This window comes from Microbulbifer maximicatervae (SeqCode) (assembly GCF_052467325.1).
The window spans coordinates 2,366,612-2,597,297 of record NZ_CP174310.1 but is presented as its reverse complement, the minus strand read 5'-3'; the positions used below and the strand labels follow the sequence as shown (position 1 = coordinate 2,597,297).

203 protein-coding genes, 1 other RNA gene and 3 pseudogenes (2 of these 207 cut by a window edge) are annotated in these 230,686 nt (G+C 46.7%); 98 read left to right on the top strand and 109 right to left on the bottom strand.

The genetic code is table 11. The features are described from left to right. The 6 genes from groL to ACJJIE_RS11655 all read left to right on the top strand — a co-directional run. A protein-coding gene (gene groL, locus ACJJIE_RS11680; RefSeq protein ID WP_108732154.1) for a chaperonin GroEL crosses the window boundary here: on the top strand, positions 1-1,593 show its 3' portion. It extends 48 nt beyond the left edge of the window; only the last 1,593 of its 1,641 coding nucleotides appear in the window; the start codon falls outside the window, past its left edge; its stop codon occupies positions 1,591-1,593. 240 nt (positions 1,594-1,833) lie between these two features. Continuing rightward, complete coding sequence (locus tag ACJJIE_RS11675) at positions 1,834-2,250, top strand: PaaI family thioesterase (protein WP_444894723.1); 417 nt, start codon at positions 1,834-1,836, stop codon at positions 2,248-2,250. Then, positions 2,234-2,716, top strand: coding sequence for a hypothetical protein (locus tag ACJJIE_RS11670; protein ID WP_444894722.1), 483 nt, complete (start codon positions 2,234-2,236; stop codon positions 2,714-2,716). Before ACJJIE_RS11675 ends, ACJJIE_RS11670 begins: the two co-directional genes overlap by 17 nt. 51 nt (positions 2,717-2,767) lie before the next feature. Beyond that, positions 2,768-3,151 carry a zinc ribbon domain-containing protein gene (locus ACJJIE_RS11665; RefSeq protein WP_444894721.1) on the top strand — a complete coding sequence of 128 codons (384 nt, stop codon included), beginning with the start codon at positions 2,768-2,770 and terminating at the stop codon, positions 3,149-3,151. Positions 3,152-3,283: 132 nt separating this feature from the next. Then, a complete protein-coding gene (locus tag ACJJIE_RS11660) occupies positions 3,284-4,057 on the top strand; it encodes an SDR family NAD(P)-dependent oxidoreductase (protein WP_444894720.1) in 774 nt (257 codons plus the stop codon). 18 nt (positions 4,058-4,075) lie between these two features. Next, the gene (locus ACJJIE_RS11655) at positions 4,076-5,074 is read left to right on the top strand and encodes an AraC family transcriptional regulator (protein ID WP_444894719.1); all 999 of its coding nucleotides are present in this window, start codon (positions 4,076-4,078) and stop codon (positions 5,072-5,074) included. Between the two features lie 96 nt (positions 5,075-5,170). Here ACJJIE_RS11655 and ACJJIE_RS11650 read toward each other — a convergent pair whose 3' ends face one another. The 4 genes from ACJJIE_RS11650 to ACJJIE_RS11635 all read right to left on the bottom strand — a co-directional run bounded on the left by ACJJIE_RS11650 (position 5,171) and on the right by ACJJIE_RS11635 (position 8,113). Beyond that, entirely contained in the window at positions 5,171-5,476 is a 306-nt protein-coding gene (locus ACJJIE_RS11650; RefSeq protein ID WP_413664728.1) for a hypothetical protein, read from the bottom strand. 149 nt (positions 5,477-5,625) lie between these two features. After that, positions 5,626-7,071, bottom strand: coding sequence for a coniferyl aldehyde dehydrogenase (locus tag ACJJIE_RS11645; RefSeq protein ID WP_444894718.1), 1,446 nt, complete (start codon positions 7,069-7,071; stop codon positions 5,626-5,628). A gap of 237 nt (positions 7,072-7,308) precedes the next feature. Beyond that, on the bottom strand, positions 7,309-7,575 hold the full coding sequence (locus ACJJIE_RS11640; protein ID WP_282931601.1) for a PepSY domain-containing protein: 267 nt from the start codon (positions 7,573-7,575) through the stop codon (positions 7,309-7,311). Between the two features lie 130 nt (positions 7,576-7,705). Next, positions 7,706-8,113, bottom strand: coding sequence for a hypothetical protein (locus tag ACJJIE_RS11635; RefSeq protein WP_444894717.1), 408 nt, complete (start codon positions 8,111-8,113; stop codon positions 7,706-7,708). 149 nt (positions 8,114-8,262) lie between these two features. Between ACJJIE_RS11635 and ACJJIE_RS11630 the strand changes: the two genes are divergently transcribed. After that, the gene (locus ACJJIE_RS11630) at positions 8,263-9,294 is read left to right on the top strand and encodes a Fe(3+) ABC transporter substrate-binding protein (protein ID WP_282931603.1); all 1,032 of its coding nucleotides are present in this window, start codon (positions 8,263-8,265) and stop codon (positions 9,292-9,294) included. 122 nt (positions 9,295-9,416) lie between these two features. After that, positions 9,417-11,102, top strand: a complete 1,686-nt coding sequence (locus ACJJIE_RS11625; RefSeq protein WP_444894716.1) for an ABC transporter permease — start codon at positions 9,417-9,419, stop codon at positions 11,100-11,102. A gap of 6 nt (positions 11,103-11,108) precedes the next feature. Here ACJJIE_RS11625 and ACJJIE_RS11620 read toward each other — a convergent pair whose 3' ends face one another. The 16 genes from ACJJIE_RS11620 to ACJJIE_RS11545 all read right to left on the bottom strand — a co-directional run bounded on the left by ACJJIE_RS11620 (position 11,109) and on the right by ACJJIE_RS11545 (position 26,266). Then, entirely contained in the window at positions 11,109-12,182 is a 1,074-nt protein-coding gene (locus ACJJIE_RS11620; RefSeq protein ID WP_444894715.1) for an ABC transporter ATP-binding protein, read from the bottom strand. A 230-nt stretch (positions 12,183-12,412) separates the two neighbouring features. Then, a complete protein-coding gene (locus tag ACJJIE_RS11615; protein WP_444894714.1) occupies positions 12,413-12,919 on the bottom strand; it encodes a hypothetical protein in 507 nt (168 codons plus the stop codon). A 1,213-nt stretch (positions 12,920-14,132) separates the two neighbouring features. After that, positions 14,133-14,549 (bottom strand): DUF4279 domain-containing protein, encoded by a 417-nt coding sequence (locus ACJJIE_RS11610; RefSeq protein ID WP_282931607.1) that lies wholly within the window; start codon positions 14,547-14,549, stop codon positions 14,133-14,135. Positions 14,550-15,263: 714 nt separating this feature from the next. Further along, positions 15,264-15,644, bottom strand: coding sequence for a VOC family protein (locus ACJJIE_RS11605; RefSeq protein ID WP_444894713.1), 381 nt, complete (start codon positions 15,642-15,644; stop codon positions 15,264-15,266). Between the two features lie 232 nt (positions 15,645-15,876). After that, the gene (locus ACJJIE_RS11600; RefSeq protein WP_282931609.1) at positions 15,877-16,227 is read right to left on the bottom strand and encodes an SMI1/KNR4 family protein; all 351 of its coding nucleotides are present in this window, start codon (positions 16,225-16,227) and stop codon (positions 15,877-15,879) included. A gap of 860 nt (positions 16,228-17,087) precedes the next feature. Then, entirely contained in the window at positions 17,088-17,768 is a 681-nt protein-coding gene (locus tag ACJJIE_RS11595; RefSeq protein WP_444894712.1) for a DUF6629 family protein, read from the bottom strand. Between the two features lie 766 nt (positions 17,769-18,534). Continuing rightward, entirely contained in the window at positions 18,535-19,041 is a 507-nt protein-coding gene (locus tag ACJJIE_RS11590) for a GNAT family N-acetyltransferase (protein ID WP_282931611.1), read from the bottom strand. 447 nt (positions 19,042-19,488) lie between these two features. Next, positions 19,489-20,157, bottom strand: a complete 669-nt coding sequence (locus ACJJIE_RS11585) for a DUF6559 family protein (RefSeq protein ID WP_444894711.1) — start codon at positions 20,155-20,157, stop codon at positions 19,489-19,491. A 214-nt stretch (positions 20,158-20,371) separates the two neighbouring features. Next, positions 20,372-20,650, bottom strand: a complete 279-nt coding sequence (locus tag ACJJIE_RS11580) for a hypothetical protein (RefSeq protein ID WP_444894710.1) — start codon at positions 20,648-20,650, stop codon at positions 20,372-20,374. Between the two features lie 244 nt (positions 20,651-20,894). After that, positions 20,895-21,197, bottom strand: coding sequence for a hypothetical protein (locus ACJJIE_RS11575; RefSeq protein ID WP_282931612.1), 303 nt, complete (start codon positions 21,195-21,197; stop codon positions 20,895-20,897). Between the two features lie 28 nt (positions 21,198-21,225). Continuing rightward, entirely contained in the window at positions 21,226-21,348 is a 123-nt protein-coding gene (locus tag ACJJIE_RS11570) for a hypothetical protein (RefSeq protein WP_444894709.1), read from the bottom strand. A gap of 661 nt (positions 21,349-22,009) precedes the next feature. Next, complete coding sequence (locus ACJJIE_RS11565) at positions 22,010-22,339, bottom strand: hypothetical protein (RefSeq protein ID WP_444894708.1); 330 nt, start codon at positions 22,337-22,339, stop codon at positions 22,010-22,012. Positions 22,340-22,967: 628 nt separating this feature from the next. Beyond that, positions 22,968-23,198: a hypothetical protein gene (locus ACJJIE_RS11560; RefSeq protein WP_444894707.1), complete on the bottom strand. Its 231-nt coding sequence runs from the start codon at positions 23,196-23,198 to the stop codon at positions 22,968-22,970. A 400-nt stretch (positions 23,199-23,598) separates the two neighbouring features. Continuing rightward, positions 23,599-24,348, bottom strand: a complete 750-nt coding sequence (locus ACJJIE_RS11555; protein WP_444894764.1) for a nuclease-related domain-containing protein — start codon at positions 24,346-24,348, stop codon at positions 23,599-23,601. Positions 24,349-25,202: 854 nt separating this feature from the next. Then, complete coding sequence (locus ACJJIE_RS11550) at positions 25,203-25,541, bottom strand: hypothetical protein (protein ID WP_282931620.1); 339 nt, start codon at positions 25,539-25,541, stop codon at positions 25,203-25,205. Positions 25,542-25,930: 389 nt separating this feature from the next. Next, positions 25,931-26,266 (bottom strand): hypothetical protein, encoded by a 336-nt coding sequence (locus ACJJIE_RS11545; RefSeq protein WP_444894706.1) that lies wholly within the window; start codon positions 26,264-26,266, stop codon positions 25,931-25,933. Positions 26,267-26,725: 459 nt separating this feature from the next. Between ACJJIE_RS11545 and ACJJIE_RS11540 the strand changes: the two genes are divergently transcribed. The 3 genes from ACJJIE_RS11540 to ACJJIE_RS11530 all read left to right on the top strand — a co-directional run bounded on the left by ACJJIE_RS11540 (position 26,726) and on the right by ACJJIE_RS11530 (position 29,062). Further along, positions 26,726-26,956 (top strand): hypothetical protein, encoded by a 231-nt coding sequence (locus ACJJIE_RS11540; protein WP_444894705.1) that lies wholly within the window; start codon positions 26,726-26,728, stop codon positions 26,954-26,956. A 602-nt stretch (positions 26,957-27,558) separates the two neighbouring features. Beyond that, entirely contained in the window at positions 27,559-28,497 is a 939-nt protein-coding gene (gene rho, locus ACJJIE_RS11535) for a transcription termination factor Rho (RefSeq protein ID WP_444894704.1), read from the top strand. A gap of 178 nt (positions 28,498-28,675) precedes the next feature. Beyond that, on the top strand, positions 28,676-29,062 hold the full coding sequence (locus ACJJIE_RS11530; RefSeq protein ID WP_444894703.1) for a hypothetical protein: 387 nt from the start codon (positions 28,676-28,678) through the stop codon (positions 29,060-29,062). Positions 29,063-29,233: 171 nt separating this feature from the next. Here the strand turns inward: ACJJIE_RS11530 and ACJJIE_RS11525 are convergent, their stop codons facing one another. The 6 genes from ACJJIE_RS11525 to ACJJIE_RS11500 form a co-directional block, all read right to left on the bottom strand. Next, positions 29,234-30,091, bottom strand: coding sequence for a PA4780 family RIO1-like protein kinase (locus tag ACJJIE_RS11525; RefSeq protein WP_444894702.1), 858 nt, complete (start codon positions 30,089-30,091; stop codon positions 29,234-29,236). Positions 30,092-30,636: 545 nt separating this feature from the next. Further along, positions 30,637-31,206 (bottom strand): hypothetical protein, encoded by a 570-nt coding sequence (locus ACJJIE_RS11520; RefSeq protein WP_444894701.1) that lies wholly within the window; start codon positions 31,204-31,206, stop codon positions 30,637-30,639. 813 nt (positions 31,207-32,019) lie between these two features. After that, entirely contained in the window at positions 32,020-32,634 is a 615-nt protein-coding gene (locus ACJJIE_RS11515) for a hypothetical protein (protein ID WP_282931626.1), read from the bottom strand. Positions 32,635-33,445: 811 nt separating this feature from the next. Continuing rightward, positions 33,446-33,841 (bottom strand): hypothetical protein, encoded by a 396-nt coding sequence (locus ACJJIE_RS11510; RefSeq protein ID WP_444894700.1) that lies wholly within the window; start codon positions 33,839-33,841, stop codon positions 33,446-33,448. A 69-nt stretch (positions 33,842-33,910) separates the two neighbouring features. Continuing rightward, positions 33,911-34,396 carry a hypothetical protein gene (locus ACJJIE_RS11505; RefSeq protein ID WP_444894699.1) on the bottom strand — a complete coding sequence of 162 codons (486 nt, stop codon included), beginning with the start codon at positions 34,394-34,396 and terminating at the stop codon, positions 33,911-33,913. A gap of 558 nt (positions 34,397-34,954) precedes the next feature. Continuing rightward, positions 34,955-35,347 carry a hypothetical protein gene (locus ACJJIE_RS11500; protein WP_444894698.1) on the bottom strand — a complete coding sequence of 131 codons (393 nt, stop codon included), beginning with the start codon at positions 35,345-35,347 and terminating at the stop codon, positions 34,955-34,957. Between the two features lie 372 nt (positions 35,348-35,719). Here ACJJIE_RS11500 and ACJJIE_RS11495 point away from each other — a divergent pair, with 372 nt between their 5' ends. Next, positions 35,720-36,511 carry a transposase gene (locus ACJJIE_RS11495; RefSeq protein WP_444894697.1) on the top strand — a complete coding sequence of 264 codons (792 nt, stop codon included), beginning with the start codon at positions 35,720-35,722 and terminating at the stop codon, positions 36,509-36,511. A 513-nt stretch (positions 36,512-37,024) separates the two neighbouring features. Here the strand turns inward: ACJJIE_RS11495 and ACJJIE_RS11490 are convergent. Continuing rightward, complete coding sequence (locus tag ACJJIE_RS11490; RefSeq protein ID WP_282931631.1) at positions 37,025-37,555, bottom strand: hypothetical protein; 531 nt, start codon at positions 37,553-37,555, stop codon at positions 37,025-37,027. A gap of 598 nt (positions 37,556-38,153) precedes the next feature. Continuing rightward, positions 38,154-38,672: an imm11 family protein gene (locus tag ACJJIE_RS11485; RefSeq protein ID WP_282931632.1), complete on the bottom strand. Its 519-nt coding sequence runs from the start codon at positions 38,670-38,672 to the stop codon at positions 38,154-38,156. A gap of 254 nt (positions 38,673-38,926) precedes the next feature. Here ACJJIE_RS11485 and ACJJIE_RS11480 point away from each other — a divergent pair, with 254 nt between their 5' ends. From ACJJIE_RS11480 to ACJJIE_RS11470, 3 genes are read left to right on the top strand one after another with little or no spacing between them, the layout of a single operon-like run. After that, positions 38,927-39,277 carry a hypothetical protein gene (locus ACJJIE_RS11480; RefSeq protein ID WP_444894696.1) on the top strand — a complete coding sequence of 117 codons (351 nt, stop codon included), beginning with the start codon at positions 38,927-38,929 and terminating at the stop codon, positions 39,275-39,277. 12 nt (positions 39,278-39,289) lie between these two features. Beyond that, a complete protein-coding gene (locus ACJJIE_RS11475; RefSeq protein ID WP_282931634.1) occupies positions 39,290-39,514 on the top strand; it encodes a hypothetical protein in 225 nt (74 codons plus the stop codon). Next, positions 39,505-39,762, top strand: a complete 258-nt coding sequence (locus tag ACJJIE_RS11470; protein ID WP_282931635.1) for a hypothetical protein — start codon at positions 39,505-39,507, stop codon at positions 39,760-39,762. The genes ACJJIE_RS11475 and ACJJIE_RS11470 overlap by 10 nt, the downstream gene beginning before the upstream one ends. 492 nt (positions 39,763-40,254) lie before the next feature. Here ACJJIE_RS11470 and ACJJIE_RS11465 read toward each other — a convergent pair whose 3' ends face one another. Both ACJJIE_RS11465 and ACJJIE_RS11460 read right to left on the bottom strand, forming a co-directional pair. Beyond that, a complete protein-coding gene (locus ACJJIE_RS11465; protein WP_282931636.1) occupies positions 40,255-40,701 on the bottom strand; it encodes a VapA/VapB family virulence-associated protein in 447 nt (148 codons plus the stop codon). Between the two features lie 452 nt (positions 40,702-41,153). After that, complete coding sequence (locus ACJJIE_RS11460; protein WP_507021890.1) at positions 41,154-41,540, bottom strand: IS4/Tn5 family transposase DNA-binding protein; 387 nt, start codon at positions 41,538-41,540, stop codon at positions 41,154-41,156. 707 nt (positions 41,541-42,247) lie between these two features. Between ACJJIE_RS11460 and ACJJIE_RS11455 the strand changes: the two genes are divergently transcribed. Then, complete coding sequence (locus ACJJIE_RS11455; protein WP_444894694.1) at positions 42,248-42,817, top strand: hypothetical protein; 570 nt, start codon at positions 42,248-42,250, stop codon at positions 42,815-42,817. Positions 42,818-43,032: 215 nt separating this feature from the next. On the opposite strand, the gene ACJJIE_RS11450 is transcribed toward ACJJIE_RS11455, so the two are convergent. The 11 genes from ACJJIE_RS11450 to ACJJIE_RS11400 form a co-directional block, all read right to left on the bottom strand. Continuing rightward, on the bottom strand, positions 43,033-43,440 hold the full coding sequence (locus ACJJIE_RS11450; RefSeq protein WP_444894693.1) for a PDC sensor domain-containing protein: 408 nt from the start codon (positions 43,438-43,440) through the stop codon (positions 43,033-43,035). Between the two features lie 1,384 nt (positions 43,441-44,824). After that, positions 44,825-45,001, bottom strand: a complete 177-nt coding sequence (locus ACJJIE_RS11445; RefSeq protein WP_444894692.1) for a hypothetical protein — start codon at positions 44,999-45,001, stop codon at positions 44,825-44,827. Beyond that, positions 45,001-45,417: a Tse2 family ADP-ribosyltransferase toxin gene (locus tag ACJJIE_RS11440; protein ID WP_444894691.1), complete on the bottom strand. Its 417-nt coding sequence runs from the start codon at positions 45,415-45,417 to the stop codon at positions 45,001-45,003. The genes ACJJIE_RS11445 and ACJJIE_RS11440 overlap by 1 nt, the downstream gene beginning before the upstream one ends. Before the next feature lie 776 nt (positions 45,418-46,193). After that, positions 46,194-46,592, bottom strand: a complete 399-nt coding sequence (locus ACJJIE_RS11435; protein WP_444894690.1) for a hypothetical protein — start codon at positions 46,590-46,592, stop codon at positions 46,194-46,196. Between the two features lie 800 nt (positions 46,593-47,392). Further along, complete coding sequence (locus ACJJIE_RS11430; RefSeq protein WP_444894689.1) at positions 47,393-48,511, bottom strand: restriction endonuclease; 1,119 nt, start codon at positions 48,509-48,511, stop codon at positions 47,393-47,395. A gap of 306 nt (positions 48,512-48,817) precedes the next feature. Next, complete coding sequence (locus tag ACJJIE_RS11425) at positions 48,818-49,141, bottom strand: hypothetical protein (protein ID WP_444894688.1); 324 nt, start codon at positions 49,139-49,141, stop codon at positions 48,818-48,820. Positions 49,142-49,223: 82 nt separating this feature from the next. After that, positions 49,224-49,628 (bottom strand): ester cyclase, encoded by a 405-nt coding sequence (locus ACJJIE_RS11420; RefSeq protein WP_444894687.1) that lies wholly within the window; start codon positions 49,626-49,628, stop codon positions 49,224-49,226. 555 nt (positions 49,629-50,183) lie between these two features. After that, positions 50,184-50,657 carry a hypothetical protein gene (locus tag ACJJIE_RS11415; protein WP_444894686.1) on the bottom strand — a complete coding sequence of 158 codons (474 nt, stop codon included), beginning with the start codon at positions 50,655-50,657 and terminating at the stop codon, positions 50,184-50,186. 507 nt (positions 50,658-51,164) lie between these two features. Continuing rightward, positions 51,165-52,303 (bottom strand): IS3 family transposase gene (locus ACJJIE_RS11410; protein WP_444894685.1). Its coding sequence is split into 2 segments (ribosomal slippage): positions 51,165-52,054 and positions 52,054-52,303, totalling 1,140 coding nucleotides; the frame shifts between segments, so codons are not numbered across the junction. A gap of 451 nt (positions 52,304-52,754) precedes the next feature. Next, positions 52,755-53,306 (bottom strand): hypothetical protein, encoded by a 552-nt coding sequence (locus tag ACJJIE_RS11405; RefSeq protein ID WP_444894684.1) that lies wholly within the window; start codon positions 53,304-53,306, stop codon positions 52,755-52,757. Positions 53,307-53,532: 226 nt separating this feature from the next. Continuing rightward, on the bottom strand, positions 53,533-54,279 hold the full coding sequence (locus ACJJIE_RS11400) for a hypothetical protein (protein ID WP_444894683.1): 747 nt from the start codon (positions 54,277-54,279) through the stop codon (positions 53,533-53,535). A gap of 292 nt (positions 54,280-54,571) precedes the next feature. On the opposite strand from ACJJIE_RS11400, the pseudogene ACJJIE_RS11395 reads away from it, so the two are divergent. After that, a pseudogene (locus ACJJIE_RS11395) lies at positions 54,572-55,501 on the top strand (IS110 family RNA-guided transposase). 45 nt (positions 55,502-55,546) lie between these two features. On the opposite strand, the gene ACJJIE_RS11390 reads toward ACJJIE_RS11395, so the two are convergent. From ACJJIE_RS11390 to ACJJIE_RS11380, 3 genes are all read right to left on the bottom strand, one after another. Continuing rightward, the gene (locus ACJJIE_RS11390) at positions 55,547-56,242 is read right to left on the bottom strand and encodes a hypothetical protein (RefSeq protein ID WP_444894682.1); all 696 of its coding nucleotides are present in this window, start codon (positions 56,240-56,242) and stop codon (positions 55,547-55,549) included. Between the two features lie 446 nt (positions 56,243-56,688). Further along, on the bottom strand, positions 56,689-58,086 hold the full coding sequence (locus ACJJIE_RS11385) for a DUF2130 domain-containing protein (RefSeq protein WP_444894681.1): 1,398 nt from the start codon (positions 58,084-58,086) through the stop codon (positions 56,689-56,691). 827 nt (positions 58,087-58,913) lie between these two features. Next, positions 58,914-60,743 carry an ATP-dependent nuclease gene (locus ACJJIE_RS11380; RefSeq protein ID WP_444894680.1) on the bottom strand — a complete coding sequence of 610 codons (1,830 nt, stop codon included), beginning with the start codon at positions 60,741-60,743 and terminating at the stop codon, positions 58,914-58,916. A 964-nt stretch (positions 60,744-61,707) separates the two neighbouring features. On the opposite strand from ACJJIE_RS11380, the gene csrA (ACJJIE_RS11375) reads away from it, so the two are divergent. Continuing rightward, positions 61,708-61,896, top strand: a complete 189-nt coding sequence (csrA, locus tag ACJJIE_RS11375) for a carbon storage regulator CsrA (RefSeq protein ID WP_444894679.1) — start codon at positions 61,708-61,710, stop codon at positions 61,894-61,896. A gap of 122 nt (positions 61,897-62,018) precedes the next feature. Here csrA (ACJJIE_RS11375) and ACJJIE_RS11370 read toward each other — a convergent pair whose 3' ends face one another. The 4 genes from ACJJIE_RS11370 to ACJJIE_RS11355 form a co-directional block, all read right to left on the bottom strand. Next, positions 62,019-62,435 (bottom strand): DUF6746 family protein, encoded by a 417-nt coding sequence (locus ACJJIE_RS11370; RefSeq protein ID WP_444894678.1) that lies wholly within the window; start codon positions 62,433-62,435, stop codon positions 62,019-62,021. 406 nt (positions 62,436-62,841) lie between these two features. After that, entirely contained in the window at positions 62,842-64,113 is a 1,272-nt protein-coding gene (bioA, locus tag ACJJIE_RS11365) for an adenosylmethionine--8-amino-7-oxononanoate transaminase (protein ID WP_444894677.1), read from the bottom strand. 40 nt (positions 64,114-64,153) lie between these two features. Continuing rightward, positions 64,154-66,604, bottom strand: a complete 2,451-nt coding sequence (locus ACJJIE_RS11360; protein WP_444894676.1) for an ABC transporter permease — start codon at positions 66,602-66,604, stop codon at positions 64,154-64,156. Continuing rightward, positions 66,604-67,326 carry an ABC transporter ATP-binding protein gene (locus ACJJIE_RS11355; protein ID WP_444894675.1) on the bottom strand — a complete coding sequence of 241 codons (723 nt, stop codon included), beginning with the start codon at positions 67,324-67,326 and terminating at the stop codon, positions 66,604-66,606. Before ACJJIE_RS11355 ends, ACJJIE_RS11360 begins: the two co-directional genes overlap by 1 nt. 45 nt (positions 67,327-67,371) lie before the next feature. On the opposite strand from ACJJIE_RS11355, the gene ACJJIE_RS11350 reads away from it, so the two are divergent. Beyond that, on the top strand, positions 67,372-68,040 hold the full coding sequence (locus ACJJIE_RS11350; protein WP_444894674.1) for an arylesterase: 669 nt from the start codon (positions 67,372-67,374) through the stop codon (positions 68,038-68,040). 120 nt (positions 68,041-68,160) lie between these two features. Next, positions 68,161-69,078 (top strand): tRNA 2-thiocytidine(32) synthetase TtcA, encoded by a 918-nt coding sequence (ttcA, locus tag ACJJIE_RS11345; protein ID WP_444894673.1) that lies wholly within the window; start codon positions 68,161-68,163, stop codon positions 69,076-69,078. Here the strand turns inward: ttcA and ACJJIE_RS11340 are convergent. Then, entirely contained in the window at positions 68,963-69,490 is a 528-nt protein-coding gene (locus ACJJIE_RS11340) for a hypothetical protein (RefSeq protein ID WP_444894672.1), read from the bottom strand. The two genes, ttcA and ACJJIE_RS11340, sit on opposite strands and share 116 nt — an antisense overlap. A 288-nt stretch (positions 69,491-69,778) precedes the next feature. Between ACJJIE_RS11340 and putP the strand changes: the two genes are divergently transcribed. The 3 genes from putP to ACJJIE_RS11325 all read left to right on the top strand — a co-directional run bounded on the left by putP (position 69,779) and on the right by ACJJIE_RS11325 (position 72,482). Further along, positions 69,779-71,245 (top strand): sodium/proline symporter PutP, encoded by a 1,467-nt coding sequence (gene putP / locus ACJJIE_RS11335; protein ID WP_444894671.1) that lies wholly within the window; start codon positions 69,779-69,781, stop codon positions 71,243-71,245. 152 nt (positions 71,246-71,397) lie between these two features. Beyond that, a complete protein-coding gene (locus tag ACJJIE_RS11330) occupies positions 71,398-71,910 on the top strand; it encodes an O-acetyl-ADP-ribose deacetylase (protein ID WP_444894670.1) in 513 nt (170 codons plus the stop codon). A gap of 107 nt (positions 71,911-72,017) precedes the next feature. Then, the gene (locus ACJJIE_RS11325) at positions 72,018-72,482 is read left to right on the top strand and encodes an Mpo1 family 2-hydroxy fatty acid dioxygenase (RefSeq protein ID WP_444894669.1); all 465 of its coding nucleotides are present in this window, start codon (positions 72,018-72,020) and stop codon (positions 72,480-72,482) included. 50 nt (positions 72,483-72,532) lie between these two features. Here ACJJIE_RS11325 and ACJJIE_RS11320 read toward each other — a convergent pair whose 3' ends face one another. Then, positions 72,533-73,018, bottom strand: a complete 486-nt coding sequence (locus tag ACJJIE_RS11320; protein ID WP_108732211.1) for an Lrp/AsnC ligand binding domain-containing protein — start codon at positions 73,016-73,018, stop codon at positions 72,533-72,535. Positions 73,019-73,213: 195 nt separating this feature from the next. Here ACJJIE_RS11320 and ald point away from each other — a divergent pair, with 195 nt between their 5' ends. Continuing rightward, a complete protein-coding gene (ald, locus tag ACJJIE_RS11315) occupies positions 73,214-74,359 on the top strand; it encodes an alanine dehydrogenase (RefSeq protein WP_444894668.1) in 1,146 nt (381 codons plus the stop codon). 294 nt (positions 74,360-74,653) lie between these two features. Here the strand turns inward: ald and ACJJIE_RS11310 are convergent, their stop codons facing one another. The 3 genes from ACJJIE_RS11310 to ACJJIE_RS11300 form a co-directional block, all read right to left on the bottom strand. Continuing rightward, a complete protein-coding gene (locus ACJJIE_RS11310; protein WP_444894667.1) occupies positions 74,654-76,009 on the bottom strand; it encodes a substrate-binding domain-containing protein in 1,356 nt (451 codons plus the stop codon). 259 nt (positions 76,010-76,268) lie between these two features. Then, positions 76,269-76,985 carry a 16S rRNA (uracil(1498)-N(3))-methyltransferase gene (locus ACJJIE_RS11305; protein WP_444894666.1) on the bottom strand — a complete coding sequence of 239 codons (717 nt, stop codon included), beginning with the start codon at positions 76,983-76,985 and terminating at the stop codon, positions 76,269-76,271. A gap of 54 nt (positions 76,986-77,039) precedes the next feature. Beyond that, positions 77,040-77,900 carry a 6-carboxytetrahydropterin synthase gene (locus ACJJIE_RS11300; RefSeq protein ID WP_444894763.1) on the bottom strand — a complete coding sequence of 287 codons (861 nt, stop codon included), beginning with the start codon at positions 77,898-77,900 and terminating at the stop codon, positions 77,040-77,042. 134 nt (positions 77,901-78,034) lie between these two features. Here ACJJIE_RS11300 and ffs point away from each other — a divergent pair. Together ffs and ACJJIE_RS11290 are read left to right on the top strand one after the other, a co-directional pair. Then, positions 78,035-78,132, top strand: an RNA gene (ffs, locus tag ACJJIE_RS11295) — signal recognition particle sRNA small type. Between the two features lie 248 nt (positions 78,133-78,380). Beyond that, positions 78,381-80,240: a M2 family metallopeptidase gene (locus ACJJIE_RS11290; RefSeq protein WP_444894665.1), complete on the top strand. Its 1,860-nt coding sequence runs from the start codon at positions 78,381-78,383 to the stop codon at positions 80,238-80,240. A 110-nt stretch (positions 80,241-80,350) separates the two neighbouring features. Here the strand turns inward: ACJJIE_RS11290 and ACJJIE_RS11285 are convergent, their stop codons facing one another. The 6 genes from ACJJIE_RS11285 to purM form a co-directional block, all read right to left on the bottom strand. Further along, the gene (locus tag ACJJIE_RS11285) at positions 80,351-81,667 is read right to left on the bottom strand and encodes a YlbE family protein (protein WP_444894664.1); all 1,317 of its coding nucleotides are present in this window, start codon (positions 81,665-81,667) and stop codon (positions 80,351-80,353) included. Positions 81,668-81,669: 2 nt separating this feature from the next. Continuing rightward, positions 81,670-82,443, bottom strand: a complete 774-nt coding sequence (locus tag ACJJIE_RS11280; protein ID WP_282931677.1) for a type IV pili methyl-accepting chemotaxis transducer N-terminal domain-containing protein — start codon at positions 82,441-82,443, stop codon at positions 81,670-81,672. A 504-nt stretch (positions 82,444-82,947) separates the two neighbouring features. Further along, complete coding sequence (locus tag ACJJIE_RS11275) at positions 82,948-84,351, bottom strand: OmpP1/FadL family transporter (protein WP_444894663.1); 1,404 nt, start codon at positions 84,349-84,351, stop codon at positions 82,948-82,950. A gap of 244 nt (positions 84,352-84,595) precedes the next feature. After that, complete coding sequence (locus ACJJIE_RS11270; protein ID WP_444894662.1) at positions 84,596-85,300, bottom strand: DUF3108 domain-containing protein; 705 nt, start codon at positions 85,298-85,300, stop codon at positions 84,596-84,598. A 101-nt stretch (positions 85,301-85,401) separates the two neighbouring features. After that, on the bottom strand, positions 85,402-86,046 hold the full coding sequence (gene purN, locus ACJJIE_RS11265) for a phosphoribosylglycinamide formyltransferase (protein WP_444894661.1): 645 nt from the start codon (positions 86,044-86,046) through the stop codon (positions 85,402-85,404). Next, positions 86,046-87,107, bottom strand: coding sequence for a phosphoribosylformylglycinamidine cyclo-ligase (purM, locus tag ACJJIE_RS11260; RefSeq protein WP_282931681.1), 1,062 nt, complete (start codon positions 87,105-87,107; stop codon positions 86,046-86,048). Before purM ends, purN begins: the two co-directional genes overlap by 1 nt. A gap of 276 nt (positions 87,108-87,383) precedes the next feature. Here purM and ACJJIE_RS11255 point away from each other — a divergent pair, with 276 nt between their 5' ends. The 5 genes from ACJJIE_RS11255 to ACJJIE_RS11235 all read left to right on the top strand — a co-directional run bounded on the left by ACJJIE_RS11255 (position 87,384) and on the right by ACJJIE_RS11235 (position 93,017). Continuing rightward, complete coding sequence (locus tag ACJJIE_RS11255; RefSeq protein ID WP_444894660.1) at positions 87,384-88,481, top strand: DUF2066 domain-containing protein; 1,098 nt, start codon at positions 87,384-87,386, stop codon at positions 88,479-88,481. A gap of 1 nt (position 88,482) precedes the next feature. Continuing rightward, positions 88,483-89,196, top strand: coding sequence for a DnaA regulatory inactivator Hda (gene hda, locus ACJJIE_RS11250; RefSeq protein ID WP_444894659.1), 714 nt, complete (start codon positions 88,483-88,485; stop codon positions 89,194-89,196). Between the two features lie 275 nt (positions 89,197-89,471). Further along, complete coding sequence (locus ACJJIE_RS11245; protein ID WP_444894658.1) at positions 89,472-90,404, top strand: universal stress protein; 933 nt, start codon at positions 89,472-89,474, stop codon at positions 90,402-90,404. A gap of 127 nt (positions 90,405-90,531) precedes the next feature. Then, entirely contained in the window at positions 90,532-92,349 is a 1,818-nt protein-coding gene (locus tag ACJJIE_RS11240; protein ID WP_444894657.1) for a DUF885 domain-containing protein, read from the top strand. Between the two features lie 272 nt (positions 92,350-92,621). Beyond that, the gene (locus ACJJIE_RS11235; protein WP_444894656.1) at positions 92,622-93,017 is read left to right on the top strand and encodes a cupin domain-containing protein; all 396 of its coding nucleotides are present in this window, start codon (positions 92,622-92,624) and stop codon (positions 93,015-93,017) included. 116 nt (positions 93,018-93,133) lie between these two features. Here ACJJIE_RS11235 and ACJJIE_RS11230 read toward each other — a convergent pair whose 3' ends face one another. The 3 genes from ACJJIE_RS11230 to sodB all read right to left on the bottom strand — a co-directional run bounded on the left by ACJJIE_RS11230 (position 93,134) and on the right by sodB (position 98,137). Next, the gene (locus ACJJIE_RS11230) at positions 93,134-95,020 is read right to left on the bottom strand and encodes a DUF885 domain-containing protein (RefSeq protein WP_444894655.1); all 1,887 of its coding nucleotides are present in this window, start codon (positions 95,018-95,020) and stop codon (positions 93,134-93,136) included. Positions 95,021-95,449: 429 nt separating this feature from the next. Further along, positions 95,450-97,321: a DUF885 domain-containing protein gene (locus ACJJIE_RS11225; RefSeq protein ID WP_282931688.1), complete on the bottom strand. Its 1,872-nt coding sequence runs from the start codon at positions 97,319-97,321 to the stop codon at positions 95,450-95,452. Positions 97,322-97,555: 234 nt separating this feature from the next. Further along, positions 97,556-98,137, bottom strand: a complete 582-nt coding sequence (sodB, locus tag ACJJIE_RS11220; RefSeq protein ID WP_108732228.1) for a superoxide dismutase [Fe] — start codon at positions 98,135-98,137, stop codon at positions 97,556-97,558. Between the two features lie 332 nt (positions 98,138-98,469). Between sodB and ACJJIE_RS11215 the strand changes: the two genes are divergently transcribed. After that, entirely contained in the window at positions 98,470-99,228 is a 759-nt protein-coding gene (locus ACJJIE_RS11215) for a hypothetical protein (protein ID WP_444894654.1), read from the top strand. 151 nt (positions 99,229-99,379) lie between these two features. After that, complete coding sequence (locus ACJJIE_RS11210; protein WP_413664798.1) at positions 99,380-100,888, top strand: fumarate hydratase; 1,509 nt, start codon at positions 99,380-99,382, stop codon at positions 100,886-100,888. Positions 100,889-100,930: 42 nt separating this feature from the next. Here ACJJIE_RS11210 and ACJJIE_RS11205 read toward each other — a convergent pair whose 3' ends face one another. Beyond that, complete coding sequence (locus ACJJIE_RS11205) at positions 100,931-102,754, bottom strand: DUF885 domain-containing protein (RefSeq protein ID WP_444894653.1); 1,824 nt, start codon at positions 102,752-102,754, stop codon at positions 100,931-100,933. Positions 102,755-102,962: 208 nt separating this feature from the next. Between ACJJIE_RS11205 and ACJJIE_RS11200 the strand changes: the two genes are divergently transcribed. From ACJJIE_RS11200 to ACJJIE_RS11175, 6 genes are all read left to right on the top strand, one after another. Then, positions 102,963-103,307: a 4a-hydroxytetrahydrobiopterin dehydratase gene (locus ACJJIE_RS11200; protein ID WP_444894652.1), complete on the top strand. Its 345-nt coding sequence runs from the start codon at positions 102,963-102,965 to the stop codon at positions 103,305-103,307. 155 nt (positions 103,308-103,462) lie between these two features. Beyond that, positions 103,463-103,936 (top strand): OsmC family protein, encoded by a 474-nt coding sequence (locus ACJJIE_RS11195; RefSeq protein ID WP_444894651.1) that lies wholly within the window; start codon positions 103,463-103,465, stop codon positions 103,934-103,936. A gap of 75 nt (positions 103,937-104,011) precedes the next feature. Beyond that, positions 104,012-104,407 (top strand): GNAT family N-acetyltransferase, encoded by a 396-nt coding sequence (locus tag ACJJIE_RS11190; protein ID WP_444894650.1) that lies wholly within the window; start codon positions 104,012-104,014, stop codon positions 104,405-104,407. Positions 104,408-104,527: 120 nt separating this feature from the next. Next, on the top strand, positions 104,528-105,268 hold the full coding sequence (locus ACJJIE_RS11185) for an NUDIX domain-containing protein (protein ID WP_444894649.1): 741 nt from the start codon (positions 104,528-104,530) through the stop codon (positions 105,266-105,268). 204 nt (positions 105,269-105,472) lie between these two features. Then, positions 105,473-106,072 carry an alpha/beta hydrolase gene (locus ACJJIE_RS11180; RefSeq protein ID WP_444894648.1) on the top strand — a complete coding sequence of 200 codons (600 nt, stop codon included), beginning with the start codon at positions 105,473-105,475 and terminating at the stop codon, positions 106,070-106,072. A 231-nt stretch (positions 106,073-106,303) separates the two neighbouring features. Then, on the top strand, positions 106,304-106,927 hold the full coding sequence (locus ACJJIE_RS11175) for a tetratricopeptide repeat protein (protein ID WP_444894647.1): 624 nt from the start codon (positions 106,304-106,306) through the stop codon (positions 106,925-106,927). 113 nt (positions 106,928-107,040) lie between these two features. On the opposite strand, the gene ACJJIE_RS11170 is transcribed toward ACJJIE_RS11175, so the two are convergent. Both ACJJIE_RS11170 and ACJJIE_RS11165 read right to left on the bottom strand, forming a co-directional pair. Beyond that, positions 107,041-107,544, bottom strand: coding sequence for a thermonuclease family protein (locus ACJJIE_RS11170; protein ID WP_444894646.1), 504 nt, complete (start codon positions 107,542-107,544; stop codon positions 107,041-107,043). Between the two features lie 299 nt (positions 107,545-107,843). Beyond that, a complete protein-coding gene (locus tag ACJJIE_RS11165) occupies positions 107,844-108,605 on the bottom strand; it encodes a TlyA family RNA methyltransferase (RefSeq protein WP_444894645.1) in 762 nt (253 codons plus the stop codon). A gap of 126 nt (positions 108,606-108,731) precedes the next feature. Here ACJJIE_RS11165 and nhaA point away from each other — a divergent pair, with 126 nt between their 5' ends. The 5 genes from nhaA to ACJJIE_RS11140 all read left to right on the top strand — a co-directional run bounded on the left by nhaA (position 108,732) and on the right by ACJJIE_RS11140 (position 113,390). Then, positions 108,732-110,207, top strand: coding sequence for a Na+/H+ antiporter NhaA (gene nhaA / locus ACJJIE_RS11160; protein ID WP_444894644.1), 1,476 nt, complete (start codon positions 108,732-108,734; stop codon positions 110,205-110,207). 103 nt (positions 110,208-110,310) lie between these two features. After that, positions 110,311-111,687, top strand: coding sequence for a hypothetical protein (locus tag ACJJIE_RS11155; RefSeq protein WP_444894643.1), 1,377 nt, complete (start codon positions 110,311-110,313; stop codon positions 111,685-111,687). Between the two features lie 2 nt (positions 111,688-111,689). Next, positions 111,690-112,070, top strand: coding sequence for an MmcQ/YjbR family DNA-binding protein (locus ACJJIE_RS11150; protein ID WP_444894642.1), 381 nt, complete (start codon positions 111,690-111,692; stop codon positions 112,068-112,070). A 45-nt stretch (positions 112,071-112,115) separates the two neighbouring features. Next, positions 112,116-112,970 carry a thioredoxin gene (gene trxA, locus ACJJIE_RS11145; protein WP_282931700.1) on the top strand — a complete coding sequence of 285 codons (855 nt, stop codon included), beginning with the start codon at positions 112,116-112,118 and terminating at the stop codon, positions 112,968-112,970. Positions 112,971-113,042: 72 nt separating this feature from the next. Further along, positions 113,043-113,390, top strand: a complete 348-nt coding sequence (locus ACJJIE_RS11140) for a YqfO family protein (protein ID WP_413664811.1) — start codon at positions 113,043-113,045, stop codon at positions 113,388-113,390. On the opposite strand, the gene ACJJIE_RS11135 is transcribed toward ACJJIE_RS11140, so the two are convergent. Together ACJJIE_RS11135 and ACJJIE_RS11130 are read right to left on the bottom strand one after the other, a co-directional pair. Then, complete coding sequence (locus ACJJIE_RS11135) at positions 113,387-113,926, bottom strand: DUF4124 domain-containing protein (protein ID WP_282931702.1); 540 nt, start codon at positions 113,924-113,926, stop codon at positions 113,387-113,389. The genes ACJJIE_RS11140 and ACJJIE_RS11135 overlap by 4 nt on opposite strands. 40 nt (positions 113,927-113,966) lie before the next feature. Beyond that, a complete protein-coding gene (locus tag ACJJIE_RS11130) occupies positions 113,967-114,506 on the bottom strand; it encodes an NUDIX hydrolase (protein ID WP_282931703.1) in 540 nt (179 codons plus the stop codon). 69 nt (positions 114,507-114,575) lie between these two features. On the opposite strand from ACJJIE_RS11130, the gene ACJJIE_RS11125 reads away from it, so the two are divergent. From ACJJIE_RS11125 to ACJJIE_RS11115, 3 genes are all read left to right on the top strand, one after another. Further along, the gene (locus ACJJIE_RS11125; RefSeq protein WP_444894641.1) at positions 114,576-115,898 is read left to right on the top strand and encodes an efflux RND transporter periplasmic adaptor subunit; all 1,323 of its coding nucleotides are present in this window, start codon (positions 114,576-114,578) and stop codon (positions 115,896-115,898) included. Between the two features lie 12 nt (positions 115,899-115,910). Then, complete coding sequence (locus ACJJIE_RS11120; RefSeq protein ID WP_444894640.1) at positions 115,911-119,084, top strand: efflux RND transporter permease subunit; 3,174 nt, start codon at positions 115,911-115,913, stop codon at positions 119,082-119,084. 133 nt (positions 119,085-119,217) lie between these two features. Beyond that, entirely contained in the window at positions 119,218-119,829 is a 612-nt protein-coding gene (locus ACJJIE_RS11115) for a CoA pyrophosphatase (RefSeq protein ID WP_444894639.1), read from the top strand. A 20-nt stretch (positions 119,830-119,849) separates the two neighbouring features. On the opposite strand, the gene ACJJIE_RS11110 is transcribed toward ACJJIE_RS11115, so the two are convergent. After that, complete coding sequence (locus tag ACJJIE_RS11110) at positions 119,850-120,365, bottom strand: nuclear transport factor 2 family protein (protein WP_444894638.1); 516 nt, start codon at positions 120,363-120,365, stop codon at positions 119,850-119,852. Between the two features lie 396 nt (positions 120,366-120,761). Between ACJJIE_RS11110 and ACJJIE_RS11105 the strand changes: the two genes are divergently transcribed. After that, on the top strand, positions 120,762-121,055 hold the full coding sequence (locus ACJJIE_RS11105; RefSeq protein ID WP_282931709.1) for a hypothetical protein: 294 nt from the start codon (positions 120,762-120,764) through the stop codon (positions 121,053-121,055). Between the two features lie 383 nt (positions 121,056-121,438). On the opposite strand, the gene ACJJIE_RS11100 is transcribed toward ACJJIE_RS11105, so the two are convergent. Beyond that, positions 121,439-122,323 carry a LysR family transcriptional regulator gene (locus ACJJIE_RS11100; RefSeq protein ID WP_444894637.1) on the bottom strand — a complete coding sequence of 295 codons (885 nt, stop codon included), beginning with the start codon at positions 122,321-122,323 and terminating at the stop codon, positions 121,439-121,441. Positions 122,324-122,434: 111 nt separating this feature from the next. Here ACJJIE_RS11100 and ACJJIE_RS11095 point away from each other — a divergent pair, with 111 nt between their 5' ends. Together ACJJIE_RS11095 and ACJJIE_RS11090 are read left to right on the top strand one after the other, a co-directional pair. Next, positions 122,435-122,812, top strand: coding sequence for a Cif family virulence factor (locus ACJJIE_RS11095; RefSeq protein ID WP_444894636.1), 378 nt, complete (start codon positions 122,435-122,437; stop codon positions 122,810-122,812). An 11-nt stretch (positions 122,813-122,823) separates the two neighbouring features. Further along, a complete protein-coding gene (locus ACJJIE_RS11090; RefSeq protein WP_444894635.1) occupies positions 122,824-123,735 on the top strand; it encodes an alpha/beta hydrolase in 912 nt (303 codons plus the stop codon). Here the strand turns inward: ACJJIE_RS11090 and ACJJIE_RS11085 are convergent. After that, entirely contained in the window at positions 123,712-124,026 is a 315-nt protein-coding gene (locus ACJJIE_RS11085) for a hypothetical protein (protein WP_282931714.1), read from the bottom strand. The two genes, ACJJIE_RS11090 and ACJJIE_RS11085, sit on opposite strands and share 24 nt — an antisense overlap. 100 nt (positions 124,027-124,126) lie before the next feature. After that, on the bottom strand, positions 124,127-124,732 hold the full coding sequence (locus ACJJIE_RS11080) for a response regulator (RefSeq protein WP_444894634.1): 606 nt from the start codon (positions 124,730-124,732) through the stop codon (positions 124,127-124,129). 1,045 nt (positions 124,733-125,777) lie between these two features. Here ACJJIE_RS11080 and ACJJIE_RS11075 point away from each other — a divergent pair. Next, positions 125,778-128,099 (top strand): sensor histidine kinase, encoded by a 2,322-nt coding sequence (locus ACJJIE_RS11075; protein ID WP_444894633.1) that lies wholly within the window; start codon positions 125,778-125,780, stop codon positions 128,097-128,099. A 163-nt stretch (positions 128,100-128,262) separates the two neighbouring features. Here ACJJIE_RS11075 and ACJJIE_RS11070 read toward each other — a convergent pair whose 3' ends face one another. After that, positions 128,263-129,909 (bottom strand): bifunctional AfsR/SARP family transcriptional regulator/alpha/beta hydrolase, encoded by a 1,647-nt coding sequence (locus ACJJIE_RS11070; protein WP_444894632.1) that lies wholly within the window; start codon positions 129,907-129,909, stop codon positions 128,263-128,265. Positions 129,910-131,309: 1,400 nt separating this feature from the next. On the opposite strand from ACJJIE_RS11070, the gene ACJJIE_RS11065 reads away from it, so the two are divergent. Further along, positions 131,310-135,710, top strand: a complete 4,401-nt coding sequence (locus ACJJIE_RS11065; RefSeq protein WP_444894631.1) for a DUF6923 family protein — start codon at positions 131,310-131,312, stop codon at positions 135,708-135,710. Positions 135,711-135,720: 10 nt separating this feature from the next. Further along, positions 135,721-139,929: a LysM peptidoglycan-binding domain-containing protein gene (locus ACJJIE_RS11060; RefSeq protein WP_444894630.1), complete on the top strand. Its 4,209-nt coding sequence runs from the start codon at positions 135,721-135,723 to the stop codon at positions 139,927-139,929. 366 nt (positions 139,930-140,295) lie between these two features. Here ACJJIE_RS11060 and ACJJIE_RS11055 read toward each other — a convergent pair whose 3' ends face one another. Continuing rightward, positions 140,296-140,859: a hypothetical protein gene (locus tag ACJJIE_RS11055; RefSeq protein ID WP_444894629.1), complete on the bottom strand. Its 564-nt coding sequence runs from the start codon at positions 140,857-140,859 to the stop codon at positions 140,296-140,298. 598 nt (positions 140,860-141,457) lie between these two features. Here ACJJIE_RS11055 and ACJJIE_RS11050 point away from each other — a divergent pair. The 10 genes from ACJJIE_RS11050 to ACJJIE_RS11005 all read left to right on the top strand — a co-directional run bounded on the left by ACJJIE_RS11050 (position 141,458) and on the right by ACJJIE_RS11005 (position 153,404). Continuing rightward, the gene (locus ACJJIE_RS11050; RefSeq protein WP_444894628.1) at positions 141,458-141,778 is read left to right on the top strand and encodes a hypothetical protein; all 321 of its coding nucleotides are present in this window, start codon (positions 141,458-141,460) and stop codon (positions 141,776-141,778) included. A 617-nt stretch (positions 141,779-142,395) separates the two neighbouring features. Further along, on the top strand, positions 142,396-143,259 hold the full coding sequence (locus ACJJIE_RS11045) for an FG-GAP repeat protein (protein WP_444894627.1): 864 nt from the start codon (positions 142,396-142,398) through the stop codon (positions 143,257-143,259). 1,059 nt (positions 143,260-144,318) lie between these two features. Continuing rightward, positions 144,319-145,422 carry a glutamine synthetase gene (locus ACJJIE_RS11040; RefSeq protein ID WP_282931724.1) on the top strand — a complete coding sequence of 368 codons (1,104 nt, stop codon included), beginning with the start codon at positions 144,319-144,321 and terminating at the stop codon, positions 145,420-145,422. Beyond that, positions 145,415-146,326 (top strand): alpha/beta hydrolase, encoded by a 912-nt coding sequence (locus ACJJIE_RS11035; RefSeq protein ID WP_282931725.1) that lies wholly within the window; start codon positions 145,415-145,417, stop codon positions 146,324-146,326. Before ACJJIE_RS11040 ends, ACJJIE_RS11035 begins: the two co-directional genes overlap by 8 nt. A gap of 185 nt (positions 146,327-146,511) precedes the next feature. Continuing rightward, a complete protein-coding gene (locus ACJJIE_RS11030; protein ID WP_444894626.1) occupies positions 146,512-148,329 on the top strand; it encodes an ABCB family ABC transporter ATP-binding protein/permease in 1,818 nt (605 codons plus the stop codon). A gap of 66 nt (positions 148,330-148,395) precedes the next feature. Next, positions 148,396-150,117: a DUF8614 domain-containing protein gene (locus ACJJIE_RS11025; RefSeq protein ID WP_444894625.1), complete on the top strand. Its 1,722-nt coding sequence runs from the start codon at positions 148,396-148,398 to the stop codon at positions 150,115-150,117. A gap of 221 nt (positions 150,118-150,338) precedes the next feature. After that, a complete protein-coding gene (locus ACJJIE_RS11020) occupies positions 150,339-151,163 on the top strand; it encodes a right-handed parallel beta-helix repeat-containing protein (RefSeq protein WP_444894624.1) in 825 nt (274 codons plus the stop codon). Between the two features lie 406 nt (positions 151,164-151,569). After that, on the top strand, positions 151,570-152,226 hold the full coding sequence (locus ACJJIE_RS11015) for a glutathione S-transferase family protein (protein ID WP_444894623.1): 657 nt from the start codon (positions 151,570-151,572) through the stop codon (positions 152,224-152,226). Positions 152,227-152,553: 327 nt separating this feature from the next. Then, complete coding sequence (locus tag ACJJIE_RS11010) at positions 152,554-153,045, top strand: hypothetical protein (RefSeq protein WP_444894622.1); 492 nt, start codon at positions 152,554-152,556, stop codon at positions 153,043-153,045. A 14-nt stretch (positions 153,046-153,059) separates the two neighbouring features. Further along, on the top strand, positions 153,060-153,404 hold the full coding sequence (locus ACJJIE_RS11005; RefSeq protein WP_444894762.1) for a YnfA family protein: 345 nt from the start codon (positions 153,060-153,062) through the stop codon (positions 153,402-153,404). Positions 153,405-153,512: 108 nt separating this feature from the next. On the opposite strand, the gene ACJJIE_RS11000 is transcribed toward ACJJIE_RS11005, so the two are convergent. Then, on the bottom strand, positions 153,513-154,553 hold the full coding sequence (locus tag ACJJIE_RS11000) for an alpha/beta hydrolase (RefSeq protein ID WP_444894621.1): 1,041 nt from the start codon (positions 154,551-154,553) through the stop codon (positions 153,513-153,515). Positions 154,554-155,007: 454 nt separating this feature from the next. Here ACJJIE_RS11000 and ACJJIE_RS10995 point away from each other — a divergent pair, with 454 nt between their 5' ends. The 4 genes from ACJJIE_RS10995 (at position 155,008) to ACJJIE_RS10980 (ending at position 158,001) form a co-directional block, all read left to right on the top strand. Then, positions 155,008-155,829 (top strand): right-handed parallel beta-helix repeat-containing protein, encoded by an 822-nt coding sequence (locus ACJJIE_RS10995; protein ID WP_444894620.1) that lies wholly within the window; start codon positions 155,008-155,010, stop codon positions 155,827-155,829. A gap of 223 nt (positions 155,830-156,052) precedes the next feature. Then, the gene (locus ACJJIE_RS10990) at positions 156,053-156,895 is read left to right on the top strand and encodes a right-handed parallel beta-helix repeat-containing protein (protein WP_444894619.1); all 843 of its coding nucleotides are present in this window, start codon (positions 156,053-156,055) and stop codon (positions 156,893-156,895) included. Between the two features lie 293 nt (positions 156,896-157,188). Beyond that, positions 157,189-157,593, top strand: a complete 405-nt coding sequence (locus ACJJIE_RS10985; protein ID WP_444894618.1) for a hypothetical protein — start codon at positions 157,189-157,191, stop codon at positions 157,591-157,593. After that, complete coding sequence (locus tag ACJJIE_RS10980; RefSeq protein ID WP_444894761.1) at positions 157,594-158,001, top strand: NosD domain-containing protein; 408 nt, start codon at positions 157,594-157,596, stop codon at positions 157,999-158,001. It abuts the gene before it with no gap. Between the two features lie 309 nt (positions 158,002-158,310). Here the strand turns inward: ACJJIE_RS10980 and ACJJIE_RS10975 are convergent, their stop codons facing one another. Continuing rightward, the gene (locus ACJJIE_RS10975; protein ID WP_444894617.1) at positions 158,311-159,123 is read right to left on the bottom strand and encodes a NosD domain-containing protein; all 813 of its coding nucleotides are present in this window, start codon (positions 159,121-159,123) and stop codon (positions 158,311-158,313) included. Positions 159,124-159,832: 709 nt separating this feature from the next. Here ACJJIE_RS10975 and ACJJIE_RS10970 point away from each other — a divergent pair. Next, the gene (locus ACJJIE_RS10970; RefSeq protein WP_444894616.1) at positions 159,833-160,717 is read left to right on the top strand and encodes a hypothetical protein; all 885 of its coding nucleotides are present in this window, start codon (positions 159,833-159,835) and stop codon (positions 160,715-160,717) included. 89 nt (positions 160,718-160,806) lie between these two features. Here the strand turns inward: ACJJIE_RS10970 and ACJJIE_RS10965 are convergent, their stop codons facing one another. After that, positions 160,807-162,870: a TonB-dependent receptor gene (locus tag ACJJIE_RS10965; RefSeq protein ID WP_444894615.1), complete on the bottom strand. Its 2,064-nt coding sequence runs from the start codon at positions 162,868-162,870 to the stop codon at positions 160,807-160,809. Between the two features lie 406 nt (positions 162,871-163,276). Here ACJJIE_RS10965 and ACJJIE_RS10960 point away from each other — a divergent pair, with 406 nt between their 5' ends. The 7 genes from ACJJIE_RS10960 (at position 163,277) to ACJJIE_RS10930 (ending at position 171,394) form a co-directional block, all read left to right on the top strand. Further along, positions 163,277-163,681: a hypothetical protein gene (locus ACJJIE_RS10960; RefSeq protein WP_282931735.1), complete on the top strand. Its 405-nt coding sequence runs from the start codon at positions 163,277-163,279 to the stop codon at positions 163,679-163,681. 4 nt (positions 163,682-163,685) lie between these two features. Then, a complete protein-coding gene (locus tag ACJJIE_RS10955; RefSeq protein ID WP_444894614.1) occupies positions 163,686-165,320 on the top strand; it encodes a PepSY-associated TM helix domain-containing protein in 1,635 nt (544 codons plus the stop codon). Positions 165,321-165,803: 483 nt separating this feature from the next. Next, positions 165,804-166,892 (top strand): hypothetical protein, encoded by a 1,089-nt coding sequence (locus ACJJIE_RS10950; RefSeq protein ID WP_444894613.1) that lies wholly within the window; start codon positions 165,804-165,806, stop codon positions 166,890-166,892. A 110-nt stretch (positions 166,893-167,002) separates the two neighbouring features. Continuing rightward, positions 167,003-168,028: a hypothetical protein gene (locus tag ACJJIE_RS10945; RefSeq protein WP_444894612.1), complete on the top strand. Its 1,026-nt coding sequence runs from the start codon at positions 167,003-167,005 to the stop codon at positions 168,026-168,028. Positions 168,029-168,133: 105 nt separating this feature from the next. Continuing rightward, complete coding sequence (locus tag ACJJIE_RS10940; RefSeq protein ID WP_444894611.1) at positions 168,134-169,228, top strand: hypothetical protein; 1,095 nt, start codon at positions 168,134-168,136, stop codon at positions 169,226-169,228. A gap of 33 nt (positions 169,229-169,261) precedes the next feature. Next, on the top strand, positions 169,262-170,287 hold the full coding sequence (locus ACJJIE_RS10935) for a hypothetical protein (RefSeq protein ID WP_444894610.1): 1,026 nt from the start codon (positions 169,262-169,264) through the stop codon (positions 170,285-170,287). A gap of 294 nt (positions 170,288-170,581) precedes the next feature. Continuing rightward, a complete protein-coding gene (locus ACJJIE_RS10930; protein ID WP_444894609.1) occupies positions 170,582-171,394 on the top strand; it encodes a hypothetical protein in 813 nt (270 codons plus the stop codon). Positions 171,395-171,471: 77 nt separating this feature from the next. On the opposite strand, the gene ACJJIE_RS10925 is transcribed toward ACJJIE_RS10930, so the two are convergent. The 6 genes from ACJJIE_RS10925 to ACJJIE_RS10900 all read right to left on the bottom strand — a co-directional run bounded on the left by ACJJIE_RS10925 (position 171,472) and on the right by ACJJIE_RS10900 (position 181,077). After that, on the bottom strand, positions 171,472-172,635 hold the full coding sequence (locus ACJJIE_RS10925) for an MFS transporter (protein ID WP_444894608.1): 1,164 nt from the start codon (positions 172,633-172,635) through the stop codon (positions 171,472-171,474). Positions 172,636-172,825: 190 nt separating this feature from the next. Then, positions 172,826-175,870, bottom strand: coding sequence for a thrombospondin type 3 repeat-containing protein (locus tag ACJJIE_RS10920; RefSeq protein ID WP_444894607.1), 3,045 nt, complete (start codon positions 175,868-175,870; stop codon positions 172,826-172,828). A gap of 536 nt (positions 175,871-176,406) precedes the next feature. Continuing rightward, the gene (locus ACJJIE_RS10915; protein ID WP_444894606.1) at positions 176,407-176,865 is read right to left on the bottom strand and encodes a GNAT family N-acetyltransferase; all 459 of its coding nucleotides are present in this window, start codon (positions 176,863-176,865) and stop codon (positions 176,407-176,409) included. Positions 176,866-177,089: 224 nt separating this feature from the next. After that, positions 177,090-178,151, bottom strand: coding sequence for a HupE/UreJ family protein (locus ACJJIE_RS10910; RefSeq protein WP_444894605.1), 1,062 nt, complete (start codon positions 178,149-178,151; stop codon positions 177,090-177,092). After that, entirely contained in the window at positions 178,141-179,055 is a 915-nt protein-coding gene (locus ACJJIE_RS10905; RefSeq protein ID WP_444894604.1) for a peptidylprolyl isomerase, read from the bottom strand. Before ACJJIE_RS10905 ends, ACJJIE_RS10910 begins: the two co-directional genes overlap by 11 nt. Positions 179,056-179,160: 105 nt before the next feature. Next, complete coding sequence (locus ACJJIE_RS10900; RefSeq protein ID WP_444894603.1) at positions 179,161-181,077, bottom strand: DUF3604 domain-containing protein; 1,917 nt, start codon at positions 181,075-181,077, stop codon at positions 179,161-179,163. 178 nt (positions 181,078-181,255) lie between these two features. On the opposite strand from ACJJIE_RS10900, the gene ACJJIE_RS10895 reads away from it, so the two are divergent. Beyond that, positions 181,256-182,299, top strand: coding sequence for an AraC family transcriptional regulator (locus ACJJIE_RS10895; protein ID WP_444894602.1), 1,044 nt, complete (start codon positions 181,256-181,258; stop codon positions 182,297-182,299). 169 nt (positions 182,300-182,468) lie between these two features. On the opposite strand, the gene ACJJIE_RS10890 is transcribed toward ACJJIE_RS10895, so the two are convergent. Together ACJJIE_RS10890 and ACJJIE_RS10885 are read right to left on the bottom strand one after the other, a co-directional pair. After that, a complete protein-coding gene (locus ACJJIE_RS10890) occupies positions 182,469-182,879 on the bottom strand; it encodes a DUF4288 domain-containing protein (protein WP_444894601.1) in 411 nt (136 codons plus the stop codon). A gap of 48 nt (positions 182,880-182,927) precedes the next feature. Next, positions 182,928-183,233 (bottom strand): hypothetical protein, encoded by a 306-nt coding sequence (locus ACJJIE_RS10885; RefSeq protein ID WP_444894600.1) that lies wholly within the window; start codon positions 183,231-183,233, stop codon positions 182,928-182,930. 1,431 nt (positions 183,234-184,664) lie between these two features. Here ACJJIE_RS10885 and csrA (ACJJIE_RS10880) point away from each other — a divergent pair. Beyond that, complete coding sequence (csrA, locus tag ACJJIE_RS10880) at positions 184,665-184,853, top strand: carbon storage regulator CsrA (RefSeq protein WP_444894599.1); 189 nt, start codon at positions 184,665-184,667, stop codon at positions 184,851-184,853. Positions 184,854-185,154: 301 nt separating this feature from the next. Here csrA (ACJJIE_RS10880) and ACJJIE_RS10875 read toward each other — a convergent pair whose 3' ends face one another. The 12 genes from ACJJIE_RS10875 to ACJJIE_RS10820 all read right to left on the bottom strand — a co-directional run bounded on the left by ACJJIE_RS10875 (position 185,155) and on the right by ACJJIE_RS10820 (position 193,018). Next, entirely contained in the window at positions 185,155-185,793 is a 639-nt protein-coding gene (locus ACJJIE_RS10875; RefSeq protein WP_444894598.1) for a glutathione S-transferase family protein, read from the bottom strand. A gap of 726 nt (positions 185,794-186,519) precedes the next feature. Continuing rightward, the gene (locus ACJJIE_RS10870; RefSeq protein ID WP_444894597.1) at positions 186,520-187,290 is read right to left on the bottom strand and encodes an alpha/beta hydrolase; all 771 of its coding nucleotides are present in this window, start codon (positions 187,288-187,290) and stop codon (positions 186,520-186,522) included. 806 nt (positions 187,291-188,096) lie between these two features. Continuing rightward, positions 188,097-188,402 carry a hypothetical protein gene (locus tag ACJJIE_RS10865; protein ID WP_282931756.1) on the bottom strand — a complete coding sequence of 102 codons (306 nt, stop codon included), beginning with the start codon at positions 188,400-188,402 and terminating at the stop codon, positions 188,097-188,099. Further along, positions 188,399-188,863 (bottom strand): hypothetical protein, encoded by a 465-nt coding sequence (locus ACJJIE_RS10860; protein ID WP_282931757.1) that lies wholly within the window; start codon positions 188,861-188,863, stop codon positions 188,399-188,401. Before ACJJIE_RS10860 ends, ACJJIE_RS10865 begins: the two co-directional genes overlap by 4 nt. 537 nt (positions 188,864-189,400) lie before the next feature. Beyond that, a complete protein-coding gene (locus ACJJIE_RS10855) occupies positions 189,401-189,646 on the bottom strand; it encodes a VF530 family protein (protein ID WP_282931758.1) in 246 nt (81 codons plus the stop codon). A gap of 127 nt (positions 189,647-189,773) precedes the next feature. Continuing rightward, complete coding sequence (locus tag ACJJIE_RS10850; protein ID WP_282931759.1) at positions 189,774-190,100, bottom strand: hypothetical protein; 327 nt, start codon at positions 190,098-190,100, stop codon at positions 189,774-189,776. 110 nt (positions 190,101-190,210) lie between these two features. Beyond that, positions 190,211-190,546, bottom strand: a complete 336-nt coding sequence (locus ACJJIE_RS10845; protein ID WP_282931760.1) for a hypothetical protein — start codon at positions 190,544-190,546, stop codon at positions 190,211-190,213. Between the two features lie 93 nt (positions 190,547-190,639). After that, complete coding sequence (locus tag ACJJIE_RS10840; RefSeq protein ID WP_444894596.1) at positions 190,640-191,020, bottom strand: hypothetical protein; 381 nt, start codon at positions 191,018-191,020, stop codon at positions 190,640-190,642. 88 nt (positions 191,021-191,108) lie between these two features. Next, complete coding sequence (locus tag ACJJIE_RS10835) at positions 191,109-191,540, bottom strand: MAPEG family protein (RefSeq protein ID WP_444894595.1); 432 nt, start codon at positions 191,538-191,540, stop codon at positions 191,109-191,111. Positions 191,541-191,657: 117 nt separating this feature from the next. Then, on the bottom strand, positions 191,658-192,071 hold the full coding sequence (locus tag ACJJIE_RS10830; protein WP_444894594.1) for a hypothetical protein: 414 nt from the start codon (positions 192,069-192,071) through the stop codon (positions 191,658-191,660). 99 nt (positions 192,072-192,170) lie between these two features. Then, positions 192,171-192,542 carry a VOC family protein gene (locus ACJJIE_RS10825; protein ID WP_444894593.1) on the bottom strand — a complete coding sequence of 124 codons (372 nt, stop codon included), beginning with the start codon at positions 192,540-192,542 and terminating at the stop codon, positions 192,171-192,173. A gap of 152 nt (positions 192,543-192,694) precedes the next feature. Then, positions 192,695-193,018: a hypothetical protein gene (locus ACJJIE_RS10820; RefSeq protein ID WP_444894592.1), complete on the bottom strand. Its 324-nt coding sequence runs from the start codon at positions 193,016-193,018 to the stop codon at positions 192,695-192,697. 447 nt (positions 193,019-193,465) lie between these two features. On the opposite strand from ACJJIE_RS10820, the gene ACJJIE_RS10815 reads away from it, so the two are divergent. The 4 genes from ACJJIE_RS10815 (at position 193,466) to ACJJIE_RS10800 (ending at position 200,864) form a co-directional block, all read left to right on the top strand. Beyond that, positions 193,466-193,630 carry a hypothetical protein gene (locus tag ACJJIE_RS10815; RefSeq protein WP_444894591.1) on the top strand — a complete coding sequence of 55 codons (165 nt, stop codon included), beginning with the start codon at positions 193,466-193,468 and terminating at the stop codon, positions 193,628-193,630. 1,174 nt (positions 193,631-194,804) lie between these two features. Then, positions 194,805-195,200, top strand: coding sequence for a hypothetical protein (locus ACJJIE_RS10810; RefSeq protein ID WP_282931766.1), 396 nt, complete (start codon positions 194,805-194,807; stop codon positions 195,198-195,200). A gap of 597 nt (positions 195,201-195,797) precedes the next feature. Then, a complete protein-coding gene (locus tag ACJJIE_RS10805; RefSeq protein ID WP_444894590.1) occupies positions 195,798-200,090 on the top strand; it encodes an RHS repeat domain-containing protein in 4,293 nt (1,430 codons plus the stop codon). Positions 200,091-200,534: 444 nt separating this feature from the next. Next, positions 200,535-200,864, top strand: a complete 330-nt coding sequence (locus ACJJIE_RS10800) for a hypothetical protein (protein WP_444894589.1) — start codon at positions 200,535-200,537, stop codon at positions 200,862-200,864. 728 nt (positions 200,865-201,592) lie between these two features. On the opposite strand, the gene ACJJIE_RS10795 is transcribed toward ACJJIE_RS10800, so the two are convergent. The 4 genes from ACJJIE_RS10795 to ACJJIE_RS10780 form a co-directional block, all read right to left on the bottom strand. Then, entirely contained in the window at positions 201,593-202,057 is a 465-nt protein-coding gene (locus ACJJIE_RS10795) for a hypothetical protein (RefSeq protein ID WP_444894588.1), read from the bottom strand. A gap of 390 nt (positions 202,058-202,447) precedes the next feature. Beyond that, positions 202,448-202,858 (bottom strand): hypothetical protein, encoded by a 411-nt coding sequence (locus ACJJIE_RS10790; protein WP_444894587.1) that lies wholly within the window; start codon positions 202,856-202,858, stop codon positions 202,448-202,450. Positions 202,859-203,251: 393 nt separating this feature from the next. Continuing rightward, on the bottom strand, positions 203,252-203,746 hold the full coding sequence (locus ACJJIE_RS10785) for a hypothetical protein (protein WP_444894586.1): 495 nt from the start codon (positions 203,744-203,746) through the stop codon (positions 203,252-203,254). Between the two features lie 279 nt (positions 203,747-204,025). Next, positions 204,026-204,370, bottom strand: a complete 345-nt coding sequence (locus ACJJIE_RS10780; protein ID WP_444894585.1) for an antibiotic biosynthesis monooxygenase family protein — start codon at positions 204,368-204,370, stop codon at positions 204,026-204,028. Between the two features lie 680 nt (positions 204,371-205,050). Between ACJJIE_RS10780 and ACJJIE_RS10775 the strand changes: the two genes are divergently transcribed. The 4 genes from ACJJIE_RS10775 (at position 205,051) to ACJJIE_RS10760 (ending at position 206,275) form a co-directional block, all read left to right on the top strand. Then, positions 205,051-205,329 (top strand): hypothetical protein, encoded by a 279-nt coding sequence (locus ACJJIE_RS10775; RefSeq protein ID WP_444894584.1) that lies wholly within the window; start codon positions 205,051-205,053, stop codon positions 205,327-205,329. 43 nt (positions 205,330-205,372) lie between these two features. Continuing rightward, entirely contained in the window at positions 205,373-205,618 is a 246-nt protein-coding gene (locus ACJJIE_RS10770) for a hypothetical protein (RefSeq protein WP_444894583.1), read from the top strand. Positions 205,619-205,620: 2 nt separating this feature from the next. Further along, positions 205,621-205,923, top strand: coding sequence for a hypothetical protein (locus ACJJIE_RS10765; RefSeq protein ID WP_444894582.1), 303 nt, complete (start codon positions 205,621-205,623; stop codon positions 205,921-205,923). 172 nt (positions 205,924-206,095) lie between these two features. Beyond that, positions 206,096-206,275 carry a hypothetical protein gene (locus ACJJIE_RS10760; RefSeq protein WP_444894581.1) on the top strand — a complete coding sequence of 60 codons (180 nt, stop codon included), beginning with the start codon at positions 206,096-206,098 and terminating at the stop codon, positions 206,273-206,275. A gap of 79 nt (positions 206,276-206,354) precedes the next feature. On the opposite strand, the gene ACJJIE_RS10755 is transcribed toward ACJJIE_RS10760, so the two are convergent. The 3 genes and pseudogenes from ACJJIE_RS10755 to ACJJIE_RS10745 form a co-directional block, all read right to left on the bottom strand. After that, positions 206,355-206,744 carry a hypothetical protein gene (locus tag ACJJIE_RS10755; RefSeq protein ID WP_444894580.1) on the bottom strand — a complete coding sequence of 130 codons (390 nt, stop codon included), beginning with the start codon at positions 206,742-206,744 and terminating at the stop codon, positions 206,355-206,357. A gap of 6 nt (positions 206,745-206,750) precedes the next feature. Beyond that, entirely contained in the window at positions 206,751-206,888 is a 138-nt protein-coding gene (locus ACJJIE_RS10750; RefSeq protein ID WP_444894579.1) for a hypothetical protein, read from the bottom strand. A gap of 392 nt (positions 206,889-207,280) precedes the next feature. Then, positions 207,281-207,553 (bottom strand): annotated as a pseudogene (locus ACJJIE_RS10745) (transposase); the annotation flags it as partial. A 306-nt stretch (positions 207,554-207,859) separates the two neighbouring features. Between ACJJIE_RS10745 and ACJJIE_RS10740 the strand changes: the two are divergent. Further along, positions 207,860-207,985, top strand: a pseudogene (locus tag ACJJIE_RS10740) (IS110 family transposase); the annotation flags it as partial. 39 nt (positions 207,986-208,024) lie between these two features. Here the strand turns inward: ACJJIE_RS10740 and ACJJIE_RS10735 are convergent. Next, positions 208,025-208,252, bottom strand: coding sequence for a hypothetical protein (locus ACJJIE_RS10735; protein WP_444894578.1), 228 nt, complete (start codon positions 208,250-208,252; stop codon positions 208,025-208,027). A 1,044-nt stretch (positions 208,253-209,296) separates the two neighbouring features. Between ACJJIE_RS10735 and ltrA (ACJJIE_RS10730) the strand changes: the two genes are divergently transcribed. Then, positions 209,297-210,568 (top strand): group II intron reverse transcriptase/maturase, encoded by a 1,272-nt coding sequence (gene ltrA, locus ACJJIE_RS10730; RefSeq protein WP_444894577.1) that lies wholly within the window; start codon positions 209,297-209,299, stop codon positions 210,566-210,568. A gap of 87 nt (positions 210,569-210,655) precedes the next feature. On the opposite strand, the gene ACJJIE_RS10725 is transcribed toward ltrA (ACJJIE_RS10730), so the two are convergent. After that, complete coding sequence (locus tag ACJJIE_RS10725) at positions 210,656-210,925, bottom strand: hypothetical protein (protein WP_444894576.1); 270 nt, start codon at positions 210,923-210,925, stop codon at positions 210,656-210,658. A gap of 673 nt (positions 210,926-211,598) precedes the next feature. Between ACJJIE_RS10725 and ltrA (ACJJIE_RS10720) the strand changes: the two genes are divergently transcribed. Further along, the gene (ltrA, locus tag ACJJIE_RS10720; protein ID WP_444894575.1) at positions 211,599-212,870 is read left to right on the top strand and encodes a group II intron reverse transcriptase/maturase; all 1,272 of its coding nucleotides are present in this window, start codon (positions 211,599-211,601) and stop codon (positions 212,868-212,870) included. A 296-nt stretch (positions 212,871-213,166) separates the two neighbouring features. Continuing rightward, positions 213,167-214,108 carry an IS110 family RNA-guided transposase gene (locus tag ACJJIE_RS10715; RefSeq protein WP_444894574.1) on the top strand — a complete coding sequence of 314 codons (942 nt, stop codon included), beginning with the start codon at positions 213,167-213,169 and terminating at the stop codon, positions 214,106-214,108. A gap of 28 nt (positions 214,109-214,136) precedes the next feature. Here ACJJIE_RS10715 and ACJJIE_RS10710 read toward each other — a convergent pair whose 3' ends face one another. Both ACJJIE_RS10710 and ACJJIE_RS10705 read right to left on the bottom strand, forming a co-directional pair. Then, the gene (locus ACJJIE_RS10710) at positions 214,137-214,472 is read right to left on the bottom strand and encodes a hypothetical protein (RefSeq protein ID WP_444894573.1); all 336 of its coding nucleotides are present in this window, start codon (positions 214,470-214,472) and stop codon (positions 214,137-214,139) included. A 144-nt stretch (positions 214,473-214,616) separates the two neighbouring features. Beyond that, on the bottom strand, positions 214,617-214,835 hold the full coding sequence (locus ACJJIE_RS10705) for a hypothetical protein (protein WP_444894572.1): 219 nt from the start codon (positions 214,833-214,835) through the stop codon (positions 214,617-214,619). Between the two features lie 1,384 nt (positions 214,836-216,219). Between ACJJIE_RS10705 and ACJJIE_RS10700 the strand changes: the two genes are divergently transcribed. The 7 genes from ACJJIE_RS10700 (at position 216,220) to ACJJIE_RS10670 (ending at position 225,488) form a co-directional block, all read left to right on the top strand. Then, on the top strand, positions 216,220-217,686 hold the full coding sequence (locus tag ACJJIE_RS10700) for an AlkA N-terminal domain-containing protein (protein WP_444894571.1): 1,467 nt from the start codon (positions 216,220-216,222) through the stop codon (positions 217,684-217,686). After that, positions 217,683-218,204, top strand: a complete 522-nt coding sequence (locus ACJJIE_RS10695) for a methylated-DNA--[protein]-cysteine S-methyltransferase (RefSeq protein ID WP_444894570.1) — start codon at positions 217,683-217,685, stop codon at positions 218,202-218,204. The genes ACJJIE_RS10700 and ACJJIE_RS10695 overlap by 4 nt, the downstream gene beginning before the upstream one ends. A gap of 98 nt (positions 218,205-218,302) precedes the next feature. Further along, positions 218,303-218,839, top strand: a complete 537-nt coding sequence (locus ACJJIE_RS10690; RefSeq protein WP_252085074.1) for a gamma carbonic anhydrase family protein — start codon at positions 218,303-218,305, stop codon at positions 218,837-218,839. After that, positions 218,832-219,047 carry a DUF1289 domain-containing protein gene (locus tag ACJJIE_RS10685; protein ID WP_108732299.1) on the top strand — a complete coding sequence of 72 codons (216 nt, stop codon included), beginning with the start codon at positions 218,832-218,834 and terminating at the stop codon, positions 219,045-219,047. The genes ACJJIE_RS10690 and ACJJIE_RS10685 overlap by 8 nt, the downstream gene beginning before the upstream one ends. A 58-nt stretch (positions 219,048-219,105) precedes the next feature. Further along, positions 219,106-222,624 (top strand): DNA polymerase III subunit alpha, encoded by a 3,519-nt coding sequence (dnaE, locus tag ACJJIE_RS10680; RefSeq protein ID WP_444894569.1) that lies wholly within the window; start codon positions 219,106-219,108, stop codon positions 222,622-222,624. A 93-nt stretch (positions 222,625-222,717) separates the two neighbouring features. Continuing rightward, entirely contained in the window at positions 222,718-223,674 is a 957-nt protein-coding gene (locus tag ACJJIE_RS10675) for an acetyl-CoA carboxylase carboxyltransferase subunit alpha (RefSeq protein ID WP_444894568.1), read from the top strand. A 551-nt stretch (positions 223,675-224,225) separates the two neighbouring features. After that, positions 224,226-225,488: a sugar MFS transporter gene (locus ACJJIE_RS10670; RefSeq protein WP_413664876.1), complete on the top strand. Its 1,263-nt coding sequence runs from the start codon at positions 224,226-224,228 to the stop codon at positions 225,486-225,488. A gap of 140 nt (positions 225,489-225,628) precedes the next feature. Here ACJJIE_RS10670 and ACJJIE_RS10665 read toward each other — a convergent pair whose 3' ends face one another. Both ACJJIE_RS10665 and ACJJIE_RS10660 read right to left on the bottom strand, forming a co-directional pair. Further along, entirely contained in the window at positions 225,629-226,468 is an 840-nt protein-coding gene (locus ACJJIE_RS10665) for a LytR/AlgR family response regulator transcription factor (protein ID WP_444894567.1), read from the bottom strand. Further along, a complete protein-coding gene (locus ACJJIE_RS10660) occupies positions 226,465-227,637 on the bottom strand; it encodes a sensor histidine kinase (RefSeq protein ID WP_282931795.1) in 1,173 nt (390 codons plus the stop codon). The genes ACJJIE_RS10665 and ACJJIE_RS10660 overlap by 4 nt, the downstream gene beginning before the upstream one ends. Positions 227,638-228,162: 525 nt before the next feature. Between ACJJIE_RS10660 and ACJJIE_RS10655 the strand changes: the two genes are divergently transcribed. Together ACJJIE_RS10655 and ACJJIE_RS10650 are read left to right on the top strand one after the other, a co-directional pair. Next, positions 228,163-229,494, top strand: coding sequence for a sugar MFS transporter (locus tag ACJJIE_RS10655; protein WP_282931796.1), 1,332 nt, complete (start codon positions 228,163-228,165; stop codon positions 229,492-229,494). 385 nt (positions 229,495-229,879) lie between these two features. Next, a protein-coding gene (locus tag ACJJIE_RS10650; RefSeq protein ID WP_444894566.1) for a glycoside hydrolase family 3 protein crosses the window boundary here: on the top strand, positions 229,880-230,686 show its beginning. It continues 1,785 nt past the right edge of the window; only the first 807 of its 2,592 coding nucleotides appear in the window; it begins with the start codon at positions 229,880-229,882; its stop codon lies off the right edge, out of view.

Genomic DNA, 230,686 nt, shown 5'->3' with positions numbered 1-230,686 from the left:
CTGAAAGGCGTAAACATCCTGGCAGACGCTGTAAAAACTACCCTGGGTCCTAAAGGCCGCAACGTAGTTCTGGACAAGTCCTTCGGCGCTCCTACCGTAACCAAAGACGGTGTTTCCGTAGCGAAAGAAATCGAGCTGAGCGACAAGTTCGAAAACATGGGCGCACAGATGGTTAAAGAAGTTGCTTCCAAAGCTTCTGACACCGCTGGTGACGGCACCACCACCGCTACCGTTCTGGCCCAGGCTATCGTAACTGAAGGCCTGAAATCCGTAGCCGCTGGCTTCAACCCAATGGACCTGAAGCGCGGTATCGACAAAGCGGTAACCGCAGCTGTTGACCACATTGCTGGCCTGTCCACTCCTTGTGCTGATACCAAGTCTATCGCTCAGGTAGGTACTATCTCCGCTAACAGCGACGAGAGCGTTGGTACCATCATCGCTGAAGCCATGGAAAAAGTTGGCAAAGAAGGCGTTATCACTGTTGAAGAAGGTTCCGGCCTGGAAAACGAGCTGGACGTAGTAGAAGGCATGCAGTTCGACCGCGGCTACCTGTCTCCTTACTTCATCACCAACCAAGAGAACATGACTGCCGAGCTGGACAATCCGTTCATCCTGCTGGTAGACAAGAAAATCTCCAACATCCGCGACCTGCTGCCCCTGCTGGAGCAAGTAGCTAAAGCTTCCAAGCCGCTGCTGATCATCGCTGAAGACGTAGAAGGCGAAGCACTGGCAACTCTGGTTGTTAACAGCATGCGCGGCATCGTTAAAGTTGCTGCTGTTAAAGCACCTGGTTTCGGCGACCGTCGTAAAGCCATGCTGCAGGACATCGCTATCCTGACTGGCGGCACCGTGATTTCTGAAGAAGTTGGCCTGGAGCTGGAAGGTACCACTCTGGAGCACCTGGGTACTGCTAAGCGCGTAACCCTGTCCAAAGAAAACACTGTAATCGTTGACGGCGCTGGCAATGTTAAAGACATCGAAGCTCGCGTTAGCCAGATCCGTGCACAGATCGAAGAGTCCTCTTCCGACTACGACAAAGAGAAGCTGCAAGAGCGCGTAGCCAAGCTGGCTGGCGGTGTTGCGGTAATCAAAGTAGGCGCCGCTACTGAAGTGGAAATGAAAGAGAAGAAAGCCCGCGTTGAAGACGCGCTGCACGCTACCCGCGCCGCAGTAGAGGAAGGCGTAGTACCTGGCGGTGGTACCGCTCTGGTTCGCGCTACCCAGGTTATCTCTGTAACTGGCGACAACGAAGACCAGAACCACGGCATCGCAGCAGCCCTGCGCGCTATGGAAATGCCTCTGCGTCAAATCGTTTCCAACGCTGGTGACGAAGCTTCCGTAGTTGTTGACAAGATCAAGCAAGGCGAAGGCAACTTTGGTTACAACGCTGCTACTGGTGAGTACGGCGATATGCTGGAAATGGGTATCCTGGACCCAGCTAAAGTAACCCGCTCTGCTCTGCAAGCGGCAGCTTCTATCGCTGGCCTGATGATTACCACCGAAGCCATGGTTGCAGAAATTCCGGAAGACAAGCCGGCTGCTCCTGACATGAGCGGTATGGGTGGCATGGGCGGTATGGGCGGCATGATGTAAGCCGGCCTTAAGCCTATCTAAAAAGCCCCGCAATTGCGGGGCTTTTTTTTGCCTTGTGGAAAGTGGTTTACTGGGGGCAGATTTATCCATGGTGTGAATTGGTGTAGATGAGAGCACTTAACTGCTGGAACTTGGTGTGATACAGGGCAGCAGCAAAATCGAGTGGAGCAGGGCTGGTAAGTGATGGTGAATCTGACTTAAGTTGAAATAACAAACATAGAATGGAATCGGTGCGGAAATATGGATATCTACGAAATGGTCGAGTCGGGAGATCTGCCAGTACCTGAGTGTGCGAAAACTCTGGGATTTGAGCTAATAAGCTATTCAAGTGAAAAAATGGAGATGAAAGCCCGATTTTTTGCCAAGGAGTCATTCTTAAACCCTGCGGGAACAATACAGGGTGGGTTTCTATGCGCAATGCTCGACGACGTAATGGGTCCTGCACTTGTATTTTCGCTGAATGTTGGTCAGTTTGCTCCGACACTAGAGCTAAAGACTCAATTTGTTCGCCCAGCTAAAGTGGGGCCAGTTGAGGGTGTTGGCAGAGTTGTATCTAGAGGTGGAACTGTCTGCTTTCTTGAAGGAGAGCTTCTTCAAAAGGGGAAACTTATTGCTAGGGCAACCGCTACCGCTTTAATAAATGGACAAAATTTATAAATCCTTGATGAAGGATGTGATGTTTTCTGAGGTAAAAATGAGTTTTGAACAAGGCATATATAGCTCCCCAGAAAGTGAGCTTTGCCCGGAGGGAAATAAGCGGGTTAGGTTGGGGAGCGTTCTTTCTATATTGGGTACTGCTCTTCAAACCCCGATTATTGTGTTCTTTTATTTGGGGATGTTGAGTTTTTGGGAAACTTCTCAGATCGCCCAATCACTTGATACATCCCCTGAAGTAATGGCAGGCATGATGAGCCAATCCCTCTCTAATTTTGTTATAGGAGGTCTATTGTCTGCTCAAGGCTTGTTGATTTCCTGTACTGCTTTGTTTTTATCGTCTTTTCGAGCTAAGTGGTTATTCTGGTATTCTTTAATACTCTCACTGATTTGGATTGGCTCTTTTCCGTTTGGGACATTATTTGGTTTGATATATCTGTTAATAATTTTGATTAAACGAAAATCGTAAATGCAGATTTGATCCATTTTTTATTCTGATTTGTTAAGTGAAGTGAAATAAATGTTAGACACTATTTGGGATTATTTTCAGCAGCGAGAAATCGATGATGCGAGATATCGAGCTCAAAATGCAAAGCAGATGGCCGCTAACCTGGAACTGGAAGTCGGTGATATTCAGGGACGTATAGATACATTAGTGTTGGCGAATCAGGCTATGTGGGAGCTTTTATCGGAAAAATTAGGGGTTACCGAGGCCGAACTTATTGAAAAAATGGGGCAGATTGATCTGCGAGATGGTAAGCGCGATGGAAAAATATCCACTGGTAACCTGAAAGAGTGCCCTTCTTGTGGCCATAAGGTGAGAAAGCAAAGGGCCAATTGTTACTGGTGTGGAACAGAGCTGACTTTATCCAGCCCGTTTATGGACTCAAAGCGGACTGATTAATTTCCCATTTGATGGAAGAACTACCAATATGGTTTTTGGCATACTTGGATAGCCACTTGGCATCATCGGATTCTTAGTTGGCGCCTTCTGATCATATACTGATTTCAAGATTAACGCTTGGGAGACAGATAGATGGAAACGGCACTTATTACTGGGGCCTCTGGTGGCATCGGCCTTGAACTGGCCAGGGTACATGCATCTAAGGGTGGAAACTTGGTTCTGGTTGCTCGGTCTGAAGGGAAGCTTTCAGCACTCAAACAGCAGCTGGAGAAGGAGTTTGGTATCCAGGCAATGGTTATTGCCGAGGACCTTTCTGACCCCATGTCCGCGCAGAGAATTTTTGAGCGAACCCAAAGTGAGGGTGTGGAGATTGGCACTCTAATTAACAATGCGGGTTTTGGTGGTCATGGTCTTTTCCATCAGAGGGATTTGGAAGCTGAGCAGGGTATGATGCAGGTGAATATGGTTTCCCTTACCAATCTCACCCACCTGTATTTAAAGGGGATGGTTGGCCGCAATAGTGGACATATTCTTAATGTTTCATCTACAGCCTCTTTTATTCCCGGCCCTTTACAGGCGGTTTACTACGCAACTAAAGCCTATGTAACTTCATTTAGCCAGGCACTGGCGGAAGAGTTGAAAGGCACAGGTGTAACAGTAACGGCTTTGTGCCCCGGTGCTGTTGCAACAGGGTTTGTGGCCGCTGGTGATCTTCAGGGTGTCGATATTTGGAAAAATGCCCGTTCGGCTGAGTCTGTTGCCAGATGTGGCTATCAGGCAATGGAGCGGGGAGATCTGGTTGCTTTTAATGAGACAGGGCTCAAGTTGTTTCTGAATTGGATAATGCCTTTACTGCCCCGTAAAATGGTACTGAAGTTTTCCCGTCAGACGATGGAAAAGTCTTAATTGCAGGCAGGTCCGGTAATGATCAAACGTGCAGCGAAATTCCTGGTACCTCCCAGCTGGAAGTTGATATTACACGATATGAATATCGATACAGCGCTGGCTTTTGCCTATGCCGGGTTACCTGCGGATCTGTTACAGCGGGAGGCTGTGACACTCTCTCCGGTGGAATATTTCCGTTTTTGGTGTGGTATTGATCGGGCCTCTAAGGATCGGCCATTACCACTTTTACTGGCGGAGCACCTTTCGGCTGAGTCGTTTGACCCTCCCATATTTGCGAGCCTGTGCAGTGCAAATCTGAATCAAGCTCTACTGCGGATACAGCAATACAAACCACTGATCGGTCCCATGGAATTGCACTTGGATATTACTGATGAGTACACCAAGCTCAATTTAGAGTGCTATGGAAGTGATGGGAATATCCCTGAAGCTTTGGGTCTGAGCGAATTAATTTTCTATATCCGCCTGGCTCGGTTGGGAACCCGGGAGGAAATTCAACCATTGGAATTGGCACTACCGCAGCTGCCTGAAGATCAAACGCCGTATCGGGAGTTTTTTGGTTGTTCAATTAAGCAGTCAGACCGGGTGAGAATTTGTTTCTCAGCGCAAGATGCACAAAAGCCATTTCTGACTGCCAATGCCCCTATGTGGGATTTCTTTGAAGGTAAATTGAGTCAACAGCTCAAGGATCTGGATAGCGAAGCCACAATGGGAGAGCGGGTAGGTTCAGTATTGATGGAGTTACTACCGGCCGGTGAGAGTTCTGTCGAAGCGGTGTCTGAACGCTTGGCTATCAGTAAAAGGACTTTGCAGCGGAAACTGGGGGAGGAAAATCAATCCTTCCAGACAGTATTGCAGGGAGTTAGATCAAGTTTGGCTGATCACTACCTCGCCAAATCCAGCCTTCATCTAGGGGAAATTTCTTTTATGCTGGGATTTAAAGAGCCCAATTCATTTATTCGAGCCTACCGGGGCTGGAAAGGAATGACACCATTGCAATACCGGGACTCTATTCACTGAATAGATCCCTTAGTTAAATACCAATGTTTGCATATCACTGTAAATTTTTGTGACCAATTTGAACCAGGAAGTTTGGTTTTAACATTTTAACAGCGATTAATTGGCTGGTCGGTCAGCAATAATTATTCCGTTGTCCGGATTCACTTCCAGAGCCCTCAATTCTCCTCCGTAGACCGCCTGGATTTTCCATCTGCCGCCTACAAATTCGATATGTGTGATGGGGTTGAACCCTAGACCATGCAGTTTCGCTTTAATAGTGGATAAGTCCAAGGCAATGACCGAGGGTTCTGCTCCGTAAAGGTCGGGGCTGTCGTAGATGGGGGCGGGTTTATTGGGATCGAGGCCGGGGGGGATTGGGTTAGTGAGATTGCCAACTAAAGCTATGGCGGTAAGAAAAATCATCTACGGCTCCAAACTGCTAACAAGCCATAGTTTTAGTTTGGACTAGGGATTATCGCAGTGCCAGCGGGCTGTAGTGATTTCGGTCTTACCTGAGCGCGATTATAGCAGCGGATGGCCCGGCTACAGGATGTAGCCGGGCCATAAAAATACTAGCGGGTAAGTTTTAGCATAAAGTCGATAACACGAGTTGAGAGTTTGCCATAGGGAGGCCGCAGTAATTTTAATAGATCGATTGGGCCCTGATAGAAGATGGGGCGAAGTTTAGAGAAGGTCAGAAATCCCTCGTAGCCATGGTAGTGACCCATACCGCTTTCACCAACGCCGCCAAATGGAATATCGTGCTGGCCAACGTGCAGTACACAATTATTTACCGATACGCCTCCGGACATTACTTTGTTGATATATAAATCTTGTAAGGTTTTGTCGTGAGTGTAAGGGTAAATTGCCAGGGGTCTAGGGCGAGCATTAATATAATCAATAACTTCCTCTGGCTTGGAGTAAGTGATAATCGGCAATAGAGGGCCAAAAATCTCACGCTGCATTGCCAGCATCTCGCCGTCTACGTTGCTCAGGATATGTGGGGGAAATTTTCGCAGTTTATTGTCCCTATCCAATTTGCCAGCACTTAAATCTATGGCATTAGCACCCTTAGCCTTGGCGTCATCCAGGGTTGCCCAGATTCGCTGGTAAGATGTGTCGTCGATAATAGAAGTGTAATCCTGGCCATCTAAGTCGGGGTAGCGCTTCTGAACATAATGTTTTGCGTGCTCGATAAACTCTTCAAGATGCTCCTCCGGCAAGAAAAGATAATCCACGTTGACACAGATCTGCCCGGCGTTTACCAGCTTCCAGTAAATTAGCTGCTCGGCGGCTTTCTTAACCGGGTAATCCGGGCCAACAATTGCCGGTGATTTACCACCAAGCTCCAATGTGACTGGAGTCAGGTTTTCTGCGGCGGAGCGCATTACTGCACGGCCTGTATTACTGGATCCGGTAAAAATTAAGTGATCGAATTTAAGGCTGGAAAACACCGGGCCTATTTCATCGGCATCGGGAATAAAAACCAGCTTTTCTTCTGGGAAGTATTGTTCACAGACTTTACTGAGTAATTCTGCAAGGTGCTTGGAATTGGTGGACATCTTGACCATCGCCTGATTGCCTGCGGCGAAAATATTGGTCAGTGGTGAAAAGCTTAAGTTTATTGGGAAGTTCCACGGCACTATGACGCCAATTACCCCCAGAGGTTGTGGGACCACACGATTTTTAGAGAGGGGATAGGATTTAAAATCTGTATGGCGCCCTCTGGGTTTCATCCACTTCTTTAAGCGCTTGATAGCCTCTTTAATACCGGAGAGCGCTGGGTAGATATCGTAGAGCAGTATCTCTTCCCTGGCTCGATTGCCGTAGTCGTTTCTGATCGCCTGGATAATCGGCTCCTGCTGTTCACGCAGGAGCTGGGCAAGGGTTCTAAGATCCTGCACACGTTGCTGATAGCTGGGAGCCGGGTTGGCCAGGTAGGCACTGCGCTGTTTGTCCAGAGTGTTTTGCAGTACCGCTTTGTCTGCATCCTGCCGGGTCAGGGTTTGTGTTGTCATTTTATTATCCTGTGGCGTTGATCTCAGAAAGACTAAACGAAATTGAATCGGAGTGATTGACCAATCCGGTAAATTCCTTTGATGATCGGATAACAAATTTTATCCGGGGTATGGCCAAGTTTGTTTTGCCATCGCAATTTATGGCGCGGATTGCATCACAATGTTCAAGCAGAATAGGTTAGGGCCGGCTTTGGCAGCCGGCCCTGGCAGGATAGCTCGGAATGAGGACGCTAATCCTTAATCGTTGTCCGGTTTTTCCGACAAAACTTCCGCAGAGTTGGGGTCTACGTGCAAGTCGTACTTTTGGTCACCCTTATAGGCTTCAATCTTCCACTTACCCTTGTCCAGATCGACCTCAACAATTGGGGTGTAGCCCTGCTGTTCCAATTTGGTCAATACGGTGGAAAGGGCCATAGCTCCGGGTGGGGGCTTTTCTTTGGCGAGTGCATAGGGTAGTGCTGTTGCGGCGATAAAGGCCAGCAACAACTTGCTGATAGGCTGCATGGTGCTATTACCTCGCTGTCTATTTGCTAAATCGCAGTATCCTATGAATCAAATCTTCCCTTAACCGAGCGATCGGTATTTCCAAACTGTAAAATAAAAACTGATGCGTCTGCGTTTGGTCTCCAGGCACTTATAACGGGTTTTGTGGACTGCCCTCGGTAAGATGCTTCTGGATAGCCTCGCACCACTCCATTCCTCCGGGTTTGAGACCGTTGGTATTGGCTCCGCTGAGCCGGGTGATGGCTGTGAACCACTCCTCACTACCGGTAGTCGGCATACCGGACGGGTATAGTTTCGCCATATCGCCATTTTGCTGGGCAAGCACTTGCTGTTGAACCCAGGCAAACCATTCCGGGGTGCATATAGCTGCAGCTTTCTTTTCCGCTTCCGCTCCATTGCCCGGTGGGGCAATGGGCTCCTTCATGGCGCTGGTAGCCGACTCATCTGCAGGAGGGGTTGCAGGTGACTTGGAGTCCTTCGGGCCCCCACAGCTGCAGAGGACAAAGATCAGTGCTATTAAAGGGCCAAAGCGGTACATAGGACCTCTATGGGTGGCGGTATCAAGCCTAAGCATAGGAGGAAATTGACGACTTTGCCTTATCGCCTTAGGTCATATGTATTTTTATTGACATTGCCATTAAATCAAATGAGAATGTTTCTCGTTTAATCCAAGGGTGATCTACGATAATGTCTACCAGAGCTCTATTTCAAAAAGTGCTGGCTGTAGCCGGCTTGTTGGGTGCTGTGGGTGCCAGTGCGGCCGAGCAGGTAAATATCTACTCTTACCGACAGCCTTTCCTTATAGAGCCGATCTTAAAGGAGTTCACCGAAAAAACCGGTATTGAGGCCAAAGTGGTCTACGCCAGCAAAGGCTTGAACGAGCGTTTGCAAAGGGAAGGGCGCAACAGCCCCGCTGACCTGGTCCTGACTTCCAATACCAGCAGCCTGATGGATCTGCTTAATAAGCAGCTGACCCAACCGGTAAGCAGTGAAATCCTGGAAGACAATATCCCATCACAATTTCGCGATAAGGCCGGCAACTGGTTCGGCCTGACCACCCGGGCGCGTTTGATCTACGCCTCCAAAGACCGCGTTAAGCCCGGTGAAATTACTCGCTACGAAGAGTTGGTAGACCCTAAGTGGAAGGGCCGAATTTGTACTCGTAGCGGCAAGCACCCCTATACCTTGTCCCTGATCGCCTCCATGATCGCCCATCACGGTGAAGCAGAAACCAAAGAGTGGCTGCAAGGTGTGAAAGCGAATCTGGCGCGTAAGCCCCAGGGTAATGACCGCGCTCAGGTTAAAGCTATTAGCGAAGGTGTCTGCGACCTTTCCCTGGGTAACAGCTACTACTTCGGTAAAATGATTACCAATAAGGAGCAGCCGGAGCAGGTTGATTGGGCCAAGTCTGTAAACCTGGTCTTCCCTAACCAGAAAGATCGCGGTACCCATATGTTTATTTCCGGTGCGGCGCTGACCAAGCATGCCCCCAACCGTGAAAATGCCGTTAAACTGCTGGAATTCCTCAGCGGCGCCGATGCTCAATACTCTTACGCCGAGAAAAACTTTGAATTCCCGGTACGCCCTGGCACTGCCCGCTCTGAGTTGATTAAGGAGTATATGGGTGAGTTTAAGGAAGACGATCTGAGTCTCACGGAGATCGGTTCCTACGTTCCAGCGGCTTCCCGTATGGTTGATGAAGTACGCTTTGACTTTTAGAATGGTTAACTGAATGGGAATTGCTGCCGAGTAAATTGGCAGCACTATCTCAGCCTTATTCGAACGGCCCTGTCGAGAGACCAGGGCCGTTCTTTTATAATGAGCTTTTGATTCCTTAATCCATGCTAAACCGAGCCAACTTATCAGCTTCCCGCTGGCTGCTACTGGTAGCTACTATCTCCCTTCTGGTAGCTCTGCCAGTGCTATCCATTTTTTGGTTGGCATTTTTCCCTGAAGAAAATATCTGGCCGCACCTGGTGGACACGGTGTTGTTTCACTATGTGTCCTCCACATTGATTCTGGCTGGCGGTGTCGGTTTGGTAACACTGATAACAGGCGTGGGCAGTGCCTGGCTGGTGAGCATGTGCCAGTTCCCCGGGCGTCGTTTGTTTGAGTGGGGGCTGTTATTGCCGTTTGCTGTTCCCGCCTATGTGATTGCCTACGTTTACACGGACTTGCTGGAATATGCGGGCCCTGTGCAAAAGTCCCTGCGCGCCTGGTTCGGTTGGCAGACAGCCAGGGATTACTGGTTCCCGGAGATCCGTAGCATGGGTGGGGCGATTGCCATGCTGTCACTGGTGCTCTTCCCTTATGTTTATATGCTCGCTCGGGCAGCCTTTATCGAGCAGTGCGGCAGTATACGTGCCGCGAGCCGGTCATTGGGCTGTACGCCTTGGCAGAGCTTCTTGCGCGTATCCCTGCCAATGGCACGCCCGGCAATTGCGGTGGGTTTATCACTGGTGTTGATGGAAACCCTGAATGACTTCGGCACTGTGGACTTCTTTGCCGTACGCACCTTGAGTGTCGGGATTTACGATACCTGGTTGAGCCACGGCAATTTAGGAGGCGCGGCGCAAATTGCCTGTAGCACTCTGATTTTTGTTGTTCTGTTAATTACGCTGGAGCGAATGGGGCGGGCGAGACAGAAGCACTTTGTACAATCGCCAAATTCCCAGCGTGAACGCTATATATTACGCGGCTGGCGATCCGGTGTAGCCCTGTTGTTCTGCGGATTACTGTTGGTGGCCGGTTTTATTATTCCCCTGCTGGTTCTGGGAAGTTACGCACTCAGTAATTTCTCCAGCTATTGGAGCGAGGATTTTATACAGATCGCCAGCAATAGCTTGTTGCTGTCAATCGCAGCGGCACTGGTCTCTGTACTGCTGGGCTTACTGTTGGCTTACGGTAAGCGGCTGCAACCCAAAAGATCTGTGCGGCTCTTGGTCGGCTTTTCCAAGCTGGGTTATGCAATGCCCGGGGCAGTACTGGCGATTGGTGTCCTGATTCCCCTGGCCGCTTTTGATAATGCGGTGGATGGTTTTTTACGTGAACACTTTGATATCTCCATAGGGCTGCTGTTAAGCGGCAGTATTTTCGCCATTATTTTTGCCTACACGGTGCGCTTCCTGGCAGTGTCCACAGGGGCCATAGAATCCAGCCTGGAGAAAGTAACCCCTTCAATGGATCGCGCTGCCCGCTCCCTGGGACGCAATAGCTGGCAAACCCTGTGGGCTGTACATCTACCTTTGGTGCGTACAGGTCTACTAACGGGTGGCTTGGTGGTCTTTGTGGATTGTATGAAAGAACTGCCGGCGACTTTGTTACTGCGCCCCTTTGGCTTTGACACCCTGGCGACTTATGTTTATCAGTTCGCTTCCGATGAGATGCTGGAGCGCTCGGCTCTAGGGGCTTTATTGATTGTCCTGGTGGGATTGATACCGGTGATTTTACTAAGCCGTTCCATTGGTTGGCGCAGAGGTGAGGAGCGCACAGCCGTGGCGGACTCAGAAGCGCCCGCCCTGTCCTGATAGCTTTTATCGGGCTTGGTCAAACACCAGAGCAGAGGAAAGGTGCAGGGGAAGTTTATCACCGGGAGCGGCTTGAATATCTGCATTCAAAGCGGCCTCGACAGTTTCCCCTGCAGCTAACTGAAAGCGATAGCTCACCTGGTTGCCGAGAAAATTCTTTTCCACAACCTGAGCCATCACAGCACCGGGATGTTCGCCTGCGGCAATATCCTCACTGCGCACAAACAGTTCGAGCTGATCTCCACTTTCGTATGCAGCTGTCGGCACCTTCACTTCCCCCAGAGGGGTACTGATCAGGCCATTGCCCACAACAGTACCGGAAATGATATTCCCTTCACTGACAATCCTTGCTACTGCCAAATTTCTAGGTGTTTGATAAGTGTCCTGTGGGCTGTCCCACTGCTGTAATTGGCCTTGGCTGAGCACTCCCAGCTTATCTCCGGCAATAAAGGCCTCGTGGCGGTCGTGGGTAACAATAATCGCTGGGATCTTCTCTTCGCGCAGTATATGGCGGACTTCGGCGGCGAGACTGCGGCGCAACTCGGTATCCAGGTTGGAGAAGGGCTCATCCAAAAGTAACAGCTTGGGGCGCGGTGCCAGTGCCCGAGCCAGAGCGACACGCTGCTGCTGACCGCCAGAGAGCTGATGTGGGTACTGTTGCCCGAAGCCTTCCAGGCGCACTAACTTTAGTAAAGACTGGGTGCGGGATAGCCGCTTGCTTTTCGGCATTGACTGGATACCGAAGGCAATATTCTGTTCAACGGTAAGATGTGGGAAGAGGGCGTAGTCCTGAAATACCACCCCAATTTTCCGTTGCTCTGCGGGAATCTGTTTCTCACGGGAGGAAATCACTTCCCCGGATAACTGGATACTCCCCGCTGCGACCGGCTGAAAACCAGCGATGGCGTGCAGCAGCGTTGTCTTGCCACAGCCGCTGGGACCCAACAAACAGGCAATTTCCCCCGCCTGTAAGGCAAAGGAAACTGATTCGATAACTACCTGCTCACCGTAGCGGCACTGTAGATTTTCTATAGAGAGTATGGGGTGCACGGGATTTCCGGTAGTTTGCTTTTTCGACACTTCAAATAATCTTCAGAGCTAAAGATGGAATCAGTAACCAGATAATACCTAATTTGAGTTATCAGAAGCTAATTTTAACAGTGCCAGAGGGGAAGATATAGCTAAGGAGCCACTGAATAACTCTGCAAACCCCGAAGGGCAAAACTGCTGCGTTGCCGCCTTCAGGGTTCGCAGAGCCATTACGGAGTTGCTCAGAGTCTCCTTCAATACTCACTGTAAATTTACAATGATTAATCCTTATGCTGAATTCCCATAGGATTTTCAGTCTTACTTAATTCTATTCTATGTAAATATTGCTTCAATTGTGGCTGAAGCTTGAGTTTGTATGATTCTACGGTATGGCCTTGCATCATTTTCACTATGTTGCTGCAAAATACCTCGGGATTCTTATCCTTAATTTGAACCAGCATATTCTCGCCAAGTTTAGATATCATTTCCCTGGTTTGTAAGGCTTGGCTTTCGGGGATGCTAGGTTTTTTTAGTTCATCAGAATTAAAATGTTCTTCTTCCATGAGTAGTAATATCGCTTCCCTGGAAATTTTAGAGAAGTGCGAAAAAGAAGATTCAATCTCAACCTTCTTATCTGGAACGTTTTCTTTGCAGTAGTCAAATATTGGTTTTGTTTGCTCTATCTGAATCATTGAAAACATATCAATGCCACTTACTAGCTTTTCCTCCTCAGCTCGAGCAAAAGTTGATAATAGAATAAGTACAGGTAAGAGTATCAGTTTTTTCATGTGTTTCTCTTGGCTGTTAAGTTAATATTGATATGGGCTTAATGCCCCCGCAACGATATTTGTAGAACTTAAATTTAATTGTGAAAGTGGTGAACCAAAATAAGGTCTGGAATAAGTATAAATTTACAGTTTTTTGGTCTCTATGTAATGTGCTCACCATGCTTCCCAATACTTGAAAATTTTCATAGCTTTACTGTTTTTATCCAAAATAGAGTTTTAGGCTAACTTGTGGAAACCATGTTAATACCTGTTAAATCTAGACACTTAACTTAAGCTGTTTCATCGTTACGCCTTGAGAATAGTATGTATTGTGGTGCATATTAACAAACTATGGGTGGGGTTAAAATCTTGGTTTCGGATAATAAGCGCAATTGGTAAGGGCTAAGTTGGTAGGGAGCCTCTCCCGGCCAAGAGAAAGGCACTGATGAACTACTACCAGCTGAGCGAGAATGAACGATTCCAGACGGAGGACACTCTCAAAAAGCAATAGCAAAAGTGTAAGAGGTACACCCCTTAACAATCGGCCGAGAGCTGCGACAGAATATAGGCATGCGATGATATCTAAGCATATAAGCTCTCGAAGCTAAGACGCCAGAAAGCATATAACGCGTAAAAAGTAACCGATGCTGTGTAGCAACCAATAGATATCCAAACTCGGAAAGAATTAAGTCTCAGCAGACTGTAAGCTATTTAAAAAATATATGGGTGTATCACTCCATGATGATACGATCTACAAAATAATTTATTTAGATCAGGCAAATGGTGGAGGCTTATACAAGCACTTTAGGAATGCATCAAAGCCCCGCAGTAAGCGCTACAGTAAGTATGATTGACGCGGAAAGATTAAAAGTAGAGTGAGCAAAGATAAAATCATAAAAATTACTATTCGATAATGGTCTTGAATTCGCTGATCATGAAACGATCGTAAAAGGTTTAGAGGCTGATATTTTTTACACATCTATATTCATCCTGCGAGAGTGACTAATTTAAATGATAACGGCCACATTCGAAAGTATTTCCCAAGGGATACCGACCGTAATAAAATAATAGACGAGCAAATTCAATCTTTAATGGATTGGCTGAATAGTAGACCAAGAGCGAGTCGAGATGGAAAGTCACCGAATGAGTTTTTCATGGGGCTGTAAAATGATCTGCTTGCAGTGTAAAAGGGTTGCGCTTAATGCTTGAAGCTAGGGGAGATGTGCACCTGCTTTTAAATGTACACGTCGTATTCAATATTAAGGCCGTATTTTACTAATTTTTCCATCTGTTCTGTATCTAATTTTGGCCCACCGTGCCCACTTTTGGAACGCCAGTAGCAGCTAATATATACGTTATCAACCAACTTGGTGACTTGGTTTAAAGGGCTTTCTTTTCCGTCTATTAGCCTGAATAGCCAGTGAAGGTGTGCTCGAGAATCTAGTGAATCAACTTTACCCTCACTTGTTAGAAACCAACCGTTTAAAATTGCAGGTCTTTTACGGCCATTTACAGTTTTTCCCTTGTAGATTTTATCTGATGCTTTAATACCAAGTATTTCTGTTACCACGTCAGGTGATATTTCTCCGCAGTATATTCTTAGAGTTATATAAGTTTCGTCGCATGTTGGATAATCGTCTACAAATTTCATAATCAACTTAGTAGCTTAGCTTATGCTCTGGGGTAGTTGGGCTTAAATGGTTGTGTGAGAAGGTAGGCAAAACTAGATTTCTCTTACAAAGTATTGTTACTCATATTTGTGGAATATAGTTTTTCCGAGAAGATATACAGGAATGACATAGAAATAGCCTATAATAATTGAACATAGCATAAAGAATATCGTTACTGCGATTGCTTCAAAAGCCATGTCTATATACGGCCCATTCTTATAAATAGTTGCTCCAAATGAGAAGGTAAGACAAATGCTGCCCGTGAAAAATGAGAACTTCAACGGTGCTCTAAGCATATACCTCTCAATTTCGTTACTGGTTTTATTTCTTGTTGAATAGAGAAAGTAGACTGCAAAAAGAAGAAAAAATGGTGCTCCAAGTAATGTATACATCGCAATGGAAATAGACCAATAACTGTCAACCAATAAGAATAAAAAAGGGGCAGTCAGAGGCGCTAGTGTACAAATTCTATAAAAGTTACATTTTTTCATTCGGAAAATGCCAAGAGCACTTGTAGCAGAATCAATGCTACGTAGAGGTTTTGATATGCTTTTTTAGAAGAGGGTATCTGCCAATGCGTTAACAATAGACATGGTATGTAAATACACCGGCACACATAAAACTCCTATGAAAATGTACATACTGCGAGCGGTCTTCCGAGGTGACACCAGCTCATAGGGTGAAAAACACAATTGTTATACAATTCTCTCTACTCTCCAAGGCGGATCTAGACGATTCTTACCGGCCCAATATAGTTTGATTTTGTTGCCGGAAGGGTCGTGAATTATTGCTTCTCTCCAGAGGTACTGCATATCCATTGGTTCTTGATCGAATTCGAAACCCTTTTCTTTTAGATCAGATACTAGCTTGTCAAGTTGATTGCTTTCGAAGTATATGACACAACCATTTATGTATTTTCCTTCTTCAAGTGATAGGGAAAAGCTAGCTTCCCCGTCAGGGCACTCAAATCGCGAATAATGAGGCGTGTCTACTATTTGTAAGAACCCCATACGTCTATAAAAATCTGTCGCTACTTCCATATTTGATACGGGTAAAGTTACCTGATTTAATTTCATTATTCTATCCTTAAGTTTATATAAAATTTAACGAATGGGCTGTAATGCAAAGGCGAAGCTGAGAAATGGAAGTCCAGCCAGAACTTCTCTCAAGACTGAGCTAGATCGATAAATGGGATGAATACTAAGAAAAACGATAGAACGTTCTTCATGGTATGTTTGTGCATAACGTCCACAGGATGGACGAAGAGTATAGCCATGAGTCCAGTCCATAGGGCATGCATAGCTACATTTACTGAGTGTCTCGCATGTATTCACTGAATGACCTCCACTTTACTGCAGGCTCCAAATTACCTTCGTAGTAGTGCCACACTGCTGGGTTTTCGTTTCCATCACATACAAAATACATGAATTGATAACCTTGATGCATCAGAAATACAAAGCTTTTTTGCGGTAGTTTAAAATTAGAATTATCTTCTTCTAATAACTCCTGAGCCCATACTTGTAATTCAGATAATCTAGGAAAATCTACGTCGGTTCCGATGAGGCTTTTAACTTTATGGCCTCCGTGCTTGTACCATTCAACGTACTTCCTTGGAAGCACAATATCATACTTCTTTTCCAGATTCCTGAGAGTACCCATATCCAACACACCTGACGAGGTTTTAGAGAAATTTACCCATATTTTAATCGTATTTCGAAGTGAAAAATAGCACACTCATCAGTGAAAACTAAACCAGGATTCACTTGGAATCATCATTTATGATAAAGATTTGATCATTTCTGAGGAGGCAAAGATACACATTGGTCTTTTGCTACTTGAACACCATGAGAAGCGGCCGTATTGTTGCAGCAGAGCTATGGTCTGAAGGCCCAATCCATGTAGAGGATGATGTTGCTTTTCGGTACCAAGACTGATTCTCTAATTGTATCTTATAATTGTCCTATTTATAGTGAGTAAGCTGAACCAATTGCCCTTAATATCCACCCAACTTATATCTTGGTATGGGCAAAGTATTGCTTCTACAGAGTGACGCGCATTTTGGTTGCCCGGCGGAGGCCACTTGTGGCCGGAGCGTAGTTAAGAATTTTGTTCTGTATACTCTCTACGCATCTAATAAATACAGGTACTATCTCTGTTTGAAAAAATTATATAAGAATTTACTTTTCCGAAGGGTTAAGTCGCAAAGTCCCCATCTTCATTGTGTCGCTTCTTCTAAATAATCATATATGTCGCTGTATATAGTAGTATCTAATTGAAATGACATTTTCGATTTTTGACTCATGATATAATTGGCTCCCGATTAACTTGCCGTATTCACCTAGCTTCGCATGAAGCTGCAAAGAAGACTCTTGATCTGTGAATCTGATACATATGTTTATAAAGGGGAATTCTTGGAAAGCACAAAGGGCATTAAGTTTCCTTGATTCTTAATCTATGGCAGGCGAAAAATAGTTAATATCACCCCTATCTTTATAATCAAATTAATTTTCCTCTCAGAGTTATGAGACTTGTTTTCTTGTCTTTGATTTGTGATTGTTTATTATTAGAAAATAAATCCATAAAGTCGATATCGCAGCAAAGAAACACCAAGTTGATACCCATGTTTCCTTCTGAGTGAAGAAGGTGATAAGTCCGAATAGCATGACAAGCGCCCAAAACTTTCTAAATAGACGGTCGCTGGACAATAAGAATAAAACACCGAGTGAGGCATAAATAATATCTCGTGCTATAACGGATAATAAGCCGCCACCGGACACTTTATAGCAAAGGCTATGTCCACATACATCTGTTTGTATTAGGTGCCTTGGTCCTGTTTCTAGTAGAACTGGTATCCAGAGATATAAGCCGAAAACAAAGCCTATAATTATCAATGCGATAAAAAAAACTCTTTTCCATGTTTTTGTTTCTAGGCTATAGGCTACGATTGGTATCCAGGTAAGCCAAAAAAAGAAGGCAAAAAATAAAAACAAAATGGAAGATAATGCTGTCAATGTGAATAAATTCTCATTGTGCCCAATCCATACAACGCCTTCAGTCGCTTGTTGCAGGGCAAAAAGGATAGGAGTGATCGCGAGTAATAAATAAGTTTTATCATTTTTTATCGCATGTGCTGTACATAAAGCTCCGCCGACAAGAAGCAGTGTTGCTGATCCGAATGAAGCTGTGGCTGAAAAACACATTGTGATTTTCTCTATATATAAAATATCGTGATTTTAGCCAGAGTCTTATAACTTAATGCACTGTATAACAATAGCCATAATCTAAATAATCAGTTGAATCTCGCTGATCTGGACTAAGTGTTTGATTTAGTCTTTGATGACTATTTTAGCTCAATACTGCCAATTTACCTTATGAGTGAAGCCGAAAATATCCATAAAGATAGATCTAGTTTGTCTGTGATGTAGGTAAAGCCTATCCCGAATGGTAATAACAGGCCAGTGTGGCACCGCTGGGCCAATCGCTGCTTTCTATTCAGCTATCATTGTTGGCCATTGTTGTGGCTATAGACTGAGGATTGACCGTTATGTGTTGGAGTAATAATTCTCTCACGAAGTTATCAGTACTCTCTGGTCATCTATATCACGCGTATCAAGTGGTATTCAGCAATGATCTAGTGATAACGGAGTTGTTGGGAGTGACCAAGGGGGTTAACAGTGGCTGAGCTTATCTCGTCAAAATTGGCCGAAAAATGAGTTAAAGAATAATTGCAATAAAATTTATTGGAGAGGTATCGCTCTCTATTAATGAATCTTAAGGTTTCAGACCTGGACGTCGTGAATAAATTCAATTGCGGTAAATAAGAGTCAGCGATCAAAGGTTATAAATTCATTAAAATTGCATGCTTTTATCATGTTATAGATAGCGAGTCGCCCGTTGCTGACTTATAGCACGGATAGTATTAGTGTTGGCGTGAAGCCGATAGCTAGAAACTACCGGCTAACCTAATTAGAGCGAATTTTCTAATGACAAAGCGACCTTTTGAATACCATGAGGTGGAGTCCATCGTTTAAATTCAACAAAACCATATTTTTCATATAAATTAATTGCGGGATCATTTTTAGTTGCTGTTTCTACAATTGCTTCTGAAAATTCAATTTCATCTAGAATGTAGCTCAGCAATTTGCCTGCTATTCCTTTTCTAAAATGATTTGGATCAACAGTTAAGCTGTTAATTTCTAACCGCTTACCTTCTATAGTAATTTCAATAATTGCGGCTAGACACTTCTTGTCAATAAATCCGTAAAATAATGATTTAGAATTTTTTATATCTTGAGCGCTGCGAGATAGTGGCGGAAAGTCAGTAACGCCTATTAGTTGAGCTTCAACCTTATAGGAGCGTTGAAATATTATGAAAACCTGGTTTGCTATTTCTTCATTTAAAATATCAAGATTTATTATCATACTGATCATAGTCTCTGAATTTGTGGGGGCTCTAATGCTCACCGCAGCCACATTTATTTCTGGTGCTTGGTACGCCCAGCATAGGCATGCTTTAATAGGGTGAACATCTCTTGTAGGGTGATTATGGGCTCCATTAAATGCGATCTACTGACGAATCGCAACTGCAAAGCCGTTTACTCTTGAGGGAGTGAGGCGGTTAGCAAAAACTGATGAGCAGAAACATCAAATCAGGCTTGGGCTGAAGGTAAGGTGCCCTGTGATACGGAAGGCATATGAACCATGGATAAGGGGTAAATTATATAGTTATATAGTGAAAGTTCATGCCCGTGTCTAAGCTAATCTGTTTAGCTTGCCAACTCATAATTAGGCTCAACTCGTTAGTTGCTATCGCGGGGATTGAAAAAGTGATGGTACATTAGTGATCGTTGGGTGGGGGTTTATTAGGACTACGGAGTCACGTATTACAGACCTGTACGATGGATGGTGTGGGGGTAGAAACTACTGGCTGCTCGATTTAGCTGTTTGCTTCTCGATCTCAGCCAAGTACTCCCAATACTCATTAGGGTCAACAAAAAGTTCTCCTTCAGCTGTGAACTTGAAAAGAGAAAGTTTCATTAGTTCAAGCAATTCGAAATCCTTCCCTTCAAAGTACTTTTTAGAGACTCTATCTCGAATATACTCGCGTGAAGGATGTGGTGCATAAAATTTCGCCTTTGACTTATACTCTTTTCTATTCCCAAGTATCGCATAGCCGATTGGTGAATACCTGCAGTTAAAGCCATATTTATAAATCACTCGATCTATGTCTTTTGTAGAGTAAGATTTCTTGATTCCAGAATGCCGCACGACATAGAAGGGTAGACCTCTCACATACTTAGAATACTGGAACTCGTAAAAAAGATTTTTTATGCGATTCATACTTAGAACAGTTAATCCTGATGGTGACAAAGAGCGTATGAATTTATCAAGCTCCAGATTTATAGGCAGTCTATCAAAACCCTCGTTACCATAAAACTCACTCTTTGGATTGATACTTAAGCATAAGAGTGCTTTACCCTGGAAATTCTGGATACCTGTCCACTTTCCTTCCAGGCAAACGATATATTGAAAATTATCTGGCGATGAGCCGTTTACTATATGTTCAGTAGTGACAGCTACGCTATACATCGTAAATCTATGCCCCCTACTTTTGTCATTGTACTCTAGGGAGCGGTTAGGTTAGATTGCTGAATAAGACAAAGAGTGAAGAGCCTAGACATTCAATTCACTCGCCCTACCTGCGGCTTGCATGAGACAAAGTAAGGCCATAAAGAGCGATAAAAAAATCATGGGCATAGGGTTGGTTACTCTGTGAAGGCCCGGAGCACCTTGCCTGAAGTTGTTAGTGTTTACGGAGTTCTGGGCACATTTCATGAAGGTGCTTACTTGCCAATTGCACCATCGTCTTGTTGAAATTTAGAGCATAACTTTTTGCCTGTGTTCTAATATCTTCACGGTTAACGCAGTACTGCGAATCAGCTCCAACCCAAAGCATCTCCCATTTAGTATTCTTAAAAATACATGAAGTAAATGGAATATCGAAGCCTGGGCGAGAAGGGTCAATTCCATCCGCAACTGCGATGAAGTAAATATTATTCTCTTTAAACGCTTGCTCTGCCAAACTAGCTGCAATGTCTGGTTTGTAGCTATTCTTTTGTGATTTAAAAGAACAATCAGAAAGTGCCTTGCCAGAAACTAAACAGAGCAGTGTTAAAGTCAGTATTTTTTCATGGTTACACTTATGTCACTATAAAGGATTGGAACTGCTACGACTGCTTTGTGCTATTAGGCTCAAAATGAGCGTTGCAGCGGAGGTCCAGCCAGTTTGCTGACGATTTCTGATAGCTTTGCTATACACGTTTAAATTACTCGTATTCACATATGCTTGATTGATAATTAAAACGACCACCATCATCGAGGCATGAGTCTATATCTGTATTTTTAGATACCCAATCCGTAACTAGCATTACTGAGATTAGTATTACTACCCAAGCAATAAGCCCCAAAACAATACAGAAAGCATCATCTATATTTACTTTCTTAAAGGGGCGGCAAATTAGATATCCTAGACCTTTTATTAACACTTCAATAATGACTTCGAATAATACCCACCCAAGAAACCTAAATATTGCTCCGAAAATACCTACCCCAATTTCTTCAATCAGCATTTTTATCCCTTATTGCATAACGCCTTTCTTACAGGCGAGCCGCGCAGTGGCGGTTTCGGCGCAGCTCTGCTGTACGATTGTACGGCAACTTGGCACGCCCGGTATGGGTGTGGACAAATGAGCTGAAAGTCCCCTGTAGGAAGATCACCATTTAATGAGTCCCATTAAATGCTAACTACTAGCGAATGGCAACTGAAACAGCACAAGGTCTTATGGAGAGGAGGCCGTTAGCAAAACTATATGGGGATGTATAGAAATATCCTTTAAGGCTTAGCCTGGAGTTGAGGTGGCCAAGGACACCGAGGCCGCGTGATCTAGCGGGTAGGGTAATGATGCAGTTATGTAGTAAATTTTCACGATCATACCTCGGGAGATCTGTTTAACTTGCTGCAATGAAGCTGTCAGGATGGCCACTGGCTCATAAATGAAATGGACTCAGGCCTATAGCTGCTATTGATAATTTCCCATTGTTTAGTTAACTATTTTAGCTAGCGCAAGGCTATCAAAAAATGTATTGATATTGACTGCTGGACCCGGCACGACTAAATATGAGCTATTGAAAATAGCTGGCAAGGAGTGAGAACAAAAGTTCGAAATATATTATGGAAGGGCAATAATTGAATTGCTAGCAATTATCTGTAGTTCACCCGGTGAAAATTATTGAAGAAGGGAAAGATCTGATAACATACATATTGTACTAAATACTGAGTTTGATATCTGATCGCTGGGGTGAAAGCCTTCTATTGTAGACTCGTACGCAGGGCTGTATGGGGCCGATAGCGGGAAGCTACCGGCTACTTGGTTTGTGTGAACTACCCAATAAATACAGACGACATATTTATGTAATTTCCCTGGCAGTCATAGTAACTTATTTGTACTGGCTTACCTGCCATGTAAGCAGAAAGAAGGAATGATAACCTCCCTTCATAATTATCAGTATCTTTCAGCATTACAAAAGTATTGTTATCGGGGCAATCCAAATTGCTTATACTGGGATCATTTCTAAATCCACTTAATTTTACAAATACACCATTTGTAGCAGCTTTCAGGCTCTGAATCTCATAAGTTTCAGTAAATACAGCATTACCTGAAAGTGGAAATAAAAGAGCAGTGATTGCCAGGCAGTTCTTAAAAAGGGACATACTTTTTCCTTTACTATATTAACGATTGTATAACAAGGTTGTAGAAAACAGCTCTTGACGAACCTTTTATTCTTGGAGATTCTCTGGGTGCAAACATTAGATGAAGTTAAACTATATCACCAAATTTCGACCAATAGAATAGCTCTATTTGTTTCCTGGCTTACTATCAAGCCTCTGGTTTACTTGAAATATGGCTTCCATGTGTATAATTATTAAGAATGTCCCAAGTATAATATTTAATGCCGGATATTGTATCAGCCCAGTCTCTAATTACCTTAATAGTTTTTACTATATTGCTAATGCTGATAATCTTTAGATCAATACTGGCTTCCCTCGTCAGTACGCACGATAGCGTTCGTGGGTTTTTTGCATCGCCATAGAGCCATTAGAAGGGCTTCACAGGCTAATGTAAACGTCATGGCTTTCGATGTTGATAAATCAATAACGGGTCGATTTTATGGGTTAATCAATATAACCAACCCTCTTCAACACCTAGGCAAGTGATACTCCCGATCCATTTTTGATTTGGCTCCTAAGTATTGAAATTCTGTTCGAGCAGATTATGGAGCATAAAGCCCTAGTATTATACAGGCGTCATACTTTTATCGGCTTAACATACAAAAACCAACTACCGCTCACTAGCTGGTTTTTGCTTATCGATCAGCATTTGTTGATACTTTTGAAGTGCAACTGCTTCTTTTTTTGTTATGCTGGCTGAAAAGTATGCAGTAGAGATAATTGATAGAACCCCAAGTGCAACCCTATAGATTCCTCTAGAGTTATTAACTTCAAAAACAAGCCATAAAAAAATACTTATAAATGGAACCACTAAAAAAGTAATAGATATAAAAATAGCCAAGGTGAGCACCAATTAAAATACAATACTTGCAGCAACGGTCGCAATGTAGCAGCGAAGGGGCGATGTTAGCTGCTCTTGGTTCGCCCAGCATGGGCGTGAGCCAAAGGGGTGAAAGCCCTCTATAGGGAGATCACCGTTTAATAGGCTCCATTAAATGCTAACTGCTAGCGAATGGCAAATGCAACATCGAGAGGTCTTGTGGGGAGGAAGCTGTCATCAAAAAATTGTGAGCTGACAAATAGAAACATCTTATAAGGCTTATTTTGGAGGTGAAGTGGCTAGGGGCACTGGAGCACTGTGACCCAATGGGTAGATATTTATTACGGATAGGGATCGTTCATTGCAGACTGACACGTTGATTGGTGTGGGGTCAGTAGCTAGAAGTAACCGGCTACCTGATTTAGGTGCAAATTGCACGACACTTTGGCAATTGACTGCAACCCCAAAACTCGTTGCCTGCTTTGCCCCCTTTTTTTGATGCTCGTTGAACCATTGCATTACCGCATTTAGGGCAGCTTTTCTCTGACTCTTTATTGGCTACAATTTGTTTTACATGCTGCACATGATCTCTGTTGGTTTTGAGAGTTCGCTTGAGCCGTCCTGACTCAATTCTTTGAATCAATTCTTCTTTCTCCGTGGGAGAGATTATAAGTTCATTTATAGATTTGATGTAACGGATTAGGCCTCTAGCATTGGTGACATTTTTGGGTATCTCTGTTTTAAATTCACTGTCACCAACAAAAACAATGACTGAAAAAATATGTGAATCTGAAATCCCAAGGCATGCTGCTAACGTTTTTACATGCTTATAATTTTGATGTAGTGGATTTTGGAATTTGTTGGTGTGTTTGAATATTTTTTGTGTCCATTGTTTCTGTTTTTCAGTACCAAAAATCCATCCTTTCATGTTCTTTGTTTCAATGACAAAAATTCCTCTTTCTGAAACTAGAATATGATCAATTTGTGTGGTGCCATTTTCTGTGGGTAGAGTAACATTTTTGAGGAGATGATAGCTGCTTTTATCAAGCTTGATCCTTATTGCAAGGTTCACTATTGCCTCTCCAATAACGCCCTTAAACCAAGGAGATTTGAAGATTCCAGCGAAAATTAGCAGTGGTATGAAGTACCAGAATGTTGATATGACGTTCATTATTATTGGTGTGGGATCTATCATGTTGACTCGATAATGGTTTTCACCTAACGCCACTAACACGGTCTGCAATGTAGCTGCGAAAAAGTGAAATGAAGGTCCAGCCAGCTTTGTTGGCGGCCATATTTGGCCTTGGTACGCCCAGCATGGACGTGGACTAATGGGGTGAAAGTCCCCTATAGGGAGATCACCGTTTAATAGGCTCCATTAAATGCTAACTACTGGCGAATGGCAACTGCAATATCGAGAGGTCTTGTGGAGAGGAAGCCGCTAGAAAAACTGCGAGCCAACAAATAGAAACGTCATATAAGGTTTTGCCTAGAGGTGAGGCGGCCAAGGATATCGAAGCCATGTGATCTACCAGCTAGGGTAAATGAATCAGTTGTGCAGTGAAAGTTTACATCCTTATTTGGGGTAGATCTGTTTAGCTTGCTGTTGCGAAACTGTCAGTGGGGCCGCTGACTTGTAAGTAGGCCAAATCCGCTAGCCATCATTGTGGGGATAGAAAAAAGGTGTAGCGAAGTAGCGTCTAGGTCAGTAATTATCAAGGTGATTAAATGGAAGTCAGCCGACAGCATAGTAGCCTATCACCAAGCTTAATATCTTGGGCATAGCGAAAGCCTGAATCCAAACTCTATGCGTAAAAAGATAGGGCTAATCTAGCGACATATTATCCAGTTGGATAAAGTTGAGGTGGTGCATTACTATGCCACTCAACTCAAATGAAGAGCTGTTCGACACTATCTTTGGGTAGAGAGATTCATTACGGATAGTGAATAGCTCTTTCTGGCTCCGTAGGATGACTGGTATGACGCCGGTAACTAAAATGAATGACCTATATAGTTTTTATTCATTTAGCGTGGAGGCGTACTACAAACCACGATAGTTTCAAGTAAATAATCTTTACCGATGTCAAGATTATAAATTTGGGTTCTCTCACCGCAATGATTATAGTCACCCGATCGATCACCAGGTGAACAGGCAAGGAGTTTTGATTTGCTGTCGTTCAAATACCAGATGACATTCTTTGGTGGTTCTAGATCTATTCTCTCAAAAAACGGATTTATCGCCTTGGAAGCTCTTTCCAACTTGATCCACTCTTCATTATCAGGTAACTGACATTCATAATTATAATCAATATTTGCACAGCCGGCTTGGAGAGCCAACAATAAAAGACAAACATATTTTTTCATAGTGCATAACGCTCGTAGAACGAACAAAATTGAAGCACAGCGCAAACTTTGTCGGTGTACCTACGTTTGGTGCGCCCAGAATGGATGTAGACTAATGGGGTGAAGGTCCGCTGTAGGAAAATCACCATTTAATAAGGTCCCATTAAATGCTAACTACTGGCGAATGGCAACTGCAACATCGATAGGTCTTGTCGAAAGGAAGCCACCAGCAAAATACTGTGAGCTGACGAGCAGATATCTCCTATAAGATTTAGCTCAGAGGTGAGATGACTGGGGCATCGAAGCCATGTGATCCAATGGATAGATATTCATTACGGGTAGGAAACTGCCCATTGCGGACCCGCCTGATGGATGGTGTGGGGCTGGTATCTAGAAACTATCGACCTGGTTTATGAAATTTCCTCTGGATTAAAAATAAGACGAATTTTACTAATGCGGCCTACTTTAAAATGAAACGTTTGAGCTATTAATGTACTTCTACAATTTTTAGTGAATTTATATATGTAACATATTGAATTCGGATTGCGAAACTCTTCTACCATTTCATACGATACATTAACTGGAGGCGAAGCTTTCAAAGATTCTATATATTCTTTGGCCGACTTACATTTAAACAATGGCCCTTCAAAATCCAGATTTTCATCTAGTATTAGATCTAATGAATCAAAGTCCTTCGTTTCAAAGAATATGTCCATATACTTTCGGGCAAGCTCTATTTCTTTCATATCGATTTCATATAACGTTTTACTTGGCCGTCACAGAAATGGAGTCGTTTATGCTATCTTAGAAGGCCGTTTCTTGACACTTTTAAGGGTAGAGCTTAAGGCGTCACAGCCATTGACACAATATGGAAATCACAATAATTAAACAGTTAAACCTATACTCCATAATCCAGCCTCACCGCTCACAGATCGCCTTCGGCGACTCCGTACTATCACTGAGTCTCCCGCTGTGTACGCATGGCGTTCCTTTGTGGAAGAGGGGAGGGATTATGAGCACCTGTGCCAGTGGATTGAGACTGGGATGAAAAAAGCTCGCTGTTATCTTTGCGCTGGATATCGCTGCCTAAACGAATCTATTCTATTGCCCGCCAAGCCAACACATAAGACCACTGTACTGGCCGCTTTTGGCAGGGCCGCTTCAAGTCTCAGGCCCTATTGGATGAAAGAGCTTTGGCAGCTAGCATGGCCTATATTGATCTCAATCCTATTCGTGCCGATACTGCAAAAAACCCGGAAGACCCCGATCACACGTTTATTCAGCAGCGTGTTCGCGCTACGATCTCAGGTGAGCAGCCCAAGGAGCTAATACAGTTTGTGGGCGGCGAGCGCCTTAATATGCCGAACGGGTTGCTCTTTCAGATGAATCACTATTTGGCGCTAGTAGATTGGAGTGGTCGGCATTTAGGTCCTTAAAAGCGCGTTGCCATTTCTCAAAAGATGCCCTCTATTCTTGAGCGGCTGGACATCTCAGCCAAACACTGGCTCTATCTCAATTAGCCGCTATCAAAGCCTGATGGGATCAGCAGAGGCTGTACAGTAAGCCTGTATTCAGCTCAATAAATGATGGGTATATGGCATAAGTGACTGCCAACGTTTCCTGTTGGTAACACATCACTAATTTACTCACGGCCTTTCGATGCTATTCCTTCCGATTTGGCCAAAATCGCGTGATTTTCAAACCGAAAGTATATTTTTTCAACACTTCACTTTGTCCGAACCATGCCCGGAGAAATGGCCGTTAAGGTGGAAAGCCTGTACTATTTCGGGTGTCATCTTTCAATCTGTGGGTGTCCTATTTTTCAACCTTCTGATTGGTGTTTCAATGATTACGGCTGACGTTAAGTAGTGTTTTTGGTTTCTAATAGGAGTATTTGTCTGCCTTGGTTCCGAAAGGTAATCGTATAGCCGTAAATTCTGGCTATAGTATCCAGTTTCGGGGAGTACTAATCTTTTGTCCAACCATCGACAATCATTAATAATCTCCCCGGCCTCGATTGATTTGTAAAGAGCATGTTATGTCCAGAAAAATATTATCCTTAAAGGTAAAGAGAAATACGGAGCCTAAGAAGGTTGATAAAAAGCAAGAGGATACTTCTGATCCAAAGAAACGGTTCTTAAATGGAGTAGCTATTAATCCATCTGAGCCTATTCGCCTTGAGTCAGGTTCTCAGGAACTTACGGTTAGGGCGATGGATTTGATCACACCAATTGGTAAGGGGCAGCGTGGCTTGATTGTGGCTCCACCGGGCTGTGGCAAAACCACTATCCTGAAACATATCTGCCAAGCAATGGGGGAGGCTTACCCCGAAATAAAGTTGTACGCTTTACTTATTGATGAAAGGCCAGAGGAGGTTACTGACTTTAAGCGAAGTGTACCGGCCGAAGTTTATGCGTCCTCTTCTGATCATAGCTATGAAGATCATGTGAGAGTAGCTAATGAACTCCTTGATCGGGCCTGCAAGGAAGCCGGTGAAGGTCAGGATGTAATGATCGTGGTTGACTCGTTGACAAGGCTTTCACGGGTACACAATGCGCAGCAGAGTGGTAGGGGACGTACGATGTCTGGCGGGATAGATGCCAGGGCTATGGAGGTACCCAGAAAGCTGTTTGGTGCTGCGAGGAAGATTGAAGGTGGTGGTTCACTTACGATTCTGGCAACGATACTTGTGGATACCGGAAGCCGAATGGACCAGGTGATATTTGAGGAGTTTAAGGGAACGGGAAATATGGAACTAGTATTGTCAAAGGAAGTTGCGAGACAGCGAATTTTCCCTGCCTTGGATATTGCTAAAAGCAGTACTCGCCGTGAGGAAATCCTGTTTAACTCGAAAGATATTGCAACGATAAGAGCTTTACGAAGAACGCTTACCAGTCTAAAGCCTGTAGATGGCACTAAAAAGCTTATTGAACTCCTTGAAAAGTACCCGACTAATGCGGAGTTACTTGACCATTAATTTTTAGTTAAGTTTAAGGGTAGTATTTAGCCGCTTAGCATTTTTGGAGTTAGTTACTTAGCGACCGACTCCTTACTAGGACAGCCGTTATTTAGTCGAGGGCTTTATGCTTCGATTCTCTGGTGTGTTTTTACAGGATATTGCTCAATGAGGAGCTTAGTGGAAATGTGGCCTTAATATGCCGAAAGGGTTGCCCTTTCAGCTGGACCACTATTTGGCGTTAGTAGACTGGAGTGGTCGGCATTTAGCACCCCAAAAGCGCGGAGCCATTTCTCTAAAGACGCCCCTTATCCTTGAGCGGCTGGGCATCTCGGCAAAACACTGGCTCTATCTCGGTTGGCACTTTGAAAGCCGCTTTAAAGGTTTGGTGGGATCAGCGGAGATTGTAAAGCAAGCTTACATCCAATTCGATAAACGCTGGGTACACGAAATAGGGATTGCCGGCGTTCCCTCTCAGCCGCACCCTGCTAATCTACTTCTACCCCAAATACTCTATAACACGATTACCACTCTTTTATCCAAAATAGCATTTCCAAAAATCTGCATATCAATTCCCAGAACTTAATCTATCTTACCTATAAATCAAAGGGTAAGAACTCCTAGAAAGGGAGCTTGCTACAGAATCTTCCAGCCTTTTGGGGGCCTAATGTGTATGTGCACTAATTTGTGCAATAGGATAATAAACAACACCCGCAGCAACCTGTAAGGTTACTAAACCGGGTGCTTTCATCCAAATTTATGCATCTTCTGATGATTCACGTATGCGCTCTTTTCGTTCCAACTCTTCTTGCATCACCGCTTTGATTTCTTCCAGCACGGCGTCGACATCGGCGCTGTCATCGTCATCATCAAACTTGCCGCTGAGCGTTGAGCTAGTCGTTAAGTTACCCTCTTCAAACAGTGCCCACATTTCCTTGGCGTATTGAGTCTGTAATAAAGAGGGGGCAAATCTGCCATAGTAACGACGCATATTGTCGACGTCGCGAGTGAACATTTCTTGTGCACTGTTATTGGCAGCGGCATTAACAGCTTGGGGTAAATCGATAATCACAGGGCCGGAATCATCCACTAGGACGTTAAATTCGGACAAATCACCATGTACAATTCCCTCGTGAAGCATGAGCATGATGTAATGAATCATTAATGCATGATCTTGAATTGCTTGCTCTTCTGACATTGTCACATCGCCAAGCCGTGGTGCGACATTGCCTGCTTCGTCAGTGATTAACTCCATCAATAATACACCGTCAACACAACCAAAAGTCTTGGGAACACGTACATGAGCGCGTGCTAAACGGGACAAAGCATCAATTTCGGCATTCTGCCAAATCTCTTCCTGCTGTTGGCGGCCATAATTTGATCGTTTTTGCATGGCACGTGCTTGACGACCACTGCGAACTTTACGCCCTTCTTGGTATTGTGCAGCCTTTTTAAAACTGCGCTTAGTTGCATCTTTATAGACTTTGGCGCAACGAATTTCGTCACGACAACGGACAATAAATATATCGGCTTCTTTGCCGCTCATTAGGCGGCTGATAACTTCATCGATTAAGCCATCATCGATGAGAGGCTGTAGACGTTTGGGAGTTTTCACTAGATACCAGCTTCGAGTGTTCGGCAATTAATCATATATGCTATTGACATATTTCCATGTGTATTTGAGGCAAGAAATCTAATCCTGCTTATGGATAAAGAGCGATTATGGGGCCCTATAATGTCCGCGTAAAGGATGGGAGCAATAAGAATCGCACTTGACATGTTATGAACAATGCGGTGAAAGCCCCCAGTAGGAAGATCACCGTTTAATGACCTCTAACTACCAGCGAGTGACAATTGCAATACTATAAGGTTTTGTGGGGAGGAAGTCGCGAACAAAACTATGAGTTGGCGAACAGAAACATCCTATATGGCTTAGTCAGGAGGCCAAGGGTGCCGAAGCCACGTGATCTAATGGGTAGGGTTAATGATGTAGCTGATTTGTGAAATTTTATACTCTTACCTTGGGAAATCTGTGTAATTTGTTTCAGTTATTCTGTCGGCGTGGCTACTGGCTGTTAAGTAGGTCCAACCGGTTAGCATTCATGACCCGCATGATGGGTGGTGTGGTGGCCGGTAGTTAGAAACTACCGGCCACCCGATTTATATTTCTTCTTGTTGAGGAACAAAAGCCTCTTTACTGCCAACGAGAACCACAATAAGAAGTATTATATCGATGACAATGCTAGAGATTGAGCCAGGTATTTGAGCCATCAAGAACCCACTATTTGACTGCGAGCTAATTACTGCTTGAATAATGGCCCAAATAACAGACGCAGCGATAGCTATATAGAAAAGTTTTATCGCGAAATCTTTAGTCATCATTAGAAATATTCCAGATATAAGATACAGACCTGCTACGACCATAGATACTATACCAAAAACAATTGACCAAGATTCATACCACTCTGGGACCTTAAACTGTTCTTGCATAGACTCCATCATTTGAGAAAACTCGATTCGTTTGGGTTCACCTTCCTCTTCAATTTCTAGTGTCAATTGGGGCATATCCTTTCCATCAGGAGTCTTCCCTTTACTGAATTCAGCCATCATTTCTTTCTGCATTTCGAGGATCGAGGGCATGGCTATTTCCTGAGCGCCACCAAGAACCCCAAATATCCCGAAGATAATTGCCAACACTCCAATTATTGTCGCCCATGTAGGTCTTTTCATTTACTACTCCATAGTTCAGTAAAAATATAACGCCATTTGTAATGGGCAGCTTTGTGGCAAAGCCACGTTTAAAGCTGTCCAGCCCTAAGGGCGATCGTTGACAGACTTGGTACGCCCAGCATGGGCGTAAACTAATGGGGCGAATGTCCCCTGTAGGAGGATCACCATTTAATGGGTTCCATTAAATGCTAACTACTAGCGAATGGCAACTGCAACACCGTGAGGTCTTGTGGGGAGGAAGTCGCTAGCAAAACTAGGAGCTGACGAACAGAAACATCCTGTAAGGCTTAGCCTTGAGGCGAGGTGCCCAAGGACACCGAAGCCATGTGATCTGACGGGTAGAGTAAATGGTGCAGTTGTGTAGTGAAAGTTCATGTTCTTATCTGGGGAGATCGGTTTAGCTTCCTGCTGTGAGGCTGTCAGCGTGGCCGCTGACTCATAAGTAGGCCCAGCCCGCTAGCCACCATCGCGGGGGTAAAAAAAGTGGTGGAACACAGCAGCGCTCTGCTCAGTAATGAGTAGGGTGATTAAACAGAATTCAGCAGACGGCATAGTAGCCAAATGCCAAGATTAATACCTTGGACAGGGTGAAGGCCTGAGCCTAAATCCACGAGTTGAAAGACAGGGCTAGCCTACTGATATGTTTCCAGTCGGTTAAGTTGATGTAGCGCACTGCCATGACACTCAACTCAAATGAAGATCTGCTCGACACTATCGTTGGGTTGAGATTTATTACGGATAGGAGCCGCCCATTGCGGACCCGCGCGATGGGTGGTGTGGGGTCCTGTAATTAGAAACTACCGACTACCCGATTTAAGCATTAGTTTTTAGGGCCTCTTTGGTTGTGTCCACAGCTTGCTGTAGATCCTTGGAGTAACTTTTTAGTTTCTTTAAATCACCTTTGATAAGAGCTTCTTTAACTTCCGTTACCAAGTTTTTTGTGTTTTCAGTAGTATCCACAATTATGCCTGAAATCCTTGAGGCATCATTTAATCCCCATTCTTTGGCTTTATCTCCAACCAGGGGAAGACCTTCAATAATAGGGCATGCAACCTCTAAAGTATTATGTATTTTACTCAGGTTTTTAAAGCTGTACGCTTGAATAACAGATGTCAATTCTGTGACCTGTAAAGAAACATCTTGTACGGCATCAATCAGAGGCTTATTTTCATTGATTTCAGCAAGTGCTTTTCGTGCTCCTTGGAAATGGGTATACACGAAAAATAAAAAGCACCCGATAGTCAATATCGCTCCAACAACAAATAACTCAGACGGTAAAGTTAGTCCAGGTATGTTAGCCAATACCATAGATAAAATGCCAGCAAACCCAAAGGCTAATGCGAACCCCCCAGTCTTATATAGTTTATCCATTCCCTTAGAAAGACTATCTGATATGCGAACTACATCCTGCGTTGCTATTTGGTTCATATAGACATACCTATTGTTTGGTGGAGAGATTGATGCATAACGCACCTCTGTCAAAACCATAGGGAAGTGAAGGTTTTGGCGTCGAGTGCCTTTACTTGATACGCCCAGCATGGACGTGAACTAATGGGGTGAAAGTCCCCTGTAGGAGGATCACCATTTAATGGATTCCATTAAATGCTAACTACTAGCGAATGGCAACTGCAATACCGCGAGGTCTTGTGGGGAGGAAGTCGCTAGCAAAACTACTAGCTGACGGACAGAAACATCCTATAAGGCTTAGCCTGAAAGTGAGGCGGCCAAGGACACCGAAGCCGGGTGATCTAACGGGTAAAGTAAATGATGCAGTTGTGTAGTGAAAGTTCACCTTCTTATCTGGGGGGACCTGTTTAGCTTGCTGCTATGAAGCTGTTAACGTGGCCGCTGACTCATAAGTAGGCCCAACCCACTAGCCTCCATCGAGGGGTAGACAAGAGTGGTGGAACACAGCGGTGCCTGGGCCAGTAATGGCCAAGGTGATTGAACAGAAGTCAGCCGACGGCATAGTAGCCTAATGCTAAGATTAATACCTTGGACAGGGTGAAGGCCTGAACCAAAAATCCGCGAGTTAAAAGATAGGGTTAGCCTACTGATATGCTTCCAGTCGGATAAGTTGAGGTAGCGCACTGCTATGACACTCAGCTCAAATGACGAGCTGCTCGACGCTATTGTTGGGTAGAGATTCATACGGATAGGGAACCGCCCATTGCGACCCGCACGATGGGTGGTGTTGGGGCCGGTAGCTAAAAACTACCGGCTACCCGATTTATGAGCCTCACTGCTCGTAGACCTGAATAGTAATCGCACGTCTGTCGCCACGTACTCTGAATATTGTCAAAAGACCATATTGTTTGAAGTACATGATTTTTTCCCATTCCGGAAAGTTACTACTGCCCGGAAGGCTAGATTTAGGCTGAAGCTTCCAGGAGCCACCCTCCTCAACGATCTTCATGAATGAAGCATGATCATGCTCTGACATCTCTATATAGAAAATTTCGTTATAGTCATCGAAATACTTTGCAATATCAGAAGCCTTCTCCCGCTCGACAACTACGAAATCCTCTTTAGGCTTGAAGCCGATAGCTTCATTGACTATTAGCGAAATATCATATTGCTTCGTACAGCTGACAACTAACAATAGAAAAAAAACAAATGTGGTCCGAGTCTTCATCGTTCATAACGTCCGCATTTACGGCTGGTTTGGAGCACAGCAGAAAACCAGTTCGACAAAATGTGCTAGCTAGGACTTGACAGCATGATAAAAGACTCCCAGCCCCTCGGGATCATAAAACTCCCAGCTAGCATTTTCATACCTAACGAATACATCATTAGTCTGTAGAGTATCCCACCAACTATTCAATGCTTCGAAAAAGATCGATGTAGTAAAATCACTGCAAAGATCGTTTGGAAAATACGATATTTCAACAGCTATTTTTTCACCTTCAGGCCAATCGAGAAACAGATGAACCTGGCTTACAAAGCTAACTCTAGATTTCAGCTGTCCATGAATACAACCTTCTTCACGTTGTGTGATGTAAGACACTACACTTTCCGAAGACATTTCAACTACTTCACCGTCTTGATCTAGGAGCTCGCCATCGCTGAATTCCTCGAGAAATAGTTCAATGAACTTTCCGACACAAGCCAAAGTGGTTGGAGTAAACGTAATATTCCTAGTACTACCATCACTGTCGGTTAAATATTCAAGTACTTCAGCTTCATTCATATGAGAGCCTAACACCTTTAGCAACGGCCGAAATGTAGCGGCAAAGCCGCGTAATGTAGGTCCAGCCACGCAGTGGAGATGTTGCCTAAATTTATTAGGTGACGCCTTACTGTCACTATCTATCCTTAATTGCACATTGGGTAAAGGGAGATAAGCTATTACACTCAATTTCGACTTTATGAACTGGCCCACTGTCTACAAGTGCATATGTCTTGTCCTGCGCGATAATAACCCATGAGTCGTTGCTAAGGGCGCAAACAGACCAGGGAAAGAAGCTGTGTGCCATAATGACTGACATAAAATTAAATTTCTCAATAGGCGCTAAGTGAAACGCACCAAGCTTGTCAGTTTTACCATCGGAGCTCCTACCTTCACATTGCTCGACTCCAATCCCGGCTACAACGCGTACGGGCAGGTTTTTCTTAGGTGATCCTGATTCACTAATAACACCTGATATTTCAGGAGTAAGATTACTGTAATGCGGGATTGGGACACACCCAGTCAAACCAAGAAGCATTAGTAATGTTAAAACTCGCACTCTAGTCACCTAACTTTTATTTAACTAAGTTGGTCATAGAACAATTCTTTGTCTTTCCAAGGATCCTGGTAGGCATCTAGAATATGCTCAATAACTGGAGTAGCTCTAAAGTCAGGGATACTCTGTGCCTCTCTTAACCGTTTTTCTAAATGAGCTTTGTACCTCTTTAGCCTAAGGTGATACATGCAAACCTGCGCCAGCTCCCAGGTACACTCTTTGAAAATATCGAAATCCTCGATAAATGTCTCTTCAAAATCCTCTTTGACAGTATCTTTGAGTTTATAGAGCTCCAGTATCTGTTCACAGAAAGGGACTAAATCTGGATTTCCCAAAGATTCTGGTGCAGCAAAAACGAATTCAGACTTTCTGAAGATTTCTCTTAGCTTTGACCTAATACCTGAATCCATATTCACAGTTAACGCCTTTAGCACCGGCAGCCTGCGCGAAGCGCGTTGTTAGGCAGTCCAGCCACGAAGTGGCGAGGGTGCCTAAATTTGGTACGCCCAGCATGGGCGTGAACTAATGGGGTAAACGAGGCCGTTTCTGGACACCGATCAAAGGTAGAGCTTAAGGCGTCACAACTATTGACACAATACTGAAATCACAATAAAAATACTGGATATTAAAACAGTTAAATCCATACCCGATGACCCATCCTCGTCGCTCACAGATCTCACTTGATGCGACTCTGTACTATCACTGTGTTTCCCGCTGTGTACACAGAGTATTCCTTCGTGGAAGAGGGGAGGGATTATGAGCACCGGCGCCAGTGGATTGAGACTGGGATGAAAGAGCTATCTGCTATCTTTGCGCTGGATATCGCTGCCTATGCGGTAATGAGTAATCACTACCATGTGGTACTCTATATCGATGCTAAAACGGCCAGAACTTGGTCTGATACTGAGGTCATTTTCCGCTGGCAGGAATTATTTAAAGCTTCTAATTTGGCTCAGCACTTCATTCAGGGCACTGCACTGGATTGCAGTGAAAAGAACAAGCTTAAGGAGCTGATCGAGCTGTGGCGAGAGCGATTAATGGATATCAGTTGGTTTATGCGCTGTATAAACGAATCTATTGTTCGCCAAGCCAATGCAGAAGATCGCTGTACTAGCCGCTTCTGGGAGGGCGGTTTCAAGTCTCAGGGGCTATTGGATGAAAGAGCCTTGGCTGCCTGCATGGCCTATGTTGATCTCAATCCTATCCGTGCCGATATTGCAAAAAAACCGGAGGACTCGGATCACACGTCCATTCAACAGCGTGTTCGCGCTGTGATCTCAGGTGAGCAGCCTAAAGAGCTGCTACCGTTTGTGGGCGGCGAGCGCCTTAATATGCCGAAAGGGTTGCCCTTTCAATTGGATCACTATTTGGCGTTAGTAAACTGGAGTGGCCGGCATTTAGGCCCCAAAAAGCGCGGTGCCATTTCTCAAAAGACGGCCCCTATCCTTGAGTGGCTGGGCATCTCGGCAAAACACTGGCTCTATCTTAATCGGAACTTTGAAAGCCGCTTTAAAGGATTGGTGGGATCAGCAGAGGTTGTACGGCAAGCCTGTATTCAGCTCAATAAACGCTGGGCATAGGGTATAGGCGACTGCCAACGTTTCCTATCTGCAATGCCCCACTAACTCCCTCCCAACCTTTCGATGCTATTCCTTTCGGGTTGGCTAAAATCACGTAATCTTTAAACCTCAAGCATAATTTATAAAATTTCATCTTGCCCTACACCAGGCCAGGAGAAATGGCAGTCAAGGTGGAAGGCCTGTACTATTTCCGGTGTTATCTTTCAATCTGTAGGTGTCCTAGTGTTTAACACTACATTGCAGCGGCACGTTCCAGCTGGCGCCAACCCCCTTATCATATGGAATGCTTGATCATTTAGCTTATTCTTCTCTTTTTGTCACTAACTCACTTGTAAATAATTACTGCATTTATCATAAGTGAAATTAAAGTATAAAGCTTATTGAAAATGATATCGTAGTAGTCCATTCAATCATGGTATGTTCCCGTAGGTTTTAATTATCTCGTGAATAACTCCTCAATACCTGCACAGCTTTGCCGCATCCGATGACGTAGGCGCGAAATTAATTGATTTGTTATGGTCTAATCCATGCTATAAAACGAGAAATTAAACTTGGGGAGTTGTGATCTATCTCTGATTTTTTTTTAAATTCAGCGGGAGTAATTGTCACACCATGAACCAGTTGCTCTTGATTGTTTAGATGGAGAAATAGGCGACCAATAACAGTCCGATGATTCCCTGAGGAAATGTAATATTTATCATCAATTTGATAGAAAGACCAGTGTGTCTTTTCATTATCATCAAAATAGTAACTAGGATTTTTCTCTAATGCTTTAACATTTACAATAGCTCTCTTGAGTCCCTGTAATGCAACCTCTCTATTGTTCATGAAATCACCATCGGAAGTTCCTGGAATTGGCTTCAATTGACCCCACGTCTTGCCGCAGTAATCAGGGTGAGTTGTTCCAACAACTTTAGATAAATCTACACTTCCCCTTTTGGGCTCTCCTACATTGATTTTGCCTCTCTCCAGAAACAACAGAACATCGTTTGAAAATGGTATGTTTTCAAGACTTATCTCTTCAATAAAGGTATTCCATGCCACTTATACAATCTCCGTTTAGTACATAACATATTTAGCATCCACGTCGTAGGCGTCTGGTGCCTAAACTTGGTACGCCCAGCATGGGCGTGAACTAATAGGGTAAAAGTCCCCTGTAGGAAGATCACCATTAAATGCTAACTACTAACGAATGGCAACTGTAACACTGTAAGGTCTTGTGGTGAGGGGGCCGCTAGTAAAGTACGTGCTGAGGAACAGAACATCCTTGAAGCTGAGGTGGCCAAGAACTCCGAAGCCATGTGATCTATCGGATAGAGTAAATGATTCGGGGGTATAGTGAAAGTTCACGTTCTTATCTGGGGAAATCTGTTTAGCTTGCTGCTGTAAAGCTGACAGCGGGACTCATAAGTGAGCTCCACTGCGGAGAAAGAAAAAATAGATAGTAGAGCACAGCATTGTCTAGGTCACTAATGGCCAAGATGATTAAAGAGAAATTAGTCGATGGAATAGTGGTCTAATGCCATGACTATTGTCTTTTATATGATGTAGAGTTACACGAGACTATCGTTGGGTATAAACTCAATTTCTTAGGCGATGAATGGTACGGTAGCCGGTAGCAAGGAACTACCGACTACTCGATTTATGCTGAAGCCTTGGCCTCGAAAGAAACACCGTTGAAATTATTAGCTTGAATCAGGTCTTTTAGGTATGAATTACAGAATATTGTTGAAAAATTATCTTCTTTAATTTTGAAAGCTAGAATTTGCTCAGGCAAATCTTTTTTAAATACAGGGCGCGATACACTCCCATAACGATTAAAAGATGATTGGCCATGATCTAGAGCATCTAATGATTGTGTAACATTCCATAACCAAAAAGTTTTATTGTTATATGTTATGGTTAATAGCTGTCCAAACTTTTCCAGTTCTTCGCCTATTATAACTTTCACATTATTCGATATTACTAATGATCCAGATTGAATGAATGAAAAATCTTTTATCTCGCATTCATCCTCTAACGATACTTCAAGAGAATGAGGCCACTCTAACTCTTTCCCTTTAGATAGTAGAGAACCATGGGTTTCTATGGATCTAACTTCATCTTTTGGAGTGAACGTACAATTGTTGTCATCAGATAGTTCAATTGTATAAATTGTCATAAATGGCCGTTTCGGGACACCCATAAAGGGTAGAGCTTAAGGTGTCTCAGTCATTGACACAATACGGAAATCACAATAAAAATAATGGATACTAAAATAGTTAAACCAATTCCCCATGACCCAGCCTCGCCGCTCATAGATCTCTCTTGATACGACTCTGTACTATCACTGCGTCTCCCACTGTGTACACAGAGTATTCCTTTGTGGAAGAGGGGAGGGATTATGAGCACCGGCGCCAGTGGGTTGAGGCTGGGATGCAAAAGCTAGCTGCTATCTTTGCGCTGGATATCGCTGCTTATGCGGTAATGAGTAATCACTACCATGTGGTGCTCTATATCAATGCTAAAACGGCCAGAACTTGGTCTGATACTGAGGTCATTTTCCGCTGGCAGAAGCTATTTAAAGCTTCTAATTTGGCTCAGCGCTTCATTCAGGGCGCCGCACTGGATTGCAGTGAAAAGAACAATCTTAAAGATCTAATCGAGCTATGGCGAGAGCGATTAATGGGTATCAGTTGGTTTATGCGCTGCCTAAACGAATCTATTGCTCGCCAAGCCAATGCAGAAGACCGCTGTACAGGCAGCTTCTGGGAGGGCCGTTTCTAATCTCAGGCGCTATTGGATGAAAGAGCCTTGGCTGCCTGTATGGCCTATGTCGATCTCAATCCTATCCGTGCCGATATTGGAAAAACCCCGGAGGACTCCGATTACACGTCCATTCAGCAGCGTGTTCGTGCTGTGATATCAGGTGAGCAGCCTAAAGAGCTGCTACCGTTTGTGGGCGGCGAGCGCCTTAATATGTTGAAAGGGTTCCCTTTCGGCTGGATGACTATTTGGCACTAGTAGACTGGAGTGGCCGACATTTAGACCCCAAAAAGCGCGGTGCCATTTTTCAAAACGCGCCCCCTATCCTTGAGCGGCTGGGCATCTCAGCAAAACACTGGCTCTATCTCAACCGGAACTTTGAAAGCCGCTTTAAAGGCCTGGTGGGATCAGCAGAGGCTGTACGGCAAGTCTGTATTCAGCTCAATAAACGCTGGGTACATGGCATAGGCGACTGCCAACGTTTTCTTTCGGCAAGCCCTTCCTAATTCCCACCCTGCCTTTCGATACTATTCCTTCCGATTTGGCCAAAATCACGCAATTTTCATACCTAAAGCATAATTTTTTAGTATTTAACTTTGCCCTATACCAGACCAGGAGAAATGCCCGTCAAGGTGGAAGGCCTGTACTTTTTCCTGTGTCATATTTCAATCTGTGGGTGTCTTAGTGTTTTTAGTGTTTCTTATACCGTGAGGTGTTGTGGGGAGGAAGCTGCTAGCAAAACTATGAGCTTACGAACAGAAATATCCTATAAGGTTTAGCATGAAGGTGAGGTAGCCAGGGACACTGAAGCCAAGTAATCTGTGGTGTGGTAGCCGGCAGTTAGAAACTACCGGCTACCCGATTTATGACATGCTAATTCAAATCCTGTTAATTCTTAGGTCTTCAGTTAGCTGACAATAATTGACATAAATTCTTTGTACAGAGTCTACCCTAAGCGCCGATTTATAACATCGAGTGAGCGCTAGTAGAGTTGGAGCTTATTGTTTGGTGAATTTACCACTACCCGCCGCAGTACCCGATGCAATATTTGGCCCACCACCAACGAAACTTCCTACTCCTCCGAATTCTAAAATAGTGCCTACTAAGGTGGTCTGAAATAGAAAATGCATATCCCCTTTAGTGATAAGTTGAGCAGGAGATAAACTGGATACGCCCCCACCATAACTAACACCACCTGCACCAATGATTAATCCACCTCCATTACCTTCGAATCTAAGTACTTCACCAGATTCAAATGTGAGAGTCATAACCACGTGTGTATACCCAATTCCACTTACTATAATTGCCAAATCTCCAGAGAAGGCATACTCTGCTGACGCAATCGAGAATTCTTTTTGCACATCTTCCGGTAGATTTTCAAGGTTTGTACGTAGATTTTTTCTTTGCTCTCTTGCTAGTTCAATAAAATTGGTTTCGGTAGTCATTTTAAGCCTCCAAGCTTATAAGTTAATATATGAAATTCAACTAAAATTACTGCCATCCGAACATAGATATTTATCGGTGAAATAAATATCACAGGATATTATAGTCATAACATTTATATGGTGATCATTTTTGCCGCTATTATTATGACTGATCTCGCAGAATTGATTTCTACGCCAAAGCGAAAACTTTTATTTGAAATCATAGGGTTAAAGCATTCTGACACGTTCGTGCAGGCTGCAAGAATTATCACTTTGGCCACTATCCCGATTTTAACGTTAGCCCGTAATCCATTGATTTAACAATTTTTTGGTGTGTCTTCTTGCTCCCCTATTTAACAGTCAATATGATCATGAATCCCTAAGCTGGCACTCACCAAATTTCATAAGTCGGTAATAGTTTAGGGAGTTGTTGAGGTATCGGGGTAGGGTGGGGTACAGGTTCTAAGAGTGGATTAGTGTGGGTTGCTTAAGAGGTGTTTCTCATAATGGACGCTCTGGATCAGATTGGTCTCTTTACGCCTAAGTGTTCCCACCTCTTTACTTTCTAGGTCAGTGGCAAAATTTAGAAAGGTTGTATCCTGAGGGATAAGAACAACGGGCTGCGCTTTGATCCTTTCAAGAGTTGCCGATTTATGGCCACTCATAATAGAGTCAAAGTTGACTTTACCATTTTCGATAAAGCCATAAGCCGCAAACGTTTCTGCCCAAGTTTTGTTTGCGCAGGGAATACTGTTCTTTGGATCGGAACTTAAACTACTAAGAATATTGAACAAGTGTTTATTCAAGCGTGTATCACCCATATCTTGATTTTTTTCTTTGTCCATGACCCAGTCCCGCATAATAATCTGATCAAGTCTGAAATTCTTACCAGATTAAACTGTAACTTATTGATTTTCTTGGTGAAACTGGAAAAACTTGTGTATAAAACTTAGCGCCAAAATATGGGGCCGCAGTGCAGGCGCGGAGCGCCGGAACGGAGGTCCCAGCCGCGTAGCAACGCCATGATTTGTTTGGTACGCTCAGCATGGGCGTGAACTAATGGGGTGAAAGTCCCTTGTAGGAAGATCACCGTTTAATGGACTTCATTGAATGCTAACTACTAGCGAATGGCAACTACAATACCGCGAGGTCTTGTGGAGAGGAAGCCGCTACCAAAACTACGAGCTGACGAACATATCCTATAAGGCTTAGCCTGGAGGTGAGGTGGAAAAGGATATCGAGGCCATGTGATCTAACGGGTAGAGTAAATGAGGCCGTTTCTGGATACCCATCAAAAATAGAGCTTAAGGCGTTACAGTTATTGACACAATATAGAAAGCATACAAAAACATTGGATATTAAAATAATAAAACCCATACCCCATGATCTAGCCCTGCAGCTTACAGATCTCTCTTGATACGACTGTACCCGAAGCATTCCTTTGTGGAAGAGGGGAGGGATTATACGCACCGGCGCCAGTGGATTGAGCCTGGATTGCAGTGAAAAGAACAAGCTTAAGGAGCTTATCGAGCTATGGCGAGAGCGATTAATGGATATCAGTTGATTTATGCGCTGCCTAAACGAATCTATTGCTCGCCAAGCCAATGCAGAAGACTGCTGTACTGGCCGCTTCTGGGAGGGCCGTTTTAAATCTCAGGCGCTATTGGATGAAAGAGCTTTGGCTGCCTGCATGGCCTATGTCGATCTCAATCCTATCCGTGCCGATATTGCAAAAACCCCGGAGGACTCCGATCAGACGTCCATTCAGCAGCGTGTTCGCGCTGTGATCTCAGGTGAGCAGCCTAAAGAGCTACTACCGTTTGTGGGCGGCGAGCGCCTTAATATGCCGAAAGGGTTGCCCTTTCAATTGGATCACTATTTGGCGTTAGTAGACTGGAGTGGCCGGCATTTAGACCCGAAAAAACGCGGTGTCATTTCTCAAAATGCTCCCCCTATCCTTGAGCGGCTGGGCATCTCAGCAAAACACTGGCTCTATCTTAATCGGAACTTTGAAAGCCGCTTTAAAGGCCTGGTGGGAACGGCAGAGGCTGTACGGCAAGCCTGTATTCAGCTCAATAAACGTTGGGTACATGGCATAAGCGATTGCCAACGTTTCCTATCTGCAACGCCCCACTAATTTCCTCCCAACCTTTCGATACTATTCCTTCCGGTTTGGCCAAAATCACGCAATTTTCAAACCTAAAGCATAGTTTTTTAGCATTTCACCTCATCCTACATCAGATCAGGAGAAATGGTCGTTAAGGTGGAAGGCTCGCACTATTTCCGGTGGCATTTCTCAATCTGTGGGTGTCCTAGTGTTGCCCACGAGCGCCTTAACTTGCTATAAGGTTTTTAGAATTTTGCACAGTTAAAACCTTGAAGCATTTTATATGTATCTGGATTTAATTTTGTGCTTCTGACGCCTTTTTTGCGCACGAATGTAGGGTATTCCATGTCTACGCGATTTACTGGGCTACCAAAAACTACTCGTACATCACCACCTGTAGGTGAGGCAATCTTATCAGCAAACTCGGTTGATTCGTCTAACTTAATACCATCCACTACCTTAGTGACTTTATAGTGCAGCACAACATTGAGGTTTTTATTTATGACGTAGACTGAATCACCAATCTCTACTGAAGAAAATTCGTTCCAGCCATGTTGGGACGGGGAAAGATCAAAAATTGCTCCTTCACCCAAATCTTTGTAGATTACTTTGTGTTGCCTGTCGGCAATATTGGAAACTAAAAAACTATTCATTACTGATTCTCAGATACGTATAACGTTGCCACCAAGGGCAGCTCCGAAGGGGTTAAGCGATCTTGCCTGGCCTGGTTATAGCTGGCGCGTCCAGAACCGTCTACTAGCACTTTGCCAACCACAGCTTGGCTGGCTGCTGCCCAATACTTAAGAGGAAATAATACCGCACTTTCCCCAACCAATCCCTATCTCACTGGTATCCCGCGAAATTACAGCGGGCTGCCCATTTCTCCAGTACCTGAGCGAACACTCTAGGAGCGAAACTACCTAAATATCAACTAGCAAAAATGGCTCAATACAGGGTGCTATTTAGTGGCACTAAACCTTCAGTTAGTATGAAAAATCACTAAAACCGACCGTCACAATTACTCTCAGCTAACCGGCAGCCAGTGCGAAGTACGCTTTTGGCTGTCCGACAGAGGCCGCTTGGCCGGGGTGTAGTTGAGCGTTTTGGTACGCTCTGTATGGGCGTGAACTAATGGGGTGAAAGTCCCCTATAGGGATATCAACATTTAATGGATTCCATTAAATGTTAACTACTAGCGAATGACAACTACAACACCACGAAGTCTTGTGGGAGGAAGCCGCTAGTAAAACTGCGAGCTGACAAACAGAAACATCCTATAAGGCTTAGCCTGGAGGCGAGGTGGCCAAGCATGCCGTAGCTATGTGGCTAATGGGCCGAGCTAATGATGTAGTCGTGTATTGAAAGATCACGTTCTTATCTGGAGAGATCTGCTTAGCTTGCTGCTGTATGCGTGACCTTGAAATCATATAGGGCCCAACCCGCTAGCCTCGATTCAGGAGGCCTACTTTATAGCCTATGTAGGTCTCAAGCCGATCGGTGCCATTTCTCAAAATGCGCCCCGTATCCTTAAGCGGCTGGGAATCTCAACAAAACACTGGCTCTATCTTAATCGGGACTGTGAAAGCCGCTTTAAAGGCCTGGTGGGATCAGCAGAGGCTGTACGGCAAGTCTGTATTCAGCTCAATAAACGCTGGGTACATGGCATAGGCGATTGCCAACGTTTCCTTTCTGCAACGCCCCACTAATTCCCTCTCAACCTTTCGATACTATTTCTTCCGACTTGGCCAAAATCACGCAATTTTCAAACCTCAAGCATAATTTTCTACATTTCTCCTTGCTCTTCACCAGACCAAGAGAAATGGCCGTTAAAGTGGAAGGTCCGTACTACTTCCGGTGTCGTCTTTCAATCTGTGAGTGTCCTGGTGTTGCTTATGAACTCTTCCAAAAGATGGGGTTGATTTCGTTACGTGGTTGTTGGGTGAAAATTCATAACAGGTAAGGAACCACTCATTGTGGAGCCGCACGATGAGTGGTGTGAGGCCGGTAGTTAGAAACTACCGACTACCCGATGTATGGTTACACATCTGGGTTATCCGATATTTTTTCGAGGATAATGCTATATAATGCGAGGTCATTTGAGATTTCGACTGCATCATCACTTTCAGGGTCTAGGATACTCTTTCTTTTTTTCATATTTTCCATTGTTTGTTTTACAGAGTAGCGTATAAGCCTTAATTCTTGTATTCCAAACATTACATAGCTCCTCGATTTCGATATTCTTTAATATGGATGGCATTTTTCTCTGCCCAATTTAGCAATATTTTTTTCCATTCATCTAATTTAATGGGCTTTAATGAACGGATCGTATAGTGTCCTTTAAATACACCATTTGTTAAATCTTTTGAGACTGTAAACCCTGGAGGCAACTCAGTTTTGGGTGGGATGACCCACCAATCAGGACTGAAGTCCATTTTTGGCTTGTCGAAAAGGCTGACACCGCCAGATGTGTGATCAACTACCCCAGTTTCAGGGTTGATTTTTATATCGTATGTTTGATCCGCTGTTCTTGGGGGCATTGTGCGAATATAGTCAAATTTTGATTTAGTTGGTGTTCCTGCCCGATATAGTTCAACAGGAGTCTTTAGATAGAATTCTATAGGTGTATGCACTATTTTCTCCTTAGGTTAGTTAGTATTTTCCATAACGCTTTAATGACGTGCCCCATTGATTAATTTGGTACGCTTAGTATGGGCGTGAACTAATGGGGTGAAAGTCCCCTGTAGGAGGATCACCATTTAATGGGTTCCATTAAATGCTAACTACTAGCGAATGGCAACTGCAACACCGCGAGGTCTTGTGGGGAGGAAGCCGCTAGCAAAACTACGAGCTGACGAACAGAAACATCCTATAAGGCTTAGCCTGGAGGCGAGGTGGCCAAGGACACCGAAGCCATGTGATCTAACGGGTAGAGTAAATGATGCAGTTGTGTAGTGAAAGTTCACGTTCTTATCTGGGGAGATCTGTTTAGCTCGCTCCTGTGAAACTGTCAGCGTGGCCGCTGACTCATAAGTAGGCCCAACCCACTAACCACCATCGTGGGGTAGACAAAAATGGTGGGACACAGCAGCGCCTCGGTCAGTAATGGTCAAGGTGATTAAACAGAAGTCAGCCGGCGGCATAGTAGCCAAATGCCAAGATTAATACCTTAGACAGGGTGAAGGCCTGAACCCAAAACTCACGAGTTAAAAGACAGGGCTAGCCTACCGAGAGGTTGCCAATCGGATATAAAGTTGAGATAGCGCACTGCCATGACACTCAACTCAAATGAAGAGCTGCTCGATACTATCGTTGGGTAGAGATTCATTACGGATAGGGAGCCGCCCATTGCGGACTCGCACGATGGGTGGTGTGGGAGTCGGTAGCTAGAAGCTACTGGCTACCCGATTTAAGTCTTGCTCGCTTCATATGTAGTTTTACAGCCCTTATTATTGTCGAAGACAGAACTAAATACGTATTTATTGCCCGCCTCAAGATTAATCTGGTGCTCAGTGCTGCCTGATACATTGATACTACCAGAAATCATATGGCAGCTTATCTCTAGGATGTACTCTCCAGGATCTAGAGTTAATACATTTGTTTCTGAGAAAAAGCTACTGACAGAAACACCATTCACTTTTTCAATTCTTGACCGTTTGGTGGTAGAGAGTGGCACAAGCACACCAGCACCGTTATCGGAACGAGCAACAATTGTAGCTTTTTGGGGATCAATCGATACATTGTTCGGATTGACGGCGCACCCTGTCAAGATGGTTGCTGCAATCATCGGTAGGGAAAACTTCTCCATTCCTCGTCCTTTTTGACTTAACGCCGCCAGCACAAGCCAAGTGCCTGAACGGAGGTCCAGCCTCTGCAGTGGGCGGTGTTGACTGGCTTGGTACGCCCAACATGGGCGTGAATTAATGGGGTGAAAGTCCCCTGTAGGAGGATCACCATTTAATGGGTTCCATTAAATGCTAACTACTAGCGAATGGCAACTGCAATACCACGAGGTCTTGTGGGGAGGATGCCGCTAGCAAAACTACGAGCTGACGGACAGAAACATCCTATAAGGCTTAGCCTGGAGGCGAGGTGGCCAAGAACACCGAAGCCATGTGATCTAACGGGTAGAGTAAATGATGCAGTTGTGTAGTGAAAGTTTACGTTCTTATCTGGGAAGATCTGTTTAGCTTGCCGCTGTGAAGCTGTCAGCGCGGCTTCTGACTCATAAATAGGCCCAGCCCGCTAACCACCATCGTGGGACAAACAAAAATGGTGGGACACAGCAGCGCCTCGGTCAGTAATGGTCAAGGTGATTAAATAGAAGTCAGCCGACGGCATAGTAGCCAAATGCCAAGATTAATACCTTGGACAGGGTGAAGGCCTGAACCCAAAATCCACGAGTTAAAAGACAGGGCTAGCTTACCGATATGTTTCCAGTCGGAGAAGTTGAGGTAGCGCACTGCCATGACACTCAACTCAAATGAAGAGCTGCTCGACCTTTCGTTGGGTAGAGATTCATTATGTATAGGGAACCGCCCATTGCGGACCCGCACGATGGGTGGTGTGAGGGCTGGTAGTTAGAAACTACCGGCTACCCGATTTAGCTTACACCTCTAATGGAACAATACTAAATCCCAATGAATTCTCAGCACTTCTAATTTTGAGGTGTATAGGGCTTGATATGCCTATACGAGTGCTGGCATTTATGTTCACTCCAACCCATGGACCAAGAAAGCAGCTCATAGTTGAACCGTTTACAAAGATATCATTGGGGTTGTCAGGTGGTACGGGTTCACTTTTATAAGCTGAAACTAATATTTCTCCAGATTCACTCTTCTTTGATACATAGTGGGCCTGCTCACTAACATAATTTTGAACAACTAGTGCGTAATCTAAATTTTCTGCCCGATCAATATTCAGCTTACTTCTAGATATTTGCGTTACAAAATTTATAGTCATTTCGCTTAGATTAACTGCAGCAAATTTATTGCGTAACTGCCTAAACTCAAATCCACTAAAATTCACATTCACATCTGACTTGACTAATAACTTATGATTAAGAAATTCGTCCTTCTGACCCGCTATTGAATTAATATTTTTGGTTATCGTGCTATGAATCTCAGAAAGTATTTTTGTTAAATTTGGGCCCGTATCTCCATTCTTTACGGAGTAAAGAAGAAAATTATTATCATCTAAATTTTCTTGGCTTAGGTTAATCTCAAGGTTCATATCATGAGGCTGCTCTTCTACAATGAGCATTGCTTTAGCGTTTGGAAAATGTGCTTTACTCATTTGGCCGCCAACAATATTTAGATAAAGCTGTATATTTCTTCCCGGATTCCCCCAATCTTCATTTAACAAATCTCTTACAACGAAGATGTCTATGTTCTTTGACTTGGCGTAGGTTTCAGCGCCCTGCTGATACCCTCTTGTTGTGAATATCACTCCTTTAGAGGCATTTAAGTCCTCAATTGAAGCTGCGACAATATCAACGGTTGTTCTCTCAACGGCTTTTTTCCAGTACTTACACTCAATGATGGTGGTATAGGTATGAAATGAAGTCTTTTGAGTTACTTTTACATCGATCTGTCTTGAAGCTCCAGATTTCCCTATTTCGGTAACATCATGTTCAACTAATACATCACCTTCCGCAGAGTACAAATCCTTAACAAAGAGTTCAAAGTTTTTCCAGTCAAAGAGTTTATGTAGAAATCCATCGCTCATATTTATGACATTCCCTAGATAAAGCTAACGAGGGTATAGAAAAACTCAGCCCTCTTTTCGTATTGTGCTTCTACGTGAAAAATAGCCTACTCATCAGTAAAAGCTAAATCAGAGTTCACGTAAAATCACCATATGCGGTCAATGTTTGATCACCCTTGGAGGGGCGTAGATGCAAATTAGTTTTCTACAGCCTGAACGCCGCAGTAACCTGCGGAAATTTTTGGGTGACTATTGGATTAAAGTGGCGCAGCGCCCAAAAGACGCCCCGAAGTTAGCGTTAGGTTGAACGCCTAGTTAGGTGGGAGGCTAGACATATAATCCAAGCATGAGAGCCACCCATGTAAGCGCAAATATTATTATGCTTGTTTCCTCCACTTCGTTATTTATATGTAAGAACAACAAAGTGAAGAATACTGCAATCGGTGTATTTATTACAGATGAAAATTCAGCCGATATTTCACGATTGCTGAGACCAACTATAACCCTACCAATGAGACCAAGCACTGATATCAGGAGAAACGATCGAATCATCCACAGTCTCATATTGTGGTCAGATTCAATTGGACGAACTCTTTTTAATTGAAAAACATCCTTTAGAATTGTAATTATCTCACGGTCAATCTTATTCATTCCGATAGAACCATTTCCTTAGTTCATCTAGCGCCTTGCAGTAGAGGCCGACGCGTAGCGACGGTCCTGCTGACTGCGACTGTTATATTTCGTTTTTCTTGAGCTGGTTTTCAAGGCTCTTTAAATCACCCAGCACCCATACATCAGAGATTCGATCACCTTCAAAGGTAAACAAGGCACACCCATTCCAAGTTACGCGTTTATGTGATGGTAAAAAGCCAATAAACTCATCTCTATGAAATCCGGTAAAGGACATCTTTGCAAAAACCTTGTCTCCCTCTTCTACGAGATCTTCAATAATGCATTTGTAATCACCCAGCGCTTTGTGAACCATATCGACATATTCAGCGAAACCTTTGTGACCTCGCTTTTCCTGCCCCAATGATCCTCTAAAGGAGAAGCTCTCATGCAGGATCGATGGCATTGCTTTCTTATCGTGGGCATCCCAAAGAACCTCATAAAATCTTCGAACTTGATCTTTATGCACTAGTCATCCTCAGAAACATAACGAAGCGGAGTGTAAGCTGTCGGGCGCCAAAGGCGCGTAGTTAATTGACTTGGTACGCCCAACATGGGCGTGAACTAATGGGGTGAAAGTCCCCTGTAGGAAGATCACCGTTTAATGGATTCCATTAAATGCTAACTACTAGCGAATGGCAACTGCAATACCGTGAGGTCTTGTGGGGAGGAAGCCGCTAGCAAAACTACGAGCTGTCGAACAGAAACATCTTATAAGGTTTAGCCTGGAGGCCAGGTGGCCAAGGACACCGAAGCCGAGTGATCTAACGGGTAGAGTAAATGATGCAGTTGTATAGTGAAAGTTCACGTTCTTATCTGGGGAGATCTGTTTAGCTTGCTGCTGTGAAGTTGTCAGGTGGCCGCTGACTCATAAATAGGTCGCCACTATCGTGGGTTAAAAAACATGGTAGAACACAGTAGTGATCGTTGAGGAGAAATTCATTACAATAGGGAGTTGCCCATTGTGGACCCGCACGATGGGTGGTGTGGGGGGCCGGTAATTAGAAACTACCGGCTACCCGATTTAACACACATTGATTCTCTTTCCGCCATTCTTTGCGACTTCCATTTGTTGAACAATAGCAATAGCTTTTGCTTGATATTCTCTGTAGTCACATTCAATGCCCGTCGAAAAATTTGTAATCAAGAACTGCGCCTCGCCTACAATTAGGTAGGGATGCTCCTTTAATTCCAACACCTTATCTAATTCCGATGAAGGAGCAAGCTTTCTAGCTATTTCACCTGAATTACTGATCTCTATCTTTTTTGGAGGAATAGGCTTTATCCTGATTGGACTAGGGAGCTTGCTAATTTCGCTCAAATCGGGAGTAAGAATAACAATCAATCCACTTTGATCAGGAGAGTTAAATGATCCCTGTATCGTATATTTCGAAGAAATGAGGTGTTCACCCGAAAAATAATCCCACATTCCACCGTACGCTGAGTGAGAGTATTTAAGTGATGAATCTATGGGAATATCGTACACTTCCTTTGCCATAGTATAGGAGCAACCCAACAAGAGAACGACTATAAGCTTCATGTGTTTCATGGTGTTAACGCTTTTGTAAACGGCGCGCGGCGCAGGAGTGAGTCCAGCGGAACACCGAAGGTGTGTAGCGATGTTTGACAAACTTGGTACGCCCATCATGGTCGTGAACTAATGGGGTGAAAGTCCTCTGTAGGAAGATCACCGTTTAATGAGTTCCATTAAATGCTAACTACTAGCGAATGGCAACTGCAACACCGTGAGGTCTTGTGGGGAGGAAGTCGCTAGCAAAACTAGAGCTGACGAATAGAAACATCCTGTAAGGCTTAGCCTGGAGGCGAGGTGGTCAAGGACACCGAAGCAATATGATTTAAAGGGTAGGGTAAATGATACAGTTGTGTAGTGAAAGTTCACGTTCTTATCTGGGGGGATCTGTTTAGCTTGCTGCTGTGAGGCTGTCAGCATGTCGCCGACTCATAAGTAGGCCTATGTTGTGGTCAACTCCAACCGGACACTTTCCTAAGCACATTTTTCAAATTCGATAGGGGTTACGTCCCCCAGTGTTGTATGTATCCTGCGTGAATTGTAATACGCAATATAGGCCCTCACGTCTGTTATCGCACCCTCCCTTGTCGGATAGAGGTTTCCTGTTAACCATTCCCGCTTCAGGCTACTAAAAAAACGCTCAGTAGGTGCATTGTCCCAACAATTTCCCTTGCGGCTCATTGAGCACACCATTCCATGCTGCTTTAGTAGCGCTTGGTAGCTATGGCTGGCATACTGGCTACCTCGATCAGAGTGATGCAGCAGACCTTTTGTTGGGGTGCGCAAATTGATAGCCATAACCAGTGCACGACTTGCCAGGGCCGTCTCCATCTTGCGGTCTAAGTGCCAGCCAACAATCCGGCGTGAATAAAGATCAATTACCACTGCTAGGTATAACCAACCCTGCAAAGTCCAGATATAGGTAATATCCGTAGTCCAAACTTGATTTTTAGCACTCGGTGAGAAATCCCTATTTAGAAGATTCTCAGCAACTGGCAGTTGGTGCTTGCTATTTGTGGTTAGTGTAAATCGCTTCTTCTGTTTTACTACCAAGCCGAGCTTTTTCATGAGTTTGCGGACTCGATAACGCCCAATTTCAAAGCCTTCTTTGCGCAACAGCTTCATTAACCGACGGCTTCCGAGACTCTCACGAGATTCTGCAAATAAGGCCTTCAATCGATGGCATAGTTGCCAAATCTGGCCATCTATTGGGCTATCACTACGACGACACCATTCGTAATAGCTGCTCTTATTTACTTGCATTACTCGGCAGAGCACTCTAACTGGAAAGCTACCTTGCTGCTTTTTAATAAATTCGTACTTTATTTCATTTCTTTCGCAAAGAAGGCGCTGGCCTTTTTTAGGATTTCCTTCTCCATCCGCAATTGCTTTACTTCACGTCGCAGTTGATCCAGTTCAGCTCGTTCGCCCGAATCCAACCTTACTCCGCTCTCTTCCTGCTCCAGCTCCTTTATCCAGCGTCGCAGATTGTTAGCAGTGGTTCCTACAGCCTCTGCGGCCTTGGAAATCGAATACCCTTGTTCTGAGACAAGAGCTACGGCGTCTTTCTTGAACTCCGGCTTGAATTTCCGGCGTGTACCTTTTGTTGTCATACTTCACCTCGCTAGGTAGTTTTACCATCTTAACGAAGTGTCCGGAAGGATTAGACCACTACACTAACCCACTAGCCACCATCGAGGGGTAGACAAGAGTGGTGGAACACAGCAGCGCCTCGGTCAGTAATGACCAAAGTGATTAAACGGAAGTCAGCCGACGGTATAGTAGCCTAGCGCCAAGATTATTACCTTGGACATGGTGAAGGCCTGGAGCCAAACTCTAAGAGTTAAAAGACAGGGCTAGCCTACCGATATGTTTCCAGTCGGATAAGTTGAGGTATTGCTCGGCCATGACACTCAACTCAAATGAAGGGATGCTCGACACTATCGTTGGGTAGAGAATCATTACGGATAGGGAACCGCCCATTGCGGACCCACATGATGGGTGGTGTGGGGGCCGGTAGCTAAAAACTACCGGCTACTCGATTTATGACGTGTCGAGCACCAATTAGATACCACATGATTTAAGTGCAATATTTACTCTGCTGCTAGAACTTACTTGCTTATCGTGCCATAGTTCCTTAGCAGGTATTTTTGATACAGCTTCTGAAAAACATGCACATTTTTCTGCTTGGGCGGGATAGGCTTTTTCCAGAGTTTGGATATCGTAGTCTTGTGATTTTACGAGCCAAAGATCACCAAAAGAAGCAATCATTAAATTGGCAGCTAAGCTACCTTTAAAGTAGCAAGCCTTAATAAGATTTGAACGATGTAACTCAATAAATCCAGACTCTTCGATTCCCTTATATTTGCATTCAGAAGAGAAGCGATAAATTTCATTTTTAAGGTGGTTCGAATTTTTGTAAGTCCGCTTATTTAAAGCTTCTTCAGAGCTGCATTCGCACGAAATAGCTGCCATTTTAACACCTATTTCATTTTTTCTCTTTACAAGTTCAGATTTCTCGGGGTTAGTTCTCTTAAGCTTCTCTGCTTCTGTAAGGATTTGGCTACTCATATCATCCAACATGGCACTACAAATACGAACAGCCTCATATTTCATATCTGGAGTGGAGCCCGAAGTTTTTTTAGTAGTATCGTGACTAGTGCACGAAGCCAAGAGTATTAGTAGTACGTAAATATAATGTTTATTTTTATACATAGCGTGATTTATATGTGTTGGTTCTTATAGTCTTGTGTCATAACGCTAGCAATAAGGGCTGGCAAAAGCGTTTTCGCGCGCAGCGCGACTTTTGATATCCCCTTGATTGCTTTGTTAGGTGGCTGAGTTAAGCACTCATTGCTTTCAAACATTCGGTTTCTGCATTTGCAAAAAGCACCATTTCCAAATCGTATAGTTTGTAACCTGGTAATGATTTTAGGCACTGTTTTAGAACATCGAGGTAAACTTGATAAGTATCACTCCTCTTTATTCTCTGCCAGCCCGCAGCAACAAGTGAACTCACCTTGAACTCTTCTTGATAAACGAAACCACTTTTATTGATTGAATTGCCAACTACATTATTCCGGCCGCTAATATAGTTGAAGGCTAGACCTGTAGAAACACCATGGTTCCACTGAACAGCATTTAAGCAGGCTGCAACTCTAGCATCATAAATAGCATATCTATCCATATCTACAATGGAGAAGATCTTGGAGTAACTTGCAATGCCTTTTAGCGGTGTTCGTGGTTTTTCTTTGATAAGCTCATTTACATATGATGTTAGAGTTTCATCTTTATTGCCACGAACACCGCCCCAATCTGCTACTACCTCTTTTGATAGAGCAAGCTTATTTTCTGTATTTGAGCTTTGCCACTTTGCATTGAAGTGATGCTTTAATTCAATGTTCTGCTGGTATCCACTTTTACCTGATGATTCAAAATCAGAGAATTGTGGGATTTTCCATGAGTATCTGCTCTCAAGTTTTGGTACTTCATTTTTGAAATACTCAACAAGTGCATTAATACAATTATTCATTTTTACCTCTAAGGAAGTGAAGAGTACATTCTTTTTGGGAGTGCTTTGTAAAGCCACCTAATAACGCCTAAAGCTCCTGCATCAAAACCAAAGCGAAGGTTTTGATGTCTGGTGCCTTTACTTGTATGGTTGTTCTTGCCCGATTCTGTTGTTGAAAATCCTTTTCGCTAACGGGTAAATTGAGACCCACCTTCGGCGGCCACCGAAGGCCTTGTTTATCACAGTTCGCTGCCTGGCCGGTTCGTAAAAGACCGATAACAAGTATGAACGCGATAAGCACTCACTAGGCATAACTCGGATAGTCATGTGGGCCTCAAGCCCGAATAGCAAGGCGGAGATAGCTTATCTTATGGAACCTCAAGAGATCAATGTCGGTATCGATACCAGCAGTAAACAACTCGATATTTATGTGAGACCTACTGGCCAATTCTTTAGTGTTGCCAATGATAAAAATGGCATTAAACAATTACAACCTCTTAAACCTCAAATAGTATTAATAGAGTCTACAGGAAGACTTGAATTAGAGTTTGTTTGCGCCGCTGATAAAGCAGGATTACCTGTTGTTGTTTGCAACCCTTCACAGATAAGAAGCTTCGCTAAATCCACAGGGCGCCTCGCCAAAACTGACAAGCTAGATGCAATAGATATTGCACATTTTGCTGAGGCCATGAAGCCAAGGCTGTCGGTGCTAAAGCCCAGAAAAGCTTAGGGAGATCAGTGACTTACTGGCGGTAAGAAGTCAGTGTTTAGAGATGAGTACAATGCAAAAGAATCGGCTTCAGAGAATGCCGAAATCAGTACACAAACCTATACAGATCATTCTCAACACCATCAAGAAAGAGTTGCAAAGTATCGACAACCAACTGGATAAACTGGTTAACAGTGTACCTGAGTGGCGGCAAAGGCGAGACCTATTGTTAACGCTAAAGGAGTCGGAAATGTATTGGCTTATACGCTGATTAGTGAACTTCCCGAGCTAGGAAAGTTGAACCGTAAAGAAATCGCTGCACTTGTCGGTATCGCCCCGATGAACCGTGATAGCGGCAGCTTCCAGGGAAAGAGATATATTCGGGGTGGAAGGCATCGTGTACGAACGGTTTTGTTTGTTTTCATCATGTCGGCCATACAGCATCATCCCAAACTAAAGCCGATGTACAAGCGATTAGTCGATGCTGGCAAACCTAAAAAGGTCGCTCTGATTTCCTGCATGAGAAAGCAGATTACGATCCTGCATACGATGGTGAAAAATAACACCTACTGGGATGAAAGTATGGCTTAATAACTTGACGAACAACCATAGTCACTTGTTAGAGCTATTTGGCACTTACCACCCTCCTGGACTCATTGTTTGGCTAGGTGTTGGCCTGTTATATTCTTTTGCTTCAGTTAGATTGGTATTTAACTGCTCTAAGGTCAAGGTTAGTTCAAAGATATTACTCGTGGATATATAGCTAATTTGACCACTTTTTGAAATATTTGCGATTAACCCTCCAGTAGATGAGCTGCTTTCACCTTCGTAAAGTTCTTTTAATAGGTCAATGTAACTTTTTATTTCTTTACCACTAGATCCAATTTTATAAGAATTTTGTGATTTACTAACTGCACCATTAAAAACCCCATTTGCAAATTCATTTATATTAAATTTTTCAGCTTCTGCACCCATTTCAATATAACGCGAGAATTCTAGAGTTGCATTTCCACTTTCACTTACCGTGCCACCAGAAAAGAAATGTGACTTGAGGGATATAGCACTTGTTTCATTGTCAAGGGCTTCAATCAATGTAGCCTGTTTATTAGACTCCTTTTTATCAAGAGACTTACCTGACTTAAATTCGATAATAAAGTTTCTACCTCCAAGACTGCCAAAAAGGTCACCTATATACTGGTCAGCTGGGGTTTGTTGGAAAAGATTTAGTGAGATCCAGGGAAGGGGAGAGCCACTAGCTTTTCTAATTCCACTCAAGACTCCCATTGAATAAATGAAGGTTCCAATAAATATATTTTCGTAAATTTTATTCATACTATCTTTTAGCTCCAGCGAGGGTGTAGAAAAACTCAGCCTCTTTTCATATTGTGTTTCTGTGTTAAAAATAGCTTACTCATCGTTAAATACTAAATCAGAATTTACGTAAAATCACCATTTATGGTTGATATTTGATCATATCTGAGAAAGCAAAGATATACATTAGTTTTTCTACAGCTTGAACGCCTAAAGCAGCGGCGCGCGTTAGCGCGTCCAGCCCGCAGGGCGATTTTTCCTAGCCTTAGTACGCCCAGCATGGGCGTGAACTAATAGGGTGAAAGTCCCCTGTAGGAGGATCATCATTTAATGGGTTCCATTAAATGCTAACTACTAACGAATGGCAATTGCCACACCGGAGAGCTTGTGAATAGAAAACCGCCCATTACGGACTCACTCAATGGATTGTGTGGGGGCCGGTAGCTAGAAGCTACCGGCTAACTGATTTAGATGTCATCGCTCTCAAGCTCGGCAAATTTTGCCGCCATTGTTGGGTTCTTTTTTGTCAATTTTTTAACTGTTAGATCGTCTGCCTTTTTGTTTGCGAGACGAAGGTTATTCTCAGAGCCAAGCAGTGCATCCTTGGTTTTCTGAAGATGAGTGATGGTCTTGTCAATTTCATCAATAGCTGTTTTAAATTTCCTGGATGCCAGATCGTAGTTCCTTGCGAAGCCTGACTTAAATGCATCAAGCTCATCTTCGAAGTTGGTAATGTCAATATTCTGAGCTCTTACTACAGCCAGCTCAGCTTTATATTTCAGTGAGTTCTGAGCAGCATTTCTCAAAAGAGTGATTATGGGAATGAAAAATTGGGGGCGGATAACATACATCTTAGGGAAACGGTGGGAGACATCGACGATACCGGAATTATAAAGCTCGCTATCTGCTTCTAACAGCGATACCAGAACTGCGTACTCGCAGCCTTTTTCATTGCGGTCTTTGTCGAGTTCTTTAAGGAAATCTTCATTCTTCTTTTTTGTTGCTGTTTCATCACGTTCATTTTTCATTTCAAACATGATGGATACTGATTCAGTGCCAGAATCATCTAAGTCTCGAAAAATGTAATCCCCTTTACTTCCTCCTTTCGCATCGTTGTCTTTTTCAAAATACGCCTTCGGAAAAGCAGTTGCTCTTATTCGGTTAAATTCAGTCTCACAATGTTGTTCAAGGGTTTCACCAATCATTTTAGTGGATAAACGGGCTTTCATATCCTTAAGCCGCTCGATTGCATCGTCCCGATCCTTAATCTGAGTCTCATACTTCTCTTTTAGAGATGTCTCCGACAGCTGTTTCTCAAGCTTCGCTCTTTCAAGTTCACTCTTGAGTTCTTCGCGCTCCTTCTCTGTTGCATGTACGGCCTCTGTAACTGCTTGCTTCTGGATTGCTTGTTGGGCGCTTAAGTTTGATTCAAGTTCCTGTATTTTAAAATCTTTTCTCGCAGAAGCTTCATTGAGTTTGGATATGTGTTCAGCCTTTGCTAGCTCGGAAGAAGACTCATAGTCTTTCTTGGCTTGTTGTAACTCGGAGGCAAGTGAGTCTCGCTCCCTCTCAATATTTTTAAGGGCCTCTGTCACAGCTAGCTTCTGAGAGACTTCGGCAGCTTTAATCCTTGCCTTCAATTCTAGTATCTCAGTATCTTTTACTGCGGAGGCCTTCAGCATTTCATTTGTCACTTTTTCCTTCGCAAGCTCTAAGGCAGCTCTCTTTTCTTTTTCCGCAAGCTCAAGCCTCTCATGCAACTCCTGATCAAATTCATTATCCCGAACTTGTTTCATTATGTCCGCATATCCAGCCTCATCAATTTTGAATGCTTTTTGACAATGAGGGCATTTGATTTCATTCATAACTCTTTATCCTTTAGTTTTGCCACTTGTTCTCAATGACGGATAAGGCCTTGCTAAACGGCAGCAGGAGGCAGTGTAGGCCCTCCGGTGGAGGGTGCGATCATTGCGCCCGAAATAAATTTAAGAAATTTGGTGCGCCCAGCGTGGGCGTGAGCTAATGTTCCCTAAGGGAAGATTACTGTTAAATGGCCCTATTAAATGCTAACTACTAGTGAATGGCAACTGCAATACCGTGAGATTTTGTGAAGATGAGGCTATTCGCAAAACTATGAGCTGACGATCATAAGCATCCTATAAGGCTAAGGCTGGAGACGCGTTAGTCAGGGACATCGAAGCCATCTGATCTTAACGGGTAAAATAGATGATGCAGTTATGTAATGAAATTTTTACGCTCTTATCTGAGTTGGTCTGTTTAACCTGCCACGATGAATCTTCCATTGGGGGCGCTGACTCATAAGGAGATCCAACCCACTAGCCACCATTGTGGGGGTTGAAAAAAGTGGTGGGGCATAACAGTACCTCGGTCAGTAATGATCAAGGTGATTAAGCGTAGATCAGCGGATGGTATAGTAACCTAATGCCAAGATTAATAGCTTGTATATGGCGAAGGCCAGAACTTAACTCTGCAAATTAAAAGACAGGGCTAGCCTACCGATATGTGTCCAGCCAAATATCACGTAGAGGTAGCGTATGGTCATGGCGCTCAATTCAAATGAATAGTTGCTCGATACTACCGTTGAATAGAGATTTATTACGGATAGGGAACCACCCATTGCGGACCCGCACGATGGGTGGTGGGGGGAGCTAGAAACTACTGGCTAGCCGATTTAAGGGGCCTCTCGAAGATGGTCTAAATATGGACTGCATAAGGTGATAAAAGTAGACTTCCAGTCATTGGGTAAATCAATAAATTCATCACCCCAATTGTTCTGTATATGCAGGTGGGCCATGTATGGTTTTTCGCTACTTGGTGCATCATAGCCCAGTAGATCCTCAATGCATTCCTCAATCATAATTCGACGATCTTGACCTGTTTGGGCCAGAATTGGGGCGTTCATCGCTTCAGCGCGTTCTGTCCCTTCATCGCGATCGTGCATAAATATGTAGTTTATATTTAGCGCATTCAAATATTTTGCAATCGATATAAGAACTGCTTTTCCTCTGGCTCTGAGAAACTCACAGTTTCCTATTACCTTTGCCTTGTCTTCATGAGATAGCCTCTTAATCGTTTCACGCACAACAACTTCTTCTGTATCTCCTTCAACAAACACACATTTCTTGGAAAAGAACATTCTTGATATGTAATCATCAACTTTCAAGAGCATCTTCAAGTTTTGCTTTTCGTCTTCAGCGAGTTCAACGAAAGCTTCTTCTAGATTGAATGAGTTGGCTGTTGAGAAATTGTCTTCAGTAAAGTTAAATTTCGCAAGGCTCATGCTTTTTTCTGAGCCGAGATTGATCATGTAAGGCGAGTGAGTAGTCGCTATGATTTGGCAGTTTGGTCCCGCCAGATCATATAATGAATCCCGCATTTGGTTAGCAGCTGAAGGATGCAAATAGATTTCTGGCTCCTCAAAGCAAAAAATTGTTGCTCTAGGGGTGTCAGTATTTCTGTTTATAAAGTCTTGCACGAATCTTAAAAGCTGGAATGCGGTTGCCCTGATCATTCCATGACCTTGATAGTTAACAGCAGTTTTTACATTGCTTTCCATTTCCACTTTAAATTGAGGCTTTATGGATTTTTCAGGCACGTCAAGTGTCGCACTAACATGTACAGCCGAATCAGGAAAAAGCGTATCAACCATTCCATTAAGGTCACTAATTAGTTGGCCAAAATCAGTTTCCTGGTCATTTGGGTTGAGCTCAGCTGCAAGGTTATTTAGAAAAGCCTGTGCTTGAACGTAATTTTCAGAGTTACTCCTGACCTGATCAAATAGTCCCCCTAATAGGGTAAATAGTGCCCCTCCGGGGCTTGTCAGCTCAGAAATGCAAGATTCTGCTGGTATTACAACAATTATGGGAAGTTTTGATAATACATTACCGGGAATTCCACCGGGGTTTTCAACCCAGGTAGCTTCTTCGTCTGTTTGAATATCCCAGCATTCTGGCAGATCCAATAGTTTTGATTTTGTTGCTGTTACAGTTAACCTTTTTTCAAAGTTAGATTCGCCAAAATGCTCTTTCAAGAATGTTTCCGAGTAATGCTCTCCTACGAGGTCTGATACTATTCTACATTCAGCATACAATGCGCTCCTCCTTCGCGGATATTCCTTCATGAATATCTTTGGTTTGCTTTGGTTAAGGGACCAAACTTTCTTATAAATGATGGAGTTTCCGGTTTCTCCATCTAGCTGATCTTGAGATGATATAACCCTGCCTTTAAATCCTACCCAGCTGTGAGCGGCAGACGGTAAATTGTGATACTCTGCCACAATCTCAACTTCATCTTCATAGGTATAGCTCTCTTCCTCTTCGTTATACTCTTTTGAATAATCTTCTCTATCCAAATTTGAATTCTTATGGAAGTAGTCTATCGCAGAAAAAACGCTTGATTTTCCTGCATTATTTGGGCCGATAAGAAAGGTTGTATCCCTAAAATTTATTTTGCAATTCTTGAGTTTTCTAAAATTATTTATTTGAAGCTCATGCAGTCTCATTTAAACACCCTTATTCTGGTTTCAGGCGCGCAGCCCCTTAACTGCGTATTCAAAAGAAGCTGCATTATATCGCTAGTCAATATACCTAAAGTGCAACAAACCCTCTAGCTGAAAAAACAAATAAATCAGTATGCTGGTCAACACTGGCGGGAAATTTCTCAAGTGGATATATTGTGGCTGGATTACATCCTGATGTTTTGCTGCTTTTGATCATGGATATAATTGGTTAAAAAGCAACAAGCTGACACTCTTTTTGCATGGTATATGTTTGGTTGTTTTTGATGTTCGAAATGGAGAGTACAGGAAAAAAATAGAATATATTTAATCAGTAAAATGAAGCTGCTATGGATGATCTATTGTTTCTGGATTTTAAAGTGAAAGGCGGGGGAGAGCACCTGTCTTAACGGCCATTCTCAAACGTGACAGACATTTTGCAAATCTTGAGCAACAAAAAATTTAGGCACAAAAATAATCTTATTAGATTTTATTAGGATTGTTTTAGTGTCAAAGCCACGTAAAATCGATAGATATTTCCTGATATTTTGGCCGTAACTAAGAAGCCATCTAAAGGCAACAATCAAAGCAGCTCGGTTCAAGAGCATCGAAAGAATCAAGAATTTTCTAAAGGCCACCCCTCAAAGGAGAACGGTAGCGTGAAGTAAGAATAAGTAAAAGGCGCTGACCCTAGGTGCTGGAACACCTGGGGCCAGCTAACCAAGTTGATAATCACAGTATCAAAGTGGCTATATGCATAGTACGCTAGAAACCCGCTCGTCTTCAATAAAGTGGAGCACGATCAGCAGTTTGGAGAGTTTCTCCAAGCCCTGGGGGCGTTGCGTCTGCCTTTTTTTATTCTATGCCTACCGTTCTCGCGCACCTCCTCGCAGTTACTCAAAACAGTTCTATCCAAACTTTCCCATTGTGGAAGGTCAATCCATGGTTTGAGTATCAGTAGGAAACAAATATGTTGATCTTAAAGCGCCGCACAGGCGAGAACTTACGGATTGGAGCGAATGTCTCAATCACCGTATTGGAAGTTAAGGGCAATCAGGTAAAGGTAGGAATAATTGCTCCCAAATCCCTGCCCGTACACCGCGAGGAGATTTATAGGCGGATCAAAAGGGAAGGAAATCTGGTCAGTGGGAATCGTTGAGAAGTTGATCGAGATTGTGGCGGGGTGGTGTTGCTATGAAAGCGCTAACTGCTGATAGTTAGCGCTTTCAGTCGAGCCTTTCGCTGCGGATAGAGACAGGTTAAGCTCGGAAGTGATCTGTATTAGTGATGTTTATGCTTAAATCCAGCCTCAAACTTTTCTGCTAATTTAAAGTAGTGATTCAGATCCTTGCGGGTTTTTTCTGGGCGGTTGTTTTCGGAGTTAATGTGGATGTTTTCCACAACAACGGCGATGTCTTTTGCCAGCTGCTTCCTTTCACCCTTCAGGTTCTCAGCGAAATACTCAACACTTTTTTCGAGTCTGTAGGTGATGACATGAATCTCGTGAAGTTCAGCAGGGTTAAGCTTTTTCTTGCCCTTAATTTCTTCTGTTGTCTCAACAAAAATCTTTCTCGCATCCTTCAAGGAAGTAACTTTCGCTACTTTAAAGTGCTGGATGGGCTTTTCTCCCGCAGCAGGGCTAGCTTGAGCAGTGGTAGCAAAAGAAACAGCAAAAAGTAATGCAATTAAAGTTCTCATTTTTCCTCTCTAACGCCCAAACTTTAAGGATTGGTAAGGCATTGATCGGGCGAGGTGAATGCCTAACATCTCTCAGTGGTCATTTTGACCGCTTTGATCGCTATCGTAAATGAGGATAACTATCATTAACATTTATGATACAGGAATTTTTAGGTGCTCAAAACACTTCTCGAAAAAATTGCGATCAAGTTGATCGAAATTTGCAAGGATTAAGAAAATGGAATCTGAGAGAGGCGTGTGCGGGAGGGGTAAACGGAGGCCTTTAGCCTGGAAGAGGCGACCCCCGTGTTAAGAAAAGTAATCAGCTAACCCACTATTTGCTGTAACAACGCCGCTGGTTTTTACAGAAAGAGCTGATTTATCCGGAATTATCGAGACCGGCTTCACAAATTAATTGGTACTGGCCTTATTGGATCTCTCCGAGAACATCAACCATTGCCGAAGTTAATTGACTAAGGTCTTCTTCCGAAATCACATAGGGCGGCATGGCGTAGACCAGTTTGCCGAAGGGGCGCAGCCAAACTCCGCGTTCGATTAGAGCTTCCTGCACCTTTGCCGTATTTACAGGCTCGCGCATTTCCACCACGCCAATTGCTCCAAGGGCTCGAACATCAGCGACACCCGGTGCGGATTTTAACGGGGCTAGCTGTTCGGTCAGCTGCTGTTCGATCGCAGTTACTCGCTCCTGCCAAGGACTGTTGAGTAACAATTGGATGCTGGCGTTAGCGACGGAACAAGCCAGGGGGTTACCCATAAAAGTGGGGCCGTGCATAAACACACCGGCTTCCCCACTGCAAATACCTTCGGCTACTTTATCGGTACAGAGGGCGGCGGCGAGGGTCATGGTGCCGCCGGTGAGGGCTTTGCCCAGGGTGAGGATATCGGGGGTGATATCGGGGTGCTCACAGGCGAACATTTTGCCGCTGCGGCCAAAGCCGGTGGCGATTTCATCGGCGATCAGCAGTACGTCGTGCTCGCTGCAGAGTTCGCGCACCCGGCACAAATAATCGGCAGAATAAAAACGCATGCCGCCAGCGCCCTGGACGATGGGCTCTAAAATAATCGCGGCCAGCTGATCGCGGTTCTCTTCTACTTGCTGGCGCAGTTCGGCGATATCACTGTCACTACAGGTACTGCCAAATGGTGTTTGCGGAGCGGGTGCAAACTGGTGCTGGTTCAGATGCTCAGCAAACAAATGATGCATTCCGGTGACTGGGTCACAGGTGGCCATGGCCCCGAAAGTATCACCGTGGTAACCGTTGCGCAGGGCCAGCAGGCGGTTCTTTTCGGGCTTGCCATGGGAGTGCCAGTATTGCACGGCCATCTTGATAGCCACTTCCACAGACACTGAACCGGAGTCAGCAAGAAATACCCGGTTGAGGCCAGCTGGAGTGATTTCCACTAATTTCTTGCACAGCTCGATCGCCGGTTCGTGAGTTAAACCCCCGAACATCACATGGGACATTTTGTCCATCTGATCGCGCATGGCCTGGTTTAGCTCGGGCACATTGTAGCCGTGTAGGGCGCTCCACCAGGAGGACATACCGTCGATCAGGCCGCGCCCGTCTTCCAAGTAAATACGTACCCCTTCGGCCCGCGTCACCGGGTATACCGGCGGCGGGTCGATCAGGGAGGAGTAGGGGTGCCAAATATGTTTGCGATCGAAATCCAGGTCCATAAAAACTACATCTTTATTCTTAAGAGCCGACAATCATTCGTTAGGCCAGTTCGCGCAGTACTTTGAGCGGGGGCTGGCTGATCGAGCTGTAACAGGCTAGGGTACCGGCGGTGCCAACCAGTATTGCACCGGTGAGTGGTCCGGTTAGCCAAAGGACTGGGTGCAATATCACCGGCAGTTCAAAGACCCAATAAGACAGCACGGCCAAGGTGGCTTCCGCACCGATAGCCGCGAGCAAGCCGGCGGCAAAACCCAGTAGCCCAAATTCCAGTATCAGGCTTCTCAGCAACAAGCGCCTGCGGCCTCCCAGTGTGCGGATAATTGCCGCTTCCTGCAATCGCTCGGCGATACTGGCGCGCACCCCGGCAATTAATACCAGGACGCCGGCAACCAGCATCAGGGCCATAACCGATTCGATAGCAAAGGACACCTGGTTAATGGTGTCGCGGATACGCTGGATGATCTTATCCAGCTCTATCACGCTGACGCTGGGGAAGGCGCGAACCAGGTCGTTGACCAGTAGCTTGTCCTCCGGTGGGAGGTAAAAACTGGTGATATAGGTAGCCGGGAAATCATCGATAGTGCCCGGTGCAAATATCATATAGAAGTTGGGGCGCATGCTGTTCCAGTCCAGCGAGCGGAAGCTGGCTACCGGGGCTTCTACTTCCAGTCCGCCGATGGAAAAGCGCAATTGATCTCCCAGTGACAGTTCCAGCTGGGCTGCCAGCTCCACTTCTACGGAAACCCCTTCGCTGGCCTTGTCCCACCACTCGCCTTCCAAAATACGGTTATCCGGCGCCAGGGTATCGGTGTAGCTCAGGTTTAATTCCCGGCGAACGCCGCCGGGACGATCTTTTTTCTCTTTAATCGAGACGCCGTTAATCGCCACCAAACGGCCGCGCACCATGGGGTAAAACTCGGTGCTGCTTACCTCGCCCTCTGCCAGCATATTTTCCATGGTTGGAACGTCGTGGGGGGCGATATTCAGGAGGAAGTGGTTGGGGGCTTTTTCCGGTAATTGCATCCGCCATTCGTCCACCAGGGCGGTGCGGGCAAAGACCATGGCCAGCATGGCCAATAATCCGGTGCCAAAAGCGGCAATCAATAGAGTGTTGAATGCGGCGCGGCGTTGCAGGCTACCCAGGGCAATACGCCAGGCGCCTCCTAGGGAGGCCAGCTTTCCGCGCACCAAAAGTCGGTTAACCAGGGCGCTGCCCGCTACCAGCAGGAGCATGCCGACAAACAAGGCGAGTGTCATAAGCAAGCTGCCGGAAAGCCACCAGATCAGAAGCAACATGGCGCTGGGGCCGAGAATCAGGCCGAGCCACTCGCGTCTGTCCGGATTGCTCCAGTCGTGCCTCAGGGTTTGCATCGGGTCTGTGCGGGCGAGGCGGAAAAGTGGCGGCAGGGCAAAGCCCAGGGCGCAGGCGAGGCCGGTAGCGAGCCCGATCAGCAATGGGCTCCAGCTGGTGGCTGGGGGCTGAACCGGGAAGAATCCTTCCATCAGGTTGACCGCCTGGCTCTGGATAAAGGTGCCCAACGCCAGCCCAATAGCGGTGGCTATCAAGGTGAGGGCGGCCAGCTGCCCCAGGTAGATACCGAGAATTTTGTTGCGCCCGGCGCCGAGGCTTTTCATTACGGCTACGTAGGCGCCGTGGCGCAATCCGTAGCGTCTGGCTGCCAGGCCGACGGCGACACTGGCGAGGAGAACGGCCAGGCTGGCGGCGAGAAACAGGAAGGACTCGGCTCTATCCAGGGCAGAGGCAACCCGGGGCTGGCCTTCGCGCAGGTCCAAGATCCGCTGGTGCTCAGTCAGTTGAGGTTTGAGCCAGTCAAAGTAATCCTTCAGGACTTGGTCATCACCGGCAAACAGGTAGCGGTAGCGCACTCGGCTTCCGGGCTGGATCACACCTGCGGCGGGCAGGTCGGCGGTATTGGCTAATACTCGCGCGCCCATATCAAACAGGCTGGTACCCCGGTCGGGTTCCCGCTCCAGTATGGCTGTCACTTTCAATTGGGTGTCGCCGAGGGCGATAGGATCGCCGAGCTGGATTCCCATCAAGGGTAGAAGGCGGGACTCCACCCAGGCTTCTCCCGGGGGAGGTCCTTGCGGTGCAATTTCCCCTGGGCCTTCCGGGGACTTGCTGATTTCCAGTTGCCCCACCAATGGATAGCCTTTGTCGACAGCTTTGACCGAGACAAACTGGAACTGGTCGTTGGCGGAGATCATGGATGAAAACTGGACTATTCGCGCCTGCTCCAATCCCTTTTTGTCGGCTTCCTCCAGCCATGCGCTATCCACGGGTTTGCTGCTGCGCAGCACCCGTTCTGCGGCCAGGAAGGTGAGGGATTGCTGCTCCATGGCGCGGGTAAGGCGGTCGGTAAAATGGGCGATCGCAGTGACACAGGTAACAGCCAAAACCAGGGCCGAGGCGATTAGCGCCAACTCGCCACCGCGCCAGTCCCTGAACAGCAGTCTGAGTGGCAGCATCAGGCGGACACCTCCGACAGGTTGTCTCCGTCGATAAGCGGAGCGTAGGTATCTACGGCACCGGCCGACATATGCAGGTGGGAGGCACAGCGCTCTGCCAGTCGCTGTTCGTGAGTCACCAGCACCAGGGTGGTGTCAGACTCTTCGTTGAGTTTAAACAGCAGGTCGATAATTTTGGCACCGTTGCCGGCGTCGAGGCTGCCGGTGGGTTCGTCGGCAAAGAGGATGGCATCTTTGCTGCTAAAGCTGGCGAAGGCCCGGGCAATGGCCACCCGCTGTTGTTCGCCGCCGGATAACTGGCGCGGGTAGTGGCGCAGTCGCTGTTCCAGGCCCACCCGGGCGAGAAACTCTTCCGCCCGCTTGGCGGCGCCTCGTTCACCGCGCAATTCGCTCGGTAGCATCACATTTTCCAGGGCGGTAAGGCCGGGCAGCAGCTGGAAAGTCTGGAATACAAAGCCCACGCAGCGGGCGCGCACCGCTGCGCGCTGCTCTTCGTCCATGGCGGTGATCTCGTCCCCCGCCAGCCAGATCTTGCCCTCGGTGGGTTTGTCCAATCCCGCCAACAGGCCGAGCAGGGTGGACTTGCCGGAACCTGAGGCCCCGGTCACAGCGAGGCTCTCGCCACGGGCGACTTTCAGGGAGATATTGTTTAATAGGGTCAGTGGCCCTTCGCTGGTGGAGACCCTGTGATAGAGGTTTTCTGCCGTGAGAATGGCGGACATACTGTATTCCCTTTGCGGATACGCGAGATTTTTGGAGAGTATGACATGACAACAGCCTTTTTTCGGCAGTTACTGACTCGGTTCGGCTTGGTGCTGATGCTGTCGGTCCCCAATCTGGCACTGAGTGCAAACAAGCCCGGCACTCTGCTCGTATTAGGGGATAGCATAAGTGCGGCCTACGGTATCGATGAGGAGCTGGGCTGGGTCAATCTGTTGCAAGAGCGCTTGCAGGAGAAGGGGCGCCCGGTGAAGGTGGTCAATGCCAGTATCAGTGGGGAGACCTCCGCAGGTGGCCTGACCCGGCTGCCGCGCCTGATGGAAGAGCACAATCCCCAGTGGCTGATTGTCGAGTTGGGCGGTAACGACGGTCTGCGCGGCTACCCACCCCAGAGTTTGCAGCGCAATTTGCAGCAGATGGTCAAGCTGGCTAAAGATTCCGGGGCCGAAGTCCTGCTGCTGGGGATGCGTATCCCACCGAACTATGGCCGCGCTTATACCGAGGCTTTTGCCGCTGTATTCCCCAAAGTGGCCAAGGCCGAAGAGGTCGCCCTGGTGCCTTTCCTGTTGGAAACTGTGGCCCTGGAGCAGGGCGCTATGCAATCCGACGGTATCCACCCCACCGCCAAGGCGCAGCCGGCCCTGCTGGATCATGTCTGGCCCTGCGTGAAGTCCCTATTGGGGGAGAAGGCGGATGGTGAGTCGTGTACTCCGTGATCGAAATGCGTACAATCGCGCCCCCAGGAACAGGAAAGCCTGGCTCTGGTCCCAAAGTTTAAGGTTTTGTGCCGGTACTCTGGGCCCGGTCACTGGTCGCGAATGAGTTAGAGAGACACCATGCCCGAATTGGAAAACCGCCGCGAGCGGCTCGAGTTTAATAAGCTGCAAAAGCGCCTGCGCCGCCATGTGGGCCGCGCCATCGCCGACTTCAACATGATTGAAGAGGGCGACAAGATTATGGTCTGTTTGTCCGGCGGTAAGGATTCCTACGCCATGCTGGACGTGCTGCTGAATTTGCAGAGGACAGCGCCGGTTAACTTTGAACTGGTGGCGGTCAATATGGACCAGAAACAGCCGGGCTTCCCCGAGCATATCCTGCCGGAATACCTGCAGTCCCTGGGTGTTCCCCACCATATTGTCGAGAAAGATACCTACTCGGTCGTGAAGGAAGTGGTGCCCGAGGGCAAAACCACTTGCGGGCTCTGTTCCCGTCTGCGCCGTGGCACCTTGTATGGCTTTGCTGAAGAAATTGGCGCCACCAAGGTGGCACTGGGCCATCACAAAGACGATATCGTCGAGACCCTGTTCCTGAATATGTTTTACGGTGGCCGCCTCAAGGCGATGCCGCCCAAACTACGTGCCGACGATGGCCGCAATATCGTGATTCGTCCGCTCGCCTATTGCCGCGAAGAGGACATCGCCCAGTACGCCGAGTACAAGCAGTTTCCGATTATTCCCTGCAACCTGTGCGGTAGCCAGGAGAATCTTCAGCGCCAGGCGATCAAGCAGATGGTGCGGGAGTGGGATAAGAAATTCCCAGGCCGCAGCGAGAATATTTTCGCCGCGATTACCCGGGTGTCCCCGTCACAATTGGCGGACAGGGACCTCTATGATTTTGAGAGTCTGGAACTGGATCGCTCTAAGCCGTCGGCTGTCGAGCGTCCTGACCATTCACTCCAGCGCCAGGTGAATTCTTGGGAGCCTGAGGATGCTCAGGAAGTGGAGCCCCAGTATATCGAGGCGCTGAATCTGTAGGATCTGCACCGCTGACCAGTTGCGCGTAGCTGCATTCAAAGTCCCGGGGACTGGCACTGGGTCCATGGTGAAAGTGCTGATGCCAGAGGCGCGCCATATTGGCCACGTCTGAGGTTTCCTCCTCCTGGATCTTGTGCACCTCAGCCGACCTGTAAATCAGCCAGGCGATGGCTGTGGCATAGCGCAGGTTGGTGGTCAGTTCGCTGTGGGGGTGATCGAGAAAATCCCGCTGGCTCGCCAGCCCTCGCACCTTTGAGGCGAGGCTTGGGTGATCGATCAGGTATTGATCCCAGATTTCCCGGTGGGTGTGGGGCTGGATTTGGTAAATACCCAGCCCGTGGCGCCGTCCCTGTTTGAGATGGAAGCCCAATTGCGACTCCTGGGCGGCGGTTCCCAGAAGGAGATTCTCCATGCCCTGGCTCCAGGCTCTCAAGTGCTTGAGGGTTGGACGGATAACCTGGAGTCGGAGCTCGTCCAGACAAATGCCCATAGTGTTGTCTTTTTTTCTGTAGTTGTATCCAACATATATGTAGTTTGCTGATTGAGTCGGCGCCACCTTATGGGTAGATTTACGCGCAATAAACATAACAATTTTTAGGTGGTGCTCTTTCCATAGCTCAATGCGCTGAAAAATTGAGCAGGAAAACGCAGACTATTCCCGCGCCAAGTACCACCCCAGTTTGATCAGAAGGAATCCCTTATGGCCGCCGAGTGGCTGATCGCCCTTACTTTTGTCGCCTATTTGGCGTTGATTGTTGTTATCGGTATTTACGCCTACATGCGTACAAAAAATGCCAGCGACTATTTCCTCGGTGGCCGTTCCCTGCCGCCGGCTGTGGCGGCCCTGTCTGCCGGAGCCTCGGATATGAGTGGCTGGCTGCTTCTGGGTTTGCCTGGTGCGGCCTACGCAGCGGGGCTCTCTGCCGGTTGGATCGCAATTGGTCTTTTCTCCGGCATCGTTCTGAGCTGGGTGACAATGGGCCGGCGCCTGCGCATCTACACCTATGAGCTGGACGACTCCCTGACAGTGCCAGCTTATCTGGATCGTCGGTTTAAGATGGGGCACCCCTATCTGCGCACCGTCTGCGCGATATTCATTCTGTTATTTTTCCTTTTCTATGTGGCTTCGGGCCTGATTGCCGGCGGCAAATTGTTTGAAACGGTGTTTGGCTGGGATTATCGCTGGGCGGTGATTATCGGTGCGGTTGCCGTTATTTCTTACACGTTGTTTGGCGGGTTTTTGGCGGTGTCCTGGACCGATGTGTTCCAGGGACTGCTGATGAGTGCGGCGCTGATTGCGGTGCCTCTCGTTGTTATTTCTGACCAGGGCGGTTTTTCCGCCAGCTGGAGTCGCCTGCAAACAGAGGTGCCACAGCTGACCTATTGGATGACAGATAACACCGGGCAAACATTAAGTCTGGTGGCGATACTCAGCTCTCTTGCCTGGGGATTGGGCTACTTCGGTCAGCCGCATATTTTGGCGCGATTTATGGCGGTGCGCAGTCCAAACGATATACCTGCTGCGGCGACAGTGGCAGCGGTTTGGTCCCTGGCCGGCTTCTTGGGTGCCATGGCAGTGGGCCTGTTTGCTCACTTGGAAATCCAGCAGAGCCTGCCGGATGGCGAGACCGTCTTTATGGAAATGGTGCAGGTGCTGTTCCACCCACTAGTTGCCGGTGTTCTTTTGGCGGCGATTCTATCTGCCATTATGAGTACGGCAGATTCCCAGCTGTTGGTGTCTTCGGCTGCACTGGCAGAGGATATTTACCACGTTTGGTTTGGGCGTGAGACCACCCCGGAAGCCATGGTGAAAGTGGGGCGCTGGGCGGTGGTTGCTTTATCACTGGTCGCTGTGTGGATTGCGATGGACCCGGATTCCAAGGTTCTGGATGTGGTGAGTTACGCCTGGGCTGGTCTGGGCGCTGCCTTTGGCCCGGCGTTGTTGATCAGTCTCTACTGGTCCCGTATGACGGGTAGTGGCGCTATTGCCGGTGTTATCGTTGGCGGCCTCACCGTTGTGGTGTGGGAGCAACTCTCCGGTGGCATTTTTGATGTTTATGAGCTGTTGCCGGGTTTTGTTTTCTCTTCAGCTGCTATCGTGTTAGTGAGCGCGCTGACGAAGTGCCCGGAAGCCGTTGCCTCACAGCACCGCAAGTTGCTTGGTTGAGGGGGCAGGGCAGGACTTGAGCCCGAGCGACTCGCTCGGGCCGAGACAGACCAGCCGCGCTAGGGACGCATCTCTGGCAAAGGTGCGACTGTTGTGAAGTGAAATGGATTTCCATCCGCAGCAATTATTCAAATAGCGGTTGGAGATGCTGAGTGATCAAAGTTCATCTCGGTGATATCACTCGATTGCACGTCGATGTAATCGTCAATGCTGCCAACAGCCGTCTCTTGGGAGGCGGTGGTGTCGATGGGGCCATACACCGCGCAGCGGGGCCCAATCTACTGGAGGCCTGCCGCAGTCTGGGCGGTTGTCCTGTTGGTGAAGTGCGCGCCACTGGCGCTTATTCCATTCCCGTAAAACGTATCTACCACACAGTTGGGCCGGTTTGGCGCGGCGGCAGTTTGGGTGAGCCCGAGCTGCTCTCCAGCTGTTATCGACACTGCCTGGCATTGGCTCGGCGCGAAAACATGCGCTCAATCGCTTTTCCTGCGATCAGTTGCGGTATCTACGATTATCCCCCGGAGCTGGCCGTAGAGGTGGCTGTAGAGCAGGTACAGCAATTCCAGGAGAAGGAGGGGGCACCGCAGCAGGTTGTATTCTGTTGTTTCGAAAAATCGATGGCGGATCTCTATCTATCCCAGTTGGATGCCTACGTTAGGCGCTAAAAGCCACGCTTTGTAGGCCTCGTGGTATTTTCGGCCATTGATTGATATCCATGGGTTGGGGATTATTATTGCTCTGACAATAACAATATAAGAATGAGGAGATTGTCATGCGCAGTGCCCAGCAGTGGTTTTCCGAGTATGGTGAGAGTCATCAGAATCCGATCAACAAATCCATTCATTGGATTGCTGTTCCCGTAATTTATGCAACTGTGGCCGGACTTTTGTGGGCAGTTCCGCAGCCGGACTTTATGGCGACAATTCCCTGGCTGAACTGGGCTGTCGTGGTGACAATCCCGATTCTTCTGTTTTATTTCGCGATGTCGTTTCCCATTGCCCTGGGAATGACGGGATTAACTGTTCTGTGTTTGTGGGCTTGGTCGGTATTGGAGCGGCTGGGGGTGCCCATCTGGCAGACGGCACTGGCCCTATTTGTGATCATGTGGGTGTTCCAATTTATCGGCCACCATATCGAAGGCAAGAAACCCTCTTTCTTTAAGGACTTACAATTCCTGTTGATTGGCCCTGCCTGGGTGATCGGGTTTATTTACCGGAAACTGGGCATTCAATACTGATTGCCGGTTTATGCAGATGAGTGGCTGTGGCCACTCATCGATCTATCCTGCTATCGGTTGTAGTGAACCGGTACTTCCAGTGTCTCTTTGACTTCTTCCATCACCACATAGCTGGTGCACTCCTGCACCTCCGGCAGCGTTAAAAGCGTTTCGCCGTAGAACTTGCGATAGGCACTCATATCCGCCACCCGGGCCTTGATCAAGTAATCAAAATTCCCCGATACCAAGTAACACTCCTGAACTTCCGGCAGGGCGGCTACGGCGTTGCGAAATTCCTCAAAAGCGTCCTGTGCGGAGCGGTTCAGCCTGATCTGCACGAAAACCACCAGGGCAGCATCGAGGTATTCCGGATTAATCAAGGCGGTATAACCCTGAATAACATTGTCATTTTCCAGGCGCTTGACCCGTTCGACGCAGGGGGTCGCGGTCAATCCCACCTGTCGGGCCAGCTCGGCATAGCTGGTTCTCCCATTCTTTTGTAGAACACGCAATATGTTCCGGTCGATGGTACTTAGCTCTCCCGCACGTTTGCGCATAACTGCTGACTCCGAATTGGTCGACATGGTCAAAAAATAGACTTGGCGACAGGGTTATTAGTGGATTCCACTAGTTTTATCAAAAATCTACTAAATATCCACTTCTTATCTGTTCTTATACTGGGGAAAACATAGAAATTAGGTACTCCTATTTGATTAAGGCAGTACCGAGCGCACAGAGCGAGGAGAAGGAAAATGTTGATTGGCGTCCCTAAAGAGATTAAGAACCACGAGTATCGTATTGGCCTGACGCCGTCGAGTGTTCGCGAACTGGTTGGCCACGGCCACGAAGTGATCGTACAGAAGGATGGTGGTGCCGCTATTGGTTTCCCCGACGAGATGTACGTTCAAGCCGGCGCCAAGATTATCGATACTCCGGAAGAGATTTTTGCCACTGCCGATATGATCGTCAAGGTAAAAGAACCCCAGCCCCACGAGTGCGAAATGCTGCGCCCTGGGCAGGTTCTGTACACCTATCTGCACCTGGCTCCAGACCCCAAACAAACTGAGCTGCTGGTGAAATCCGGCGCTACCTGCATCGCTTATGAAACTGTAACCGATCGCTTCGGAGGCCTGCCTCTGCTGGCGCCCATGTCTGAAGTTGCTGGCCGTATGTCTGTTCAGTGCGGTGCCCACCACCTGGAAAAAGCCCAGGGTGGTCTCGGCGTACTGCTCGGCGGTGTTCCCGGTGTAGCTCCTGCTAAAGTCCTGATTATCGGTGGCGGTGTTGTTGGTACTAACGCAGCGAAGATGGCCCTGGGTATGGGTGCTGACGTTACTATCCTCGACCGTTCCCTGCCGCGTCTGCGTCAGCTGGACGATATTTTCGGTGGTGCGGTTCGCACTGAGTACTCCACCAACGATGCTATTGAAAAGCACGCACTGGAAGCTGACCTGGTTGTTGGTGCGGTTCTGATTCCTGGCGCGGCAGCCCCCAAACTGCTGACCCGCGACATTATCAGCCGCATGAAGAAAGGCGCAGTTGTAGCTGACGTTGCTATTGACCAGGGCGGTTGTTTCGAGACTTCCAAGGCGACTACTCACCAAGAGCCTACTTACGTAGTTGATGGTGTGGTTCACTACTGTGTTGCCAATATGCCCGGCGGTGTAGCTCGCACCTCCACTATGGCCCTGAACAATGCCACCCTGCCTTTCGCGGTAGCCCTGGCAAACAAAGGCGCCAAGCAGGCACTGTTGGACGATTCCAACCTGCTGGAAGGCCTGAATGTTCACGCTGGCATGGTGACCTACCAAGCCGTAGCCGACGTATTGGGTTACGAGTTTGTAGATCCCAAACTGGCTCTGCAAAAACAAGCAGTAGCGGAAGACGCTGTAGCTTAATTGCCCCCGGTGGCCGCCTGCGGGCGGCCGCATTGTAAATAAGCGGTAACGCGCTTGTTGTTTTGGGAAGTTTCCCCCGGAGCGCTCTTTGCGTTCCTCTCTGTGAGACCTGGTGGCATAGCCACTAATTGATAGCCGCGTATTTACGCGGCTTTTTTATGCGCGTTATTTATATTTTGGAGAAAGCTGGACTTGTTGTTTTGGGAAAAACTGGGGAAGGGGAGGAGGAAAAGAAAAAAGGATGCTGAGGGACTTCCTTGTCGCCTCACGGGGGAGAGGGGTTTAGGGCTAGTGTTAAATAACCCAGATTTCTACCCGGCGATTTTTTATCTTTGAGCTGGAGCTGTTGGAGGCTACCGGCAGATAGGCACCAAAGCCCTGAACCGGTGCTGTATTAATCTGGTGATCCCTTAGAGCGGAGCGAACGGTAACTGCGCGTAGTTTTGATAAAACGATTGAACGCCCTTCACTCACTTTCTCATCGCCAAACCCGATCAATAGTAGTCGCTTGTGGCTGTTCTCTGGCTTTTGCATAAAGCGGACAAGTCGCTGTATATCCTGTTTTGCCTTGTTATCTAAAGAGGCGCTGCCTTCAGAGAAACGGAAGTTAATACTCAGGCGCTCTGCATTTTCCGTTAATTTCAGGTATTCGCTGGGCCCATCTCGGTTGGCTTCAGGTTTTACACTGATTGGCGTCTGCGCGACAAATCCAGTGGCCTTTACCTGCTCCTGCCCCTGCTCACTCTGTACAAAGTGCAGGAACTCTTCGGTGACGGGTTTTAAACCGTAAGCAGCGGTATAGAGAAAAAGGCGGCGGGAAAGGGGGTAGTCTTCAGTTGCAATTGTCAGATGTTCTGGAGCTTGTGGTTGGGTGTTCTGATCGGATACTGACACTGCCTTGGCCCGTCGAATAGATGCCAAGCCCACAAATCCAATACTGTTGGGGTTTGCCGAAACACGGTCCGACAATTGATCATTCGATTCGAAGCGTTTTGCATTGGCAATAAGGGAGTGCTTTTTCCCAAGCACCAAGCTTTTAAACGTATCCCAGGTACCGGACTGATTATCTCTCGCCAGAACTTTGATGCGACCTTTCTGCCCGCCCACTTCAGACCAGTCGGTAATTTTTCCGGAAAATATTGCTGCTATTTGTTGCAAGGTTAATTGGCTGATGGGGTTTTGAGGGTGAATAATAATTGCCAGGCCATCGATGGCAATAACATGCTCCGCACCTTGGCCGCGCATATCTCCAAAGCGACTCAGGGCTGCGTGCTCAGTATCTTTTATTGGTCGCGAAGCCATGGCGATATTGGCCTGGGAACGTTCCAGGCCTTTAAACCCAGTGCTTGAACCGTGTGCCGCAATATCGACATATATTTTTTTGCCACCGAGATCCCCTTGCACTCGAACCTCATTTTCTTTCCCTAAAGGAATAATCTCCAGATTACTGCCACCACGGGCTTCGAGGTAATCGCTCACCAGGTTGGGCGCCAGCTTTGCGCCCACAGTATTGGAGCCATGTAAAGTAAAAAGCAGGCCCGATGTGTCGGGAGGGAAGCGGGTTTGGGCTGTGGAAGTTGCAGCAGCCAGGGCCACCCCAAGAAGAAAGAGGGTAAGGGTTTGCTTTAGCCGGCTTAAGAATACGCTCATAGTAATTCGACCGTAAGGTGGTAAAACGAGGGCGCAAAATATGACTTAATTGTGACAAATTGATGAAATATTGATTGCTAAATTACGCAATTGTCTCATCGTGAGAGATAGGTAACTTTAGCGGGGTTTATTTGAACAATTGAAGTATGGGTGGTTAAGCTTTCGTAAAAGCTTGCTCTATGTTTTAAAACACAATAGATCAAACAGGTGTTTAGAGGCCCCCGTGAAGGTGTATTAGAGCCTCTAAAATTTGAGCAATTTAAAAAGCGGGAAATAACCGGCTAATTAGGACTGGCAGTGCAGTTTCTACCCGCAAAATACGTGGACCCAGGTGAACGGATTGAAAGCCTGCTTCCTGGAGCTTCTCGACTTCATAACTGATAAAGCCGCCTTCAGGGCCAATGGCTAAAGTGGTCGGTTGCTTTATGTCCACAGGGCAAGCCGTTCCCCCTACTGGATGAGCCACCAGTTTACGGGAGTCACTGGAAAGGGAAGGGAGTTCGTCTTCGACAAACGGTTTAAAGCGTTTGCGCAACAGAATTTCCGGCATTTGTGTATCGACAGCCTGCTCGAGTCCGAGCAGGCATTGCTCAAAGAGTTTGTCTTCCTGTAACCAGGGAGTTTGCCAGTAAGACTTTTCGACCCGGTAGCTATTAATTAAAACCAGTTTTTTGACTCCGAGTGCAGTCAAATGCTGGATAACCCGCTTGAGCATTTTGGGGCGAGGTAGGGCCAAAATAAGTGTGAGAGGTAATGGCTGGGGCGGATCAATTGCGAATGCCACTTCAAGCTCGACGCACTTCTCGTCGAGCGTAACAATCTCGCCATTCCCTATTTGCCCGTCGAGCAGTCCGACACGAAGTTGTTGTCCCGGAGCTGCTCTGTGAACCTTGGTGATATGCTCCAGCTGGCGTCCACTAAGGCGGACGCGATTGGGACTAATAAAGTCGTGCTTTTGTAAAACAATCAGGTTCAAAGTCGGGCGCCTTGGTACTTCAATTTATAACGGTGTCGGTGCTATGGGGCTGGGCTAGCTGGTTTGAGCTGAAGCAATCGCGCCTTTGCCAATACCTTCGTAGGCTCTTACGGTAATCGCTTTCCCCGGTTCTCTTGCCGCCAGGGTGTTGGCGATATATTGGGCCAACTGCTCCACCGTGGTATCACAGTCAAGAATTTCACAAACTTTGGCAGGGATGGACAGGGTGAAGTTTCCCTGTTGCGCACTGTAAGCAAAGTTATGGATTTCCTCACCGCGATCATCGGCAGTTGTTGAAACCAGATCCTCGCGAGTGCCCAGGTAGATATCTTCCCAGCGCTCAGCCCAGTACTTTTCCAGCTCTGTATCGCGTTGACCACCCGTCATGACCTGAATGCGTGAACGGTGTCCATGGGCGATACGTTGGCAGTTACCAAGGTGTTTTTTCAGGCCATGGCTGTAGTGGTAGAAGGCATCTTCAATCACTTCACAGTGGAAACTGAGTTTGAGCTTCTCCACGCTATCGGGGAAGTGGCTGGCCAGCTGCTGGACACACCAGACGGCGACGCTCTCAGGGGTAATTACCTGGGCGTCCACTAAGGCAAAAGCTTGTTCCGGACCTGACACTTTAATAGAGGCCCCGTTTTCCAGTAGCCAGGTCAGGTTAACCTGGTCTCCATTGTGCTCCAGGGTCAGTTGGGGTGAGCGGGTAGGTACCAGGAGGCGGTGGTCGACTTGATCATCCAGCCAATGCCTCAGGGTCTTTTTCACTATACCAAAGTCGCAAACCATCCCCTGTTCATCCAAGGCGCCATCGAGGGCTGCGTTTGCCAGCCAGGTCTCGCCTACGATGCCTCGTTTTGAGTCGAGGTAGCTGAAGTCAACGTTGGTTAAATTATCGACAAACAAGTGCATGAGTAACTCTTTGCAGGGGGTGAGATAGTAGTCGTTCATTATAACCTGTTAATAGGGCTGGATCTTATTCGTTTATGCCTCTATAATCGCGCCCTCTTCGGATGCACTGACACCGAAGATCGTTGTGGCGGCCCTCCCGGTCCCCTCGCAATGAGCAGCTGTGAACTCCGCCAGGCCCGGAAGGGAGCAACGGTAGCAGTGGTATCATGTGCCGAGGGTGTTGCTGGTTGGGCTGCCTCCAGTCTCTCCCTTCTTTGTTTCAAAAACCATCCCTGAAAATCCCCGTTGAGAGTGTTTTGCTCGGCTGTGTCCTGGGTTTTGCTCTTTTCCTCACCAAATTTTTTCTCGCAAAGACGATATAAAAGGGGATTTTGTGTCGATCTGGCTCGATCTTCGGCCTCGCCGTCGCTGATTGTGTGGGGCTTATGCTATAAACGGCGTCAACTATAAGCAGATCTAAAAATGATTCTTGAGGAGAAAATGAAAAAAGTTGCTCTCTCGATAGCGGTTGCCGTTGCACTGTCTGCCTGTGACAGTGGACAGCAAACTGTAAAACCGGTTGGTGTAGCCCAGGCGACTGCGGAAAGCCCAGCTGATAATTCCCAGCTGACAGCCAAAGATGCGCAAGCTTTCTTAAATGATGCCCAGGCTCGCTTGGAAAAAATGGGGCAAGAGGCAAGTCATGCGGCCTGGCTTGCTTCTACCTATATCAATATTGATTCCCAATACGTAGAAGCTTTGGCTTCAGAGCGATACACCACCCTGGCCGTGGAGCTGGCTTCAGAGGCCGCCAAATTTAACGACTTGGACCTGGACCCGGATACCCGTCGCCAGTTGACCATGTTGAAGCAGGGGTTGGTATTCCCGGCGCCGAAAGGTCCGGCACTAACTTCTGAGTTGGCGCAAATTGGATCAAAAATGCAGGGCATGTACGGTGCCGGTAAATACTGCCGCGAAGATGGCGGTGAAGAAAAGTGCTACACCCTGACTGAGATGGGGCAGGTGATGGCAACCAATCGCGATCCTGAATTACTCAAGGATCTGTGGGTTGGATGGCGTAAAGTTTCTCCTCCTATGAAGCCTCTGTATGAGCGCCAGGTGGAGATCGGTAATGCGGGCACCAAAGAGCTGGGTTATGACAACCTGAGTGTTTTCTGGCGCTCCAAATATGATATGGCCCCGGATGCCTTTGCTGAGGATATGGATACCCAGTGGGGTAAAGTGAAGCCGTTGTACGAAGCTTTGCACTGCCATGTTCGCGCCAAGTTGAATGAGCATTATGGCGATGACGTAGTGCCGGCTCAGGGTAAGATTCCTGCACACTTGCTGGGTAATATGTGGGCCCAGGAGTGGGGTAACGTCTATGACATAGTCAAAGACGACGACATGCAGGCCCCCTATGATCTGACTCAGCTGGTGGTTGATTCCGGCATGAGTGAAAAAGACATGGTTAAAGTCGGGGAGAAGTTCTTCACCTCCCTGGGCTTTAAGCCTCTACCGGAAACTTTCTGGGAGCGCTCCCAGTTCACCCAGCCACGCGATCGCGATGTAGTTTGTCATGCCAGTGCCTGGAATATGGATGGGCAGGACGATCTCCGCATCAAGATGTGTATCAATAAAACGGGCGAAGACCTGGTTACCATCCACCACGAGTTGGGCCACAACTTCTACCAGCGCATCTATAAGGATCAGCCTTTCCTTTATAAAGAGGGTGCTAATGACGGTTTCCACGAAGCTGTTGGCGACACCATTGCGCTTTCCATCACACCGAAGTACCTGAAGGAAATCGGTTTGATGAATGAGGTGCCGGATGAGAGTAAAGATATCGGTTACCTGATGCAGCAGGCGCTGGATAAGATTGCCTTCCTGCCATTTGGTCTGCTCGTTGATAAGTGGCGCTGGCAGGTATTCAACGGTGAGGTGAAGCCGGAAGACTACAACAAAGCCTGGTGGAAACTGCGTGAAGATTACCAGGGCATTGCCGCTCCGGTAGAGCGCTCCGAAGAGAACTTCGATCCGGGTGCCAAGTACCATATCCCCGGTAATACACCTTACGCTCGCTACTTCCTGGCGCGTATCCAGCAGTTCCAATTCCACCGCGCGCTGTGTGAAGCCGCTGGTGAAACCGGACCGCTGCACCGCTGCTCCATCTACCAGAATGATGAGGCTGGTAAGAAGCTGCGCGCTATGTTGGCAATGGGTGCAAGCAAGCCCTGGCCGGATGCTATGGAAGCGCTCACTGGTCAGCGCGACCTGGATGCTTCAGCCATTATCGATTACTTCCAGCCGCTGATGGCGTACCTGGAAGAGCAGAACCAAGGGCGTCAGTGCGGTTGGTAATCTGAGCTTTTAGTTTGTCGGTATTAGAAAAAGGGGCTTAGCCCCTTTTTCTGTTTTATGCTCACGTGAATTATGAACTCTTGAATATTATTAGTTGCGAGGCTCAGTTATTAGTGGACTGGGGGTTGCTCTTCCTCTGAATCCAGAAAGCTGGCAGCAGCATTTAAAAATGCTTCCAGTGGGGGGTGCAGAGACCCGGTGCCGACTTGGTAGCGGTTCATGCTTTTGTGGGCCAGGCCGGAGTTGATGGTTGGTGTCGTACCGGTTCTAATGATTTTTAGCAGGTCAAAACCAAATGGTGCGCCTCTACCCTCAATGCCTGGAGTAACGACAAAGTCGCTCTCAGAGTGACACACATCATACATTTTCAGTATGTTGTCGATGTTGTCTTGGTATGTTCCTGAGAATGTTTTGTGGATGCCGCCAAAACCCATAGTCTCTGTGATGGCGCTGTCTCCCATGTCCCGGTTGACATCTGCGGGAGTGATTCCTGGCATTAATAGTCCGTGGCCAACCCCGGCCAAACCGGTAAACCAGGCCTTGTCCAACCCTGAAACTTGAATACCAAATTCCGTCCCATTGCGAGCCATGGTTGTAATAATACTGCTGTGAGGAATACCGCTGCCGGCATCGGAAATAACCTTGCAGGTGGCCATGATTGGATTTAACGGAAATGTCTCATCCTTGTAGATTTGGTTGGTAATCCTTTCAATATCTTTTCGCTTTTTACTGGCCCGAATAACTCCTGGCATTAAAATTCTGGAGAAAATCAGTGTGGCGGCATTAGTCATTACATGGCAGTCGTCTCCCATAAGGAGACTCCGGCCAATTATAGGTACAAAATCAATTCCGCCTTCATCTTGGATTGCTTGATTTAGTACGGGGGCAATTTCGTCCTCTATCCAACGAAGGTAATCGATGGCCTCTTTGTCATACACGCCAAAGCGAATAGAGCTACCGCGGTAATCGGCGCGATCATCACTAAGGTTGGAATAAGCCCGATTGCCGGATAGCTTATCTTCGACAATATACACAGACATTGAATGGGTAATAATGCCAGCCATGGGCCCGACCGCATTGTGGTTATGGCAAGGCTCAAGATCAACCCGGCCTTCCTCCATAACCCGCTCCGCTTCAACTTTATTTTTAGCCAGGCCTTCATAAATCAGACCGGCAATGATTGCGCCTTTTAACGGTCCAGATGCCCGCTGCCAGGTTATTGGGGGACCGGCATGCAGGACTAAATTTTTTCGCATTCCAGGGATGTTGTCACTGGCTTTGCCTATCCCAATCAAAATCGGCACAGCCTGCTTCATGCGCTTAATGGATTCGTCATTCGCTTGCTGATTGAGAGCTTGGAACTCAGGGGTTGCCAGTTTATAGAGGATTTCTTCGGTGCTGGGCCTGAATTCAATGTCTGTTCTCATCCCTACTCCCCTGAATTTAATAACTCAGCATATTGTTCAGTAACGATGTTCATATTGCGTAGCATCAGATCAGTGGTGCCGGTGATTACCTGTATCTGGCGTTTTTCAGATATTTTCATGTCTCCCTCAAACCCTCGGCTGGCGTAACTCAGGTGGTCTTTTGCTTTGCGTAGATTGTCATTGATCTCTGGCGTATTGAGGGGGCTCTCCAATAGTTGGTTCAGTCGGTTGGAGTATTCGGAGAGATCTTCTTGCAATCCGGTTTCGGCATCATCCAAGGATACTTCCCAAAGTTTAGCAGCGTAGTTCTTGGCGATTCTCTGGGAGAGCATACGCTGGCGGCCGGCGATATTAATGAGTTCGGCGCTGTTGTGATTGGCGACTTGTTGGAGTTGGACCACATAGGTGTGGGCAGCAGAAAGAAGGGAGTTGCTGCGCTGAAATAATTCGCTGGCGCTTTGTTTATTGACCGGTTGTAAGGCGACAGACTCAAACGCTTTCCATTCTCTTTCAACTTTAACAAGTTGATCCCTGATCTTTTCTGCGCCATGAAAATTATTTAGTTTCTCGTGATTCTTTTTAAATTCGTGAATTGATCGGGCAAATACCTTTTCGTGGCGTTCTGCATCCGGTTGAATGCCGCGCAAGATGTAAGTCTGGGTGATGCGTTGGGATAGCATTCTTTGTCGACCAGCCGTATTGATGGCATCTCCCATAGAGAAGGCTGCGACATCCAGGCTTAAAATTAACAAGATAAATACTGCTGACAACTTCATGATTTTACTCTTGTAGTTTGACTTACTTCACAATTTAAGTGGGTTTGATGTTTGCAATGCATGCGTGATCCCTCTCAGTTAATGAGAGGTCGCAGAGGTATTACGGGGTTATTCAGAGATCCTTGAGTAATAGTGGTGTGAGCTTATGGGGCCTGCTTTCTGAATAAGGCGATTTTGAACAATATTGATAAGTTAAACAAATAAGCTCCAGATTCCATTAAATGAGCAAAAATAAATAATTTAAATGCGTTGTTAAGATATATGATTTTGCAAACTCATCTGGTTTTAGGATTTGACGTTCCTTATATCAAATTTAAGGATGGAGATATCTAACCCTTTTTTTCGGTGTTAGCGCATTGGTGGTATTTGGGTAAGGGGGTGGGGAGAGCTTTCTGAGGGGCGGATTGTTGTGAGGTTGGAAGTTTAGATGAGGGCTTGATAATAGCCCAAAATAAAAAAGGCCCTACCAGAGATAGAGCCTTCTTTCATCAGGTCTAAGGTGACTTAGAACTGGTAATTCAGAGCCAAGCTGAACAGGTAAGCTTCGGTCTTGGTGGTGCCACCATCGAAGTAGGTGATCAGGGTATCGCTAATGTTGTTAGCTTCCTGAATAACCTCGTCGTCACCCCAGATATAGGCGAAAGATCCGTCAACAGTGAGCTTTTCGCTTAGTGAGTAGGTACCGCCAACAGTCAGCCACTGGCGATCAGTGTCAGGAATAGACAGGGTACGCCAGGTAATCGGGAGATCTTCGTCTACCAGCTCAGAGAGCTCTTCAGTTTCTTCGCGGTTTAAGCCGTCACGGGCTGCGCCTTGGTCGTAGGCGTAACCAAAGCGGAAGGTCCATTCATCATTGCGGTAGTATTCACCGCCGATACTGAAGCGAGAACCGCTCTGGAAGTTTTCTTCTTTCAGCAGAAGCGGGTTGTAGTCTTCACCTGCGGAGGGGATAAAGGCTTCGAGGCGCTCGAAGCGGTCCCAGTTCGTCCACATGTAGCCTACTGCCACACCCCAGTTATTGTTGAAGCGGTGGTAGAAGCCCAGCTCCAAGGTGTCAGGCAGGTTCAGGGTCAGGTTACCGGAAGTATCGTCAAATGAATCCAGCGGGCTCGGAGCGATGTCGGAGCTTACTTCACCCTTGATTTTGGGGTCGTACTTAGCGTGGTAAGAAATACCTGCGCGAGTGTTGTCGCTGATGCGCCACAGGCCGCCGATGGTCCAGCTCAGGTCCCAGGCATCGCCTTTAACGTCAAGTACGGTGGCACCGGCAGGATTAAATCCTAAAACGGGTTCTACAACGTCACCGATCAGGAAATCATCGGGGAAGGTAGTGTTCAGTTCTGCGTCGACGTAGAAAATATTTGCTGCCAGGCCAATGCTGAATTGATTGTTAAAGTCATAAGCAACAGATGGCTGGATGTTTACAGTCAGCAGAGAGGTTTTGTTGGCGATCGTAGTTGCAGGGAAGTTATCCGGGAAATCAGTTTCCAGGCCAAAATCGGTGTACATAGCCAGACCCCAGGACCACTCATCATTGATGGGGGCTGCCAGATAGCCATTGGGGATTACTGCGCTGGTGGCGTAGTCATCGGCGCTAGCTGGAGTTTCGAATCCCAGGTAGCCAGTTTCCGCACTGCCGACATAATAAGTAACGTCACCATCTACATCGATCTCGGGGTCAACGTAAGTGGCACCAAGAGAAATGGTGTAGGTATTGAACAGTGCTGAACCGGCTGGGTTACGTGCCAGAATCGCAGCGTTGTCGCCGATAGTGTTTTCGGCAGCAAATGCGCGGCCAAGGCCTGTAGCACTGGTTTCCTGCAAGTAGAAACCTGCAGCCATAGCGCCTTGGGAAACGGAGCTGATAGCTGCGGCCAGAACTGCGTGTCGCAGATATTTTTTATTCATGAGAACCCATCTCTAAGTCTGCTGATTACTGAAAGCCATAAACAGGTTGGAATAAACTCTGCCATGGCAGGAAGGCCTTTAGACTTATATAAGTACCTTCCACTTCCGTAGCAAATCCCTTACTAAAAAGTCTAGCAATACGTCATTGCCCTAGTGAGGGAGAGGAGTGACTTTATAAAGACAATGGGGACAAAAAGCTATCCAAGTCGACGGATTTTTTTTCATCAGTCGAAAATGTGGCCATTTATTGGCTGGCAGCGACTTTTTCGCCGTTGATGGATAAATTTGTCAGGTTGATTTGATACCTTTTGCCATTTTCTTCTCTTTGGATAAGTTTCACCAAAGCGTAGTTCCATTGCGGTGCGATCCAGACAGTTGTCTCTCTTCCTGAGTTTTTATCTCTCACTCGAGCGACTTTAATTGTTTCCACCGGGCCTAGAGGTGTTTTTAGGATTTCAGTGCCAACTTGACTGAATTTGTATTCGCGAATTTTTTTGCCATCGGCAACCTGGTATTGAAGGTCTTTTTTTCCAGCGGCGACATCGAGTGCCAATTGGATTTGATAGCTCACCTTGTCAAGAATATTGGGTGGGGCGTCTTTGAGATCCCGCTCTGGATTATGGACGTTAAAGATCATACCTTTTGACGGTTCGAAATTAAGCACCGTGGCGCGATTTCGACCAAGGCCTTTGCGGTGATATTCGTAATGTTGGGGGGTGATATGGCCATCCTGGCTGGTAAAGCGAGAGTACTCTTTAATGCTGGCAAAAAGGGCGCTGCTATCGAAGTCCAGGCGCCAGTTGCCATCCTGTCCGGACAATTCCCGAGTGGCGGTAATACTGATCCCATTAAATCGGGCGGCGTAGGTGGCTTTGAAAGGTTCCAGCTCAGCAGCAATTGCCTGGCCGGTAATTAAAAAAAGAAACAGAGAGGTAGCAAAAAGGCGCACTGTGATATCCCACAAAAAACTGAACCCTTTTGAATACTAGCTGGCGAGGCGCGCAAAGTACATTGAAGGACTTTTACCCCGCCAGCTATCAAGGGATGGTTTTATGCGGAAACCTGAACCCCATGGTGAGGGAGTAATTCACCATCCAGCCGAACTCGATCATCCGCCATTTGCAGGCGCTGTTGAGCAAACCAGGTAACCGCCATAGGGTAAATGATGTGCTCTTGAACCTGCACCCGCTTTGCCAGCAGCTCTGGAGTGTCTCCCTCCTTTATAGGAACAATGGCTTGGACGATAGGTGGCCCGCCATCGAGTTCCTCGGTGACAAAATGCACGGTTACTCCGTGTTCTTTGTCCCCGGCTTCCAGTGCCCGCTTATGGGTATGCAGGCCCTGATACTTCGGCAGTAAGGAAGGGTGAATGTTGATCAGGCGGCCGTTGTAGTGGCGCACAAAGTCGGGCGTCAAAATACGCATAAACCCAGCCAGTACAACCAAATCTGGTTTGCACTTGTCGATCTCTTCGATCAAGGCGTGATCGAAGGTTTCTCTGCTGGAGTAATCCCGGTGATTCACCACAGAGGTGGGAACGCCTGCCTGTTCTGCGCGAGTCAGCCCATAGGCATCTGCCTTATTGCTGACAACTGCAGTCACGGAAAAAGGCGCGTCCTCTTGTGCGGCGGCATCCAGCAGAGCCTGCAGGTTGCTGCCACTACCGGAGATTAATACGGCAACTCTACAAGACATTACAGCCCCGCCAGCTCTACTGCTTCCGCCCCTTCTTTGGCATCTTCAATAGTGCCAACGACAAAGGCGTCTTCGCCCATTTGCTTGAGAGCGGATAGTGCCGACTCGGATTGCTCTGCAGGCACGCAAATAACCATGCCAACACCGCAGTTAAACGTGCGGTACATTTCGCGGCTATCGATATTGCCTGCATCACGCAGCCAATTAAATACAGGAGGCATTTCCCAGCTGGTGACATCAATACGCGCGCTGCAGCCTTCGGGCAGTACGCGGGGCAGGTTTTCCAGTAAGCCGCCGCCAGTGATATGGCTTAGCGCATTCACCTGGAAGGTCTTCATTAATTGCAGCAGGTTTTTAACGTAAATACGGGTTGGGGCCATCAGCGCTTTGGCCAGGGTTTCACCGCCGATATCCTGCTGGAGATCGGCACCGCTGACTTCGAGAACCTTGCGGATCAGGGAGTAGCCATTGGAGTGGGGGCCACTGGAGGCCAAGCCGATCAATACGTCGCCAGCTTTAACTTTGCTGCCGTCGATGATTTCAGATTTTTCTACGACACCGGTGCAGAAGCCTGCCAGGTCATAATCGTCGCCTTCGTACATGCCGGGCATTTCGGCGGTCTCGCCGCCGACCAGTGCGCAGCCTGACAGCTCACAGCCTTTGCCAATGCCGGTAACTACTTCTGCAGCAATATCGACATTGAGTTTGCCGGTTGCGTAATAGTCGAGGAAGAAGAGGGGTTCAGCTCCTGCTACGATCAGGTCATTCACACACATGGCGACAAGATCGATACCAATGCTGTCGTGAATGCCCAAGTCCATAGCCAGGCGTAACTTGGTACCCACACCGTCGGTGCCGGAAACCAAAACTGGCTCTTTATAGCCGCTTGGAAGTTCACACAGGGCGCCGAATCCGCCCAGTCCGCCCATTACCTCGGGGCGGGATGTGCGTTTGGCGACATTTTTGATACGCTCTACCAGTGCATTACCTGCGTCGATATCGACACCGGCATCTTTATAAGAGAGGGATGTTTGCGTAGATTGCGGCTTGGAATCGCTCATGATTCTTCCTGCGGTGGGTATTCGAAGGGCGCGTATTCTATCTGGGTCTTGCCTCGGGAGCCACGCCCAGACGGCATCTCGAAGGGGATTTCGGCATTTTCTTACCATTTGAACTGTGAAATCACTCCGATAGTGAGAACTCGGGGCTGAGAGAAACGTCTGACGCTGATACAATAGCCGCAATTTTTAGTCCGCCCTAAAATCTGGCGTCTTGCACATCGATAATAATTTCTGCAAGCTCAGGGGCGGAAAATAAGAGGTTTGGAGAGAAGTCCTATGCACAAGCTGCTCCGGCAGGGATTGGTGTTGCAGTTGCTGGCTCTGATCATCAGTGTTCTAGCCCTACCGGTCCAAGCTCGAGTCATCTCGGATTTGTACGAAGTTGTCGAGGCTGTGTCGAGTCGCGGAGCCACGGATCGTGCAGCAGCCGGAAGTCGCGGCCTGGAACGGGTGTTCGTACGTGTTACGGGAGATGCCGCTGTCGGTAGTAACCCAAATGTGCAGCCGATATTAAAGAATGCACAGCAGTTTGTTCAGGGGTATCGCTATACCCGTGAGGACAATCAGCTCTACTTGCACCTTTCCTTTGACCCCCAAGCGATCTCCCGGCAAGTTAATCAAATGAACTTGCCCATGTGGCCAAATAATCGCCCCGGTACTTTGGTGTGGCTTGCAGTAGATACCCTGCAAGAGGGCCGCAGTGCTCTGAGTGAAGAGGCAACCCCGGAGCTCTTTTCTGTACTCGAGGCAATGGCTATCGAGCGCGGTGTCCCCCTGGATTTCCCGGTAATGGACCTGAATGATCAGCGCAATATGCCCTTAGGAGCTCTCTGGGCCCAAGATGAGCAGGCAGCCGAACAGGCGGGTTTTCGCTATAGCCCCGATGCCACTTTGATGGGCCGAGTGCTTCAAGCTTCGGGCCATCGCTGGCAGGCGGATTGGCTGCTAATTCACGGTGGTCGCAGCTATGCCTTCGATACTGCCGGAGGTTCGCTGGAAGAGGTCGCTCTGCGCGGCGTTAACCAACTGGCCAATATTCTCGCGCAGCGCTATGCAGTGTCCCCGAATGGGCAGGACAATCAGTTGGGTGCGGTGATTGTTGAATTGTCTGGTATCGACAGTTTTGCTGATTATGCCAAGGCATCTGGTTATCTACAGGGGTTGGCACAGGTCAGCAGTGCTAACTTGCTCTCTGTTGAGGGAGACCGAATGCGTTTAGCACTGGTCACTTCGGCAGGGTTGAACAATTTGCGTGATACCCTGGCTCTAAACCATAAATTGCGAGCACAAGCGGACGGAGACGCCATTAACCTGAATGGATACCGTTCACCCTTGGGCAGCGCTGAGAATCCGTTGCGCTATCACTGGGATTGAGATGAGTATTCCGCAACAATTGCCGCTGGGGGTATCCCTGCGGGATGACGCCAAATTTGACAACTTCTATCTGTCGGATTCAGATCCAAATCGACAGGTAGTTGCCCTGCTGCAGTCTTTTGCCAGTGGCGAGAACCCCGAGTCTGTAATTTACATTTGGGGTGAGGCGGGTAGTGGTATTAGCCACTTGCTTCAGTCTGCTTGTCAGTGCGCAGAGGCCAATGGTCGCTCTTTCCATTATCTCCCTCTCGCAGACCTGCTGACCATGGACCCGGCTGTTATTCTCGACGGACTCGAGCGCCTGGACCTTGTCTGTATAGATGACGTTCATTTGTTGGAGGGGCAGCCCGAGTGGCAGACCGCTATTTTCCATCTCTATAACCGAATTAAGGATGGCGGCAGGCAGTTATTAATGGGGGCTCGCAAGTCACCCCGCGGTATGGATATTGCCCTGGCTGATTTGCAGTCACGCCTGCACTGGTCCCTGGTATTCCAGCTCAAAACCCTGAATGACAGCGATAAAGTTGCCGCCCTGCGCCGTCGCAGCCGTCTGCGCGGTTTTGACCTGCCGGAAGATGTGGCCCAGTACATATTGCACCGCGCCCCGAGGGATACTCGAGCACTCTTTCTGTGTCTGGAGGAGTTGGACCGGGCTTCACTTATGGCTAAGCGTAAAATCACCATTCCTTTTGTTAAGCAGGTTTTGGATATCTGACCCCAGAATTGGGCTCTGGCCGACCTGCTTTAGCCTCCTGAGCTCATTTGGGCTCCTCTACCTTGTGTTTTAGCGACACTTGGCGCTTTTTCTGTCTATTATGGTTGGTGTTTGCTCACTTCACCTTTCCCTATCTACTCCTGCTCCATCTCTTTCACCTGTGTATTTCCGTGTGAAATCTGCTCTGCTTACGATACCAATTTGAGGCAGCGAGTGGGTTTATGGGGAGTCTTACCCCTGTTTGCTCCCAAATGTCTCTGGTTGAGGGCAGCGTTATGCCGAACATTCATAAAATCCTGTATGTCAGCCATGCTGCTGAGGATGAAAGCAGTGGACTTATGCAGGCTTTTGCGGTGGCGCGCAATCATCAGGCGGAGATTAAGGTTTTACTGGTCTGTCCGAAGGTGCCGGAGGGGTTTGAGGAGTTTAGTCGGCTGTGTGTGAGGACAATGCTTGATAGGGTCAGGAGTGAAATTGAGTCGGCCCGCGTACATATGGAGTTATCCGCGGAAAGGACCAATTTGGAGATTGAGTCAGATTGTGGTGCCCGACCTGCCGAGCGGGTGATCCGCCGGGTATTGGCTGAGGGCTATGACCTGGTGATCAAGAATGTTGAGGGTCGCAGCCAGCTTAAGGGCTTCAAGGCAATGGATATGGATCTGCTGCGAAAGTGTCCCTGCCCGGTATGGATGTGCCGCCCAATCAAGGAACATCGCAACAAGATACAGGTGGCTGTTGCTCTCGACCCTGAATGCGAGGATGGCAGCAGTTATGACTTGGCGATCCGGTTGCTGCGCTGGTCGCGAGTACTCGCTGACAGTTGCAGTGGGGTGTTGAACGTTATTTCCTGTTGGGACTTCGATATCGATGAATACTTGCGGCGCCATTTTCCCTTGAGCGCTTCTGAGGAAGAGTTGGATGAGGCCACTGAATCAGCGCGAGCCCAACACCGCTCAAAGCTCGATGTATTGATACGCGCATCCGGAATTGAGGGGGAAATACGTATTCACCATGTGGTTGCCCATCCAGATAACTTTATTCCATTGCTGATTGATGAAGAAGGTCTCGACCTGCTGGTTATGGGCACTGTTGGACGGGCGGGTATTCCCGGTTTCATTATGGGGAATACTGCGGAGAATATATTGCAGAAGGTCAGTTGCTCCCTGCTGGCTCTGAAGCCCAGCGACTTTGTATCGCCGATAAAATAGTTGTGAATTATGGGTCTAATTCAGCTTGGCCCCTGCGCTGATCGCTCTATCGGAATTCTCTGCTGCGGGAGTTGAGGTGATCCTGATACCGGGACAAAATTACAGCTAAGAATTCGGGAGAAATATAATGATTAAGACTATTGCCAAATGGTTTGGCAGCTTATTTTTTGTGGGGGTTTTGGCAGTTTCTGCTTTTGCTATTAATGCAGTTTATTTCAAACCTTGGTCTATAGATGTATTTTTTGAACGTGTCTTTATAAAAATCGGCAGTAGCAGTCCGGAAATCCTTTCACAAATTAGAATTTTGGAGCAATTTGGAATTGATGGACACAATGCGCATCTCGATGATTTGTCTGAAGAAGAACAGCTGCGTGTTATTGAAATGATGAAGAGCGAGCTGGCGGTATTGCGCAGCTATGATCGTGAAAGTTTGGAAGGGCAGCAGGCCATTTCCTATGATGTGTTAGAGCATCTTCTCAGTATAAAGGCAGAAGTTGAACGCTGGAGATACCATGATTACCCGCTTAACCAAATGTCGGGTGAGCAGAATAGGTTGCCAGAGTTTCTCGCTGAAGTTCATCAGATCAACAATGTAAAAGAAGCTGATTATTACTTGTCTCGTTTGGGAGAGGTCGGACGTAAGTTTGACCAATTGCTGAATGGTCTTAAGGTAAGGGAAGAGAAAGATATCCTGCCCCCACGCTTCGTTGTCGATAGTGTTTTAGAGGAAATGCAGGGTTTTATCGCCGCGCCGGCAAAAGAAAATATACTTTATACCTCATTACTGGAGCGACTTAACAAAATTGAAAAGCTGGATAAACAGGAGCGGGAACGTATTCTCAGCCAAGCTGAGGTATTGATTGGTGCAGAAGTTTACGCCGCATATCAAGGGCTAATCGATTATTTCAGTACTCTCCGGCTAAAAGTTGGAGAGAACAATGGTGTTTGGGCATTGCCGGATGGGGATGCCTACTATGCCTATCAAGTACGCAACTTTACCAGTACAGATATTGCACCGGAGGAACTCCATCGTATTGGGTTGGAAGAGGTTGCAAGAATTGAAACGGAAATGAATGAAATTTTCTCGTCCGTTGGTAGAACCAGTGGCACTATTAGCGAACGTTTCTCTGCATTGAATAATGATCCCCAGTTTCTTTATGAGGATTCAGATTTAGGGCGGGAGAAAATTATTGCCGATTACCAGGTAATGATTGATGAAATTGATGCAGGCCTGGGTGATTATTTTGATCTAAAACCCAAAATGGGTGTTGAGGTGCGCCGAGTCCCAGAGTTTAAAGAGCAAGGTTCTGCGGGAGCCTACTACAACCCTCCGGCTATGGATGGGTCTCGCCCCGGCGTATTTTATGCAAACTTGCGGGATGTTCATGAAACCAAAAAGTTTGGAATGCGTACCTTGGCTTACCATGAAGCGGTACCTGGGCATCACTTCCAGTTGGCAATTGCACAAGAGCTAAAAGGTGTGCCGACTTTCCGTAAAATGGGGTTGTTTAATGCTTACTCGGAAGGGTGGGCACTGTACTCCGAGAAGCTTGCTAAAGAAGCCGGTTTCCAGGAAAACCCCTATGATGATTTGGGTCGGTTGCAGGCGGAAATGTTCCGGGCTGTGCGGTTGGTCGTGGATACTGGAATGCACTATAAGCGCTGGAGTCGCGAGCAAGCGATTGAGTATATGCTGGAAAAGACCGGTATGACTGAGTCCGAAGTCACCACCGAAATCGAGCGATATATGGTTTGGCCCGGTCAGGCACTGGCCTACAAAACCGGTATGCTAAAGATTCTTGAGTTGCGTGAACGCGCTAAAGAAGCGCTTGGTAGCCAGTTTGATATCCGCCAGTTCCACAATGTAGTTCTCACCAATGGCGCTTTGCCATTGGCAGTGTTGGAGCAGCAGGTAGATCAGTGGATAGCAACCAACAAGAGTTAGGATTCACTTTTGCAGAGTATTCGGCTATAGGATCGTCAAAAGAGTAACTTAAAAGTTTGAGCATCTTTACCGCTAGAAAGGGTGAAGGTGCTCGGATTATGTGGTTTTAGTTACTAAAAAGGGAGAAGGGAAGAATACACCTCGCTTGGGACCCTATGACGCATGGATGCCGATTAGGAGCTTACTGGGATGTATTCACAGCGTGTCTCAAGTGCGATGTATTCTTTCCTTCCGCCCCAGTAGTAAGAGTAGTACTTGTAAGGAGTTGGTAAGTGCCGAAGTCAAAAGCTATTACGGTAGATGATGGGTTCTCTAGAGTTAAATTTCTAAAAGGAAGAACTCCCGAAACAACGGATGAGGAAGCTAAAGATGCATTTGCCTTATTGTCCGAGTATAGGGATGGTGGAATATACGTAGCCCACTATTCAGGGAATAGCGAGTGGGAAAGGCACACCAATGGAGATGAGTTTGTTCAAGTTGTAGATGGAGAAACAACTCTAATTCTTCTCGTAAATGGTGAAGAGAAGCGGAACGAGTTATCAGCCGGGCAAATATTGGTTATACCAAAAGGTGTCTGGCACCGATTTGAAACGCCTAGCGAAGTAAAAGTTATGACTATCACCCCGCAGCCAACTGAGCACAGTATCGCTAAGCCATGCGATACTTAAGAAATAGGATCATTCTACATGCTGCAGCGGTTTGCAGTATAAGAGTGAACGCTGTTAGTTTAAATTAAAAAAGGCCACAAATAGTGGCCTTTTTTAATTCTGTTTTAACCTTTTAGTTATACTTTTGGAGTTCTGGTGTTTGCTATCCACTCGTCAATAATTTCCTCCAGGGCATCCAGTGGTACTGGGCCGTTGGCCAGAACTGCATTGTGGAATTGACGAATATCAAACTTCTCTCCCAGTTCTTTTTTGGCTTTCTCACGAAGCTGTAAAATTTTGAGCATGCCAATTTTGTAGGCTGTTGCCTGGCCGGGTAATACGATATAGCGCTCGACTGCTTTAATCACATCCCCCTCAGGATTAGGGGTGTTTTCCATCAGGTATTGTATGGCTTGTTCTCGGGTCCACTTCTTGGTGTGAATTCCGGTATCGACTACAAGGCGTCCTGCTCGCCACAACTCCATGGCGAGGCGCCCAAAATCTGAGTAGGGGTCTTGGTAGAGCCCCATCTCTTTTGGCACCATTTCAGAGTAAAGGCCCCAACCCTCGGTATAGGCGGTATAGTGACCATATTTGCGGAATTTAGGGATATCCTGTAATTCCTGGGTGATAGAGAGCTGCATATGGTGGCCGGGGATGCCCTCGTGGTATGCCAGTGCTTCCATCTGATAGCTGGGCATATCGTCCATGTTGTAGAGGTTGGCATAGTAGATGCCTGGGCGTGATCCATCGGCAGCAGGTTGTAGGTAAAAAGCTTTACCGGCAGATTTCTCCCGGAATGGTTCTACCGCTCTCACATCGAGGTCCGCTCTAGGTTTGGTGATAAATAACTCGTCCAGCCTACCCTTCATGGTATCGATAATGGTAGTAGCCTTCTCAAGATATGCAGCTTTCCCCTGTTCAGTGGTTGGGTAATAAAATTGCTGGTCGGTGCGCACAAATTCGAAGAAGCTTTTTAACTTACCTTCGAATTTTACTTTACGCATAATTTCACGCATCTCATCATGGATGCGAGTTACTTCTTCAAGGCCAATCCTATGAATTTCTTCGGCTGTCATATCGGTAGATGTGTAAAAGCCGAGACGAAAATTATAAAAGTCACTGCCATCTACCAGTTTCCAGGCGCCATCATCAGTAGTGGCGCGTATCTCAAGCTCTTGCAGGTAGTCGATTAGGGCTTTATAGGCGGGGCCAGTATTGTCTTTTAGTGCTGTTTTAGCTTTATCTATTAAGGACTTTTTCTGCTCTTTACTGATATCGAGATTTTCTACTTTTCCCTTAAAGTCAGCAAATAGAGGGCTGTCCTTTTTTCTATCAAAAGGAGCACCAGTAATTAGGTTTTGTGCATCTCCAATAACATAAGGAAAAACAAATTTTGGGATAGTGGTGCCAGCTTTGGCGTTTTCCTCCAGTTGGTCTTGCAATTGTGCGAAATACTGGGGAATTCTATTTAATCGGGAGATATAAGCTTCGGCATCCCTAATGTTGTCGATACGGTGCTGGCTGATAAGTGTTGAAGCGGCGCCGGTATGAGTGGCGAACATTTGGTTGACTGGGTAATTATGATTTCGCCACTTATAGGCTTCGATCTCTTGTTGCAAAGTGCGTTTTGCCAGTCGAAGATTAAGTTGGGTAGGTCGATCCAGTATAGCGGGATCAACTTTATTCAGCTCGGCTAATTGACGCTTATTAATTTCATGGGTTTCTTGCGCAAATTCAGGGGTTAGATCATTCCATTTGCCGTACTCCTCTTTCAGGCCCAAGAAGGTTTTGAATTCAGGGCTGCGGTCTAGATGCTCTTGGAAGAAATTATCAAACAGCAAATTGACCTTCTTGCTGGCCTCTCTCATTTCTTTGCTGACCTTAGGGGGAGGTGGCTGATTAAGTGCACTTTCCTCTAAGGGGGCAATCTTTTGTGCATCCGCATTGTTGGTACTGTCGTTGCAGCCTGTGAGAATGAGTGAGCTTACTGCCGCTGCAATCAGAGTTATTTTTAACTTCATGAGTACAATCCTTGCGTTCAAAGAGTAGCTCTTACTTTTTTATCATTATTTTTGCAGTTAATGGACCTTTTTATGTAAAAGCATCCCATTATTTGGTTTTGTGGATATAAATTCAGCAGAAACTAAGAGCGGTGCACTTTTTTAGTATGGGGAATACTGGGTATGTTTTATTTTGGTGCTTTTATACGACAGTGGCAGGTAAGGTGAGCTGAAAATAGGGGGGAGCTAAAATAAGACTTTAGTACCAATCATGCTGGTAGCTGGCGTTTGCTTAATAAGAAGTCCGGAATGTCATTCCGGACTTCTCTGTAAAACAATAAATATCGCATTGTAAAAGCTATGCAGAATTTTTGCTTCTGCGATGCTCTACTGACGAAAAGAAAAAGACAGACAAGTAGTTATCAGGTACTTATCTGTCGCTTCTATTAATTATTGTTGGGTTTTTACTTTTGCAACCCACTCATTAACCAGTTCTTCCAGTACATCCAAGGGGACTGGGCCACTGGCCAGGATAGTGTCATGGAAGCCGCGAACATCAAACTGATCACCCAGTTCTGTTTTGGCTTTTTCACGCAGCTCGACAATTTTCAGCATACCGATTTTGTATGCGGTCGCTTGGCCAGGCATGACGATATAGCGTTCGATCGCTTTAACCACATCACCTTTCGGGTTCGGGGTGTTCTCTACGAGGTAGTCGATCGCCTGCTCGCGAGTCCATTTCTTGGAGTGAAGACCGGTGTCTACCACCAATCGGCCAGCGCGCCATAGTTCCATAGCCAGGCGTCCAAAGTCAGAGTAGGGATCTTCATAGAAGCCCAATTCCTTGGGTACCAGCTCGGAGTAGAGGCCCCAGCCTTCGGTATAAGCAGTGTAACCACCGTATTTACGGAACTTGGGAATATCCTGTAATTCCTGAGCGATAGAAAGCTGCATATGGTGGCCGGGGATACCTTCGTGGTAAGCCAATGCTTCCATCTGATAAGACGGCATATCTTCCATATTGTACAAGTTGGCATAGTAGATGCCGGGGCGCGAACCATCGGGAGCGGGGCGCTGGTAGAAGGCCTTACCTGCAGATTTTTCGCGGAAGGCCTCTACGGCTCTTACATCGAGATCGGCTTTGGGCTTGGTGATAAACAGCTCATCCAGGCGGCCCTTCATGGTGTCGATAATTGCGGTGGCCTTTTCCAGGTACTCCGCCTTACCTTCCTCAGTGGTCGGGTAGTAGAACTGCTTGTCGGTGCGCATGAATTCGAAGAATTCCTGCAAGTTACCTTCGAACTTCACCTTGCGCATAATCTCGCGCATTTCGTCGTGAATACGGGCAACTTCCTTGAGACCGGTTTGGTGGATCTCATCGGCAGTCATATCCGTAGTGGTGTAAACGCCGAGGCGGAATTTATAGAATTCTTCGCCGTCTGCGAGTTTCCAGGCGCCGTCGTCGGTAGTGGCTTTTTTCTCAAGCTCTTGCAGGTAGCTGATCAACTTTTCGTAAGCGGGGCCGGCGCTTTCAGTCAGGGCCCGGCTGGCATTCTCGATCAGTGATTTCTTTTGATCTTCGCTGATTTCCAGCTTTTCCACTTTGCCCTTAAAGTCGGCAAACAGGGGGCTGTCTTTCTCGCCGTTGAAAGGTGCACCGGTGATCAGATTGCGAGAGTCACTGATTACGTAGGGGAATACAAATTTAGGTACGATTGTGCCGACAGCAGTATTGGCTTTCAGTTGTTCTTCCAATTGGGAGAAATACTTGGGCATGCCATTCAAGCGGGCGATATAGGCTTCTGCATCGCCGACATTATCAATACGGTGCTGGCTGATCAGCAGTGTGGCGGCACTGGTATGGGTGGCATACATCTGGTTGACCGGGTAGCCGTGATTGCGCCACTTGTAGCCATCGATATCCTGTTGCCAGTTGCGTTTTGCCAGGCGCAGGCTCAAGCGGGTAGCGTCGTCCAAGTTGGAAGGATCAATTTTATTCAGTTCCGCCAGCTGGCGCTTGTCGATCTCCAGGGTTTCCTTGGCAAACTCTGGGGAGAGGTCATCCCACTTATCGTAATCTTCCTTTTTGCCCAGGAAAGTTTTGTATTCTGGGCTGCGGGCAAGGTGCTCCTGGAAGAAGTCCTCGAACATCTGGTTTACGCGCTTGACTGCGGCTGGGTCCACTTTTCCTGCGACTTCTTGAGTCGCCGTGCTTTCCGTGGCGGTTGCACTCTGCTCGGCTGTGTTCGGGGCGCCGCGGTCACAGCCGCTGATAACCAGCGCGCTTATGGCGGCTGCGATCAGGGTTGGTTTCAACTTCATGAGCATATTCCCAGTGTTCGGTTCTTCGTTGCTAATTTGTGCCACTCCAGTGGCATTCTTTAGGTTGCCTGCCTAAATCCCCCACGCTTTATGCGGGATGTGTAGTGCAGATCAGAAGGTATTGTGCTGACTGGAGCAGCATTTGGCCAGTAGTGGGGAGAATTTGATTGGGAGGAGGGTATTAAAGAAATAAAAAAGCGGGCACATGGCCCGCTTTTTCTGGTGACTTCGGGATTAAGCGAAGTTCTGGTTTACAAACTCCCAGTTCACCAGGGCCCAGAAAGCTTCCATGTACTTCGGACGCAGGTTGCGGTAGTCGATGTAGTAAGCGTGTTCCCAAACATCGCAGGTCAGCAGGGGAGTAACGCCTTCTTCAGTCAGCGGGGTTGCTGCGTTGGAAGTGTTTACAATAGCGACTGAGCCGTCAGCATTTTTTACCAGCCAGGTCCAGCCGGAGCCGAAGTTGTTCACAGCACTGGTGGTAAATGCTTCTTTGAACTGGTCGAAGCTACCGAAGGCTGCGTTTATAGCCTCGGCAATCGCGCCAGTGGCTTCGCCGCCACCGTTAGGGCTCAGGCAGTTCCAGTAGAAAGTGTGGTTCCAAACCTGGGCTGCGTTGTTGAACACACCACCGGAAGAGGACTTGATCACGTCTTCCAGGGACTTGTCAGCGTCAGCAGTGCCTTCCAGCAGGCCATTCAGCTTGTCTACGTAGGTTTTATGATGTTTGCCGTAGTGGTACTCCAAAGTCTCTTCGGAGATATGCGGTGCCAGGGCGTTCTTAGCGTAGGGGAGTTCAGGCAATTCGAAAGCCATGGTGTTTTCCTTCCTTTGTCTGAGGGTTATTGGTGAGGGCATTCTACACGTGCCGCATCTCAGAATTAAGCCGGCGCGGTGGATTAGGGGAGTTTGGGACGATTTCCTCAAACACAAGGGGGGAGAGCTTTTCTGTCAACTCTAATCGACTGTCGTCTATTATTACTGGCGACCGCTTACTTTTTCGTCAATTTTTGGTATAACTGCCGCAGAATTCGACGAATCTGAATGGATTCTATTGTCATATATTTCTGAAAATACGGTACCGGAAAGAGCAGCATAGAACTGGCGGGTACCGGACTCATCAGCACAGTTATCGGGTGTATCGAACCATGCAACGCAAAGAGCCCACACTGGGCGGCAGCGCCGCTCTTGAACCATCACTGGATCTCACTACCAGCGAAGAAAGGAGTGATTCACCAGAGCCCCAGGTGATCGTGGAGGAGCGCCGAGGTGGTTTCTCTTTCTTGGGTCTATGTGCCCTGATTATGGCGATGGGTGGCCTGGGTGCCTCGGGTTTCCTGTACCAGCAATGGCAGGACAGCCGGACCCTGTTGAGTGATGCAGAAACTCGTATTGCCGATGCGGAAAACCGTATTGCTGAACTGGAGAAGCGCTTTAGCCTCTCCGATGAGGAATCTACGGCATCGGTTGAAGTACTGAATGCAAAAGCCAAGGAAAACTCCTCAGAGATCCGTAAATTGTGGGGTGTTGCCTATGACACCAACCGCAAGAGTATCTCGGCAAATAAAACAGCAGTCGCAGCTAACAAAAAGCAAGTCGCCGCTCTTAGCATCAAGCTCAGCGGCCTCGAGTCCAGCGTGAAGAAAATTGCTGCTGTAGAGGCTTCGCTGGCAGAGTTACGCAAGGGCAATACAGATTCCCAGCGTGAGATGACTGATAAGCTTGCACGCCTGGAGCGCCAGCTGGCTTCAGTGCGCAGTGACCTGACTATGCGTGTCGGTGCGAATGAAGAGGCTGTCGAGTCTATCGATGCTTACCGCCGTTCTGTGAATAAGGATCTGGTGCAGCTCCGCGATGCGATTCGCTCCCTGCAGTCCAGCGGTGATTCGACAGCTTCATCCATGTAGTTTTCCGGTTGAGTTAAAAAAGGCGGACCTGGTGTCCGCCTTTTTTATTTTGTTTTCCCTTTCGGTGAATGGGATTTATGGGAATATCTGGGTCAATAACCCTACATTTCGTGTAGAATCGCCGGCCTCGAGACGTTAATCGGAGTTGGCAATGACCACTATCCGCCAGGATGATCTGATCGGCAGCGTGGCCGATGCGCTGCAATTTATTTCTTACTACCACCCACAGGACTTCATTCAGGCCCTGAATAAGGCTTATGAGAAAGAGGTCAACCCGGCGGCCAAGGACGCCATGGCCCAGATCCTGATCAACTCACGCATGTGTGCCGAGGGCCACCGCCCAATCTGTCAGGATACCGGCATTGTCACCGTAAAGTTGAAAGTGGGCATGAATGTGCGTTGGGAAGCGGACATGAGCGTTACCGATATGGTTAACGAAGGTGTGCGCCGGGCCTATCAAAATGCCAGCAACGTGCTGCGTGCCTCTATTCTGGAAGATCCAGATGGTGCTCGTAAGAATACCGGAGACAATACTCCGGCGGTGATTCACTATGAAATCGTTCCCGGTGATACCGTAGAAGTTTATGTGGCAGCTAAGGGCGGCGGCAGTGAAGCCAAAACCAAGTTTGCCATGCTGAATCCATCAGACTCGGTGGTTGACTGGGTGCTGAAGATGGTTCCACAGATGGGTGCCGGCTGGTGTCCGCCCGGCATGCTGGGTATTGGTATTGGCGGTACCGCTGAGAAAGCGATGCTGTTGGCCAAAGAATCCCTGCTAGACCCCATCGACATTCAGGAACTGCAAGAGCGCGGAGCCTCTAACCGTGCTGAAGAGCTGCGTCTGGAACTCTATGATTCCGTCAACAAACTGGGCATCGGCGCCCAGGGCCTGGGCGGACTGACCACTGTGTTGGATGTGAAGATCAAGGATTATCCTACCCACGCTGCCAACAAGGCTGTGGCGATCATCCCCAACTGCGCGGCTACCCGTCACACCCACTTTACCCTGGATGGCTCCGGGCCCGCTCGCCAGACTCCGCCTAAGCTGGAAGACTGGCCGGAAATTACCCGCGAAGCGGGCAGCAATACCCGTCGGGTAAACCTGAATACCATTACTGCAGAAGATATCCAAAGCTGGCAGCCCGGTGAGACCCTGCTGCTGAACGGCAAGATGCTGACTGGTCGCGATGCGGCGCACAAGAAAATGGTAGATATCCTCGCCAAAGGCGAGAAGTTGCCTGTGGATCTCACCGGCCGCTTTATCTACTACGTAGGCCCTGTAGATCCGGTGCGCGATGAGGTTGTTGGTCCCGCTGGTCCAACCACCGCTACCCGTATGGATAAATTCACTCGCACTATGCTGGAAGAGACTGGCTTGGCGGGGATGATCGGTAAGGCGGAGCGCGGCCCCATGGCAATTGAGGCGATCCGCGATAATAAAGCGGTATACCTGATGGCCGTCGGTGGCGCTGCTTATCTGGTTGCCCAGGCGATTAAAGGCTCCGAAGTTATCGCCTTCCCCGAGCTGGGCATGGAAGCGATTTACGAGTTTGAAGTAGAAGATATGCCGGTAACGGTGGCTGTCGACAGTCAGGGTGAGTCAGTACACACTACTGGCCCGCTGATCTGGAAAGCCAAGATTGCCGAAGGTGAGGTGTAACGCTTCCGCCATTTAAAGAAAAGGCCCCAGCAGGGGCCTTTTTTATTGGAATTTATTGCCTTGCTCGGTTAAGTCCGCCAGCATCAGTTCGCGAATAATTGGTATAGGTGCACTGCCATAGCTCAGGAACATCTCGTGGAACCCCTTGAGGTTAAAGTTGTTGCCCATTTTCTTTTTGATTTCTTCGCGCAGAGCCAAAATATCAGTAAAGCCAGCAAAATAGCTGGTGAGCTGCACTTGGCTTAGGGTCGCCCTGCGCCATTTACCCTCTGCTTCAGCCTGTTGTTGAAAGGCATCCCTAACCATTAACTTCATCGCCTCTGCTTGGTTGATACCCTTTACCTGTACTTCATAATCCAAAATGGTATTAGTGATAGTGCGCAAGTTCCACTTGTAGTACATCAGCCACAGCTCGGGGGAAAAATTACCGTAACCCGCATCCAGCATCATACGCTCCGCATAGACGGCCCAGCCTTCGATCATTGCGGTATTGCCGAGAATAGTTTTCAGGATACTGGGGGACTGGTTGGCGTAGACCAGTTGAGTGTAGTGTCCGGGGATCGCTTCGTGGATATTGAGTATTTGCAGGATATAGTCATTGTATTCCCGCAGTAAGCTCTCCGCCCGTTGATCGGAGTAGGTCTCTATGGGCATTACGTTGTAATAGGTGTTTGCATTTTTATGGTAGGGGCCGGGCGCATTAATGGAAGCTACAGCAAAGCCTTGCATATAGGCTGGAGTTGTACGAACTACCAGTGGCTTTTCCTTGTCCAGGCTCAATAGGTTTTTTTCGGTCACAAACTCTGCCAGCTCCGGGATCTGTTGCTCTATTTTTTTCTTGAAAGTTTCCTTGGTGGCATGAGACAGGGAAAGCCTATTTAGCAGCTTTTCAATTTTTACCAGAGGTTCGTCGGGTGGGGAATCAGAAGGGAAGTATTTTGGCCAGAGTTGGTCAGCAAGCTTGGTCATTTCATCGTGGGTTACTTGCTTTTCTATGATGGCGCGCTGGTATAGTTCGGCAGCAGTCATTCCAATATTGATATCAAACTGGAATTTTTCTTCGTAGAGTTTTTCACCGATACGAAAATCACGGAATTTTCCGGATTTAGTCAATTTCTTTTGCAGGTTTTGCAGGAAGTCGATATAGCCTTGTATCGCCAAGCGAGAATCGTGCATTCGCCGTAGGAAAATCTCCTTTGCATCTGCAGGCATCTGACTTTCTTTAACCGTTTTTTCCAGCTCTTCACCAAAGACTTCCAGCGAGCCTGTACTCTGTTGAATTGCTAATTCAAGCTGTGGTGCCGCTGGTTTATAAATAGCGGCCTTAGCCGCCTGGTAGTACTCGGGCACTTGCCGCATACGACTACTAACAGTATGTAGGCGCTTTAGAAGTGGCGCATAGTCGGTGTTTAGGATCAGGGCAAAAGAATGGGAGACATTGTAAATGGAAGGGTCCCATTGGTATGACTTAAAGCGGGTATATTGCCATTGCAGTCGCTGTAGAAAATTCTCAATAAGAGCGAGATTACTGCGTGAATTGATATTGAGCTGGCTTTTATCCAAGGCTGCAAATTTGCGTTCATAGATTTGAGCAAAATCCAATACGAATTTACGATAACTCTTATCGGGTACCTGAAGCTCTTTGGCAGCTTCATAGTAGCCTTCACTGAGTGCCCAGGATGGGAATAGACTCCATAGGCCGTGTATAAATTGATGACAAAGCTGCTCAAATGCCAGGTTTGTCTCGGAGCGCATTTCCTCCAGGATAACCTTCTCTGGAGGAGGAAGGCGCTCTCTATCCACTTGCTGGCGCTCACAAGCCCCTAGAACTACCAGAAGTAGTAATAGACTGAGGTGTGCTTTCATGACAATCCTCACGTTAATCTGCCGATGTCGACCCATGGCTGCGGTGCCCATAGATCGTCCAATATTTTTAGCATGCGGTTCCATTTTGTGATGGTAAAACCGGATAAAATGCGTTTTTGAGCCCTGTACTTGTTTCGTTAAGGGGGGGCGGGTAGAGTGAGGCCGGCCCAATTGAGCCGATAATAAACAAGGTTTTGAGGACCGATTCATGACCGAACTAGCTCAACAACAATGTGAAGCCTGTCGTGCCGATGCGCCGCTGGTGAGTGATGACGAACTACCAGGACTGCTGCGGCAGATCCCTGACTGGATGCCGATGACCCGTGACGGAATTATGCAGCTGGAACGCGTGTTTAAGTTTCGTAACTTCAAGCAGGCTCTGGCGTTTACCAACCGTGTCGGCGCGATTGCCGAAGAGGTGGGGCATCACCCCGCACTGCTGACTGAATGGGGTAAGGTTACGGTTACCTGGTGGAGTCACGAGGCTAAGGGCCTGCACAAAAATGACTTTATCATGGCTGCTCGCACCGATGAGCAGGTGGATGCCGCTTAACTAGTATTTCCTGTGGCGCCTGTATCCGGCTTCGGGAGACGATGGACCATTTGAAATAGCACTCACCGGTTCTTGGTAATCTTAGGGCTGGTGAGCATCCCAATTTAGCCCCTTTTCCCCCAAGACTAGGGGTGTCGTCTAAAGGGAGATAAGTCTTGTCAGAGTATACTTCAACGGTGACCTGGAAACGCGACGAGCAGATTTTCACCGATAATCAATACAGTCGAGCCCACACCTGGCAATTTGATGGTGGGGCATCTATCCCAGCCTCCTCTTCCCCCCATGTTGTACCCATTCCCTATTCAGTGGTTGAAAACGTTGATCCAGAAGAAGCTTTTGTAGCGGCTCTGTCCAGCTGCCACATGTTGTTTTTTCTATCGATTGCAGCCAAGCGAGGATTTGTGGTTGATGAATATTGCGATGAAGCTATAGGAATTATGGGGGCCGATAAGGATGGCCGAATTGCTATGACTAAAGTTACCCTGCGTCCTTCAGTGCGCTTCTCCGGTGAAAAACAACCCAGTCGCGAGCAGTTAGAAAAAATACATCACCTTTCCCACAAACAGTGTTTTATTGCAAACTCCGTGAAAGCTGAAGTGGTGACAGAGATCCAGGAAGCTCCAGTTTAAATAGCAGTTTGGTTGTCGCTAGGTGCTAGGTAGACTTAGCGGCAATATTCATTTATTTATTTTTTCCGGCAAGATATGTACACAGTTATTGAGAAAGTAGCTCCTACTGCGGATTTCCTCAAGCTGCGAGAGATAACAGGCTTAACCCCCAGAAGCCGTGAAGCAGCGGAAAAAGGCCTTCCAAATAGCTTGTACGGTATCCATATAAAAAGACAATCTGAAACTGTCGCTATGGGCCGGGTAGTGGGGGATGGCGCACTTAATTTTGAGATAGTGGATGTTGCTGTCGATCCCAAATTCCAAGGTGTTGGCCTGGGGCGTCAGGTCATGGAGCACATTATGGCTTACCTGGATCGTGAAGCCCTTCCTTCAGCATATATTTCGTTGATGGCAGATGTTCCCGAACTTTATAGAAAATTTGGATTTGAATTGAGCCGTCCAGACACTGAAGGGATGTATCTTATCAAATAATGGCACAGAGCTATTATTGTGGATTCGAAGTTGGCTTTACATCGATGAACGAATGATTGATTCAGTGTTGGCTATATCGTTTATGGTATTGAAATCATTTAGGTGTTGAATAAGTTACTTGTGTTTCATCATACAGTTGATTCCTTTAATTGCGTTACTTTGGATCTCGAGAATTTTTCTGGTACGGAAGATCAGTTCTTGGTTGAACTGGTAGCCATTATAGAAGTATCCAGAGTTAACAGCCGAAAGTTGATATGGATAGATCTCCGAGATGCACTTACCCGGTTTATCCCGATATGCCTAAAGCATGGTTTTACATTTCATAGCTGTCGGGATTCTGCTACAAGGCTGGTTCTTAAGCTTCAGGAAGATGCATATGTTCCCTTCTACCCAACCCATACGGTGGGAGTTGGGGGATTCGTACTTCTTGATGGGCAACTGCTCTGTGTCCAGGGCCACAGTGCAGCATCGAGCCCGAAGCTGCCTGGAGGAACCGTTGATCTGGGTGAAAAGATAGCCGATGCGGTGATTCGTGAGGTTTATGAGGAGACCGGTGTGTCCTGCGAGTTTTCCTCAGTACTCGGATTTGCCACCCGATTTCCTACGAATTTAGGCTATACGGATATCTACTTCGTATGTGAATTAAGTGCCTTAAATCGGGATATTTCAATAACAGATACGGAAGAAATTAAGCATGCTTCCTGGGTAGATATTGGCCACTACCTAAATGGAAGGCATATCTCAGCATTTAATAGACATATCGCTGAAATGTCCATGCAAAGGCTTGGTTTAACCCAGGTCAGCCAGGATTCTTACAAGGATCCCTTCGCAAAGCAGGAAATATTTTGGACTAATGCCTAAAAGATCCAAATGATTAGTTGAGTATATATCGCAGTTTAACTACTTACTTTTTGGGCAGAGGGGAAGACTAAGCTGCATTCTAAACACATCGTGAATTCTTCATTCTCATTGAGTCCAGAACGCGGCGTATGATTTTCTTCCTTCTCTGATTATTAAATTGTTAGTGGATTAAATGGTTAGCTGGCGGAAAGATGGAGTGTTCCTATGAAAAGAAAATTTATAGCTATTTTAATTGCCGTAGTTTGGAGTTTAACTGCTCAATCCAAAGAGTTAACTATTGGTGAGCGCAAGGTTATTGTCTCGCAAACTCTCGAAGAGAAAAGGGAGTATTGGATTTCTCTTCCCACATCCTTTAAAGAAGGAGGATATAAAGATTATCCGGTTCTTTATTTACTTGATGCAGATTTCAATAGCTTCTTTCATGCCTTCACAGGTATGGTTCGGCAGCTTAGTTCTGATGCCACTCCAGTAATTCCTGAAATGATTGTTGTAGGTATCGTAAGTCAAGAACGTGTAAGAGATAGTTCACCTACTAGATCGCTAACTGAATATGGTGGGCGTAAAAATCAGGCGCTATCCAATACAGGGGGCGCTGATCAATTTCTTGAGTTTTTAAGAGAAGAGCTTATCCCAGAGATAAACGCGGAATATCCGACATCTGGGTATCAAATTCTTGCAGGTTACTCATTTACAGGTCTACCTGTTATTCATAGCTTATATTCATCGCCTGAAGATTTTAATGCGTATATCGCCATTGATCCAAGTGTGTGGTGGGATGAGCAGATTATGTTAAGGAGCCTCTGATTAACTCCGTAATGCCTCTGCGGGTCTTGAAGGCTGCAGATGTTAGGCGCAGCTCGCCGCGAATGGCCGTAGCCCTTTGTAAGAGCTGCAACGCAGCAGATGCGGCCTTCAAGGCCCGCCCTTCGGGGCTTGCAGAGCGATTCACACTCCGCGTTGCGACTTCTTGAAAGGTCTAGACATTCCTGCGAAGCCGCGCCTTGATTGTGAACCGCTCTGCATGCCAGAGGCATCATGGAGTTAATCAGAGGCTCCTTAAAGCGGTATTATGAATTCCTACAAGGTAAATCAACTGAAAAGCGCAGGCTGTTTATCGCTACTTCAGAGAGAGTAGAAGGTGTATATCCTGATGAAAACTATGTTGCAGAATTTATTAGGCTGCTAAATGAGAAGCCCAAGAAAGGGCTGTACGTAGATTCAGTAACATATGGGACAGAAGAAAATCATCATACAATGCCCGTTATTAGCTTTTATAGAGGGCTTCGATCAATTTTTGATGGTTATATGATCGATGATCAAGCTAGATTTCGCCCGGCAGTGAATGTTAAGAATCACTTCGAGCAGTTTTCAAGAAAGCTCGGAGGGACGTTTATGTTGAGGGAGGATGTTATTAGTTTCTTTGGCTACGATCGCCTCTATAATGATCAATTTGGCATAGATGTTGATAAGGCAATAGAGTTTTTCGAATTGAATACACAGTTTTATCCAGGTTCATATAAGACCTGGGATAGCTTGGCTGAAGCTTATATGGTAAAGGGGAAGAAAGAGCTTGCTATAGATTGCTATAGAAAATCATTGTTAATTAATCCTGATAATGAAACAGCAAGAAATAGAATGGCTCAACTTGAGGTCGATTAGATTTATTTTCAGTAGTTATGCTTAACTTGGTGATCTGAAGTGCTGCCGTTGCCCTGAAGTCAGATCCCCAAGCTATTTGATGCTGTATTTTTCTGACTTTTATTGCGTTTGACCTAGTTATCTAAAATTAAGTTGTTCTCTGGATTGTAGTAGCAGTAATCGTAGTCCAAGTTCTTGCGAAAACAGTAGGGGTCTATAGCATCAGTGTTCGACCACAACCCAAGGCCGTAGTAGTAAGCAAATTCCTGCTCGAGTTCAAACTCGCTGCCGCAATAGTATTCATAATTCCAGGCAGCTCCCCGTATTACCATTTCTTGATTGATATTGTACCCATTCACATGCAGGTACCCAGTTTCCCGACCATAGATGTCTTTCCCTGTAGATTCAAAATCAACTGAACCAAATGACAATAGGTCGCTTAGGGTTTGAGTGGCTTCGGGGCCGTACGGTTGAGTACTGGGGTTGGTCTCAGGGGAATCAATGCAATTCAAGCGTATTTTTACATACTCATTGTCGACGTAACCGTGAACTGTATCGCCATCAATAACTTGATAGTTTGTTAGCGGAGCTGCCTGTGTCGAAGTAGATAGGGCCGCCATGATAAGTAGTCTTTTCATTATGATTATCCTAGATAAAGTTGCATGGCGCAGCATAGGTAGGGGTTGTTACGTTGCTATGTATAAATAGTGATATAAAAAATGGATTTTTATTAAATGTATGGTGAGGTCACATTTTTAATAGGAGGGAGTAGCTTTTAAGCATGTGGTAAAAGATGTACTGAAATCTATGGCCAAGGTATATGAGAGGGTGGTAAGCGTTAAGACGGTGGAGTTAATTTTTATTTTGCGCGGACCGATAGCTCTTATCTTCAAGAGCTATCGGAGATGGAAATAGAGTTGATTTATTCAAAGATACTTTAAGCTTGGCGTGGACTTGCCCAGAGTAAAAACTCCCGATTGCCATCACCGCCCTTTATTGGGCTGTCGATATACTCTTTTACTTCAAGCCCCAAATCTTCACATAATCCAGTGATACGCTTGTGTACCTCGGGGTAGTATTTGGCGTCTCGAACCAGCCCCCCTTTGCCGATTCCCTCCGGGCCGACTTCAAATTGCGGTTTAACCAGGCTTAAGAGTTGTCCCGAAGGTTTAAGCAAGGCGGGTAACTGCGGCAGAATGAGTGCTTGGGAAATAAAAGAGACATCCATAACGATGGCATCAAAGCCTGCGTCTCCGTGGGGGGCGATTTGGGAGGCTTCCAGATGGCGTGCATTTACCCCTTCAAATAGGTGCATACGGGGGTCGTCCAGTAACTTCTGCGCCAACTGATCTCGCCCAACATCAACACCGACGACTGATGCTGCTCCCCGTTGAAGTAGGCAGTCGCTAAAACCGCCAGTAGAGCAGCCAACATCCAGTGCGTGCCACCCAGAGGGGTTTAGTCCTGTCTGGTCGAGGATGGCGGCCAATTTCACGCCCGCTCGGGAAACATACTGGTCTTCCGGTAGGGGGGTGACTTCAAGGGCGCAATCTTCTGGAATGCTCTGCCCGGCCTTGCGCGCGGGCTGGAGGGTACCGCCATCGGATACCATGACCCTTCCGGCATCAATCAGTTTCTTTGCATGGGTGCGGGAGTTTGCCAGCTCTCTCTGTACAAGCAGTTGATCCAATCGGGTCATGTTTCGCGGTGCAATCCTGTTTACATAATTGAGAATACAGGGCCCATGCTAACCTCTGGCTCCAGCAGGTAGAAGTGCGGCTCCGCAAATTGTGGGACTAATCTTTAGTAAGGAGGATGTTAGCTGATGGCAAAAAGCGTTCTGGATAAGTTCAAAATTCGCAAGGGAAAGGTCTTTGAGGCGCCACTTGAGGGTGCCTTTGGGCGCCTGGTTACTCCCTTTGAAGAATTTATCCATCGCCAAAGTAGCAGTGGTATTTTGTTGATGCTATCTGCTCTGGCGGCGTTGGTTATTGCCAACTCTCCTTTGCAGGAGGCTTACAAGCACCTGTTGCATATGCCCATCAGCCTCAGCGCTGGAAACTGGGAATTCTCTCTCTCCTTACACCACTGGATCAACGATGGCTTGATGGCGATCTTTTTCTTTCTGGTGGGATTGGAATTAAAGCGCGAATTTATGGTGGGAGAGCTGTCCGACCTTCGCCAGGCTGTACTTCCGGTGATGGCGGCAATTGGCGGAATGGTGGTGCCGGCACTTATTTACGCTTCTTTTAATGCGGATAGTGGTGCAGAGCGTGGCTGGGGCATTCCCATGGCCACGGATATAGCATTTGCTGTCGGCTGTATTGCTCTTTTGGGGAATCGGGTGCCTCGTGCGGTGGTTACTTTCCTGGTTGCGCTAGCCATTGTGGATGATTTGGGCGCAATTTTAGTGATTGCAATCTGGTATACCGAACAGGTGAATATCACTGCGTTGATTGCGGCGGGTTGCCTGGTAGTGATTATGTGGCTGCTAAAAGCGGCAGGGGTTCGCAGTTCTCCGGCCTATGTATTTGTCGGTGTGCTGCTCTGGTATGAGTTCTACCTGGCGGGGGTACATGCGACTATTGCGGGGGTGATTACGGCAATGGCACTGCCGGCCAAACCCAAATATGACCCGGTGGCCTTTAGTACCTTTGTAAAGGATATTATCCGCAGCTTTGACCGCTGTTTCCGTCCAGGCGATAAGATTATTGCTAACGATGCGTTGCGCGCCCGAGTGATGGCGCTGGGAAATGGTGTCAACCTGGCGCAATCGCCGCTACAGCGCATGGAAACCCGTCTGCATACACCGGTGGGCTTCGTAATAATCCCTATTTTTGCGTTGGCTAACGCCGGTATTCCCTTTAGTAGTTTTACCAGTTCTTCAGCAGTGATAAACCCTGTCACCCTTGGGGTCATTTCCGGCTTGGTTGTGGGCAAGCTGGTGGGTATCGTTGGCGCCACCTGGATTGGCTGGAAGCTTGGTTGGGGCAAGTTGCCTAAGTCCGCCAATTTCCAACATATTGTCGGTGTTGCACTCCTTGGCGGGATTGGCTTCACTATGTCGATCTTCATTGCCGAGCTGGCCTTTAGCTCTGAATATGAGCTGTTGATCCAAGCTAAAGCGGGTATCCTACTGGCATCAGTAATTGCTGGAGTGGCTGGGTTCCTGGTATTGCGCAAAGCTCCGGTGGCCGATGAGTTTGAAGTTCATGGGGAGGGGGAGCCCCTGGATGAAGGTGGCAGCGATCGCCTTGGGGAAGGGGAAGACGTAGAACAGCAGCCCAGTCGCGAGGGATAAGTTGTTTTAGCGTTCCTGATGTCACTGCGTCTCGGTCCTGGAGGGGCCTGATTCCATTAGTTTCCAACTCCCATTGTTAATGTACGTGAGAGAAATAAGAATTATGTATTTGAGAACACTGGCACAGGCGCTACCAGTGCTGGCTATTTCCCTACTGCTTGGGGCTTGTGATGGCCAAACTACAGCTAATAAAAAAACCGATTCTGAAGTCGGGGTTGATAACCAATCGACTACAACCAATCCCAAATCCGATAATGGAGATAGTGCGATGGATAGTCTGGCCCAGGCTTATGTCCTTCTAGTACTTGAACTGGGAAATCATGACGACAGCTATGTCGATGCCTATTACGGTCCGGCTGAATTGCGTGAAACTGCCACCAAGAGTAAGGCGAGCGCTGCAGATATTGCCCGGCGCGGTGAATCTTTACTGGCAGAGCTGCCAGCGGTAATCGACGGCGATGGTTCTATCGAAAACCTGCGTATGCATTACCTGAAGACACAGTTGCGGGCCCTGGTGTTCCATGCTCGTAGTCTGGCAGGAGAGAGCCCGAGAAGCTTCGCCAATGAAGCTCGAACCCTCTACGACACCGAGCCCCCGCAGCAGGGTTTGGAGAGTTTTGAGCCCATGCTGGAGGAGTTGGAAGCATTACTCCCTGGTGAGCAGCCCTTGAGTGAGAGGGTCGCCAGCTTCCGCAAGGCTTATGAAATTCCAGCTGATCGGCTTCAGGCCGTATTTGATGCCGCCATTAAAGAATGCCGCGCTCGCACCAAGCAGTATGTTTCGCTCCCAGATGATGAAAATTTTGTATTGGAGTATGTCAGCGACAAACCCTGGAGTGGCTACAACTGGTACAAGGGGGGCTCGCACAGCCTGATTCAGGTGAACAATGGTTTGCCGATTACGATTGATAGGGCCATCGACCTGGGCTGTCACGAAGGGTACCCGGGGCATCACACTTATAATGCACTGCTGGAGCAAGCTCTGGTAGAGGAGCGTGGTTGGGCAGAGTACAGCGTTTACCCGCTTTTTAGTCCGCAGTCACTGATAGCAGAGGGAAGTGCAAACTACGGGATTGAGCTGGCTTTCCCCGGTGAGGAGAAAACCCGTTTTGAAATGGAAGTTCTCTACCCCTTGGCTGGACTGGACCCACAAACGGCGGAAAAGTATGAGCAGGTAATGGCCCTGGTAGATAAGTTGGGTTTTGCCGGCAATGAGATTGCCCGCCTATATATCGACGGAGAAATTGAGGGAGCCCAGGTACCAGCGTTATTTGAGAAATATACCCTGATGAGCCCGGCCAAGGCGGCACAGCGGAAGGATTTTGTAGATGCCTACGGCGCCTACGTAATTAATTACAATTGGGGTAAGAAGCTGGTTGCTGATTTTGTAGAGCAGGGTAGTCAAACTAATGAAGAGCGCTGGCAGCGTTTTACCCGCTTATTATCCTCGCCGCGCCTGCCGTCATCCCTGGGCTGGTAATCATGCAAAAAGGCACTTTGAGAGGGTATCTGCTATCACGACCGGAAGCGATTGAGGATTTTCCTTTTGGTCCGGATGTGGCGGTATTTAAGATTAAGGGGCGCATGTTTGCTACCTTAAGCTGTTATCGTGGAGTGGACGCCAGCAATCTCAAGTGCGATCCCGATGAAGCCCTGGCGTTAAGGGATATCTTTTCCGGTGTTATCCCGGGTTACCATATGAACAAGAAACACTGGAATACGGTGTTGTTGGATGGCACAGTGCCCGATTATGAGATTGAGCGAATGGTAGATCGCTCATATGGCTTGGTGGTTAAGGGGCTTCGCAAGCTTGAGCGGGAATCCCTGGAACTGGCCTATGGAGCAGAGGTGCTCTACCGCTAGAGGTCCTTAAGAATAGCAATATCCGGATTTGATCTAGGAGAGGATGTGAACGAATTTATTGTCGATGTAACGGCAGAGAACGCCCAACAAATTCTGATTGAAGAGTCCATGAAGCGCCCGGTAGTGGTGGACTTTTGGGCCGATTGGTGTGAGCCGTGCAAGCAGTTGATGCCGGTGTTGGAAAAACTGGCCAATGAGTATAGCGGTCAGTTTTTATTGGCGAAGGTCAATGCAGATACCGAGCAAATGCTGGCGGGTCAGCTGGGTGTACGCAGCTTGCCCACGGTAATGGTTTTAAAAGATGGCCAGCCGGTAGATGGCTTTGCCGGTGTGCAGCCAGAGACACAGATTCGTGAGATGCTGGATAAGTATCTGCCAAAACCCTGGGACATAAAGTTGCAGCAGGCACAGGCGTTAATCGGTGAAGATAAAGTGGCGGAAGCCCTGCCTCTGTTGCGCCAGGCTTATACGGAATCGTCTGAACGCACTGATATCGCCAAACAACTGGCTGCTATCCTGCTCGACCAAAACCGTGCCCAGGAAGCGGAGACTGTGCTCAGTAAAATTCTGCTGGCAGATCAGGATGCGGAATACCAGCAGCTGATGGCTCAATTGGAGCTGAAGCAACAGGCAGCGGAAACTCCAGAAATTCAGGCTCTGCAAAAGGCGCTGGAAGAAAACCCTGCGGATAGCGATTCTGCTTATCAATTGGCCGTGCAGTACAGTCAGGCCAACCGCCATGAAGAAGCACTGCAATTATTGCTGGATATTTTGCGTAAAGACATGGGCTTTGCCGATGGTGCTGCCAAGCAGACGTTCCTGGATATTGTAAAAAGTCTGGGGGCTGGCGACCCTGTTGCCACTCAGTACCAGCGCAAGTTAATGACTATGATGTTTTAAAAAATACTTTACCGGTAAACAAAGGGGCCCAAGAGGCCTCTTTGTTTTTGGGGGAGAGAAGGACGATTATTTATGTATAAGCTATGTGTTTATATTCCCGAGTCTCACTTGGAAGCGGTAAAGCAAGCGCTATTTTCCGTGGGGGCTGGGCGTATTGGCGACTACGATAGTTGTTGTTGGCAAGTCCTGGGAGAGGGGCAGTTCAGGCCGCTGGATGGGAGTCAGCCATTTATTGGTCAGTCGGGACAGGTCGAGACTGTAATGGAATACCGTGTGGAGATGGTCTGTGCCGATGAGCTGGTGGATGCTGCTCTCAATGCAATGCGAGCAGCTCACCCCTATGAAGAGCCGGCGTTTGACCTCTGGCGATTGGATGATCGCTGCAGTAGTGCCGGCTTAAATAAAGCAGAGGTCTCTTAAAGGCTATCGAGTACCTTTTGTCGTTCGTGGCTTTTTTGCTCGATCGCTTTCGCATCTTCCAGTAATTTTGAAACACTGGTGTGATGGGTCGGCAGTTTATTTTCGGCGGGGCTACTGTCTTCAACGATCGAGTCAGAACTCAAGTCAATAGGGTCATTGGCGGTGACTGTATTTAGAGGCTTGACGCGGTGAATACGCACGTGTGAATCCAACCCCTCCGGTACGGTGTCTGAGAAGTGCCAGTTCCCATCTTTATCTTTCCAGGTAAAAACCTCAGATGTTTGCTTGGTAGAATCCCCTTGAGGCACAAGCCCACTGGAAGTTGCCAGCTCTTCAATTTTTGAAACCGATTCCTGGGTGGTTTCGCGCACACTTTGCATAGCTCGCTCACCGGTTTCGCGAATCGCTGAAATATCCGGTTTTTGTGGCAGCCAGTCGGAGGGTGACATGATGGGTTTGCCATCTGGGCCCGGTAAAATCATTGGCAGGACAATGCCTACCAGTAATAAAGCACCGAGCATTGAGAAGTATTTCATGCAAACATCCTTTTAATGCAGGGTCATTAACTAAAGTGGCTCACAGCTTGCGATTGATGACGCCACGATGCAGCTGGTACTGGCCGATACGCGTGTCATCGAAGTAATGCTCCAGAGTACGGTGCATGATAGGAAACGCGATTTCTTTCCAGGGAATTTCATCTTCGCGAAATAGCTCCACCTCAAGAGATTCTGGCCCGGGCCCGAAATTCATATCGGTCAATTCCCCCCGGTACATCATATAAACCTGATTGATGTGAGGAATATCATAAATGGAGTAGAGATCGTCCACACGAATACTGGCCCGGGCTTCTTCCCAAGATTCCCGTAAGGCGCCTTCTTCACTTGTCTCACCACTCTCCATAAATCCGGCAGGTAGGGTCCAAAGCCCCAAGCGCGGTTGTATAGCGCGCTTGCACAACATTACTTTATTGTCGACGTAGGGGAGGACCCCGACAATAACACGGGGGTTAATGTAATAAATGGCGCCGCAATCGCCACAGGTGTGGCGGGGGCGGTCATCGCCCTTGGGAATAGAAAGTGTTACGGCGTTACTGCCGCATTGGCTGCAAAATTTCATGGCGTCAGTATACCCATGCAAGATTTGAGCGCCAGCTTCCCGACCGGTTGACGCCTATAGTTGTTAGTGATGTTGAAGTATAAAGGCGGTATCTACCCTGCGATGGCGCGTTTTTTTCTGCTCGGACTAGCGCTCCTTGTCCTTTGCGCCTGTGGCGGTAAAGGCGAAGAGGAAAAGGCGCCACCTCCCCCGCCAGTAGAAGTACTGGTTGTTAGGGAGGAGCCTGTTATCCCCCGCTTTGAATTTGTCGGGCGGGTAGAGGCAACTGATGAATATCAAGTCCGCCCACGAGTACAAGGGTATATCCAGAGCCGCAATTTTACCGAGGGGGAAACCGTCCAGAAAGGGCAGTTACTGTTTGAAATTGACCCGCGCCCTTTTATTGCCGAACTGGCGAATCAGCGCGCTACTCTGGAACAATCCCAAGCCTCCCTGAGAGTTGCTGAGCGGAACTTCCACCGTGGCCGCCGTTTGGTGGCCACTGGGGCTATCAGCCAGGTACAGATGGATGAGCTTGAAGGCAATTTTGAGGAAGCGGAATCCCAAGTCGATGCCAATCGCGCCAAAGTGCAAAGCGCTGAGCTGGATCTTTCTTATACCAAAGTTTACGCGCCACTCACTGGAAGAATCGGGCGTACAGAATTTCCAGTGGGTTCCCTGGTAGGGCCAAGCACCGATCCCCTGGCCACCATCGTAAAAATGGATCCCATTTATGTGCTCTTTGAAGTGCCAGAAGAGCAACTTTATGCGGTGCAGGTGGATTCCCAGAGGCGACAGCGAGAGGGTTTAAGTCCCACTCGCCTGGATGTCCGCATTGAGTTACCCGACGGCAATTACTACCCCCATAAGGGCAAAATCGTATTTATCGATAATCAGATCGATCCCAATACCGGATCGGTAGCGGTGCGCTCCCTGTTTCCCAATCCAGGCCAACTATTAGTACAGGGCCAGTTTGCCCGAGTTTCCATAAGCGTCTACACCGGCAATGACGCCCTGAGGCCGCTGGTACCCCAGTCAGCGGTCATGGAGGATATGCAGGGCCGTTACGTCTTTGTTTTGGGCAAAGATAATATTGCGGAGAAGCGCTACCTGACCTTGGGGCAGAGGGAAGGGGAGTTGTGGGCTGTAGATCGCGGGCTTGTCGCCGGTGAATCTGTAATCGTTAATGGTTTGCAGAGGGTTGTCGCAGGAAAGCCGGTGACGCCGCAAAACACCCCTAGAAACCCCTACGATGTTGAAGCACCACCAGCCCCTCCCGCCGAGCAAAGTAGTAGTTCTGCGGCGAAATCTGGCTCTACAGACAGTCAAGGGGAGAGAGAGCTACGGGTAATTGATGGAGAAGCGGCACCAGTAAGCCCTGAATCTGAGGGGCATGACGATGACTACAAATAGCTGTCGCTGCCCATGATTAGCGCCTTTTGTATCCGGCGGCCACGATTCGCCTTTGTTATTTCCATACTGATCACCCTCGCTGGGATACTCTCCTTGCCACAATTGCCGGTGTCGCAATTCCCTGAAATAACGCCACCGACCATCAATGTCGCCGCCACGTTTGCCGGTGCCAGCGCCGAAGTAGTGCGCGATAGTGTGGCTGTGCCGATTGAGTCGCAAGTTAATGGTGTGGAGGGCATGGATTATATGTCTTCCACCAGTGGCAATGATGGCTCCTACAGTCTCACAGTGACATTCAAGCCTGGCTACGACGATGACATCGCCCAGGTTAATGTTCAGAACCGGGTGGAGCAGGCCACTCCCCAGCTACCTGAGGATGTGAAAAGAGATGGGGTGGTAGTTTCCAAGCAGAGCACCACGCTGTTACTAGTAGTCAATTTGTTCTCCCCAGATGAAAAGTTTGATGAATTATTTCTGGCGAATTACGCCGAGATTTATTTAAAAGATGAATTGGCGCGGGTGCTGGGGGTGAGCAGTGTTGTTATTTTTGGCTCGCGTAATTACGCCATGCGCCTCTGGCTCGACCCCAACCGGATGGCCTCGTTAGATGTCACCGCCCAGGATGTTATCTCTGCTGTGCAGGCACAGAACGTAGAGGTAGCTGCCGGTCAGATCGGGGCGCCACCGATCCGCCAAGATCAGCAGTTCCAATACAATATTTTGGTGCAGGGGCGCTTGGTATCTCCCAGTGAGTTTGAGGACATCACCATCCGCGCCAAGCCCGATGGCGCCATGGTAAAAGTCAAGGATGTGGCGAGGGTGGAGCTGGGAAGTGAATCTTATTCTTCCTATGGGCAATTGGATAACCAGGCTTCAGCAGTGATAGGGGTGTACCAGCTGCCGGAGGCAAATGCGATTGAAGTAGCCGATGGTATTAAAGCTAAAGTTGCGGAACTGTCGAAGCGCTTCCCCGATGGGTTGGAAGCGGAGATTCTCTACGACACCACATTATTTGTAGAGGCCTCAATTAAAGAGGTTGTGGAAACACTGATTATTGCCCTGATACTGGTAATACTGGTGGTTTTTTTGTTTCTGCAGGATTGGCGCTCTACGCTGGTACCAGCCATTGCCATTCCCGTATCCCTGATAGGCACCTTTGCCCTAATGCTGGCATTTGGGATGACGATTAACACCATCACATTGTTTGCCTTAATCCTGGCGATAGGCATAGTGGTAGATGATGCGATTATCGTGGTGGAAAACACCCAGCGGTTAATGGCTGATGGCCTCCCGCCAAAGGAAGCCGCGCTGGAATCCATGCGTGAAGTTACCGGCCCCGTTATTGCTACTACCCTTGTTTTGTTTGCAGTTTTTGTCCCGGTAATGTTGATGCCGGGAATTACGGGAAAAATGTATCAGCAGTTTGCTGTCACCATTTCAATGGCGGTGGCCATTTCCTCCCTGAATGCACTTACACTAAGTCCGGCTCTCTGTGCCAGTTTGTTAAAGCCGAGCAAAGACGGGGAAGTAGCCGGTATTAAAGAGACCGGTATTTTTGGTTTCTTTAATAAATCTCTGCATATTTCTACAGGTTTTTATGTGGGAATGGTGAGGGCTTGTATAAAAATACCGCTTATCGGTATTGCCTCAATTATTCTGATTTTATTATTCTGTTATTTACTCTTTACCCGAATCCCCACCGGTTTTATTCCCGATGAAGATCAGGGCACGTTTATGTTACACGTGCAGTTGCCAGATGGATCTTCCCTGGAGCGAACCGGACCCATTGTCAATCAAGTGACCGATGTTCTAATGGAAGAGCCAGGTATGGCTCATGTGGTTGGAGTGCCCGGTTACAACCTACTTACCAGTAGTGTTTCTTCTAATACGGCAATGATGTTTGCTGTGCTAAAACCCTGGGATGAGCGCCCGAATAGAGAAGATAGCCAGTTTGCCATTATGGATCGGGTACAGAAAAAGTTAACTGCAATTCCCGATGCGCAAGTGCTGCCGTTTGTCATTCCACCACTTCCGGGTATTGGCACTGTTGGTGGATTTGAATTTGTACTCGAAGATCTACAGGGGCGTAGTATTACTGAATTGTCACAGGTCTTGTTTGACCTGTTGGGCAATGCCAATCAGCGCAGTGAAATCTCCCAGGCCTTTACCAGTTTTCAGGCCGCTACACCGCAGCTTGAATTAAAAGTAGATAAAGAAAAATCGCATGTGCTTGGGGTCCCCCTGCCGGATGTATATTTAACGTTGCAAACCTTTTTGGGGGGCTATTACATCAATGACTTTAACCTGTATGGAAAGGTCTTTCGTGTAATCGCTCAGGCCGATGCACAATTTCGCGATAAAGAGGAAAATCTGGCTGGCTTTTATGTTCGTGCCAATAGTGGCGGTTTGGTACCGCTGACTTCTATCTCAACTATTACTCCGGTGGTCGCGCCACAAACAATAACCCGTTACAACTTATATAACAGCGTCACTATCAATGGATCACCGGCACCGGGGTATTCCAGTGGCCAGGCAATGGATGCTATGGAAGACTTGGCATCAAAGTTGCCAGAAGGTTATGGATACGAGTGGACGGGCATCAGCTTACAGGAGGTGACTGCGGGTAATCTGGCCCCAATCCTGTTCTCTTTGGCCGTTATATTTGTCTACTTGTTTTTGGTCGCCCAATATGAGAGCTGGACTATCCCCTTTGCGGTGATGTTGTGCGTCCCCATTGCGATTGGTGGCGCTATGTTTACGGTATTTATTGCGGGGTCTATCAATAATCTCTACACGCAGATCGGCTTGGTATTACTGATTGGGATGGCAGCAAAGAGTGCGATTCTGATAGTAGAGTTTGCCTGCGTGGAACGCGATAAGGGCCGGTCTATTGCGGATGCGGCTCTGTCGGCCACGCGCCTGCGATTCCGTGCGGTATTAATGACGGCCATGTCCTTTATTTTAGGGGTAATTCCACTACTGGTCGCCACCGGTGCTGGCGCAGTAAGCCGGGTTTCCCTGGGGCTGGTGGTCTTTGGCGGCATGTTGGCTGCGAGTCTCTTCGCCACTTTGCTAGTGCCTGTGTATTACGCCTTGGTGCAAACGGTGCGGGAAAAGCTGAAAGGGGGCTATACCCCCAAAATTGATGAGGATAAGACCGCGAATGATGGGTCTGAATCCACCTGAGCCAAGCTGTTGATTGTGTGGTAGGGTGGTAAGTCACAAATGGATATTGTGGCATATCGCTCAGTGTTACTGCTGAAAACCGGTATGATGAATGTTAAGGAGCCTCGTAGCAGTCGGGGTAGGACACAGATTTATGCTAGAGATCATTGAACAGAAAATCGTAGGGCAGATTGAGGACTTGGAAGCAAGGGTTCCGGTAGGACCTGACCTGCAAGGCCATGCCGCAGTATTGATTGCCCTGACAGAAGAGCCGGACCCTCAAGTAATTCTCACTAAGCGCTCTGCAAATCTCTCAACACATTCCGGTGAAGTTTCTCTTCCTGGAGGGCGCTGGGATGCCACGGACCCATCGCTTCAATTTACCGCCTTGCGTGAGGCTGAAGAAGAAGTCAGCCTACCTATGGATGACGTGCGCGTACTCGGCCCCCTTTGGCCGCGGACTACCCGCTGGCAGGTACATGTGACTCCTTGGGTAGGTATAATTTCACCGGATATCCAATTGTTCCCGAACCCAGGAGAATTGGATGCGGTATTTCGGGTTCCCCTGTCTTTCTTTCTTGCAGACCCGCGTATTCGCACTGATCGTATTATTATTGATAACCAGGAAATATACCTTCCGGCGTATATGTATGAAAACTATGAAATCTGGGGCTTTACTGCGGGAGTCTTAACCGAATTTTTAGTGAAAATACTGGGGGCATCAATAGGGCGCCGCGATGATGTGCCACTGCGTGCACTTAATTAGCTCGGCTTACTAAATAGGTTTTATTTTTGGGGAGGTTCAGGTATTGGCTCACCTAAGTCATCCCAAGCATCGATTAATATTTTCATTATTTTTCCGGCATCCGGGTCGGCGCTGAGGATTGGGAAATCAGGGGCTTCAGGAAGTTTAACTTCTTCTCCTCGTCGACATTCGATTAACCAGTTGTCATCGACTTTAACGAGTTTGTCCCGGTACTCTCCAACAGCAGAAATGCGATAGCCGGATCGTGTTGCTATGATTTCTACGGTCGTTGCTTTCCCAGAAGCAGATTGCCCATCTTCAGAAATGAAATGCAGGGGGGAGCTTGTAATATGTCGGCTTCCCAACTTGCTGTGAACCGCTGCGTAGCGCTCCAGTTTTTCTCTTCCCCGAATCATAATATTGCCATGCTCAAATCGGCCATTGGGTGTAAATAATGATGCCCAGCCTCGGGCATCATTACTGTCGATAGTTAATGTGTAACGGGCGAGTAGATCATTAATCGCTAGCCGATCTTTAAGATGTTGAATCTCATTCATTCCTAACCCCTGATCTTTGTCGCCATTAGTTATTTAAGAGGATAGTTTCTAACGATGGATTTTGGGTAGCTTACTTAGGGTATCAATAATCAATTAATCAAACTTGGTTATCCAATTCCTTCTTCCATTGGTAACCTGGAGAGAATGATTTATAAGCGTGAGAAGTGTGTGTTTATGTAAAGCGAAGTAATACCAGCCTCAAAAACCTTTGTCGTTTGATGACTATCCCACAAATTTAATCAGTGGTGGGATTTATTTGAGACATAAGTACTAGATATACTGTAAGTTTCTTATATTCTTATTTTTTCTTATTGTATACGTTATTGGGTTGTTTGAATGAGATCTCTCTCTTTTTTCTGTGTGTTGCTGGGAATCGGATTAATCCAGGCTTGTGCAATGTCTACGGTACCCCCTAAGTATCAAGGGCAATGGGCTGGAACCCAGGAATCCTGTAAGGCCTCTTCTGCAGATAATTTGATGACTCTGGCGGACAATCGAGTTCTGTTTACTGAATCATCAGGGCAATTGATGTCGGCTAGCCAGAATGATGGCAACCTTCACCTGGTATTTGATATGCAAGGCGAAGGGGAGCAGTGGAAATCAGAGGAAGTCTACTCTCTGACTTCAGGAGGAAACGTATTGGTGCGTTACACTCAAGATTCCACATTTAAGTATTTTCGCTGCAATTAATGATATTGAATGTTGCGATAATTAGCCTAAAAAAGGTAAGGGGAACTATTACTAGAGTTTCTTCTCCTCAAACTTAGGAGACTTTGAATAATTCCTTGATGCCTCTGGTTTCCAGGACGGTTCACAATCAAGTTGCGGCCTCGCAGAAATGTCTAGACCTTTCAAGAAGTCGCAACTCAGAGTGTGGACCGCTCTGAAAACCCCGTAAGGCGAGCCTTGAAGGCCGCGGGCATTACAGCTGCGAAAAGCTCTCTCTCATTTCCATCTTTGTGCTCATGCAGATAAGTTGTAGGCTATACCCGATAATAGAAGTGTCGCCTCCAAAAGCTATAAATATGGCTCTATTGAGCTGAATAACTCTGTAAATAAGCTCTTTTTTACTGTTAATTATTAGCTAAAGATTTTAATTGGGTCTTAATGGCTTTGATAAATTTTTGTACCTTTGCCGGCGGTCTTTTTGAAAATAGATGCATATAATGAATAGGCGCAGCGGCGACAGGTGCTATCGGACAAAGAGCTCCGTTATCAACTCTTTTTCGGGCGGCAATATCAGGTAGCTGGGCAACACCTAAACCGGCTTCAGTTAACTGCATGATGTCGTGCAGGGAGTTGCAGCGTACGTTGGGTCTGACTTTTACTTGAACGCCATTTTTAAATTCATATTTTAATGGTGTGCCCTGCCAATCATTGGCAATATGTGTCCAGTTTTGTAACTCGGTAAGGTCTTCAGGAGTGCCGGACTGCTTCTCGATTAGCTGAGGGCTGGCGTATAGACTTTCACCCAATAAGCCAATCTTTGCAACTTTGGCGGATTGAAGTTCAAGATTGCCTACACGAATGGCCAAATCCACCTGGGATTCAATCAAGTCCATGGGGGAATCATTGGCTAATAGTCTAATTTTCAATTGCGGGTATTGTTCGGCCAGTCTGATGATTGCTGGAACAATCACTGACTCACACAGTGCGTGGGGAGCTGTCACAGATAGTGAACCCGCCAATTTATCGCTATTATTCTTAAGGCCTGCTAATGCTGAGTTATATATATCCTTAATCTCTTGGCAGTGGGCGTAAAACTCTGATCCAGCTTCAGTAAGGGAGAGAGAGCGGGTGCTGCGATAAAGCAACCGTGTGCCAATATCTGACTCCAACCGGGTTACGGCTTGGCTTACTGCTGATTTGGTGCGCTCCAGCCGATCGGCTGCGAGGGTGAAGCTACGTGCCTCAACTACCGCTAGGAATACCTGCATATCTTCCAGGTTTGGCTTCATTGTTTAATTTTCCTAAACACTAATATCAATCAATAGGTATTTATCACAGCTGGTGCCATGAGGCAATCTATACGCATAAGGTCGTTACCTATAGCAGAAGAGGATTTTGAAATGAGCGACATTCTGATTGAGAAAACAAAAGCCGCCAGTGAACAGTGGAAGTCTTACTTTAATAGTGGCGATGCCGCAGGCTGTGCATCTATGTATGAAGAGCTGGCTCAGATGACCGCCAAACCCTTTGGTCTGTTTGAGGGACGGAAGGATATACAAACCTTCTGGCAAAACTTGATTGATCAAGGTTTCGCCGATGTGAGTTATATAGGCGCAAAGATTGAAGTAGTGGACGAAACCTCAACTGTACTTTCAAGTAATTGGAAAATGAACAATGCACAAGGGGTCATTACACGCGAACTTTGGGTTCTGCAGGAAGACGGTACTATGCTGCTACGTGATGATCAATTTGAAGCTATAAATCCTAGTGAAAAGTAAGGGTATTAGCCATGAGTGAATTTTGGTATAGCTTTACCCGCGAGAAAACCGACGAGCAATATAACCCTACACTGTGGACACGACGTCTCCCCACAGATCTTCTACTGCCGTCTCATGCTGAGTTTACCGGGAGCCGTAGCTCTACTTATCGCAGAGCGATTAAGGATGGTTTACAAACTGTCAGTTTTGGGGAAGGTGACTTTGAGGGCTCGATGGATGTTTTCAGGCCAGATGAAGTCTCAGAAAATGCTCCGGTTGTAATCTATATTCACGGTGGCTGGTGGCAGTGGTTTTCAAAAGAGCAGTTTTCTTTTCTGGCCGAGCCTTTTAATAAAGAAGGTTTTGCGGTTTATATGCCGGGTTATCGTATGGCTCCGGATTGGGAAAATGATGCTCCTATGGAGTCTATTGTCACGCAGATGCAGTGGGCAGTAGCAAGCGTGCTGAATGAGGCCGAGGCAAAAGGGGCTCCATCTGTTCATTTAGTGGGGCATTCTGCAGGGGGGCAGCTGGTAGCTTTGTTGCACCAAACGGACTGGAGCCAATTTGGTGTGTCAGTATCAGCCCAAAGTAAGTTTAAGGGCGCGTTTTCTCTTGCTGGGCTTTTTGATATCCGGCCACTGGTAGACAGCTTTGTGAACGATGCCATCCATATGTCGATGGAGTCTGCTGAAAAAGTTAGCCCCCAATTGTTAGAGTCTAGTGTCGACGCAACAGCATGCCCTTTACACTTAATAGTACCTGAATTTGATACTCCAGAATTTTTCCGGCAGACCAAGGAGTATCAAGAGAAAATGCTAAAAATGGGTAACCCCTGTTATTTCAAATTAGCGAATAATCGGGATCATCTTGATCTGATTGAAAAGTTGATCGATGACCGAGATGAAGTTCTAACTTATTTACTGGAGCATATGAAAGGTTAGCGACGATTTGCTATCTTTTGTTCCCGGTAGGGTTTCACTGATGTTTTTCTGTTTTATGACTGCCATAGTCGCATTGCTGAAAGCACTGGTGTGATGCCCTACTGGTGCCTCATTAGGTGAGGCCTCTCCCCCTACTTGCTCGAGTATCACTGTGCGCCTGTTTTGGTAGATCCCTACCGGATTGGCACCAAGATCGATGGTTTTCCCTCCAGATTCCCCTAACGAGTATTGTCGAAAATCCGGATAGTGCAGGGGGCTCGGCCCAGATGTGGCATTACCTTTGGCTTGCATTAGGCCTTTACATTTTTCCAGAACTCTGCTTTATGACACAGAACGACCCCGTGCAGAATCCTTTAGTGGAGAAGGAATATTCTCTTCATTTAGAGGTAGATCAATCTAGAATAAAGCCTAATTGGCGAGCTTTCAGGACTGTCTGTGTTCGATTGTTACAGCTAAACAGTGTTAGTAAATCTGAAACATATTCTCTGACGGTGGAGGGGGAGATGTTGAGCTGAGTCGCTATTTCTTTGTTTGACAGGCCGAGAGAAAGAAGCTCTAGCGTAGTAATCTGTCGAGGAGAAAGTGTTGGAGAGCTGGAATTACTTGGCCCCTCTATAATGACTACTTCACCTTCCATAAAACTATTCAACGCCTTAATTATCGTAGTTTTAGAGCTTGCTTTTGAAATAAAACCATCAGCACCCAATAGTAGCATCTGTTGAATACTAGCTTGTTGATCAATAGTAGAAATGACAACCAGAGGCAGAGCCGGGTATCGGCTTTTTATTTCTTTAAGGCCTTTGAGTCCACTGGTTCCAGGAATATGAATGTCCAACAGGATCAGGCTGATATCGTTGTGACTTGTTAAGGCGGTTATGGCCGCAGGGAAGTCATCCACCTTGATAACCTGGATATTGGGAAAGGCCTCGTGCAATATAAAGCACAATGCATCCCGGTAGAGTTCGTGATCTTCGACTATAAGTACTTTAAAAGTCATTCACCTAGCTCTTTCTACTTTTATCAACCTACCGCTTTTCATGGGATAGAATGATTCGTGGTTATAGAATAAACTCTTGGGGCACCTCAAGGATACTAGAGTTTCCAGATGTTCTATCTTAGAGCTAGAGGACAGTCAATATTTTTGGCTTGGAATAGGATTTTCATGATTAACAACATTCTTAGTTTGGTTAATAAGTACGATTGGTACTTATGAGCTATTACCCACTGAACGAGAATGAACGATACCAGATCTACAGCCTGAGAAAAGCCGAACAATCTCAGAAAGTAATAACAGAACTGTTGAAAAGGTATTCCTCAGCGAATGGTCTAGTACAAGCACACCGGCTAGCTTATTTTTGGTATCAGAGAGTGTATAAGATGCGGAAAGCAATAGATGGTGTGCTGCAACGAATAGATACACTAACTCAGAAAGAGTTAAGCCCCCAGCAACTAGTAGGCGATTTAAAGAGATATAAGGACGTATTGTTACACTGCAACACAATCCATCCGCTGATTTATTCAGATTGGGAAAATAGCGAAGACTTTGTACAAATTTGAGAATTACATCAAAATCCTATCGCAATCGCTATGGTAAGTGCGACTGGGAAGATGGTACCGTGATAGGTAAGGGACGTAGTGGGATGTTGCTGACAATATTTGAGGAGAAGTTGTTATTTACTCTTTTGTTAAATTAAAAGGTAAATGGTTGGAATTGTTGGCTAAAGCAGCGATTACTCATATGGTGCGTTTTAAGTTCGGAATTTATAAAACGATAGTAAAAGGCTTAGAAGCCAATAACTTTCTCCCCCATTTATACTCATCTTGGGGAGGAGGGGGCCATGAGAACGCTAGTGATTGTATTCGACAGCATTCGTCAAGGAAAACGGATTTTAGTAGCGTGAAAAATGAGCAGTTCCGATTAGCCAAGTGGTCCCAAATATACTGCATATCTACTTTTCCATCCTCTTCTCTTAAGATGGTAGCTCACCTCTCATCAATTTAGTTTCGCATCAAATTATTTAGCAGTTTCTTTCGGAGGTAGTGTGACTCGCAAGGTATTGTGTCCACCTACAAATAAACTTAATCTATTCCTGACCATATTCTTGGTAGTATTGGTGATGGGGCTTAGCTCTTCCCAAGTAAAGAGGCAATATTCCGCGGAGCACACGGCTAAATTCTTCTCGCCTATCAAGTTAACTAAACCTGATACTCGCTACAGATTGGGTTCCCTCAATCATTCCTCCGATTTCATCGTCGCTTCAGAAGGTCTGTTATTGGAAAATGCTCCGGATCTTGTTCCCCAGGGGCAAGCATTTGGTCAGACCCCCGACTTTGAGCAACACGACCGATTCTGGCTGTACGCTAACATTGTCAATTATTCAGAAAATAGTGACTGGGTATTACACATCAGAAATTTCGATTTCCAGCAATTTAGGGTATTGATCAGGGGAAGAGATGGTCAGGTTGTTCACACTCTAAGAGACACTGACTTTCTTGACTCTACTGACATCAGCACTATCGGTCGGGCAGTAAATATTGAGCTACAAAAGGGTGAATCCTATTTATTGGTTATTGAGTTGAACGCTAAATTTACTACTGGCTATCCATACTTGGCGTTGATGGGGGAGTATCAATACAAGCTCTGGAACCTGCAGATGGATTATGTATTTAAAATAATGATCGGCATTATTCTTGGATTCATCCTGCTTGGCTTTCTTTGCTGGCTACTAATGGCAGAAATGACCTTCTTTTGGGGGGCTCTCTCTTCTCTCTTGATGCTGATCTATTACATTGAATTTAGCTGTATGCCCGCTATTTTGTGGCAATCAACTTATGAAAAAGCAACACTATTTTGGTTGTTGGTTTCTTTGTCACTGTTATCTCTATTGGCATTTTCTGCAAGCTTCTTGCAAATCAAGCGTAGCTCTGGAATATGGAATTGTGCGTTTGTGGTGGCGGTCCTGACAACAGTGTCTGTTGCAGTAGCTAGTACCATGATTTCATTTAAAGAAAGTACAGTTCTATATATCTTCAATTCAATATTTGTTTGGCTGCTTATTCTAAGCTCTGGTATTTCCAAGGTTCGCAAAGATGGTCATTATTACACGATTTATATTTGTGGATGGCCTTTGCTGATAATGTTTATTTTGGAAATAACATTAGTCGTTGATCGGCCTTCCAATTCTATCGAGGAAATCAATGATCATTATGAAATGATTCAAGTTCTCTATGTTCAGATTTTTCACATGCTTATACAGGCGATTGCACTAATACTGCGTATAAAAGCTCTATATATGGAAAAGCTGAAAATGGAAAAGCTCAATCATGAAAAGTCTCGTTTCATTGCGCAGAGCAGTCACGACTTGAGCCAGCCACTCTATTCAATGGGTATTTTTCTGGAGCACCTGAACCCACATGTTCATGGTGTGGATGGAAAAATGATGTTTGAACAGCTGAAAAATACACACCACCAGTTGAGTGAATCTTTTCATTCCATCATTGATTTATGCAAACTAGAATACGGGGGTATAATACCTGAACTTAAGTCAATACAACTGACAAATCTGTTCTCCCAACTTCAGGATGAGATGCGGATTTTAGCGGAAGAGAAATCCATTCGATTGAAGTTTCAGCCATGCTCCCTGCAGGTCCTAAGCGATCCAATACTGCTAGAAAGGATGCTGCGTAATTTGATTACCAATGCGATCAAATATACGGATGAAGGTAAGGTGGTTATTGGCTGCCGGCGGCAAGGCAAAAATGTTGTTATTCATGTTACGGATACCGGATGTGGCATTGACAATGAAGATCTGAAGCGAATCTTTGAGATTTATCAACGGTCAGGAAGAAACTCATCGGATTCTAGTGGTTCTGGTATCGGCCTATCCATTGTCAAACTTATTTCTGAATTGTTGAATCACCCTGTGGAAATTAAATCCATCCCTGGAAGTGGAAGTAATTTTACGATTTGCGTGCCTAGACTTGAACATGTTTCGCTGAAGGATGAAAAGGAAACTGAGCCAAAAGAGGACCTACCTGTAGTTGCGTTGGTTTTTCAAGATGATGACCTTAAGGATATGCTTTCTCATTGTTTGCAAAAGTGGCGTTGTCCAGTGTTGACATTTACTTCGGTAGAGGATGTTTGTCAATCCAACGCCCCCCTCTCCATATTGCTGTGTGAATATGCCATTCTCAAAAATTCGTCTCTATCTTCAGATGAGGTAAGTGCGCTGGCTCAGGAAATCTTGGCAGCCTGCACCTGTGACTCTGATACTAATTTGCCGGACAATTGGATTACCCTGTCTCCGACTGCCCCACCAGCTCAGTTACGTGCTTTATTGAATGCGGCAATAAGATGTCGTTAAGGATAACTTTTAATTTGTAATGGATTGATAGGCTAAAGGTAATCCGGGGGAGGATGTTATCAAACGAACTGTATATCATGCTGCAAGATGATTTACTTGCAGCATGATAGGGTAGGAATTATTACTTGATGCTAGGTAGTATTATACAACCTCTTTAGGGGTTTTATATCTCTTCTTTTTCTGAGGGTTGTTGTGGGTTGCGAGCAATAAAATTTCGTACACTCTCTACAAAAACCTTTGAGGCATCCTCCCGCCCCAGCAACAGATGTCCGCTGCTATCAAGCCCTATGAATTCGGCATTGGGAATTGTAGCCGCAATATCGCGAGCGGTTTCGACTGGAATGCGCTGGTCTCCCAGTGAGTGAATTACTAAGGTTGGTACTTTCACTTGCTTGAGTCGCTCACGCACGTCAATATTAGCGGATATAGATAAAAACCGAACTGCGTTTTCTGCGGATGTCGTTAAACGCTGGAATTCATTGAACCAAGAAAGTTCTTCAGGCGTGGCGCTGGGCATGAAGATAGATGAAAATATCTGTCGACATGCAGGGTTTTCTTTTCCCCAGCCTACCTCGGTCAAAGTCATCAATGCCTCGTGCTCTCTGCGAATATCGTCTGTCGAATCTATTCGCCAGCCTGCGGCATAGCCTCCAAACAGGATCAAATGTGATACTCGTTCCGGGTGTCTGACAGCGTACTCTATGGAAGCAGCTGCACCTTGAGATATTCCGAGTAGGGCAAATTTGTCGATTTTGACAGCCGATACAACAGTCTCAAGATCACTCACAAATTTTTCAAAGGACATATTGTCCACATTCCAGTCGGAAAGACCATTTCCACGTTTGTCATAGCGGACAAAATGATGGTCAGAAGCAAGATCGCGAAATAGGGGACTCCAAATTGGGGCATCCCAGTCATGTTCAAGATGGCTGAGCCAATTAGCAGCCTTGATAATGGGGGGCCCTTCCCCCACTGAAGAATAAGCGATGCGTACACCATCATCTGAAGTGCAAAAATGGATCTTTTGCCGAGCAATAAGGTCACTTGCTTTAGAATCTTTGTCGACATCGGCGGTAGTTGGATTGTTTTCTTCGACCACTTTTCTTGTAAGTTCGATCTCGGACCGTGTATTTGGGGACCAGGTAATTCCCGCATTGTGAAACCGTCTTGCCAAATCATGAGTTAAAGCTGAGACTTCAAAAGTGTGTCCAAGGCGATCCAGTAGAGTTAGAAGTTGAGTCGCAGCATTAGGGTTGAGTGGTTCCAAGGCTTCCCATTCACGGGCCTTATTGAGTCGTTCATGGAGGTTAATATCTGGATGTGATGACAGACGGGCTAGCACTTTGCCTTGCAAACGAATTATTTCTTGTCTTTCTGCTGTTAACCACTGTTGGAATAACTCCTGGTCTGGCAAGTCGATACCATCCAGAAAGGGTTGCTGTAAGCTGTCTGTAAGCGAGGCCAACTCCACAGGTGTTAAATTCTTGGCTACGATCTTTTCTTTCAGGATGTTGATATCGATTTCGATATCAGGAGCCGCAATGCCGGCGCGTTCCCGATCTGCTACTAGTCGTTCAGTGGATGTGTCATTCACCAGGGGGCGGAGCTTACTCAATGACCAGCGCAACGCCCCGCGTGGATCATCTGGGGATTCCCAGAATACTTCACATAAGCGTTCGCGACGATGTGGTTTAGCGGTCTTCGCAAGATAGGCAAGAAGAGCGCGTGTCCTTTTTGAGGCTGGTAAATCCACAGCTACGCCATCGCGAAAAACACTTAATTCCCCAAGCATCTTCAGAAAAATTTTCATTTTAATAGTAACCCCGGTGTTGGGTTGCCTGTTATAGGTAAGCTGCCATTCGTAATCCCGTTATTGGCGCTTGCAAAAGTCTTGACTGGATTTCTATCTGCCCCCCCCACTATTTACAGTGGAATCCGTGACTTTTGTTGCTAAGCTGACTCCGTTAGTGTTTCGGGAAACTCTCCATGTACAATCTTTGACCCAGTATCAGACTTAGAAATAGTTATTTACCTGGGGTTGATGTCGTAGTTAGTTAAAATAGCGGTACGGGTTTCTGGTATGAAAGTTCCGACCTCGACATATTTCCCACAGATTGTTTTTTCTTTTGGTGACTGGGCGGATATTAATTCTGGAGGGCGGGGCGGACAACCCGACAAATGTAGGGTAACGCTGACAGGAAGGATATAGCATGCTTTGTATGTTTTGACCTGCCCAGACTGCTTTTTCGTTATCCGCATACTGGATGTTGTTATGTGGCTTAGTTATTTTAGCGGGAGGAATTCTTTCTGTAGACTCTTGCTTTTAGGTCACAATTTAGGTATTCATCTGAGTTCAACTTCGGAGATAAATCTGATAAATAAAGTGGTTCGATTTCTCTTTTATGTCACGCCACAAAGCTTTGAAAACTTTGGCCTATGTAATCAGGTATTTAGTACCAAAGTCATATAACGTTTTGCAGAATTAATAGGCCGCTGACTGAATCCAATCAAAATATCTACTTTCCAACTCTATTTGTTGGCAGGTTTTGCTGGTATTTGATGAGTTTTTGCAGGTATTCACGAGTTGTATGAATTAGCATTTTTAAGCCTGTCTTGTTTAACCAGTTCAATTGCTACTTTGCGGAGCAAGGGGTTTTCAGCTGATCCAGTACCTTATTTTCCAACAGGTCTTGTATTAAGTTATGCACTCATCGCTGAATAGATGATTACTGCCATCCGGCATTCCAGATTGTCATTATTCAAACGATAGAGTACGGCCTTTTCAGCATCGTTCGACTTGCTTATTGATTGATAGCTTAAGCGCACCAACGGGTATCTGCGATCTTTTAAGATAGAACTCTCTTCTTACACAGCCGAAATGGAAATTTTCACCTTTATTTATGTAGGTATTAGCGCAATATCCAGTTGCCGGGGTAATAACAATCTCTTTTGTTTAAGTCATTTTTTGATCATTTCGGTACTGCAGTTCATATCAAATTAGACCGTCAATCCGTCCGCCTAAAACAGATGGTTATTTGCGGTATTAATTTGTGTGTGAATAGCAAGAATTCCTATACCCATGTTTTTTCCACGGAGAGTACCTCGCTCAATCACATGATTGCTCAGCATAAAAATGTGCTACGGCACCGCTATTTAATGCAAAAGCACTGAATACGCGGTTTGAACAGCAAACGATTGGGGAGACGTTTGATGAGTGTGTATAGCGGGCAGTTGGCTTTTCTGTGGGGGGGAGGATGCGTGGTTAGGTCTTGCTGCGGCAAGGCGGTGGCATCTTTGGGTAAAGGGGTTTTGCAGGTGCTCCGTGTTGTGTTGGCCATTGCCTTTGGCTTGGTGGGTTGGTCGGCGAGCACGCAGGCACAAGTGCAACCAATGCCGGCATGTGATTCGAGCCTTTATCTGACGCAAACCGTGGTGCTAAACACGCCTCCAACGGAGTTGATTCGTTTCGATACGAGTTCGGACCCATTTGATTTCACTGTTTTGGGAAGAGCTGCCAATGAGGTCTATAACGGCACTGCGTTCAATCCTTCGGACAACTATCTGTATGCCATTAGGCGCGGGACTAATGTTCTGTTAAGAGTTGGTCGGGATGGCAGTGTAGAGGAGTTGGGAGCTATACAGAATCTTCCAGTCCCCGATCCCAATAATTTTCCTGAGGGTTACGTCTCAGGTGAAATCGATCCAGATGGTAATTACTACGTCAGACGCAATGGTCTCCGAAATATTCTCTATCGAATAAATATATCTAATCGCCGTGCTTTTTCGATCACAACAAGCCTCACGTTTTTGGCGGCGGATCTGGCATGGCACAACGATCGACTGTACGCTGTCGGCAGCCAGAGCACAACTGGTAACAGGGATCGACTGTTCGTAATCAATCCTGCAACGGGAGGGATGAGGCAGATTGGAAGCGGGACACCCGGGGCGAATTTTACGGAAAGTTTCGGTGCCTTGTTCGGCGCCACAAACGGAGTGTTTGGCGTCAACAATGATGGGGGGTTCTATCAGTTTGATACGGGTAGCGGCGTCAGTACCCTGATCTCTGGTATCAGGGGCACTGATACCAATGACGGTGCCAAGTGCGTTACAGAGCCCTTTTTGATTGACTCGGCGATCTCAGTTAACAAAAGCGCGAGTCCTGCCAGCGGTACGTCGGTCTCGGTGGGTGACACCCTGGCCTATACCCTTACGGTGGATGTAGATAATGCCACCACTAGCGGGGATGTGGTGCTGACTGACACTTTGGATGACGGCCTTGACCTGGGTCCTTTGCCAAGTGGCTGTTCGGCATCGGGGCAGCAGATCACTTGCACCCTGGCTGCGGGCGCGGTCGTTGGCTCATACACCTTCGCTTACTCCGCTACCGTGAACGAGGATGCCACCACTGCTGTAGATAACAGTGTCGTCACTGACACTGGAGATTGTGGGACCTGCAGCACCAATCACCCGGTCGATCCGACGATCTCAGTCAACAAAAGCGCGAGTCCTGCCAGCGGCACGGCGGTCTCGGTGGGCGACACTCTGGCCTATACCCTTACAGTGGACGTTGCCAATGCTGTCACCGACGGCGATGTGGTGCTAACCGACACCCTGGATGACGGCCTTGACCCAGGCCCTTTGCCAAATGGCTGTTCGGCATTGGGGCAGCAGATCACTTGCACCCTGGCTGCGGGCGCGGCCATCGGCTCATACACCTTCGCTTACTCCGCTACCGTGAACGAGGATGCGACCACCGAAGTAGATAACAGTGTCGTCACTGACACTGGAGACTGCGGGACCTGCATCACTAACCATCCTGTCGACCCGACAATCTCAGTCAACAAAAGCGCGAGTCCTGCCAGCGGTACGGCGGTCTCGGTAGGTGACATTGTGTCCTATACCCTGACAGTGGATGTCGCCAATGCTGTCACCGGCGGGGATGTGGTGCTGACCGACACCCTGGGTGAAGGCCTTGATGTTGATATTACCAGCCTGCCAAGTGACTGTTCGGCGTTGGGGCAGGAGATTACCTGCACGCTGGCTGCGGGCGCGGGCATCGGCTCGCACACTTTCGATTACTCCACCACCGTGAGCGAGGATGCGACCACCGAAGTAGATAACAGTGTCGTCACAGACACTGGAGACTGTGGGACTTGCATCACTAACCACCCGGTCGATCCGACGATCTTGGTCAGCAAAAGCGCGAGCCCTGCCAGTGGCACGGCGGTGCTGGTGGGTGACACTGTGTCCTATACCCTGACGGTAGATGTTGCCAATGCTGTCACCGATGGGGATGTGGTGCTGACCGACACCCTGGACGAGGGCCTTGACCTCGGCCCTCTACCAAGTGGCTGTTCAGCATCGGAGCAGGAGATCACCTGCACCCTGGCTGCGGGTGCGGCCATCGGCTCGCACACTTTCGATTACACCGCCACATTAAACGACAACGCAACCACTGAAGTTGATAACAGTGTTGTCCCCAACACCGGAGTTTGCGAGACCTGTAGCACATCGCACCCGGTACTTCCGAGAGTGCAAATAAGCAAAACCTCAGATCCGGAAGATGGTATTGAAGTCACGGTAGGTGACACAGTCACCTATACGCTTAACGTGACGGTGAGCAATGGTCCGACCACCGAAGTGCTGACCCTGTCCGATACCCTGAGCGATGGCCAGAGTTTATTGACGGACTCCATCATCTCCCCCCAAGGCGGAAACTGTCTTGTCGCGTCTGGTGGTCTCGAGTGCACCTTGGCAGTGGGCACTGCGCCAGGTGTCTACCTCTTTAGCTACCAGACTCTCGTGGACCCCGATGCAGGCGATACGATCAGCAACAACGTGGTCGCGTCGGGCGGGGGCGGAGATGATCCCGATTGCACCGTTTGTGACACCGGCCACCCGGTGGACAACCACTTGGAATTGCGGTTGGTCAAGACTGCGGGCGTGGGATCTGCGCGGATCGGCGACCTGGTGCGTTACGTGCTGACCGTCGAGAACGTCGGCGTGGTGCCCGTGACGGATGCAGCTCTGGTCGATACACCGCCGCCGGGATTCAACTATGTCGAAGGCTCGATAACCGTGGATGACGGTGATGATGCCTTCGAGCTGTCGCCCGGTCGCTACCCGCTCAGGATAGGTGGCCTCGACATTGATGTGGGTGAGCAGGCCACCATTGCCTATGTGCTGCGCGTCGGCGCTGGTGCTCGGCTTGGTACACAAATTAACTCGGCGGTGGTGCAAAGCGACACCGGTGATTCAATCTCGAATGTGGCCACCGCGCAGGTGACGGTCGAAACGGGCCCACTGCTCGATGACAGTTTGATTTTCGGCACGGTGTTTGACGACCGCGACGCCGATGGCTGGATGGACAGTGCCGCGCTGACGGGAGTGCGAGTGCAGGGTGGATTCGCATCCAGTGCCTATGCTCCCCCGGTGGCGGGCGCCACTGCGCCTTTGCTGCAGGGCATCAATCTGGGCCGTATCACAGCCCGCCAGTCCGAGGGTGATCCTGTTGAGCGGCACCAGATAGTAATTCGAAATAGTCTGGTCGAGCCCGCATTTACCGATGACTTCGTGCTTACCAGCGACCAGGGCGTGACCGTTCGAATGGACGCTGCCGGCAACACTTGGGTTGAGAAATCCGGTGAGGCAGCCCAAGGGCTTAACGCCGCCGAACCGACAGTGGAGCGTCGCCTGTTCCAGAGTGAGGAGGGGCTGGTCGTTGACTATGTGATCAGTAACGCCGGCATAGACGAGCGTGGCCTGCCGGGTGTCCGCCTCGCATCCGTGGAGGGTGTGCTGATTGAAACGGATCAGTACGGCCGTTACCACTTGGTTGATGTGCAAGGCGGCGAACGCGGCTATCGCAATTTTATCCTCAAGGTCGATCCATCCACGCTGCCTCCAGACACAGTTTTCACCACCGAAAATCCACTGGTACGGAAGATTACTCCGGGCGTTCCAGTGCGCTTCGACTTCGGTGTTCATTTGCCGGTAACCCTGTTACCCGGCCGTACCGAGGAGGTTGAGCTGGCGCTGGGGGAAGTCATCTTTGCGCCGGGCAGTGCGGAGGTGCGCGCCGAGTACCGGCCGGCGATTGCCCGCATGGCTGAGGAGGTGGATGCCTACGGTGGCGGCGAGGTTGTCATCACTGCCGATGGACGAAGTCAGGCACTTGCTTTTCAACGTGCGATCGCAGTGCGCGACCTGCTGCTCAAGCAGGTTGAAGCAGAGCACGCACAGATGTTGAGGGTCACCGTGCGCACCGAGGTTCATGAGTTGGTCGGTGGTATCAGCGCGGGTGAGCTACTGCTGGGCACGGTGCTGTTCGACACCGACCGCTCCGAGATCCGACCGGAGTTTGAGGAGCTGTTGGATAACGTGGCTGCCCACCTGGAGGAAATGGGTAGTGGCGTTGTGGCAGTGGTGGGCCATACCGATGTGCGCGCCAGTTACCAATACAACATTGCCCTGGGTTTGCGAAGGGCCAGGTCTGTGTACAACGCCCTGGCTATGAGGTTGAGCCCGGAAGTGCGTTCCCGGATACGGGTCGAGTCCAGTGATGACCCGACAGCGTCTGTCACTTTGCCTGTCACTTCTGAAGATAAATAAGGGGCCGATCATGCAGATGAATTTACTCTATGCCGTCGTGATCAGTAATCTGGCCAGTTGTACAGCACAGGTACTTGCACAGCAAACACCAGTAACCATGACGGGAAGCTCCGAGCCATTGCATACGGGCGCTACTATGGAACCTATCTCCATAGTGCCCCCCCATGCCAGCGGTTTGATGGATGGCGAATCCTATACCGTCGCCAGTGGCGACTATTTATCTAGTATTGCTGCCCGGGCCGGTGTGGGCTTAATTGAACTCGCTAGCTGGAATCTCATTGATTCCCCTTACACAATCTATCCCGGACAACAGTTGCGTTTGTCGCCGCCGCCGAGTGCATCGGTGTCACCTCAGAAGAGGCTGGCGAAGCAAGCGATAGCCTTGAAGGATGTCACTCCAAAAGGCGCCACCATCGAACATGCCCCTGCAGCGCCGCATGCCAAGGGTTTTATGAACGATGACTTTTATACCGTTGCGAGCGGCGACTATTTATATGCTATCGCTGCCCGTGCTGGTGTGAGTTTAAAGGAACTCGCGCGCTGGAATAGCATCGATCCCCCCTACAAAATCTACTCCGGTCAGCGCCTGCGTTTGTCTCCGTCACCGGCTGATGGATCGTCTATTACCGCTGTTAGTAGTGGTGTGTCACCGGAACTGGTGTGCGCTGCCGACGGTTGTCGTACCGGTGATGGATTGCTATTCCAGCTGCGTACTCGCAGTTACGATGAGCCTCTTACGGTAGGCACAAGCAAGCAGTCCTCATCCGAGGAGCTGCAACCTGATCGCAGGGTCGCAATCGGATTGGAAAAGCCGGGACGAGCTGTAGCGCAGGGGCGGTTCTCTGTGTCATTGCCTGATAATGGCGTAATCTGGGCTACCGAAGATCCCACACTGGGCCGGCGCGACTTGTCGGTGTCGGCCCCCACCATGGTGCCATTCGAAAATGGCGCCATCACCCGGCCGGTGCGTTTTTTCGTGCGCAGTAATTACAGCAGCTTTGTCTCGCGCATGGAGTTGGCAGTGTTCCGCAGCACCGACGTCGACTTGATCAGCCCGCTGGCAAAAGTTGCGGTTGATGTAGCTCCAGTGGCGGAGGCTCAGTGGGATAGCGCATTGCCCCGGGATATTCCGTTTCGAGTCGGTGATGAATTGGTCTATGTACTGCGTGCGTTTGATGTTGAGGGGCATGTTGACGAGACCTATCCCCAGCGCTTGCAACTGGTACGCCCCGACGAAGCTGAGCGCAGCCAACAACTCCTGCGAAGTTCAACTGAACGCTCCTTCGGCAGTGCGCTGAGCGAGGAGGAAGCTGAGACCCAGCGCCTGATCGACGATGTGTTCGACGAGAGTAACCTGCGCTACCAGAATATCCCGATTTACGGATCGCGAGTGCGCATACAGGGCCGCAATATTCCGGCTGCTCACACCCTGTGGATCAACGGCGACAGCTACCCGGTCGACCTGGAGCGGAAGTTCGTTGCCGAGTACCTGATGCCGGTGGGCCAGTACCGCTTTGATGTCAGGCTTGAGGGCCCTGGGGGCTCCGTTGTCGAACGCGAGCTGCCGATAGAAGTGAGCGGGCGCTACTTCTTCGGTGTGGGCATCGCCGATGTAACTGTGCGAGAGAACAGGGCCAGTGGCCCCGGCCGCGACTTGGTGCTGGATGGCCGCGATGATGACCTTCTCAGTGACGGCCGGTTGGCGTTCTACCTAAAAGCCAAAACGAAGGGCAAATACCTGATCACCGCCCAGGCAGACACCCAGGATCGGCCCCTGGAAGATCTATTCGACGGATTTACCCAGGCCGACCCACAGGATGTCTTCCGGCGCCTGGACCCGGACCTGTACTACCCGACCTACGGGGACGATTCGACCACCTCCCGGGACGTCGACACCATGGGGCGGTTCTACCTGCGCGCCGAATGGGACAAGAACGAAGCGCTGTGGGGCAATTACTACACCGGAATCACTGGCACTGAATATGCGCAATACGGGCGCTCGCTGTATGGCGCAGGGCTGAACTGGCGCTCAAGTTCGGCCAACCCTTGGGGGGATGCGGATACCGAGTTGCGAGTATTCGGCTCCGAGGCGCAGACCGCGCCCGGCCACAGCGAATTCATCGGTACCGGCGGCAGCTTGTATTACCTGCGCCATACCGACGTGCTGCCCGGTTCAGATCACGTCGTATTGGAGGTGCGCGACCCGGGAACCGGGCTGGTGGAGCGGCGCATCGAGCTGCAGCGCGGTGCTGACTACGAGATTGATGAACTGCAAGGCCGTATCCTGCTGACTCGGGCGCTGTCGCAAATTACCCGGGAAAACATCCCTTTCATTACCCGCGACACGCCACTGGATGGGTTCGAGCAGAGGCTATTGGTGGACTACGAGTGGGTGCCATCGGGCTTCGATGCCGATGAGGTCACTGGGGGTGTGCGTGCCAAGCACTGGTTTGGTGACCATGTGGGAATAGGGCTTACCTATATCGACGAGAACCGCGCCGGTGAGGATTACACGCTGATGGGGGCCGACCTTACCCAGCAGTTTGGCAAAGGCACTTATCTGAAATTCGAACACAGTCGGACCGAGTCCACTATTGCGCCAGTGTTCTTCTCCGACAACGGCGGCTTGAGTTTCTCTCGACTTAACCCGGACGGCTTGCGCGAGGGCGTGGCCAGTTCTGTCGAATCGCGGGTGAATTTCCGCGAGCTGGGCTGGACCGAGCAGGAGTGGAGCGCCGCCACTTGGTGGCGGCAGGTCGACGGCGGCTACTCGATCTCGAGGCATGACACTGGTCTCGATATCGAGGAACACGGCGCAGAGCTGTTGGGCCATTTCAACCCGGGTCTCGGTATCAACGCCCGTTATAGCGAGGCTGAGCGCGATGGTGAAACACTGGCTCAAGCGCACCTCAACAGCGAGTTGCGTATTGGTGACAACAGTGCCCTGAGCGCTGAAGTGCGCGGTATTGAGGAGCAGCGAAGAGAAGGCGATGCCACCGGCCTCTTGGGTGCGCTGCGTTATTCTCATCGATTCGGTACATCGCTGGACGTGTCCGGCACTACCCAGATGACCCTGAGTAACGATGGTGGTGACTATGCCGACAACGATGCTTATTCGCTGGCGGCGCGCTACAACTTCGCCAACCTGTCGACCCTGGGAACTGAGATAACCACTGGCGATCGCGGTGACGCGGCGACGCTCAACGGCGAATACCGGCTTACTTCACAGCACAGCTTCTACGGCGGCTACACCTACTCGACCGACAGTACCGAATACGACTCGCTCTTCAACCCTAATCGCCAGAACGGCTGGACCTTCGGCCAGCGCTGGAGATTGTCGAACCAAGTAAATTTGTTCAACGAAAGTCAGCACATCAGAAGTCGTGATGAGTCAGGGCTGGCGCATACCTTCGGTATGGACTTTTACCCAGCAATTGGTTGGAACCTGGGTTTAATCCTGAGTGATGGCGAGCTGACCAACAGCATCGGCGAGGAGGTATCCCGGAATGCGGTTAGCCTGACCGGCGGGCGTACTTCGCCCGAAACTGACTGGCAGAGCAAGTTGGAATGGCGGCGCGATAGTGGGGCTGAGCGGCGCACACAATGGGTCAGTACCCATCGCCTATCCCATAAACTCAATGAGAGTTGGAGGATTGCTGCGCGCTTTAACTACGCTGACACCGAAGACGAGCTGAACTCGTCTGAGGGAGCAAAGTTCATTGAGGGTAATGCTGGTTTTGCCTACCGGCCTTGGAGCAACAGTCGTTGGGGGTTGTTCGGGCGTTACACCTATCTTTATGACTTGGCCTCGCCGGGGCAGTTGGGTGAGGTGGACTACGACCAAAAGACTCAAGTGCTGGCATTTGAAGGTGTATACCGCTTAGACCACCATTGGGAGCTGGCTGCCAAACTGGCGCGGCGCGAGGGCGAAGTTCGCTTTGGGCGTAATACCGGTGACTGGCTTGATTCGTCCACCACTTTTGCCGCAGGACAGGTCCGTTTTGAGTTTTACCAGAATTGGCACGCGCTGGCTGAGTATCGTTGGCTCAATGTAGATAATGGTGGCACTCGGCAGGGATTCCTAGCCGGTGTCGATCGAGATATTGGAAAAAACATTCGTATTGGTGCAGGTTACAACTTCACAGAGTTTAGTGATGACCTGACGAACTTTGATTACGACCATAAGGGTTGGTTCGTCAACTTTACTGCGCGCTATTGATGGTCGCATGTGCTCGCCCTGCTCAGGTCGGGCACATATACAGGTGCAGTGTGGTACAGCGAGAAAGCAGGAAGCGTTGGTAATTACGAAGTTATTCAGAGGCTCCTCAGAGAATGCTTTGTAATCCAGACGGTATCTGAACCGCTGATAAAAAATCTGGCGACCTTATTAGGGGGGCAATAAGCTCAATAAGGTCTTTCTCCCCCCCCCCCTATATTGGGCGCATATCGCGAGCGGGCATTTAATGCCTGCTCTCAACACTTACATTACGCCTGGTCAACCAGTGATAATTCTCCGAAGATTTTCAACAGAATACGGGGTGGGCATGTGAAGAGTTTATCCCTGAGGGGTACTTCTACATTCACCTTAACAACCAATGCTTTTTAGGCGTGTATATTTTTCCTCAAACATCAATTTAAGGGTTTTTCGTTCTGGATTAGACAAGTTTATTTTTCTTAGGTCAATAAGGTGAATGTGTAGGCAGGGCGTCATAGAGCTAAATTCGTGGAGGTCGTTTTTGGTGAATACAGGGAATAATTCGTTGTTATTGCTGAATTTCCTGAATAGATCGAAGCCTGCGCTGGGAGGTCCAATCATGGGATTTTTCGGGAATGTTAAATCTTTGGCTAAAAAAGCAGCCCTAAATTGATATTGGTGGAGGTCGAAAAAATCTCCTGGAAAAATATAAAGACCTGAGGGGCGCAGAGTGTTTTCGGGAATATTGATATAGCGGTCAAGGCCATATATCGAGGGTGTTGCCACCAAGCGTGATTTCTGGCCATGCAATAGCTCTATTGTGAAATCCCCATAGATATGTTTTAAGGCTGGGGAGTAGATGGAGAAAAATCCTTCAATGCTACGGGCAAAGTTATAGGTTAGTTGTTTGTTGTTGAAGGTATCTAAATTCCAGGTTGTTGTATCTTGCTGCATGGAAAACCTATTTTCTGGATTGCACAAGATAACTGCTAGCTCCTTGCATTTTGTATTAAATTTCAAGGATGTATCTAAGTGCTGGGTTGGCTGGATGAGCGGTTTGAGCAAGATGTTAAATTTCAATAATGTGAGTGATCGTTTAAATGATCGTGATATTTACTGCTGGATTACGTAGACAGAATCTTTCTGAATTCAGCTGGCTAGACTGTCACAATTCTAGTATGGATAGTTGTGTACTTGAGGGTTCATTTTTCTGTGATATACATGGGTGTTTTGTAGGTCGCTAATACTTCCAGGTGCTACAGTGAGATTGTAAGTTCCGGTATTTTTATCTGGCAGTTTGACTCTATTATTTTTTGTGATTTAAACGTAATTCAAACACGATTAGAGTTTTTTTGCAGTGGTATACATGTTTAGTGCCACGTTTTATTGGTTCACTGGTTGTGAGTCTAGTTATGTGTTGTGGGTAAAAGGTACATTAAAGCAGTAGATTTTCCGGGGTGAGGGGAAAGTTTCCTGCCTGATCTTAATTGGTGATGAGCCCAATAGGGTAATACTTCTGGATAAAGGATAAGATTTCAATGAGGAAATAGGAATGAACTTGAGAGAACTGAACGTAAAATCAGACCTTACTCTTCTTTATATAGATTTGGAGGGCGTCCGTTTTGTAACGTCTCCAATCACCCTGCCGGGACATGCAGAAAGTTGGCTGCGCGTTGGTATAACCAAAGATTGTGTTCTGGTTGTTCAGACCCCAAAGCGAGCGAGGTCGATCTATGGAGACCGACATATTTTGTTAGTCGCCATCGTTACAGCCAAGCATAGATTTAATGTTGAGTTAAACAAATTGGCTGGTGTTGTTTTTATGGGGGACGAATTCAAGGTGGAGAATGAACCTAAAGGTAATAAAGGTTAAGTTAATCTAGAGTCTTAACTTTCTGTTTGATGTTTTGAGGGAGTGGTCAAAGCGGTAAAAGCGGTAAAAGGCCTTGAAGGCTACCTACGCCTGCTGTGTTGCAGCTTTTGCAAAGGGCTGCAGCTATTTGAGGTGAGCTACTCCTAACATCTGTAGTCTTTAAAGTCTGCAGGGATATTAAAGAATTGTTCAAAAGCTCCTTCCAGTTAAATCAGTTTGACTGCCGAATAGTAATCCAAACGATACTTAAACAAAAATATAACTTATTTACTTGGTCGGTTACACGATGAGTACCATGTTTGACAGTTTTACTGGTTGAAATTCAATAATGCATTGGGTGTTAAGGTTTTCGCACTTTGATGCAACCTCCCCTGCTTGTGCTGGCCCCGCACAAGCCCCTTTGCCCGGTAGCTTGCCGGGCTTTTTTTACTCCAGTGCTGGCTCCTCATTTCTGCAACTCCAATTTTTTCAACGCTGAATCCCACGGTCGGTTGTTTCACTGCTGGTGAATCCAGTTATCTGCTAGAAGGTGGTGTCTTTGGGGCTTTGTTATGTCCCCTTGCAACCGGGGAATTCCTCTTTCCATGCCTAAGGGAAAAAGAAAAGGAAATATGACTATGTATTACGTAGTGTCAAAACTTGAGCCTGCTGCGATGATATTAATACGCCTGTTGTTGGGGCTTGTACTGTCGGTTGTTTTTATTCTGTCCACAGTCTTTGGCGGTGACGATCAGGGTCATGCCCCGACCATTATGGTCGAGAAGGTGGCCAGCCCAGCCGTAGGGTCGGCCTTTGCAACTCACACCTCTAAATACTCAGCCAAGGCAAATGGGGGGGCGGACGTCGGGGTGGGCAACAAGGTAGCCACCGATATAGGTGGTGACCAGAAGAGTAATGAATTTTTTAGCACTCGAATTGGTGACTTTTTCAACCGTTCCATAGCTTTAAGTGCGAATGGACTTACCCTTGCCGTGGCCGCCCCCGATGAGGCTAGCGCTGTTGTTGGTATTAATGATGACCATGCAAATAGTGATTCAGCTGGTTCTGGAGCTGTCTATGTATTTTCCCGTGAGGATGGTACCTGGCATCAACAAGCGTACATCAAGGCGAGTAACTCTGATGTCTTTGACCGTTTTGGTATCTCAGTAGCCCTGAGTGCAGATGGCCATACCCTGATCATAGGTGCCTATGGAGAGGCTAGCGCCACAACCGGTATTGATAGAGGTCAGATGAATAATGATTCAGTCGGTTCTGGAGCAGTTTATATGTTTGTCCGCGCGGATGATTCATGGCATCAGCAGGCGTATATTGAGACAAATCATATCGAGACAGGTGATAGTTTCGGCGGGTCCATCGCCTTGAGCCCGGATGGTCATACTTTAGTTTTCGGAACTCCCAATGAGGACAGGGCGGCCATCGGTATTATGAGCGATCAGGCCAATGAATCTGCGGAAGATTCAGGTGTCGTATATTTGTACTGAGAGGCTGATTATTCCATAAAAATGCAACCTTTCTTACTGCAGTAGTCCATGCAATCAAAAAATAGCCTTCCACAAAAAATCATTAAAATTGATAAGTTGAATTTACCAGTTGGCGGTTATCCGTGTATACCATCTATTATCTCTCTATTAGAGATTCGAGCATAAAGGAATTGCTGCTGAAATGTTTATAGGTATTTACGGAAAGGGGGGAACTTTATACAAAAAATATTTTCATTGATTGGTAAGTGTTATTCGCAACAAAATCTACTTGTTTCCTGCGCTATGCTACAGAAAATTTGGCCGCCCAAAACTGGCGCGGCCCCACCCTGTGAGGAGTGTTCATCATTCAGCCTATTGCCAAGTGTGGTTAGGTTGATCTGGTGGCCGGTTTAGAGTGCATTCATGGGGTAATAGCTGATTACTATTTGGTGTCATCATAAGTTTGTAATCTCGAATAGTTTATTTGTGAGCAAGTTCCCTATCTTGTACCTATTGCTAACCAATAAATTTCTCAAAAATAGGCTTTTTCTATTGGTCTTTATGTTCTACGTTGGTGTGCTTGCATAGTGTATATGGCTCCGAATCTACGCCAAGATCTTAAAGTCAAATTGTTGTTTAGAGATTTATCGTATTGGTAGATTAGTTTGCATTCGTTTGAATCAGAGTGGTATTTAGGGATGAAAGTATCTTGAATTGCTTGGACTGTTGATGTGGTCTCAGTCGGAGACTCACTTGATGAGGCGCCAGTACAGTTTGTTGGATTAACCAGAGGATCGATGCCCCCTTAAATTGTAATGTTCTGCGTTTTAGGAGATAGAAAGGCCTACCATAAGCAGAAATCAAGCCGGCTAAAAAATCCCTCTGCTTTTATTTGAGGCATTAAGGTAAATACCTCGATAGTTTAAATGGTAGATAACACGATCCAGGGTTAATTTTTTAATAAAATCTTATATGGGGATACCTTCAAAGGATTATATGTTTTCCGGTAAGTTGGTTCTTGCTGGTGAGGTGGTCAGGAGCATATTCCGCTAACTTAGAAATTTAAAAAGGGTCATCGGTATGAGTAAACTCAGTTTCGTGGAGTACCTCTGGATTGATGAAGCGGGTCCGATGCAGCAGATTCGTTCGAAGGCCAGAGCTCTTAGTTTGCCAGATTGTCCGGTAGTGACGGATTTCCCGTTGTGGACTTTTGACCGCTCCAAGACGGAGCAGTTGGATGATAGTGATTCCGACTGTTTCCTCAATCCAATTCGAGTCTATCGGGACCCACTACGTGGGCTAAATGACTATATCGTACTTTGTGAGGTACTTGAGGAAGGTAAAAAAATTCACCTGTCAAATATACGTGCCAGAATAAGAAAAACGTTAGACTGTCTGGAGAGAATTATTGAACCACAGCTGGGTTTTGAACAGGAATATAAACTTATTTCTGATTGCTATCCGTTTCGTTTTTCAGGGGTTGAGGCCTTTTTATTGCAAAGGGTTTATTACTGTGGTGTAGGCAGTGAATCGGTTTATGGGCGAAAGGTTGCTGAGGCACATGCGAAAGCCTGTATCGATGCTGGAATTCTTATCAGTGAGATCAAAACCATAACGCTGGGGCAATGGGTATTCCGAATCGGTTATCGTGGTATTGATGGTGAATGTTGCGATGCGCTAACGATAGCGGACGATGTTTGGGTTGCCCGATACCTTTTGAATCGTGTTTGCGAAAGATTTATGGTGCGCGTATTTTTCAGCAGCAAATATCTTGATGACAGCTGGAAAGGACCTTGCATACGAACTAAGTTTTCGACCGCCATTACTCGAGACCCAGATAAGGGACAAAAGGCCCTTATGAATATTGTTAATGCGCTTAACGGGAAGTTCAATGTCGAACATGACGATGAACTTATTCGAGAAGCCCGGCCTGTCGTCAGGCAAGGTTGTGTCTATTTGGAAGGACTACACTCCGGGGTCAATACAGACCCTTATCACATCGGGTACAACCTTATTGCTTCTACCATCGATGACGTTGACGATGCTGATGCGTTGCGGTCACTGCGCGAAGCTGGCCTACTTTTGACGAAAAGCCATCGTGATACGGAAGGCAGTGCCAATACATTAAGAGACCGAAGTGGTCACACTATCCCAGCGAAAAGTGAGGGTGTTACCCGTGAGTGAATTTTGGAATTGCTTTACTCGTGAGAAAACGGACGAACAATATAATCCCGTTTTGTGGACACATCGCCTCCCTACAGATCTTCTTTTGCCGTCTCATGCAGAGTTTACTGGAAGTCGCAGTTTAACTTATCGCAAAGCGATTAAGGACGGTTTACAAACTGTCAGTTTTGGGAAAGGGGACTACTCGGGCTCGATGGATGTATTCAGGCCGGATAAAGTCCCTGAAAATGCTCCGGTTGTAATTTATATTCACGGTGGTTGGTGGCAGTGGTTTTCAAAAGAACAGTTTTCTTTTCTGGCCAAGCCTTTTAATAAAGAAGGATTTGCAGTGTATATGCCGGGTTACCGTATGGCCACGGACTGGAAAAATGATACTCCAATGGAGTCTATTGTCGCGCAGATGCAGTGGGCAGTGGCGAGCGTACTAAAAGAGGCCGAGGAAAAAGGATCTCCATCTGTATACTTAGTGGGGCACTCGGTTGGGGGGCAGCTGGTGGCATTATTACATCAGACAGATTGGAGTCAATTTGGCGTTCCGGTAACTGCTCAACGTAAATTTAAAGGTGCATTCTCCCTCGCTGGCATATTTGATGTTCGCCCATTGGTTAATAGTTTTTTCAATGATCTCATTAAGATGTCGATGGAATCTGCTGAAAAGGTAAGTCCCCAGATGCTAGTGTCTGGTATTGATACAACAAGATGCCCGCTACATTTAATAGTGCCTGAATTTGATACTCTGGAATTTTTTCGGCAGACCAAAGAGTATCAAGAGAAAATGCTAGAAATGGATAATCCCTGTTATTTCAAATTAGCTAATAATCGGGACCATCTTGATCTGATAGAAAAATTAGTCGATGACCAAGATGAAGTCCTTGCCTATATGCTTGAGAATATGAAAGCCTAGCGACGATTTAGTCTTTTGAAGTCCTCTTAGGCGGCAAAAACATTTTGCCGTTTGATGACTACTGCTGTATCGGCGACAGTGTCAATTTTGTGTGGGAGTGAGGGGCGGCGCTTTAGAGACAAGCGTCTATATAAGTTCTATTGACGAATTATAATGGGCGCCTGTTTTCTCCTCCTGGATAGATTATGCCGAGACCCAAATCCACTGTCTCTTTGGATGAGGTGCACTGGGGTGCACTCAAAACCCTCTTCCCCTACTTATTGGAGTTCCGCCGCGCCGTAGTCTTGGCGATCCTCTGCCTGATTGGCGCCAAGGTTGCGGGTGTTACCCTGCCATTTTTGCTCAAACATATTGTCGATGACCTGGATAGTGCTGGGGGCATGGCCCAGGCAGTGGCATTACCTTTGGGGCTGCTGTTGGCCTATGGGGCTGTGCGTCTTTCCAGCACTCTGTTTGGCGAACTGCGAGACACGATTTTTGGCCATGTCACTGAGCGGGCCCAGCGCCGGATCGGGCTTGAAGTGTTCCAGCATTTGCACAAGCTGGACCTGGATTTTCACCTGAACCGCCGTACCGGTGGGCTCTCTCGGGATATTGAGCGGGGCAATAGCGGCATCGGGTTCCTGATGCGGTTTATGGTCTTCAATATCGTACCCACGCTGGTAGAGATAGCTATGGTGGCGGGATTGCTCTGGTGGAATTACAGCGAGTTATTTGCGCTATTAGTGTTGGCCGCAGTGATTATTTATATCGGCTTTTCAGTGGTAGCCACTGAATGGCGTACGCGCTTTGTCAGGGAGTTGAATGAGGCGGAGTCACAAGCCAGCAGTCGTGCAGTTGATAGTCTGCTCAACTATGAGACGGTTAAGTACTTTGCCAATGAGCGACATGAATCCGGTCACTATGACCGGGAGCTGGCCAGTTGGGAGAAGGCCCGGCGTAAGAACAGGCTGTCCCTGTTTGGCCTAAATAGTGGCCAGGCGCTGATTATTGCCAGCGCAATGTGTGCAGCAATGGTTCTTGCCGCGGTAGGAGTCACCAAAGGCACTATGACCATCGGTGACTTCGTATTGGTGAATGCCTTTATGATGCAGATCTTTATACCGCTAAATTTTCTCGGCTTTGTGTACCGGGAGATGAAAGGGGCACTGGCAAATATTGAGAAGATGTTCTCTTTACTTGCGGTAAAACCTGCTGTGGAAGATCTTCCCCGGGCGGCCCCCCTCACCGTGATGGAAGGCCGAATTGAGTTTGATAACGTCCAGTTTGGCTACAAAGATAATCGCCAGATCCTCAAAGGTATCAGCTTTGCTGTGGAGCCACGGCAAAAAGTGGCAATTGTTGGCGCTAGCGGTGCAGGTAAATCCACCCTCTTTAAGCTCCTGTTTCGTTTTTATGACGCTAACAGCGGTTCAATTTCCATTGATGGCCAGGATATTCGCAGTGTTTCCCAGGAGTCGCTGCGCAGGGCTATTGGTGTTGTGCCTCAGGATGCGGTGTTGTTCAACCAGTCGATCCGGGACAACGTGCGTTACGGACGTGTAGATGCCTCAGATACCGAGGTGGATGAGGCGATCCGCCACGCCCAGCTGGAAGGCTTTGTTCAGCAACTGCCAGAGGGGGCCGATACCCTGGTGGGGGAGCGGGGTCTTAAATTGTCCGGAGGGGAAAAGCAGCGGGTTGCTATCGCTCGGGCCCTGCTGAAAAAGCCTCCGATTATGATCTTTGACGAAGCGACCTCATCTCTCGATAGCCACTCAGAGCAGGGCATAGTGGCATCCCTGCAGGATATTGCCCGCGAGCAGACATCGTTAGTGATCGCTCACCGCCTCTCCACAATTGTGGATGCAGACTGCATTCTGGTAATGGATCAGGGCGGAATAGTCGAGCAGGGAGCCCACCGGGAATTGATGCAGGCTGACGGACACTACGCGGCCCTCTGGCGTATGCAGCAACAGGAGCGTGGAACTGAGACCCAGGCGGCCGAGGTGCCTACGCCATGACGGTTGATAAATCCCTACAGCCAGACTAATGTGGCGCCGATACAAAAAAATGATAGGCAGAGCGATATGACCATTCCTTTTCAGGCTACCAAGATAGCGGCAGCAGTGTTGGCACTGGCCCTTGTTGGCGCTTGTTCCAAAAAAGAGCAGCAGCCCGAAGAAGTTGCCAAAGCGGAAGCTGAGGCTCAGATTGTAGAGTCCAAGACTGTACCTGTGCCCTCAGGCCAAAAGGTAGAAGATGCGGATAAGCGTTTTGATATCTATGTACCGGTTGAGCTCACTGCAAATCTAAGCGGTCTCTCCGACAACCAGCGCAAAATGATTGGCCTGCTGATTGATGCCAGCCAGATTATGGATCGCCTGTTCTGGTTGCAATCCTACGGCCCAGCTGAGGAATTGCTCCCGGATATTGAAGACAACCGCGCTCGTAAGTTTGCCGATATCAACTATGGCCCCTGGGATCGCCTTAACGACAACAAGCCGTTTATTGTTGGTTATGGAGATAAGCCCCTGGGTGCTAACTTCTACCCAGCGGATATGACCCGCGAAGAGTTCGAGAAATGGGACCAGGCAGGAAAAGACGGCTTGTACTCCCTGGTACGCCGCAATGAGTCTGGCAGTCTCGAACTGGTGCCTTACAACGAAGCCTACAATGCGGACCTGAATAAGGCAGCCAGCATTCTGCGCCAGGCAGCTGAATTGGCTGAGAGCAAAGAATTTGCTAACTACCTCACTATGCGTGCCGATGCACTTCTCTCCGATAATTTCCGCCCCAGCGATATGGCCTGGATGGATATGAAGGAGAATGATATCGATGTGGTTATTGGTCCTATTGAAAACTATGAAGACCAGCTGTTTGCCTATCGTACCGCTTATGAGTCCTACGTCCTGCTGAAAGACAAAGAGTGGAGTAAAAAACTGGCCAAGTTTGCCTCTCTGCTGCCCGAGCTGCAGAAGGGTTTGCCGGTTGAGGAAAAATACAAATCTGAAGAGCCCGGTACTGATTCAGACTTGAATGCCTACGATGTACTCTTCTACGCCGGCCATAGTAACGCGGGCTCCAAGACTATTGCCATTAACCTTCCCAATGATGAGGAAGTACAGTTGGCCAAAGGCACTCGCCGTTTGCAGCTGAAGAATGCAATGCAGGCCAAGTTTGACAAGATCCTGGTGCCGATCAGCGATGTATTGATTGCAGAAGATCAGCGCAAAAATATTACCTTCCCGGCTTTCTTTGCCAACACCATGTTCCACGAAGTGGCCCACGGTTTGGGAATTAAAAAGACCGTAGAAGGCGGAAATAATGTTCGCCAGGCTTTGAAGGAAACCTCTTCCGCCCTGGAAGAAGGTAAGGCTGATATCCTCGGTCTGTACATGGTTACCCGCTTGCATGAAAAAGGTGAGCTGGAAGAAGGCCAGCTGATGGATAACTATGTTACCTTCCTGGCGGGTATTTTCCGCAGCGTACGTTTTGGTGCAGCCAGTGCCCATGGTAAAGCCAATATGATGCGCTTTAACTACTTTAAGGAGCAGGGTGCCTTCACTCGCGATCCCAAGACTGGTCAATACAGCGTTGATTTTGAAAAGATGCAACAGGCGATGACCAACTTGTCTCGTTTAATCATTACTATCCAGGGTGATGGTGACTACGAGGAAGCCAAATCACTGCTGGAGACTAAAGGCGTAATTGGCCCTGAACTGCAGGCTGATTTGGATCGCTTGGCTGAGGCCAATATTCCGGTTGACGTTACCTTTATTCAGGGTAAAGAAGTACTTGGTTTGAAGTAATTTCCTTACCTTTTGTTTAAAAAAACCCGGCGCCTGCCGGGTTTTTTTGTGCCCCGAAAATTTACCCCCCCCTTCGATTTGCTATTTCCCCGCTGATTGCAGCTTAGTACTTTAGGTACTTTTTCTTATGGCGGAATTAATAGTCACGTCCAAACTAAGGAGGCAGTCTGTATCCCAGGCTAGGAATTCCAACTCTTATACAATATTGACAGAGGTTTTACATGGATATTAAGCAGTCAGTTATTAAGTTATTAATATTAGGCGTAATGGGGCTATTTACAGCGTCATACTCTTTTGTAGTATCCGCTCAGGTATCCTGTGGTGATGTTATTACAACCGCCGAAGTGCTTACACAGGATTTACTCTGTGACCTTACTGCTGCTGAGCCTGATGCCCTTACGATAGTTGGTCCTGAAGGCAGTTTGAGTATGGGAGATTTTTCTGTGACCTGTGCTACAGGTGCGGGATTTGGCGGTGCTGGAATACGTATCCTGGGCCAAGGTGCGGTATTGACTGGCGGTGCCATTAATGATTGTTTTGACAATATTTTTATAGACGGTGTGGGTTATCACACGGTCGTCGGAACTGAGCTAGTTGGTAGTGTTGACGATGGTATTGATATTGACAGTATCTTTAACAATATTAGTGGATGCATAATCACTGATAGTGGTCGGGTAGGTGTTGATATGGATGATGATTTTAATACTCTCTCTTCTTGTGTTGTATCGCTCAGTGTCTCTGATGGAATTCAGGTAGATGATAGCTTTTCAAATGTGTTCAATAATATATCTACATTCAATGGTGGAGCAGGAATTCTAATCGAGGGCTCATCCAGTAATATAATCTCCCAAAATTTAGTATCAAGTAATGATGGTGGAGGTATCGTTTTGGAATTCACGAATTCAACTAATAATGTCATAACTGGAAATTTCTCTGAACTTAATCTTTCCTTTGATTTATATGATACGGTTGATCCCGATTGTAGTGGCACCAACATTTGGTACGCTAATGATGCCATTACTAAAAGTCCAAGCTGCCTGGATTGAATTTTTTCGCGATTTGCGAAACTTACTAAAAAGGGAGAAGGAAAGACTACACCGCGCTCGGGACCCTATGAGGCATGGATGCCGATTAGGAGCTTACAGGGATGTATTCACTGCGTGTCTCGAGTGCGGTGTATTCTTTCCTTCCACCCCAGTAGTAAGTTGTGTCTCTTAGGCGATTCAATTGAATAGTGAGAGCTAACCTAAACTTGAGTCGCCTTTTGGTTTCTTTAAGTTTGTGAGGCGATTCAAAAAAATAGCTGTTTGTGATGAGGCATTGATGGCTATGAATCGTAGTGCTGTTAATGCACAATAAATTTGATGCTATATTCTAATTGTTTGGCGGTTAAGCGGTATAAGTGAAGCTCCCAATTGATCAATATAATTCAACTATAACAATGGATTAATTATGTCTCGTGTTCTGTACTCGGGTACTAAAAATGCATCCACTTGGGCCTTTAGGGCTTGGTTGGCATTGCGTGAACAGGATGTTCAATTTGAGGAAGTGGTTGTAGATATTCGCCGGCCACAGCGATTCCAGAACTTACAGCGTATCGGTGAGCTATCCCCTGCGAGATCAGTACCGGTACTGGAAGAGGGGGATATGATTATTTTTGATTCCTTGGCCATTATGGAATATGCCAATGACATTGGCTCTGGTGAGCTGTTACCTCAAGATCCATTGATGCGGGCCCGAGCCCGGGCCATGCTTAGCTGGCAACATTCTGGGTTGTCCGGGTTGTGTCCACGTCTGTCCTTTGAAAGTGCATTTTATCCAGATAAACGTCTAATGACCCCTGAAGAAGAGATGGATGCGGAGCGCTTATTTGCCGCCTGGGAGGGAGAGCTTGAGCAAAATGGTGGCCCTTACTTGATGGGTGCTTTGTCCCTGGCAGATTTAGCCTTTGTGCCAACAGTGATAAGAATTTTCTCCCACGCCCCAGATTTGCAGCCCTGGCCGCTTACCAAACAGTGGATAGACCGGTTGCTGGGGCGTGACAGCGTAAAAGAGTGGATGTCAGAGGCTGCTGAACTGCCACCGGTAGTACTATCGGATTATCGGTAGGGACTAACTTCCGCAGAGATCAGGATTTTTTAGTGACTAAACCCGTTAGGTGAAGCTGAACCAGCTTCACCTTTTTTACTATTAGTGGCGTAAATTAATCGGAAAAAGAAGCAGGGTACGTATTTTTTATCGTAAGAAAGTTTCAAGCGCAATCACTGGCTAATAGTGATGCCAATGCGGTCTAAACTGTGCTGGGTTAACCAGTGCGCCAGTTGATGTTTGAGGCGATCAATTTATCAAATATTAAGGATAATATTTAGATCAATGAAAAGATTAGCCTTTAGTCTATGTTTCTTGTTGAGTAGTGGGGTACAGGCATCGTGCCACTTGGAAGAATATGAACGCTTTATCAATACTCAAAGTTTGGTGATGCTTGAGGCCTCCGTGAAACTATTTGAGGAGGATAAGGAGAAGTTTAAAATCATTAAGCCGTTTGTAAAATTGGAAGTGCGCAATAACAAGCTTAAAGTTTATGTGGCGAAGAAGTTGAGTGAGAAAGAATCCACCGTTCTTAACTTTGACGGCCCTATTGCGAATTACGTTCCCAGCGTATCAGTGCAAATTATGCCGGATGGCTCCATACGGGATAAAGTTGATTTGGCAATGTCTGATGATGTTTTTTATCGGACAGAGAAAGCTGCCATGGCGCCACTGCAAAGTTTATATATGTTTCACGAGGGAATGAATGAAGCGGAAAAGAGAAAATTTACACGAGCAAGAAATTCCCTGAGTAAGCATATGGAGACTATTGAGCAATTCTCATATATGAAAAGAGCCTTCACGATGCGTCTTGAAAATGTTTGCCCGGTAAATGGTTGAGTGCAAAATTATTTATGCTGCTATTTGAAATAAAAACTATAGCTTTGTTCCTGGCTACGGCGCTTGCAGAGATAATTGGATGCTATACAGTTTATTTATGGTTAAAGCAGGATAAAAGTATTTGGCTGCTAGTGCCAGGAGGTATTAGCCTGGCAATATTTGCTTGGCTGCTGACATTGCATCCGGCCCCTGCGGGTCGGGTGTATGCGGCTTATGGGGGGATTTATATTTTGAGCTCAATAATGTGGTTATGGTTGGTTAACGGTGTCAAGCCCACCGTTTGGGATGTGAGTGGTGCCGCTGTAGCAATGCTGGGTATGGCTATTATTATGTTTTCACCTAGACAAATGGTTAGTTAGCTTAATTACATACACCCTACTGTTATCCAATATGAATAACGGTTGATTACTATATTTCCTGTTGGCGCAAAACCTATGAGATGTAGATCTCCCTGAAGCTCAAAGAGCTTATGGGCTTGTGCAAACATCCCCTTTTTTATCAAGCCAATTAATAATTGCTCTATGCTCAATCTCTCCTATAGTAGCCATGCTTGGGTGATTTCTATTGGGGCTTTCTATTAGTTCAATGTTTGATTGATCTAAAGCCATATAATTACTATATGGAGCTATTCGATCTGTAGATGAGGAGATTAATAATACCGGAATCTTGGAGGCATTGAGTAGAGGGAGAATATTGGTTTCGCTGGGTTCTATATCGGATCTCTCTAAAGCTAGGTTTGCTCCCCGGCGAATATCTTTGTCAGGAATGATCCGACTAAGTATAGGATGATTTAGTCTTGCGTAATTATAAAAAGCTTGATCAAAAGGTAGCATTGGGGCTAGCAATATTATACCGGTTATATCAGATCTTAGGGTGGAAATATATAGTGCAGTTAGCGCACCCATGGAGTTGCCCAGTAAATATAAGTTTTTATCTTCGATTTCTCCTTTTTTAATCAAGTTGTTGATTAGCTGGTTAATGATTTTGCTATCGCCGACACCATATTTTTTAATGTTGTTTGATTCGCCGTGGCCAAGAAGATCCGGAATTATAACTTTGAATCCAAGAAAGCGAAAATATAATGCTGAATGCAGCATAAATTCTTTAGAGGCACGAAATCCATGAAACAAAATTATCGTTCCTTTATATTTATTTTTTAGTTGCTCTCTACTGATGTTGAGGTTAACAGTGCTTTCCTGGTCATGTGCGTCGAATGTAACGGAATAGCTAAGTCTGTTTTTGGGTAGTGGTGATGCGTAATAATAGCTGACACAGTTTTCTCTATTTTTTGTGCAAAACTGATCCTTTTTAAAATCTAAATCGCTTACTTCCTCTGGCGTTATTGTTTCTGTAAATGGGAAGCTTTTAGATCTTTCTATAAGTGTGGCGATTCTCTTGGAGCAAGCTGGCATGGTTAAACAGGTGGCAATAATGATAATTGCTATATTAAATTTACTAGTATTTTTTGCAGGCAAATGATGTCCCATGGCTGTCTCATTCAGGGGCATATTGCCTCTACAAGATTAGATTTTAAGGGAATCGGTGTCAATAACTCCCAGCAATAAATTGTGCTTCGATATTTCCGGTGCCGCATATCTTGTGTTGTTTTTCATTGAATCAATAAGCTAGAGACAAGGATAATATATTGAGGGTTCAGGTTTTTCTCTGTGCAAAAGCGTTTGTTATTGGGGTATTTCGAGCGAAAGACCACAGAAGCGGTTGGGGGAGATGTATTAACCAGGTGGCGACGCTTACTCTATTATTTAGCCCTCTCCTTCTTCCTCCTTTCTTTAGTGAAACCAATAAATCCGTAGCTGTACTGGCGCATATTAAAAGGAAAACCAAACTAAATTCCTATTTTATTAGGAACAATTTCTCATGGCTCTTTCTTGGCGCTGGATCAAAATCTCCTAGGCATACCCGGAACTATTAATAACGAATACAGCGCTAAGGATAAATTTGATGAAACTCCCTCGTTCAAATCTCTATAAAATCGCCATTGTCTCAATGATAGGGATATCCAACATCACCATTTCCAAGCCAGCGATTGCCGATGATGTTGAATGTGGGGATACGATAACCACATCTGTTACTCTGAACCAGGACCTCACTTGTGATGTCAGTCCCGCTTTAACAGTAATAGGCCCAGATGGACGCCTGGATATGACAGGATATGAGGTTCAATGTGATGGTAGTGAAGTTGGAGTGCTGTTAGAGGGGCGTGCTGCGCTACTTCGAGGAGGGCAGGTTGCGGATTGTGAGGTGGGTGTTTTAGCGAATGGAAATGGGTTCCATAATATTCAAGCGGTATCGACCACGGCAAATGCCAGCGCCGGATTTGAATTAGTGAGCAATAGCAACTATATGACAGCCTGTACCGCTCAAGCAAATACGGGGGTTGGACTAATTGTTACTGGAGAGAGAAATAACGTCTTCCAGAATACCTTTGAAGAAAACACCCTGAGTGGTATCCAGATAGATGGTGATCGGTCATATATAACAGAAAATTTCTGTTTTGAGAATATGGGCTCAGGAATAGAGATTAATGATTCCAGTAATAGCTGGATCGTTGAAAATGCATCGGAAAATAATGGCACTTCAGGTGCGGGAACGGCAGGAATCTTAATGAATGATTTTGATCAGCAATATAATTTGATTATTTTAAATGTGGGGATTCTCAATGAAGATTTCGATGCGCAAGACTTAAACAGTGATCCCTGCAATGGTACCAATTTATGGCGAAACAATACTTTTGACACTGTAGATCCTAGCTGCTTGGATTGAAATATACGGGCATGAAAAGATAATGCCACTATGGTGGCTTCGGTAGTGGTGTTATCTTTTATTATTTCTAATCCTATAGCTTGTATATCAATATACTCCATTCTCTGCTTAAACTAATTTACTAAATTTTTCGGACAAATTTCCCATGGCTGTTACCAGTTTTTGGCTCAAAATCAGCATGACTTATCTTTTCTGTATTTGAGCTTTCTTTGGGAGGTCTTTCGTGAGCTTTATATCTCGATCTGTGATAAACAAGGCATTGATAACTTCTTTGGCAGCTTCTTTATTGTCTGCATCTGTGTGTTCACAGGCAAATGGTGCCGTTGAGTGTGGAGACACCATAACCAGTCCGGTAATACTGGATCAAGATTTGCTCTGTAATGTTACCCCGGCTTTGACTGTAACTGGGCCGACCGGATATCTGGATTTGAATGGTTATACGCTGAGTTGTGATGGAACTACAGTGGGAATTTTGGTCGATGGTTTTGCGGCCATAATATCGGGCGGGGTGTTACAGGATGGGTTTGTATCTAATTGCAATACAGGTATTTCTGTAGAAGGTTCCGGTATTCATAATTTGTTCGGCCTGAACACCTCTGGTAATACTTCTTCTGGTATTGAGTTTGTTAGTAGTAATAATACGCTAACCATATCAAATATATCGGATAATGCAGGTACAGGTATTATAATCGCGGGGGGAACAAATAATCTGTTTTCTAATGACATAAGTCGAAATGAAATAACGGGTATACAGGTAGATGGTAGCAGTTCAATAATATCGTCAAATACAGTATCGGATAATACTTTAACTGGAATACAAATTAATAACGCCAGTAGCTGTCTTATCAGTCAGAATACGGTGGAGAATAATGGCACTCAAGGGTCAAATACTGCAGGAATCTTAATGGAGCTATTTGGCCAGACTGGAAACAATATCGTAGGCAATACTGTCTCTGGCAATGTGGATTTTGACTTGCAAGATGACAACTCTGCACCCTGTGAGAATAACTGGATAGGAAATTCTCCTGATGCGACTACCTCTGGTGAATGTGTGACATCACAGTAACATTAATTTAGTTGCAAATTTGGATCTGAAGGCAGTTCATTATTTGCCTTCAGATCTCTAGAGTTAATGTCTTTACTCTACAAAAATTTCATGAGACGTGCCGCAAGTCTTTTTAAGGTGCCTTACGTCTATCTCTATTTCCCATAGGTTTTATTATTGTGTGTGATTTTTTGCTGGTGAGGTTAGCTAAGACTACAAGGGATATATTCTATAGTTATTTTGTCTGCGTGAGATAGCCCAGCCTTTTGGTTGGCTGAGGGATATGATTGTTAAGGTGATTCAAGGAGGATTGTATGGTGTATGAATTTAGGGGATCCGCTAGGCACTTTGTGGTACCTGGTATTTTATACTTTGCTTTAGGTAGTTCCGCCTTTGCGGTTGATTGTGGTGACACAATTACTAGTCCTGAAGTACTTGATCAGGATCTTGTGTGCTCAACAGAACCCGCACTAACGATAATGGGGCCTACGGGTAGCCTAGACATGGCAGAGTACACCCTTAGGTGCGATGGTTCTGCTGTTGGTATCCAGATTGACGGTGTTGCGGCTTTCCTATCAAATGGTGTGGTAACACTATGTGACATCGGAATATCGTTGGATGGAACTGGAGCCCACAATATACAGGCAATCAGAGTAGATGGAACAGATATATCAGGGATCGCTGTTAATAGTAGTTTTAACTCTGTTATTCAGTCATGAATATTTAAAAACAGTGGCACTGGCATATTTATAGCTGGTGATAATAATAATGTGTCTTCTAGCTCGATCCTAGATAATTTAGGGAATGGTATTCAGTTAGAGGGTAATAACAATCTTATTGTAAGCAATGAGATCAGTCGAAGCACAATAAATGGTATCTTAATCGGTAAAGCAGATGGTAATACGGTTGCCCAAAATACCGTCTCAATGAGTGGGATTGGAGGGGCGAATACCGCTGGAATCTTACTGGAACTTCTGGGGCAGTCTGGCAATGTGATTGTCGGGAATACTGTTTTCAGAAATATAGATTTTGATCTGCAAGATAATAATAGTTCACCCTGTTTAAATAGCTGGGTTGGGAATTCACCTGACGCTACTACTTCCGGAGATTGTGTAACGTCAAATTAATAGCGTTTTACGATAAGTTGATAGGCTTGCAGGCAGTTTAATGGTATCGCCACAGTATTACGGATGCTGCAGCTAGTGTAATTGCTGAAAGCCTGATCTCCCTTTAGATTTTCGTTTTCATATTTATTCCTGAGGGATATCCAGTCGGCCAGTGTGGATTGATGTAGTGAGAGGAGAGTTTGGTTTGCTAGGCTGGTTCAGTTATAGAGAGATATTCTCAGAAGTAAGGTATAGATAAGCGTTAATTGTTTTTATGCGGGATTCAAAGGCTAGAAGTTTAATGCCTTGAATCCCGCAATTGTTTTTAAGCTAGTTTATGCAGGTGTCATTTGATGAGCTGAAAATATTACCGTACCATGTGGTTCCTACACAGGCAGGAGTATTATCATCAAATAGGTCATCTATATCATTAGATTCAGCAGTATTTCCTGTTACGAAATTCCCTACTTGCCCAAAATTACTTACTGAAATACCGTATTCATTATTACTTGATGTAGTGTTTAGTATAATGTTGGTGTAGTTTGCATCTTGGATTGCTATTCCAGAAAAAGTGTTATTTCTGGCGGTGCTTTGGAAAACTTGATTGTTATCTCCTGAGATAATAATGCCACCTTCCCCATTGCTGGTGGCGCTTACTTCAAAAAAACTATTCCAGTCGCCGAGAACGATAATGCCATTACCAAAATTAAAATCATTGATTGAGCCGCTGACAATATTGCGACTGCTACTGACTGACATTCCCAAAGATCCATTTTCTTGCGTTGTAACGCCGATGACATTGTGGAGGCCGCTGCCCTCTACAGATATGCCTATATCACATGATGAAATGATGCCACTGGATATCTGACTGTTAGTAAGCACAGCTGCAGTTCCTTCAAGCATAACTCCTGTGCCAACCAAGCCATCACAGGATAATGAAAATCCATTGAGATCGAGACTACCGGTAGGGCCCATTATTGTGATGGCAGGAGAAATCGCACAATTAGATATATCCGCATCCAATACTTCGGCGGTAGAGATTATATCACCACAACTTACGGCTAAAGCAATACCCGATGCACTTATTAAGCCGCAGCCTGCTGCTGCGATTAATGATGTTTTAATATTTAAAATCGCCTTCATTGATATATTCCTATTGTGATTGTCTGATATTTGAAGTGGTTGATAGGGTGTAAATATCTCGAATTTTGGTCTTTGTTTGGTTGATGGCAATAGGAAGTTGTTCTCATATTTATGGAGAATAATTCCTATTGATTAACTATGTTGATGGGATATGTGCTGGAGGAGTTGGGTTTTTATTATTTGGTATTTTATAGATGAGTTTAAAGGTTGGCTTTTCGGTTCAAATATGCGTAGTGTTTCCATAATTGTTCTTTGGTGGCGTGTCAATTAGTGAGGGCGTGATTTTCTAGAGTGGTTTGTGGCCTGGTTGATATTAAGAGAGGGTGTGTTTGAGCGGTTTCGTCGTGTGTGTGTAGTGATGGCGTTAAAAATAATGGATTTGCCTCCAGTATGGCTATTTTCCTAAATAGGGGAAAACTTTCTTCCTATATTTTCCGCACTATTCTCCTATTGCTGAAAGTGCCATCGAGGATAAGACTCAACACAGCATCAAGCATGAGTTCCTGAAGGAAACTGGGGATTGAGTTCTTGAGAAGCGAGAGTTTATAAGCATAAATACTGAAGTTCTGGTGTTTGTTTTAGCAAAATTAAGCGCAGCTGATCGTAAATTACTTTCTCTTAATGTTGTTGCGTAGGTGCTAATTAAATTTGTTTTGATGCGGTATAAGAATCTTAATTTAGCGACATTTCATATTCTAAGGAGATAAATATGAAAAGGTGTGCCCCGTTGGCGGCTGCGGTCCTACTTGCTATTGCAAGTCAGGGTGTTTTTGCCTCTGACAATGTTGCGGTCCAGAATCAAAGCGGAATAGGTAATACCGCGACAGCGGATCAAAGTGATCCAACTGTGACTTCTAACTTTATTAGCCAAACCCAAATTGGCGACAATAACACGGTATTTGCGGCCCAGGTAAACAGTAATACCACAAGCACGGTAAATCAGATACAAACCGGGACCTCAAATACTTCCACTGTTAGCCAGAATTCATCTGATACGGTGACTGCTGTTGTTACCCAGAATGGGATAACTAATACAGGCGTAATTAATCAGGTGTTGTCTACTACCAGCGTGGCAACTATTAACCAGTTTAACCTGACCAACTTTGGTACAGTTACACAGTCGAATAGCACTACTGATAATGCGGTTATCAATCAAGTGGGTGATTTAAATACGGGTACTGTTGTGCAAACCAATAGTATGACCAGTTCGGCGGTAACTGCTCAACAAGGGAACTCGAATGTGGCTACTGTGTCGCAATTTGTTTCTGACACAAATACTTCCACATTAAGTCAGCTGGGAAATAGCAATAACGCTACTGTGACGCAAACAGATAATAATAATACCAGTGCCATAAGTCAGCAGAGTGACTCCAATACGATTCTCCACTCTCAATCTGGTAGCTTTAATTTGGCAAGCACGACTCAAATTGGTTTGACCAATATGGGGTCAACTATCCAAAGCGGAATGTTTGGTGTTGCCACTTCATTGCAGCAGGGTAATTTGAACATGTTTACCGTTAGCCAAGCAAATGACTTTCAAAATGCCAATGTTACCCAGATTGGGAACAGTAATATGGTAATTATTGTGCAGTAGGGGGAGAGGAGAAGGGTATTTGAGTGCTGGTCGCTGGGCGAAGTAATCTCGCTCAGCGACCGGGCTTTTAGCTATCGATAAATAGCTTATTAGAAGCGGTAAGTAGCAGATACGCCGACGTTGCGAGGCTCAACAATTGCTACGTAGCCATCGGGGTAGCGATCCCCAACTGGCTCAAGAGTCAAGTAACCCTCTTCGTCAAATACGTTGTTGATATAAGCAGAGATGCTCCAGTCCTGGCCTTCATAGTTAGCATTCAGGCGTGTCAAAACGTAATCGCCAGCAACTCTCTCTTCGGTATTGGTAAAGTCACCGTAGTATTCACCCACATAATTTGCAGAGATACCGACGTTGAGCGCATCGGTAACCCAGAACTTTGTACCCAGATTTGCAGTAATGTTGGGCGCAGAGTTGAGCTCATTACCATCGGCATCAGAGTAGTCAGCACCGGCATCAGTAATTTCAGTTTCCAGCAAGCCAAGCCCGGCACGCAATTCCCATGATGGAGTCAGCATGGCGACTGCTTCAAGTTCCATACCGTAAGTCTCAACTTCGTCCATATTGACGATAACACGGGAAGAACTCAGGGCCTGGTAGCCGGAGTAGTCGTTAAAGAACAGGTTACCACTCAGGTTGATGGTGCCGTTAGCCAGGGAGCTACGTACTGCCAGCTCGTAGGTGTTAACGGTTTCTTCATCGTAGTAGTAATAGTCTTCTGCAGCGAAGTTAAGGGCGCCACCTCCGGCGTTGTAGCCTTTGCGGGCACTGGCAGAAACAATTGTGTCCTCAGTCAGATCGTATTGCAGGGCGAGTTTAGGCAGGGTGGTGGTTTTGTCGGTTTCGTCTGGGTCCAGCCCCGCGATCAAGTAGCCATTATTGAAGTTGAAGTCACGACTTTGCTCTTCATTCTCCACACGCAGGCCACTGATCAGGTTCAATCGGTCAGTCAGTGCGTAGGTTACTTCACCATAAATAGCGGTAGAGGAGCTCTCGTCATCGCCGAAATAAATGGTGCTGCCGCTGCTGTCAAACTCCTGCTCTCTCTCGAAGTGCGCAAATCCGATAAAGCCGTGCAGGGTGTCACTGGTGAGGCCAAAATTCAGCTTTGCGTCGATAGTGGTATTTTGCTCGTCCATGCGAACATACTGTTGGCTGCTGGCATCTTCTTCGTAGGAATCAAAGCCCCACTGGTAATCCATATAGGCTGCCAGGACCTCGATAGAAATATCATCGCTGATTTGGTAGTCCACTTTTGCGCTGGTGGTTATGGATTCGGTGTCCATGTCGCGATAGAAATAAGTTTCGTAGTCATCAACACCGGTCAGGGTGTAGTACATACGGCCGGTATTTCCGTCTTCACTGTTAGTGGACACAGTAAACAGTGTTTTCAATTTTTCAGTAGGGGTCCACAACAACTTGCCTTTTAGGCGCTGGGTTTCCAGGGTGTTCAGGTCGAAGTCAGCGGGGTTGCCCTCGTACTCTTGAGCATTGCTGATAGTGTCGCCAGTGAGCTGTTGGGCAGTGAGGCGGAATGCTAGGGTGTCTTCAACGATCGGACCGGAAATCATACCGGAAGTATCGATGTAACCGTCCTGATCGCGGTAGCCAACGCGAGCTGCACCTTCCCAGTCGAAGCTCGGGTCTTTGGTTTTGATATAGACGGAACCGGCAATGCTGTTACGGCCGTTGCTGGTGGACTGGGGGCCGCGAAAGACTTCAATTTGCTCCACATCCCAAATACCGGAGTCGCCAGTAAGGTCTGCGACAAAAGGCTCGGCAACACCATCAATAAGTGTAGAAACTCGGGTTTTTGCACCACCGGAGAAAGAGTTAAAGCCAGTGGCTGAACCGTTGCCGGACACACCGCGAATATCTGGGGTGGCACCAGAAAGTACTACTACGTTAGAGATATTGGATACCGCATCAGTGATGCTCAGGTGCTGCATGCTATTTAAGGTTTCTTCGGTAATTACGGATACAGAAGAAGTGGTTTCCTTGAGGGAACGCTCTGTTTTCTCACCAATAACAATGACGTTTTCCATTGCTTGCGGTGCATTGTCATCCTTTTTCTCATCTGCAGCTAATACGGCAGTACTTAGTGAGGCAACAATAGCAAGCGAAACGGCGTTGCTGAGAAGGTGGCGTTTAAACATGGCGTAATCCCTAGCAATATAAAGAAGTCAGAACGACAAAGAAGATCGGCACGGAATATAATGCTAATCATTCTTATTTGCAAATATAAGAATACCGAAATAAACTTCTAATATTCTTACTTTGAGCAGCGGCTTGTGTTTCAACGATTGGTCAATGCTTAGTAATCAGTCTGCTACCCCTTTGGTAGTAGTACTTCTAATTCTTAAGTGAAAACTAGAAATGTATTCCTCAGTTTTAACAGGATTCGGACTACTTGGTTGTATTCTTGCGTCCTCTGTCTTTTATTTGGGGTGTCCAAACCAACAGTGGCGTGAGCAGAGGCCGATCCAGTTTTACCCCGCTCTCCTCACCTGTCTTGCGCTTCTCGTTATCTCATGGGTGCTTTTCCATCAAAGTTTTTCGGCAATGTCCGCGTCCTTTACACTTCTTAGCACAACTATGTTAGCTCTGGGGTTGCTGCCTTTTAGTGGTGTGCTGGATAAGCCGGGCAAAGTTCTGGCAAAGAAAAAGAAGCGTATTCAAAAAGGATTAGAAGGCTATAAGCCCCAGTGGTGGGTAAAAAGCCTTTGTGCAGTTTTCTTCGGATTGTCGATTGCGATTGCCATTTCCGGATTGATTGCCTTATGGGGCCCTGGAGATGTAGCGGTCGACGATAGAAGCCAATTTGTGATGTGGATAATTACCCCTATCTGGCTAACTTTGGTGAGTTTGGTGTATCTATTCATCAATGTAAGACGCATGTTGTCCCTCTACCTGGGGCTAAATTTGGTGCTGTTTACCCTGTTGTGGATCGCGAGATCCGGAGGCTGAGGCTATGCGTGTTGAACTGATCAAAACTTATAAGAGCGTGCATACCTGGACCGGTATTCTTGCAGGCCTGTTTCTATATATCGCTTTTGTCGCTGGTGCCCTGACTATGTTTAAAGGGCCGCTCAATCAATGGGCCCTACAACCTGAGACTACCCTGCCAAGTATTTCTGTCGAAAAGTATGACAGCCTTATTACAGAGGTTTTACAGGCGCATCCTGAAGCCGCAAAGCGAATGACAGTTCACTTGCCGCTAGCTGGATTGCAGGTGGCGCCGGTGAGCTGGGAAATAGAAGATGAAGTAACCCATGATCACACTCTCTGGTATGCCAGTTTCGATGGAAATGGGAAGCTGATCACTCAGAGCTTTACCGTTTCTGCGATTGGTGAATTTGTCGACCATTTACATCGCACCGGCGGTATTCCCGGTGGCGAAGGCCATGATGCTTTCGGTACCTATGTATTGGGTGTTGTGGCGGCACTGTATTTTATTGCGCTGGTTTCTGGCTTGATTATTTTCCTGCCAACCTGGTTTAAGGATCTATTGGTACTCCGAAAGGGTAAGAACCGCAAGCGCTACTGGCTGGATTTCCACAATGTGCTGGGGATTACTTCCTTACCGTTCCACCTGGTCATCGCCTTTACCGCCTTTGTGTTTGCTTTCCATGACCCGCTTTATGATGCCCTGCGCGTGACGGCCTACGGCGACTCGCCCATGTTCACTCGACCCGCCCCCCAAGAAGTTAAGAGCTTTTCTGAGCTGGTGCCGATTGCCGAGTTAGAAACTGCGATCCAGGAGTGGGAATCCAAATTCCAGATGGCGGAAATCCTTTATATAAATTTGGATACCCGCTCACCGCGTATGCGTGTAGGTGGAATCATGCATGGCGAGGTGGTGCGCGGTGCGGAGTATGCCTATGTACTAGGCAACCCTTATTTGAGCGAGATTCCTTATAGCAGCTTTATGCCGAGCAACTTTAATGGCTACAGTGGCACAGTAATGAGCATTTTCTCCCTGCACTTTGGCAGTTTTGGTGGAAATGCAGTGCGTTGGGTGTATTTCGTGCTCGGGATTATGGGGGCACTGATCTTTTTTACTGGCAATCTATTGTGGATTGAAAGCCGCCGTAAAAAACGCAGGGCGCAGGGAGCTCTGCCGGTACAAACAACCTCATCAATGGTAATGGCAAGGCTCACAGTGGGCGTTGGTCTGGGCACTATTTTGGGTATCGCCGCCAGTATGCTGGCGGTTAAGTGGTTGCCCCATGCGCAAGTGGATATTGAATTTTGGCAGAAAACCACTTATTACACAGGCTTTTTATTTGCGGTGGCTTGGGCATTTGTTCGTCGTCCCATGGCCGCTGCTCGGCAGCTCCTTGTTTTTTGTGCCGCTGCTATCTTCCTGATACCAATTAGCTCGCTTATCAAAGGCGAGTTGCTGGGAGCTGCCACTCAGGTCTGGGCAGTGGACTTTGTTGCGCTACTGATAGGTGTATCACTTGCTTTACTTTCAGTTCATCTTCGCAAGCGGCAGGCAAAAATCGAACCGGACAGTGTCTGGTCTGAGGTGGTGGAGAGCCCCGTAACAGAAAGCAGTATTCCAACTCCTCTGCCTAATACTCATCCACAGGCATCGAGTTAACAGGATTGGTTAAAGAAAGGGCTCTATTCAGGGCCCTTTTTATTGCCCTCGCAAGTTTCATTTTAAGAGTTGGCAGAATGTACAAGTGCTGCCATAAATACAGGCATTTTTTCCTCCCTACATATACTCCAACCTGACAACTAAACTTTTTACCGCTATTTGATGAGGCGGAGGTTCCACCTGGAAAGGCACTTTCTTCCCAGTCGCTCACAACTAATCTCTCATAGAGAAAGTATCTTTTTTCATTAATACTGACTTCAGCATCGTTTTATTACTCAAGAAGTATCGCAATATTGTTGTTTGTATGCGAAGTAGTATGAGTTTGACTTATGAAGCCAGTCATTCAACTGTTACCGCCCGCCCCTAAGTGGCCTATGCTATGCGCCACGACCTCAATATTTGTTCTACTCAATGATGCTGCGTTCTTGAAAAAATCGTCGTAAAAGCTTTCGAGCTGGACCTGTCATCTTTAAGGAGTATTAGATGAGCATGTACAGACCTGTTGCAGCAACTGTTTTATTTTCAATGATTGGAACTGCCGCTCTTGCCGCAGACCACACCTATGATGTCCTTCAGATAGGATCGGGTAATACCGCTAACTCAGATCAAAGTGACAATTCTGCTGTTGGTGATACGGTTATCCAAGTTCAGGTGGGTGATGATAATGAGGTGAATGCAACCCAGAACCTATTTACTTCCTTCAGTTTGATTCAACAATCACAGGTGGGTGATAGTAATTATATTGAGGCAACCCAAGCCGGCTCAGTTTTTTCAAGCATTCTAGTAGAGCAAATTGGTGATAATAACTCAGCGACACCCGCGCAGGAGTTTGCCGAGTTAAGTACTATTTTGATAGTGCAGATTGGGGATAATCATGAAGCCTCATTTACTCAAACAAATACACTGAATGAGTTTATTGGTATTGTTCAGGTGGGAGATACTAACGTTCTGAATGTATCGCAGACTGGCTCAGCAGCAAACTCTATCTCTATGCATCAAGAAGGTAGTGCACAGAGTGCGGCAGTGACACAAACTGCAAGTGTAGGGAATAGTATTACCACTGAGCAATATGGAAGTTCCAATACATTAAATATAAGTCATACTCTTGCCTTTGACTCTACTGCAATTGTTGCTCAGGATGGTACAGGCAATAGCGCAAATACTCTTCAACAATCCATCGGGCACTACAGTGAAATTCGCCAGGAAGGCGAAGGCCTGGATGCCTGGCACTCTCAGACTGGTGTCTACAACGAGGCATACTCTCAGCAATTTGGCGAATCAAACAGTGTAGATATTACTCAAAGCGGAGAGTTTGGTGTTGTTTATACGGAACAGCATGGCAGCACCAATACTGCTGAAATAGATCAGGCAGGTGCCTTTAATAGTGTAGATATTATGCAATTAGGGGGATCAGGAAACTCTGTAATGGTCACTCAGCTGGCTAGCTTTAATGCCAGCTCCACTTCCCAGCTAGGAAACTCAAATCAGATCACTCTTACACAAGCCAACGCTAATAATAGTGTGTCTACTACTCAAGTAGGAGACGGTAATGTGGGTATGTTAACTCAGTAAATTATAGGTTCGAGTGCTGAAGTGATAAGGGGCATATCTGTCACATTCTTTGGCTCTGTAAAAAAATAGCGGCGGCAAGCCTAATTGCCTGCAGCTTTAAGGAGTTAGTGATGAATTCGTTCAAGCCTATTTCGGTGGGTATTTTAGCTGCGATGGTTAGCGCTTTTTCAGTGGCTGCTGATAACACTTATGAGCTTATCCAAATTGGTAATGGTAATACCGCGTCGGCGGATCAGAGTGAGATAACGGTAGTTGGCAGTACCGTCATTCAGGTACAAATTGGCAATTCTAATGATGCTCAGGTAACACAGGAAGGCTTGACTATATCTAGTACAGTTATCCAACGACAAGTTGGTATCGCCAACATGTCAAATGTACTGCAGGAAGGTGCGATATCTACGACCTCTACAGTTGCTCAATATGGAGAAAGTAATACTGGTAATTCCCAGCAGGTTGATACGGAGGGAGATATAAGTGATATTTTCCAGGTGGGTTCCAGTAATACCATGTTCGTTGAGCAAGCCAGTAGTCTTAATAATTCCATAAGTATTAGCCAGGTAGGGGTAAATAACATGGGGTATGGCTCTCAGAAGGATGCATCTGTTAATGTGGGAGTGATGGTTCAGGCGGGTGAGAATCTCAACCTTATTATGAGTCAGAATGCTGGTGAGATGAATACTGCAATAGGCTTTCAGGCCGGTAACTTACACGGAATGTCTATTAACCAGAATTTGGCCTCGGCATCTAACTCTGTAGGGATTCAAGCAGGTGGGAATAATAATAGTGCGGAGTCGCGACAGGTAGGTTTAGGACATGATAGTTTTATCTTCCAAAATGGTACCAATCTTGGAGCCCTAACTGAACAAGAGGGGTTATTTAGTACCGCGTATACGGAACAGCTTGGTGGAATAAACACGGCCATAACGCTACAGACCGTTGGGTTTAACACTGCAGAAACACTCCAGTTTAGTGGTTTACTCAATGAATCTTTAATATTGCAATTTAGCGGATTTAATACAGCGGCTGCTGTCCAAACTGGAGCCAGCAATTCTACAAGACTTAGCCAAACAACAGGCGGAAACCTTGCAGGTTCTGCCCAGTATGGTGATAACAATACGGTATTGGGCCTTCAGTAGCTTATTGATTTTAAGTTCATTAGGAGATCCAGCCTCCCTCATTATATGGGGAGGCTGTCTAAAACTCACAATATGAGACAATTTTTTCTCCCAAAGGGTTTAGTGATGACTAAATTTGAGCCTCTCTCGGTAGGTGTGTTACTTGTGCTAGCCAGTGTATCCTCTGTAGCTGTCGATAATACCTATAACCTCATTCAAGTGGGGTCAGGAAATACAGCAACGGGTGAGCAAGGTGATTTAACGGTTAGTAATAGCCAGATTAGCCAGGTACAGATTGGTAATGACAATGAGGTGACAGGTGAGCAGCAGTTGTTTACCGAGTCTAGTGAGATTTATCAGTTACAGCTGGGTGCCAGTAACTCTACCGAATCTAACCAGAGCGCAGCTATATCGTCCACCATTACCATTATACAGATTGGGAACAACAATAGTGCCGAAAATATCCGTCAAACGGGTACTGCACAATCGAGTATTGCTATTACACAAGTTGGTACCAATAACAATGTTGGCTCGTCTCAAGCCGGTGTGGTAGCTGGAGATATTAGCACATTTTTAATTGGTGACGGAAATAACTCAAGTTTAACACAGGATAGCAGTGTCAGTGACTCTATAAGAGTAACGATAATTGGCGATTCCAATAGAAGTGGAGTATCACAAAATATTGGTTTTGAGAATTCTGTAGTTAATTTTCAGTTTGGGTCTAGAAATGATTCGAATGTTGATCAGAATTTAGGGGTGGCCAATAGTGTTCTTGTTGTGCAGTCGGGTAATGAATTGCGTTCTTTTGTAGCTCAGAGTACAGCTGCGAGTTCGTCCTCACTTGTGAGTCAAAAAAATACCGCAAACTCTTATGCAGTTAGGCAAGAGAATATAGGTAATTTAAGTGTTGGAGTTCAGGACGGTATTGGTCTGGACGCCATGCAGGATCAAATAGGTAATTTTAGTGCTGGGTTAGTCCAGCAGTTTGGAGCTTTAAATTTTGCTGAATTGGCTCAAAGTGGAGATTTTAGTACATCAGAGATGCTGCAATTGAGTGGATTTCGTAACAATGCTTTTGTTTTGCAGCTGGAGGCATTCAATACAGCTATTGCAACACAGGCTGGGGATACGAACTCTACCCGTTTGAGTCAGGCTACAGTGGGGAATTTGGCTAATTCCTCCCAGTTTGGTGACAACAACACAGTTTTAGGACTTCAGTAATCAATATTGTCAGATGAAAGGGAGTAACCACTCATGAAGTACAGTTCTCTTGCGGCCTGTGTTCTGTTTTCGACTTACAGTGCAGCAGGGATAGCAGCTGATAATACCTATCAGCTCATACAGATTGGTGAAGGTAATACGGCAGAAGCTGATCAGAGTGATCCTGGCGTGAATGGAAGTACTATCATTCAACTACAAGTTGGTGCCAATAATGAGGCTACGGCAACTCAGATTTTTTTGACAGAATCTAGCACTATTGTACAGAGGCAGATTGGTAGCAATCTATCTGCCTCTGCACAGCAGGGGGGTGTCACAACTAACTCAACCTCTGTTCAGTATCAGTTTGGCACGATGAGCACGGTTAATTCATTTCAAGCTAATTCTGAAAATAACTCTGCTTTTGTCTTGCAGAGTGGAATAGGACTTGATGTTTCCATCTTACAGACCAATGCCGCTGATAATTCGGCTGTTGTTCGGCAGTTTGGTAATAATAGTAGTTCTGGAATTTTTCAGGTTAATAATAGCTTTGGAAATGTAGCGGTTCTTTTTCAAGCGGGTGACAATGGAGGATTTAACATATCACAAACTACCGCGAGTGACAGCTATGCTGCTGGCGTCCAGGTGGGAAATGCTGTTAGAGTGGAAATTGAGCAAAAGTTTGTCGTCGGCTCCAGTTCTTTTGTAATTCAGCGTGGTAATAATAACTTCGTAACAGTTACTCAAGAAATTCTGGGAAATGATAGTTATATCCTGCAAAGTGGTACTAGCCTTGAGGCGACTCATGATCAGGTGGGTGAATTCAATACTGCAATTACCGAACAGCGCGGCGGTATCAATGTTGCTGCGACAGGGCAAACGAGTCAGTTTAATTTTTCTGAAACCTTCCAGTTAAATGGCTTGCTTAATCAGTCCTTAATTAACCAGATTCAGGGGTTTAATACTGCAACGGTTGTACAGGATGGTGATTCCAACCAAGTGGGGTTAAGGCAGGGAACAGTGAGTAATATAGCTACTGCCACTCAATTTGGAAATAGTAATACTGTGCAAGGGTTTCAGTAAGTTGGCTTTTAGCGGCCACTTCTATATCAGGTTAGACAACGGACGTGCCGATAATTCCCCTAGAGTTATTTAGTGACGCATCACTTGATAGGATTGTTTGAATAACTCGGCTGGTTCGGGCTTTTCCATATGCACATTGAAAATAAAAAGGTTCTAGTAGGGTGGGAAGACTTTTAATGCGTCATTAAAAACGCATAAGTATAGATTTCGGAGCCATTTAAAGTATTTCTTATAGGCTGTTATTCTTGTTCGTATATCAAAGCTCTTTGACAAATATTTATTCTAGAGGAAAAGATGAACCTGAAGACATGTACATCATTGGTATTATTAATAACCTTAATATCAAAGCCAATTTTCTCTCTGGCGGATGTTCAATGTGGAGATACGATAACGACAGCAGAAGTTCTCAGTCAGGATATTTCCTGTGATCTTGAAACACAGGTCACAATAGAAGGGCCTTCCGGAAGCCTGGACATGAACGGTTATGTACTTACTTGTGAAGATAGTGATAGCGCAGGGATCTCTCTTGAAGGTTTAGGAGCTGTATTAGTAGGAGGTACCATAGACACTTGTGGAATTTCTGTCTTTTTAGAAGGCGATGGATTTCATTCAGTTCAAGGTTTGATTTCTGATAGTCCAGGGGTGGGTTTTATAGTGGAGAGTGACAACAATTCTATTAATGGCTCAATGTTTCTTTCAGGTGGCCCTGGTAGCATTGGTTTTCAACTCAATGGGGATTTCAGTCATATTTCAGGGAACTCACTAAGTGGTAATAGTAATGCCATAGCAGGGATTGTCATTGCGGGTAGTTTCAGTCAGGTTATTCAGAATACCATTGATGGATCTATTTTTGGAATTATTATAGAGCCTCCAACTGTTAATGGATTGGTGATACAGAATGTGATATCGAATTCTTCAGATATTGGCATCGTGATGGATTTTGATATAGTGGATCCGCCTTCAATGAACTACATTATTTCGGGAAATCAGGTGACTGGTAGTAATGGTGAAGCTGATTTGGTAGATGAGACTCCTGATGCTTGCCTCTCCAGTAATACTTGGTTTGGTAACATATTTGATACTGCTAGCCCAAGTTGCTTGGAATAATTGTATTCTTGTTATTGGTGGGAGAATAGCGTGTTGCTTGCTCAATAAGTATGCTATCCAAAGCTATATAGCTCTGATTAGAACCTCTTTTGTCTTAGCGCCATGGCTAATACCAGGAGAAGTAAAAATGAGACTGTCATTGATATGGGAACGAATTTCACTGATGGGATTTCCAGGTAGCCCTGGAAGAAGCTGTAAATTGCAGAAGTAAAGGCGAAAGAAAAGGTGAGCAGTGCAGATGCCATACCGTGGCCACCTTTAATTTCTGCCATGGCGAAACTGCTGGATAGTGGGTTGAGAAACCCTACAACAAAACAGCAGAGGTAAAGTGAGCCTAACAAGAAGGTTAGAGTGGAGTGGTACTCCAGATAGATAACAGCAGCTACTGGTATTAGTAGGGTTATCAAAATCCTCACTATTGGTAGTTTGTCATAGTTGACCAATGATCTGAATGTGAGTATGCCCAGTATATAGGTGGCGCTCAATCCAGTAACCGCGAAGTTTAACTGCATATAAGAAAGCGTCGCGCTGTACCTTAAGATTCCATGGATATTACCGATAATTGTCTGCATAACCAGTGCATAGCCAACCCCTGTTGATAACATATTTAATATACAGCTTTTTGTTGTTAGACAGCGCTTCCATATATTTAAAATGGTTTTAATCGTTGAAAGGGGCTGTCGATCTTTTCTGAGCGCAAGCTGTGAGTAAATCAGCATTGCTACCTCAATAGCTATCATTATGTAATAGGCGTATCGCCAATTAATGGGTATAAGAGTGTGGGCGAGTATTGTTGCTAGAATAGGGGCAACAATAATAGTCAGCGAAATAAATGAGGTTCGCTTCTTTACCGCTTCAGAAGAGCTGGCGTGTCGCAACATCACCGATCGCCCTATAGAGGAATAGCACCCAGTCCCGCCACCTATCAGGATGCACCCCAGGTAAAATGTAGAAAGGCTATGTGTATTGGCGACAGTGAAAAGTCCAGCAATCGACATAATCTGAGCATATTTCAAAATGCGACCAGCACTAAAAATATCCGAGAACATGCTAAGAACAATGGCGGAGGCAGAAAACATCAGGTACAGAGTACTTATCGCCAAATGAATCTGGCTTGTCTTAACCTCCAGGCTGGAGGCGATGGTGTCGCTTAAAGGCATAGATAACATCAGCGTCATGTAGCTGACAGTTGCCAGGCCATAGGAGAGATAGTGAAAGTTCGGTTCAGTGAGCTTATTCAAAGGATTGATAGAAGTTTTGAGTTGTTTTTTCTCGTGGCTACCGGAAACTAATGTAGCTTAAGGCTGGTAGCGGTAGGTGATTTATAAGTAGTTAGGATTGGGGTTGTCGAACTTTTCTATGTGCTCCTCTAGCAAATAAATCCCCATAAAAAAGCCCCGACAAGCCGGGGCTTTTAACCTCATATTTTAGTTATGGTTGGCCGATTGGCGCTGCGCAGGCGAGATAGACATCCAATTGATTATTGGTGAAGCTCAACCCTTCCAGTGTCAATCTCACTTGATCAAAGTCACTATTGGTGGTGGCCAGCAGTAAGCGGTGGTTATGTGCACCGTTGACTTTGAATGGGGCCAGACGATATCCACTAGTGGACTCCCCTGTAGCTACTCCATCCAGGTAAGTGCTGATTGTGATGGTGTTCAGGTAGATGATATCCAGCAGTGGTGTGGTGTGCTCTACCAGGAAACCGACCACATGGCGTCCCTCTTTAACCGAGTGGTGGTTGATTTGAATATGGGTAGATCCACCTGCACCGCTGACAACTTCCATTCTGGCAGCATCAGACAGGACGCCGTTAAATACCCTTTCTACTGCAGTAATAGAGCATCCATCACAAGGCTGTTCAATTCCGTAAGTCAGGTCTGCATCTACACCGTTAACGATCTCCAGGTCTTCAAACGCTGCACAGGATAGTCCTGATTCGAGGTCACAGGCATCGCCGATACCATCGTTATCAGAATCTTCCTGCCCGGGATTGTGAGTCTGGGGGCAGTTGTCGGAGTCATTTTCTACTCCGTCGCCATCCATGTCTGTATCGCAAGCATCTCCTATTCCATCACCGTCAGTATCGGTTTGGTTTGGATTTGGAATCGCGGGGCAGTTGTCGACGGTATCATCAAGGCCGTCATCGTCGCGGTCGTTATCGCAGAGGTCTCCGGCACCGTCGTTATCGCCGTCTTCTTGCCCTGGATTCGGAATCATTGGGCAGTTGTCGACGTCATCATTAACGCCATCACCATCCAGGTCTTCGTCACAGGCATCCCCAATACCGTCACCGTCAGTATCGGTTTGGTCGTTTGGCGTTAGTGGACAGTTGTCATCGGTGTTGTCTATGCCATCGCCATCAGCATCGCTATCACACTCATCGCCGACACCGTCGCCATCCGTGTCCGTTTGATTCGGGTTGGGAATGGCTGGGCAATTGTCTTCACCATCGTCGTGGCCATCGTTGTCGGTATCACTGTCATCGTCGCAAACGTCACCGATGCCGTCACCGTCCTGATCGGCTTGATCATCATTTGGAATAGCCGGACAGTTGTCGGAAGTGTCCGGGACAGTGTCACCATCCCGGTCGCTGTCACAGACATCACCAACGCCATCCTGATCGATATCCGACTGATCGCTGTTGGCAGTATCCGGGCAGTTATCGTAGGCGTTATCTACGCCGTCGTTATCGTTGTCGCCATCGCAGGCATCGCCGATTCCGTCGTTGTCACTGTCTTCCTGTAGTGTATTGCTGACATAGGGGCAGTTATCGTCGTCATTGAAGATACCGTCGCCATCGAGGTCTGGATCGCAGGCGTCACCGACTGAATCCCCGTCGGTATCTGTTTGATCACTATTGGATGCCGTGGGGCAGTTATCGGCTGTGTCATCGACGCCGTCGTTGTCGTCGTCGCTATCACAGATATCGCCGCTGCCATCCCCGTCACTATCGAGTTGGTCTGAGTTGGGTATTGATGGGCAATTGTCTGCATCGTTATCGGTGCCGTCTCCATCCAGGTCGTTGTCACAGGCATCCCCGACACCATCTCCATCCTGATCGATTTGATCGGTGTTGGGGACGAGTACACAGTTGTCAACGCTGTCAGGTACCTGATCGCCGTCGACATCGGTGTTGTCATCGCAGGCATCTCCGTATCCGTCACCATCTGTATCTGTTTGATCTGCGTTGGGTACCAGCGGGCAGTTGTCATTTTCATTTTCAACGCCGTCATCATCGCGATCGCTGTCACAGGCATCGCCGGTGCTGTCGCCGTCGGTATCGGTTTGATCATCGTTAGCAACAGCCGGACAGTTGTCATTACTATCGTCTATACCATCGCCGTCATCGTCGCTGTCACAGCTATCGCCTTGCCCATCACCATCGATATCGCTTTGGTCTGAATTGGCGGTAGCAGGGCAGTTGTCATCGTCGTTATCAATACCGTCACCATCCTGGTCGCTATCACAGGCATCGCCGACACCGTCTTCGTCGATATCACTTTGGTCGGTATTGCTATGGCTGGGACAGTTGTCATTCTCATCATCGACAGAGTCATTGTCGTCGTCGCTATCACAGGCGTCGCCAATGCCATCTCCGTCGTTATCGTCTTGGCTTGGGTTGTGGGTGGATGGGCAGTTGTCATCTTCGTTATCGATGCCGTCACTGTCCGCATCGTCATCGCAGGCATCGCCTATACCATCGCCATCCTGGTCGGTTTGTGAGGAGTTGGCTGCGGTTGGGCAGTTGTCGTCTTGATCGTCTACGCCGTCACCGTCGTCATCGCTGTCACAAGCATCGCCAATGCCGTCGCCGTCAAGGTCGGCTTGATCTGGGTTGGATACGGCTGGGCAGTTATCCTGGCCATCGTCGTGGCCGTCATTGTCAGTATCGCTATCTTCGTCACAGGCGTCGCCGATACCGTCATTGTCCTGATCTGATTGGTCTGGGTTGGCTACGTCCGGACAGTTATCCAAGCTGTCGGTGTAATTGTCCCCGTCGCGGTCGTTGTCGCACACATCCCCGACGCCGTCGCCATCGATATCACCCTGCTCACTATTTGAATCAGCAGGGCAGTTGTCAGAATCGTTGGGGACATTGTCGCCATCCAGATCACTGTCACAGGCATTGCCTATGCCGTCGCTATCACTATCGGCTTGATCTGAATTTGAGGTTTGTGGGCAGTTGTCTGAAGTGTCTGGGTGGGAGTCGCCATCGTCATCAGTATCACAGGCATCACCGCTGCCGTCGCCATCTAAATCATCCTGGTCTGAATTACTAACAGCCGGACAATTGTCATTATCATCATCGATACCGTCACCATCTGAATCTGTGACGCCAGGGGGCGGGAGCAAGTCATCGGCGGCATCGCCCCGGCCTCCATCAGAACCGCAGGCACTTAAAAGCACCAATGAAAATAGTATCGCAATAAGCGAAGGTAGACGCATGGTCATAATCTCCCGAACAAAATCCATTTTTGTTATCTGTCGGACAAGCGCAGTAGACCTATAAAAAATACGCCTGCAATAAATCATTTATGCTGGCGCACTTGGACTCCGGCTTATTTTTAGATAGATGTCATTATTTTGGTTGTGCGTATTTCTAATACTAAAGTTATGGCGCACAACCGTTTATGAGTGTGGTAACTATGCGTTCTTTCTCACTAAAAGTGTGATGAATGGCGAAATTTTGGCGGGATAATTTATGGGTGATAAAGCGTGTAATTAGTGAAGACAAATTTACGCCATAAAATATAATGGAATAGATAATTTGACAGCTTGATTTGCTCTTGACTCTTTCTAAAGTGGAATCTGATTCTGAGCCTGATTAAGCCGCTACTAAGATGGGGAATTACCCCGCTATTTCAAGTTGATTATAAATCTTGCAGGCAGGTATTTAGATCGAAGTATATTGGCTAAGGCTTCTTTAATAACACTCTTTGAAATCGCCTGGTGTAAATCAGGTGAGCCAAGGGCATCGACATCACCTGGGTTTATAGGCTGTGAACTTTCTATTTAAGGTTTAACTTCATTTCCATAAGTGATGGTTTGAATCCGACTTTTTCATAGGCTTTTATAGCTGAGCTATTTTGAGAGTAAACGTCAAGGTAGAAATCTAGAACTCCATTCTGTTTTCCCCATGCAATTAATTTCTCTATTAGCTTTGAGTTAATGCCCTTTCCTCGGTGCGCTGGTGATACATACATAAATCCCAGATAAGCATGCCGCTCATGATCAAGAGATATTTTTGAGCTTCGAATCTGGGCATATCCCGTTCCAATAACCTCACCTTCGATTTCAACTACCAGAAGATGTGAGTCATCAGATAGTATCAACTTTTCCATATCATAATAGAATGCTGATTCAGCTTTAATGGATGAATTGTATGGCCTTTCGGCTTCGATAAGACACTGTTCCAGCTTAAGTAAATCAGGAAGGTCTTCTATAAGTGCTGTTCTAAAATTTAACATCTTTATTTTCAGTGGTGATAGATTTGGTAATGAAAACTGCTCCAACTCTACAAAGGCCTGTATCTGACTTTGGTGTGGGCTAACAAAGCTAGACAAATTTTTATTGAGTGGCGGTCAATTCATACTTGTATCTGGCCTCTACTGCAGGCCGTGATCTGTGTGATTGCGTGAGGATAGCAGATTGTAAGTCTTGAAGCAGCTTTTGTGATTCAAGCATTGTTTGTTTAGGAAATTAGCCCAACGGTCCTTTCAATTGCCCAATACCCGCTGATTACTCCAACTGGATAAATAGCGTATTTTGATTGTGTTAGAAAGTGTTGATACAAAATTGAGATCTTCCAGTTCGAGAATATCCACTGAACTGTAGATGATAAGAAAGTCAAAACCAATACAAATAATATCTGCCCCAGTTCTACACCTATATTAAAGCTAAATAATGCGGTGATTTTATTGCTGTGAGGAAGGCCTAATTCCGCTAGCGCACTGGCAAAACCAAATCCGTGAAGTAACCCAAAGCCACTGGCAACAATCGCAGGATAGCGTCGGGTTAAACTCGTTTTACTCTGTCCATTATGCGCGTATACAATTTCTGCTGCTAACAGCATAATGCTCAATGGGATCAACACTTCAACAACGTCTACTCTTATGGTGAATAAATCTAAACTTGCGAGTCCCAGGGTGAGGGAGTGGCCTAACGTAAATCCGCTAATCGCTATTAAAGTGCTTCTAAAATTTCTGGCGATAAAGACTAAACATAATACGAATAGTAAGTGATCATAGCCCTCTAATATATGTAAGAAGCCTGCTTCAATATATTGATTGACGCAATCCCAAATAGTTAGGGTGGAAGGTAAATTTATCTCTAAGACCTTAGGGCCATTAAAGAGATTAATAGTGTCACCGTCTGATTTTTCAAAATGAATTAAGCTCGATAAGGCTGGGTTGGCAATGGGGTATGTGATTTTTATTGTTAGGGGATTATATAGCCTTGTAAAATTATTTGGGTGGGGGTTCCTGCATAGGTAACTCTTCACGTTGGGTCCGGCAGGCCCTGTTATATCTGGTTGTATTTGGCAGAATTCGCCCTTTAAGTGTATCTCAGGTTCAGTGCCTGGCTGCATGATAGGCGGGACTTTCCATCGAAGGATATATCTGCTTTCTGCGACCTCTTTTAACTCAATGTATATCGGTCTTCCATCATGAGCGAAACTAAAACTACTAATTGTTGTAAGTAACAATAAGAATAGAAGGGCTTTGATGATCTTGTAGGGATTTTTAGTTGGCATAGGTGATATCCACAGGTACATATGGTATCGAGGTATCCCTCTCTATTCTGTATCCTGCCAACAGCTCTTGTATCCTAAGTTGTCTAATTTCCTCCATTTTATTTCGTCGATAATCCTCAAGTACTAAGGGGGAGGCTTCTCTAAAGCTGGGTAGACGGCTTGTTTTGTTTTCACTAACCAAAATTAGATGTAGACCATACGGAGATTCAAATGGACCGGACCAGGTATTTAATGGTAGTTGAAAGATGCTTTCTGCCAAATTATCGCTGAAGTGGCTGGCTACTAGATGGAGAGTACGATCTACATAATTCCGGTGAAAGATGAATCTGTCTCCGTAGAAGGCGGATTCCTCGAATGGAACTGACTGCTTTATTAAGTGGTTCAAGCTCTGTTTAACAGTCTTCTCTAACTTGTCCTTAGGATGACGTCTAAAATCAAAGAAAACATGAGTGAAGGTAATAGATGCTTCAATTCGATATTTTTCGTGATGAAGCTGGAAGTAGTTTTCCAAGTCTTCTTCACTAATGTCAGTGTTACTGGAAAAGCCACCATTTACATAGTCCAGCTTTTGAATAAGGCGCCGTCGTATAATCTGATCATGCTTCTGTAGGCCTAGATTAAGGGCTTCTCGGTAAAGTACTTCTTCTTTAATGTAATCATTAATCAGGTTGGACTTTTCTGGCTGAGTCAAGCCCTCCCAATAACGTCGTGCAAAATTTTGATCAAATGTTTTTTTCTGGAATTGAAGGTGCTCAATTAGTATGTCCTCGCTGATAAGCAAGGTGTCTTCATAGTTGGTTCCATTTTCCTCTATTAATAACTCTGCTACAATGAATAGTACTAAAGCGATAATAGAAAAGTGTACCAAAGGCTCCCTTTTCAGAATCTCTAATTTCCGCTGCATGAAGCTTCCTCCATTGAAACCTGCAGAGAGTATTGATATCAGTATGCAAGCTACTTTTTTAGATATGCTATTTGCTTGCTGTAGCGTCGAGGTATCCTATCGGTATCAGGGGGTATACCAAATTGGGGATGTATAAGCGCGCTCCTGGATAACAGCGGGTCCTTCAGAGGGTATCTGAATATTTCCGTTGTTAATTTCTTTTACGGCCACTGCATCGTAAAGTGAATGGCGAGGAGTAGGGATTTGTAATACCCGAACATAGTAAAATGCTCTTTCGTTCACATTAAAGCTTGGATCCTGCCACAAGGTCGATAACTCAATAGAACCAATGTTGTTAGTGTATTGCCCCGTTTCTTGACTCACGGTATCACCCACTGGCTTTAACTGACCTTGGTTATTAAGAGTACGCTCCCCAGACCAAGCAACATTAATTACTTTCTCATGACTTTTTCCCCCTGCGTCCAGCCAAGATTTTACCACCTGAACTCGATCCAGATTTGCTCCTTTAGGATCTTTTGTCGCGCGTATAAGTAGCTGAATTGGTTGGTCAGTTCCTTGTGGTTTCACTAAATCACCCCCCATAGGTACCCCATGGGAATAACCTAGTTCAGCAATATTTTCAGCATCGATAGCGTGTTTCGGAAAATTCCAGCCTGCAAAGACGCGCACCTGAATTCGAGGGCCTGTAGTGGCGTATACCTCACGACGTTTAAATGCAGCGAAAAGGCTTTCTCTGGTATTTTCTTCTGCCCAAGCGGCGGCGAGTCCAGAAGCGGACATGTTCCAACCTGTAGCCTTGGTTCCGCCAATGACAGTGTTAGTTCGCTTGCTGCTTGGTACTGAGTCGTGGGCAAACTTGCCCCAAAAGTTGTTCTCCTCCGCAGTTGACATACCAGTGTGTGAATCTGTGGACCCTATGAACCCCAGCTTATAAGGGTTTACACCAATTTTTTTCTGTATTTCCAGCCCTGTACGTAAGGCGGATCGGACGAAATCACCTTTAGCGACACGGTACGACTCCGGGTCAGCTTGTAGGTAGAATGGATAATTCTCAAAGTCTGCGAAAGGATCGTCCGGGGAAAGCGTTGAATGGGTTTCTGAGTCCCCCTTAATTTGTGTTATTTCAACCAGGGGCTCCCAGCGCATGCGTGTACGCGCATACTGTGTATCAATTGGCTCGCCACGCAGAGTGGTTTCTGCAAACATATACCCTTTGGAAACGTTGGAATTATGTGGGATCGCAATGAATTCACTGCCAGTTCGTTTAGATGTCTCATCTAACCAGTGCCACAAATCTTCTGGGTACTGGCTCTGATCAGCCCCAAAAGGAAGATACTGCTTAGCTTTATCCGCCCCGTCAGGGGAGACCACAACCCGGTGTAAGTTGGCCCCGGTTGGGGTTGAGCTCCATTCCCAGCCAATAAAACTGGTAAAGGTGCCTGGGTTGTTATGGCGCTCTGCAGCATCGACTATTGCGCTCCATGCACTTGTCCGGGTTTTATCCAAATCACCAAGAACCGGCTCTGGGAACTTGTTAGCCGGGTCCTGGACAGGGTCGGCGGGAGCTACTGTGTCGAGAGCCTTAGCGGGCAGTAACTCATTGAAAATATCCATACCTTCATTTATAGATACTTTATATCGGATATGCTGCTTGGCAAACCAGCGCATCATCGACTGGTATAAGGACATATCGCTGTCTAGCTCATCTGTCTTATTCACCACTGCCCTCATAACACCCAGCCCTTCAGCGTGATCTGAAACCACGAGAAAATCCAGGGGGGTGTCTATACGTACTTTCGCATGAGTGTAGGGGTGAATAACCGGCTGTCCCTTGGCCCAGCGATAAGCAGTGTCTGGAGTTGCCGAATAATTTTGGCTTAAGAAGGCATCGAACGAATAGGAGGTATGAAGGTGCATATCTCCCCAGAAAACCTGAGTGGGCTCACTAGCAGCAACACTTAGGTGAGTGATGGATAATGTAACCCCTACCAGACGTGCTATTCTTTTTATGGGATTTTTCATATTTCCAATTACCAGCGTCGGCTGGCTATCTTTTAGGCGACTAGATCCTCTTAACATGTCAGGATCGTTAGGATAATCTTGGTAAATAAGGATGTGATTGATTAGATGCTAATCATTTGGCTTTTAGGTTTCTTTGCAAATAAAGCCAATCTCTTGACCAATTAGGACACATTTGTAGATGGCTGAGTATGGACACACGACCATTGCAACTTGGGTATTACCTATTATTGAGGCCCTAAAACCATTCTGTTCCACCCAAGAAATTTTGCAGCGTGCAGAAATTGACCCCAAATGCATAGTGGATGCAAACCAGAGAATTCCTTTAGAGAATATGAAAAAACTATGGGGGCTCGCTGAATCTATATCAGATGATGATTGTATCGGCCTGCAAGTCACTAAGTATGTGAATCATACAAACCTTCACGCTCTAAGCTATGCCCACTTGGCCAGTAGCTCCATCAGGGAGAGTTTACTAAGATCTGCTCGATTCTCAGAAGTTGTTACCACCGCTATGCGAATCAATGTTCATGATGAGCGGCAACAAGTAGTAGTATCCTGGGAAAAAGTTGACAATTTTCCATATGATCCAAGTATTCACGCTATAGATGCCTTTATGGCTTTGCTAATAAAGTCCATCAGAAAGATATGCCCTGATGTACATCGTCATTTGATTTCTATTAATCTGGAGAGGCCCAGACCTATCACTCTTGAGCGGCATCAATTGATGTATAAGTGCCCAATTAACTTTTCGGCGGACACTTGTGAGATTAGATTTAAACAAGAGTTTGTTGATCGAAAGCTCTCTTCGGGAAACGATGAGCTGGTCAGGGTCAACGAGCAAGCCCTAATTGGTTACTTGGAGCGTTTGCAGAAGAATGACATAGTTAGCATGACCAGTAGAGTGCTTGTTGATCTGATGGTTACAGGTAATTTTTCACAAGAGGTCGTGGCCAAGGAGCTTGGTATTAGTAGCCGTGGTTTGCATAGAAAGTTAAAAGAAAGAGGTTCCAGTTATCAGGCTGTGCTAGATGAAATACGCCAGCATCAGGCTGTGCAGTACCTTAAGCAAAACGATACCCCGATCACGTCAATTGCCTACAAACTGGGGTTCGGTGATACCAGTAGTTTTTCCAGAAGCTTTAAAAAATGGACTGGGCAATCTCCACGAGAATTTCGGACTAAGCATCGTAGAGATATTTCAACAGAAATCTGTATAGATTAAAAGCGACTTTATTTATCAATAGAGGAGTCGATTTGTTTGCATTAATTACTCCTAGGGCTATTGGATATTACATATCACCCAGCTAAATTTGGTTGGACTATTCTATAGTTATCGAGAGAAAAGAGGGGAAGTCTAGTCTTTAAAGGGGCTGATAAAGTACTTGAATTTCTCATTCGGTATCATCAAATGCCTCAAGCTCTTCCTTGCTTCGAACCCAAGACTTAACTCTGCCAACTGTAATCCCATTATCATCGTCAAACAGGATTTCAGTGCCTTCAGGATCAAGTTCATCATAGATGGGAATAAGACTGCTTAGTCCCTCAAAAATCCAGCGACCTCTACGCCCTTTATCATTTGTCCAGTCACTTTTGTCTTCGATGCCGGACTTCCCGTACTGAATGGCCTTCTGGTAAGCTTGCTCTCTATCATCAGCCTTTAGTATCACAACATTTGAGAATGCCCGACAGCGCCGACGCATATTGTCGAGTTCCTCATCATCAAATTGAAACCTCTCTATAATTGTTGCGACCCACCAGCCGTAGGGGCTCTTATTTCTGCCAGGAATTCTCTGGTTACTCATTTTAACTGCCTTGTACTCACCGGTGATGGGGAAGCTAATAATCTCTTCTTATGCATTAATTCCTCCGCTTGCGCTCATGTAAAACAGGAATAAAGCAGCGGCGAGATTTAGGGGTACACGAATAATACCTGCAATTCTGTTTGGGCCCCACTCATCTTTAGCTATGGCCGTTTTGAACTCATTTAGAGTGAAGTAACAAAATGCGCAGCCAAGTAAAAAGGAGCCTGCCCGAGTATTGAAAATGGACAGATTTAGCATCTCAGGATTCAAAAACCGGATGGCCAGCAAGCCAAGCATTGCCAGTAGGGTGGTGAGGATAATAAATTCATTAATTCCAAGTGCCTTCTTGTTCATAAAATACGATGTTCCAATTAGTGCGGGCTAACAACTAAGGCAACTTGCCAGTGATGGGCTTTTCTTTGGGGGCTTACCGGTTTGTTAAACTAGTGCATGTCCTCGCAAGCTTGTATGGTTGCTCTCATCCGAACTTGATCTTAACGCCTCCACCGCGAGGGGATAGGTAGGGCCCCACCTTTGGAGCCAATTTTAGACCAAACAAAGGATCAATTGCAGCCTAATTCCCACACTAACCAACACACTTGGAGGTAGTAATGGGAGCTAGCAGTGGACAGGCGTACCCTACACAGACAAGCCGGGGATTCCATAGGAATTTATATCGGCTCGCTGCATCTGGATGAGCGGCACCAGAGTTGGTGTACTCAAGTGATAAAAACGCTAGCCGCTAACTGTTGTGCTACACCTCAATTACTCCACAATCTCATCCCTAGCGAGTTCAATCGTGGTGTGGAGAGGGCTCTTCAGTAGGCGCTGTAGTGGTGATATTAATTTCTTGGCATCAAGCACGGAGGTGAAAGTACGGATTACCTTTCCCTGTTTTGTATGTTGGCTATTAAGGCACGATTAACGGGTTCGATACACGTATATTTCGATTGGACTTCACTTTCTGAGATACCCTAAGAACATTTAGAATTTACAGTTTCACCCTTTGAGTGAAGTAAATTTTTAGGGGGTGTCGCATCAAAAAGTCCAATCCCTAAAGGGTATAAAAATAACGCCATTACTATTCCTAATAGGATGGTTACCTAAAATCCTCAGCAACATATTAAAAAACCTAAGCAATTTTGCCTGTAAGCAGAAAGGCGCTTGTGGTAAGTGACAGCATTGATAATCTTTTCTTCTGAGTTCCTTGGTGTGAGCTTAATAAAAGCACCAGGCTAAATGATTTGTTTTGTAAATAACTCAGATTATTCAAAGCGTAAAGTTAAAAAATATAGGCACAAAAATAATCTTATTGGATTTTATTAAGTTTGTTTTAGTGTCAAAGCTGCGTAAAATCAATAGATGATTATTGGTATTTTGGTCGGCGTCGATCCGCCTCTTAAAACGCCAGCTACCAAAGAAATTTAACCGAGTCAATATTTTTCTAAAATCAGCCTGTCAAAGGGGAGCGGTATTGTGACGTAAAAGCAAGTAAAAGGCGCTGACCCGAGGTGCTCGAACACCAGGGGCCAGCTAACCAAATTGATAAGCAGACTATCAAAATGGCTATATGGATCATACGCTAGAAACCCGCTCGTCTTCAATAAACTGGAGGATATTGAGCAGTTTGGAGAGGTTCTCCAAGCTCTGGGAGCGTAGTGCCCGCCTTTTCTTCTTCTATGCCTACCGTTCTCGTGCACCCCCTCATATTTCCTCAAAAAGTTACTTACAAAGCCTTCTATTAAGGGTGGCCTACAAATGGTTTGAGTCTTAGAGGAAACAAAAATGTTGATCTTAAAGCGCCGGACGGGTCAAAACTTAAGGATTGGAGCAAATGTCTCAATTACCGTACTGGAAGTTAAAGGTAATCAAGTGAAGATAGGCATACTTGCTCCCAAATCCCTACCTATTCACCGTGAAGAAATATTTATACGTGTACAGAAGGAGCGGGCACTCGGAAGAGGAGATCGTTGATAGCCTCGCTGTGGCTACGGATTTCCCAAAGCATCCATGTCAAAACCATAGTGAGGTAGCGGTTTTGATGTTGGGTGCCTTTGCAAGCGACCCCTACTTGCTGGATGTAAGCAATGGGTTAATGTTGAACTCACCTACCAATATGTCATAGGTGTCCAATTTATGGGCGTCCAAGATTGTTCCAATTCAAATGAATCTCTACTCAACACTATCGTTGAGTAGAGATTCATTACAGACCCGCACGATGGGTGGTATGGGTACAGGTAGCTAAAAACTACCGGCTACCTGATGTATAAAAAATTTATTCATAATCTGTAAGGCTTAATCCTTCTTTCTTACAAACACTTACAACTGAATCACGCAGAGCTAGTTTTCGGAGATAGCGTGCTAAATTTTTAAACGACAAAGGAGGCCTCTTAAATTCATCTGACCAAACTGATAGCATAAATAAGAAAAAATCACAGGCGCTAATAGATTCTCCAACTAAATAATCTTTACCCTCAAGCTCGTTATCAAGTAATTCCAGCATTTCTGTAATTCTTATTTCTTGAGCCTGAGTTATATTCTTAACGCCTCTTTCATCTGTAGTATGCTTTTGAGGATAAAAGTAGACCATCAATTCAGCTTGAACTGTATTGGTTAAATACATCATCCATTGAAAGAACAAAGCTCGATCAGGGGAGCCTATTTTAGGTATTAAGTTTGAGGATGGATTTGTTTCCGATAAATGAATGCAAATCGCAGCGCTTTCAAATATTGGTTGTTCATTATCAATTAGTGTTGGAATTCTTCCAGATGGATTTAAGGCTAAATAATCCTGAGATTTTTGAGCATTACTTTTCCTATCTACTGTAATTAATTCGAAATCAGCTTTTAGCTCTTCAAGGATAAAGTGAGGAGCCATACTGGCATTTAAAGGATAATAATACAGATGGTACAACGAACTCTCCTTTCTAGGTTTGCTAAACGGCAGCCGGAACACAATGTGGGCTGTCCGGTGGAGGGCGTGAACTAATGGGGTGAAAGTCCCCTGTAGGAAAATATGGGGTCCATTAAATACTAACTACTAACGAATGGCAACTGTAACACCGTGAGATCTTGTGGGAACGAGTCTGATAGAAAAACAACGCGATGACGAACAGAAACATCTTAGAAGGCTTAGCCGAGTGATCTAACGGGTAGAGTCAATGATACAGTTGTGTAGTGAAAGTTCACGTTCTTATTGTTTAACTTGCTGCTGTGGAGCTGTCAACATGGCAACAGATTCAAAAATAGGCCAAACCCGATAGCGACCATCGCGGGGATAGAGAAAAGTGGTGGAACACGGCAGTGCTGCGGTCAGTAATGGCCAAGGTGATTAAACAGAAGTCAGAAGATGGCATAGTAGCTAAGTGCCAAGATCAATATCTTGGACACGGTGAAGGACTGAACCTAAATCCAAGAGTTAAAAGACAGGGCTAGCCTACCGATAGGTTTCCAGTCGGATAAGTTGAGGTGGCGCACTGCCATGACACTCAACTCACATGAAGAGCTACTCGACGCTGTCATTGGGTAAAGATTCATTACGGATAGGGAACCGCCCATTGCGGACCCGCACGATGGGTGGTGTGGGGGCCGGTAGCTAAAAACTACCGGCTACCCGATTTAACCGCGTGCCACAAAATATTTAAATATTATTTGTATCGTTTACGGTTTCTTCAAGCATCTCTGAAAATTCTTTGGGCTTGGCCCGATAAATCACATGATCGCCACCAAATGTACGAATTGTCCATTTTCGCTCTACTGCCCGATGCCAAGAAGGATCTTTAGCTCTATCGGCTTTCGACACCCCCTCAGGAATAAAAGCTACATAAGTGACATTGAGTTTTTTTGCCAGAGGATTCTTATACGATACAGGTTCCGTAAGTGTTTTTAATGGCTGCGTAACATCTCGTGGAAATTCGGAATTAACATCGATCCATGAGAAGTGAACTTGACCATTTACCACTTTATGTTCCTCTGGTATTGGCTGCCCCTCCATCATTGACATGCCATCCTCAGGTACTTTCGCGTCTAAAAATGTAACATGATGAATTCGCTCTGGAATACGATCGATAACTCCGGTGATTACCATGCCACCATAGCTATGACCTACAAGTACCACATTTTTCAACTTTTCAAAAATAATCAGGTTAACGATATCGTTGATATGTGTGGTTAAGTTAACATCAGGAGTGGAAAGGTGATGCCTTTCACCTAACCCCGTCAGTGTTGGCCTGTAGACGGTATGACCTTTAGCGCTAAGGTGTTTACCAACCTCCTTCCAGTCCCACCCCCCGCCTGTAGCACCATGAACCAAAACAAAGGTGTGATAATCTTTTTTTGTATCAACTTCTTCAGCAACAGTTTCAAATGTCGCAAATATTAAGAATATTACTAATGAGAATATAGTTTTCAATGAAATTCCTCTTTTTGTATTCTTGATTTTCCACCTACAAGTAAAATTGCTAATAAAGCAGTTAATGCCTCAAACTGCAGCGCGAAGCGTCCGACACCTTAACCTGGTACGCCCGTCCAGCATGGGCGTGAACAAATGGGGTGAAAGCCCCTTATAGGAAGATCACCATTTAATGGGCTTCATTAAATGCTAACTACTAGCGAATGGCAACTGCAACACCGTGACTTTTGTGGGAAGGAAGCCGCTAGTAAGACTACGGACTGAAGAATATAAGTATCCTATAAGGCTTAGCCTGGAGGGGAGGTGGCCAAGGACACCGAAGCATTGTGATCTAATGTGTAGAGTAAATGATGCAGTTGTTTGGTGAAGTTCACGTTCTTATCTAGAGAGATCTGTTAAGCCTGCTGCTGTGAAGCTGTCAGTGTGGCCGCTAGTTCAAAAGTAGACCCAACCCGCTAGCCACCTTCGAGGGTATAGACAAAAAGCAGTGAAACACAGCAGCTCCTCAATCAGCATTGACCACGATGATTAAATAGAAGTTAGCTGACGGCATAGTAGCTAAGTGCCAAGATTAATACCTTGGACAGAGTTAAGGCCTGAACCTAAACTCTACGAGTTGAAAGAGTGGGCTAGCCTTCCAGTCGGATAAAGTTGAGGTAGGATACCGCCATTATGCTTAGCTCAAATGAAGAGCTGCTCGACACTATCGTTGGGTAGAGATTCATTACGGATAGGGAACCACTCATTGCGGACCCGCATGATGGGTGGTGTGGGAACCGGTAGCAAAAAGCTACCGGTTATCCGATTTAAGATTGGTCCGTAGCTCTTTCCCATTCATCTGCATAGCCACTTGAGCGTAGATATGAACGTAGGGAGTTCATTATGTATTCGTTCCAAGCCTCAAGATCTTTGTGGCCACAAACTAATCTTTCTTCCTCTATATCCTCTACAGATAAGTCAACCATAGACCAGAAGAATTTTGCTAAATGAAACGCCTCGTCTCTATCAGAAACCATACCTTTAGAAATTATAAGGCTTGTTTTTTGATCGTCGAGGACGTTTGCGTAGTGAAGAATAATATCTTTTTCTTCTTCGAACCTATATTTGATCATAGAGCGTCTTGTGCCTCCCTAATAACCGACATTCTGTCAGCAAGCCAAATGAGCTTTTGATGTAATTGGGCTGTGGTCATTTTTCGAGTGACCGTCAAGAAATAATGCTGTTTATCCCTCTCGTCAGCGATAAATTCAAGCCCTTCTGGTAAATCACATTTTTCTATTACCCAAAATACATCGACTGGGCTACCTTTGGCATGTTTCTTTTTTAGTTTGTACTGATCCTTTAAGTGCTGCCAATGAGCCGAAAACGATAGCCCCATTTGAGAATGCGGTATAACCCATTGCTTACACTGTGAAAAAAGGTAATCTTTCTCTCGAATATTGTTGTATGTTTTACCTTGTTTATCATCCATATACAGAGTCGGATGCTCACCTCTTTGTGTTGGTCGTGCAAAAAAAGCATCATAACTTTTAATGTACTCTCGAATATCTTGAATTATCCGAAACTGTTCCATATTCACATTCCATGTCTAAAATCTTAACGTTGCCAGCACACGCAGTGTGCGATCGTGCCTGTGTTTGGTACGCTCAGCATAGGTGTGGACTAATCGGGTAATAGCCTCCCTGTATGAGGGTCACCATTATATGGGTTTCATTAAATGCTAACTACTAGCGAATGGCAACTGCAACACCGTGAGGTCTTGTGGGGAGGGAGCCGCTAGCAAAACTACGAGCTGACGAACAGAAACATCATATAAGGCTTAGCCTGGAGGGGAGGCGGCCAAGGACACCGAAGCTGCGTGATCTAACGGGTAGGGTAAGTAATGCAGTTGTTTAGTGAAAGTTTACGTTCTTATCTGGGGAGATCTGTTTAACTTGCTGCCGTGAAGCTGTCAGCGTGGCCGCTGATTCATAAATAGGACCAGCTAGCCGCTATTGCGGATTGGCACGATGGGTAGCGTGGGAGCTGGTAGCTAAAACTACCGGCTACCCGATTTATGCGCCTGTCCCTGCCTTGTCACAGCGACATCTATGTAGTGACCAAATAGTGCTTATTTACGATTAGCCCACGGAGAGTTATTTTCAAAAGTTGAGATATACAGATCCTCGACTTTATCTCGTGCCCACTGGGTTTTGCGTAAAAACTTGAGCGAAGACTTAATTGATGGGTCGCTCTTAAAGCAATTGATATTGATCCTGTCTGCCAAACCATCCCAGCCATAATGTTCCTGCAAACGTGTAACAACTTTCTCAAGAGTAATACCGTGTAGCGGATTATTTGGTTGATCTTTACTCATTTTTCAATTAATACTCTATGTTTAATGACGTATAATGCCGTGAATATGGTCTGATGAAGTTGGCACGTAATCGCAAATGAAATTAGTTGACAGGCTTGCCGGTCCTTTCCCTAAACTTGCTATGTGTTTAAAGCCCTTTAATAATTATAATTGATATACTAATAAATGTGGATATAAGTAATATAGTGATACATTGTTTGAATCTTTGATTACTTCGTTTTGTTAACTTTTGAGTAAAGGTGGTATCTGTTTCGATAGCATTTTTTAATAGAATATTTGAGCTAGATTGCAATAGTTCACCTATCTTTTCAGCTTCCTCTGGGCTCATTTCAGTCTTCGATGATATTTCAGATATCCTCTGGTGAATCGATGAGAGCTCATTGTATTCAGCCTTGTTGATTTTACCTGACTGAAATAACTCTTCCTGCTTTTCTCTCAGTGTAGTTACATCCACAATTCTTCCTTACACATAACGCCTTGCACCGGCACCGCTTTGTGCTAGCGTAGCGTACAGCACAAAGCGAACGGAGTATAGGTGGTGGGATGCAGCAACTTGTTAAAAGCTTACTGGGACCAGTAACCCAATATATGGTATTTGCCAGACTCTTCAGGTTTTAAACGAATGCCGAGAGCTCTAAAGCCAGGGCAGATAATAAGAGCATGATTGCTAGCGCTACCAGCACCTATTGGTTGTTTGGCATCACCTTCGAGAATGTTGAGGGTGCATAACGAGCTAATGCTTCGCCGCTTGTTGAATTCTGACTGTGTGCTGTTTCCGACGTGAACGAAGCTATCTGTATTCCCTGATTCTAATAGAGATCTGACCGCTATTGAAACTGCCTGATATGATAAGGCACTAGAAGATAGGGCAGTCAAAATTAATGCTGCGATTATTTTCATAACTTTTAACGCCTTATACACAGGCGAGTGGAACGACGTGTAGCGAGTCCATCCCGCATCCTTTGTGGGCGATTGTGCCACAATTTGTAAGTACTACTTAACAGCATTGATCTGAACTACCGTGACATTAGCAATGCGACCACCGCGCCACCAAGTCCCTTTTGTACCAATCTTAAGCCTTTTATGGTGATACTCACGGCGCTCTTCACTTAATATCCACATACTGGCAAAGCCTTCATTAGGAATATTACCTGGAGTAGTATCTCTTATGACTCTGCTATTTTCATCAAGAATCTCTGGCCAGATCATGTGTATACCTTCAACTTGCGGATCATCCCCGTCATAAAGAAAATCCACTCTCATTCCTTGTCCCGGCTTGGCATTTTTATTCTCTTCAGATAAGTCTATCTTGTACTTGACTACAAAATCCGGATTTCTTCCAGATCTTTCTTCATAAGGTATATGTACTTTCATATACGGTGCTAATACGAAGTTGTGTGGCGCCGTAGGCGTCCCTGGCAGTTTGCTGCCGAACGCCGACGTCTTGTTATGCCCACTGGTTTTATTGCATGAATGTGATTCGCACAGCGTTCACTGTTAAGGCTAATAATGGAATGTTTGATAGAGCAAATATTAAAAACCTGATTTCAATTTTGTTAAAAGTTACTTGCACAATACTATGAATTACTCGAATACCGACATATGTCCATGCCAGAATAAAATTTATGCCATCTCCTGCGCCAAGGACTGCAAGTGATATTGCCAAAGCATAGAAAATAGTTGGTTGCTCCATGAGATGATTATAATTATCAGCTTTCCAACGAACATGGGGAGGCAGGGTTGACATTTGCTCTCCGCGAGGAGCATTCGGATCAAGCTTTAATTTAGCTTTCTTCACTGCAGGCAATCGTGTTGCGTACATCCACAACCACATAACCATTGACCAAGATATCAAGGCAATTACAGGCTGAATTATTTGGGCACTTTCAATCATTCGTTGATTCCTTTTTATTATTTACTGATGTTAGAGAGCTGAACAGAGCATAATGACCATAACAGGAGCAGCTGGAGCGTTGGTCGTCCCGTGTAAGGCTGCAGGCCCAACGCCAAGCTAAGCAGCGCCGTTTACGACCTCTTTGCTTGAGCACCTGGCTAGCCTTCTAAGATGGAAATTAGCACCATAGTAGAAAAGTGGTGGTGCTAGAAAACCAGATAGTAAAATATACCAAAACGGTACTTCACGAGCAGGAAAGAGAGCTAATACTAATATTATTAAAGAGACGATAATCGGATTAAGTAATTTGCCTTTTCGGGATATTTTGGAGATTATAAAGCCTGACCAGAGATAGCTAAAGGCACATGCAAAAACCAAGATAACAAGCTCTTCGGTAGTGTATGGAGCATTGTATGGTTGAGAGCCAAACAGCATAATTTTAATAAATGTCGAGATTACGGCGATAACGAAAACACCGAGTAGCCCAAGAAATCCACCGACGAAAATTCCTTTTAAATCTATATTTTTCATAAAACTCCTATAGGAAGCTAGCAACCATATAAAAGGCGGAGCGTCAACTACGTTAGGCGCAACGTGGTGGAGCGACTTTTAATGTGCTTTGTATGTGTTTTACTCATTAATTACACAAAACCCATTACCAAAAGGATCTGAGCAATATGCAATAGTACCCCAGTCACCTCTTTCTCCGCCTTCATGCTTTCCGCCTAGTTTAACAATTCGCTTAACTATTTCATCTACGTTTTCAGCTAGAAAGTCAATATGAACGGGGGTCCAATGACGAGAATAATTTCGCTCAACTGTCTCGGTGGGGACTGCTACTGATCTAGCCTCTTTCTCTTGTAGATAAATATCACAGTTCTCTACTGAAATCACTGACATTCCACCTTGATCTCTTAGTTTTTTACAACCAAGAGCTTCTATATAAAAATTCTCAGCTTGTTTAATATTAGAAACATCAATACTTACAGAGAGCTTTATCAAAATATATCCTCTTTTATTGATTTATGAGAAATGACGGCCACAACAGTGGCGACCAATACTGGCTACGTTTTGTGCAAAAATGGAAGCGCAGCGACCCGCACATAACGGCTTGTGCTTGCTAGACTGATGCGCTCTAAACGAATCAGAAAAAGTTACGTCTCTACTTTAAATAAAACTGGAATTCTATGCAGCCCTTCACTTGGATTTGGTAGCCATGTAGATAGGTAATAATTTGAATGCTTTGCCAAGCATTTTGCATAAGCGCGTAATTCTTTAGGATTAATGTCCTCTGGTTTAGCATCAATCAATCTTCCATTCTTCGCAATAGTGAGAACCATTACAAAGCTGCCTTCAATATTTCCCTCTCCTAAATACTCCACATGAGGCGTGCAAAAACCGATCGAAGTAGCTGTCGCAGTGGAGATCTCTGTTAAGAGGATAGCCAGAAACATTACTTTAAATATATTGTGAATCATCAAATAAGTCCAACGCCTTGCTAATGAGCAGCCGAAGTAACGCGCAGGCTATCCTGTGGAGGCCGCGCTTTTCGCGGTCGGAACGAAATTGAGTAACTTGTTATCATCTTTTACCACGTAACTTTGCCCTTAACGCTCGTACACCTACAGGCTTTAAAGCACAGTACTTTGCAAACAGTAACTCGCCCAGAAATGGGACTAAGATCAGTACTATACCGAACACAACCCAACTCTTACTGGCCAAACCCAATATAATAGCCAGTATTGGAATAATGGCGCCTATAAATGCGAGTACCCATTTTGACAACGAAGTGTACTCGTACTGAAAGAAGCACTTTTCACAGTGCATACGGTTTGAAAAAGACAGCATTCTGACTTTTACCGCTTGCTTTCCACATTGTGGGCACTTTCTTATCATGGCTTACAACGCCAAGCTTCGTGACTGCTGTGAAGCGGATGCGTATCAATGGCTCCAGCCACGGTAGTGCCGAACAAGAGTGCTTTGCTATGCATTTTCCGGTCAATCAGAAAAAAATCCCCATTCAATATCTGCTGTATTTAGGTAAAAACTCCAATTACCTCTCGGCAGTCTTTTGGAAGCAAAGCCAATAATAGGCAATGGATATTCAAGCAAGTCTTCTCCATTAGTTAAATCCTGCTCATATCGTTCTTGAATATTAGCAATTTTAAAGGATTTTTATTCTTTATGATTATATGCAGGAGAAATAGTGATAATCGAGGTTTTGCCGCTTTTTTATCACGATACAAGATTATGAGCTACATTACCTCCTAATGCAAATTCTTCGATTTTTGATAGCACTAACGCGTTGCTCAGTTGCGGCCTGAATGGAGCTTGTATTGTGCTAATGTTTTCTAGCACAATACAAACGGAGTGTAGGATGTCAATTGTAGTAATTCGTTATGGCATTTTTGATGGATGGGGGAATTGGAATTCTAACTTAGCTAAATGCATGTTTGTGCGAATTTTCTGAATATCTGTTCCCAAGTGATTTCCAGGATTGTAAGGAATATAAATTCTCTTTGTATTTGTGAAGAATGTCAGATTGGCGGAATGTAGATGGCATTATGGCGCCATTGCAGATTTAATATACGCCTCAAGATACTTATCTCCGGCCGTATATCTCTATTTAACATAAATTCAACTATTAAGTAAAAATATCTTTGAATTACTAGGTTAGAGAAAAAACTGCAATCTATCTGTTTTGTGGAGGCGGTCTTGAGGCGCTTATTCCTGGTGGTTGTGGATCATTTCTTTTTTAAAACTCTTTGAAATTCAATAAATATTTTGTATAGCGTTAGCGTCCAAGGATAAATGCCTTAAGGCATTTACCTTGTGGGAGGGGTAATACTTAAGTGTCAATCTTGGCTGAAAAATTCAAATCTAAGTGCTATAAGCTGTAATTAAATGGCTGCAGATTTTCTTTGCGTTTTCATGACTATCGACATTGAATTTAGAATAGTGTTTACTAGATTCTCCATAGGCGATTTCAGATAAATTTTAAAGTGAAGGGCCAGGCTCTCTCAGTTACCGCCTATGGTTTAAATGTTTTTTTGTAGTATTTTTAATTAATAGGTTTATTTAAACGTCAATTGCTTTTAATCTCCTGTCAGTATCTATAAGTAAAAACTGATCGGGAAAGCTGTAGTGTTTGGCGCTTAAATTACCTTTTATCTTAAAAAATTTTCCGCAGTATTAAGAAGGCTTTTTGTTAAAAAATGGGCAGGCCTGTGCCTGTATATATCACAAATATTAATGGGAACTAACATGGCTACAAACACTTACATCTATAAATCCTACGCAGATGGTGAGTCAGACAGCGATACTTTGTGGGGGCAGGTACAAAATAGCCTTAATAGCTTAAGCCAGAATGGTCGCGATTCGGTAAAAATCGCAAGTTCAAACGAACATGGCGGCAATTGCCGGAGTGTCATTATTTACACAGACGACGCGGCACCCGCTGGCTCAGTTGATACATTGTCACAGACTTGGAATTACGAAACCTTCAACGATTCAGACGGATATAGCACAATGTATCAAAATGCCGTCAATTTTCTGAATGAAACCCTTAATTCCGTACAGGCATACTACTCACGACTGTCTATGATCGACGCCAAGAGTCACTCAGCACACCTCGTTGTTTGGTACCGGGAAGGTGCATAAACAGTATTATTATATTTTCGGAATTCATTGATGGCTCATAGTCGTCATCTCTTTTTACACCAATGCAAACAATTAGCCAGCCTGTGCTCGCGCGCCATAAGAGCGTAGCTCTAAAGTCGAAGTGAGCAGCTGTCAGGTTGTAGGATAAGGCGTGTGGAGATAACAAGACACAGTTAATCTGTTTGCGTAGCTTTTATATTTATATAAGGTGAGCACGTGTCAAACTTCGACCAGATGGCAAACTTTTCTAGTTCTACCAATATCGCTAGCACCTCCACTGGCTCTAACTCATCCTCTGTCGCCAAAAATTATGCGAAGAATTTCCTTACCCAAGTCAATCCCCGTACTGGTTTACTCAGCGTTACGATTCCATCGCCACCTCTAAAAGGGATTCTCTCGATGGATGTGAATCTCGGGATCACATACGCGCAGGAGACCGTAGGTTCCTATGAACAATTGTTTGGTCTACCTGTAGGATGGTCCTATTCGTTAAGTTACATTAATGATGGGATCTTGACTCTCAACGGTAGCCAAACCTATGTTTTGAGTCCGGAAAGTCCTTCTGGCTTGCAGTATTACTACCAGAAAAATCTTGAAATGACGCAGTATAGTCCAGGGCAGTACCCTAATTTGCCCTATGCCCCAAGTACCCCTTACGCATACCTGCTGACCTTTTTGGACGGCCATCATCAGTATTTCGATGTCCAGGGGAAATTGATCTGTTGGGATGACAAAAATGGAAACCATCTGCTTTTTACCTATGATTCAAGCGATGCTTCCATTACACAGGCGAAGCTTATCAGTGTTACTGATGCATACGGACAAAACCTATCGATTTCACTCAGTAGTGACTCCATCGACGTGATTTACCCAAGATCCGATGCCAACCCTAACCCGATCACCTATTCTTACCAGCTACTTGAGGGCGCACTGGTTTCCTACATTGACCCTATGGGCTTGACCACGCACTTTATTTACAACGGAGGTCTTATAAATAGCAAGCTCCTCTCGAACGTCAACTATCCCAATAAAGTCAGCTCGACGTTTGACTACAGTACAATCTACTACAAAGATAGTTCTGGACAACAAGAGCAACAAGATGTCGTGAGCAAGGTGATCAACACCTATGAAGAAGAAACCCGTAGCACAACCTATAATTATCACCCTGAGCAAAGTGGTCCAGATGGCCACAATTATCTTGGAAACCCTACGTATGAGGTCGCATCTACAACATCAGATGCTTTATTTCAAAGTAATGACAATAATTACAGGTATTACACCACGATCAACAATAACAAAACGTTGGTTGTTAATCAGTACAACAATCTGCACCTTCTTCTAAAGTCGACCACTTTCACAGCAAATGGAAGCGAACGCATCCAAGAAATAGCGTACACTTATGTTGGTGAAACGGACGGCGACTTCCCCCCCTACAACCAGCTCGATCCGAATTATCAACTGATTGCAGAAAAGCTAAGCACCTTCTACAACGAGCAAGAAGACACCAGACCCGCTAAAATTATTCGCAGCTACACAGACAATGGTCAAATTGCCTCTATCGAAGAGTACGAACAGGTAGAGGGTGAATTACAGCTCGTCAAAAAGGGAGAGGTTGAATACGATATCAGTTTTGGTATGCCCACTTCCGTTAAGGTATACGACTACAAACCTAGAGGAGTACTTAGTCAAACACCAGAGATTATAAGAACGGACAATAAGCTTTCAGATGATAAGAAGCACATCCTCACATCCACCCGCGGGACTGAATTGAGTGGCCTATTAAATCCACTACTCGTGACCTCTGTTGAGTATGACACTGCTGGCCGTCCCAGTTCCTCCACGCGTACCTGGGGTTCAGCAGCACCAGGTCATTCTGGAATTGCGAAAACCAACACGACCTTCGAAAATATTCTTGACTCTACCGCACACACATTGACGCATGCCACAACCGATTTCTTTGGCAATACCTCTAATGAGGTTTACGATTTATGTACTGGTTTCCCAATCTCAACCAGCAACGCCGTGGGTGCGATCACTACGTATAACTATGACCTCGCTGAAGCAACCGTAATACGCACTGACCCTATGGGAAACACCACAACATGGAGCTACGATCTTACCAATAACATAATGCGAAAGCTCGATGCCAATGGTTACGAACAGAAGTACTACTACAACGGGTTTGGGCAACTTATCCAGCAAAGTGATTATCCTGTGAAGGGTGGGGCAGAGCGAATCTTAACGACGAATACTTATGATCAGCTGGGGCGTCTCAGCGTACAATTGGGTATTCTAGGCGAAGCATCAAAAGTCACATACGCCTATAACGCACGGAGCCAATTAGCCTCTAAGACTGATGCCCTGGGCAATATATCGGGATACGAATATGATTCGGTAGCTTGCACGAAAGCAAGCTCTTTTAATTCGTTGAAGTCAACTGAAGTCACTTACGGTCCTGAGAAGTCTGGCGGCCCACTTCTTAGTAAATTCAAAAAAAGAGCTAAAAAAGAATATAAACAAAGACTTGTCGCTTCGGCTAAAAAGTTCGATAGGCACAATGCTAATCAGTACGCCTGCGCTACCCGCTTGTGGAACGCTTTTCAACTCAATGTACAGACCAGTATTGGAGATCAGCAGACCCCTCAAGAGTTTTCCCTAGCGAGATCCTACAATATCCTCCAAAGCCCCACCCAGTATTGTCTCGGTGGTGCAAATCTGAAGCGCACACTAGTGGCCTCGCGAGATCTAAATGGGAATATGCTTCAGAGTACTTGTACACTTGAAGGTATGTCTCAGACAGAAGCGTCGTCAAATCGTAGTTACAATGAACTCGGGGAATTCACACAAGAAGCCACACTGACGGAACAAACTCGAAAATTTACTTATGATGCGGTAGGAAATAGGACTCAGATTGCCCAGTTTAATGGATCACAGGTAAACAGCACCTATGATCTAAACAAGCGAGTCTCTTCTCATTCGTACACCGAGAATGGTTCGAGCATTGAAATTCATTATGAATACGATGGTGTCGGGCAGCGCACTTCCATCGAGCGCTTCGTGGATGGGGAAAGCGATGCACGGCTCAGCTACACCTACACGCTTGATGGCAATATTTCTTCAATAAGCTATCCAGACGGGAAAACAGTTTCGTGGAACTACGATGTCAATACGGGCCTTCTGACTTCATCCATTGATGCGCTCGGGCATCAGTGCAGCTATTCCTACGATAGTTATGGTCGGCTCGCTAAAATTGCTCGGGACGATGGCTCTGTTTCCGTGGGGATCACCTATATCACCCAGGATATCGATAAAGCTAATGTGGGAAAAATAGCCTCGGTGAGCTATTCAAATGGGGTCAAGCTCGCTTACACCTATAACGGTTATGGGCGCCCCCAACAAATCATCGCTACCAGTACGGGTGAAGGCGAGCCGATTACCCTCACCTACAGCTACGATGCAACGACCTCATTCGTAACCGACATTAGCTACCGACACCCTGGGGGCTCAAGTGCACTCAACCGCGATGTTTCATTCGTATATGATGATGTTGGACAAGTCATTGGGGAATCATCTGTAGACCCACAAGGCAACCCACTCGAAACCGTATCTTATAGCTATGATGCGCTAGCCAATATCAAAACTTGCGCCCGCTCACTGCCTTCTTCTGAAAGTGCGGAGACAAATTACACCTACGATGCCGATAACCGGCTAAATTCCATCAGCGTGGCTGGCGCCCAAGATCAGACTTTGAGCTACGACCAAAACAACAATCTTATTAAAGATGAAGATGGTAATAGCTACCAATACAATGCATTGAATCAACTCACACAATTCACCTCAAGTGACGGTGAGAACACGACCTACACCTATTACCCCAATGGGCTGCGTGCAACAAAGCAAACCGGTGATGAGGAAATCATTCGCTATTATTACGACAACGCCAGCAATGCCAATATCATCAATGAAGTTCAGGGGGATTCAGAGGCCAGCTACATAATATCAGCATCGTCGCGACTCGCTCGTTTGCTGGAGAAAGACTCGTCATCTGAACTCCAGTCTTATCTACTCGATAGACAAAATGTTCTTCTGACTTTCGGTAATTCAGGGTCTATCAGTAGCGAGTATGTCTATGACGCATATGGCAACTGTAGGTCATCCCAGAGCGGAAGCATTGCTGACAATCCATTTTCTTATTGTGGGGAATATGCCGACTCGGAATCGAGCTTGCTCTATCTGAGGGCCAGGTACTACGCGGCGCAACGGATGAGGTTTGTGAGTCGAGATAGCTTCCTGGTTATGAACCCTTACACCTATGCCGATGGGAATCCTGTCATGAAGCAAGATCCTTCTGGACATCTTTCAACCGGAGCAAAGATTGGTATCGGCGTGGGCTCAGCTGTCGGTGCAACCATCTTAGGATATGGCGCGTGGAGTGCCTGGTCACGCATGGCACGTGAGAATATTCCTCAAGGTGAGCAGCCGCCAGAAGTAGAGGGGTTGGATGGTATTGTTCCTGATCATGGCAATATCGGTGCTCCTCCAAATGATGGCAATATTGACGCTCCTCCAAATATTGAAGCTTTTGGGTACGCGAATTCACCAGACCAGATATTTGATTATTTGAAGCGGGAGGGGGAGGGGTTTGATTCAGACTCAGTTGTCTCTATTGAAAGAGATGAGGGCGGGCAATATTGGTACGAAGCTTGGAGGCCCAGACCTAATGACAATCAAGATATTCTGGATGGCGCTGAAGCACTCCCGGATGTGGATCAGTTGACATTTCGGACACTCCCTCGAGGTATAAATACAAAGCGAGCTAACCGCAATAAAGATGAGGAGGTATTCGGAGATGAAGAAGAAATGGTGGAGCTAGGAGCATTGATGATGTAGGAGAAGTTGAACCTATAGAAATAACGGATAGGTTTAAATTGCATTCCCTGAGTGTAGAGCACGACTTTACCATTGTGTAATGGAAAAATTGTGCTCTACACTTATTCATATCCAGAAGATAGATTATGTAAAATTTTTTGTGTATCTGCCCGCCCATTTGCAAATTGATAAAATCAATCATTTTCAACTGGTTGCCAAGCTCCGCAATGCTTTCGGGGTACAAATTTCGCCAATCAACTTCAGAGTCTCAAAATATATTGGTATTTCTATTTCGCGAATACTTAAAACAACTTGCAGAGGTAATTACCCGTTGGGAGAAGCTGTTTCGAGCTCTCTCTGGCTATGCGCTATGTCAAAGGCGATACCCTCGATCACTGTGAGCTGGAAAAACTAAGAGAAGTCACCGCTATATGGCGGGAGCGCTTAATAGATGTCAGTTAGTTTATGCGCTGTTTAAACAAGTCTATCGCTCGGCAGGCCAATGCTGAAGACAAGTATACAGGCCGTTTTTGGGAGGGGCGATTTAAGTTGCAGGCTTTATTGGATGAAAAAGCCCTCGCCGTTTGCATGGCCTATGTAGACCTAAACCCTATCCGCGCTAATATTGCCAAAACGCCTGAAGACTCTGATTACACCTCTATTCAACTGCGTATTCGCTCTGCAATCACCGCTGAGCAACCCAAAAGTTTACTACCGTTTGTGGGAGATGAGCGCTTAAATATGCCAAAAGGGTTACCTTTTCAGCTGGGCCACTATTTGGAGTTGGTGGATTGAAGTGGTCGGCATCTAGATCCCAGAAAGCGCGGCGCTATCGCTGAAAATACCCCTCCCATACTTGAGCGCCTGGGTATTTCACCTGAGCACTGGCTTTACCTCAACCGAAATTTTGAAAGACAATTTAAAGGTTTAGTAGGGTCGGTTGAAGCAGTACGGAAAGCGTGTGTTTTATTGAATAAACGCTGGGCCCACGGTGTGCATGATTGCCAAAATTTTCTCTCTTACCCTTCATCTCAACTCAATTGAATCATTTTTTATCCCGCCGATCGATCCCCGTTCGCCCTGTGTGCTGAAAGCCCTGGACACCAAAAATAGACAAAATACTCTGCACAATTGTGCCTCGATGCTCCTCTGGTGAGCATGGCTTTTTATTTTTGCCGATTTCTTCCTCTCCCACATGATTCATGGGTGTCCTATTTGTGTTGTCACGAGGAAAGAATGCCGTACTTTCTTCAACCAATTCCTATCTTACTGGCACTCTGCGAAATTGCAGCGGACTACCCCTTTTTCAGTACTTAAGCGAACACTCTAGGAGCGAAATTGCCTGAATAACAATCAGTACAATTGCTCAATACCGAGTGCTATGTATTGGCACTAAAGTTTCAGTTACTACGAAAAACCAATAAAGCCGACCATCACAATAACGACTATAACTGGGGAGCTTGGAGTGCAGCGCAGACCATCCTACGAAGGGTTAAAAGCCCGTAGCAACCTGCTTGTATTCGTTATGCATGCCGTACCCCGCGAAGCTCAAATATACCGAACCAAAAGAGACCTACACTAATAGAAAACGACAAAATTAAATTCAAAATTAGTTTCTCTTTTTCCTCAACACCAGAAATCAACTGCCTGTTATCGTAGTAAGCTCCAACTATGTACTGGTCTTTATCGATCTTTGACGTGTAGTATTCCAGTTCTAGCTCATCCCCAACTTGAAGGTCGTCAAACATATCTTTAGAGGAGTTTGAATACTTGAACTCTAGGTCTTCAATGATAATGGTGTGTAGATAATCACCTTTTCCAATATATCTAGTTTTAATTCTTTCCAGCAAGCCAACCTGGGTAAAAACTCTTTCCCTCTGAGGAAAATTGCTGTAAAGGAAATATCCTGAGGCAAGTGCAAACACCGAAAGTACAAGTGCAGTATATCCAACCAATTTTGACTTACTATCTAATCGCTCAATCTTCATATACATAACGCTGAATGAATGGGCCGTGTTGCTGAGAAGCAGCGCTTTTAGCGGTCCAGCCCAAAGGGTGATTATTGCACGCTTTGTTAAGCATTTATTACGCCGTAACCGAGAATATTGCAACATAAACTAAAAGTAACTGACCTAGCCATGCAGGCCATTTTGAAAAATGAAGAAGCATGATGCCAGCGGCTGTTAATGACGACCCGAAGACAATACCATATAAAGCGTATAGTCCCTCGGCTACCCCGCATCCATCTGTAAATAGGAAGCAAGTATAACTATGGATATGCGCCAACACAGATACAAGAATTAGAATGAATCCTGCCACAATTTCAAATTTGGAAATAATTAATTTCATATTTGCCACAGCTTTATTGCCTAACCTTGTTAGCCACTTTTCAATTTTTCCTTCGAATGCTTATATATATGGTAAATGCTATATGCGATCATAAAAAACCATATAATGATGTTATCAAAGCGATCTTTGTAGAGCGCCCTTAATGCCATGGCAGAACAAATACCGACCATGACTGCATCAATGGTGAGCGATAAGGCTGCTATAGTTTTCTTCGCTTTGTCGCCGTGTGCAAATTGATATCTTTCTATCAGACGATTGATTAAAAGCGATGTTGTGTAAAAGCCTAAAAATATAATGGCGATATATCCAAGGAACACCCGCCCCTCTACAGAGATATTGGAAATCCCCTGCAAAAATAGAAAAGTAACGTAGGAAAAGATGGCCAGCATTATGAGCCTGCCACTTCCTCTTACAAATTCTTGTCTAGATATATTTTTCATGATCATCTGGCTAACGTTGCTAGCAAAGGCAGCCGAAGCGGAGCGTAGGCTGTCAAGCCCGGCCCAGAAGAGGTTGGGCGAGCTTGACTAGCCTGGTTATGGCTGGCGTGCTCAGAACTGACTACTAGCACTTTGCCAGCCATAGTTTGGCCGGCCGCTGCCCGATTAATACGAGGGAGGAATACATTACTTTCCCTACCCATTTCTTTCTTATTGGCACTCCACGAGTCGGCTGCGGAGTTTCTTTACCTAATGATCTAAAGTAGAGAAACTGGAACAATAATGCAAGCTATCAGCGGTGCATAACTTTGATTCCGGAACTCCAGAGCAGAGAGCCAAATATTTCTTGGCATGCACCATCTAAAAATTTCCCGCCGACATAACATTTATATACTAAGTATCTTTATCCTTAATTGGCACATAAGCTTTAAGGCTCCCATTATATTTCAGTTCTTCACCATTTCTTATATCAATAAACTTAGGCTTGATATTTTTAAATTGCTTCTCTCCTTTAAGGCATCCTCTGAACTGATTATCTTTACGCCGGATCTCAAGAATATAATCTGGAGCTTGATTTGCATACTCCATAGCCATACTCTTATACTTAACAGGATCGTTGGAATTATTGGCCCGTGCCATTCGTCGAGCTTCGATTATCACCTCTTTCGTTAGAATGCGTTCTAATCTTTTTCTGTCTTTTATTAGTTTCCCATCTACGTTTACAGGTTCAGAGAAGAAGCGATCATTACAATCATTAACCGCATCAATATATCGCTGATCACTTTTTGTAATTTCTCCAAATTCAGGATGACTGACGTACTCTATGGTATGAATATATTTATACGGGACCACCGTGCCACACCCATTTACAACGATCAAAGCTGTCAATATTAGAAACCTCTTATTCATATTTATCTTCACTATCTCTAAGAACGAAAATGTAAAATTTATATCGCAGTATCAATGACTGATATTTGGCTGCCCCATATTTCATAACATGACTCACACCCGCAGGTTATGAAATTCATTGAAGTGTCAAGCCCGAGAATAAATTAGTGCAAATATACAATCAGGGAAAACGATCCACGAAATCTGTAACGCCAACATAAAAGACGAGCGGTAGCGAGTCCAGCCCACGTTTTTTGTGGGCGATTTTTAATGTGATTGTTATGCATTTGTTTGCCCAACAATTACATATTGACCAGGTGAAACTTTTATAGGATCAGGAAAGCCTTTACCTAACACCCTTTTACCATCGCTATTTTTACCCAGCTGATTATCGAATCCAATATTTACTACTTTTTCGAAGTGATTGTATGAAGCCCAAACGACAGTATTGATATATTTAATTGAACCATCTTGCTCTCTATTAACCGATTTATAAAATGTAGAGCTGACAAAACCTTCTTGCTTGCTGAAATACGACACATACTCATCGCGAACTTGCTGAGCAGTAGCCTCCATACCATTTGGAACTACAATTGTATTTATAACGCTAACTTGTTGTTCCATGATCTATTTCCTGTACTGATGCATAACGCCGGAATAAAGGGCCGAAATGTAGCGGCGAAGCCGCAGAATGTAGGTCCAGCCACGAAGTGGCGCCTTTGATTGTTTTGGTACGCCCAGCATGGGCGTGAACTAATGGGGTGAAAGTCCCCTGTAGGAAGATCACCGTTTAATGGGTTCCATTAAATGCTAACTACTAGCGAATGGCAACTGCAATACCGTGAGGTCTTGTGGGGAGGAAGCCGCTAGCAAAGCTACGAGCTGACGGACAGAAACAGCATATAAGGCTTAGCCTGGAGGCGAGGTGGCCAAGGACACCGAAGCCATGTGATCTAACGGGTAGAGTAAATGATGCAGTTGTGTAGTGAAAGTTCACGTTCTTATCTGGGGAGATCTGTTCAACCTGCTGCTGTAAAGCTGTCAGCGTGGCCGCTGACTCATAAGTAGGCCCAGCCCGCTAGCCACCATCGCGGGGGTAACCAAAATTGGTGGAACACAGCAGCGCCTCGGCCAGTAATGGGCAAGGTGATTGAACAGAAGTCAGCCGACGGCATAGTAGCCTAATGCCAAGATTAATACCTTGGATACGGTGAAGACCTGAACCCAAACTCCACGAGTTAAAAGACAGGGCTAGCCTACCGATGTGTTGCCAGCCGGATATAAAATTGACGTAGCGCACTGCCATGACACTCAACTCAAATGAAAATCTGCTTGAAACCATCCTCAGCAAAGAAAATCTTAATGCTGCATGGAAACACGTGCGAAGCAACAAAGGTGCCGCAGGCATTGACGGGATTACTCCAAACAAAAAGCATAAGCCGCCAACCCTATTGGGCATGATTCATGGGTATCCTATTCGTGCTGCGCCGATCGATCCCCGTTCGCCCTGTGTGCTGAGAGCCCTGCACGCCAAAAATAGACAAAATACTCCGTACAATTGTGCTTTGATGCCTCTCTGGTGAGTATGGCTTTTTATTTTACCGATCTCTCTCTCCCATATGATTCATGGGTGTCCTATTTATTCTTTTTACAGGCCGTTTTTGGGAGGGGCGATTTAAGTCGCAGGCTTTGCTGGATGAAAAAGCCCTCGCCGCTTGCATGGCCTATGTAGACCTAAACCCTATCCGCGCTAATATTGCCAAAACGCCTGAAGACTCTGATCACACCTCTATTCAACTGCGTATTCGCTCTGCAATCACCACTGAGCAACCCAAAAGTTTACTACCGTTTGTGTGGGGGATGAGCGTTTAAATATGCCAAAAGGGTTACCTTTTCATCTGGGCCACTATTTGGAGTTGGTGGATTGGAGTGGTCGGCATCTAGATCCCAGAAAGCGCGGCACTATCGCTGAGAATACCCCTCCTATACTTGAGCGCCTGGGTATTTCACCTGAGCACTGGCTTTACCTCAACCGAAATTTTGAAAGCCGATTTAAAGGATTGGTAGGGTCGGTTGAAGCAGTACGGAAAGCCTGTAAATTATTGAATAAACACTGGGCTCAAGGTGTGCTTGATTACCAGAAGTTTCTCTCTTACCCCTCATCTCAACTAAATTGAATCATTTTTTATCCCACCGATCGATACCTGTTCGTCCTGTGTGCTGAAAGCTCTGGACACCAAAAATAGATAAAATACTTCGCATATTCGTGCTTCGATGCTCTTCTGGCGAGCATGGCTTTTTATTTTGCCGACTTCCCTCTCTCCCATATGATTCATGGGTGTCCTATTTGTGTTTTCACTATTTGTGTTTTATTTGTGTTCCCTGGCAGTTACCTGCGGCTCGTCCGGTAAAAGTTACTGGCGAAGCGCAAAAACTGAGGGTATTCATATTGCGCTCAATAATGAGTTCTTCGAAGAGATGGGTTTGATTTCATTGCGAGATCGTTGGGTAGAGATTCATTACGGATAGGGAACCGCCCATTGCGGACCCGCACGATGGGTGGTGTGGGGGCCGGTAGCTAGAAACTACCGGCTACCCGATTTATAACTTATTTTGAAAAAACGTAAATGTTTGATCCGCCGCCATCTCCTCCAATAGAACTTACTATCCAGCCCTCCGAAGCAACAACAGCATAAGTAGGGTATGTGACATTTGATGCATCTGATTTCTTAACACAGTGTGTAGCTGCCCCACTTACTAGCCAATTAAGTGGAGTTCTACAGATAAGTTGATCAGATACATTTGATATTGATGAGGCTTCTAGCACAGAGATTCTTGCATTCTGAGCATTACTTTCATTCACCAAAACATCGAAATTCTCATTTACCTCAGATGCCAATGCCTTTCCACCTGAAAAGAATTCATTAGGAATCTCGATTTCCTCGGCTATTGCTGAAAACGAAAATGTAATTATCATAAAGGTTAGATATTTGTGCATATTATTTTACTCCCAGTTACTACTATCCCAATTAGAATCTCCCCAAGCCATACTTTCCGGCTTGGCATTATCAGAATTATCACTGCCAGAACTGTCACAGGCTGAAATGATAAACGCTAAAATCATACTCACTAAGTACTTCATGACTCTCCTTTGGTAAAACGCCTCAAAAACCTGCAGCAGGAACGCAGCGAAGCGGAGTGTAAGCTGTCGGGCTCCGAAGGCGCGGTTAATTGATTTTTTAGTTGCTTAACTTCCAAGTGCCTCATAGGAGACCCAGGCTAGAACTATAACTAAGCACCCAAAAGTAAACCAGTGATAGTTTTTGGCTGCCTGTAGGTCAACTGCAACCATCGGGACGTATAAAAATTTAAGAATGCCGCTAGATATAACGAGTCTGTAGAAAAACAGTTTTAGAAAAAGCTGTCATTCCTCAGAATCCTTCAATTAAAATTTCGGTCTAAATTTAGCGATACCACCAAATTTCTTTCATTGTATTAAATTTAAGCGTCTTGATGCCCTTAATTTATACTCAATCAGTGGATGCTGCCATATCTCATCAACTTTTCAAAGTTATGTACCAAGCAGAACATCTGCCATTGTCCCTGAACCTTACTTTTTCCTCGTAGCGAGAAGCGATTCAATCGCTTGTTGGTACCAATGTTCCCGAACACTGGCTCGACAACAGACATTCGATGTCCATAAATGGTCTTGCCTTCGATACTATCAACCCGCTTTTTCATCCAGTCAGTGGCTGTCCGTCCGTTTGTCCAATAGCTGGCGCGCAGTGAACGACCTACATGCTCTCTGCCAGCCACCCCTTGGCTGGCCAATGCCCGATAAATTTATAGAGAAAAATACCATACTTTCCCCACCAATTAACTATCTGACTGGCGCTCCACAATAGGGCAGCTGGCTTGCAGAACTTGTTGGCTTAAAGCGAAGGTACTCGAACGAAACTATGGTGCTAGTTTGTAAGAAGAACTCTCTAGAGGATTATGTTTAGGCAGAGATTGGTGCTTGCGACCTTTATAACAGATCTAGATGCCCACCAAACAAAGTGTATAAGCCGCCAATCCTATTGGACATGATTCATGGGTGTCCTATTTTATTTATTTAAGCGATTAGTCGACGCTGGCAAACCTAAAAAGGTCGCTCTGATTGCTTGCATGAGAAAGCAGATTACGATTCTGAATACGATGGTGAAAAATAACACCTACTGGGATAAAAATATGGCTTAATAACTTGACGAACAACCATAGTCACTTGTTATGTGTATTTTACGTGTCATCTCTCAATCTATTTCTGCACAATTTAATGAAGTCGGTGTAATCTAAATCAGTTTCCTGATGCAAAGCCTTCTCGAAAATACAACAAAGATTCCATAGAGCGCGTTCTTCTGCCGGATCTTCGACGCTGAGCTTATCAGAATCACTAAACCGACGGGTTAGCTCGAATAGAACCCATGCTTCATCTTCGGTAAGTGTTATCTTAACGTCTTTACTCATGATCTCTACTTACACATAACGCCGCTAGCAAGGGCAGCCGAAGCAACGTGTAGGCTGTCCAGCCCAGCCCCGAAGGGGTTGGGCGAGCTTGCCTAGCCTGGTTATGGCTGGCGCGCTCGGGACCGACTACTAGCACTTTGCCAGCCATAGTTTGGCTGGCCGCTGCCCAATATTTACGAGGGAAGAATACCGCACTTTCCCTAACCAATTCCTATCTTACTGGCAATCCGCGAAATTGCAGCGGACTGCCTCTTTTTACAACACCCGAGCGAACACTCTTGGAGCGAAACTGCCTGAATAGCAATCAGCAAAATTGCTCAATACCAGATGCTATTTAGTGGCACGAAACCTTCAGTTACCACGAAAAATCAATAAAACCGACCGCCACAATAACGCCTTTGTAACGGGCCGTGTTGTGGCGAAGCCACGCTTTTAGCGGTCCAGCCCGAAGGGCGATCGTTGACAAACTTGGTACGCCCAGCATGGGCGTGAACTAATGGGGTGAAAGTCCCCTGTAGGAAGATCACCGTTTAATGGGTTCCATTAAATGCTAACTACTAGCGAATGGCAACTGCAATACCGTGAGGTCTGGTGGGGAGGAAGCCGTGAGCAAGACTACGATCTGACGGACAGAAACATCATATAAGGCTTAGCCTGGAGGCGAGGTGGCCAAGAACACCGAAGCCATGTGATCTAACGGGTAGAGTAAATGATGCAGTTGTGTAGTGAAAGTTCACTTTCTTATCTGGGGAGATCTTTTCAACCTGCTGCTGTAAAGCTGTCAGCGTGGCCGCTGACTTATAAGTAGGCCCAGCCCGCTAGCCACCATCGCGGGGGTAAACAAAATTGGTGGAACACAGCGGCGCCTTGGTCAGTAATGATCAAGGTGATTAAACAGAAGTCAGCCGACGGCATAGTAGCCAAATGCCAAGATTAATACCTTGGATACGGTGAAGGCCTCAACCCAAAATCCACGAGTTAAAAGACAGGGCTAGCCTACTGATATGTTGCCAGCCGGATATAAAATTGACGTAGCGCACTGCCATGACACTCAACTCAAATGAAAATCTGCTTGAAGCCATCCTCAGCAAAGAAAATCTTAATGCTGCATGGAAACACGTGCGAAGCAACAAAGGTGCCGCAGGCATTGACGGGATTACTGTCGATAATTTTGTGCAGCACTTCAAGGCAGTTGGCGACGACCTCATCGAGACTATTCGACAGGGTCATTACCAGCCGCTTCCCGTCAGGCGCGTCTACATTCGCAAGCCAGATGGTGGCCAGCGTGGGCTCGGGATACCTACGATCTTTGATCGTGTTATTCAGCAGGCTATCGCCCAAATCATCGGTCCCAGTTTCGATAAAACCTTTTCGGAGTTCAGTTATGGATTCCGCCCAAAGCGATCACAGCATCATGCGGTGAAAAAGCTGCGAAAGTATATCGAGGGAGGGAAACGAATAGCACTGGATGTCGATTTATCTAAATTCTTCGATCGGGTAAATCATGATTTCCTCATGAGTTTACTTGGCCAAAGAATCAGCGATAAGCGCTTACTCAAACTGATCGCAAGCTACTTGCGTGCAGGAAGAGTAGAAGATGGATGCTGGAAAGCCTGTCATGAGGGGGTGCCACAAGGTGGCCCTTTATCGCCGCTGCTGTCTAATATTGTACTCGACCTGCTCGACAAAGAGCTGGAAAAACGCCAACACAATTTCGTCCGCTATGCGGACGATTTCGTAATTGTCGTTTCCTCTAAACGCTCAGGTGAGCGGGTTATGACGAGCATTAAACGCTTTGTTGAGCTCAAACTTAAGCTCAAAGTTAACGATGCTAAAAGCCAAGTAGTCCCCGTTAGTCGTTGTAAGTTTCTGGGTTTTTCTTTCCGTGGAGCAAAGCTTGTCTGGCATGATAAGTCACTGCGCCAATTTAAATACCACGTCCGTCAGATTACAGGACGATCCCGTGGCATTTCGATGGAAAAGAAACTGAAAGAACTTACCGTATACCTCCGTGGCTGGATCAACTATTTTGGAATAGCGCAAGGCTATCAAAAATGTATTGATCTAGACTGCTGGATACGGCGGCGATTAAGAATGAGCTATTGGAAGAATTGGCGCAGAGTGAGAACGAAAGTTAGAAATTTACTGCGTATGGGTGTGAGTGAATCTCTGTCAGTTACCTGCGGCTCGTCCGGTAAAAGTTACTGGCGAAGCGCAAAAACTGAGGGTATTCATATTGCGCTCAATAATGAGTTCTTCGAAGGGATGGGTTTGATTTCATTGCGAGATCGTTGGGTAGAGATTCATTACGGATAGGGAACCGCCCATTGCGGACCCGTACGATGGGTGGTGTGGGGGCCGGTAGCTAGAAACTACCGGCTACCCGATTTAAGAGTACGCTTCTTATAAGATGAGATCAGCAAACGCATTAATAACACGATAAGGACCGTCAATACGCCGGCATCCGCTCGGACCTTCATGAGATTTCATGTATTTAGCACACTCTTCACTGGAGTCATACTCGCCGAGAACCCTGGGGCTCTCTAGATTTCGGTAATGAATCCATGTCTCCTCGTCACCTGACATGTAATCCCAAACTGAAGCTACAACTGCAAATAAAAGTGCGGAAGCAAAAATGATCAGGGTTATTTTTTTATTGAGGGCTTGCATCATACCGTACTCTTAACGCTGAGCTAACCGGCAGCCAGTGCGAAGCACGCTTTTGGCTGTCCGACGGAGGCCGCTTGCGGCCGGAGTGTAGTTGAGCGTTTTGGTACGCCCAGCATGGGCGTGAACTAATGGGGTGAAAGTCCCCTGTAGGAAGATCACCGTTTAATGGATTCCATTAAATGCTAACTACTAGCGAATGGCAACTGCAACACCGTGAGGTTTTGTGGGGAGGAAGCCGCTAGCAAAACTACGAGCTGACGGACAGAAACATCATATAAGGCTTAGCCTGGAGGCGAGGTAGCCAAGCACACCGAAGCCATGTGATCTAACGGGTAGAGTAAATGATGCAGTTGTGTAGTGAAAGTTCACGTTCTTATCTGGGGAGATCTGTTTAGCTTGCTCCTGTGAAGCTGTCAGCGTGGCCGCTGACTCATAATTAGGCCCAACCCGCTAGCCACCATCGCGGGTATAGACAAAAATGGTGGGACACAGAAGCGCTTCGGTCAGCAATGATCAAGGTGATTAAACAGAAGTCAGCCGAGGGCATAGTAGCCAAATGCCAAGTTTAATACCTTGGACAGGGTGAAGGCCTGAACCCAAAATCCACGAGTTAAAAGACAGGGCTAGCCTACTGATATGTTGCCAGCCGGATATAAAATTGACGTAGCGCACTGCCATGACACTCAACTCAAATGAAAATCTGCTTGAAGCCATCCTCAGCAAAGAAAATCTTAATGCTGCATGGAAACACGTGCGAAGCAACAAAGGTGCCGCAGGCATTGACGGGATTACTGTCGATAATTTTGTGCAGCACTTCAAGACAGTTGGCGACGACCTCATCGAGACCATTCGACAGGGTCATTACCAGCCGCTTCCCGTCAGGCGCGTCTACATTCGCAAGCCAGATGGTGGCCAGCGTGGTCTCGGGATACCTACGATCTTTGATCGTGTTATTCAGCAGGCTATCGCCCAAATCATCGGTCCCAGTTTCGATAAAACCTTTTCGGAGTTCAGCTATGGATTCCGCCCAAAGCGATCACAGCATCATGCGGTGAAAAAGCTGCGAAAGTATATCGAGGGAGGGAAACGAATAGCAGTGGATGTCGATTTATCCAAATTCTTCGACCGGGTAAATCATGATTTACTCATGAGTTTACTTGGCCAAAGAATCAGCGATAAGCGTTTACTCAAACTGATCGCAAGCTACTTGCGCGTAGGCTGGGTAGAAGATGGATGTTGGCAAGCGTGTTATGAGGGGGTGCCGCAAGGTGGCCCTTTATCGCCGCTGCTATCCAATATTGTACTCGATCTGCTCGACAAAGAGCTGGAAAAACGCCGACACAATTTCGTCCGCTATGCGGACGATTTCGTGATTGTCGTTTCCTCTAAACGCTCAGGTGAACGGGTTATGGCCAGCATCAAACGCTTTGTTGAGCGCAAGCTTAAACTCAAAGTTAACGATACTAAAAGCCAAGTAGTCCCCGTTAGCCGGTGTAAGTTTCTGGGGTTTTCTTTCCGTGGAGCAAAGCTTGTCTGGCATGATAAGTCGCTGCGCCAATTTAAATATCACGTCCGTCAGATTACAGGGCGATCCCGTGGTATTTCGATGGAGAAGAAAATGAAAGAACTTACCGTATACCTCCGTGGTTGGATCAACTATTTTGGGATAGCGCAAGGCTATCAAAAATGTATAGATCTAGACTGCTGGATACGACGGCGATTAAGAATGAGCTATTGGAAGAATTGGCGCAGAGTGAGAACGAAAGTTCGAAATTTACTGCGTATGGGTGTGAGTGAATCGCTGTCAGTTACCTGCGGCTCGTCCGGTAAAAGTTACTGGCGAAGCGCAAAAACTGAGGGTATTCATATTGCGCTCAATAATGAGTTCTTCGAAGAGATGGGTTTGATTTCATTGCGAGATCGTTGGGTAGAGATTCATTACGGATAGGGAACCGCCCATTACGGACCCGCACGATGGGTGGTGTGGGGCCGGTAGCTAGAAACTACCGGCTACCCGATTATGGTTGTTCTTGCCCGATTCTGATGTTGAAAATCCTTTTCGTTAACGGGTAAATTGAGACCCACCTTCGGCGGCCACCGAAGGCCTTGTTTATCACAGTTCGCTGCTTGGCTGGTTCGTAAAAGACCGATAACAAGTATGAACGTGATAAGCACTCACTAGGCATAACTCGGATAGTCATGTGGGCCTCGAGCCCGAATAGCAAGGCGGAGATAGCTTATCTTATGGAACCTCAAGAGATCAATGTCGGTATCGATACCAGCAGTAAACAACTCGATATTTATGTGAGACCTACTGGCCAGTTCTTTAGTGTTGCCAATGATAAAAATGGCATTAAAGATGCCATTAAACAACTACAACCTCTTAAACCTCAAAGAGTATTAATAGAGTCTACGGGAAGGCTCGAGTTAGAGTTTGTTTGCGCCGCCGACAAAGCCGGATTACCTATTGTTGTTTGCAATCCTTCGCAGATAAGGAGCTTCGCTAAATCTGCAGGGCGCCTCGCCAAAACTGACAAGCTAGATGCAATGGATATTGCACATTTTGGTGAGGCCATGAAGCCAGGGCTGTCGGTGCTAAAACCAGAAAAGCTTAGGGAGATCAGTGACTTACTGGCTGTAAGAAGTCAGTGTTTAGAGATGAGTACAATGCAAAAGAATCGGCTTCAGAGGATGCCGAAATCAGTACACAAACCTATCCAGACCATTCTAAACACCATCAAGAAAGAGTTACAAGGTATCGACAAGCAACTGGAAAAACTGGTTAACAGTGTGTCCGAGTGGCGGCAAAGGCGTGACCTATTGTTGAGTGCCAAAGGGGTCGGAAATGTATTGGCCTATACGTTAATGAGTGAACTTCCTGAGCTAGGACAATTGAACCGTAAAGAAATCGCTGCACTTGTCGGTATCGCCCCGATGAACCGTGATAGCGGCAACTTCCAGGGCAAACGATATATTCGAGGTGGAAGGCATCGCGTACGCACGGTTCTTTTTGTTTCCATCATGTCGGTCATACAACATCATCCCAAACTAAAGCCCATGTATAAGCGATTAGTCGACGCTGGCAAACCTAAAAAGGTTGCTCTGGTTGCCTGCATGAGAAAGCAGATTACGATCCTGAATACAATGGTGAAAAACAACACCTACTGGGATGAAAGTATGGCTTAAAAACTTGACGAGTAACCATAGTCACTTGTTATGCATTCGATTTAATCCCATATAAACGTGAACAATCCTTCCAGAAAGAATTAACGAAGCCAGGTTCATTATCAAAGTAACTTTCGAAGAAGTAGTTATGAAACCATGCCATTGGGTAAGCGTAAAGCTCTCCATCGTCGCCTAGCTCACGCACCCAAAAATCGGGCGTTCTTGAATCCACGATATCAAACTGCTCAGGCTCATATAAATAAGGTTCTCCTTCATCACAAATAATTCGATAGGAATCACCTTCTATACCAAGAACGACATACTCTTTATCGACGGTCATATTATCCGCTTGATCGTCTAACTTCTTCTTAAACTTAACTCTCATAGTGATGATGCATAACGCCCGCAGCATGCGCGGCTTTGAAATGAAGGCGAAGCCGAAATGGAAAAGCCGTCGCTGTGCCTGCGATTGTTATGTAGCGGCCTATCCATCAGCTTGTGACCTTGGTCAGATATAGAGTTGTAGTCACTAACTATTGTCTGAACTTCTCGATTTACCATACACCAGACCCAAGTAAGCTACCGGCCAAATGAGGGGACCAATAATGTACCCTTTCAAGATAAGCGTGTAGTTGGTTTTTTCCTTTATCCAATCACCAAATAGGGCAAAGAACAAGGCAATTGCCATAAAACTTAAAAAGTACATCAGGAAAGCTTTTACTACTGGATGTACGGATTTAATCTGCATTGAAAGGTCCTAGACACATAACGCCCCGCACAAGGGCAGACAAATAAGCGCAGCGTTTTGGCTGTCCCAGCGACCGAAGGGAGCGATTGCTGCGGTTTGTTATAAATCATTTGTAGAAACTGTAGCACCACAATGTATGCAACTTACCCTACCTGTAAACCAGTGAAACACAACGGACGACCAGCTTTTGTGTATAGAGGCAGGATGAACCCCATGCATACCCTGAATGGTTAAACACTTGTTGCAATTCGGGCAACGCACCCAAAACGCCAATACAAAATGAATAATTGCAAACAAGAAAAAACCGCCAAAGATCAAATAGTAGATGGGCATCTCATAAGTAACATCGAAGTAACCAAGAACAAAGGATGCAATCATACCCCCAAGAAACAACCAAGTAATATATGTGGCTATTGCATTCAGCTTTCCGAGCACAAAACTCTCCAAGATTTATAACAGTTATATAGTAATCATTCTGATCACTATTATCCTGATTACTATCCTGGAATCAATCTTACGCCTTGGCTAAAAAATGTTATTCAAATCAAAAGATTACTAGCTTTTATGTCAGTCGTACCAATTGTAAAAATGATCACTTTGACTACTATCCCCAAAAAAGACTACCTTTGTAACTCATTGTATTTCATCAAGTTTTTTCCTGATAAAGCTATTCTTCAAAAATAACAGTCAAGATGATCAAAAATATCTCTGTATGCCCATTAATTGTTAGCGACCGTTAGTGCAGATAGGGCTGGAATTGAGCAACAGCTATGGCCTGGGTATTTCAAATGTATAGAGCCGCTGAATAATTTCATGATACTTCTGGCTAACCGGGCGTTTCACAATCAAGACGCGGTTCGACGCAAATGTCTGCACCGTTACAACGTCGTGGTTCAGGTTGCTAATAACTCTACAAGCGTCGAAGGGTGTGTCTTGAAGGCGATAGCTGCTGCATTACGGTGTTTGCAAAGAATTAGGTCCATTTGCGGCGAGTTGCGCTTACTGCTTGTAGCTTTCAAGGTGCGCAAAGAATGGGTGACTCCGTTGAGATTGCCTTGAGCATTTACGTTTCAGGGTTTGTATCAATTAACGTTCTTGATGGAGAGTAGGGCTATTCCGGGGCTGTTTAATCCACTTATGAATACCTCCCTGGAGTGGTCAAAAGCCTCGGTTTTATCAATTTACTTAAAGAATAATCTTTAGTTGAGACTTATCGGCCGAGGGGCTTTTTGCGTAAGGTATTCAAGAGCATCTAATTGGTTTCACTCTTTCAGGCCGCGGCTGCCTGACTTATAAGTCTATAACTCAAAATGGCCAGTTCCGTTTATGACTAGTTCCGATACCGTCCAATCCATACACTGGTAGTCAGAAACGAGAGAGACTTATGAAGATTGATGCAGCAGTTTGCTCCAGTGCGCGATTGGCCCGAGACCGGCGCTTTGATGGGCGCTTCTATACCGCAGTGAAAACAACCGGCATTTTCTGCCGCCCGATCTGTCCCGCTCGGCCTCCGCTGGAGCGCAATGTTACTTATTTTGAGACTGCTGCCGAGGCGGCCAATGCGGGCTTTAGGCCCTGCCTGCGCTGTCGCCCCGATTCTGCGCCGGGCAGCCCAGCTTGGGGATTGGTGTCGACCACCGTGCAGCGCGCTTTAAAACTGATGCGCAGTGAGCGCGAGCCTCAATCTGTAGAGCGATTGGCAGAGCGTCTCGGGGTCAGCAGCCGTTATTTACGCCGTCTGTTCTCTGAGCACCTGGGGGTAAGCCCCTTAGCGGTCTGGCAAACCGAGCGGGCACTGTTTGCTTTTCGTTTACTGCGAGATACGGACCTGCCTATTGCTGAAATCGCTTACGAGTCTGGTTTTAACAGCTTGAGACGCTTTAACGGCGTATTCAAACAGATCTATCAGCGCACCCCATCCGAGGTGCGCAGGGAGGCGCACGCAGAGCGCGCGGAGAAGGCGAGTGCGACTCGGGTGCGGTTGTACCTGGATTACCGCCCGCCATTAGATTGGCAACAACTCCTGGCTTTCTTGGGAACTCGCGCTTTGGCGGGGGTAGAGCAGGTGGAGGGGGAGGTCTATTCACGCAGTTTCGAACTGGATGCCTGTCGCGGCGTGATGGAGGTTTCCCATGATCCGGAACGAAATCGCCTGGTGGTGGAAGTTTTTGGTCAGGAAGGTGGGGCAGGGTTATATCTACTGAACCAGCGCCTGCGCCGGCTGTTTGATCTGGATGCGGATATTGAGGAGATCCAGACAGTATTAAATGAAGATCCACTGCTGGCGGATCAGTTGGCGAAGAATCCGGGCCTGCGCTTGCCCGGTGCCTGGGACCCATTCGAATATGCACTGCGGGCGATTCTCGGTCAGCAGATCAGTGTCGCGGCGGCGACCACTATTGCCGGACGTATCGTGGCCCGCTACGGGGAGTCGTTTGTGGACGATGCTGGCAGAGAGCGGTTTTTATTCCCAACGGTGGAGCGTCTCGCTGAGGCGGACTTTGCCGATCTGGGCTTGACCCGGGCTCGGGTGAAAACCCTACAGGAGTTTGTCGCCGCAACTTTGGATGGCCGTGTGAGTTTTGCCGATCAGTCCCTGGAGGACTGGTGCAGCCAAGCAACGGCACTGCCGGGTATTGGCGATTGGACGGCGCATTATATTGCTATGCGGGGCCTGTCGATGCCGGATGCTTTCCCCGCGTCGGATTTGGGTATTCTGCAAGCCTTGGGCAGTGATGGTGAAAAGGCAAAACCCAAGCAGGCCCTGGAGCGGGCAGAGCAGTGGCGGCCCTGGCGGGCATATGGAGCCATTTTGTTGTGGCAGTCCCTGAAATCTGGAGAGAAAAAATGATTGTCTATGAGAGTTACACCACGGAATTGGGGGATGTTGCCATCGCGGCCTGCGAGCAAGAGGGAGAGGGTCTCTCCCGAGGTATAGTTGCACTCCAGTTTTATGACGATGAACGACCATTGCGTTTGGGGGCCGGTTGGCAGCGGGGCGCCTCGGAGCTGACAGATTTGGCCGCCCAGCAGTTGCGGGAATATATCGCCGGCCAGCGCAAAAGCTTTGATTTGCCTCTGGCGCCAAAGGGTACTGAATTTCAGTGCCGAGTTTGGGATGCGCTGTTGCAAATTCCCTTTGGCGAAACCCGCAGTTACAGCCAGCAAGCCCGGTGGCTGGGCCAGCCACGGGCTATTCGCGCAGTGGCGCGGGCCAATGGTGCGAACCCGATTGCCATCGTTATTCCCTGCCACCGTGTAATCGGAGCTAATGGCAGCCTTACCGGCTACGCCGGCGGCCTGTCTTTGAAAGCGCGCTTGCTCACTCTTGAGGGTGCCAACTTTGTTCAGCAGGGCGAGCTGCTCTAGCGGGTAATATTGGGAAAAGCGCAATCATCTCTCCCTAGCCACGGCCTCTTTGGCGCGAGATAATAAGCGGTTCATAATCATATCGAGCCGGAGGCCAAATGCTGTACAGATTGGGGGATAAACAGCCACAACTGGAAGGTGAGGGCCACTATATTGCGCCCGGTGCCCATGTGATTGGAGATGTGCGTATGCTTGCGCACAGCTCCGTATGGTTTAACGCAGTGGTGCGCGGTGACTGTGCGCCGATCACTATCGGTGAATACAGCAACGTACAGGATGGCTCGGTATTGCATGCCGATGTGGGTGTGCCATTAACCATCGGCACCGGTGTCACCGTAGGCCATAAAGTGATGCTGCACGGCTGTGACATTGGTGATTACAGCCTGATTGGTATCAATGCCGTGATCTTAAACCGGGCCAAAATCGGCAAGTGCTGTATCATTGGCGCCAATGCGCTGGTGACCGAGGGCACAGAAATCCCCGATTACTCTATGGTGCTGGGCTCTCCCGGCAAGGTAGTAAAATCTCTCGATCCCGCCACCTACGAGCTGCTCAAAGCCAGCAGCGATCACTATGCGGCCAACGGCAAACATTTCGCCAGTGAACTGGTCCCGCTTGAGGCTAAAGATGTCTGAACAACCGGTAAAAACCGTGGAGCCGAAAGAGCGCCCGGTGAAATCCCCCTGTATCTCCGTATGTGCCCTGAATGAGCAGGACCTGTGCGAGGGCTGTTTTCGCAGTGGTAACGAAATCAGCCGTTGGGGCTCCATGAACAATGATGAGCGCCGTGCAGTGTTAAAGCTCTGCACCGAGCGCGCGCGGCAAATGGGCCGAATCTGGTAAACAATCGATAGCGCTTTGTCGGGGCCGGGCCTCGCAGGGCCCGGAACTAAATGCGACTATGACCCAACCCTTTGTCCACCTAAGAATTCACTCAGAATTTTCCCTGATCGATGGCCTGGTAAGAATCAAGCCGGCCATCGCCCGCGCCCAGGAGCTGGAAATGCCAGCCCTGGCGATTACCGACCAGTGCAACCTCTACGGGCAGATTAAATTCTACCGGGCCTGTTTGGGCTCCGGTATCAAGCCGATTACCGCAGCGGATTTTTGGCTCAGCGAAGGCGGCGAGGGCAAGCCCACGCTGATCACGCTCTATGCGATGAACGCCGATGGCTACCGCAATATTACCGAGCTGATTTCCCGCGCCTGGATGGAAGGCCAGTACCACGGTAACGCCTATATCAAGCGCGAATGGGTTAAGGAGTACAGCGAAGGGGTGCTGATGCTGTCCGGTGCCAAGTACGGCGATGTGGGCCGTGCCCTGGTAGCGGGGCGCCGCGCCCAAGCAGAGGAGCTGGCACGGGAGTGGGCGGAGTTATTTCCCGGCCGCTACTACCTGGAGTTACAGCGCACCGGTCGCGCCGGCGATGAGGACTACCTGCACTCGGCGGTGAAGTTGGCCCAGAACCTGAACTTGCCAGTGGTAGCCACTAATGACGTGCGCTTTATGGACGAGAGCGAGTTCGAGGCCCACGAGGTGCGCGTTTGTATCCACGAAGGCCGCGCCCTCGATGACCCTCGCCGCGAACGCCGCTATTCCGCGCAGCAGTATTTCCGCACACCGGAAGAGATGTGGGAGCTGTTTAGCGATATCCCCGAAGCCCTGGAAAACACTGTGGAGATCGCCAAGCGCTGCTCTGCACCGATCCAGTTGGGTAAATACTTCCTGCCGGAATATCCGATTCCCGAGGGCATGACCGAAGACCAGTTCTTCGAAAAGGTCTCCTATGAAGGTATGGAGCGGCGCCTCGCCACCATCCTCGACAAGTCCGCTGCGGACTATGCCGAGCGCCGCCAGATCTACGAAGACCGCCTGCGCTTTGAGCTGGATATCATTATCCAGATGGGATTCCCCGGTTACTTCCTGATCGTAATGGACTTTATCCAGTGGGCCAAAGACCACGATATCCCGGTGGGCCCGGGGCGGGGTTCCGGTGCCGGTTCCCTTGTGGCCTACTCGCTGGACATTACCGATCTGGACCCACTGCAATACGATCTGCTGTTCGAACGATTCCTGAACCCGGAGCGGGTGTCGATGCCTGACTTCGATATCGACTTCTGTATGGAGAAGCGCGACCGGGTAATTGGCTACGTTGCGGATAACTATGGCCGCCAAGCGGTTAGTCAGATTATTACCTTCGGAACCATGGCCGCGAAGGCGGTGGTGCGGGACGTGGCGCGGGTACAGGGCAAGTCCTACGGCCTCGCCGACAAGCTGTCCAAAATGATTCCCCCCGATGTGGGCATGACCCTGCAAAAGGCCTTCGACCAGGAAGAGATCCTGCGGGAATTTCTCGACCACGACGATGAGGGCCAGGAAATCTGGGAGATGGCCCTGCAACTCGAAGGGGTCTCCCGTAACGTGGGTAAGCACGCCGGTGGTGTGGTTATTGCCCCCACCAAGCTCACCGATTTTGCGCCGCTCTACTGTGACGAGACTGGCGCGGGTCTGGTAACCCAGTTTGATAAAAACGATGTGGAAGATGCGGGTCTGGTGAAGTTCGACTTCCTCGGCCTGCGGACGCTGACCATCATCGACTGGGCCAAGCGCATGGTGGACGAGACCCGTGCGCGAGAGGGTGAGGAACCCCTGGATATTGCCGCGCTGCCGCTGGACGATGAAGAAACCTTCAAAATGCTCAAAAGGGCAGAGACCACGGCGGTATTCCAGCTGGAATCCCGGGGTATGAAGGACCTGATCAAGCGCCTACAGCCGGACAACCTGGAAGATATGATCGCCCTGGTGGCCCTGTTCCGTCCGGGTCCGCTGCAATCGGGCATGGTTGATGACTTTATTAACCGTAAGCACGGTCGCGCCCAGGTGGCCTACCCGGATGCCAAATACCAGCACGAGAAACTGCAACCGATCCTGGAGCCCACTTACGGGGTTATTGTTTACCAGGAACAGGTTATGCAGATTGCCCAGGAGTTGGCGGGCTATACCCTCGGTGGCGCCGACCTGTTGCGCCGGGCGATGGGCAAAAAGAAACCGGAGGAAATGGCCAAACAGAGGGCCACTTTTGAAAATGGGGCAAAAGAGCAAGGAATTGACCCCGAACTTGCGATTAAGATCTTCGACCTGGTAGAGAAGTTCGCAGGCTATGGTTTTAACAAATCGCACTCTGCGGCTTACGCACTGGTGTCATACCAGACCGCTTGGCTGAAAGCGCACTATCCCGCCCAGTTTATGGCGGCGACCATGTCTTCGGATATGGATAAGACCGATAAGGTGGTGACCTTTATCGAAGAGTGCCGAGCCATGGAGCTGGTGCTGGTGCCGCCGGATGTGAATCTGGGCAGCTTCCAGTTCTCGGTGGATATCGACAATCGCATTATCTACGGTCTCGGTGCGATTAAGGGCCTGGGTGAAGGTCCGATTGAAAATATTATTGCGGCGCGGGAAGAGGGCGGTCCTTTTACCGATTTGTTCGACTTCTGTTCGCGGGTTGACCCACGCAAGGTGAACAAGCGCGCGCTGGAGGCGCTGGTGCGCTCAGGGGCACTGGACAGCATAGGCCCGGATACCAATGGTGCCGACGGATTGGATTACTCCCGTGCAGTGCTGTTTAACGCGCTGGATGAAGCGGTAAAAGCGGCGGAACAGCAAAAGGCCAATGCCAATGCGGGCATGATGGACCTGTTTGGCGAAGTGGTGCCCCAGGCATCCGAAGGCGATGTGTACGAGGATTTCCGCCGCACACGCTGCTGGAGTATCCGCGAGCGCCTGGAAGGTGAAAAGAATACCCTGGGTCTGTATCTCACCGGGCACCCGATTGACGAGTATGCCGGTGAGTTACAACACCTGGTGAAGGCGCGAATCGCCGATTTGAAACCCGGCCGGGAATCGCAAAAAGTTGCGGGCCTGGTTGTGGCGATGCGGGTAATGAAAACAAAACGCGGTGATTCCATGGCTATTGTCACCCTGGATGACCGCAGTGGCCGTATTGAAGCGGCCATGTTCAGCGAAGCCTTTGGCGAACACAGGGATAAGTTGGCCAAAGATGCATTGCTGGTATTGGATGGACCGGTTGCCACTGACGATTACAGTGGCGGCCTGAAGATGACAGTAAACAGCGTTTCCACGCTCGATGAGTTGCGCCAGAGCCGGGTGACCGGGGTGCGCTTGCGAGTGGATAGCGGCAGTGTGGCACCGGGGCTGGCCAAGCGGCTGGCCGCTTGCCTGCAACCCTATACCGGTGGTCAGTGCGGGGTCAGCCTTGAGGTTTCCCGCCATGATGCCCGGGGTTTGTACCGATTGCCGCCGCAGTGGAACGTGGAACCAAACGACCAGATGGTCCAGTCCCTCAGGGAACTGTTGGGACGTGAGCAGGTGGCGCTTCAATACGCACAACGGCGTTAAAATCTACCGGGCTCGACTGGCTGGTTCTGTACAGTTAAGCTATGCCGCTGTGATAGCCCGGTGGTAACAAAAAGAGTTAAAGGCGCAGATTTCATGAATTTTAATTTTCTCGAGTTTGAGCAGCCAATTGCAGAGCTGGAAGGCAAGATAAAAGAGCTGCAGCTTGTGGGTGATGACAACGAGCTGAATATCGCCGATGAAGTTACCCGGTTGCGGGAGAAGAGTAGAACTTTGACCGAGTCCATCTACTCCGACCTGAGCCCGTGGCAGGTCGTACAGGTAGCCCGCCATCCGCAACGTCCCTATTCAAAAGACTATATCGAGCGTTTGTTTACCGATTGGGATGAGCTGCACGGCGACCGCCACTTTGGTGATGACAAGGCGATTATCGCCGGTATCGCGCGCTTAAATGGCAAGCCGGTAGCGGTGATTGGTGAAGAGAAAGGCCGCTCTGTAAACGAGAAGGTTGCGCGTAACTTTGGTATGCCGAAGCCGGAGGGTTACCGCAAAGCCCTGCGTGTTATGGAAATGGCCGAGCGCTTTAAAATGCCGGTGCTGACCCTGATCGACACCCCGGGAGCCTATCCGGGTATCGACAGTGAAGAGCGCGGTATCAGTGAAGCCATCGCCCAGAACCTGGCAGTGATGTCCCGCCTGCGCACGCCGATTATTTGTACCGTGATTGGTGAAGGTTCCTCCGGTGGTGCACTGGCGATCGGTGTGGGTGACCAGCTGAACATGCTGCAATACTCCACCTACTTTGTGATTTCCCCTGAGGGTTGCGCCAACATTATCTGGAAAACGGTCGAGAAAGCGCCTTTGGCCGCTGAGGCGATGGGGGTGACTTCCAGCGTGTTGGAAGAGTTGGGTATTGTGGATGAAACCATCCCCGAGCCCCTCGGTGGTGCTCACCGCGATCCGGATGCAATGGCCACTAGCCTCAAAGAGCGTCTCAGCGAGCAGCTGGATCAGCTGAGCAGTATCCCCATTGATGAGCTGCTGGAGAAGCGCTATCAGCGCCTGATGAGCTACGGCAATATCGTTTCCTAAGCTATTTTTTTGCTTTAGGGAGTTGTTCAGAGGCTCCCTAGATCCTTCCCCTGCCGCGCCAAGAGTATAAACTTATTGCCCTTGTGCGCGGTTGGTGCTTCCTTCCTGACGCCTGCTTTCCCTTCTCATAGATACTTGCGGCTGTGTGTTATTTTTGTGTGGCCGAGCTCTCCCTTCGTCGCTTCTTTTCTGAAAAATCTATTATTTACCGGGCTTCCTTAGGTAATAGCTGTCGACATAGATAGGTTATTAAACCCTCGGGAAGCCTGAAAAGAGAAATAAAGTACTACAAACAGTGTGATCTACTCTTGTGAGCGGAGCCGTTGAGGGAGAGGCTCTATTGGCTGGTAGCAGACAGTCTGGAGCTTGGCGGCCGCTGTATGTCCACGCTGCCCCCATTTTGAACCCCCTTATCGAAAAGGCCTCTGAGACGGCGCTGCCTCCATGATAGAAAGTACCAACAATAAAGATTGGTGCAAAAGGCACAGGTTTGCCCGGCTGAAAATATCGACCGGTGAAGCCTGTGAGCTGAAGTCTCAGGATTAATAATTATGGCAATAATGCAGAGTAATACAGCAACGGATGCTGCGCAGATACCGACGGGTGACCAGTCGGGGCACAGGTTTGCCCTGGTGGCGCTGACCTCACTATTTTTTATGTGGGGCTTTATCACCTGCCTGAATGATATTTTGATTCCCTACTTGAAAGGGATTTTCGAGCTGAACTATGCCCAGGCAATGCTGGTGCAGTTCTGCTTTTTTGGTGCTTATTTCCTGGTTTCCCTGCCTGCCGGTGCCCTGGTCAGTAAAATTGGTTATCAGAAAGGGATTGTGACCGGCTTAAGTATTTCGGTAGTTGGCTGTTTGCTGTTTATCCCCGCTGAAAGAATGGAAGTTTATGCATTGTTCCTCGGTGCTCTGTTTATTCTGGCTTCCGGTATTACTATTTTACAGGTTTCCGCCAACCCTTATGTGACAGCACTGGGCGATGAGCGCACGGCGCCCAGCCGCCTGACCCTGACCCAAGGCTTTAACTCTCTGGGCACCACTATCGCCCCTCAATTTGGTGCATTGCTGATTTTACCCGCTGCCGGTGTTGCAGCGGGTGCTGCCAGCGCTGCTGTTATTGAAGTACCTTACCTGATCCTGGCCTCCGCGCTGGCGATCCTGGCTATTGTTTTCGCATTTTTGAATTTGCCGGCAATTGTCAGTAGTGCAACTTCTGAGTCTGTTTCCAATACTGAAGCCGCTTCCGCCTGGAGCTACCGTCACTTGGTGTTGGGCGCGATCGCTATTTTTGTCTACGTGGGTGCCGAAGTCTCTATCGGTAGCTTCCTGGTGAACTTTATCGCTGAGGATTCCATTGCCGGTTTGGAAGAGTCTGAAGCCGCCTTCTATATCTCCCTGTATTGGGGTGGCGCTATGGTCGGTCGCTTTGCCGGCGCTTTAATTATGCGCTTTATCTCTGCTGGCAAAGTGCTCGCAATCTGCTCTATCGGCTCCTGTGTACTGCTGTTGATTACTGTTACGGGTAGCGGCTATCTGGCGATGTGGGCGGTACTGGCTGTGGGTCTTTGCAACTCTATTATGTTCCCGACTATCTTTAGTTTGGCGCTGGCCAAGCTGGGCCCATCGACCAGTCAGGGCTCCGGAATCTTATGCCTGGCCATTGTAGGCGGTGCCATTGTGCCGTTGTTACAGGGGCTTCTGGCTGACCAAATTGGTATCCAATTGGCGTTCGTTCTGCCGATCTTCTGTTACCTCTATATTCTCTACTACGGTCTCTCAGGACACCGTACAGATAAACGCGCTTAAGTTTTCTTTTCTTCTCTTCTGAGCTCGTTTGCCGGCATTTTTATGCCGGCTTTTTTGTGTCCGGAATAAATGTGCAATTTGAAATGTATTGGATTGTGGGGGGTACCGGCGATCCCTGCCAGTTTTAGAGAGGTTGGGGGTTAGGAAGCTTGGGGGGCAGTTAGATCAGACTGTTTGTTGGAATCGAGAAACTCTTTAATCGGTAAGCGATAGTTGCGGCTTACTTTCAGCTTTGCACCGCTGCTCAGGGTGAGAAAGTACTCGCCTTTGGTTAAAACCTTGATATGTACAATAAAGTTCAGGTTAACCAGTGTGGATCTGTGAATGCGTTTAAAAGTGTCTGGGCAGAGTTGTTTTTGCAGGTCTTTAATAGTGCTGCGCATTACATGGGTTTCCCCTTTGGCATGCACACACATATAGTCACCCGCCGCATCGATCCACTCGATATCCGGTTGGTTAACCATTGTGATACTGCCTCGGTCTTTAATGGCGAGACGCTGGGTTGAAGCAGCGGCGTTCTCTCCGCTTGATGCTTTGCTGGCACTGCTTTCGAAAGATCGCATCAGGCGATTTTTCTCTTCCTGATGACCATCCTCTCCTTTGGATAACATCTGTGCCTGGCGCTGTCGGGCGCGGTCGAGGGCGGTTTCCAGTCGGCGCGGGTCCAATGGCTTGAGCACATAGTCAACCGCGTGGACTTCAAAAGCCTTAAGGGCGTATTGGTCGTAGGCTGTGGCAAAGATTACTAAGGGCATGGTGTCAGCCTGCAGGTTGCGCACCACATCAAAACCGTTCATTCCGGGCATCTGCACATCGAGAATGAGTAGGTCCGGGTTGTGCTCTGAAACTGCTTGGACAGCTTCCCGGCCATTGCGACAACAGGCGAGAATATCCAGGTCCTTGCGTTCTTCGAGCATACTTTTCAGTAGTCTTAAAGCCAGGGGCTCGTCGTCCACCAGTACGACGCTGAGCTTGCTCATTGAACTTCTCCCTGTGTCAGGTGGGTTGATGGGTTGGAAATTTCCAGTGGAATATTGATGAGTACTTGCATGCCGCCATCAGAGTTTTTGTTTTGTTCTATTTTGAAATCTTGTGGGTAGAGCGTCGACAGGCGTTCGCGTACGTTTTTGAGGCCCACTCCCGTTGAGGAGGACTCCGGGTCACATTCGCTGGCAAAGTGATCTGGGCAGCCGGTGTCATAGACTTCCAGTACCAGGCGATCATCGGTGTTGTGAGCGTGGATGCCGATAGTGCCCCCCATTTCGTTGGGGGCTATGGCATATTTCACCGAGTTTTCTACCAGTGGTTGCAGCAACATGCTGGGCACTTGTGCGCGGCGTACGGTTTCATCGATCGACAGGTCTACGGACAACCTGTCGGCAAAGCGGGTTTTTTCAATCTCCAAATAAAGCAATACCGCCTCGATCTCTCGTTCAAGCTCAACTTTCTGCATGGGGTCTTCTTTTAGGGAGAGCCTTAAAAAATCACTGAGACGCACAACCATTTCCCTCGCTTCATCAGCTTGCTGGAATCGAATTAGGGCGTTAATGGAATTGAGCGTATTGAAGAGAAAGTGGGGGTTGAGCTGGTAGCGCAACATTTTTAGTTGCGCTTCATTGGCGATGGCCTCTGCTTGGAGTCTGCGGAGTTGCTCCCGTTCATGTACTGCTGCGACCTCCAGCATTTTTTTGTGCTCTTCATTGAGTAGGAAGTGATATTTTACCCCGCAGTAGAGGGCGCTCCAGAATAAAAATACAAATAAAGAAGCGTAATACCAGCCGCCGAACTCAGACCAGATAGAGTGTTCACCACTGAGGCGTATATAGGCCTCCATACGAACCAGGGTCCATATTCCGGAAATAACAGCGACAGCCAGAAGGTAGATCACGGTGCGGAAAGCGAGTTCTGATTCCCAGGCGACATCAAAAATCGGTTTTAGAAACAGGGATAATAAAAATGCAATAGCGCACTGGAATACTGTATTGACTGGCTCGAAGTGTGGCCACTCAGTAGGGGAGTGCCACAGGGTCAGTGAAAGAAAAGTGACCAGTAGTATGCCAACCCAGCTGACCAGCTGCAGTTTCCAAAACCAGCGGGTCGACTGAATATCAGTGTTTGGTCTCGTATCTAGACGGGTCGAGTACTGCATGATGTCCCGCGTATTTAGTATTGTGAAAAGGACGGGATAGACGCTCATCGTCGCGTTCATTATTATCTGCCGAATATTACCCTGCAGAAACGTGACCCGCCAGAGGTGATAGCGCCACACTTCCGGCTCACCCTTGAGAAAGTCCTTTTTATCTGATTTCGGGGTGAATAGTCGAGTAATTTTCGGCAATCTCGATTCAGAAGACAACACTCCTCTCTTTTTTAAAAGTGATTTAATCGGCCCGGACTCCTCCAGTTCCAACGATCAGTGGTACACCGGTTTATTCAGCTGGCTACTAATAGATTGTCTACCTGGTCAAAAATGGTAATTTGAAATTTGGTTGAGTGGATAGGTAGTTGTCGTTAAGTGTGGTAAAAATGTACAGGGCCTTTTACGGCTTGAATGAATCCACAGTCGCAGGAGCGATACTGACTTCTGCCAATAAATATGTGGTGGCGGAAAAAGTTCCGGGTGAATGGACCAGCCGCTGGTAAGAAATAGTTTAGATTTGGGGATCGGTTTCCGATGAGCCAGATGTTGCCCGAACCGGGGTTCTCCTCGAGCGAGATGGCTAAATATGATACTGATACCCGTGCCGAAGTAGCGGCCGGCGTCGCCCCGCGCTATATCAATTTAATTGCACTTACGTCCCTATTTCTGATTTGGGGATTTATTACCGGCCTGAACGATGTGCTGGTTCCGCACTTAAAAAATGTTTTTGAGCTGAGTTACACCAAAGCTGTCTTGGTGCAGTTTTACTTTTTTGCTGCTTACTTCCTGGTATCTGTGCCGGCAGGTATGCTGTTGAGGCGGGTTGGCTATCAGCTTGGGCTGGTGCTCGGGCTTTTGGTGGCCTGTGCAGGTTGCCTGGTCTTTATTCCCGCTGCCCGCCTGCAAATCTACGAAGTCTTCTTGCTGGGGCTGTTTGTCCTTGCCTCTGGTATTACTCTGCTGCAGGTTTCCGCAAATCCCTATGTTATTGCGCTGGGAAGTGCTCGCACGGCGCCCAGTCGATTGAATTTAACCCAGGCTTTTAACTCCCTGGGAACTACCTTGGCACCGGTGATTGGTGGCGCAGTTTTCTTTGCGGGACTCACTATTACCGCCGACCCGGATACAGCGGCAAGCATTATTGAGTTCAGGGCCCGGGAAGCGGCTTTAGTTGAGACCCCGTATTTCTGGTTAGCAGTGCTTCTACTGGTGATGGTCGCTTTCTTCTCCTGGATCAGGTTGCCGGCTATTCCCGAGCACCAACAGGGTGGTGGAGCGGATGGTCACGATGTGTTTTCTCTGTGGCGCTTCCCCCGCTTAACCCTGGGGGCTGTAGGTATTTTTGCCTATGTGGGTGCAGAGGTGGCTATTGGCAGTTTCCTGGTGAGTTTCTTTGGTGAACCATCAGTGGCAAAGATGGCTCCTTTTGAAGCGTCAAAGTATGTCTCTTATTACTGGGGCGGAGCGATGATCGGGCGCTTTGCCGGGGCTTTTTTGTTGCGCTTTGTTTCTGCGGGTAAAACACTGGCGGTTTGTGGCCTGGGTTCGGTGGTGCTTATTGCAATCGCGATGATGACGTCAGGCCCGATCGCGGTCTGGTCCATAGTTGCAGTGGGCCTGTGCAACTCGATTATGTTCCCGACTATATTCAGCCTGGCCTTGCGTGGGCTAGGCAAGCATACCAGTCAGGGTAGTGGTGTCCTGTGTATGGCAATTGTCGGCGGTGCAATTATTCCTCTATTCCAGGGGATGCTGGCTGATAGTGCCGGTATCCAGTATTCATTTTTGGTACCTCTGGTGTGTTACTGCTACATCGTTTATTACGGTGCTTTTTCACGAACCCTGCGCGGTAGCGCGGTGGAGTAGAACCTTCATTTATCCTTTCCGCCTTGTCTGTGATTTGGACCAGTCCATCGGATTTCTATTGGCCTATAGAGACAAGTACTGCAATTTGTTGCCATTGCGAACTGTGCCCACAGGGTGGCTATGACTTGGTTTTATGGCTGTTTGGTGAATGTGGCATCAGTAGAGCTTGATTCCGACGAGAGCTGGATTTGGAGGTAATCTCTACTATTTCGGTTCAGTGGAAGCAGACCGTGCAGATCTGTTTGTGCAGCTGATGCGCGGCATAATAAATAAGGCGATAGTTGAAGCGTGCTGGTCGCATAGCTTTGGGAGTATTTTCCAAAGGTTAGCCGTTCGCTACTTGTAGAGCCAGTTAACAAGCGTGGAATAATTTTGGGAGTTATTCGTGAATTTTAGTAAGCGATTTTCGCTGGGCTTTGTGCTCTGTGCCTCTGTGCTCGCCGGGTGTCACTCCGAGAGCCAACAAACTGAGCCAAAAGCCGATAAAGCGCAGGCTGACACCGGCACCAGTGCCGCCGAGGGCATCGACAACTGGCCTGAACTCAAGCCAGCCTTACCACGCGATGAAAAGCTGGAAGCCCAAATCACTGAAATCATGTCCCGCATGTCTCTGGAAGAGAAAGTGGGTCAGATGATCCAGGCGGAAATCCGCAGCGTTACTCCTGAAGATGTGAAGACCTATCACCTGGGTTCCGTATTGAATGGTGGTGGCGCCTTCCCGAACAACGATAAGTTTGCCACGCCGCAAGACTGGTTGGCCCTGTCTGACGCCTTCTTTAAGGCTTCTATGGACACTTCCGATGGCGGTGTTGCGATTCCCCTGATCTGGGGTTCCGATGCGGTTCACGGCCACAACAATGTGATCGGTGCGACCCTGTTCCCGCATAATATTGGTCTGGGTGCCGCCCAAGACCCGGAGCTGATTGAGCGTATTGGCAGCGCCACCGCCCGCGAAGTGGCGGTGACCGGTATCGATTGGACTTTCGCTCCCACCGTCGCGGTAGTGCGCGATGACCGCTGGGGCAGAACTTACGAGAGCTATTCCGAAGATCCCAAGATTGTTGCGGATTATGCCGAGGCAATGGTGAAGGGGCTCCAGGGCGAAAAATCCAGCGCTGAATTCCTGCGCGGCGAAAACCTGGTTGCCACTGCCAAGCACTTTGTCGGTGACGGTGGTACGAATCGAGGAATT

What these genes read in the sequence shown, in the direction of transcription:
- ACJJIE_RS11545 (WP_444894706.1), bottom strand. Translation starts at nt 26,266, where the DNA reads ATGAAAGAAATAGAGCTTGCCCGAAAGTATATGGACATATTCTTTGAA.
- ACJJIE_RS11485 (WP_282931632.1), bottom strand. Translation starts at nt 38,672, where the DNA reads ATGACAATTTATACAATTGAACTATCTGATGACAACAATTGTACGTTC.
- ACJJIE_RS10790 (WP_444894587.1), bottom strand. Translation starts at nt 202,858, where the DNA reads ATGAAAAATATATCTAGACAAGAATTTGTAAGAGGAAGTGGCAGGCTC.
- ACJJIE_RS10685 (WP_108732299.1), top strand. Translation starts at nt 218,832, where the DNA reads ATGTCTGAACAACCGGTAAAAACCGTGGAGCCGAAAGAGCGCCCGGTG.
- ACJJIE_RS11325 (WP_444894669.1), top strand. Translation starts at nt 72,018, where the DNA reads ATGCGCAGTGCCCAGCAGTGGTTTTCCGAGTATGGTGAGAGTCATCAG.
- ald (WP_444894668.1), top strand. Translation starts at nt 73,214, where the DNA reads ATGTTGATTGGCGTCCCTAAAGAGATTAAGAACCACGAGTATCGTATT.
- ACJJIE_RS10755 (WP_444894580.1), bottom strand. Translation starts at nt 206,744, where the DNA reads ATGCACAAATATCTAACCTTTATGATAATTACATTTTCGTTTTCAGCA.
- ltrA (WP_444894577.1), top strand. Translation starts at nt 209,297, where the DNA reads ATGACACTCAACTCAAATGAAAATCTGCTTGAAGCCATCCTCAGCAAA.
- ACJJIE_RS11360 (WP_444894676.1), bottom strand. Translation starts at nt 66,604, where the DNA reads ATGCTGCCACTCAGACTGCTGTTCAGGGACTGGCGCGGTGGCGAGTTG.
- ACJJIE_RS10795 (WP_444894588.1), bottom strand. Translation starts at nt 202,057, where the DNA reads ATGAAGATTGAGCGATTAGATAGTAAGTCAAAATTGGTTGGATATACT.
- ACJJIE_RS10915 (WP_444894606.1), bottom strand. Translation starts at nt 176,865, where the DNA reads ATGTTAAATTTTAGAACAGCACTTATAGAAGACCTTCCTGATTTACTT.
- ACJJIE_RS11155 (WP_444894643.1), top strand. Translation starts at nt 110,311, where the DNA reads ATGTATTTGAGAACACTGGCACAGGCGCTACCAGTGCTGGCTATTTCC.
- ACJJIE_RS10985 (WP_444894618.1), top strand. Translation starts at nt 157,189, where the DNA reads ATGGTGTATGAATTTAGGGGATCCGCTAGGCACTTTGTGGTACCTGGT.
- ACJJIE_RS11405 (WP_444894684.1), bottom strand. Translation starts at nt 53,306, where the DNA reads ATGAAATATGAGGCTGTTCGTATTTGTAGTGCCATGTTGGATGATATG.
- ACJJIE_RS10840 (WP_444894596.1), bottom strand. Translation starts at nt 191,020, where the DNA reads ATGAAAGTACATATACCTTATGAAGAAAGATCTGGAAGAAATCCGGAT.
- ACJJIE_RS11625 (WP_444894716.1), top strand. Translation starts at nt 9,417, where the DNA reads ATGCTAAACCGAGCCAACTTATCAGCTTCCCGCTGGCTGCTACTGGTA.
- ACJJIE_RS10770 (WP_444894583.1), top strand. Translation starts at nt 205,373, where the DNA reads ATGGGTGTCCTATTTATTCTTTTTACAGGCCGTTTTTGGGAGGGGCGA.
- ACJJIE_RS11050 (WP_444894628.1), top strand. Translation starts at nt 141,458, where the DNA reads ATGAACTTGAGAGAACTGAACGTAAAATCAGACCTTACTCTTCTTTAT.
- ACJJIE_RS11115 (WP_444894639.1), top strand. Translation starts at nt 119,218, where the DNA reads ATGCTAGAGATCATTGAACAGAAAATCGTAGGGCAGATTGAGGACTTG.
- ACJJIE_RS10695 (WP_444894570.1), top strand. Translation starts at nt 217,683, where the DNA reads ATGATTGTCTATGAGAGTTACACCACGGAATTGGGGGATGTTGCCATC.
- ACJJIE_RS10655 (WP_282931796.1), top strand. Translation starts at nt 228,163, where the DNA reads ATGAGCCAGATGTTGCCCGAACCGGGGTTCTCCTCGAGCGAGATGGCT.
- ACJJIE_RS11055 (WP_444894629.1), bottom strand. Translation starts at nt 140,859, where the DNA reads ATGCAGCAAGATACAACAACCTGGAATTTAGATACCTTCAACAACAAA.
- ACJJIE_RS10800 (WP_444894589.1), top strand. Translation starts at nt 200,535, where the DNA reads ATGCGCTGTTTAAACAAGTCTATCGCTCGGCAGGCCAATGCTGAAGAC.
- ACJJIE_RS11130 (WP_282931703.1), bottom strand. Translation starts at nt 114,506, where the DNA reads ATGAAATTTTGCAGCCAATGCGGCAGTAACGCCGTAACACTTTCTATT.
- hda (WP_444894659.1), top strand. Translation starts at nt 88,483, where the DNA reads ATGAGTATTCCGCAACAATTGCCGCTGGGGGTATCCCTGCGGGATGAC.
- ACJJIE_RS10735 (WP_444894578.1), bottom strand. Translation starts at nt 208,252, where the DNA reads ATGAGTAAAGACGTTAAGATAACACTTACCGAAGATGAAGCATGGGTT.
- ACJJIE_RS11670 (WP_444894722.1), top strand. Translation starts at nt 2,234, where the DNA reads ATGGACAAAATTTATAAATCCTTGATGAAGGATGTGATGTTTTCTGAG.
- ACJJIE_RS11650 (WP_413664728.1), bottom strand. Translation starts at nt 5,476, where the DNA reads ATGATTTTTCTTACCGCCATAGCTTTAGTTGGCAATCTCACTAACCCA.
- ACJJIE_RS11125 (WP_444894641.1), top strand. Translation starts at nt 114,576, where the DNA reads ATGTTGAAGTATAAAGGCGGTATCTACCCTGCGATGGCGCGTTTTTTT.
- ACJJIE_RS10965 (WP_444894615.1), bottom strand. Translation starts at nt 162,870, where the DNA reads ATGTTTAAACGCCACCTTCTCAGCAACGCCGTTTCGCTTGCTATTGTT.
- ACJJIE_RS11660 (WP_444894720.1), top strand. Translation starts at nt 3,284, where the DNA reads ATGGAAACGGCACTTATTACTGGGGCCTCTGGTGGCATCGGCCTTGAA.
- ACJJIE_RS11600 (WP_282931609.1), bottom strand. Translation starts at nt 16,227, where the DNA reads ATGGGTACTCTCAGGAATCTGGAAAAGAAGTATGATATTGTGCTTCCA.
- ACJJIE_RS11255 (WP_444894660.1), top strand. Translation starts at nt 87,384, where the DNA reads ATGCACAAGCTGCTCCGGCAGGGATTGGTGTTGCAGTTGCTGGCTCTG.
- ACJJIE_RS10865 (WP_282931756.1), bottom strand. Translation starts at nt 188,402, where the DNA reads ATGATCAAATATAGGTTCGAAGAAGAAAAAGATATTATTCTTCACTAC.
- ACJJIE_RS11230 (WP_444894655.1), bottom strand. Translation starts at nt 95,020, where the DNA reads ATGAAGTTAAAAATAACTCTGATTGCAGCGGCAGTAAGCTCACTCATT.
- ACJJIE_RS11110 (WP_444894638.1), bottom strand. Translation starts at nt 120,365, where the DNA reads ATGAATGAGATTCAACATCTTAAAGATCGGCTAGCGATTAATGATCTA.
- ACJJIE_RS11515 (WP_282931626.1), bottom strand. Translation starts at nt 32,634, where the DNA reads ATGAACCAAATAGCAACGCAGGATGTAGTTCGCATATCAGATAGTCTT.
- ACJJIE_RS11630 (WP_282931603.1), top strand. Translation starts at nt 8,263, where the DNA reads ATGTCTACCAGAGCTCTATTTCAAAAAGTGCTGGCTGTAGCCGGCTTG.
- ACJJIE_RS10765 (WP_444894582.1), top strand. Translation starts at nt 205,621, where the DNA reads ATGCCAAAAGGGTTACCTTTTCATCTGGGCCACTATTTGGAGTTGGTG.
- ACJJIE_RS11045 (WP_444894627.1), top strand. Translation starts at nt 142,396, where the DNA reads ATGTATTACGTAGTGTCAAAACTTGAGCCTGCTGCGATGATATTAATA.
- ACJJIE_RS11290 (WP_444894665.1), top strand. Translation starts at nt 78,381, where the DNA reads ATGAAAAAAGTTGCTCTCTCGATAGCGGTTGCCGTTGCACTGTCTGCC.
- ACJJIE_RS11380 (WP_444894680.1), bottom strand. Translation starts at nt 60,743, where the DNA reads ATGAGACTGCATGAGCTTCAAATAAATAATTTTAGAAAACTCAAGAAT.
- ACJJIE_RS10665 (WP_444894567.1), bottom strand. Translation starts at nt 226,468, where the DNA reads ATGAGCAAGCTCAGCGTCGTACTGGTGGACGACGAGCCCCTGGCTTTA.
- ACJJIE_RS10810 (WP_282931766.1), top strand. Translation starts at nt 194,805, where the DNA reads ATGGCTACAAACACTTACATCTATAAATCCTACGCAGATGGTGAGTCA.
- csrA (WP_444894679.1), top strand. Translation starts at nt 61,708, where the DNA reads ATGTTGATCTTAAAGCGCCGCACAGGCGAGAACTTACGGATTGGAGCG.
- ACJJIE_RS11005 (WP_444894762.1), top strand. Translation starts at nt 153,060, where the DNA reads ATGCTGCTATTTGAAATAAAAACTATAGCTTTGTTCCTGGCTACGGCG.
- ACJJIE_RS11465 (WP_282931636.1), bottom strand. Translation starts at nt 40,701, where the DNA reads ATGACTACCGAAACCAATTTTATTGAACTAGCAAGAGAGCAAAGAAAA.
- ACJJIE_RS11165 (WP_444894645.1), bottom strand. Translation starts at nt 108,605, where the DNA reads ATGACCCGATTGGATCAACTGCTTGTACAGAGAGAGCTGGCAAACTCC.
- ACJJIE_RS10675 (WP_444894568.1), top strand. Translation starts at nt 222,718, where the DNA reads ATGAATTTTAATTTTCTCGAGTTTGAGCAGCCAATTGCAGAGCTGGAA.
- ACJJIE_RS11090 (WP_444894635.1), top strand. Translation starts at nt 122,824, where the DNA reads ATGAGTGAATTTTGGTATAGCTTTACCCGCGAGAAAACCGACGAGCAA.
- ACJJIE_RS10945 (WP_444894612.1), top strand. Translation starts at nt 167,003, where the DNA reads ATGAATTCGTTCAAGCCTATTTCGGTGGGTATTTTAGCTGCGATGGTT.
- ACJJIE_RS11605 (WP_444894713.1), bottom strand. Translation starts at nt 15,644, where the DNA reads ATGAAATTAAATCAGGTAACTTTACCCGTATCAAATATGGAAGTAGCG.
- ACJJIE_RS11175 (WP_444894647.1), top strand. Translation starts at nt 106,304, where the DNA reads ATGGAGTTAATCAGAGGCTCCTTAAAGCGGTATTATGAATTCCTACAA.
- ACJJIE_RS10670 (WP_413664876.1), top strand. Translation starts at nt 224,226, where the DNA reads ATGGCAATAATGCAGAGTAATACAGCAACGGATGCTGCGCAGATACCG.
- ACJJIE_RS10905 (WP_444894604.1), bottom strand. Translation starts at nt 179,055, where the DNA reads ATGCAGCGGAAATTAGAGATTCTGAAAAGGGAGCCTTTGGTACACTTT.
- ACJJIE_RS11200 (WP_444894652.1), top strand. Translation starts at nt 102,963, where the DNA reads ATGACCGAACTAGCTCAACAACAATGTGAAGCCTGTCGTGCCGATGCG.
- ACJJIE_RS11015 (WP_444894623.1), top strand. Translation starts at nt 151,570, where the DNA reads ATGTCTCGTGTTCTGTACTCGGGTACTAAAAATGCATCCACTTGGGCC.
- ACJJIE_RS10970 (WP_444894616.1), top strand. Translation starts at nt 159,833, where the DNA reads ATGAAAAGGTGTGCCCCGTTGGCGGCTGCGGTCCTACTTGCTATTGCA.
- ACJJIE_RS11030 (WP_444894626.1), top strand. Translation starts at nt 146,512, where the DNA reads ATGCCGAGACCCAAATCCACTGTCTCTTTGGATGAGGTGCACTGGGGT.
- ACJJIE_RS11505 (WP_444894699.1), bottom strand. Translation starts at nt 34,396, where the DNA reads ATGAATGAAGCTGAAGTACTTGAATATTTAACCGACAGTGATGGTAGT.
- ACJJIE_RS11040 (WP_282931724.1), top strand. Translation starts at nt 144,319, where the DNA reads ATGAGTAAACTCAGTTTCGTGGAGTACCTCTGGATTGATGAAGCGGGT.
- purN (WP_444894661.1), bottom strand. Translation starts at nt 86,046, where the DNA reads ATGTCTTGTAGAGTTGCCGTATTAATCTCCGGTAGTGGCAGCAACCTG.
- ACJJIE_RS11120 (WP_444894640.1), top strand. Translation starts at nt 115,911, where the DNA reads ATGATTAGCGCCTTTTGTATCCGGCGGCCACGATTCGCCTTTGTTATT.
- ACJJIE_RS11025 (WP_444894625.1), top strand. Translation starts at nt 148,396, where the DNA reads ATGACCATTCCTTTTCAGGCTACCAAGATAGCGGCAGCAGTGTTGGCA.
- ACJJIE_RS10995 (WP_444894620.1), top strand. Translation starts at nt 155,008, where the DNA reads ATGAAACTCCCTCGTTCAAATCTCTATAAAATCGCCATTGTCTCAATG.
- ACJJIE_RS10830 (WP_444894594.1), bottom strand. Translation starts at nt 192,071, where the DNA reads ATGAAAAATATAGATTTAAAAGGAATTTTCGTCGGTGGATTTCTTGGG.
- ACJJIE_RS10930 (WP_444894609.1), top strand. Translation starts at nt 170,582, where the DNA reads ATGAACCTGAAGACATGTACATCATTGGTATTATTAATAACCTTAATA.
- ACJJIE_RS11570 (WP_444894709.1), bottom strand. Translation starts at nt 21,348, where the DNA reads ATGGTGATCTTCCTACAGGGGACTTTCAGCTCATTTGTCCACACCCAT.
- ACJJIE_RS11275 (WP_444894663.1), bottom strand. Translation starts at nt 84,351, where the DNA reads ATGAATAAAAAATATCTGCGACACGCAGTTCTGGCCGCAGCTATCAGC.
- putP (WP_444894671.1), top strand. Translation starts at nt 69,779, where the DNA reads ATGGCCGCCGAGTGGCTGATCGCCCTTACTTTTGTCGCCTATTTGGCG.
- ACJJIE_RS11615 (WP_444894714.1), bottom strand. Translation starts at nt 12,919, where the DNA reads ATGAAAAAACTGATACTCTTACCTGTACTTATTCTATTATCAACTTTT.
- ACJJIE_RS11450 (WP_444894693.1), bottom strand. Translation starts at nt 43,440, where the DNA reads ATGAATAGTTTTTTAGTTTCCAATATTGCCGACAGGCAACACAAAGTA.
- ACJJIE_RS11655 (WP_444894719.1), top strand. Translation starts at nt 4,076, where the DNA reads ATGATCAAACGTGCAGCGAAATTCCTGGTACCTCCCAGCTGGAAGTTG.
- ACJJIE_RS11060 (WP_444894630.1), top strand. Translation starts at nt 135,721, where the DNA reads ATGCAGATGAATTTACTCTATGCCGTCGTGATCAGTAATCTGGCCAGT.
- ACJJIE_RS11565 (WP_444894708.1), bottom strand. Translation starts at nt 22,339, where the DNA reads ATGTCCCTTTTTAAGAACTGCCTGGCAATCACTGCTCTTTTATTTCCA.
- ACJJIE_RS11245 (WP_444894658.1), top strand. Translation starts at nt 89,472, where the DNA reads ATGCCGAACATTCATAAAATCCTGTATGTCAGCCATGCTGCTGAGGAT.
- ACJJIE_RS11445 (WP_444894692.1), bottom strand. Translation starts at nt 45,001, where the DNA reads ATGTTTGGAATACAAGAATTAAGGCTTATACGCTACTCTGTAAAACAA.
- ACJJIE_RS11455 (WP_444894694.1), top strand. Translation starts at nt 42,248, where the DNA reads ATGCGCTGCCTAAACGAATCTATTGCTCGCCAAGCCAATGCAGAAGAC.
- ACJJIE_RS10715 (WP_444894574.1), top strand. Translation starts at nt 213,167, where the DNA reads ATGGAACCTCAAGAGATCAATGTCGGTATCGATACCAGCAGTAAACAA.
- ACJJIE_RS11240 (WP_444894657.1), top strand. Translation starts at nt 90,532, where the DNA reads ATGATTAAGACTATTGCCAAATGGTTTGGCAGCTTATTTTTTGTGGGG.
- ACJJIE_RS11425 (WP_444894688.1), bottom strand. Translation starts at nt 49,141, where the DNA reads ATGAATAAGATTGACCGTGAGATAATTACAATTCTAAAGGATGTTTTT.
- ACJJIE_RS10860 (WP_282931757.1), bottom strand. Translation starts at nt 188,863, where the DNA reads ATGGAACAGTTTCGGATAATTCAAGATATTCGAGAGTACATTAAAAGT.
- ACJJIE_RS11675 (WP_444894723.1), top strand. Translation starts at nt 1,834, where the DNA reads ATGGATATCTACGAAATGGTCGAGTCGGGAGATCTGCCAGTACCTGAG.
- ACJJIE_RS11180 (WP_444894648.1), top strand. Translation starts at nt 105,473, where the DNA reads ATGAAAAGAAAATTTATAGCTATTTTAATTGCCGTAGTTTGGAGTTTA.
- ACJJIE_RS10855 (WP_282931758.1), bottom strand. Translation starts at nt 189,646, where the DNA reads ATGAGTAAAGATCAACCAAATAATCCGCTACACGGTATTACTCTTGAG.
- ACJJIE_RS11190 (WP_444894650.1), top strand. Translation starts at nt 104,012, where the DNA reads ATGTACACAGTTATTGAGAAAGTAGCTCCTACTGCGGATTTCCTCAAG.
- ACJJIE_RS11215 (WP_444894654.1), top strand. Translation starts at nt 98,470, where the DNA reads ATGCAACGCAAAGAGCCCACACTGGGCGGCAGCGCCGCTCTTGAACCA.
- ACJJIE_RS10750 (WP_444894579.1), bottom strand. Translation starts at nt 206,888, where the DNA reads ATGAAGTACTTAGTGAGTATGATTTTAGCGTTTATCATTTCAGCCTGT.
- ACJJIE_RS11355 (WP_444894675.1), bottom strand. Translation starts at nt 67,326, where the DNA reads ATGTCCGCCATTCTCACGGCAGAAAACCTCTATCACAGGGTCTCCACC.
- ACJJIE_RS11170 (WP_444894646.1), bottom strand. Translation starts at nt 107,544, where the DNA reads ATGAAAAGACTACTTATCATGGCGGCCCTATCTACTTCGACACAGGCA.
- ACJJIE_RS10660 (WP_282931795.1), bottom strand. Translation starts at nt 227,637, where the DNA reads ATGCAGTACTCGACCCGTCTAGATACGAGACCAAACACTGATATTCAG.
- ACJJIE_RS10920 (WP_444894607.1), bottom strand. Translation starts at nt 175,870, where the DNA reads ATGGATTTTGTTCGGGAGATTATGACCATGCGTCTACCTTCGCTTATT.
- ACJJIE_RS11610 (WP_282931607.1), bottom strand. Translation starts at nt 14,549, where the DNA reads ATGAAATTTGTAGACGATTATCCAACATGCGACGAAACTTATATAACT.
- ACJJIE_RS10780 (WP_444894585.1), bottom strand. Translation starts at nt 204,370, where the DNA reads ATGGAACAACAAGTTAGCGTTATAAATACAATTGTAGTTCCAAATGGT.
- ACJJIE_RS11530 (WP_444894703.1), top strand. Translation starts at nt 28,676, where the DNA reads ATGCCGAAAGGGTTGCCCTTTCAGCTGGACCACTATTTGGCGTTAGTA.
- ACJJIE_RS10705 (WP_444894572.1), bottom strand. Translation starts at nt 214,835, where the DNA reads ATGCAGATTAAATCCGTACATCCAGTAGTAAAAGCTTTCCTGATGTAC.
- ACJJIE_RS11285 (WP_444894664.1), bottom strand. Translation starts at nt 81,667, where the DNA reads ATGAGAACAGACATTGAATTCAGGCCCAGCACCGAAGAAATCCTCTAT.
- ACJJIE_RS10805 (WP_444894590.1), top strand. Translation starts at nt 195,798, where the DNA reads ATGACGCAGTATAGTCCAGGGCAGTACCCTAATTTGCCCTATGCCCCA.
- ACJJIE_RS11310 (WP_444894667.1), bottom strand. Translation starts at nt 76,009, where the DNA reads ATGAGCGTATTCTTAAGCCGGCTAAAGCAAACCCTTACCCTCTTTCTT.
- ACJJIE_RS11105 (WP_282931709.1), top strand. Translation starts at nt 120,762, where the DNA reads ATGTCTACGGTACCCCCTAAGTATCAAGGGCAATGGGCTGGAACCCAG.
- ACJJIE_RS10775 (WP_444894584.1), top strand. Translation starts at nt 205,051, where the DNA reads ATGACACTCAACTCAAATGAAAATCTGCTTGAAACCATCCTCAGCAAA.
- ACJJIE_RS11085 (WP_282931714.1), bottom strand. Translation starts at nt 124,026, where the DNA reads ATGCAAGCCAAAGGTAATGCCACATCTGGGCCGAGCCCCCTGCACTAT.
- ACJJIE_RS11540 (WP_444894705.1), top strand. Translation starts at nt 26,726, where the DNA reads ATGGCCTATATTGATCTCAATCCTATTCGTGCCGATACTGCAAAAAAC.
- ACJJIE_RS11150 (WP_444894642.1), top strand. Translation starts at nt 111,690, where the DNA reads ATGCAAAAAGGCACTTTGAGAGGGTATCTGCTATCACGACCGGAAGCG.
- ACJJIE_RS11460 (WP_507021890.1), bottom strand. Translation starts at nt 41,540, where the DNA reads ATGCGGGACTGGGTCATGGACAAAGAAAAAAATCAAGATATGGGTGAT.
- ACJJIE_RS11280 (WP_282931677.1), bottom strand. Translation starts at nt 82,443, where the DNA reads ATGAAGTTGTCAGCAGTATTTATCTTGTTAATTTTAAGCCTGGATGTC.
- ACJJIE_RS11550 (WP_282931620.1), bottom strand. Translation starts at nt 25,541, where the DNA reads ATGAAAAAATATGTTTGTCTTTTATTGTTGGCTCTCCAAGCCGGCTGT.
- ltrA (WP_444894575.1), top strand. Translation starts at nt 211,599, where the DNA reads ATGACACTCAACTCAAATGAAAATCTGCTTGAAGCCATCCTCAGCAAA.
- nhaA (WP_444894644.1), top strand. Translation starts at nt 108,732, where the DNA reads ATGGCAAAAAGCGTTCTGGATAAGTTCAAAATTCGCAAGGGAAAGGTC.
- ACJJIE_RS11020 (WP_444894624.1), top strand. Translation starts at nt 150,339, where the DNA reads ATGGATATTAAGCAGTCAGTTATTAAGTTATTAATATTAGGCGTAATG.
- ACJJIE_RS10845 (WP_282931760.1), bottom strand. Translation starts at nt 190,546, where the DNA reads ATGAAAATAATCGCAGCATTAATTTTGACTGCCCTATCTTCTAGTGCC.
- sodB (WP_108732228.1), bottom strand. Translation starts at nt 98,137, where the DNA reads ATGGCTTTCGAATTGCCTGAACTCCCCTACGCTAAGAACGCCCTGGCA.
- ACJJIE_RS10955 (WP_444894614.1), top strand. Translation starts at nt 163,686, where the DNA reads ATGCGTGTTGAACTGATCAAAACTTATAAGAGCGTGCATACCTGGACC.
- ACJJIE_RS10940 (WP_444894611.1), top strand. Translation starts at nt 168,134, where the DNA reads ATGACTAAATTTGAGCCTCTCTCGGTAGGTGTGTTACTTGTGCTAGCC.
- ACJJIE_RS11135 (WP_282931702.1), bottom strand. Translation starts at nt 113,926, where the DNA reads ATGAAATACTTCTCAATGCTCGGTGCTTTATTACTGGTAGGCATTGTC.
- ACJJIE_RS11640 (WP_282931601.1), bottom strand. Translation starts at nt 7,575, where the DNA reads ATGCAGCCTATCAGCAAGTTGTTGCTGGCCTTTATCGCCGCAACAGCA.
- ACJJIE_RS11520 (WP_444894701.1), bottom strand. Translation starts at nt 31,206, where the DNA reads ATGAAAAGACCTACATGGGCGACAATAATTGGAGTGTTGGCAATTATC.
- dnaE (WP_444894569.1), top strand. Translation starts at nt 219,106, where the DNA reads ATGACCCAACCCTTTGTCCACCTAAGAATTCACTCAGAATTTTCCCTG.
- ACJJIE_RS11430 (WP_444894689.1), bottom strand. Translation starts at nt 48,511, where the DNA reads ATGAGCGATGGATTTCTACATAAACTCTTTGACTGGAAAAACTTTGAA.
- ACJJIE_RS11480 (WP_444894696.1), top strand. Translation starts at nt 38,927, where the DNA reads ATGCAAAAGCTAGCTGCTATCTTTGCGCTGGATATCGCTGCTTATGCG.
- ACJJIE_RS10900 (WP_444894603.1), bottom strand. Translation starts at nt 181,077, where the DNA reads ATGAAAAATCCCATAAAAAGAATAGCACGTCTGGTAGGGGTTACATTA.
- ACJJIE_RS11635 (WP_444894717.1), bottom strand. Translation starts at nt 8,113, where the DNA reads ATGTACCGCTTTGGCCCTTTAATAGCACTGATCTTTGTCCTCTGCAGC.
- ACJJIE_RS11555 (WP_444894764.1), bottom strand. Translation starts at nt 24,348, where the DNA reads ATGAACGTCATATCAACATTCTGGTACTTCATACCACTGCTAATTTTC.
- ACJJIE_RS11140 (WP_413664811.1), top strand. Translation starts at nt 113,043, where the DNA reads ATGTATAAGCTATGTGTTTATATTCCCGAGTCTCACTTGGAAGCGGTA.
- csrA (WP_444894599.1), top strand. Translation starts at nt 184,665, where the DNA reads ATGTTGATCTTAAAGCGCCGGACGGGTCAAAACTTAAGGATTGGAGCA.
- ttcA (WP_444894673.1), top strand. Translation starts at nt 68,161, where the DNA reads ATGCCCGAATTGGAAAACCGCCGCGAGCGGCTCGAGTTTAATAAGCTG.
- ACJJIE_RS11575 (WP_282931612.1), bottom strand. Translation starts at nt 21,197, where the DNA reads ATGCTGATTGAAGAAATTGGGGTAGGTATTTTCGGAGCAATATTTAGG.
- ACJJIE_RS11435 (WP_444894690.1), bottom strand. Translation starts at nt 46,592, where the DNA reads ATGGAGAAGTTTTCCCTACCGATGATTGCAGCAACCATCTTGACAGGG.
- ACJJIE_RS10700 (WP_444894571.1), top strand. Translation starts at nt 216,220, where the DNA reads ATGAAGATTGATGCAGCAGTTTGCTCCAGTGCGCGATTGGCCCGAGAC.
- ACJJIE_RS10820 (WP_444894592.1), bottom strand. Translation starts at nt 193,018, where the DNA reads ATGATTCACAATATATTTAAAGTAATGTTTCTGGCTATCCTCTTAACA.
- ACJJIE_RS11385 (WP_444894681.1), bottom strand. Translation starts at nt 58,086, where the DNA reads ATGAATGAAATCAAATGCCCTCATTGTCAAAAAGCATTCAAAATTGAT.
- ACJJIE_RS11510 (WP_444894700.1), bottom strand. Translation starts at nt 33,841, where the DNA reads ATGAAGACTCGGACCACATTTGTTTTTTTTCTATTGTTAGTTGTCAGC.
- ACJJIE_RS11585 (WP_444894711.1), bottom strand. Translation starts at nt 20,157, where the DNA reads ATGTATAGCGTAGCTGTCACTACTGAACATATAGTAAACGGCTCATCG.
- ACJJIE_RS11210 (WP_413664798.1), top strand. Translation starts at nt 99,380, where the DNA reads ATGACCACTATCCGCCAGGATGATCTGATCGGCAGCGTGGCCGATGCG.
- ACJJIE_RS11390 (WP_444894682.1), bottom strand. Translation starts at nt 56,242, where the DNA reads ATGAATAAAATTTACGAAAATATATTTATTGGAACCTTCATTTATTCA.
- ACJJIE_RS10690 (WP_252085074.1), top strand. Translation starts at nt 218,303, where the DNA reads ATGCTGTACAGATTGGGGGATAAACAGCCACAACTGGAAGGTGAGGGC.
- ACJJIE_RS11000 (WP_444894621.1), bottom strand. Translation starts at nt 154,553, where the DNA reads ATGCCCCTGAATGAGACAGCCATGGGACATCATTTGCCTGCAAAAAAT.
- purM (WP_282931681.1), bottom strand. Translation starts at nt 87,107, where the DNA reads ATGAGCGATTCCAAGCCGCAATCTACGCAAACATCCCTCTCTTATAAA.
- ACJJIE_RS10960 (WP_282931735.1), top strand. Translation starts at nt 163,277, where the DNA reads ATGTCCGCGTCCTTTACACTTCTTAGCACAACTATGTTAGCTCTGGGG.
- ACJJIE_RS11415 (WP_444894686.1), bottom strand. Translation starts at nt 50,657, where the DNA reads ATGGCAAAGGAAGTGTACGATATTCCCATAGATTCATCACTTAAATAC.
- ACJJIE_RS11340 (WP_444894672.1), bottom strand. Translation starts at nt 69,490, where the DNA reads ATGGAGAATCTCCTTCTGGGAACCGCCGCCCAGGAGTCGCAATTGGGC.
- ACJJIE_RS10935 (WP_444894610.1), top strand. Translation starts at nt 169,262, where the DNA reads ATGAAGTACAGTTCTCTTGCGGCCTGTGTTCTGTTTTCGACTTACAGT.
- ACJJIE_RS11070 (WP_444894632.1), bottom strand. Translation starts at nt 129,909, where the DNA reads ATGAAAATTTTTCTGAAGATGCTTGGGGAATTAAGTGTTTTTCGCGAT.
- ACJJIE_RS11300 (WP_444894763.1), bottom strand. Translation starts at nt 77,900, where the DNA reads ATGCACTTGTTTGTCGATAATTTAACCAACGTTGACTTCAGCTACCTC.
- ACJJIE_RS10910 (WP_444894605.1), bottom strand. Translation starts at nt 178,151, where the DNA reads ATGCCAACTAAAAATCCCTACAAGATCATCAAAGCCCTTCTATTCTTA.
- ACJJIE_RS11350 (WP_444894674.1), top strand. Translation starts at nt 67,372, where the DNA reads ATGACAACAGCCTTTTTTCGGCAGTTACTGACTCGGTTCGGCTTGGTG.
- ACJJIE_RS11645 (WP_444894718.1), bottom strand. Translation starts at nt 7,071, where the DNA reads ATGACAACACAAACCCTGACCCGGCAGGATGCAGACAAAGCGGTACTG.
- ACJJIE_RS10895 (WP_444894602.1), top strand. Translation starts at nt 181,256, where the DNA reads ATGGCTGAGTATGGACACACGACCATTGCAACTTGGGTATTACCTATT.
- ACJJIE_RS11370 (WP_444894678.1), bottom strand. Translation starts at nt 62,435, where the DNA reads ATGAGAACTTTAATTGCATTACTTTTTGCTGTTTCTTTTGCTACCACT.
- ACJJIE_RS10885 (WP_444894600.1), bottom strand. Translation starts at nt 183,233, where the DNA reads ATGAACAAGAAGGCACTTGGAATTAATGAATTTATTATCCTCACCACC.
- ACJJIE_RS10975 (WP_444894617.1), bottom strand. Translation starts at nt 159,123, where the DNA reads ATGAAGGCGATTTTAAATATTAAAACATCATTAATCGCAGCAGCAGGC.
- ACJJIE_RS11065 (WP_444894631.1), top strand. Translation starts at nt 131,310, where the DNA reads ATGAGTGTGTATAGCGGGCAGTTGGCTTTTCTGTGGGGGGGAGGATGC.
- ACJJIE_RS10725 (WP_444894576.1), bottom strand. Translation starts at nt 210,925, where the DNA reads ATGATGCAAGCCCTCAATAAAAAAATAACCCTGATCATTTTTGCTTCC.
- ACJJIE_RS11100 (WP_444894637.1), bottom strand. Translation starts at nt 122,323, where the DNA reads ATGAAGCCAAACCTGGAAGATATGCAGGTATTCCTAGCGGTAGTTGAG.
- bioA (WP_444894677.1), bottom strand. Translation starts at nt 64,113, where the DNA reads ATGGACCTGGATTTCGATCGCAAACATATTTGGCACCCCTACTCCTCC.
- rho (WP_444894704.1), top strand. Translation starts at nt 27,559, where the DNA reads ATGTCCAGAAAAATATTATCCTTAAAGGTAAAGAGAAATACGGAGCCT.
- ACJJIE_RS11080 (WP_444894634.1), bottom strand. Translation starts at nt 124,732, where the DNA reads ATGACTTTTAAAGTACTTATAGTCGAAGATCACGAACTCTACCGGGAT.
- ACJJIE_RS10950 (WP_444894613.1), top strand. Translation starts at nt 165,804, where the DNA reads ATGAGCATGTACAGACCTGTTGCAGCAACTGTTTTATTTTCAATGATT.
- ACJJIE_RS11320 (WP_108732211.1), bottom strand. Translation starts at nt 73,018, where the DNA reads ATGCGCAAACGTGCGGGAGAGCTAAGTACCATCGACCGGAACATATTG.
- ACJJIE_RS11495 (WP_444894697.1), top strand. Translation starts at nt 35,720, where the DNA reads ATGAAAGAGCTATCTGCTATCTTTGCGCTGGATATCGCTGCCTATGCG.
- ACJJIE_RS11225 (WP_282931688.1), bottom strand. Translation starts at nt 97,321, where the DNA reads ATGAAGTTGAAACCAACCCTGATCGCAGCCGCCATAAGCGCGCTGGTT.
- ACJJIE_RS11095 (WP_444894636.1), top strand. Translation starts at nt 122,435, where the DNA reads ATGAGCGACATTCTGATTGAGAAAACAAAAGCCGCCAGTGAACAGTGG.
- ACJJIE_RS10890 (WP_444894601.1), bottom strand. Translation starts at nt 182,879, where the DNA reads ATGAGTAACCAGAGAATTCCTGGCAGAAATAAGAGCCCCTACGGCTGG.
- ACJJIE_RS11205 (WP_444894653.1), bottom strand. Translation starts at nt 102,754, where the DNA reads ATGAAAGCACACCTCAGTCTATTACTACTTCTGGTAGTTCTAGGGGCT.
- ACJJIE_RS11665 (WP_444894721.1), top strand. Translation starts at nt 2,768, where the DNA reads ATGTTAGACACTATTTGGGATTATTTTCAGCAGCGAGAAATCGATGAT.
- ACJJIE_RS11595 (WP_444894712.1), bottom strand. Translation starts at nt 17,768, where the DNA reads ATGTGTTTTTCAGCCACAGCTTCATTCGGATCAGCAACACTGCTTCTT.
- ACJJIE_RS10835 (WP_444894595.1), bottom strand. Translation starts at nt 191,540, where the DNA reads ATGATTGAAAGTGCCCAAATAATTCAGCCTGTAATTGCCTTGATATCT.
- ACJJIE_RS10710 (WP_444894573.1), bottom strand. Translation starts at nt 214,472, where the DNA reads ATGAGAGTTAAGTTTAAGAAGAAGTTAGACGATCAAGCGGATAATATG.